At 41.8% G+C, this 230,686-nt stretch carries 228 protein-coding genes and 1 other RNA gene (2 of these 229 cut by a window edge); 105 read left to right on the top strand and 124 right to left on the bottom strand.

What is annotated here, in order from left to right; translation table 11 throughout:
* Nucleotides 1-1,760, bottom strand: the 5' portion of a protein-coding gene (gene glmS / locus IGI86_RS08770) for a glutamine--fructose-6-phosphate transaminase (isomerizing) (protein WP_008382201.1). It extends 52 nt beyond the left edge of the window; the window shows 1,760 of its 1,812 coding nt (coding positions 1-1,760); it begins with the start codon at nucleotides 1,758-1,760; its stop codon lies off the left edge, out of view.
* Nucleotides 1,761-2,205: 445 nt separating this feature from the next.
* Here glmS and IGI86_RS08765 point away from each other — a divergent pair, with 445 nt between their 5' ends.
* From IGI86_RS08765 to IGI86_RS08730, 8 genes are all read left to right on the top strand, one after another.
* Entirely contained in the window at nucleotides 2,206-2,496 is a 291-nt protein-coding gene (locus IGI86_RS08765; RefSeq protein WP_005235701.1) for a hypothetical protein, read from the top strand.
* Nucleotides 2,497-2,528: 32 nt separating this feature from the next.
* A complete protein-coding gene (gene sppA, locus IGI86_RS08760) occupies nucleotides 2,529-3,560 on the top strand; it encodes a signal peptide peptidase SppA (RefSeq protein WP_086299394.1) in 1,032 nt (343 codons plus the stop codon).
* Nucleotides 3,561-3,562: 2 nt separating this feature from the next.
* Entirely contained in the window at nucleotides 3,563-4,393 is an 831-nt protein-coding gene (locus IGI86_RS08755; protein WP_086299395.1) for an RDD family protein, read from the top strand.
* 37 nt (nucleotides 4,394-4,430) lie between these two features.
* Nucleotides 4,431-5,378: a hypothetical protein gene (locus IGI86_RS08750; protein ID WP_086299396.1), complete on the top strand. Its 948-nt coding sequence runs from the start codon at nucleotides 4,431-4,433 to the stop codon at nucleotides 5,376-5,378.
* 119 nt (nucleotides 5,379-5,497) lie between these two features.
* Nucleotides 5,498-6,781, top strand: coding sequence for a trigger factor (tig, locus tag IGI86_RS08745; RefSeq protein ID WP_430617936.1), 1,284 nt, complete (start codon nucleotides 5,498-5,500; stop codon nucleotides 6,779-6,781).
* A gap of 225 nt (nucleotides 6,782-7,006) precedes the next feature.
* Nucleotides 7,007-8,251: an ATP-dependent Clp protease ATP-binding subunit ClpX gene (gene clpX / locus IGI86_RS08740; protein ID WP_005235713.1), complete on the top strand. Its 1,245-nt coding sequence runs from the start codon at nucleotides 7,007-7,009 to the stop codon at nucleotides 8,249-8,251.
* Between the two features lie 70 nt (nucleotides 8,252-8,321).
* Nucleotides 8,322-8,906: a ribosome biogenesis GTP-binding protein YihA/YsxC gene (yihA, locus tag IGI86_RS08735; protein ID WP_008382206.1), complete on the top strand. Its 585-nt coding sequence runs from the start codon at nucleotides 8,322-8,324 to the stop codon at nucleotides 8,904-8,906.
* Nucleotides 8,907-9,076: 170 nt separating this feature from the next.
* Nucleotides 9,077-9,958, top strand: coding sequence for a helix-turn-helix transcriptional regulator (locus IGI86_RS08730; RefSeq protein WP_005235716.1), 882 nt, complete (start codon nucleotides 9,077-9,079; stop codon nucleotides 9,956-9,958).
* Between the two features lie 111 nt (nucleotides 9,959-10,069).
* On the opposite strand, the gene IGI86_RS08725 is transcribed toward IGI86_RS08730, so the two are convergent.
* Complete coding sequence (locus IGI86_RS08725; RefSeq protein WP_005235717.1) at nucleotides 10,070-10,246, bottom strand: SPJ_0845 family protein; 177 nt, start codon at nucleotides 10,244-10,246, stop codon at nucleotides 10,070-10,072.
* A gap of 130 nt (nucleotides 10,247-10,376) precedes the next feature.
* Between IGI86_RS08725 and IGI86_RS08720 the strand changes: the two genes are divergently transcribed.
* Nucleotides 10,377-11,708, top strand: a complete 1,332-nt coding sequence (locus IGI86_RS08720; RefSeq protein WP_430617935.1) for a hypothetical protein — start codon at nucleotides 10,377-10,379, stop codon at nucleotides 11,706-11,708.
* Between the two features lie 42 nt (nucleotides 11,709-11,750).
* On the opposite strand, the gene IGI86_RS08715 is transcribed toward IGI86_RS08720, so the two are convergent.
* From IGI86_RS08715 to IGI86_RS08705, 3 genes are read right to left on the bottom strand one after another with little or no spacing between them, the layout of a single operon-like run.
* Entirely contained in the window at nucleotides 11,751-13,676 is a 1,926-nt protein-coding gene (locus IGI86_RS08715) for a fructose-specific PTS transporter subunit EIIC (protein ID WP_194188486.1), read from the bottom strand.
* Nucleotides 13,677-13,689: 13 nt separating this feature from the next.
* Nucleotides 13,690-14,607 (bottom strand): 1-phosphofructokinase, encoded by a 918-nt coding sequence (gene pfkB / locus IGI86_RS08710; RefSeq protein WP_008380122.1) that lies wholly within the window; start codon nucleotides 14,605-14,607, stop codon nucleotides 13,690-13,692.
* Nucleotides 14,604-15,359: a DeoR/GlpR family DNA-binding transcription regulator gene (locus tag IGI86_RS08705; RefSeq protein WP_008380120.1), complete on the bottom strand. Its 756-nt coding sequence runs from the start codon at nucleotides 15,357-15,359 to the stop codon at nucleotides 14,604-14,606. Before IGI86_RS08705 ends, pfkB begins: the two co-directional genes overlap by 4 nt.
* Nucleotides 15,360-15,564: 205 nt before the next feature.
* On the opposite strand from IGI86_RS08705, the gene IGI86_RS08700 reads away from it, so the two are divergent.
* The 27 genes from IGI86_RS08700 to coaE all read left to right on the top strand — a co-directional run bounded on the left by IGI86_RS08700 (nucleotide 15,565) and on the right by coaE (nucleotide 46,921).
* A complete protein-coding gene (locus tag IGI86_RS08700; RefSeq protein WP_016611862.1) occupies nucleotides 15,565-17,031 on the top strand; it encodes an alpha-amylase in 1,467 nt (488 codons plus the stop codon).
* 214 nt (nucleotides 17,032-17,245) lie between these two features.
* Nucleotides 17,246-19,489, top strand: a complete 2,244-nt coding sequence (gene pcrA / locus IGI86_RS08695; RefSeq protein WP_430617934.1) for a DNA helicase PcrA — start codon at nucleotides 17,246-17,248, stop codon at nucleotides 19,487-19,489.
* A gap of 13 nt (nucleotides 19,490-19,502) precedes the next feature.
* The gene (gene ligA / locus IGI86_RS08690) at nucleotides 19,503-21,533 is read left to right on the top strand and encodes an NAD-dependent DNA ligase LigA (protein WP_034872674.1); all 2,031 of its coding nucleotides are present in this window, start codon (nucleotides 19,503-19,505) and stop codon (nucleotides 21,531-21,533) included.
* Nucleotides 21,534-21,748: 215 nt separating this feature from the next.
* The gene (gene gatC / locus IGI86_RS08685; protein WP_005225977.1) at nucleotides 21,749-22,054 is read left to right on the top strand and encodes an Asp-tRNA(Asn)/Glu-tRNA(Gln) amidotransferase subunit GatC; all 306 of its coding nucleotides are present in this window, start codon (nucleotides 21,749-21,751) and stop codon (nucleotides 22,052-22,054) included.
* A complete protein-coding gene (gene gatA / locus IGI86_RS08680; protein WP_430617933.1) occupies nucleotides 22,054-23,526 on the top strand; it encodes an Asp-tRNA(Asn)/Glu-tRNA(Gln) amidotransferase subunit GatA in 1,473 nt (490 codons plus the stop codon). Before gatC ends, gatA begins: the two co-directional genes overlap by 1 nt.
* Nucleotides 23,523-24,953 carry an Asp-tRNA(Asn)/Glu-tRNA(Gln) amidotransferase subunit GatB gene (gene gatB / locus IGI86_RS08675; protein ID WP_429967814.1) on the top strand — a complete coding sequence of 477 codons (1,431 nt, stop codon included), beginning with the start codon at nucleotides 23,523-23,525 and terminating at the stop codon, nucleotides 24,951-24,953. The genes gatA and gatB overlap by 4 nt, the downstream gene beginning before the upstream one ends.
* 10 nt (nucleotides 24,954-24,963) lie before the next feature.
* Entirely contained in the window at nucleotides 24,964-25,998 is a 1,035-nt protein-coding gene (locus tag IGI86_RS08670; RefSeq protein WP_005235735.1) for a diacylglycerol kinase, read from the top strand.
* A gap of 371 nt (nucleotides 25,999-26,369) precedes the next feature.
* Nucleotides 26,370-26,669 carry a YlaN family protein gene (locus IGI86_RS08665; RefSeq protein ID WP_008380108.1) on the top strand — a complete coding sequence of 100 codons (300 nt, stop codon included), beginning with the start codon at nucleotides 26,370-26,372 and terminating at the stop codon, nucleotides 26,667-26,669.
* A gap of 2 nt (nucleotides 26,670-26,671) precedes the next feature.
* The gene (locus IGI86_RS08660) at nucleotides 26,672-27,835 is read left to right on the top strand and encodes an FtsW/RodA/SpoVE family cell cycle protein (RefSeq protein WP_008380107.1); all 1,164 of its coding nucleotides are present in this window, start codon (nucleotides 26,672-26,674) and stop codon (nucleotides 27,833-27,835) included.
* Between the two features lie 22 nt (nucleotides 27,836-27,857).
* Nucleotides 27,858-31,286 carry a pyruvate carboxylase gene (locus IGI86_RS08655; RefSeq protein ID WP_005235747.1) on the top strand — a complete coding sequence of 1,143 codons (3,429 nt, stop codon included), beginning with the start codon at nucleotides 27,858-27,860 and terminating at the stop codon, nucleotides 31,284-31,286.
* A gap of 15 nt (nucleotides 31,287-31,301) precedes the next feature.
* Complete coding sequence (locus IGI86_RS08650) at nucleotides 31,302-32,432, top strand: CAP-associated domain-containing protein (protein ID WP_086316172.1); 1,131 nt, start codon at nucleotides 31,302-31,304, stop codon at nucleotides 32,430-32,432.
* Nucleotides 32,419-32,847: a YlbF family regulator gene (locus IGI86_RS08645; RefSeq protein WP_086316171.1), complete on the top strand. Its 429-nt coding sequence runs from the start codon at nucleotides 32,419-32,421 to the stop codon at nucleotides 32,845-32,847. Before IGI86_RS08650 ends, IGI86_RS08645 begins: the two co-directional genes overlap by 14 nt.
* Nucleotides 32,834-33,178 (top strand): YlbG family protein, encoded by a 345-nt coding sequence (locus IGI86_RS08640; RefSeq protein ID WP_005235753.1) that lies wholly within the window; start codon nucleotides 32,834-32,836, stop codon nucleotides 33,176-33,178. The genes IGI86_RS08645 and IGI86_RS08640 overlap by 14 nt, the downstream gene beginning before the upstream one ends.
* A 100-nt stretch (nucleotides 33,179-33,278) precedes the next feature.
* Complete coding sequence (rsmD, locus tag IGI86_RS08635; RefSeq protein WP_005235756.1) at nucleotides 33,279-33,833, top strand: 16S rRNA (guanine(966)-N(2))-methyltransferase RsmD; 555 nt, start codon at nucleotides 33,279-33,281, stop codon at nucleotides 33,831-33,833.
* 1 nt (nucleotide 33,834) lies between these two features.
* The gene (coaD, locus tag IGI86_RS08630; RefSeq protein ID WP_005231326.1) at nucleotides 33,835-34,329 is read left to right on the top strand and encodes a pantetheine-phosphate adenylyltransferase; all 495 of its coding nucleotides are present in this window, start codon (nucleotides 33,835-33,837) and stop codon (nucleotides 34,327-34,329) included.
* On the top strand, nucleotides 34,319-35,371 hold the full coding sequence (locus IGI86_RS08625; protein ID WP_429967813.1) for a SepM family pheromone-processing serine protease: 1,053 nt from the start codon (nucleotides 34,319-34,321) through the stop codon (nucleotides 35,369-35,371). The genes coaD and IGI86_RS08625 overlap by 11 nt, the downstream gene beginning before the upstream one ends.
* Before the next feature lie 92 nt (nucleotides 35,372-35,463).
* Nucleotides 35,464-35,877 carry a DUF1149 family protein gene (locus IGI86_RS08620; RefSeq protein ID WP_008380094.1) on the top strand — a complete coding sequence of 138 codons (414 nt, stop codon included), beginning with the start codon at nucleotides 35,464-35,466 and terminating at the stop codon, nucleotides 35,875-35,877.
* Between the two features lie 22 nt (nucleotides 35,878-35,899).
* A complete protein-coding gene (locus tag IGI86_RS08615; RefSeq protein ID WP_005235761.1) occupies nucleotides 35,900-36,271 on the top strand; it encodes a VOC family protein in 372 nt (123 codons plus the stop codon).
* A gap of 163 nt (nucleotides 36,272-36,434) precedes the next feature.
* The gene (locus IGI86_RS08610) at nucleotides 36,435-37,169 is read left to right on the top strand and encodes a metallophosphoesterase family protein (RefSeq protein WP_429967812.1); all 735 of its coding nucleotides are present in this window, start codon (nucleotides 36,435-36,437) and stop codon (nucleotides 37,167-37,169) included.
* A gap of 136 nt (nucleotides 37,170-37,305) precedes the next feature.
* Nucleotides 37,306-39,492, top strand: coding sequence for a Tex family protein (locus IGI86_RS08605; protein ID WP_429967811.1), 2,187 nt, complete (start codon nucleotides 37,306-37,308; stop codon nucleotides 39,490-39,492).
* Nucleotides 39,489-39,953 (top strand): SprT family protein, encoded by a 465-nt coding sequence (locus tag IGI86_RS08600; RefSeq protein ID WP_008380085.1) that lies wholly within the window; start codon nucleotides 39,489-39,491, stop codon nucleotides 39,951-39,953. The genes IGI86_RS08605 and IGI86_RS08600 overlap by 4 nt, the downstream gene beginning before the upstream one ends.
* Before the next feature lie 114 nt (nucleotides 39,954-40,067).
* Nucleotides 40,068-41,402 (top strand): UDP-N-acetylmuramate--L-alanine ligase, encoded by a 1,335-nt coding sequence (murC, locus tag IGI86_RS08595; RefSeq protein ID WP_005235767.1) that lies wholly within the window; start codon nucleotides 40,068-40,070, stop codon nucleotides 41,400-41,402.
* A 141-nt stretch (nucleotides 41,403-41,543) separates the two neighbouring features.
* Entirely contained in the window at nucleotides 41,544-42,017 is a 474-nt protein-coding gene (locus IGI86_RS08590) for a MaoC family dehydratase (RefSeq protein WP_005235769.1), read from the top strand.
* Nucleotides 42,010-42,702, top strand: coding sequence for a Bax inhibitor-1/YccA family protein (locus IGI86_RS08585; protein WP_010748195.1), 693 nt, complete (start codon nucleotides 42,010-42,012; stop codon nucleotides 42,700-42,702). Before IGI86_RS08590 ends, IGI86_RS08585 begins: the two co-directional genes overlap by 8 nt.
* Nucleotides 42,703-42,827: 125 nt before the next feature.
* On the top strand, nucleotides 42,828-45,473 hold the full coding sequence (polA, locus tag IGI86_RS08580) for a DNA polymerase I (protein WP_430617932.1): 2,646 nt from the start codon (nucleotides 42,828-42,830) through the stop codon (nucleotides 45,471-45,473).
* A gap of 15 nt (nucleotides 45,474-45,488) precedes the next feature.
* Entirely contained in the window at nucleotides 45,489-46,331 is an 843-nt protein-coding gene (gene mutM, locus IGI86_RS08575) for a DNA-formamidopyrimidine glycosylase (protein ID WP_016620072.1), read from the top strand.
* Nucleotides 46,328-46,921, top strand: a complete 594-nt coding sequence (coaE, locus tag IGI86_RS08570; protein WP_016620073.1) for a dephospho-CoA kinase — start codon at nucleotides 46,328-46,330, stop codon at nucleotides 46,919-46,921. The genes mutM and coaE overlap by 4 nt, the downstream gene beginning before the upstream one ends.
* A 174-nt stretch (nucleotides 46,922-47,095) precedes the next feature.
* Here the strand turns inward: coaE and IGI86_RS08565 are convergent, their stop codons facing one another.
* Complete coding sequence (locus IGI86_RS08565; protein ID WP_086372998.1) at nucleotides 47,096-47,875, bottom strand: ABC transporter ATP-binding protein; 780 nt, start codon at nucleotides 47,873-47,875, stop codon at nucleotides 47,096-47,098.
* A gap of 177 nt (nucleotides 47,876-48,052) precedes the next feature.
* On the opposite strand from IGI86_RS08565, the gene IGI86_RS08560 reads away from it, so the two are divergent.
* The 12 genes from IGI86_RS08560 to IGI86_RS08505 all read left to right on the top strand — a co-directional run bounded on the left by IGI86_RS08560 (nucleotide 48,053) and on the right by IGI86_RS08505 (nucleotide 58,273).
* Nucleotides 48,053-48,382 carry a hypothetical protein gene (locus IGI86_RS08560; RefSeq protein ID WP_008380072.1) on the top strand — a complete coding sequence of 110 codons (330 nt, stop codon included), beginning with the start codon at nucleotides 48,053-48,055 and terminating at the stop codon, nucleotides 48,380-48,382.
* 246 nt (nucleotides 48,383-48,628) lie between these two features.
* Complete coding sequence (locus tag IGI86_RS08555) at nucleotides 48,629-49,270, top strand: FusB/FusC family EF-G-binding protein (RefSeq protein WP_429947617.1); 642 nt, start codon at nucleotides 48,629-48,631, stop codon at nucleotides 49,268-49,270.
* A gap of 203 nt (nucleotides 49,271-49,473) precedes the next feature.
* Nucleotides 49,474-49,944 (top strand): transcriptional regulator NrdR, encoded by a 471-nt coding sequence (gene nrdR, locus IGI86_RS08550; RefSeq protein ID WP_005226004.1) that lies wholly within the window; start codon nucleotides 49,474-49,476, stop codon nucleotides 49,942-49,944.
* Between the two features lie 13 nt (nucleotides 49,945-49,957).
* Nucleotides 49,958-51,334, top strand: a complete 1,377-nt coding sequence (locus tag IGI86_RS08545; RefSeq protein ID WP_301389206.1) for a replication initiation and membrane attachment family protein — start codon at nucleotides 49,958-49,960, stop codon at nucleotides 51,332-51,334.
* Nucleotides 51,334-52,266: a primosomal protein DnaI gene (dnaI, locus tag IGI86_RS08540; RefSeq protein ID WP_008380067.1), complete on the top strand. Its 933-nt coding sequence runs from the start codon at nucleotides 51,334-51,336 to the stop codon at nucleotides 52,264-52,266. The genes IGI86_RS08545 and dnaI overlap by 1 nt, the downstream gene beginning before the upstream one ends.
* A gap of 23 nt (nucleotides 52,267-52,289) precedes the next feature.
* Nucleotides 52,290-52,748 (top strand): hypothetical protein, encoded by a 459-nt coding sequence (locus IGI86_RS08535; protein ID WP_429947616.1) that lies wholly within the window; start codon nucleotides 52,290-52,292, stop codon nucleotides 52,746-52,748.
* A gap of 95 nt (nucleotides 52,749-52,843) precedes the next feature.
* On the top strand, nucleotides 52,844-53,539 hold the full coding sequence (locus tag IGI86_RS08530; RefSeq protein ID WP_429947615.1) for a tRNA (adenine(22)-N(1))-methyltransferase: 696 nt from the start codon (nucleotides 52,844-52,846) through the stop codon (nucleotides 53,537-53,539).
* Entirely contained in the window at nucleotides 53,536-54,654 is a 1,119-nt protein-coding gene (locus IGI86_RS08525; RefSeq protein ID WP_430617931.1) for a Nif3-like dinuclear metal center hexameric protein, read from the top strand. The genes IGI86_RS08530 and IGI86_RS08525 overlap by 4 nt, the downstream gene beginning before the upstream one ends.
* 11 nt (nucleotides 54,655-54,665) lie before the next feature.
* Nucleotides 54,666-55,898, top strand: a complete 1,233-nt coding sequence (gene pepT, locus IGI86_RS08520; protein ID WP_430617930.1) for a peptidase T — start codon at nucleotides 54,666-54,668, stop codon at nucleotides 55,896-55,898.
* A gap of 101 nt (nucleotides 55,899-55,999) precedes the next feature.
* Complete coding sequence (locus IGI86_RS08515; RefSeq protein ID WP_016611838.1) at nucleotides 56,000-56,908, top strand: diacylglycerol/lipid kinase family protein; 909 nt, start codon at nucleotides 56,000-56,002, stop codon at nucleotides 56,906-56,908.
* 33 nt (nucleotides 56,909-56,941) lie between these two features.
* Complete coding sequence (locus tag IGI86_RS08510; protein WP_005235800.1) at nucleotides 56,942-57,214, top strand: DUF1294 domain-containing protein; 273 nt, start codon at nucleotides 56,942-56,944, stop codon at nucleotides 57,212-57,214.
* A gap of 27 nt (nucleotides 57,215-57,241) precedes the next feature.
* Nucleotides 57,242-58,273, top strand: a complete 1,032-nt coding sequence (locus IGI86_RS08505; RefSeq protein ID WP_430617929.1) for a lysylphosphatidylglycerol synthase transmembrane domain-containing protein — start codon at nucleotides 57,242-57,244, stop codon at nucleotides 58,271-58,273.
* 39 nt (nucleotides 58,274-58,312) lie between these two features.
* On the opposite strand, the gene IGI86_RS08500 is transcribed toward IGI86_RS08505, so the two are convergent.
* Entirely contained in the window at nucleotides 58,313-59,839 is a 1,527-nt protein-coding gene (locus IGI86_RS08500) for an ABC-F family ATP-binding cassette domain-containing protein (RefSeq protein ID WP_034872663.1), read from the bottom strand.
* A gap of 307 nt (nucleotides 59,840-60,146) precedes the next feature.
* On the opposite strand from IGI86_RS08500, the gene clpB reads away from it, so the two are divergent.
* The 4 genes from clpB to lepB (IGI86_RS08480) all read left to right on the top strand — a co-directional run bounded on the left by clpB (nucleotide 60,147) and on the right by lepB (IGI86_RS08480) (nucleotide 66,146).
* Nucleotides 60,147-62,750 (top strand): ATP-dependent chaperone ClpB, encoded by a 2,604-nt coding sequence (gene clpB / locus IGI86_RS08495; RefSeq protein WP_042890726.1) that lies wholly within the window; start codon nucleotides 60,147-60,149, stop codon nucleotides 62,748-62,750.
* A gap of 167 nt (nucleotides 62,751-62,917) precedes the next feature.
* On the top strand, nucleotides 62,918-64,459 hold the full coding sequence (locus IGI86_RS08490; RefSeq protein WP_061054205.1) for an ABC transporter permease/substrate-binding protein: 1,542 nt from the start codon (nucleotides 62,918-62,920) through the stop codon (nucleotides 64,457-64,459).
* Nucleotides 64,456-65,409 (top strand): ABC transporter ATP-binding protein, encoded by a 954-nt coding sequence (locus IGI86_RS08485; protein WP_005235811.1) that lies wholly within the window; start codon nucleotides 64,456-64,458, stop codon nucleotides 65,407-65,409. The genes IGI86_RS08490 and IGI86_RS08485 overlap by 4 nt, the downstream gene beginning before the upstream one ends.
* A gap of 167 nt (nucleotides 65,410-65,576) precedes the next feature.
* Nucleotides 65,577-66,146 (top strand): signal peptidase I, encoded by a 570-nt coding sequence (gene lepB / locus IGI86_RS08480; RefSeq protein ID WP_060792036.1) that lies wholly within the window; start codon nucleotides 65,577-65,579, stop codon nucleotides 66,144-66,146.
* Between the two features lie 59 nt (nucleotides 66,147-66,205).
* Here the strand turns inward: lepB (IGI86_RS08480) and IGI86_RS08475 are convergent, their stop codons facing one another.
* The 4 genes from IGI86_RS08475 to IGI86_RS08460 form a co-directional block, all read right to left on the bottom strand.
* Nucleotides 66,206-66,391 carry a hypothetical protein gene (locus tag IGI86_RS08475; protein ID WP_005226019.1) on the bottom strand — a complete coding sequence of 62 codons (186 nt, stop codon included), beginning with the start codon at nucleotides 66,389-66,391 and terminating at the stop codon, nucleotides 66,206-66,208.
* Nucleotides 66,392-66,667: 276 nt separating this feature from the next.
* A complete protein-coding gene (locus tag IGI86_RS08470; RefSeq protein WP_008380055.1) occupies nucleotides 66,668-67,333 on the bottom strand; it encodes a hypothetical protein in 666 nt (221 codons plus the stop codon).
* Entirely contained in the window at nucleotides 67,334-67,819 is a 486-nt protein-coding gene (locus IGI86_RS08465) for a nucleoside 2-deoxyribosyltransferase (RefSeq protein WP_010748216.1), read from the bottom strand.
* 51 nt (nucleotides 67,820-67,870) lie between these two features.
* Nucleotides 67,871-69,085 carry a GNAT family N-acetyltransferase gene (locus tag IGI86_RS08460; protein ID WP_005235821.1) on the bottom strand — a complete coding sequence of 405 codons (1,215 nt, stop codon included), beginning with the start codon at nucleotides 69,083-69,085 and terminating at the stop codon, nucleotides 67,871-67,873.
* 145 nt (nucleotides 69,086-69,230) lie between these two features.
* On the opposite strand from IGI86_RS08460, the gene lepA reads away from it, so the two are divergent.
* Nucleotides 69,231-71,066 carry a translation elongation factor 4 gene (gene lepA / locus IGI86_RS08455; RefSeq protein WP_005235823.1) on the top strand — a complete coding sequence of 612 codons (1,836 nt, stop codon included), beginning with the start codon at nucleotides 69,231-69,233 and terminating at the stop codon, nucleotides 71,064-71,066.
* Between the two features lie 72 nt (nucleotides 71,067-71,138).
* Here the strand turns inward: lepA and IGI86_RS08450 are convergent, their stop codons facing one another.
* Nucleotides 71,139-72,206, bottom strand: coding sequence for a type I restriction endonuclease (locus IGI86_RS08450; protein WP_144330393.1), 1,068 nt, complete (start codon nucleotides 72,204-72,206; stop codon nucleotides 71,139-71,141).
* Between the two features lie 451 nt (nucleotides 72,207-72,657).
* The gene (locus IGI86_RS08445) at nucleotides 72,658-72,999 is read right to left on the bottom strand and encodes a helix-turn-helix domain-containing protein (protein WP_185953751.1); all 342 of its coding nucleotides are present in this window, start codon (nucleotides 72,997-72,999) and stop codon (nucleotides 72,658-72,660) included.
* 485 nt (nucleotides 73,000-73,484) lie between these two features.
* Between IGI86_RS08445 and IGI86_RS08440 the strand changes: the two genes are divergently transcribed.
* From IGI86_RS08440 to IGI86_RS08430, 3 genes are all read left to right on the top strand, one after another.
* The gene (locus IGI86_RS08440; RefSeq protein WP_430617928.1) at nucleotides 73,485-74,435 is read left to right on the top strand and encodes a zinc-binding dehydrogenase; all 951 of its coding nucleotides are present in this window, start codon (nucleotides 73,485-73,487) and stop codon (nucleotides 74,433-74,435) included.
* 274 nt (nucleotides 74,436-74,709) lie between these two features.
* Complete coding sequence (locus IGI86_RS08435; RefSeq protein ID WP_008380019.1) at nucleotides 74,710-74,961, top strand: hypothetical protein; 252 nt, start codon at nucleotides 74,710-74,712, stop codon at nucleotides 74,959-74,961.
* Between the two features lie 498 nt (nucleotides 74,962-75,459).
* Nucleotides 75,460-77,502 (top strand): glycosyl hydrolase 115 family protein, encoded by a 2,043-nt coding sequence (locus IGI86_RS08430; RefSeq protein ID WP_430617946.1) that lies wholly within the window; start codon nucleotides 75,460-75,462, stop codon nucleotides 77,500-77,502.
* A gap of 84 nt (nucleotides 77,503-77,586) precedes the next feature.
* Here the strand turns inward: IGI86_RS08430 and IGI86_RS08425 are convergent, their stop codons facing one another.
* Together IGI86_RS08425 and IGI86_RS08420 are read right to left on the bottom strand one after the other, a co-directional pair.
* Nucleotides 77,587-78,099, bottom strand: coding sequence for a GNAT family N-acetyltransferase (locus tag IGI86_RS08425; protein ID WP_061054201.1), 513 nt, complete (start codon nucleotides 78,097-78,099; stop codon nucleotides 77,587-77,589).
* Between the two features lie 289 nt (nucleotides 78,100-78,388).
* Nucleotides 78,389-79,378, bottom strand: a complete 990-nt coding sequence (locus IGI86_RS08420) for an AraC family transcriptional regulator (RefSeq protein ID WP_430617927.1) — start codon at nucleotides 79,376-79,378, stop codon at nucleotides 78,389-78,391.
* A gap of 177 nt (nucleotides 79,379-79,555) precedes the next feature.
* Here IGI86_RS08420 and IGI86_RS08415 point away from each other — a divergent pair, with 177 nt between their 5' ends.
* From IGI86_RS08415 to IGI86_RS08380, 8 genes are all read left to right on the top strand, one after another.
* Nucleotides 79,556-80,833 carry a PTS sugar transporter subunit IIC gene (locus IGI86_RS08415; protein ID WP_400450940.1) on the top strand — a complete coding sequence of 426 codons (1,278 nt, stop codon included), beginning with the start codon at nucleotides 79,556-79,558 and terminating at the stop codon, nucleotides 80,831-80,833.
* A gap of 72 nt (nucleotides 80,834-80,905) precedes the next feature.
* Nucleotides 80,906-82,372: a glycoside hydrolase family 43 protein gene (locus tag IGI86_RS08410; protein ID WP_086299418.1), complete on the top strand. Its 1,467-nt coding sequence runs from the start codon at nucleotides 80,906-80,908 to the stop codon at nucleotides 82,370-82,372.
* Nucleotides 82,365-84,608 (top strand): beta-glucosidase BglX, encoded by a 2,244-nt coding sequence (gene bglX, locus IGI86_RS08405; RefSeq protein WP_258185828.1) that lies wholly within the window; start codon nucleotides 82,365-82,367, stop codon nucleotides 84,606-84,608. Before IGI86_RS08410 ends, bglX begins: the two co-directional genes overlap by 8 nt.
* 235 nt (nucleotides 84,609-84,843) lie before the next feature.
* A complete protein-coding gene (locus tag IGI86_RS08400) occupies nucleotides 84,844-85,548 on the top strand; it encodes a flavodoxin (RefSeq protein WP_035006851.1) in 705 nt (234 codons plus the stop codon).
* Between the two features lie 468 nt (nucleotides 85,549-86,016).
* Nucleotides 86,017-86,898, top strand: coding sequence for a LysR family transcriptional regulator (locus tag IGI86_RS08395; protein ID WP_181154933.1), 882 nt, complete (start codon nucleotides 86,017-86,019; stop codon nucleotides 86,896-86,898).
* Between the two features lie 164 nt (nucleotides 86,899-87,062).
* Nucleotides 87,063-87,629, top strand: a complete 567-nt coding sequence (locus IGI86_RS08390) for a flavodoxin (RefSeq protein WP_430617926.1) — start codon at nucleotides 87,063-87,065, stop codon at nucleotides 87,627-87,629.
* Nucleotides 87,598-87,942, top strand: coding sequence for a carboxymuconolactone decarboxylase family protein (locus IGI86_RS08385; RefSeq protein WP_005235882.1), 345 nt, complete (start codon nucleotides 87,598-87,600; stop codon nucleotides 87,940-87,942). Before IGI86_RS08390 ends, IGI86_RS08385 begins: the two co-directional genes overlap by 32 nt.
* Nucleotides 87,943-88,362, top strand: a complete 420-nt coding sequence (locus tag IGI86_RS08380; protein WP_430617925.1) for a cupin domain-containing protein — start codon at nucleotides 87,943-87,945, stop codon at nucleotides 88,360-88,362.
* A gap of 211 nt (nucleotides 88,363-88,573) precedes the next feature.
* Here IGI86_RS08380 and IGI86_RS08375 read toward each other — a convergent pair whose 3' ends face one another.
* Nucleotides 88,574-89,428: a LysR family transcriptional regulator gene (locus IGI86_RS08375; protein WP_430617924.1), complete on the bottom strand. Its 855-nt coding sequence runs from the start codon at nucleotides 89,426-89,428 to the stop codon at nucleotides 88,574-88,576.
* A gap of 117 nt (nucleotides 89,429-89,545) precedes the next feature.
* On the opposite strand from IGI86_RS08375, the gene IGI86_RS08370 reads away from it, so the two are divergent.
* From IGI86_RS08370 to IGI86_RS08335, 8 genes are all read left to right on the top strand, one after another.
* Complete coding sequence (locus IGI86_RS08370; protein ID WP_430617923.1) at nucleotides 89,546-90,460, top strand: ACP S-malonyltransferase; 915 nt, start codon at nucleotides 89,546-89,548, stop codon at nucleotides 90,458-90,460.
* A 5-nt stretch (nucleotides 90,461-90,465) separates the two neighbouring features.
* Nucleotides 90,466-92,112, top strand: coding sequence for a malonate decarboxylase subunit alpha (mdcA, locus tag IGI86_RS08365; RefSeq protein ID WP_015509676.1), 1,647 nt, complete (start codon nucleotides 90,466-90,468; stop codon nucleotides 92,110-92,112).
* Between the two features lie 25 nt (nucleotides 92,113-92,137).
* On the top strand, nucleotides 92,138-92,437 hold the full coding sequence (locus IGI86_RS08360) for a malonate decarboxylase subunit delta (protein ID WP_005226050.1): 300 nt from the start codon (nucleotides 92,138-92,140) through the stop codon (nucleotides 92,435-92,437).
* On the top strand, nucleotides 92,427-94,109 hold the full coding sequence (mdcD, locus tag IGI86_RS08355; RefSeq protein WP_301389460.1) for a biotin-independent malonate decarboxylase subunit beta: 1,683 nt from the start codon (nucleotides 92,427-92,429) through the stop codon (nucleotides 94,107-94,109). The genes IGI86_RS08360 and mdcD overlap by 11 nt, the downstream gene beginning before the upstream one ends.
* A gap of 3 nt (nucleotides 94,110-94,112) precedes the next feature.
* Complete coding sequence (locus tag IGI86_RS08350; protein WP_016611804.1) at nucleotides 94,113-94,706, top strand: malonate decarboxylase holo-ACP synthase; 594 nt, start codon at nucleotides 94,113-94,115, stop codon at nucleotides 94,704-94,706.
* Nucleotides 94,707-94,730: 24 nt separating this feature from the next.
* Nucleotides 94,731-95,816: an acyltransferase family protein gene (locus IGI86_RS08345; protein WP_016620113.1), complete on the top strand. Its 1,086-nt coding sequence runs from the start codon at nucleotides 94,731-94,733 to the stop codon at nucleotides 95,814-95,816.
* A gap of 12 nt (nucleotides 95,817-95,828) precedes the next feature.
* Nucleotides 95,829-96,686, top strand: coding sequence for a triphosphoribosyl-dephospho-CoA synthase (locus IGI86_RS08340; RefSeq protein ID WP_087664127.1), 858 nt, complete (start codon nucleotides 95,829-95,831; stop codon nucleotides 96,684-96,686).
* A 172-nt stretch (nucleotides 96,687-96,858) separates the two neighbouring features.
* Nucleotides 96,859-97,902 (top strand): AI-2E family transporter, encoded by a 1,044-nt coding sequence (locus IGI86_RS08335; RefSeq protein WP_034857450.1) that lies wholly within the window; start codon nucleotides 96,859-96,861, stop codon nucleotides 97,900-97,902.
* 69 nt (nucleotides 97,903-97,971) lie between these two features.
* Here IGI86_RS08335 and IGI86_RS08330 read toward each other — a convergent pair whose 3' ends face one another.
* The 4 genes from IGI86_RS08330 to IGI86_RS08315 form a co-directional block, all read right to left on the bottom strand.
* On the bottom strand, nucleotides 97,972-98,448 hold the full coding sequence (locus IGI86_RS08330; RefSeq protein WP_430617922.1) for a GNAT family N-acetyltransferase: 477 nt from the start codon (nucleotides 98,446-98,448) through the stop codon (nucleotides 97,972-97,974).
* 176 nt (nucleotides 98,449-98,624) lie between these two features.
* Nucleotides 98,625-98,849 carry a hypothetical protein gene (locus IGI86_RS08325; RefSeq protein ID WP_430617921.1) on the bottom strand — a complete coding sequence of 75 codons (225 nt, stop codon included), beginning with the start codon at nucleotides 98,847-98,849 and terminating at the stop codon, nucleotides 98,625-98,627.
* A gap of 159 nt (nucleotides 98,850-99,008) precedes the next feature.
* Entirely contained in the window at nucleotides 99,009-99,974 is a 966-nt protein-coding gene (locus IGI86_RS08320; protein ID WP_430617920.1) for a Gfo/Idh/MocA family protein, read from the bottom strand.
* Nucleotides 99,971-100,864 carry a MurR/RpiR family transcriptional regulator gene (locus tag IGI86_RS08315; RefSeq protein ID WP_430617919.1) on the bottom strand — a complete coding sequence of 298 codons (894 nt, stop codon included), beginning with the start codon at nucleotides 100,862-100,864 and terminating at the stop codon, nucleotides 99,971-99,973. Before IGI86_RS08315 ends, IGI86_RS08320 begins: the two co-directional genes overlap by 4 nt.
* Before the next feature lie 204 nt (nucleotides 100,865-101,068).
* Between IGI86_RS08315 and IGI86_RS08310 the strand changes: the two genes are divergently transcribed.
* The 3 genes from IGI86_RS08310 (at nucleotide 101,069) to IGI86_RS08300 (ending at nucleotide 103,608) form a co-directional block, all read left to right on the top strand.
* Nucleotides 101,069-102,094 (top strand): Gfo/Idh/MocA family oxidoreductase, encoded by a 1,026-nt coding sequence (locus IGI86_RS08310; protein ID WP_430617918.1) that lies wholly within the window; start codon nucleotides 101,069-101,071, stop codon nucleotides 102,092-102,094.
* 72 nt (nucleotides 102,095-102,166) lie between these two features.
* Nucleotides 102,167-102,607, top strand: a complete 441-nt coding sequence (locus IGI86_RS08305; RefSeq protein ID WP_308810356.1) for a heme-binding protein — start codon at nucleotides 102,167-102,169, stop codon at nucleotides 102,605-102,607.
* A gap of 23 nt (nucleotides 102,608-102,630) precedes the next feature.
* On the top strand, nucleotides 102,631-103,608 hold the full coding sequence (locus IGI86_RS08300; RefSeq protein WP_430617917.1) for a Gfo/Idh/MocA family protein: 978 nt from the start codon (nucleotides 102,631-102,633) through the stop codon (nucleotides 103,606-103,608).
* Nucleotides 103,609-103,670: 62 nt separating this feature from the next.
* Here the strand turns inward: IGI86_RS08300 and IGI86_RS08295 are convergent, their stop codons facing one another.
* The gene (locus IGI86_RS08295) at nucleotides 103,671-103,859 is read right to left on the bottom strand and encodes a hypothetical protein (protein ID WP_005226063.1); all 189 of its coding nucleotides are present in this window, start codon (nucleotides 103,857-103,859) and stop codon (nucleotides 103,671-103,673) included.
* Nucleotides 103,860-104,039: 180 nt separating this feature from the next.
* On the opposite strand from IGI86_RS08295, the gene IGI86_RS08290 reads away from it, so the two are divergent.
* Entirely contained in the window at nucleotides 104,040-105,365 is a 1,326-nt protein-coding gene (locus tag IGI86_RS08290) for a dihydrolipoyl dehydrogenase family protein (protein WP_430617916.1), read from the top strand.
* Nucleotides 105,366-105,607: 242 nt separating this feature from the next.
* Here the strand turns inward: IGI86_RS08290 and IGI86_RS08285 are convergent, their stop codons facing one another.
* The 4 genes from IGI86_RS08285 to IGI86_RS08270 form a co-directional block, all read right to left on the bottom strand.
* On the bottom strand, nucleotides 105,608-105,775 hold the full coding sequence (locus IGI86_RS08285) for a hypothetical protein (protein ID WP_005235914.1): 168 nt from the start codon (nucleotides 105,773-105,775) through the stop codon (nucleotides 105,608-105,610).
* A 308-nt stretch (nucleotides 105,776-106,083) separates the two neighbouring features.
* Nucleotides 106,084-106,878: a hypothetical protein gene (locus IGI86_RS08280; RefSeq protein WP_430617915.1), complete on the bottom strand. Its 795-nt coding sequence runs from the start codon at nucleotides 106,876-106,878 to the stop codon at nucleotides 106,084-106,086.
* The gene (locus IGI86_RS08275; protein ID WP_005235917.1) at nucleotides 106,868-107,407 is read right to left on the bottom strand and encodes a sigma-70 family RNA polymerase sigma factor; all 540 of its coding nucleotides are present in this window, start codon (nucleotides 107,405-107,407) and stop codon (nucleotides 106,868-106,870) included. Before IGI86_RS08275 ends, IGI86_RS08280 begins: the two co-directional genes overlap by 11 nt.
* A gap of 61 nt (nucleotides 107,408-107,468) precedes the next feature.
* A complete protein-coding gene (locus IGI86_RS08270) occupies nucleotides 107,469-107,861 on the bottom strand; it encodes a hypothetical protein (protein ID WP_087664137.1) in 393 nt (130 codons plus the stop codon).
* A 161-nt stretch (nucleotides 107,862-108,022) separates the two neighbouring features.
* Between IGI86_RS08270 and IGI86_RS08265 the strand changes: the two genes are divergently transcribed.
* Nucleotides 108,023-109,267 (top strand): glycosyltransferase, encoded by a 1,245-nt coding sequence (locus IGI86_RS08265; protein ID WP_430617914.1) that lies wholly within the window; start codon nucleotides 108,023-108,025, stop codon nucleotides 109,265-109,267.
* 15 nt (nucleotides 109,268-109,282) lie between these two features.
* On the opposite strand, the gene IGI86_RS08260 is transcribed toward IGI86_RS08265, so the two are convergent.
* Nucleotides 109,283-109,768: an AmiS/UreI family transporter gene (locus tag IGI86_RS08260; protein WP_430617913.1), complete on the bottom strand. Its 486-nt coding sequence runs from the start codon at nucleotides 109,766-109,768 to the stop codon at nucleotides 109,283-109,285.
* A 341-nt stretch (nucleotides 109,769-110,109) separates the two neighbouring features.
* Here IGI86_RS08260 and IGI86_RS08255 point away from each other — a divergent pair, with 341 nt between their 5' ends.
* Nucleotides 110,110-110,364, top strand: coding sequence for a LexA family protein (locus tag IGI86_RS08255; RefSeq protein WP_016620130.1), 255 nt, complete (start codon nucleotides 110,110-110,112; stop codon nucleotides 110,362-110,364).
* 32 nt (nucleotides 110,365-110,396) lie between these two features.
* On the opposite strand, the gene IGI86_RS08250 is transcribed toward IGI86_RS08255, so the two are convergent.
* Nucleotides 110,397-111,383, bottom strand: a complete 987-nt coding sequence (locus tag IGI86_RS08250; protein ID WP_430617912.1) for a DNA/RNA non-specific endonuclease — start codon at nucleotides 111,381-111,383, stop codon at nucleotides 110,397-110,399.
* Between the two features lie 409 nt (nucleotides 111,384-111,792).
* On the opposite strand from IGI86_RS08250, the gene mgtE reads away from it, so the two are divergent.
* Nucleotides 111,793-113,157, top strand: coding sequence for a magnesium transporter (gene mgtE, locus IGI86_RS08245; protein ID WP_034878560.1), 1,365 nt, complete (start codon nucleotides 111,793-111,795; stop codon nucleotides 113,155-113,157).
* Nucleotides 113,158-113,309: 152 nt separating this feature from the next.
* A complete protein-coding gene (rsgA, locus tag IGI86_RS08240) occupies nucleotides 113,310-114,251 on the top strand; it encodes a ribosome small subunit-dependent GTPase A (protein WP_430617911.1) in 942 nt (313 codons plus the stop codon).
* A gap of 313 nt (nucleotides 114,252-114,564) precedes the next feature.
* Here the strand turns inward: rsgA and IGI86_RS08235 are convergent, their stop codons facing one another.
* From IGI86_RS08235 to IGI86_RS08220, 4 genes are all read right to left on the bottom strand, one after another.
* Nucleotides 114,565-114,918, bottom strand: a complete 354-nt coding sequence (locus IGI86_RS08235) for a DUF2200 domain-containing protein (protein ID WP_008379942.1) — start codon at nucleotides 114,916-114,918, stop codon at nucleotides 114,565-114,567.
* Between the two features lie 96 nt (nucleotides 114,919-115,014).
* The gene (locus IGI86_RS08230) at nucleotides 115,015-115,302 is read right to left on the bottom strand and encodes a hypothetical protein (RefSeq protein WP_005226077.1); all 288 of its coding nucleotides are present in this window, start codon (nucleotides 115,300-115,302) and stop codon (nucleotides 115,015-115,017) included.
* On the bottom strand, nucleotides 115,299-115,577 hold the full coding sequence (locus IGI86_RS08225) for a hypothetical protein (RefSeq protein WP_430617910.1): 279 nt from the start codon (nucleotides 115,575-115,577) through the stop codon (nucleotides 115,299-115,301). The genes IGI86_RS08230 and IGI86_RS08225 overlap by 4 nt, the downstream gene beginning before the upstream one ends.
* A gap of 41 nt (nucleotides 115,578-115,618) precedes the next feature.
* A complete protein-coding gene (locus tag IGI86_RS08220; RefSeq protein WP_430617909.1) occupies nucleotides 115,619-115,987 on the bottom strand; it encodes a hypothetical protein in 369 nt (122 codons plus the stop codon).
* A 213-nt stretch (nucleotides 115,988-116,200) separates the two neighbouring features.
* Here IGI86_RS08220 and IGI86_RS08215 point away from each other — a divergent pair, with 213 nt between their 5' ends.
* Complete coding sequence (locus IGI86_RS08215; protein WP_016620132.1) at nucleotides 116,201-116,587, top strand: hypothetical protein; 387 nt, start codon at nucleotides 116,201-116,203, stop codon at nucleotides 116,585-116,587.
* Nucleotides 116,588-116,747: 160 nt separating this feature from the next.
* Here IGI86_RS08215 and IGI86_RS08210 read toward each other — a convergent pair whose 3' ends face one another.
* Nucleotides 116,748-117,158, bottom strand: coding sequence for a hypothetical protein (locus IGI86_RS08210; RefSeq protein WP_430617908.1), 411 nt, complete (start codon nucleotides 117,156-117,158; stop codon nucleotides 116,748-116,750).
* 923 nt (nucleotides 117,159-118,081) lie between these two features.
* Nucleotides 118,082-118,342, bottom strand: coding sequence for a helix-turn-helix domain-containing protein (locus tag IGI86_RS08205; RefSeq protein ID WP_333719159.1), 261 nt, complete (start codon nucleotides 118,340-118,342; stop codon nucleotides 118,082-118,084).
* Nucleotides 118,343-118,467: 125 nt separating this feature from the next.
* Here IGI86_RS08205 and IGI86_RS08200 point away from each other — a divergent pair, with 125 nt between their 5' ends.
* The 10 genes from IGI86_RS08200 (at nucleotide 118,468) to IGI86_RS08155 (ending at nucleotide 124,933) form a co-directional block, all read left to right on the top strand.
* Entirely contained in the window at nucleotides 118,468-118,749 is a 282-nt protein-coding gene (locus IGI86_RS08200) for a hypothetical protein (protein WP_429960778.1), read from the top strand.
* A 36-nt stretch (nucleotides 118,750-118,785) separates the two neighbouring features.
* A complete protein-coding gene (locus tag IGI86_RS08195) occupies nucleotides 118,786-119,025 on the top strand; it encodes a hypothetical protein (protein WP_429960779.1) in 240 nt (79 codons plus the stop codon).
* Between the two features lies 1 nt (nucleotide 119,026).
* Entirely contained in the window at nucleotides 119,027-119,653 is a 627-nt protein-coding gene (locus IGI86_RS08190) for a hypothetical protein (RefSeq protein WP_429960780.1), read from the top strand.
* Nucleotides 119,654-119,884: 231 nt separating this feature from the next.
* A complete protein-coding gene (locus tag IGI86_RS08185) occupies nucleotides 119,885-120,064 on the top strand; it encodes a hypothetical protein (protein WP_429960781.1) in 180 nt (59 codons plus the stop codon).
* An 83-nt stretch (nucleotides 120,065-120,147) separates the two neighbouring features.
* Nucleotides 120,148-121,536 (top strand): hypothetical protein, encoded by a 1,389-nt coding sequence (locus IGI86_RS08180; RefSeq protein ID WP_429960782.1) that lies wholly within the window; start codon nucleotides 120,148-120,150, stop codon nucleotides 121,534-121,536.
* A 246-nt stretch (nucleotides 121,537-121,782) separates the two neighbouring features.
* Nucleotides 121,783-122,520 carry a hypothetical protein gene (locus IGI86_RS08175; RefSeq protein WP_429960783.1) on the top strand — a complete coding sequence of 246 codons (738 nt, stop codon included), beginning with the start codon at nucleotides 121,783-121,785 and terminating at the stop codon, nucleotides 122,518-122,520.
* Between the two features lie 477 nt (nucleotides 122,521-122,997).
* Nucleotides 122,998-123,192: a hypothetical protein gene (locus IGI86_RS08170; RefSeq protein WP_429960784.1), complete on the top strand. Its 195-nt coding sequence runs from the start codon at nucleotides 122,998-123,000 to the stop codon at nucleotides 123,190-123,192.
* 10 nt (nucleotides 123,193-123,202) lie between these two features.
* Nucleotides 123,203-123,478 carry a hypothetical protein gene (locus IGI86_RS08165; RefSeq protein WP_429960785.1) on the top strand — a complete coding sequence of 92 codons (276 nt, stop codon included), beginning with the start codon at nucleotides 123,203-123,205 and terminating at the stop codon, nucleotides 123,476-123,478.
* Nucleotides 123,471-124,649 carry a replication initiation factor domain-containing protein gene (locus tag IGI86_RS08160; RefSeq protein ID WP_429960786.1) on the top strand — a complete coding sequence of 393 codons (1,179 nt, stop codon included), beginning with the start codon at nucleotides 123,471-123,473 and terminating at the stop codon, nucleotides 124,647-124,649. The genes IGI86_RS08165 and IGI86_RS08160 overlap by 8 nt, the downstream gene beginning before the upstream one ends.
* A 50-nt stretch (nucleotides 124,650-124,699) precedes the next feature.
* Entirely contained in the window at nucleotides 124,700-124,933 is a 234-nt protein-coding gene (locus tag IGI86_RS08155) for a hypothetical protein (RefSeq protein WP_429969537.1), read from the top strand.
* 669 nt (nucleotides 124,934-125,602) lie between these two features.
* On the opposite strand, the gene IGI86_RS08150 is transcribed toward IGI86_RS08155, so the two are convergent.
* The 23 genes from IGI86_RS08150 to IGI86_RS08040 form a co-directional block, all read right to left on the bottom strand.
* On the bottom strand, nucleotides 125,603-125,755 hold the full coding sequence (locus IGI86_RS08150) for a hypothetical protein (RefSeq protein WP_008379912.1): 153 nt from the start codon (nucleotides 125,753-125,755) through the stop codon (nucleotides 125,603-125,605).
* 120 nt (nucleotides 125,756-125,875) lie between these two features.
* A complete protein-coding gene (locus tag IGI86_RS08145) occupies nucleotides 125,876-126,724 on the bottom strand; it encodes a sce7725 family protein (RefSeq protein ID WP_315042372.1) in 849 nt (282 codons plus the stop codon).
* A 15-nt stretch (nucleotides 126,725-126,739) separates the two neighbouring features.
* On the bottom strand, nucleotides 126,740-127,408 hold the full coding sequence (locus IGI86_RS08140) for a hypothetical protein (protein ID WP_315042369.1): 669 nt from the start codon (nucleotides 127,406-127,408) through the stop codon (nucleotides 126,740-126,742).
* Between the two features lie 87 nt (nucleotides 127,409-127,495).
* Nucleotides 127,496-128,134: a hypothetical protein gene (locus IGI86_RS08135; protein ID WP_430617907.1), complete on the bottom strand. Its 639-nt coding sequence runs from the start codon at nucleotides 128,132-128,134 to the stop codon at nucleotides 127,496-127,498.
* Nucleotides 128,135-128,270: 136 nt separating this feature from the next.
* Nucleotides 128,271-130,538: an AAA family ATPase gene (locus IGI86_RS08130; protein WP_430617906.1), complete on the bottom strand. Its 2,268-nt coding sequence runs from the start codon at nucleotides 130,536-130,538 to the stop codon at nucleotides 128,271-128,273.
* An 18-nt stretch (nucleotides 130,539-130,556) separates the two neighbouring features.
* Nucleotides 130,557-131,036 carry a DUF6530 family protein gene (locus IGI86_RS08125; protein WP_005235941.1) on the bottom strand — a complete coding sequence of 160 codons (480 nt, stop codon included), beginning with the start codon at nucleotides 131,034-131,036 and terminating at the stop codon, nucleotides 130,557-130,559.
* Between the two features lie 289 nt (nucleotides 131,037-131,325).
* Nucleotides 131,326-131,583, bottom strand: a complete 258-nt coding sequence (locus IGI86_RS08120; RefSeq protein WP_005235943.1) for a TfoX/Sxy family DNA transformation protein — start codon at nucleotides 131,581-131,583, stop codon at nucleotides 131,326-131,328.
* On the bottom strand, nucleotides 131,576-132,118 hold the full coding sequence (locus IGI86_RS08115; RefSeq protein WP_008379907.1) for a GNAT family N-acetyltransferase: 543 nt from the start codon (nucleotides 132,116-132,118) through the stop codon (nucleotides 131,576-131,578). Before IGI86_RS08115 ends, IGI86_RS08120 begins: the two co-directional genes overlap by 8 nt.
* Nucleotides 132,119-132,295: 177 nt before the next feature.
* Nucleotides 132,296-133,144 carry a DegV family protein gene (locus IGI86_RS08110; RefSeq protein WP_005235946.1) on the bottom strand — a complete coding sequence of 283 codons (849 nt, stop codon included), beginning with the start codon at nucleotides 133,142-133,144 and terminating at the stop codon, nucleotides 132,296-132,298.
* 93 nt (nucleotides 133,145-133,237) lie between these two features.
* Nucleotides 133,238-134,512: an LCP family protein gene (locus IGI86_RS08105; protein ID WP_430617905.1), complete on the bottom strand. Its 1,275-nt coding sequence runs from the start codon at nucleotides 134,510-134,512 to the stop codon at nucleotides 133,238-133,240.
* 116 nt (nucleotides 134,513-134,628) lie between these two features.
* On the bottom strand, nucleotides 134,629-135,099 hold the full coding sequence (locus IGI86_RS08100; RefSeq protein WP_005235950.1) for a GNAT family N-acetyltransferase: 471 nt from the start codon (nucleotides 135,097-135,099) through the stop codon (nucleotides 134,629-134,631).
* Nucleotides 135,074-135,955 carry a prephenate dehydratase gene (pheA, locus tag IGI86_RS08095; protein ID WP_430617904.1) on the bottom strand — a complete coding sequence of 294 codons (882 nt, stop codon included), beginning with the start codon at nucleotides 135,953-135,955 and terminating at the stop codon, nucleotides 135,074-135,076. Before pheA ends, IGI86_RS08100 begins: the two co-directional genes overlap by 26 nt.
* Before the next feature lies 1 nt (nucleotide 135,956).
* Complete coding sequence (locus tag IGI86_RS08090; RefSeq protein WP_430617903.1) at nucleotides 135,957-136,463, bottom strand: shikimate kinase; 507 nt, start codon at nucleotides 136,461-136,463, stop codon at nucleotides 135,957-135,959.
* A complete protein-coding gene (gene aroA / locus IGI86_RS08085; protein ID WP_429967191.1) occupies nucleotides 136,460-137,749 on the bottom strand; it encodes a 3-phosphoshikimate 1-carboxyvinyltransferase in 1,290 nt (429 codons plus the stop codon). Before aroA ends, IGI86_RS08090 begins: the two co-directional genes overlap by 4 nt.
* 9 nt (nucleotides 137,750-137,758) lie before the next feature.
* Nucleotides 137,759-138,841, bottom strand: a complete 1,083-nt coding sequence (locus IGI86_RS08080; protein WP_008379898.1) for a prephenate dehydrogenase — start codon at nucleotides 138,839-138,841, stop codon at nucleotides 137,759-137,761.
* A 45-nt stretch (nucleotides 138,842-138,886) separates the two neighbouring features.
* The gene (aroC, locus tag IGI86_RS08075) at nucleotides 138,887-140,053 is read right to left on the bottom strand and encodes a chorismate synthase (protein WP_016620144.1); all 1,167 of its coding nucleotides are present in this window, start codon (nucleotides 140,051-140,053) and stop codon (nucleotides 138,887-138,889) included.
* A 19-nt stretch (nucleotides 140,054-140,072) separates the two neighbouring features.
* Nucleotides 140,073-141,128, bottom strand: coding sequence for a 3-dehydroquinate synthase (gene aroB, locus IGI86_RS08070; protein ID WP_429967786.1), 1,056 nt, complete (start codon nucleotides 141,126-141,128; stop codon nucleotides 140,073-140,075).
* Between the two features lie 36 nt (nucleotides 141,129-141,164).
* Entirely contained in the window at nucleotides 141,165-142,190 is a 1,026-nt protein-coding gene (gene aroF / locus IGI86_RS08065) for a 3-deoxy-7-phosphoheptulonate synthase (RefSeq protein ID WP_005226100.1), read from the bottom strand.
* A 40-nt stretch (nucleotides 142,191-142,230) separates the two neighbouring features.
* Nucleotides 142,231-143,100: a shikimate dehydrogenase gene (locus IGI86_RS08060; RefSeq protein ID WP_042890750.1), complete on the bottom strand. Its 870-nt coding sequence runs from the start codon at nucleotides 143,098-143,100 to the stop codon at nucleotides 142,231-142,233.
* Nucleotides 143,101-143,515: 415 nt separating this feature from the next.
* The gene (locus IGI86_RS08055) at nucleotides 143,516-144,274 is read right to left on the bottom strand and encodes an ABC transporter ATP-binding protein (RefSeq protein WP_016620147.1); all 759 of its coding nucleotides are present in this window, start codon (nucleotides 144,272-144,274) and stop codon (nucleotides 143,516-143,518) included.
* A complete protein-coding gene (locus IGI86_RS08050) occupies nucleotides 144,274-145,158 on the bottom strand; it encodes an ABC transporter permease (RefSeq protein WP_010748362.1) in 885 nt (294 codons plus the stop codon). Before IGI86_RS08050 ends, IGI86_RS08055 begins: the two co-directional genes overlap by 1 nt.
* Before the next feature lie 78 nt (nucleotides 145,159-145,236).
* Nucleotides 145,237-146,289, bottom strand: a complete 1,053-nt coding sequence (gene trpX / locus IGI86_RS08045; RefSeq protein ID WP_010748363.1) for a tryptophan ABC transporter substrate-binding protein — start codon at nucleotides 146,287-146,289, stop codon at nucleotides 145,237-145,239.
* A gap of 377 nt (nucleotides 146,290-146,666) precedes the next feature.
* On the bottom strand, nucleotides 146,667-147,242 hold the full coding sequence (locus tag IGI86_RS08040) for a hypothetical protein (protein ID WP_005235969.1): 576 nt from the start codon (nucleotides 147,240-147,242) through the stop codon (nucleotides 146,667-146,669).
* Nucleotides 147,243-147,368: 126 nt separating this feature from the next.
* On the opposite strand from IGI86_RS08040, the gene IGI86_RS08035 reads away from it, so the two are divergent.
* Together IGI86_RS08035 and efbA are read left to right on the top strand one after the other, a co-directional pair.
* Nucleotides 147,369-147,767, top strand: a complete 399-nt coding sequence (locus IGI86_RS08035; RefSeq protein WP_005235970.1) for a DUF1622 domain-containing protein — start codon at nucleotides 147,369-147,371, stop codon at nucleotides 147,765-147,767.
* Between the two features lie 108 nt (nucleotides 147,768-147,875).
* Nucleotides 147,876-149,576, top strand: a complete 1,701-nt coding sequence (gene efbA, locus IGI86_RS08030) for a fibronectin-binding protein EfbA (protein WP_430617902.1) — start codon at nucleotides 147,876-147,878, stop codon at nucleotides 149,574-149,576.
* Between the two features lie 254 nt (nucleotides 149,577-149,830).
* Here efbA and IGI86_RS08025 read toward each other — a convergent pair whose 3' ends face one another.
* The 19 genes from IGI86_RS08025 to IGI86_RS07935 form a co-directional block, all read right to left on the bottom strand.
* Nucleotides 149,831-150,322, bottom strand: a complete 492-nt coding sequence (locus IGI86_RS08025; RefSeq protein WP_005235973.1) for a pyridoxamine 5'-phosphate oxidase family protein — start codon at nucleotides 150,320-150,322, stop codon at nucleotides 149,831-149,833.
* A complete protein-coding gene (locus IGI86_RS08020; RefSeq protein WP_430617901.1) occupies nucleotides 150,322-151,239 on the bottom strand; it encodes a helix-turn-helix domain-containing protein in 918 nt (305 codons plus the stop codon). The genes IGI86_RS08025 and IGI86_RS08020 overlap by 1 nt, the downstream gene beginning before the upstream one ends.
* 323 nt (nucleotides 151,240-151,562) lie before the next feature.
* Nucleotides 151,563-152,240, bottom strand: coding sequence for a carbonic anhydrase family protein (locus tag IGI86_RS08015; protein ID WP_016620153.1), 678 nt, complete (start codon nucleotides 152,238-152,240; stop codon nucleotides 151,563-151,565).
* 157 nt (nucleotides 152,241-152,397) lie between these two features.
* Nucleotides 152,398-153,033 carry an orotate phosphoribosyltransferase gene (pyrE, locus tag IGI86_RS08010; RefSeq protein WP_005226111.1) on the bottom strand — a complete coding sequence of 212 codons (636 nt, stop codon included), beginning with the start codon at nucleotides 153,031-153,033 and terminating at the stop codon, nucleotides 152,398-152,400.
* On the bottom strand, nucleotides 153,030-153,749 hold the full coding sequence (pyrF, locus tag IGI86_RS08005) for an orotidine-5'-phosphate decarboxylase (protein ID WP_008379878.1): 720 nt from the start codon (nucleotides 153,747-153,749) through the stop codon (nucleotides 153,030-153,032). The genes pyrE and pyrF overlap by 4 nt, the downstream gene beginning before the upstream one ends.
* Nucleotides 153,749-154,672 (bottom strand): dihydroorotate dehydrogenase, encoded by a 924-nt coding sequence (locus tag IGI86_RS08000; RefSeq protein WP_016611756.1) that lies wholly within the window; start codon nucleotides 154,670-154,672, stop codon nucleotides 153,749-153,751. Before IGI86_RS08000 ends, pyrF begins: the two co-directional genes overlap by 1 nt.
* On the bottom strand, nucleotides 154,672-155,448 hold the full coding sequence (locus IGI86_RS07995) for a dihydroorotate dehydrogenase electron transfer subunit (RefSeq protein WP_008379873.1): 777 nt from the start codon (nucleotides 155,446-155,448) through the stop codon (nucleotides 154,672-154,674). Before IGI86_RS07995 ends, IGI86_RS08000 begins: the two co-directional genes overlap by 1 nt.
* Nucleotides 155,449-155,469: 21 nt before the next feature.
* Nucleotides 155,470-158,655 carry a carbamoyl-phosphate synthase large subunit gene (gene carB / locus IGI86_RS07990; RefSeq protein WP_005235983.1) on the bottom strand — a complete coding sequence of 1,062 codons (3,186 nt, stop codon included), beginning with the start codon at nucleotides 158,653-158,655 and terminating at the stop codon, nucleotides 155,470-155,472.
* Nucleotide 158,656: 1 nt separating this feature from the next.
* The gene (locus IGI86_RS07985; protein ID WP_005235984.1) at nucleotides 158,657-159,736 is read right to left on the bottom strand and encodes a carbamoyl phosphate synthase small subunit; all 1,080 of its coding nucleotides are present in this window, start codon (nucleotides 159,734-159,736) and stop codon (nucleotides 158,657-158,659) included.
* 1 nt (nucleotide 159,737) lies between these two features.
* A complete protein-coding gene (locus IGI86_RS07980; RefSeq protein WP_430617900.1) occupies nucleotides 159,738-161,021 on the bottom strand; it encodes a dihydroorotase in 1,284 nt (427 codons plus the stop codon).
* A gap of 36 nt (nucleotides 161,022-161,057) precedes the next feature.
* Nucleotides 161,058-161,984 (bottom strand): aspartate carbamoyltransferase catalytic subunit, encoded by a 927-nt coding sequence (locus IGI86_RS07975; protein WP_005235988.1) that lies wholly within the window; start codon nucleotides 161,982-161,984, stop codon nucleotides 161,058-161,060.
* Between the two features lie 47 nt (nucleotides 161,985-162,031).
* On the bottom strand, nucleotides 162,032-163,312 hold the full coding sequence (locus IGI86_RS07970) for a solute carrier family 23 protein (protein ID WP_005235990.1): 1,281 nt from the start codon (nucleotides 163,310-163,312) through the stop codon (nucleotides 162,032-162,034).
* A 19-nt stretch (nucleotides 163,313-163,331) separates the two neighbouring features.
* The gene (gene pyrR, locus IGI86_RS07965) at nucleotides 163,332-163,868 is read right to left on the bottom strand and encodes a bifunctional pyr operon transcriptional regulator/uracil phosphoribosyltransferase PyrR (RefSeq protein ID WP_005235992.1); all 537 of its coding nucleotides are present in this window, start codon (nucleotides 163,866-163,868) and stop codon (nucleotides 163,332-163,334) included.
* Between the two features lie 243 nt (nucleotides 163,869-164,111).
* Nucleotides 164,112-165,020 (bottom strand): RluA family pseudouridine synthase, encoded by a 909-nt coding sequence (locus tag IGI86_RS07960; protein ID WP_430617899.1) that lies wholly within the window; start codon nucleotides 165,018-165,020, stop codon nucleotides 164,112-164,114.
* Nucleotides 165,004-165,489: a signal peptidase II gene (gene lspA / locus IGI86_RS07955; RefSeq protein WP_005226122.1), complete on the bottom strand. Its 486-nt coding sequence runs from the start codon at nucleotides 165,487-165,489 to the stop codon at nucleotides 165,004-165,006. The genes IGI86_RS07960 and lspA overlap by 17 nt, the downstream gene beginning before the upstream one ends.
* Nucleotides 165,486-166,193 carry a CBS domain-containing protein gene (locus IGI86_RS07950; RefSeq protein ID WP_005235996.1) on the bottom strand — a complete coding sequence of 236 codons (708 nt, stop codon included), beginning with the start codon at nucleotides 166,191-166,193 and terminating at the stop codon, nucleotides 165,486-165,488. Before IGI86_RS07950 ends, lspA begins: the two co-directional genes overlap by 4 nt.
* On the bottom strand, nucleotides 166,186-166,593 hold the full coding sequence (locus IGI86_RS07945) for a hypothetical protein (RefSeq protein ID WP_430617898.1): 408 nt from the start codon (nucleotides 166,591-166,593) through the stop codon (nucleotides 166,186-166,188). The genes IGI86_RS07950 and IGI86_RS07945 overlap by 8 nt, the downstream gene beginning before the upstream one ends.
* 227 nt (nucleotides 166,594-166,820) lie before the next feature.
* A complete protein-coding gene (locus IGI86_RS07940; RefSeq protein WP_430617897.1) occupies nucleotides 166,821-168,491 on the bottom strand; it encodes a formate--tetrahydrofolate ligase in 1,671 nt (556 codons plus the stop codon).
* Between the two features lie 209 nt (nucleotides 168,492-168,700).
* Complete coding sequence (locus IGI86_RS07935) at nucleotides 168,701-169,111, bottom strand: EbsA family protein (protein ID WP_430617896.1); 411 nt, start codon at nucleotides 169,109-169,111, stop codon at nucleotides 168,701-168,703.
* A gap of 65 nt (nucleotides 169,112-169,176) precedes the next feature.
* Between IGI86_RS07935 and IGI86_RS07930 the strand changes: the two genes are divergently transcribed.
* Nucleotides 169,177-169,593, top strand: a complete 417-nt coding sequence (locus tag IGI86_RS07930) for a ribonuclease HI family protein (RefSeq protein ID WP_005236004.1) — start codon at nucleotides 169,177-169,179, stop codon at nucleotides 169,591-169,593.
* Here IGI86_RS07930 and cls read toward each other — a convergent pair.
* From cls to IGI86_RS07910, 4 genes are all read right to left on the bottom strand, one after another.
* Nucleotides 169,573-171,039: a cardiolipin synthase gene (cls, locus tag IGI86_RS07925; RefSeq protein WP_008379854.1), complete on the bottom strand. Its 1,467-nt coding sequence runs from the start codon at nucleotides 171,037-171,039 to the stop codon at nucleotides 169,573-169,575. The genes IGI86_RS07930 and cls overlap by 21 nt on opposite strands.
* A 24-nt stretch (nucleotides 171,040-171,063) precedes the next feature.
* Nucleotides 171,064-172,206, bottom strand: a complete 1,143-nt coding sequence (locus tag IGI86_RS07920) for a cation diffusion facilitator family transporter (protein WP_005236009.1) — start codon at nucleotides 172,204-172,206, stop codon at nucleotides 171,064-171,066.
* Between the two features lie 277 nt (nucleotides 172,207-172,483).
* The gene (gene alaS, locus IGI86_RS07915; RefSeq protein ID WP_430617895.1) at nucleotides 172,484-175,126 is read right to left on the bottom strand and encodes an alanine--tRNA ligase; all 2,643 of its coding nucleotides are present in this window, start codon (nucleotides 175,124-175,126) and stop codon (nucleotides 172,484-172,486) included.
* 351 nt (nucleotides 175,127-175,477) lie between these two features.
* A complete protein-coding gene (locus tag IGI86_RS07910) occupies nucleotides 175,478-176,530 on the bottom strand; it encodes a DUF7278 family profilin-like fold-containing protein (RefSeq protein ID WP_430617894.1) in 1,053 nt (350 codons plus the stop codon).
* A gap of 70 nt (nucleotides 176,531-176,600) precedes the next feature.
* On the opposite strand from IGI86_RS07910, the gene IGI86_RS07905 reads away from it, so the two are divergent.
* Nucleotides 176,601-177,044, top strand: a complete 444-nt coding sequence (locus IGI86_RS07905) for a GNAT family N-acetyltransferase (RefSeq protein ID WP_008379848.1) — start codon at nucleotides 176,601-176,603, stop codon at nucleotides 177,042-177,044.
* A 31-nt stretch (nucleotides 177,045-177,075) separates the two neighbouring features.
* On the opposite strand, the gene IGI86_RS07900 is transcribed toward IGI86_RS07905, so the two are convergent.
* Together IGI86_RS07900 and IGI86_RS07895 are read right to left on the bottom strand one after the other, a co-directional pair.
* The gene (locus IGI86_RS07900; protein ID WP_005236016.1) at nucleotides 177,076-178,422 is read right to left on the bottom strand and encodes a DEAD/DEAH box helicase; all 1,347 of its coding nucleotides are present in this window, start codon (nucleotides 178,420-178,422) and stop codon (nucleotides 177,076-177,078) included.
* A 58-nt stretch (nucleotides 178,423-178,480) separates the two neighbouring features.
* A complete protein-coding gene (locus IGI86_RS07895; protein ID WP_008379845.1) occupies nucleotides 178,481-179,644 on the bottom strand; it encodes a VanZ family protein in 1,164 nt (387 codons plus the stop codon).
* A gap of 93 nt (nucleotides 179,645-179,737) precedes the next feature.
* On the opposite strand from IGI86_RS07895, the gene IGI86_RS07890 reads away from it, so the two are divergent.
* Complete coding sequence (locus IGI86_RS07890; protein ID WP_005236019.1) at nucleotides 179,738-180,064, top strand: hypothetical protein; 327 nt, start codon at nucleotides 179,738-179,740, stop codon at nucleotides 180,062-180,064.
* Between the two features lie 158 nt (nucleotides 180,065-180,222).
* Here the strand turns inward: IGI86_RS07890 and IGI86_RS07885 are convergent, their stop codons facing one another.
* The 8 genes from IGI86_RS07885 to IGI86_RS07850 all read right to left on the bottom strand — a co-directional run bounded on the left by IGI86_RS07885 (nucleotide 180,223) and on the right by IGI86_RS07850 (nucleotide 185,877).
* Nucleotides 180,223-180,456, bottom strand: coding sequence for a hypothetical protein (locus IGI86_RS07885; protein WP_005236021.1), 234 nt, complete (start codon nucleotides 180,454-180,456; stop codon nucleotides 180,223-180,225).
* Nucleotides 180,453-180,833 carry a hypothetical protein gene (locus tag IGI86_RS07880; protein ID WP_005236023.1) on the bottom strand — a complete coding sequence of 127 codons (381 nt, stop codon included), beginning with the start codon at nucleotides 180,831-180,833 and terminating at the stop codon, nucleotides 180,453-180,455. Before IGI86_RS07880 ends, IGI86_RS07885 begins: the two co-directional genes overlap by 4 nt.
* Nucleotides 180,834-180,916: 83 nt before the next feature.
* The gene (locus IGI86_RS07875; protein WP_430617893.1) at nucleotides 180,917-181,576 is read right to left on the bottom strand and encodes an HD domain-containing protein; all 660 of its coding nucleotides are present in this window, start codon (nucleotides 181,574-181,576) and stop codon (nucleotides 180,917-180,919) included.
* A 147-nt stretch (nucleotides 181,577-181,723) separates the two neighbouring features.
* Complete coding sequence (locus IGI86_RS07870) at nucleotides 181,724-183,238, bottom strand: carboxypeptidase M32 (protein WP_005236028.1); 1,515 nt, start codon at nucleotides 183,236-183,238, stop codon at nucleotides 181,724-181,726.
* Nucleotides 183,235-184,398 carry a THUMP domain-containing class I SAM-dependent RNA methyltransferase gene (locus tag IGI86_RS07865; RefSeq protein ID WP_005236030.1) on the bottom strand — a complete coding sequence of 388 codons (1,164 nt, stop codon included), beginning with the start codon at nucleotides 184,396-184,398 and terminating at the stop codon, nucleotides 183,235-183,237. The genes IGI86_RS07870 and IGI86_RS07865 overlap by 4 nt, the downstream gene beginning before the upstream one ends.
* 66 nt (nucleotides 184,399-184,464) lie before the next feature.
* Nucleotides 184,465-184,830, bottom strand: an RNA gene (gene rnpB / locus IGI86_RS07860) — RNase P RNA component class B.
* Nucleotides 184,831-184,849: 19 nt separating this feature from the next.
* Nucleotides 184,850-185,260, bottom strand: coding sequence for a cell division regulator GpsB (gpsB, locus tag IGI86_RS07855; protein WP_005226142.1), 411 nt, complete (start codon nucleotides 185,258-185,260; stop codon nucleotides 184,850-184,852).
* Between the two features lie 71 nt (nucleotides 185,261-185,331).
* Nucleotides 185,332-185,877 carry a DUF1273 domain-containing protein gene (locus IGI86_RS07850; RefSeq protein WP_042890769.1) on the bottom strand — a complete coding sequence of 182 codons (546 nt, stop codon included), beginning with the start codon at nucleotides 185,875-185,877 and terminating at the stop codon, nucleotides 185,332-185,334.
* A gap of 70 nt (nucleotides 185,878-185,947) precedes the next feature.
* On the opposite strand from IGI86_RS07850, the gene recU reads away from it, so the two are divergent.
* On the top strand, nucleotides 185,948-186,586 hold the full coding sequence (recU, locus tag IGI86_RS07845) for a Holliday junction resolvase RecU (protein ID WP_008379833.1): 639 nt from the start codon (nucleotides 185,948-185,950) through the stop codon (nucleotides 186,584-186,586).
* Nucleotides 186,576-188,897: a PBP1A family penicillin-binding protein gene (locus tag IGI86_RS07840; RefSeq protein ID WP_008379831.1), complete on the top strand. Its 2,322-nt coding sequence runs from the start codon at nucleotides 186,576-186,578 to the stop codon at nucleotides 188,895-188,897. Before recU ends, IGI86_RS07840 begins: the two co-directional genes overlap by 11 nt.
* A gap of 75 nt (nucleotides 188,898-188,972) precedes the next feature.
* Here the strand turns inward: IGI86_RS07840 and IGI86_RS07835 are convergent, their stop codons facing one another.
* From IGI86_RS07835 to IGI86_RS07755, 17 genes are all read right to left on the bottom strand, one after another.
* A complete protein-coding gene (locus IGI86_RS07835) occupies nucleotides 188,973-190,172 on the bottom strand; it encodes a hypothetical protein (RefSeq protein WP_430617892.1) in 1,200 nt (399 codons plus the stop codon).
* Nucleotides 190,172-191,023, bottom strand: coding sequence for a hypothetical protein (locus tag IGI86_RS07830; RefSeq protein ID WP_422705965.1), 852 nt, complete (start codon nucleotides 191,021-191,023; stop codon nucleotides 190,172-190,174). The genes IGI86_RS07835 and IGI86_RS07830 overlap by 1 nt, the downstream gene beginning before the upstream one ends.
* Nucleotides 191,024-191,144: 121 nt before the next feature.
* Complete coding sequence (lepB, locus tag IGI86_RS07825; protein WP_008379825.1) at nucleotides 191,145-191,624, bottom strand: signal peptidase I; 480 nt, start codon at nucleotides 191,622-191,624, stop codon at nucleotides 191,145-191,147.
* An 18-nt stretch (nucleotides 191,625-191,642) separates the two neighbouring features.
* A complete protein-coding gene (locus tag IGI86_RS07820) occupies nucleotides 191,643-193,694 on the bottom strand; it encodes a glucosaminidase domain-containing protein (RefSeq protein ID WP_430617891.1) in 2,052 nt (683 codons plus the stop codon).
* A gap of 299 nt (nucleotides 193,695-193,993) precedes the next feature.
* A complete protein-coding gene (locus IGI86_RS07815) occupies nucleotides 193,994-197,047 on the bottom strand; it encodes a WxL domain-containing protein (RefSeq protein WP_242691946.1) in 3,054 nt (1,017 codons plus the stop codon).
* 1 nt (nucleotide 197,048) lies between these two features.
* The gene (locus tag IGI86_RS07810; protein ID WP_005236047.1) at nucleotides 197,049-198,176 is read right to left on the bottom strand and encodes a DUF916 and DUF3324 domain-containing protein; all 1,128 of its coding nucleotides are present in this window, start codon (nucleotides 198,174-198,176) and stop codon (nucleotides 197,049-197,051) included.
* A 13-nt stretch (nucleotides 198,177-198,189) separates the two neighbouring features.
* Entirely contained in the window at nucleotides 198,190-199,002 is an 813-nt protein-coding gene (locus IGI86_RS07805) for a WxL domain-containing protein (protein WP_430617890.1), read from the bottom strand.
* Nucleotides 199,003-199,044: 42 nt separating this feature from the next.
* Nucleotides 199,045-199,848, bottom strand: coding sequence for a WxL domain-containing protein (locus IGI86_RS07800; RefSeq protein WP_430617889.1), 804 nt, complete (start codon nucleotides 199,846-199,848; stop codon nucleotides 199,045-199,047).
* 14 nt (nucleotides 199,849-199,862) lie between these two features.
* Nucleotides 199,863-200,237 carry an LPXTG cell wall anchor domain-containing protein gene (locus IGI86_RS07795; protein ID WP_005236050.1) on the bottom strand — a complete coding sequence of 125 codons (375 nt, stop codon included), beginning with the start codon at nucleotides 200,235-200,237 and terminating at the stop codon, nucleotides 199,863-199,865.
* 592 nt (nucleotides 200,238-200,829) lie between these two features.
* Nucleotides 200,830-201,486 carry an endonuclease III gene (nth, locus tag IGI86_RS07790; protein WP_005236053.1) on the bottom strand — a complete coding sequence of 219 codons (657 nt, stop codon included), beginning with the start codon at nucleotides 201,484-201,486 and terminating at the stop codon, nucleotides 200,830-200,832.
* Nucleotides 201,487-201,510: 24 nt separating this feature from the next.
* Nucleotides 201,511-202,212 (bottom strand): DnaD domain protein, encoded by a 702-nt coding sequence (locus tag IGI86_RS07785; protein ID WP_194188432.1) that lies wholly within the window; start codon nucleotides 202,210-202,212, stop codon nucleotides 201,511-201,513.
* 111 nt (nucleotides 202,213-202,323) lie between these two features.
* Entirely contained in the window at nucleotides 202,324-202,710 is a 387-nt protein-coding gene (locus tag IGI86_RS07780; RefSeq protein ID WP_430617888.1) for a RidA family protein, read from the bottom strand.
* Nucleotides 202,707-203,147 (bottom strand): Fur family transcriptional regulator, encoded by a 441-nt coding sequence (locus IGI86_RS07775; protein ID WP_005226158.1) that lies wholly within the window; start codon nucleotides 203,145-203,147, stop codon nucleotides 202,707-202,709. Before IGI86_RS07775 ends, IGI86_RS07780 begins: the two co-directional genes overlap by 4 nt.
* Nucleotides 203,148-203,314: 167 nt before the next feature.
* The gene (gene cysK, locus IGI86_RS07770; RefSeq protein ID WP_005236064.1) at nucleotides 203,315-204,244 is read right to left on the bottom strand and encodes a cysteine synthase A; all 930 of its coding nucleotides are present in this window, start codon (nucleotides 204,242-204,244) and stop codon (nucleotides 203,315-203,317) included.
* Between the two features lie 200 nt (nucleotides 204,245-204,444).
* Nucleotides 204,445-205,314 carry a glucosaminidase domain-containing protein gene (locus IGI86_RS07765; RefSeq protein WP_016611726.1) on the bottom strand — a complete coding sequence of 290 codons (870 nt, stop codon included), beginning with the start codon at nucleotides 205,312-205,314 and terminating at the stop codon, nucleotides 204,445-204,447.
* 372 nt (nucleotides 205,315-205,686) lie between these two features.
* The gene (gene tkt, locus IGI86_RS07760; protein ID WP_429967772.1) at nucleotides 205,687-207,684 is read right to left on the bottom strand and encodes a transketolase; all 1,998 of its coding nucleotides are present in this window, start codon (nucleotides 207,682-207,684) and stop codon (nucleotides 205,687-205,689) included.
* Nucleotides 207,685-207,784: 100 nt separating this feature from the next.
* Complete coding sequence (locus tag IGI86_RS07755; protein WP_005236078.1) at nucleotides 207,785-208,024, bottom strand: DUF896 family protein; 240 nt, start codon at nucleotides 208,022-208,024, stop codon at nucleotides 207,785-207,787.
* Nucleotides 208,025-208,160: 136 nt separating this feature from the next.
* Between IGI86_RS07755 and lexA the strand changes: the two genes are divergently transcribed.
* Together lexA and IGI86_RS07745 are read left to right on the top strand one after the other, a co-directional pair.
* Nucleotides 208,161-208,781, top strand: a complete 621-nt coding sequence (lexA, locus tag IGI86_RS07750) for a transcriptional repressor LexA (RefSeq protein ID WP_005226165.1) — start codon at nucleotides 208,161-208,163, stop codon at nucleotides 208,779-208,781.
* Between the two features lie 129 nt (nucleotides 208,782-208,910).
* Nucleotides 208,911-209,123, top strand: a complete 213-nt coding sequence (locus IGI86_RS07745; protein ID WP_005236082.1) for a hypothetical protein — start codon at nucleotides 208,911-208,913, stop codon at nucleotides 209,121-209,123.
* Between the two features lie 76 nt (nucleotides 209,124-209,199).
* Here the strand turns inward: IGI86_RS07745 and IGI86_RS07740 are convergent, their stop codons facing one another.
* The 7 genes from IGI86_RS07740 to obgE form a co-directional block, all read right to left on the bottom strand.
* Nucleotides 209,200-209,712 carry an adenine phosphoribosyltransferase gene (locus IGI86_RS07740; protein WP_005226167.1) on the bottom strand — a complete coding sequence of 171 codons (513 nt, stop codon included), beginning with the start codon at nucleotides 209,710-209,712 and terminating at the stop codon, nucleotides 209,200-209,202.
* Nucleotides 209,713-209,723: 11 nt separating this feature from the next.
* The gene (gene recJ / locus IGI86_RS07735) at nucleotides 209,724-212,024 is read right to left on the bottom strand and encodes a single-stranded-DNA-specific exonuclease RecJ (protein ID WP_429967771.1); all 2,301 of its coding nucleotides are present in this window, start codon (nucleotides 212,022-212,024) and stop codon (nucleotides 209,724-209,726) included.
* A gap of 147 nt (nucleotides 212,025-212,171) precedes the next feature.
* Nucleotides 212,172-212,609: a lipopolysaccharide assembly protein LapA domain-containing protein gene (locus IGI86_RS07730; RefSeq protein WP_005236087.1), complete on the bottom strand. Its 438-nt coding sequence runs from the start codon at nucleotides 212,607-212,609 to the stop codon at nucleotides 212,172-212,174.
* A gap of 12 nt (nucleotides 212,610-212,621) precedes the next feature.
* Nucleotides 212,622-213,410, bottom strand: a complete 789-nt coding sequence (locus IGI86_RS07725) for an SDR family NAD(P)-dependent oxidoreductase (RefSeq protein ID WP_016612306.1) — start codon at nucleotides 213,408-213,410, stop codon at nucleotides 212,622-212,624.
* Nucleotides 213,394-214,350 (bottom strand): ribonuclease Z, encoded by a 957-nt coding sequence (gene rnz, locus IGI86_RS07720; protein ID WP_042890375.1) that lies wholly within the window; start codon nucleotides 214,348-214,350, stop codon nucleotides 213,394-213,396. The genes IGI86_RS07725 and rnz overlap by 17 nt, the downstream gene beginning before the upstream one ends.
* A gap of 72 nt (nucleotides 214,351-214,422) precedes the next feature.
* The gene (locus tag IGI86_RS07715; protein ID WP_005236092.1) at nucleotides 214,423-214,998 is read right to left on the bottom strand and encodes a DUF456 domain-containing protein; all 576 of its coding nucleotides are present in this window, start codon (nucleotides 214,996-214,998) and stop codon (nucleotides 214,423-214,425) included.
* A 180-nt stretch (nucleotides 214,999-215,178) separates the two neighbouring features.
* Nucleotides 215,179-216,492 (bottom strand): GTPase ObgE, encoded by a 1,314-nt coding sequence (gene obgE / locus IGI86_RS07710; protein ID WP_042890376.1) that lies wholly within the window; start codon nucleotides 216,490-216,492, stop codon nucleotides 215,179-215,181.
* Between the two features lie 249 nt (nucleotides 216,493-216,741).
* On the opposite strand from obgE, the gene gap reads away from it, so the two are divergent.
* The gene (gene gap / locus IGI86_RS07705) at nucleotides 216,742-217,752 is read left to right on the top strand and encodes a type I glyceraldehyde-3-phosphate dehydrogenase (RefSeq protein WP_042890377.1); all 1,011 of its coding nucleotides are present in this window, start codon (nucleotides 216,742-216,744) and stop codon (nucleotides 217,750-217,752) included.
* A 50-nt stretch (nucleotides 217,753-217,802) separates the two neighbouring features.
* Here the strand turns inward: gap and IGI86_RS07700 are convergent, their stop codons facing one another.
* Together IGI86_RS07700 and IGI86_RS07695 are read right to left on the bottom strand one after the other, a co-directional pair.
* Nucleotides 217,803-218,753 carry an alpha/beta hydrolase gene (locus IGI86_RS07700; protein WP_016619950.1) on the bottom strand — a complete coding sequence of 317 codons (951 nt, stop codon included), beginning with the start codon at nucleotides 218,751-218,753 and terminating at the stop codon, nucleotides 217,803-217,805.
* Nucleotides 218,754-218,930: 177 nt separating this feature from the next.
* The gene (locus tag IGI86_RS07695) at nucleotides 218,931-220,022 is read right to left on the bottom strand and encodes a DUF871 domain-containing protein (protein WP_005236098.1); all 1,092 of its coding nucleotides are present in this window, start codon (nucleotides 220,020-220,022) and stop codon (nucleotides 218,931-218,933) included.
* A 182-nt stretch (nucleotides 220,023-220,204) separates the two neighbouring features.
* On the opposite strand from IGI86_RS07695, the gene IGI86_RS07690 reads away from it, so the two are divergent.
* Nucleotides 220,205-220,954, top strand: a complete 750-nt coding sequence (locus IGI86_RS07690) for a peptidylprolyl isomerase (RefSeq protein ID WP_034872605.1) — start codon at nucleotides 220,205-220,207, stop codon at nucleotides 220,952-220,954.
* A gap of 52 nt (nucleotides 220,955-221,006) precedes the next feature.
* Here IGI86_RS07690 and fabZ read toward each other — a convergent pair whose 3' ends face one another.
* On the bottom strand, nucleotides 221,007-221,447 hold the full coding sequence (fabZ, locus tag IGI86_RS07685) for a 3-hydroxyacyl-ACP dehydratase FabZ (protein WP_005226178.1): 441 nt from the start codon (nucleotides 221,445-221,447) through the stop codon (nucleotides 221,007-221,009).
* Nucleotides 221,448-221,653: 206 nt separating this feature from the next.
* Between fabZ and fabI the strand changes: the two genes are divergently transcribed.
* Both fabI and IGI86_RS07675 read left to right on the top strand, forming a co-directional pair.
* Nucleotides 221,654-222,409, top strand: coding sequence for an enoyl-ACP reductase FabI (fabI, locus tag IGI86_RS07680; RefSeq protein WP_430617887.1), 756 nt, complete (start codon nucleotides 221,654-221,656; stop codon nucleotides 222,407-222,409).
* A gap of 147 nt (nucleotides 222,410-222,556) precedes the next feature.
* Entirely contained in the window at nucleotides 222,557-223,474 is a 918-nt protein-coding gene (locus IGI86_RS07675; protein WP_005236101.1) for a mechanosensitive ion channel family protein, read from the top strand.
* Nucleotides 223,475-223,508: 34 nt separating this feature from the next.
* On the opposite strand, the gene cbpB is transcribed toward IGI86_RS07675, so the two are convergent.
* From cbpB to IGI86_RS07635, 8 genes are all read right to left on the bottom strand, one after another.
* A complete protein-coding gene (gene cbpB, locus IGI86_RS07670) occupies nucleotides 223,509-224,012 on the bottom strand; it encodes a cyclic-di-AMP-binding protein CbpB (protein ID WP_008381899.1) in 504 nt (167 codons plus the stop codon).
* A gap of 109 nt (nucleotides 224,013-224,121) precedes the next feature.
* Nucleotides 224,122-224,634, bottom strand: coding sequence for a metallophosphoesterase (locus IGI86_RS07665; RefSeq protein WP_005236103.1), 513 nt, complete (start codon nucleotides 224,632-224,634; stop codon nucleotides 224,122-224,124).
* The gene (gene rph / locus IGI86_RS07660) at nucleotides 224,631-225,983 is read right to left on the bottom strand and encodes a ribonuclease PH (RefSeq protein WP_430617886.1); all 1,353 of its coding nucleotides are present in this window, start codon (nucleotides 225,981-225,983) and stop codon (nucleotides 224,631-224,633) included. Before rph ends, IGI86_RS07665 begins: the two co-directional genes overlap by 4 nt.
* Nucleotides 225,984-226,799: a glutamate racemase gene (racE, locus tag IGI86_RS07655; protein ID WP_008381904.1), complete on the bottom strand. Its 816-nt coding sequence runs from the start codon at nucleotides 226,797-226,799 to the stop codon at nucleotides 225,984-225,986.
* A gap of 231 nt (nucleotides 226,800-227,030) precedes the next feature.
* Entirely contained in the window at nucleotides 227,031-227,687 is a 657-nt protein-coding gene (locus IGI86_RS07650; RefSeq protein WP_005236107.1) for an amino acid ABC transporter permease, read from the bottom strand.
* A 17-nt stretch (nucleotides 227,688-227,704) separates the two neighbouring features.
* On the bottom strand, nucleotides 227,705-228,352 hold the full coding sequence (locus IGI86_RS07645) for an amino acid ABC transporter permease (RefSeq protein WP_005226186.1): 648 nt from the start codon (nucleotides 228,350-228,352) through the stop codon (nucleotides 227,705-227,707).
* Nucleotides 228,353-228,363: 11 nt separating this feature from the next.
* The gene (locus IGI86_RS07640; protein ID WP_008381907.1) at nucleotides 228,364-229,173 is read right to left on the bottom strand and encodes a transporter substrate-binding domain-containing protein; all 810 of its coding nucleotides are present in this window, start codon (nucleotides 229,171-229,173) and stop codon (nucleotides 228,364-228,366) included.
* Nucleotides 229,174-229,191: 18 nt separating this feature from the next.
* Nucleotides 229,192-229,929, bottom strand: a complete 738-nt coding sequence (locus IGI86_RS07635) for an amino acid ABC transporter ATP-binding protein (RefSeq protein ID WP_008381909.1) — start codon at nucleotides 229,927-229,929, stop codon at nucleotides 229,192-229,194.
* A gap of 267 nt (nucleotides 229,930-230,196) precedes the next feature.
* On the opposite strand from IGI86_RS07635, the gene trpS reads away from it, so the two are divergent.
* On the top strand, nucleotides 230,197-230,686 hold the 5' end (the start) of the coding sequence (trpS, locus tag IGI86_RS07630) for a tryptophan--tRNA ligase (protein ID WP_005236112.1). The gene runs 518 nt beyond the window's last position; 490 of the gene's 1,008 nt are visible here — the first part of the coding sequence; the start codon lies at nucleotides 230,197-230,199; its stop codon lies off the right edge, out of view.

Below are 230,686 nucleotides of genomic sequence, written 5' to 3'. Positions count from 1 at the left end.
CCGCGTTGTAAAGTGGCAAAGTAAGCCAGCAGCTGTGTTGGAACGACTGCCACTAAGCTGGTTACCAATGGATGAACATTTGGCAAAATGATTTGATCAGTCGCTTTTGCTAACTCTTGACTAACGATCACAAGGGTGTGAGCCCCACGAGATTCGACTTCTTTCAAATTGCCTCGCGTATGAGAGCCAGTCACTTCTTCCGTGATCACACCGATCACTGGTGTACCTTCTTCGATCAACGCGATGGTGCCGTGTTTTAATTCACCAGCCGCAAAGCCTTCCGCTTGGATATAAGAAATTTCTTTTAATTTCAATGCCGCTTCCATTGATACATAGTAATCATTCCCACGACCAATGTAAAATGCATTACGGGTTTCGGAAAGAAAATCTTCAGCAAATTGACTGATAACAGCTTTTTCATCCACTAAAGCCTCCATTGCAGAAGCAACGATGCTTAGTTCATGGAACACGTCAAAATCCAATGCTTCAGGGACAGCTTTTTCATCACCAATGGCTTTTGCTAATAAGGTCATGACAGCGATCTGTCCGGTATATGCTTTTGTAGAGGCAACGGCGATTTCTGGACCAGCATGAAGCAATAAGGTATGGTTCGCTTCTCGAGAAAGAGTAGAACCAGCAACATTGGTAATCGTGAGACTAGGAAGACCTAACTGGTTGATCGTCACTAATACTTGACGGCTATCTGCCGTTTCACCACTTTGTGATAAGAACAAGAAGAAGGGTTTTGCTGACAACAATGGCATGTTGTAGCCAAACTCACTAGATAAGTGAACCTCAACAGGGATCTGTGTTAGCTTTTCTAAAATGGATTTTGCTGCCCAACCAGCATGATTACTGGTACCACATGCGATGATGTAGATTCGATCGCTCGCTAAAAGTTCGTTTTTTAACGCTGGATCGATTACTACTTCACCGGATTCTCCTTGATATTCTTGGATCAAGCGGCGCATCACGGTTGGTTGATCATCGATTTCTTTTAACATGTAGTAAGGGTACGTTCCTTTTTCGATGTCAGTCAGATCTAGTTGTGCTTCATAAGATTCACGGTACACAAGGTTTCCTTTTGGATCTTCGATTTCGATCGCATCGGCTGTTACGGTCACCATTTCGCCATCTTCGATCTCAACAAAATGAGTCGTTTGATCGAGCATTGCTAAGGCATCGCTGCAAATGACATTAAATCCATCTCCCAAACCGATCAATAAGGGACTTTTATTTTTAGCAACATAAATGGTTTCTGGATCTTTTTTTTCTACTAAAGCAAAGGCATAAGAGCCGCGAATCAAGGACAAAGCTTTTTTAAAGGCCGCTTTGGTCGTGCTGTTGTCTTGCTCTTTCAACACTTCAATCAAATGAACAACGATTTCGGTATCTGTTTGACCTTCAAACTGGTGGTTGCTTAAATATTCTTGATGAAGCTCTTCAAAGTTTTCGATCACACCATTATGAACCAAAACGAGTGCTTGGTTTGCCGAAGTGTGAGGATGAGCATTCATTTCTGATGGCTTGCCATGGGTCGCCCAACGGGTATGTCCGATACCGATCGTTCCTGTTACTTCAGAAGTCACTTTTTCTTCCAAGTTTTTGATTCTTCCTTGGGCTTTCACTAAATGATCCGAAGTCCGATCAGCGACATAAAGGCCTGCTGAGTCATAGCCCCGATACTCTAAGCGTTCCAATCCGTTTAAAATAATTCGTTCTGCATTTGATTTTCCTACGATTCCTACAATTCCACACATAATGATAATCCTACTTTCAAAAAATTTAGTTTGGCATTATGTATTTCTATCTGCGCAGCAAGTCTTTGTCATCATCTTACGATGAGATTTGTTCTTGCCTGTAGAGTGCAGTCCCTAGAGTCATCCGCCGAATGTTTCGATAAACTCTTTCCTCGTCATCTGTTTCCAGATCAGGCGCTATCCATATTGGTCTATCTATCCTCCTTGTGAAATATTTTATAGAAATACAAGCAATATCATAATATTTATTCCTGTTTCTGTCAACTGTAAGTTATATGAAAATAATTGGTATAGTTATTGGTAAGGTTGATTTGAACCAGTCTATAGGGAATCAAAATAGCTGACATAGCTTTGTCGAATAAGATTCCCAAGAAATTTCCTCATAAAGCTATGCTTTTTTTTTTAAGTTCGCTACAATAAAAAAGTAAGAAAGTGAGGGAATGAAATGCCAGAATTTGTAAATTGTATGACTTTTTCAGAGCTAAAGAAAATAGTAGCTGCGATAGAAAAAGATCCTAATGTCACAGATGAAACAAAGGTCATGTTGGATACGGGCTGGGACAGCTTGCAAGAAATTTTACCCGGATCAGTCACCGTGGAAACCGCGCAAACATTCAAAGTCCAGGATGAACTAACAAAGGAATTTTTTGGCGGCTATGTCTTAGCTGAAAAAAGCGAGAAATTTGATGCGGTTGGAGACGAAGAAGCAGTGATCGTCATCAAAAATCTATACTAAATTATGGGAAAGGTGAAAAGTTAGGTGGGAAAATGAATAAAAGAAGATGGATCGCAGTGGCGATCGCAGCAGGGTTATTTATCTGCTCGGGGGTTTTTTCAGTAATCACAAATCGTCCAGAGCAAGAGGAAACTCAAACGCTGCAAGGGTTAAATGCTTTGTTCTACGGAAGTAATGCGATCGAAGAGACAACGTTAGTTGCCGGAGATCAAGACAATCGCATCGTTCGCTTATCTTTAGAAGGAACAATCGCCAGCAGCTCCAGTGGCGGCTTATTCACGACAGAATCATATGATCATCAGCGGTTTTTAGAAGAACTACGGATGATCCAAGACGATCCAACTATTGGGGGCATTTTGATGGAAGTCAATACTCCCGGAGGTGGTGTCTATGAAAGTGCCGAGATTGCTCGTGAATTAGCAAAAATCAAAGAGTTAGGGATTCCGATGTATGTCAGTATGAAAAACATGGCAGCCAGTGGCGGTTATTATATTTCGGCAGGTGCTGATAAAATTTTCGCAACGGATGAAACGATTACCGGTTCGATCGGAGTGATCATGTCGGGGCTCAACTATGCCGGCTTATTCGAAAAGCTAGGGATCGAAGACAATACGTATAAAAGTGGTGCACTAAAAGATGTAGGTTCAGCAACGAGAGAGCCAACAGAAGCCGATAAAGAAGTCTTGCAGACCTATGTCGACAATGCTTATGGTCGGTTCGTTAAAATTGTGGCTGAAGGACGCGGCATGACAGAAGAAGCCGTTAGAAAGATCGCTGATGGCCGCATCTATGATGGTCAGCAAGCAGTGTCTGTTGGCTTAGTGGATGAAATTGGTTTTCCTGAAGATACATTAGCAGCAATGCAAGCAGATCTAGGCTTGGAAGATGCAGAGATTTTCAGCTATGACGTTTCATCTACTGGATTTGCTTCTACTTGGTTAGGTTCAAGTTTAGCCGAACTGCAAGGACTAAAAGAATCAAATACAGAACGAGTGATCCAATTGATGGAAAGCCTAGGAACAAGCGATGCCCCTAAACCTCTTTATTACTATGGAGGTGAATAACTATGACAGATAAAAACAAGTATTCCGCTGCCGCATCGTTAACAGATGACAATCACACAAGTACATCAATCGATCAAAGGGAACAGCGCGAAACCTCCACACCGTCAACCGGTCATACGGATGTACGAACTGAAGCGCAGGTTTCAGAAACAGCCGAACCAGTAAACGCCAGCAAAGCGATGAAGAACGCACAAGTAAACCATCCCGATGATTTTTATCAACAAGTCTTGACGTCTTTTCAAGAAGAAGAGTATAACCAAAGTGAGATCGAAGAAAGACAAAAAGCGTGGCAACATTTTGAAGAACCTGAAAAACAGACCGAAGACAAACGGTTCTTTAATGACTTTCCTAGCTACTTTTTTGCCGGTTTTTGGATTCGTCTGTTTGCTTTTTTAGTGGATCTTCTAGTGATCCGGGCAATCACGCAAATAACGATTGGCAGTATCTATAATCTAGCGAATCTAACGGCAACTAACCAGCGGTTTGGACTTTACAACGTCTGTGCCTTAGCGATCTATCTGGGCTATTTTGTTCTGATGACGAAGCTGAATCATGGCCAAACAATTGGGAAAATGCTCTTTGGCATCCGCGTTATTTCTTTTGTAGAAGAAGAACTCAGTTGGCAAACGGTCTTGATTCGCGAACTTTGCGGGCGCTATGTGCTGCAATTCAATGTTTTCTTTTATCTCGGTTATTTACCAATCGTCTTTAATAAAAATAAGCAGCAGGCTGCGGATTATTTTGCAGAAACAAGTGTGGTAACCATCAATTTGATCAAGGCCTTTAATAAACAGGTGGATGCCAATCACGTAATGATTGGTGCACAAAACTAACTAGCAGATCAAGCAATTAGTAAAGGAGGGGTCGTGAATGGGTGAGACGATTGATTTCCCGGGACCAAATGAGCGGCTTCGTCTGGCGGCAGAAAAAGCCTACCAGTCAAAAGAGTTTTTGCAGGCTTTTCGTTTGTACAATGAACTTTATCAAAAAAACGCCAGTTTTGAGATCAATCAATGGCTCGTGGAATGCTTGCAACAGCTGAATGATTTTGCCAAAGCGTTAGATCTTGCGGAAGACTATCTAGATGATTATTTGAAACAAACTGATGGTTTTTTACAAATTGGTCATCTGCTGATCTTGGATGGTCAATACTTAAAAACTCGGCGCTGGCTTACATTAGGTCAGAAAACAAAAATTCCAAAACGCTATCAGGAACAGTTGGCTAGTGAACTAGTTAAAGTAGAAGAAGTACAACAAATTTTAGGATTGGAAGATTTTCATGGGAAACGCAAGCATTTACGCGCATTAGATGAAGCCAATCAACCGGTGAGTGCAACAGAGTGGCACGTTTTTACCCAAGCAATTACCAAATCACAATTTATCTCGCTGATGCATGACACGTTGGCTTCCATCAAAAATCCGTATTTGCTACCTAAATTAGTGGATGAGCTCGTGCGTCTTGAAGTGGACGAACCTTTTGACCTAATCGATTACCTTGGGAATATGCAGCAAATCGTTCCGAAAGAATTGAAACTTTTACAGGAGGATGACGCTGTTAAAGCGATCCATAAAGCGATCGAAGAAACGATCGCCCAAGAGGACCCGATTTTAGCGGAAAGTGTCTCAGCAGAAATCGATGATCATTTAGCGATAAGTTACCCGTTTTTACCGGCAAAAGAAGAGGCAAACGCATGGGTGGCAAGCTACATTGAAGATTATCGCGGGTTATTTGAAGAAAAAGAACAGCCAAAAGCAGACAATGAAATAGAAGAACGCAAACGACACTTGCGAAATATCCTACGTTTGAGCATTCGCTGAAAGAAAAATTCGCAACTTTCATGGTAAAATGTTTACAATTAAACAACGTTAGTGTACTATTTAAAGGTATGCATGAAGCTATTTCATATGTAAATCAATTAATATTCGGAGGGAAATAAATGACTGCAAAATGGGAAAAAACAGGCACCAATGATGGTGTTTTGACATTTACGATCGCTCAAGCGGAAATCCAAAAAGGCTTGACGACTGCATTCAATAAAGTGAAAGGCAATCTTAACGTACCTGGCTTCCGTAAAGGGAAAGTTTCACGCCAAGTATTTAACCGTATGTACGGCGAAGAAGCGTTGTATGAAGATGCATTGAACGCTGTTCTTCCAGAAGCTTATGAAGCTGCTGTAAAAGAAGCAGGGATCGATCCTGTTTCGCAACCAAAAATCGACGTTGACAGCATGGAAAAAGGTCAAGACTGGGTAATCAAAGCAGAAGTTACAGTAAAACCTGAAGTAAAACTTGGTGATTACAAAGATTTAACTGTTGAAAAACAAGACCGTGAAGTAACAGAAGAAGACGTTGATGCACGTATCAAACGCGAACAAGAAGCACAAGCTGAATTAGTTATCAAAGAAGACGAAGCAGCTGAAAATTGCGACACAGTCGTTATCGACTTTGAAGGCTTCTTAGGAGAAGAAACATTTGAAGGCGGCAAAGGTGAAAACTACTCACTTGAACTTGGCTCAAACTCATTCATCCCTGGTTTTGAAGAACAATTAGTAGGAACAAAAGCTGGCGATAGCAAAGACGTTACCGTGACTTTCCCAGAAGATTATCAAGCAGAAGATTTAGCTGGTAAAGAAGCAGTCTTCAAAGTAACGGTTCACGAAGTAAAAGCAAAAGAACTTCCTGAATTAGATGATGAATTCGCAAAAGACGTTGATGACAGCGTTGAATCATTAGCTGAATTAAAAGAAAAATATCGTGCTGAATTGACTGAAACAAAAGAAAAAGCAGCAGAAGATGCAAAAGATGAAGCTGCGATCCGTCAAGCAGTTGAAAACGCAGAAATCGTTGAATTACCACATTCAATGGTACATGATGAAGTACACCGTTCAATGGATGAGTTCTTGAACAATATGCAACGTCAAGGAATCTCACCAGAAATGTATTATCAATTAACTGGTTCAACTGAAGCAGATCTTCACACACAATTTGAAGGCGAAGCAGAAACACGCGTGAAAACAAACCTTGTCATTGAAGCAATCGCTAAAGAAGAAGGTTTGGAAGCAACAGAAGAAGATATCGAAAAAGAAATCAAAGAACTTTCTGAAGCTTACAATATGCCAGTAGATCAAATCAAACGCGTCTTAACAGAAGACATGTTGAAACATGATATTACAATGAAAAAAGCAGTTGAACTTGTAACAGGTACTGCAAAAGAAGCGTAGGCAAAACTCTAAAAACGGCGAACATCTAGTGGTGTTGGCCGTTTTTTCATGGGAGTAAATAGGGGGTATTTCGGAATTACTAACAAATGATAAGAAAACGTTAGGCAAAGTAAAAATGACTTTTTCTTTCAAAAAAGTTATGATATGATTGTTTAAGACTGCAAAGTTAGTAAACCAAATTCCACTCCTTTAAATAGGTTGGAAAATTTTCAAGGGGTGAACAGTATGTACGATAATACAAACGGTAATGAAGCTGTTCGTTGTTCTTTTTGCGGAAAAACGCAAGAAGAGGTGAAAAAGATCGTTGCAGGGCCTGGGGTCTATATCTGTAATGAGTGCATTGATTTGTGCAAAGAAATCATTGATGAAGAGTTTTACGAAGAAGCAGTTCGGGAGTTTACCGAAGTGCCGAAACCGCAAGAACTATTGAATGTCCTCAATGAATATGTGATTGGACAAGATCGTGCCAAACGAACATTGGCTGTAGCGGTTTATAATCACTACAAACGCGTCAATGTAGAAACGACAGCTGAAGATGTGGAGTTACAGAAAAGCAATATTTGCTTGATCGGACCAACAGGTTCAGGTAAAACATTTTTGGCACAAACGCTAGCACGTTCACTGAATGTGCCTTTTGCAATCGCTGATGCAACCAGTTTAACAGAAGCCGGCTATGTCGGTGAAGATGTGGAAAATATTCTTTTGAAGCTTTTACAAGCTGCTGATTATAATGTAGAAATGGCTGAAAAAGGGATTATCTATATTGATGAGATCGATAAAATCGCCCGTAAGAGTGAAAATGTATCGATTACTCGTGATGTCTCCGGTGAAGGTGTTCAGCAAGCTTTGCTGAAAATCCTAGAAGGAACCACTGCTAGTGTGCCGCCTCAAGGGGGACGGAAACATCCGCATCAAGAGATGATCCAAATCGATACGACCAATATTCTCTTTATTGTTGGTGGGGCGTTTGACGGGATCGAAACAATTGTTAAAAACCGCTTAGGTGAAAAAACCATTGGGTTTGGTACAAACAACAAACGTCTTGAAGAAGGCGAGAGCGTGATGCAACAGATCATTCCTGAAGATTTGCTTAAATTCGGTTTGATCCCTGAATTTATCGGCCGTTTGCCAGTGATGGCTGCTTTAGAGAAATTGACGGTAGATGATTTAGTGCATATTTTGACTGAACCAAAAAATGCCCTTGTCAAACAATATCAAAAATTGATGGCATTAGATGACACAGAACTCGAATTTGAGCCAGAGGCTTTACGTGCGATTGCTGCGCAAGCAATTGAGCGAAACACCGGTGCTCGTGGATTACGTTCGATCATCGAAAATATCATGATGGAAGTCATGTTCAATGTTCCTTCTGATGAGTCGATTCAAAAAGTCACTATTACGGAAGAAGCTGCGAAAGGACTTGGCGAACCAAAAATCATTTACAATGAAGAGACAAAAAAAGCAGTCTAATCGAGACCAAGTCGGATAGTTTCATTGCTATCCGGCTTTCTTTTTGAAAAAAATGAAAAGGAGCGATCCAATGAAAGTACATGAAGCTGAGATCGTCATTAGTGCTGTTTCACCAGCACAATACCCAGATACACCCTTACCGGAGATTGCCTTAGCAGGGCGCTCCAATGTCGGTAAATCTTCCTTTATCAATACATTGATTAACCGTAAAAACTTAGCCCGAACCTCGTCAAAACCGGGGAAAACCCAAACATTGAATTTTTATTTGATTGAAAATACGCTGCATTTTGTCGATGTCCCTGGCTATGGCTATGCAAAAGTATCAAAAACCGAGCGAGCAAAATGGGGAAAAATGATTGAAACGTACCTCGAACAAAGAGAGCAGCTGCGAGCAGTAGTATCTTTGGTAGATTTGCGCCATGCACCTTCCCAAGAAGATGTTCAGATGTATGAATTTTTAAAGTATTATGAGATCCCTGTGATCGTTGTTGCCACCAAAGCAGACAAAATCCCTCGTGGGAAATGGAATAAGCATGAAAGTATGATCAAAAAAGCGTTGTCCTTTGATCCAGCTGATACGTTCATTCTTTTTTCTTCCATTACCAAACAAGGAAAAGAAGAAGCATGGAAAGCCATCGAAGCAGCAATCAAATAATTTTGAATAAAGAAACGAAGCGAGCAAGTCGCTCCCTTCGTTTTTTTGCTTTTTAAAAGTAAAAATTGGGGATTTAGGCTATTCTACGGAGCGTAGAGTGCCAAATTTGCCCAATTTCAGCGAAAATCTCCTTAATATTTGTTAAACTTGTAACAAGGAGGTGTGGTCGAATGCATGAAACATTAAGTAAAAAATTAAAAGACTATCGATCAAGACATAACTTAACCCAGAAGGAATTAGCTGCGAGGTTATTTGTTTCTGATAAGGCCATTTCAAAATGGGAACGAGGAAATGGGTTGCCAGACATCGAGACATTGGTTCGTCTCGCCGATTTATTAGGCACTCCAGTGGAAGAGCTATTAAAAGAAAAGAAAGAAACCTACTATTATGAATACAAAAGTGAACGGAGGGTTCTACGGCTTCCGTTAATGCACATTTTGATTCCCAATTTATTCTTATTACTGAATCAAGTGACGAGCGTTCGAGAGTTTTTTGTTCTGATGAAAGAGGTACCAACTGCCAGCGGCTGGTTTAGTCTTGGTGTCAAAGCCAAAGGGGTTATTGCTTTGGGAATTGTCAGCTTAGGTTTTTTATCGATTGGCTTATTGTCCTTCGGAATGCTGGGGATTGGGACAGTCAGCACCGGTGTTATTGCAATAGGGAACCTCTGTTTTGGCTTTTTAGTTGGGATTGGCAATCTTGCTGTCGGCTCGATTGTTGTCGGTAATCTTGGCATTGGCTGGCTCGCTTTAGCAAATGTCGCAATTGCGTGGATTGGGGTTGCCAATTACGGCGTGGGGAGTTTTATGGCTGTTTTGCCATCAAATTCAACCACAGAGGATTTTAACCAAGCCATTCAACAACTCTTAGCTTCGGAGATCCCTGACTTGATCAAGACCACTATCTTTGAACCAATGATTCATTTTACAAATTCACCGATTTTTGTGGTGATCTTCGTGATGACGATCTTAGCAGCCGTCTTCCTTATTCTCTGCTTGTTGACCATTGGCTTGGTGCGCTTACGTCAAAGCATGATGTATGAAGAGCTATAAGGAAACCATTAGATGCCAATTCTGATTGCTGCATTTAAGTAGACTCAGTGGCTCATTTTCTATTCGCATAAGTAAAAAGGCAAGGGACGGAAGCGTCCTTTGCCTTTTTTATTAGTCTGCTTTCTTACTATCTTTTGGTTGTTTTTTATTCTCATCATCAGGTTCGTTTTTTAAGAAACGTTCAATATCGTTTTGTTGCTTTTTATTGTCCTTATCGTTATCGGGAAGAAAGGCAAAATCATCAAACATTTTATCTAGCGAGTCTTCTCGTTGGAATTTTAAGCCCATAAGGTTCACCTCCAAGCGCCTTTAGTTTACCACGAACGGTCGTAGATTTCACCAAAAAAAAGCGAAATAGTGTTCAATCGTTTCTCCCTTTACTATAATTAAAGAAAGGGGATAGAAAAGAGGGATAGCGATGATCAAAACTGAAAAAATTTACGGCTTTCTACAATCGACACAAATGGAAGCATCACAGTTACGTTTGTTGATTGAAAATTGGTTCGCTTTGGTTCGTCTTAGCTATCAGCCGACGGAATACTATTACAATCAGCAAGAAAAGAAACCTTATGATTTTGATGAGGTCAGTCAACTGCTGCATAGCGCCCCTGAAGAAATCAATACTGAATTGATTGTGACGGACGGCCAAAATGAGTCCAGTATCCATATCATTCAAGAGGCTGTTTTACAACGGCACCTGTTTACGAAAGACGTATTCTCCACACAGAAAACAGTGATTTTAAGTTACTTCGATGAAACGATGCAAAGAGATGGAATGTTTGGCTATTTGCGTTCATATGATGAGTACCTGATGCATAACGTCGAGCGAATCGAGAAAAGACAAAATTTTCAATCGATTGCTGAAATCAACGCGTTACCGAAGCGGAAAAATTTTGAACAAGAGATCGTTATTGATTGCAATCAATTTGCTGGGTACGATGTTTTTTACAATGGCTACACACTGACCTCTTGTTGGCGAATGTACTTTTCGGTATTCTATGCCCGTATTATTCCTCAGGTGATCATTACGGATGCGCAACAAGTCGAGCAGGTCCAAGTTAGAGATCAGGGAACCGTGATGGTGGAATTGTATCGCGATCCGTTTCAGTGGGATCACGAGTTGAATCTTTCATACCAGCGTTTGTTTCGCGATCAAACTGGGATCGATCAATTGACATGGGATAATGGCGTCGGTATTTTGAGGGAACCATATATTGAGTACGCCTTTGGCGACCAATTGATCCAAACCATCCAGTACCAAAATGATCGGCTGCAGCCGACGACTAAGCGTAACGCGACACATTTCGTCACTCGAAGCTTCGATTTGGTGAACGAAGAGTACCAGGAGCGACGGGTGAAAGGTTACTTGAATGCACAAGCGTATTTTCCTTGGATCGACCAAGACCGGTTGCGCATGATGGATTATATTGTATTAAAACCGGAATTGACTATAGATGATGGAATTGAGGCATATGCCTTTTATATTCGGAATCACCTCGAAATTGATTACTCAGAGGATCGCTTTAAAGACTATACAGCTTGCTTACAATTTTATTTACCAGAAACAGCCTTGAAGGAGCTGCCGATAGACGGATTGAAAGCAGCGATGCCGGATGTTCATTTTGGGTATTTGCACCGCACGCGCAAATATACGTGGGTCAATCTAAAAAAGAATGGCAAGAAACTTCGAGTGTATTTTATGAATACCCAAAAGCTAGTCGAACAGCAGCTCTTTACCAATCAAGAATGAAAAAGACCCGCAAGATCACGAGGATCTTGCGGGTCTTTTCAATTAGGCAGCTTGTTCAGGCGCTTTTTTCAACAAACCGAATACAACGCCAGAAACGATCGCACCGATTAAGATGAATAGCAAGAACAAAATTGGTTTAGATAATAATAGAACAACGAAGATCCCACCATGTGGTGCCATTAATTGGATATCAAAGGCACCGACAAGCGCACCAGTCAGTGCAGAACCAACGATAAAGCTTGGGATCGCCCGCAATGGATCTGCTGCTGCAAATGGGATCGCACCTTCTGTGACGAAGGATAGCCCCATGACGATGTTTGTTAAACCAGCTTCTTTTTGGTCTTTGGTGAATTTATTTTTAAACAATAACGTTGCGACAAAGATTGCCAATGGAGGAACCATTCCGCCCGCCATTACAGATGCCATCACGACGCTACCACCTTCAGCAACGGTCGTTGCCAATGTTGCAGTACCGAAAACATAAGCGGCTTTGTTGATTGGGCCACCTAGATCGGCTGCCATCATTGCTGCTAACAAAGCACCAAGTAAAGCGGCGTTGGTACCACTTAAGCCAGTCAAGAAGCTATTCAAACCGTCATTGATGGCTTTCATTGGCACGTTGATCAGTAACATCAAGAAGCCAGTGATCAATAGGCCGAAAACAGGGTAGAAGAGGATCGTTTTGATTCCTTCTAATGATTTTGGTAAACCTTTGAATAATGAACGCAAGAACTTGATGACATAACCAGCTAAGAAACCGCCAATCAATGCTCCTAAGAATCCAGCACCACCCGTATTTGCTAGGGCACCTGCTGCGAAACCGACGATCAATCCAGGTCGGTCACTGATACTTGAAGCGATGAAACCAGCTAAGACAGGTAGCATAAAACCAAATGCCGCGCTACCGATTTGATTGAACCAAGAAGCTGCTTGGTTGTAGTTTCCTAATTGACTCAAGGCATCTTGAGGGACACCCATGAACTGGTCCACCATGAAGGAAATAGCGATCATGATTCCACCGGCAATAACAAATGGTAACATGTGAGAAACACCATTCATCAAATCTTTATAGATTCGTTGACCGACTGAACCATCAGCTGAAGCGTCCTCTTTATCAGAAGCTTGGCCGCTACCGTGAAAAACAGGAGCAGTTCCGCTCATTGCTTCATTGATTAATTGCTCGGTCTTACGGATACCATCGCTCACAGGACGGTTTACTAAATGTTTACCGTCAAAGCGATCCATTTCAACTTTTTTATCGGCAGCTACGATCACACCAGCAGCTCGGGCGATATCAGCTTCTGTTAAACGATTTTTGATTCCTTCTGAACCATTTGTTTCGACTTTGATGTCAACACCAAGTTCTTTGGCTTTCTTTTTCAAAGCATCTTCTGCCATGTAGGTGTGGGCGATCCCTGTCGGGCAAGCTGTAACTGCGACGATATAGGGACGTTCGCTAGCAGGTGCTGCTTCTTGGTTTGCCGCTTCTTCTGCTAAAGCATCGGCTTCTTGCTGTGCCTCAGCTTCTGAGAAAAGTTGTTGTACTTGATCAGCAGTTGTCGCTGTTTTTAGTTTAGCAACGAAATCTGGATCGATCAATAAGCGAGATAGAGCTGCTAACGCTTGTAAATGAGTATCATTTGCTCCTTCTGGTGCTGCGATCATAAAGAAGAGGTACGTTGGTTGTCCATCTAACGCCTCATAGTCGATACCCGCATTACTCTTTGCGAATAAAACCGTCGCTTCTTTGACTGCACTGTTTTTGGCATGGGGCATTGCGATGCCGTCACCTAACCCTGTTGAGGTTTGGGCTTCTCGGGCAAGAATTCCTTCTTTGTAGATTTCGACATCTGAAATCCGTCCGACAGCATATAATTTTGCTACCATTTCATCAATGGCACCTTTTTTGTCTGTTGCTTGCAAGTCCATGATCATGGCATCTTTCAGCATCAACTCATTGATTTTCATTTTTTCCATCCTCCTATAGATTCACTTGTTCAATAATGACTTCCGGTAGTAATTCTTCGATAAATGACGCCTCAGCTAAATCATCTGAGAACGCAGTGGCACTGCCACAAGCGACCCCCCATTTGAATGCTTCAACCACATCTTTGGTCTTTGCGTAACGCCCAATGAATCCAGCAATCATGGAATCTCCAGCGCCAACTGAATTTTTCAAAGGTCGTTTCAACACATTGGAGCGATAGATCTCATTGCCAGTAAAGAGCAGGGCACCATCACCACCTAGAGAGACGATGACATTTTTAGCGCCATCCTTTAGCATTCTTTGGCCATAAGGCAAAATATCTTCGATTGTTGAAAAAGAAGTTTCATAAAGTTCCGCTAATTCATGATTATTTGGTTTGATCAGCAAAGGCTGATCGGATAAGGCATCAAATAGTTCCGCACCAGTCGTATCAATGACAAATTCTGCACCAGCTTCTTTAACGATTTTGATCAATTCTTTATAAAAGTCGGCTGGAAGACCAGCTGGTTTACTTCCTGATAGGATGACGATGTCTTCGGCAGAAAGAGCGGCTAATTGGTGTTTCAATTCAGCGATTTCTTGCTCTTGAATGACTGGACCAAGGCCGTTGATTTCTGTTTCTTCGCCGGATTTTAATTTGATATTGATCCGGGTATCGGCAGCGACTTGCGTAAAATTGCTGTTGATTTCCTCTTTGGTCAGCCACTCTTCAATAAAACGACCAGTAAATCCGCCAACAAAACCAAGGGCAGTCGAGGAGATGCCAATTCGCTTCAAAATACGTGAGACATTGATTCCTTTGCCACCAGGTAGTTTAAAGTCTTGTTTCATTCGATTAAGGGCACCGATCTCCAAATGATCGACGTGGACGATAAAGTCGATCGATGGATTGAGTGTTACTGTGTAAATCATTGTATTACCTCCATAATGGTTGTTTTTGCTCTGAATTTCGCTAAATAGTTTTTTGGGCAATAATCGGTGATGATCGTTGCACCTTCAATAAAAGCAACTTGAGCAAAAGTTGTTTGCTGAAACTTGGAATGGTCTAGCAAGACATAGCCTTGTTGGCTATGTTCCAGAGCGATCTGCTTGATCAGGGCTTCTTCTGGATCGGGTGTGGTGAAACCAGCTTCCGAATGAGCACCGTTCATGCCCATAAAACAGCGGTTAAAGCGCAATTTACGCAACTGTTCACCGGCATTGATCCCTAACACAGCGTTGGTAGCTATCTTGATGGTTCCCCCTAAAATCATGGTGTCGATCCCGTGATCAATCAGTAGGGAAGCGTGCTTGACGGAGTTCGTGACAACTTTCAGCGCTGTGATGGTCGATAAGAAAGGAATCATTTCAAGGGTCGTTGTTCCTGCGTCTAGATAAATGACTTCACCATTTTTGATCGTTTGTGCGGCTGCGCGAGCAATTTTTTGTTTTTCTGTTTGAAACTTCGCTTTTTTTTCAGACATGTTGGGTTCAAAACCTAATTGCTGGCTTTTTTTGGCCCCGCCGTGAATTCTAACTAGAAACCCTTTATCTTCCAGTTCTTGGAGATCTCTGCGGATTGTTGACTCTGAAGCATCCAGCAGTTGGATCAGTTCACTGACTTTGACGATCTCCTCTTGCTCTAATCGTGCCAAAATCGCTTGATGCCGCTCCTCTGTAAGCATTTACATCACCTCTTCACCTGCCATAGTAACATATGATTCATTCAAAATCAATCATAAACAGTAAAAAACATTCATAATGAAAGCGTGAATAATAGAAATCGGTCACAAACGGTCATGCTAACCTTCATTTTCCTGAGATTGCTGTCCTTATATTTGACAATTTTTACTATTATTTGGCTTAATTGAATTAAGGGGGGATAAATAAATGAATAACAAAGTCATTTTACAAGGGTTCGAATGGGACCTGCCGGCAGATAGCCAACACTGGAACAAATTGAAAGAAATGAGTAAAGAAATCAAAGAGTATGGATTTACCGCAATTTGGCTGCCGCCTGCCTATAAAGGGACAGCTGGGTCCGAAGACGTTGGGTATGGTGTCTATGATTATTATGATCTAGGCGAATTCGATCAAAAGGGGTCGGTGCCAACAAAATATGGAACCAAGGATGAGTATTTGGAAGCCATCAAAGCACTACAAGAACAAGGAGTTGAGGTTTATGCCGATATCGTCTTTAATCACTTGATCGGCGCCGATGAAAAGGAGGTCGTTCCGGCGGTTAAATACAATACCGAAAACCGCAATGAACCGATCAGTGATGAAGAAGAGATCGAAGCTTGGACTAAATTCACTTTCCCAGGACGTAAAGGAACTTACAATGACTATGTCTGGACCTGGCATAATTTTTCTGGTGTCGATTATGATGATCGCAATAAAGACCACGGGATTTTTAACTTCGCTGATAAGGGCTGGGAAAACCAAGTGGATGATGAAATGGGTAATTACGACTATTTAATGGGTTGTGATCTGGACATGGAAAATCCTGAAACGGTGGAACAGCTCAATAAATGGGGGCAATGGTACCAAGAGCTGACTGGTGTTGATGGCTATCGCTTAGATGCGGTGAAACACATTGAGTTCAACTATTACGCAGATTGGATCTTGAATCGTCGGGAAGAAAAAGGCAAACCACTATTTGTTGTCGGAGAATATTGGTCAGGGGATCTGCCAAAATTAGAAGAGTATTTAGATTCTTCAGGAAATCTGATTTATTTATTCGATGTGCCTTTGCACTATAATTTATATGAAGCATCTCACTCGAATGGCGAATATGATATGAGTCAAATTTTTGCCGGTACACTGACTGCCGCGCGCGAAGATTATGCCGTGACTTTTGTAGACAATCATGATACGCAAGTCGGACAAAGTTTACAATCTTGGATAGACGGATGGTTTAAAGTCCATGCTTATTCATTGATCCTTTTACGAAAAGCGGGTGTACCGGTTGTTTTCTGGGGTGACTTATTCGGAATCCCAGCGCAAGAAATCGCTCCTGTTGGTGATGCTTTGATCCATATGTTAAAACTTCGAGAGAAGCTTGCATTTGGGAATCAAGTCGATTATTTCGATGATCCTAATTGTATTGGCTGGGTATTAACTGGCGATTATGAACATGAGCTTTCTGGATTGGCGGTCGTGATGACCAATGCTCAAGGTGCGGAAAAAGAAATGACCATCAGCGCGATCCATGGTGGAGAGACCTTCGTGGATATATTGAGAAATAATGAAGCGAAAGTTGTTTTAGATGATACCGGAAAAGGTGTTTTCCCGGTCAATGATGGGCAAGTGTCAATCTATGTGAATGAAAAGCTAGTAGAGAAATACTTTAGCTGATCTCTTTCAATAGTCATAATAAGAGGCTGGTAAGTTTACAGCCTTTTTATTATGTAAACAAACAACGGACTGACTTTTTTCTTTCAAAACTGATGGCATCGTGAGTACTAAAATCAAAGCGCTTTTAATTAAAAGTTTTCAAAGCGTTCGGTTTTCCCCTTTCCCGGATAATGCTATAATTGAGAAGATTGAGAAAGAAAGGATGTTTAAAAGCATGTCATCCAAAAGTGAATTACTTGAACGCATGAATCCACGGCAAAAAGAAGCCGTTATGCATACGGAAGGACCGTTGCTGCTGATGGCAGGGGCAGGAAGCGGGAAGACCCGTGTCCTAACCCACCGAATCGCCTATTTAATAGAAGAAAAAAATGTAAATCCATGGAACATTTTAGCCATCACTTTTACCAATAAAGCGGCGCGGGAAATGAAGGAACGGGTAAGCCAATTATTAGGTTCCGGTGGAGAAGACGTTTGGGTCTCGACCTTCCACTCGATGTGTGTCAGAATCTTGCGCAGAGATGTTGATCGAATCGGTTATTCGAAGAATTTTACTATCATTGATTCTTCTGAACAAAATACCCTGATGAAACGGGTATTAAAAGAATTGAATATCGATCCCAAAAAATATGATCCTCGTTCCATTTTGGGAACGATCTCTCATGCAAAGAACGAGCTATTGACACCTGAAGCTTACCAAGCCATGGAAGGTAGTCTATTTGAGCAGATCGTGGGTCGTTGTTATGAAAAATATCAAAAAGAGCTGCGCAATAATCAATGCATGGACTTCGATGATTTAATCATGAATACGATCCGCCTCTTCCAAGACAATGAAGATGCGCTGCAATTTTACCAACGGAAATTCCACTATATCCATGTCGATGAATACCAAGATACCAACCACGCCCAATACACGCTGGTCAATTTATTGGCCGCTCGTTTTCGAAATCTTTGTGTTGTTGGGGATGCGGACCAAAGTATTTACGGTTGGCGTGGTGCCAACATGCAAAATATTTTAGACTTTGAAAAAGACTATCCGGATGCCGCAACGATATTGTTAGAGCAAAACTATCGTTCAACGCAAACGATTTTAAATGCGGCAAACCAAGTAATCAAAAATAACCGCAACCGCCCAGACAAAAATCTGTGGACAGAAAATCGTGATGGGGAAAAAATCACTTATTATCGCGGGGATAGTGAACGAGATGAGGCGCGATTTATCGTCAGTGAAATGCAGAAACAAATTGCAGAAAAGAACCGTAAATTCGGTGATTTTGCGATTTTGTATCGGACCAACGCCCAGTCACGGATCATTGAAGAAATGCTTTTAAAAGCCAACGTTCCTTATACGATGGTCGGCGGCAGAAAGTTCTATGACCGCAAAGAAATCCGTGATATTTTGGCTTATTTATCGGCGATCGCCAATCCTCGTGATTCCATCAGCTTGGAACGAATCATCAATGTACCAAAACGTGGGATCGGTGCGACATCCGTCGAAAAACTACGAGATTTTGCGAATCTTCATGAGTGGTCATTGCTAGAAGCAGCCATGAACGTCGAGTTGGCGAATATTTCTGGAAAGGCCGGCAAAGAATTAGGAAGCTTTGGGATGATGATGGATGGCTTCGCCCAAATGGTTCCTTACCTCTCAGTAACTGAACTGACGAAAGAAATATTAGAAAAGACGAGTTATCGTCAAGAGTTAGTCAACCAGAATAATTTAGAAGCACAAGCTAGACTTGAAAACCTGGAAGAATTTTTATCGGTTACCCAAGAATTCGATAAACGATTTGAGGCGCAAAACGAAGACGATGCAGATGCACCAGATGAAAAGTTGAGTGTTTTCTTAAATGACTTAGCTTTATTGTCAGACGTCGATAGTTATGAAGAAGAAAGTAGTCAAGTGACGTTGATGACCTTGCATGCTGCAAAAGGACTGGAGTTTCCAGTGGTATTCTTGATTGGTTTGGAAGAAAATATCTTCCCGCTTTCTCGGGCTTTAATGGAAGAAAGCGAACTCGAAGAAGAACGGCGCCTTGCTTATGTGGGAATCACTCGTGCTGAGGAAGAGCTCTTTATGACCAACGCTTTTTCCAGAACATTATACGGTCGTACCCAATACAATCGTCCGTCACGGTTTATCGAGGAGATTGAACAAGATCTGCTGCAATCATTAGGCGAGCGTTCACAACCGAAAGCTGCTGCACCGTTTCAACCAAAAGTCTTTAAACCGAGCTATACACAGCCGCGTCAAACGACCGTCGCTTCTAAGCAACAGACCTCTGCAGCTGGTAATACATGGCAAGTAGGCGAGAAAGTTCAACATAAAAAATGGGGAATCGGTACGGTCGTTCGGACGACTGGCAGCGCGCAAGACATCGAATTAGATGTGGCGTTCCCACAACAAGGCGTCAAACGATTGTTGGCGGCCTTTGCGCCGATTGAAAAAGTTGAAAAATAAGGAGGATATTAGGATGGATGTCCCTTCAAAAGAAATCCAATCACGAGCAGAAGAGCTGCGTACGCAATTAAATCAGTACGCGTACGAATACTATGTAAAAGATCAACCTTCTGTTGAAGATTATCTCTATGATCAGCTGTATGCAGAACTGGTTGAAATTGAAACCAATTATCCGCAGCTAATAACCGAAGACTCACCCACCCAACGAGTAGGCGGCATCATTTTACCTGGCTTTGAAAAAGTCACCCATGATATCCCACTTTATAGCCTGAACGATGTCTTTGACAAAGAAGGAATCGTGGCTTTTGATGCTCGTGTTCAAAAAGCATTGGGGAAAGCGGTAGATTATGTCTGCGAGTTAAAGATCGATGGATTGTCAATTTCCTTGAAATATGAAGAAGGGCGCTTTGTTCGGGGAGCGACTCGAGGAGATGGTACGGTAGGTGAAAACATTACAGAAAACCTAAAGACTGTCAAATCGATCCCACTGAAATTAAAAGAACCGATCTCGTTGGAAGTTCGTGGCGAATGCTATATGCCAAAGGCTTCGTTTTTGAAATTGAATCAACAGCGAGAAGAAGAAGGGGTGGAGGTTTTTGCCAATCCGAGAAACGCAGCTGCTGGAAGCTTACGTCAATTAGACACTCGGATCGCAGCCCAAAGAAACTTGAGCACCTTTTTATACACACTAGCTGACTTTGGTCCAATTGAAGCTAATGATCAATTTTCAGCATTGAATGAACTGGATCAATTAGGCTTTCGTACAAATCACGAACGCAGAGTGTGTCACACCATCGATGAAGTGTGGGCATATATCGAAGAGTTTCATGACAAGCGCAGTGAGCTCCCGTATGAGATTGACGGCGTAGTCATCAAAGTCAATAATTTTAAAGATCAAGATGCGTTAGGCTTTACCGTAAAAGCACCCCGATGGGCGGCGGCATATAAGTTTCCACCGGAAGAAGCGGAAACAGTGATCGAAACGATCGAATGGACCGTGGGACGGACGGGTGTTGTGACACCGACCGCTGTTATGACTCCTGTTCGTGTTGCTGGAACGACGGTCAGCCGTGCTAGTCTCCATAATGTAGATTTCATTAAAATGAAAGACATTCGCATTGGCGATTCGGTCATCATCTATAAGGCGGGGGACATTATTCCAGAGGTTGCGAAAGTCTTGGAAGAAAAACGCACGGAAACAAGTGAACCCTTTGAAGCGCCTACACATTGTCCCGAATGTGGGAGTGAGCTGATCCATTTAGATGAAGAAGTTGCCTTGCGTTGTATCAATCCGAAGTGTCCAGCGCAGATTAAAGAGGGCTTAAGCCACTTTGTTTCCCGAAATGCTATGAATATTGATGGTTTAGGGCCACGTGTTTTAGAGCAAATGTTCGATAAATCCTTAGTCAAAGATGTGGCCGACTTGTACTTTTTAACAGAAGAACAATTGCTGACCCTCGATAAAATCAAAGAGAAATCAGCTAATAACCTTTTGCGTGCCATCCATCAAAGCAAAGAAAATTCAGTTGAGCGCTTGATTTTCGGGCTAGGCATCCGTCATGTTGGTGCCAAAGCGGCTCGGATTTTAGCGGAACATTTTGGTGACCTTCGGACCCTTAGCAAAGCCAAAGAAGAAGAGATCATTTCGTTGGAAACCATTGGTGCTACAATTGCAGAAAGTGTCGTTACGTATTTTGACAATCAAGAAGTTCACGACCTTTTAGATGAACTTGAAAAAGCGGGTGTTAACTTTGCTTATCTAGGGCTGAGAACGGATCAATTGGAAGAAGTGGAGTCGCCATTTAAAGAGAAAACAGTCGTTTTGACAGGGAAATTGAGTCATTTCACCCGCGAAGAAGCCAAAGAAAGAATCGAAAACCTTGGTGGAAAAGTCACCGGAAGTGTGTCGAAAAAGACTGATATCGTTGTTGCCGGGGAAGAGGCTGGCAGTAAACTGACCAAAGCCCAGTCCCTAGGCGTTACCGTTTGGGATGAAGCTCAAATGGTGGCTGCGATCGAAGGCAGTCATTCGGCAGAACAATAACTGTTAAGTATTGTCACAGACGAGAAGCAGTTGTTTCTTCTTGTCTAATTGAAATCATTTCTTCCCTGCAATACGAGGAAAGAAATGATTTCTGCTTTTATTTGCAATTATATTTGATAATTTTCAAATTCTATTTCATGATTTGTTAAAAAAATGATACAATACATTGGAAAAACGTAAACGTAGATTACGGATACGAGAAAGAGGAGGATTTTATGGCGATCAGCGAAGAACAAGTCAAACACGTTGCCAAACTAGCAAAACTTTCATTCTCAGACGATGAATTACATGAGTTTACCTCTCAGCTAGGAAAAATTATTGATATGGTAGAAACACTTGAAGAAGTGGATACTACAGGAGTACCCTTTACATCGAATGTCGCAGAAACGATCAATGTGATGCGTGAAGATGTAACGACAGGTGGCTGGGACCGTGATGAATTAATGAAAAATGTTCCAGAATCCGAAGAAGGCTTTATTAAAGTGCCTGCAATCATTGACAATGGGGAGGCGGGTGCCTAATGACTGAACTATATAATAAAAGCTTAGAAGAATTGCATAGCTTATTAGTGTCAAAGGAAATTACTGCGACAGATCTAACGAGGGAAACCTTTGCTCGCATTAAAGAAACAGAGCCAAAAGTCGATGCGTTTCTTGCATTGAACGAAGAAAAAGCCCATGCGTTAGCGCAAGCTATCGATCAAAAAGGTATCACTGAAAGCAATGTGTTGGCAGGGATTCCCATTGGGATCAAAGATAACATTGTTACCAAAGATCTACGCACAACAGCTGCTTCAAAAATTTTAGGCAACTTTGACCCAATCTACGATGCAACCGTCATGGACAAAGTTTACCAAGCAGACATGATTCCAGTAGGTAAGTTAAACATGGATGAATTTGCGATGGGGGCGAGTACGGAAACGTCGTTCTTTAAGAAAACAAAAAACGCTTGGGACGAGACAAAAGTACCTGGTGGTTCATCAGGTGGCTCGGCGGCTTCCGTTGCAGCGGGACAAATCCCCTTATCATTAGGTAGCGATACGGGTGGTTCGATTCGCCAACCAGCAGCTTTCAATGGAATCGTCGGGTTGAAGCCAACATACGGACGGGTTTCTCGTTTTGGTTTGATCGCGTTTGCATCTTCGTTAGATCAAATTGGTCCAATGACCCGTGGTGTGAAAGACAATGCCATCGCATTAAATGCCATCAGTGGGTTTGATGCAAAAGATAGTACGTCAGCCGGGGCAGCTGTTCCTGATTTTACAGCAGGTCTGACTGGTGATATCAAAGGCATGAAAGTTGCTTTGCCAAAAGAATACTTAGGCGAAGGAATTCAAGCGGGCGTCCGAGAAGCGATCTTAAAAGCTGCAGACACTTTCCGTGCGTTAGGAGCGACCGTGGAAGAAGTCAGCTTGCCACATTCAAAGTATGGGGTAGCTGTTTACTATATCATCGCTTCTTCAGAAGCAAGTTCTAATTTGCAACGTTTTGACGGCATCCGTTACGGTTTCCGTTCAGAAAATGTCAGCAATTTAGAAGATGTCTATGTTAATTCGCGCAGTGAAGGATTCGGGGAAGAAGTAAAACGTCGGATCATGTTAGGTACGTTTTCACTAAGTGCTGGCTACTACGATGCCTACTTCAAAAAAGCCGGTCAAGTACGAACGTTGATCAAACAAGATTTCGATAAGGTCTTCAGCCAATACGACTTGATCATTGGCCCAGCTTCCCCAACGGTAGCATTTGGTATTGGAGAAAATATCAATGATCCGATCACTATGTACTTGAATGATATTTTAACCATTCCTGTGAACTTAGCAGGACTGCCAGGGATGTCGATTCCAGCAGGTTTTTCTGAAGGACTGCCTGTCGGCTTGCAGATCATTGGGAAACATTTTGATGAAGCAACCATGTATAAAGCGGCTTATGCCTTTGAACAAGCAACTGATTTCCACACGAAAAAACCAGTGATTTTAGGAGGGGATAAGGCATGAACTTCGAAACAGTCATTGGGCTTGAAGTCCACGTAGAATTAAAAACAGAATCAAAGATTTTTTCTCCAGCACCTGCTCACTTTGGCGCTGAACCAAATAGCAACACGAATGTGATCGACTGGGGCTATCCAGGTGTTTTACCAGTAATGAACAAAGCGGCTATCGAATTTGGGATGAAAGCTGCGCTTGCGTTGAATTGTGAAATCTCAAAAGAAACACATTTCGACCGCAAAAACTATTTCTATCCTGATAATCCAAAAGCCTATCAAATTTCACAATTCGATCAACCGATAGGTCATGATGGGTGGATTGAAATCGAAGTGGAAGGCAAAAAGAAAAAAATCCGCATTGAGCGAGTTCATTTGGAAGAAGATGCCGGGAAAAACATGCACGGCAAAGGCGGTTATTCTTATGTTGATCTGAATCGTCAAGGAACCCCTTTGATCGAGATCGTTTCCGAAGCAGATATGCGTTCACCAGAAGAAGCATATGCGTATCTAGAAGCATTGCGCTCAATCATCTTGTTTACAGAAGTATCTGATGTGAAGATGGAAGAAGGTTCCATGCGTTGCGACGCCAATATTTCGTTGCGACCTTACGGCCAAGAACAATTCGGAACAAAAACAGAATTGAAAAACTTAAACTCTATGTCCTTCGTGAAAAAAGGTTTAGCATTTGAAGAAAAACGCCAAGCCAAAGTATTGCTTTCTGGAGGCGAGATCCAACAAGAAACTCGTCGTTTTGATGAAGCAACCAGCAAAACTTTATTGATGCGTGTCAAAGAAGGTTCTTCTGATTATCGTTACTTCCCAGAACCAGATATCCCACGATTTGTGATCGATGATGAATGGATCGAACGGGTACGTCAAAGCTTGCCAGAAATGCCGCAAAAACGTCGTGCCCGTTACATCTCTGAATTGGGCTTACCAGAATACGATGCAATGGTCTTGACTTTATCAAAAGAAATGTCCGATTTCTTTGAAAAAACCATTGATGCCGGTGCTGATCCCAAACAAGCTTCTAACTGGTTGATGGGGGAAGTTTCAGCGTATCTGAACAGTGAAAAATTGGAACTGCCAGAAACGAAATTAACCCCAGACAATTTAGCGGGAATGATTCGTTTGATTGCCGATGGCACCATCAGCTCGAAGATTGCGAAAAAAGTCTTCAAAGAATTGATCACAAACGGCGGCGACGCTGAAGAAGTCGTAAAAGCCAAAGGATTGATCCAATTATCAGATCCTGCGCAATTACTACCAATGATCAATGAAGTACTAGATAACAACCAACAATCCGTCGATGACTTTAAAAAAGGAAAAGACCGCGCAGTTGGTTTCTTAGTTGGTCAAATCATGAAAGCAACCAAAGGACAAGCGAATCCAGGCGTTGTGAACAAGCTGTTGCAAGAAGAACTAGCAAAGCGATAAGAGGCAAGCGATGAAAAGAGCAAGAGTAATCTATAACCCGACATCTGGGAAAGAATTGATTCGAAAAAATTTAGCAGATATTTTAGATGTTTTGGAAAGAGGCGGTTATGAGGCGAGTGCATTTGCCACGACCGCTGCGCCATTTTCCGCTCGTGATGAAGCAAGAAGAGCCGGCGAAGCTGGTTTTGATTTGGTGGTAGCTGCCGGTGGGGATGGCACGATCAATGAAGTCGTCAATGGGATCGCTCCTTTAGAAAAGCGACCAAAAATGGCGATCATTCCTGGAGGCACGACCAATGACTACGCACGAGCGCTAAAGATTCCCCGTACGGATATCAAAGCAGCTGCGGAAGTGATTTTGAAGCAGCAGACAGTGAAAATGGATGTCGGAAAAACACCCAACACGTATTTTATCAACATTGCTGCTGGTGGGCACTTAACGGAATTGACCTACGATGTTCCTTCTGAACTGAAAAGTGTTTTTGGCTACTTAGCTTATCTAGCAAAAGGAGCCGAATTACTGCCCCGCGTCAAACCGATCAAAATGCATCTAAAGTATGAAGACGGAGAATACATTGGCGGAGCCTCAATGTTCTTTTTAGGACTAACGAATTCAGTGGGAGGTTTTGAACAGATTGCGCCTGACGCAAAGCTTGACGATGGGAAATTTTCGTTGATCATTGTCAAAACGGCCAATATTTTTGAGATTGTCCACTTAGTTGCTTTAATGATGAATGGTGGCAAGCACATCAACGATCGTCGTCTGATTTATACGAAAACATCTTTTCTTGAAGTAGACGCGCCAGAGCAGGTCAATCGATTAATGATCAACCTTGATGGTGAATACGGCGGAGATGCTCCTATGCGCTTTGAAAATCTACACAATCATATTGAGTTTTTTGCGAATGTCGATCAAATTCCTGATGATGCGGTCGTTGGTGAGCAGAACTATCAAGAGATGAGCGAAGGTTTTATTAAAGAAGTCGAACGTCTTTCCGATGAGGACATCAATGGAGATGGCAAGATCGGCGACGAAACAAGGTAAACGATTTTTCTTTTCATGCAAAGTGAAAGAACAGGGACTTTTGGACCTGTTCTTTTTTTAAAAAATAAATTGTGGAAAAAGTAACAGGAATATTTTTAAGAAAAGTTGATAGAACAGCTTTTCTTAAATTTTAGTAAAGGACGTTTTTTGCGTTATGTTCCACATCGGGTGCTTGTTTCACGGCTGTTAGCGCGATTCATGAAGATAAAGCGAATGAAAAATTGAAAAAACGAACGATCTTCGCTAAAAAACGAACTTTTTGAAAATATACTCGTTAAAGTTCGTCATTTACGTATTTCTATGCAATCTAATGATGCAAAAGCCAGAGAGAATATGCTATAATGGTGAAACGAAGAAATGGGGGGACCGGAATGGAGCACATCGATTCTACAAAAGCGCTAGATCTGCTTAGAGATGACGCAGAACGAATCAAAAAGCTGATCCGAAACCAAGAAAATAGTTTATGTATCGCACAATGCAAAGCATTTGAAGAAGTGGTTGATACCCAGATGTATGGTCTATCACGGCAAGTGGCATTTGCGATCCGCTTGGGGATCGTCGATAATCAAACAGGACAACAATTGATGGCGGATCTCGAAAAAGATCTGAACCAATTGTACAGCGAGGTCTATGAAGACCAGCGGACACCTGAAATCGGCAAGGAGGCATAAACTTGCCAGAAAAAGTAAAGAAAAGACATTTATTAGATTATAGTATTTTGTTACCATATATTGTTATGTGTGTCACAGGCTTGATGATGGTTTATAGTTCCACATCTTATGTGGCGATGACCGCCACACAACCGACCACAGCTGCTTCTTACGTCATCAATCAAACATTATTTTGGTTGGTGAGCCTAGTAGCGATCACTGTCATGTATAAAATGAAAACGGATGTTTTTCGGAATAAAAAATTTGTCCAGATCGCCATGATCGTCATCTTGTTTTTATTGATCGCTGCTTTCTTTTTCCCAAGAAGAAACGGGGCCCATGGTTGGTTAACGATTGCGAGCTTTTCTATTCAACCAGCTGAGTACTTGAAATTTATTGTCATCTGGTTTTTATCGGTGACGCTATCTTATCGTCAAAAAGGCATCCAACAAGAGTTTTGGAAAACGGTTTGGCGTCCAATCGGAATCGTTTTCGTCTACACCGGGATCATGGCCTTTTATCCCGACTTAGGGAATGCTGTGATCGTCATGCTACTGGCTTTTGTCGTTTTATTATCTAGTGGATTGAATTACTTGTACACTTTGATATTGGGGTTGGCAGGTATCGTTGGGAGTATGTTGATTGTCCTATTTGTGAATCTAACTGGCGGTAAGCTTTTACCAGCTTATGTTTATAGTCGCTTTTCATCCTTTTTGAACCCGTTTGCTGATGAATACAATACAGGTCATCAAATGGTCAATGGGTATTACGCAATGTTCAACGGTGGACTTTTCGGGCGCGGGCTTGGAAATAGTATCCAAAAACGTGGCTTCTTAAACGAAGCGCACACCGATTATATATTTTCGATCGTTATGGAAGAATTAGGCTTGATCCCATCGATCATCATTTTAGGCGTTTTGTTCTATATGGTGGGACGGATCTTTCTTGTCGGTATCCGTTCAAGAGATCCCTTTAATTCCATGATGTGTATCGGCATAGGGACATTATTTATGTCTCAGATTTTCATCAACTTAGGGGGGATCACTGGTTTGATCCCATTGACGGGAATCACTTTTCCGTTTTTAAGTCAGGGTGGGTCAAGTTTGCTGATGCTGTCGATTTGTATTGGTTTTGTATTAAATATCAGTGCCGAAGAAAAGAGGAAACAATATTATTTGAATTATTGATCAATTGAATGGAGTGGATTAGATGAAGAAAATTCTTGTTGCCAATCGTGGAGAAATCGCGATTCGTGTCTTCCGCGCATGTGCGGAGTTAGGAATCAAAACAGTCGGTATTTATGCTGCGGAGGATGAATACTCCGTCCATCGTTTTAAAGCAGACGAAGCGTATTTAGTGGGGAAAGGCAAACGGCCGATTGATGCGTATTTAGACATTGAAGATATTATTCGCACAGCGAAAAAAGCCGGGGCTGAAGGGATTCATCCAGGGTATGGTTTTTTATCAGAAAACCTGGGCTTTGCTCAGCGCTGTGAAGAAGAAGGTTTGATTTTCATCGGACCATCCACTCACCACTTAGATATTTTTGGCGACAAGATCAAAGCAAAAGCAGCAGCGATCGAGGCGGGGATTCAATCCATTCCCGGATCTGACGGTCCAGTGGCATCGATTGACGACGTTTTAGCATTCGCTGACGAACATGACTATCCAATCATGATCAAAGCAGCTCTTGGCGGCGGTGGTCGAGGCATGCGTGTCGCTCATGATGAAAAAGAAGCACGTGATGGCTACGAACGTGCCAAAAGTGAAGCGAAAGCGGCATTTGGTAGTGACGAAGTTTACGTTGAAAAATATATTAGTAATCCAAAACATATTGAAGTCCAAATTCTAGGGGATACGCACGGAAATGTCGTCCATCTATTTGAACGTGACTGCTCTGTTCAGCGCCGTCACCAAAAAGTAGTCGAAGTGGCACCTTGTGTGTCAATGACGACTGAACAACGGGAAAAAATTTGTCAAGCTGCCGTTCAATTGATGAAGCATGTTGGCTATATCAATGCCGGAACAGTGGAATTTTTAGTTGAAGGCGATAAATTTTACTTCATCGAAGTAAACCCTCGGGTCCAAGTGGAACATACAATCACTGAAATGATCACCAATTTAGATATCGTGACGACACAAATACTAATTGCACAAGGCAAGGATCTGCATAAAGAAATTGGGATTCCTGAACAAAAAGATATTCGCTTCGAAGGGGTTGCGATTCAATGTCGCGTGACAACGGAAGATCCAGCGAATAATTTTATGCCAGATACTGGTAAGATTGATACCTACCGTTCTCCAGGTGGATTTGGGGTTCGTTTGGATGTCGGAAATGCTTACGCAGGTGCGGTGGTAACCCCGTATTTTGACTCACTGCTTGTAAAAGTCTGTACACATGCGGCAACCTTTGATCAAGCGATTCAGAAAATGATGCGCTGTTTGAAAGAATTTCGTGTACGTGGGGTAAAAACAAACATTCTCTTCATGCGAAATGTCGTTTCTCATCCAGCCTTTCGTTCGGGTGAAGCCAAAACCACCTTTATCGACAATACGCCGGAACTATTCAATTTCCCTCGGATTCGTGATCGTGGAAACAAAACCATGAAGTATATCGGGGAAATTACCATCAATGGATTTCCGGGGATCGAAAAACAAAAGAAACCATTTTATAATGAGCCACGGATGCCACAACACATCCAAGCAACGCCTGATTTTGTCAGCGCCAAAAATATTTTAGATACGAAAGGTGCCGAGGGTGTCGTTGAATGGATCGGTCAACAAAACAATGTCTTACTGACGGATACAACCTTCCGAGATGCCCATCAAAGTTTGTTGGCAACTCGTGTAAGAACCCATGACTTTAAGAAAATTGCCGCGATGACGGAAGCTGGCCTGCCACAATTGTTCTCAAGTGAAATGTGGGGTGGAGCAACGTTCGACGTTGCCTACCGTTTCTTAACAGAAGATCCATGGGAAAGATTGCGGATGTTCCGGAAAAAAATGCCGAATACCTTGTTGCAAATGTTGTTTAGAGGCTCCAATGCTGTGGGATATTCCAATTATCCAGACAATGTATTGGAAGAATTCATCAAAGAATCTGCAGCGCAAGGAATTGATGTGTTCCGAATCTTTGATAGTTTAAACTGGGTTCCACAAATGGAGAAAAGTATTCAAGCCGTTCGCGATACAGGAAAAATTGCAGAAGCAACGATTTGTTATACCGGGGATATCAATGATCCGACCCGTCAAAAATATTCAGTACAATACTACAAAGATATGGCGAAAGAATTGCAAAACCTTGGTGCCCATATCATTGCTATCAAGGATATGGCTGGATTATTAAAACCGCAAGCGGCTTATCGTTTGATCAGTGAGCTAAAGGATACGATCGATGTGCCGATTCATCTGCATACCCATGATACGAGTGGAAATGGGATCATTACTTACTCAGCAGCTACTAAAGCCGGTGTTGACATCGTGGATGTCGCTATGTCAGCGGTCAGTGGCGCAACGAGTCAACCAAGTATGAGTAGTTTGTATTATGCACTATTGAACGGCGAACGCTGCCCAGAAATCAATGTAGACAATATCCAACAGTTGAACCACTACTGGGAAGATGTCCGCATGTACTACCATTCCTTTGAAAATGGCTTGAACGCACCTCAAACGGAAGTGTACAAGCATGAAATGCCGGGGGGACAATATACCAATCTCCAGCAGCAAGCCAAAGCCGTTGGTTTAGGCGAAAAATGGGATGAAATCAAAGAAATGTATCATGAAGTCAATATGATGTTTGGAGACATCGTGAAAGTGACGCCTTCTTCGAAAGTCGTTGGGGACATGGCACTCTTTATGGTTCAAAATGGCTTGTCTGAGAAAGATGTTTTTGAAAAAGGCGATACATTAAGCTTCCCTGAGTCAGTAATCACATTCTTCCAAGGTGAGTTAGGTCAGCCAGTTGGTGGCTTCCCGAAAGAATTACAGCGCATTATCTTGAAAGGACGCCCAGCCTTTACCGAACGTCCTGGAACATTCGCGAAGCCAGTTGATTTTGCTGATGTGAAGCAAGAACTAGCGGAGAAAATCGGCTATGAACCAAAACATGAAGAAGTCTTGAGCTACTTGATGTATCCGCAAGTCTTCCTTGATTATCGAAAAGCTTATGAACAGTTTGCAGATGTGAAAGTTCTTGATACTCCAACTTTCTTTAACGGCATGCGCTTAGGTGAAACGATCAATGTTGAATTAGAAAAAGGCAAAATCTTGATCATTCGTCTCGATGAGATCGGTGAGCCAGATATTGAAGGCAACCGAACACTCTTCTTTAACTTGAACGGACAACGCCGAGAAATCGTCGTTAAGGACAACTCAATCATCAGCTCTGTTCAAACGAAACGTAAAGCAGAGCCAACGAACAAAGAACAGATCGGTGCTTCGATGAGTGGCTCAGTTTTAGAAGTATTAGTCAAAAAAGGCGACCGGGTGGCACGTGGACAAACCTTGATGGTCACGGAAGCGATGAAAATGGAAACTTCGGTTGAAGCCCGCTTCTCAGGCGTAGTTGAACATGTGTATGTAACCGATGGGGAACCAATTCAGTCAGGAGATCTTTTGATTGAAGTCAAAGAGAAGTAAGGAGTCGATCCACAGATGAAGCGAAGAGGATTATTGTTTTGCGGCTTATTTGTCCTAGCCCTAATAATCGTGTATTTGCAGCCAGTTTTCATGCAAAACGCTTCAGATTCAAGAGTGACGATCGAAAACCCAATCAAAGCACCAACAAACATGAATTACGAACCAATCGCAGCTCAAGGATTAGCTGAATTGATCGGGGAACCTGTTTCGGATTTCGAAGAAGTCTATGGTCTTCCAGTTCAAACATATCGATCAGGTTACGAGTTTGAAATTCGGGTCTACAATCAATTAGACGATCAACAGTATGTTGAGATCAATACCGATGGTGAAAGTGTGCAAGCAATCAAAGTAATCGGCGCCGGGGGCTCTTCCCTGGCACCTTTTACGATGGGCATGACCTTGACTGACTTGACGGAGTTGACCATGATCTATCCTAACTTTACCTTGACACAAAATGATCGTGCGATCAGTTTCGAATTGATGGAAGAAGATATGAACTACCGTCCATTAGTGGCTTTTGACAACGGGACATTTGCTGTTTTGTTCTTTGATCAGGAGACTGCCCAACTGCAAGCCGTCACTTACTTGGATCAGACCACATTACTTAAACTGGCACCTTATCCCTTGACGGAAGGGCAGCGACCGCTGTTTCAAGTTTCGCAAACAATTGACCAAGCCCAAGCCAACCTTGAAAAAGAGACCCTGGCGTTTGTTATCATCGATAAAATTCGCCAGCAAATCGGCTTAGACAGCTTCTCACAGGATACTCAAACACATCAAGAGGCAGCTGGTCTTTTATCTGATTTGATCAATAATCTATCAGATCATTTGACTTCTCAACGAATCCATTCTTATCAGCGAGCACTTTCTTCGGAAAAGACAAGTAATTTTGTCTTATCGAATGACGAATGGCGAGAGTTGTTAGCGGAAAAGGAATTGGAAGCATCTGCTTCGATCTTTGAAGCGCCTGTTTATGATCCAACTTTTACGATTTTATCTTGGTTCAGTAATCCAAGATTTACTGAGCGCCTGACCCATGAACAATCAGAAAAGATAGGAATTGCTTTTTCTGAAGCAAATATGGTAGTCTTAGTGCAAGAAGATGTGGAAGGGACCGAGGATAGTACGTCAGATGATTTACGATGAAGCCTTTTTTGAGATTGAAGATCAAATCGAAGCACTTGTGAAGGCAATCAAAGCAAGTGAAACGTGTAAAACCTATCAAAAAGCGAAACAGGTCATGCATCAAGACCCTGATGTTCAGACATTGATGCAATCGTTTTTAGAAAAAAAACTAGATTTTGAAAGAATTGAAGCTTACGGTGAGTATGCGCCTGATTTCAAAGAAAAAAAACGGGCGTTGCGCACAGCCAAGCGGCAGTTGGATCTTAATGAACAAGTAAGTGAGTATCGCTGGAGTGAAACACAACTGCAGCGTTTGCTGGATGAACTGACTGTGGCGATCTCTACTTGTTTTTCTCCCTCTGTCAAAGTGGACGCTGGGAGTCCCTTTTTTCAATCAAAATCAAGTTGTGGAGGAAATTGTCATGCACGAGGATAAAGAGCCTTTTACGATGCAAAAGCGTCGAGGATTGATCGTATGGGTTTACAGCCTACGTCAACTAAAGAATTTGCGCCGTTTTGGTTTTGTTCATTATGTGTCACGCAAGATGAAATACGTGGTCATGTATTTGAACGAAGAAGAATACGAAAGCAAAAAAACAAAAATCGAGCAGTTTCACTTTGTTCGACAAGTTGAAGCTTCCTATCGACCAGATGTCGAAATGGATTTTGCTGAAAAAATTGGTACGTCAGCAGCCTATCCAGTGAAAGATGAAGGGTTTGATATCGAAGAAAAAAATACGATGATTCGATTGGCAGAAAACGTGTAATAAAAAAGTGGGGGTGCCTTGAGTCACCGCCATTTTTTTATTGCTATTTATAGAAACAGTGCTATATTTGTATTTACGAAGATCTTGGAGGGAAAAAAGCATGCGTGTAGTAGCCGGAGAATATGGTGGCCGCAGATTAAAAAGTCTCGCTGGAGACAACACTCGCCCCACGACAGACAAAGTAAAAGGGGCGATTTTTAACATGTTAGGGCAATATTTAGATGGAGGTGTTGTACTGGATTTATTCAGCGGAAGCGGGGGCTTAGCTATCGAAGCGGTCTCTCGGGGAGCTGATCATGCGGTTTGTGTCGACCGTAGTTTTCCAGCAACCAAAGTGATCCGCGAAAATATTGCTATAACCAAAGAACCCGAAAAGTTCACGGTGCTAAAAATGGATGCGAATCAAGCTTTACGGCAGTTTGCAGCTGAGGGACAAAGCTTTGACTATCTCTTTTTAGATCCACCTTACGCAAAGCAAGAGATTGTGCAACAAGTGGAATCAATGTTGATAGACGGATTGATCCGCCCCTTTGCTTACGTAGTTTGCGAAACAGACAAGTCCATCGTCTTACCAGAACAAATCGGCTCGTTGCATTTGGTCCGTGCCCAAACCTATGGCATATCGGCAGTGACGATCTATAGAAATGAGGGATAACGTGAAAAAGATTGCTTTATTTCCAGGGAGTTTTGACCCATTGACATCCGGTCATGTTGATCTGATCGAGCGAGGAGCCACGCTTTTCGATGAATTGATCGTCGGCGTTTTTACAAACACCAATAAAAAAAGTTTTTTTACTAGTGAAGAAAAAGTTCATTTGATCGAAGAAGCCCTCGCCCATATTCCTAACGTCAAAATTCTGGCACAAGAAACAGAGCTAACAGTCACGATTGCGAAAAAATTAGGTGCTCAGTTTCTGCTTAGAGGCATTCGCAGTGTGAAAGACTATGAATATGAGCGGGACATTATGGAAATGAACCATCACCTAGAACCCTCATTAGAGACCGTCTTTCTTTTAGCAGACGCAAAACATAGTTTCATCAGTTCCAGTTTGTTGAAAGAGATCTTAACCTTTAACGGCGATGTTGCCGAATATTTACCTCAAAATATCTACGATGCTATAGTAAAGAAGCGTGATACCAATGAATCTTAAATCAACGATCAAATATGTTCTCTTGTTTGTTTTAGCGCTGATCATCGCCGCTTGTGCCTTTTTGCCGATTCCCTATTATATCGAGCAACCAGGAGCAACGATCGATTTAAAAGAGCTGATTACCGTCAATCAAAAAGAAGACACATCAGCCGGCTCCTTTTCTTTGACCAGTGTTGGGATTCGACAAGCTACCGTGTTCACAGCGATTGGAACGAAATTCAATGAATTCCAAGACTTGATCAGTGAGGAAGAACTTTTAGGCGGTGCGACAGATGAGGAGTACAACCGCATTCAACGCTACTATATGGAATCCTCGCAAAATAGTGCGATTGAGCAAGCATTAAAGCTGGCAGACTTACCTTATGAAATGACCTATAAAGGGGTCTATGTCATGGGGATCGATCCAAATTCTAGCTTTGCTGGGAAAATATCCGTTGGAGATACCGTCACCGCAGTCAATGGTAAAGAATTTAAAAGCAGTCAAGATTTTATCGACTACGTCCAAAGTCAAACCATTGGTGATGAAATCACCGTGACTTACTTGCAAGATGGCGAAGAAAAAGAAGCAACGGGCAAACTAATTGAACTGGAGAGCAATCAAAAAGCCGGTATCGGCATCTCCCTCGTCGATCATACAGAGATCACTTCTGATGAAGAGATCGTGATCGATTCTGGCAATATCGGAGGACCTTCCGCTGGTTTGATGTTCACCCTTGAAATCTATGAACAGTTGACCGGAGATAACCTACGTAAAGGTCACAACATAGCTGGGACAGGAACGATCTCAGCTGACGGAAACGTTGGTCGAATCGGTGGGATCGATAAAAAAGTAGCGAGTGCCAGTGAAAGTGGTGCAGAAATCTTCTTTGCCCCAGATGATGAAATCACTGACGAAGAGCGTGAAATAGATCCTTCCATCAAAACAAATTATGAAGAGGCAGTGGCAGCAGCGAAGAAGTTAGACACGGATATGAAAATCGTTCCGATCGCCAATGTCCAAGATGCCTTGGATTATCTAGCAACACTAAAAGAAGCAAATTAAAACGGCGCTCGCCGTTTTTTTTATTGTCTAAAGAATACAGTAGGCTCAAAGAAAAGGTTATGCTATACTTTTAGATAAGGAGTGTGAATCTAGTGGAATTAAAAAGACAACAACCGATCGTTGAAGCATATCATTTCGATATGAAACCGAAAGACAAAGAAATGGAAACCAAATTGAATGTAGGCTTTGCGCCGTTAAAAGTCAAAGATGAAGAATATATGGAAAAAAACAGTATTATTGGCGCCCGGCTAGAATTTCAATTAGTGTTCCCTGATTATGTTTTGTCAGGACGTGTCGGACAGGTCAATCATATTTTGAATCGTAAAGTCAATTCTGGAGAAGATCTAACAAAAGCTGAAACTGATCGTTTGGTTGAGCCATTGTTTGATATCGTCAAACGCCTGACGTATGAGGTGACAGAAATCGTGACCGACAAACCAGGACTCCAACTGAACTTCAATACCAACTCGAACCCCACACAAGAATCGACCGAAGAAGAAAAATAAGTTGAAATAGGAGGGATTTCCATTGTTTTCCAACCAAATGCAAGTGATGCTCTACGTTGATGATGTGACGAAAGCTGTCGAATTTTGGCAAGAATTAGGCTTTGTGATCATTGAACAGCAAACGATCGATGGAACATCCGTCGTCGAAATCGCTCCTTCAAAAGAGGCAGAGGTTCATTTTGTCTTATATGACCGTGAGTTCATCGAAACGCACTCACCTGAAGTCGCATTGAATTCTCCATCGATCATGTTTTTTGCTGAGGATATTACAGCTCTCTATAAAAAACTTTTAGAGATGGAAGCAGAAGTGGGTGAATTGATTCAGATGGAAGAACAACTGGTTTTCAATTTTGCCGATCCAGATGGCAATTATTTTGCTGTATCAGGAAAATAGGTTTTGCCGATCGTAACCAATCATTCGTCTTTATGAACCCGACTCTATGCTGTCGAACCGTTCAAGGCGAATGATTGTTTTTTGTTTTAATGCAAGACATTTTGCAACTAAAGGACTAGAATTGATAATAAAAGAATCAAATGCCTTTAAGGAGGGAATGACAATGCAAAAATATCTTTATGCAATCAGTGATATTCATGGAATGGCCGATCTTTTTAAAAGGCTTCTTACGGAATATGATCCTAAAATCCATCAGTTGCTTTTGATTGGTGATCTAAATGACCGAGGACCAAAGTCCAAAGAGTGTTTATTGCTTGGAAAGAAATTAGTCGAAGAACATCAAGCGATTTATTTACGTGGCAATCACGAAGAGTATTTTCTGCAATTTCTAAATGCCCCTGAGGATTGGTTCGCCGCCTACGTACGCAATGGTGGCAAAGAAACGCTTGAAAGTCTTTTGCATACAGGCGCCACTGAGGAGTATTCGCCGACGGAAATCGCCTTAATGATCCGAAGTAGGTATGGAGACTTAATAGAGTTTTTAATGGAGCGGCCACTTTATTACGAGTGGGGAAAGTACCTCTTTGTCCATGCGGGCGTGGATTTAAGTAAAAAAGATTGGCGGAAGACCACCGACCACGATTTTATCTGGATTCGCGAACCTTTTCATAAAGGGAAAAACCGTACAGGAAAAACGATCGTTTTTGGCCATACCATCACGCCCATGCTGCATGGAGATATGCAGACAACGGATCTTTGGCAACAAGACGACAAAATCGGCATCGATGGTGGGGCAGTATTTGGTGGATCGGTGCATGGCGTGATTTTTGATGACAAAGGGGTCCTTCAGGATATCGAATATCAAAATTTAGCAGGACCTTGGCAACCAGACTTTTAAAAGTCTTTTCTGAAAAGAGAAAAGCAGCCATTACAAGAGTCGCGAAAGCAACGTTGTTTTCGTGCAATCTTGTTCGCTCAATGGCTGTCTTTTTTATGTTAAAATAGCAAAAGCAACAAAGGAAAGGTGAGAACGAATGGCAGAAATGAATCAAGAGGTACTTGATTTAGTGAAACAAGAACTAACCTCTTTTACCCAAAAACAAATCAGTACGGTGTTACAATTATTGCAAGAAGGAAATACCGTTCCGTTTATTGCCCGCTACCGTAAAGAAATGACGAATGGACTTGACGAAGTTCAGATTCGAGAAATCGAAGAGCGGTATCAGTACTTAGAAAACCTAGAGAAACGCAAGCAAGAAGTTTTACGCTTGATAGAAGAACAAGAAAAGCTAACGCCTGAACTATCACAGGCGATTTTAGCTGCGACAAAAATGCAGGCCGTCGAAGACCTGTATCGTCCTTATAAACAAAAACGACGCACCAAAGCGACGATCGCCAAAGAAAATGGCTTGGAACCATTTGCTCAGTGGCTGTTAAGCTTCTCAAAAATAGGTGACGTACAAGAAAAAGCGACCGAATTTATGAGTGATGCTGTTCCTACTGTAGAAGATGTCTTGGCTGGCGCCCATGAGATCATTGCAGAAGTCGTTGGTGATACTGCAGAATTTCGAAGTTGGATTCGGAGCTATTATTCTAACAAAGGACTGTATAAGAGCACGGTCAAAAATGCTGAAAAAGATGAAAAAGGCGTTTATGAAATGTATTACGATTTCCAACATCCTATCAATAAGATGGTTTCCCACCGGGTTTTAGCCACCAATCGTGGAGAAAAAGAAGACATTTTGAAGGTAACGCTTGTGGCAGATGAAGAAAAAATCATGGAGTACCTACGTCGGAAATTGATCACAAATAGTGATTCACCCGCAGCCAGTTTTGTCCAAACTGCTGCTGCTGACGCCTTGAAACGTTTTATCTTACCAGCGATCGAACGAGAGATCCGCAATGAGTTGACAGAAAAAGCCGACGAACAAGCAATTGCGATTTTTGGAGAAAATCTTCGCAATCTGTTGCTGCAGCCGCCATTGAAGGGCAAAGTCGTTTTAGGTTTTGATCCAGCGTATCGAACGGGCTGTAAATTGGCCGTCGTTGATGAGACAGGAAAAGTACTAGCGATCGAAGTGATCTATCCCCATAAACCGGCGCCGATGAACAAACGAGAAGCGGCTGGACCAGCGTTTCGTCGCTTATTGCAAACCTATAAAGTTGAAATGGTCGCAATCGGTAATGGAACGGCGAGTCGAGAGTCAGAGCAATTCGTCGCTGAACAATTAAAATTGATCGATCAAGAAGTATATTATGTGATCGTGAATGAGGCAGGCGCTTCTGTTTATTCGGCCAGTCCGATCGCCCGGCAAGAATTCCCTGATCTGCAAGTGGAAGAACGCAGTGCCATCAGTATTGGTCGCCGTCTCCAAGATCCCTTGGCAGAATTAGTCAAAATCGATCCACAATCGGTGGGCGTCGGGCAATACCAGCATGACGTTTCGCAAAAGCGCTTAGCCGAACAATTGGATTTTGTCGTGGAAACGGTCGTCAACCAAGTAGGCGTTGATGTCAACACCGCAAGTGCGGCACTTTTACAGCACGTGGCTGGCTTAAATAAAACGACTGCCCAAAATATCGTGACCTATCGAGAAGAAAACGGGGTATTTACGCAGCGCAATCAACTAAAAAAAGTCCCTCGCTTAGGGCCAAAGGCCTATGAACAGGCGATCGGTTTTATGCGGATTCCTGGCGGAAAAGTCATTTTGGATAATACCGGGATCCATCCAGAAAGTTATGACACTGCTAAAGAAATTTTGGCGATCGCCGGCATTTCTTTAGCGAAACTAGGGAAAGAACAAATGGAAGAAAATAAAGCGAAGCTTGCCCAACTGCGCCCAGCAGAGCTTTCTGCAAAATTGTCAGTCGGGAAAGAAACCATCACGGATATCTTAAAGGCATTAATGCAGCCAGGACGTGATATGCGGGATGAAATGCCAGCCCCATTATTGCGCAAAGATGTGTTGAGTATGGAGGATCTAAAACCGGGAATGGAATTGAAAGGAACTGTTCGAAATGTGATCGACTTTGGTGCTTTCGTCGATATCGGTGTCAAACAAGATGGACTGGTTCATTTGTCGAAGCTGAGCCGTTCGTTTGTAAAACATCCGAAAGACGTTGTTTCCGTTGGTGACGTCGTAACCGTTTGGATCGAGCAAGTAGATGTCAAAAAAGGCCGTATCAGTTTAACAATGGTCGATCCAGGAAATGCTAAATGACCCAACAAGAATTGCAGCGTTTGGTGGAAGAGCTTTCGCTGTCTGTTTTCAATAAACCATTTACGCATCGAGCGGTATTTAATTCTCGCTTAAAAACAACCGGTGGCCGTTACCATCTAAGTGATCACCACTTGGATTTCAATCCAGTGATGCTTACTGAACACGGGATGGAGGTTTTTATCGGCATTATCAAGCATGAATTATGTCACTATCATTTGCATTTAGCAGGTCTTGGTCATCGTCACCAAGATCCTGCTTTTAAAGCATTGCTGGCAAAAACGGGAGGCCTGCGGTATGCACCTCCTGCCAAAAGGACAGCTAAACATCGCTATCGATGTCAAAATTGCGGCTGCGAGATTCGGCGGCAGCGGCGTGTGGATATCAAAAAATATGTTTGTGGAAAATGTCGTGGACGTTTGCTAGAAATAGGAAATGATGAGAAAAGTCAAGTCGAAAAATAAAACTCGTTGCTATTTTTTTCATTTTGTATGATAATGTAGGTCGTGTGACAACCTGATATTTGTCAATACACGCGTTTTTTTACGACGCGGATTTGAGAAAAGAGGATTATAATAATGGAAAATCAAAACAAAATACATCATTTTGTTGGAATCAAAGGTTCCGGTATGAGTTCATTGGCTTTGATTCTGCACGAAAAAGGCTACCAAGTACAAGGCTCTGATGTGGAAGAATATTTCTTCACTCAACGTGATCTAGAAAAAGCAGCAATCAAATTGTTGCCTTTCGATAAAGCAAACATTCAACCAGAAATGGTCATTATCCAAGGGAATGCTTTCCCTGACACCCACGAAGAAATCATACGGGCCAAAGAACTTGGTTTAGAAGTCACTCGTTATCATGACTTTATTGGCCAATTCATTCAGCCCTATACGAGTATTGCTGTGACTGGTTCTCACGGAAAAACCAGTACGACAGGATTGCTTTCTCATGTTTTAAGCGGCATCCGGCCAACAAGTTTCTTGATTGGCGATGGTACCGGTCATGGAGAGCCCGATGCGGAATTCTTCTCGTTTGAAGCTTGTGAATACCGCCGTCATTTCTTAGCTTATTCACCGGACTATGCAATTATGACCAACATCGATTTTGATCATCCGGACTATTTCCACTCGATTGACGATGTCTTCTCAGCCTTTCAATCGATGGCAAGTCAAGTAAAAAAAGGCATTTTTGCTTTTGGTGATGACGAGTACCTGCGTAAACTTGAAGCAGATGTCCCGATCTACTATTACGGCGTCAACGATAACGACGATGTTCAAGCAAAAAACATTGAACGCACCACCCAAGGTTCAGAGTTCGACGTCTTTATCCATGGTGAAAACATTGGCCATTTTGTCTTGCCAGCGTTTGGTCAACACAACATCAACAACGCACTCAGTGTGATCGCTGTGGCTTACAAAGAAGGATTGGACATGAAAGAAGTTGCCGCTGAGATGCTCTCATTCCCTGGAGTGAAACGTCGCTTCAGCGAAAAAATCGTAGCGGATATGACGATCGTAGACGATTACGCCCATCATCCTGCAGAAATCAAAGCAACGATTGATGGCGCTCGTCAAAAATATCCGGATAAAGAGATTATTGCTGTCTTCCAACCTCATACCTTTACCCGTACGATCGCTTTAATGGATGAATTTGCGGAAGCGTTAGATCTTGCAGACCATGTGTATCTATGTGATATTTTTGGATCTGCTCGTGAATCCCGAGGGGATGTTAAAATTGAAGATCTGGGCAATAAAATTCAAAGAGGCGGAACTGTGATCAAAGAAGAGAACGTTTCTCCGCTACTAGATCATCAAAATGCTGTCGTGATTTTTATGGGAGCAGGCGATGTGCAAAAATTTGAAACAGCCTATGAAAAACTACTAAGCAATACAACTCGTAACGTATTGTAATCAAAGACTCTTGTGGCGTGTTTGCTGCAAGAGTTTTTTACATCTGAAGTTTTTGCAAAAGCAGCACCGCGAACTTGCACTTTTGTCGGTATCTGATAGAATATACTCAGATGAAACTATTCTTTTTGGAGGAATTAAATTTTGAATATAGGAAAACCGCGAAAAATAGGGAAAAGTATTGAAGATATCGAGGAAGGCGATTCGTTATCCTTAACAGAATCGATCGAAGACAATCAACTGTTGTTATATTTAGGACTTACTAATGATGCAAACCCTTTGTATATTCAACATGACTACACGCAAAATACTGAGTATCAGCGTCCCATCGTACCATCCATCATGTTGATGGGGATCATCACCAGTGCCGTATCGAAACATTTGCCTGGTCCTGGCTCTCATGTAGTCAATTTTTCGGTGAACTTTATTGAACCTGTATATCATTATGAAACATTGACCTTTGAATTCGAAGTGATCAAAGTGGATAAAATGAAAGACGTGGTAACTATTTCGGTTGAAGCGATCAACACAGAAGATCATCGTATTTTAGATGCTGTGGTCATGGTCCAGCCGCCAAAAGCAGTAGCAGTAAATGAGGAGGAACAACAAGATGAATAATTTAAACAATGAAACCGTCCAAGCCCAAGGCTTAAATCGCTTTTATTCAAAAGTGTATTTATTCTTCGGCGTTGGGCTTGCGATCAGTGCGATTTCAGCCTATATTTTTGGGGAAGTCTTCCAAGCGCAAACCCTGCAATTTATCGACAATTTTCCGCTAGGATTTACCGGTCTTTGGATCTTACAGATCATTCTAGTTATTGTATTAGGGGTGAAGGCGCAGAAAAATCCGTCCTTGACCGTTGCTGGCTTTTTAGTCTATTCGCTCTTGAATGGATTGACCTTGTCTGTGACATTGATGATCTATGACTTTGGATCGATCGTGGGAGCATTTGTTTCAGCAGCCGTCACTTTTGGTGTCATGTCAGCATTTGGGATCATGACCAAACGTGATCTAAGTGTGGTTGGTCGTATCGGCTATGGTCTGTTGATCGGGATCATCATCTCAACGCTCTTGAATGTATTTATTTTACGCAGTCAACCGGTTGACTTTTTCTTATCGATCGTGACCGTCTTTGTCTTTATGGGAATCACCGCTTATGACAATCAGCAAATCCGCAATGTATACTTCGCAACGAATGGTGGCGCAAATACAGGAGTGGCCGTTTTCATGGCATTACAACTGTATTTAGACTTCATCAACTTATTCCTAGCGTTATTGCGAATCTTTGGCAAAAACAACTAAAAAAAGTGCGAGGAAACTCGCCTTTTTTTTTGTATAAAATGAGAGAGAAAACAAAGCAATTCATCGCTTTTGTGCCCGTTCTTTGATAGAATAAAGAGGAACTTTTTGAGAAAAGGAGTAATCAAATGCCAAAAAATAAATTACTACTCGTTGATGGGAATAGTGTGGCTTTTCGCGCGTTTTTTGCGTTGCATAATTCATTAGAACGGTTTAAAAATGCCAACGGGCTGCACACAAATGCCATCTATGCGTTTCATACTATGTTTGAAAATGTGATGGCAAAAGAACAGCCAACACATGTTTTAGTGGCTTTTGATGCTGGAAAAACCACCTTCAGGACAGCGATGTATGAAGATTATAAAGGTGGGCGTTCAAAAACCCCTGGGGAATTTAAAGAACAAATGCCTTACATTCGCGAATTGATCAACGCGTTAGGTGTTCAATACTACGAATTAGATAACTATGAAGCCGATGATATCATTGGCACATTGGCAAATAAAGTCGATAAAGAGCTATTTGATGTCGTCGTTTTATCTGGCGATCGCGATTTGACCCAGCTGGCAACGGAGCACGTGAAAGTTGACATTACGGTCAAAGGCGTTAGCGAAATTGAAAGTTATACGCCCGCTCATGTGGCTGAAAAATATGACGGCCTAACACCCTTACAAATCATCGACATGAAAGGACTAGCTGGCGATGCTTCCGATAATATTCCCGGCGTCACCAAAATTGGTGAGAAGACAGCCATTAAGCTTTTAAAGGAATATGGCTCCGTTGAGGGAATCTATGAACACATCGATGAAATGAAAAAAAGCAAGATGAAAGAAAACTTGATCAATGACCGTGAGATCGCCTTTCTTTCAAAACAATTAGCAACCATCGATGTGGATGCGCCCGTTGAGGTCGATGTCGACAAACTGAAATATGAAGGCAAAGATTTAGAGAAATTGGTGCCATTCTACCAAGAAATGAACTTTAATAGCTTCTTAGATAAGCTGCAAATTACAGCTGAACCAGTTGAGATGGAAGACATTTTGTTTTCCGTCGTTGAAGAAGTAACGGAGGATATGTTCCAAGGAGACATGGCATTGTATGTCGAAATGATGGGGGATAACTATCATTTGGAAGACATCGTCGGTGTTGCTTGGGGCAATCAAGAAAAAATTTATGTCAGCAATCGTGAAGAATTGTTTGAAAGTCCAGTCTTTACCGATTGGTTAAAAGACGAGAAACGTAATAAATTCGTCTATGATGCCAAACGCACGTACGTGGCGTTAAACCGGTACACGACAGCACCAAAAGGAATCGCTTTTGATGTTTTATTGGCAGCTTATCTTTTAGACACGAATGATACGAATAATGACATCGCAGGTGTTGCCGCTCACTATGGCTATGATGCGATCCAATCGGATGAAGCGATTTATGGAAAAGGAGCGAAAAAAGGGCTGCCGGCGGATGAGGAAGACTTCTTTGCTCATTTAGCCCGTAAAGTAGCGGCGATTACAAACCTAACCCCAAAACTTACGGAAGAATTGGCAGCGAAGAATCAAACAGCGCTCTTTGAAGAAATGGAATTGCCTTTATCAATGATTTTAGCTGAGATGGAGATTACCGGCATCAAAGTTGATGCGTCTCGCTTGCATCAGATGAAGGGCGAATTTGCACAACGGTTGCATGAAATTGAAGAAAAAATCTACGCCGAAGCTGGAGAAACCTTCAACTTAAACTCACCGAAACAACTGGGTGTGATTTTATTTGAAAAAATGGGCTTACCTGTCATCAAAAAAACCAAAACTGGCTATTCGACCGCAGTCGATGTGTTAGAACAACTAAAAGAGCAAGCACCAATCGTTGAAGACATTTTGACTTATCGTCAAATCGCTAAGATCCAATCAACCTATGTAGAAGGCTTATTAAAAGTGATCCAAGGAGATGGCAAAGTCCATACGCGATATGTACAAACCTTGACCCAAACTGGTCGTTTAAGTTCTGTCGATCCGAACCTGCAAAACATTCCGATTCGTTTAGAAGAAGGTCGAAAGATCCGCGAAGCCTTTGTGCCACGAGAAACTGATTGGGTGATCTATTCCTCTGACTACTCTCAAATCGAACTACGGGTGTTGGCACATATTTCAGATGATACCCATTTGAAAGAAGCCTTTATCGAAGGTCAGGATATCCACTCAAGTACAGCGATGCGAGTCTTTGGTATCGAAAAAGCAGAAGATGTGACACCAAATATGCGTCGTCAAGCCAAAGCGGTCAACTTCGGTATCGTTTATGGGATTTCTGATTATGGATTATCACAGAATCTAGGAATCACCAGAAAAGCCGCCCAACAATACATCGATACGTATTTTGAAAAATATCCTGGTGTGAAAGCGTATATGGAGGATGTGGTTCGTGAGGCGAAGGACAAAGGGTACGTTGAAACCTTGTATCATCGCCGTCGTTACCTACCTGATATCAATTCTCGCAATTTCAATATTCGAACTTTTGCCGAAAGAACCGCCATCAATACACCGATTCAAGGCAGTGCGGCGGATATCTTAAAAATTGCCATGATCGATTTGGCGAAACGTTTGAAAGAAGAAAAATTAGCAGCAACGATGCTGCTGCAAGTACACGATGAACTAGTCTTTGAAGTACCTGAATCTGAATTGCCTCGTCTTGACGCTTTAGTGAAAGAAGTGATGGAGCAAGCCGTTGCATTGCATGTCCCTTTACTGACAGACAGCAATTGGGGCAAAACATGGTACGATGCAAAATAAATGAGGTGAACAGAGGTGCCGGAATTACCAGAAGTTGAAACGGTCCGTAAAGGACTTGAAAAACTTGTTTTGAATAAAACGATCGAATCGGTCGAGATCCTGTGGCCGCGAATCATTGAAAGTCCTGAAGTACCGATCTTTTCGGCGCTTTTGAAAGGGCAACGTTTTGAAAAATTTGAACGACGTGGAAAATTTTTGATTTTTAAATTGACAGATTATGATCTGATCTCTCATCTACGAATGGAAGGCAAGTACGAGTATTTTGAGTCAGACCCGATTGTCGATAAACATACACATGTCATTTTCCATTTTACGGATGGCAGTCAGTTAAATTACCATGATGTAAGAAAATTTGGACGTATGACCTTAGTGGATAAAGACCAAAGCGCAGCCTATAAAGGCATCATGCAATTAGGTCCTGAGCCTAAGCCTGAATTGTTTTTATTAGAGGCATTTGAACAAGGATTGAAGCGTTCGAAAAAAGCCATCAAACCGTTATTGCTTGACCAAAAGCTCGTTACTGGTTTGGGCAATATTTATGTAGATGAGGCGCTGTGGCAAGCAAAAATCCATCCAGAGCAACCAGCGGATTCATTAATGCCAACTGAAGTAGATGTGCTGCATGAAGCAATTATCGATGTCTTAGAACGAGCTGTTGAAGCAGGCGGAACTACCATTCGGACCTATCTCAATGCACTAGGAGAAGCCGGGAAATTCCAAATGTCATTAAATGTCTATGGCCAGACAGGCAATCCTTGTGGCCGATGTGGCACACCAATCGTCAAGATCAAAGTTGCCCAACGAGGGACGCATTTTTGTCCTCAGTGTCAAAAACTGCATGTGAGGTCCAACAAATGAGTTTTGTTTTAGGCGTCACTGGGGGAATCGCCACTGGAAAAAGTACTGCAGTCGCGCATTTTCGATCACTGGGTTTACCGATTATTGATGCCGATATCATCGCAAGAGAAGTCGTTGAACCGAATACGGAGGGCTTGCAGGCGGTGACGCAAGCCTTTGGTCCGCAGATTTTGACCGATGATGGGCACCTAGATCGACAAACCCTCGGTGCTTTGATTTTTAACGATCCAGAAAAACGCCGCATGCTGAATCAGACATTATCTCCTTTTATTCGACAAGAGATTTTGTCTCAGATCGAAGAAAAAAAACAGGAAGTGCCATTGTTGATCGTTGACATTCCTTTGCTTTATGAAGCCGACTATGACCAATACATGGATCAAACCGCAGTCGTTTATGTGCCAGAAGCCATTCAAAAAGAGCGGTTGATGGCACGTAATCAGTTGAATGAGCAAGAAGCGCAACAACGAATCGACAGTCAGCTTTCAATTGAGAAAAAGAAACAACGGGCCGATATTGTCTTTGATAATCAAGGAACGATCGCCCAACTCAATCAGCAGATCGATGATTGGTTAGCATCCTTAAACAAATAGATAAGACAGCAGGTTCCCTTCAGTAAAAGGGAACCTGCTATTTTATCTTTCAATAGCAAACCTAGCCCTATCATTTCCAAAAACAACTGGCGCTGAAACATGTCGGAAACTGTTTGGTTTGGAAAGTAAGACGATCGTTTATGAATGGTTAAATATCAAAGTACCAGCCCTGATTTATTTTGGGGTCACGATCACGCGATTGCTGGAAAAGGGGTGAAGAACGATCGGCTGATCATAAAAAGAGGTGAGAACCTCCTCAGTAAAAATCGTCTCTCGTTGACCAGCGGCGTGGACTTTGCCGTTTTTTAACATCAGCAAATGAGTGAAAATCGGTAGTAGCTCTTCTGTATGATGGGTAACGTAAAGAAGAGTCGGTGTATTCGGCAGTTGTGAAAAAGCCTCCAGACGGGTTAGCAGTTCTTCTCGCGCAAATAGATCAAGGCCCGTACAAGGTTCGTCCAAAATCAGGATCTCTGGTTGTGCCATCATGGCCCGTGCGATCATGACAAATTGTTTTTCCCCTTGAGAAAGGACGTGATAGGAACGATGGATCAAATGCGACAAACCTAAGTCAGTCAAAAGCGCTTTTGCTTGGATCAGCTGCTCTTCTTCATAGGACTCATAAAGACCAATACTGGAATAAAGCCCCGAAAGAACGATCTCTTCGGCAAGATCGCGACCATAAAACTTGCTTTGCAGCGCTGAACTGACCCAACCAATGCGCCGTTGAAGATCGGGCACAGACATTTTTCCGTAACGCTCACCTAAGACCGTTCGTTGACCAGAAGAAGGCCATAAACTTCCCGTGATCATTTGGAGTAATAAACTTTTGCCAGCACCATTCAGACCTAAAATCACCCAATGCTCATTTTTTTTCACTTGCCAATTGATCGCTTTTAATAAATAGTTCTTGTCGCGAACGAATGAAACCTGTTGGAAATCGAGGATTGTCATCTATTGTCGAACCTTAAACAGGTTCTTCACCTCCAGTTGTAAGAATATTCAGAAAATAATCGCTCATATTATAGCATAAAGAAAAACATTTTGCTGACTGTTTGGTATCGCATTCATATCTTTTGTCAGAATTCAGAATGCTTGTTATGATGAAACTATACAGGAGGGATGATAACTATGGGTACTTTTAAAGACGAAAAAGATGTGATCGTTGGCAAGGCTAAAGAAAAAATCGGTGAGTGGACCAATAATGAAGAACTTGCCCATTCTGGGAAAGAACAAGCACACGAAGGTCAGATCAAGAAAGAGCACGATCAAAAAAGAGTCAATGAATTAGAAGATCAAAATGACGAGCGCGATGCCCGCAATGATCGAACTACCCCAGAAAATGTCAGCAGTGAAGAATTGTTGCGAGCTGAAAATCCTGATGCCAATAAAATTTCTTCTGCCGATCGTCGAGATGCAGACCAGCTGAAGCATTATACTGGAATTGAAGATAAATTATAACTGAACACGGATGCCTTCGTCTTCTAGACGAGGCATTTTTTTGTTAACCAGAGTGGATGAAGAGTCAAGAGACTACTGCTCAGTTGACAATTGCTCAACATCTCATTATAATCCATTAAGATCGCATAGAGAGAAGCAAAGAAATTGGGAGGTGGTCATCAAATGCTTATTTATGCATTGTGTACGACTGTCAAGAAAGTAGAACAGCCGCAATAGGAAACGGAAAATTAGAAAGAAGGCTTTTTTATGATCGAACCTTACCAATTTCATTCAATTAAACATCAAGTATACCAATTAGTTCGAACCTATCAATCGGTGAATGATCCTCGAACGATCAAAACGGTTGAAACGATGACCAAAGACGCCATAGAACATTTTTTTCCTGAAGAAGAAACAGCACCACGTGAAATTTTAGCTGCTTTCTTTCAACAGGGGATGACGATCAGTCGCAGCAATGAGCTGTTAACAGAACTCAAAGAGTACGTCCGACCCTTTCAGGCGCCGACAACAAAACAAATTGAAAAAATGTTTCGGAAAGTAAAAAAACTGAAAATACCTGATTTTGCTTCCGTTGATTTAAAAGAGACCACTTATCTTGCTTGGGATGATATCGGTAGTCAAAGCAAGTTTATGATCATAGCCACTGAGCAGGGATTTACAGGACTTCACGGTCATGTGTCAACCGAGGTCAAAAAAGGGATCTGTCCCTTGTGCCAGCATGAAGGAAATGTGTCGATGTTTCTTTCTTTGACCAAGAGCAACGGCGATGGAACATATACGAAACGCGGGAATTATATTTGCCGTGATAGCCAAAGGTGCAATCAGCAGTTGGAACAGCCAGCAAATTTGCATGATTTTGTTTCTTTGCTGCAAATGAAAGATAAATAACGAAATGAAACGGCAGAAATCTTTCTGCCGTTTTTTCTCATTGAAAAAAACAACAGTTATAGCATTATTTAAATTTTGTATTAAATGAACAGAATAAACCACTTTGGCTATTGTACCAATGGATTTCATGTTATAATTAATCATAGAAACCGATGACTTTACGTGAAAACGTAAGCGCATAAGAGAGAAAATGAGGTGGAACTATGCAATGTCCAAAATGTCATCATAACAATTCGAGGGTAGTTGATAGTCGACAAGCCGATGATGGACGTGTGATTCGCCGTCGTCGTGAGTGCGAAAATTGCGGCTATCGCTTTACAACATTTGAACGTATTGAAGAGGCACCCTTGCTTGTGATCAAGAAAAATGGTGCCCGTGAAGAATTCAACCGAGAAAAAATTTTACGGGGCTTGATTCGTTCTGCTGAAAAACGACCAGTGACAATGGATCAGATGGAAACAATCGTCGATCATGTGGAAAGTCGTGTCCGTGCTCTTGGTGAAAATGAAATATCTACGACACAAATTGGTGAGTATGTGATGGAAGATCTAGTTGATTTAGACGAGATCGCTTATATCCGTTTTGCCAGTGTATACCGCCAGTTTAAAGACATGTCAGTTTTCTTAAAAGAACTACAAGACATCGTCGAAAAAGCGAAAGAACCACAAGAATAGAGGGGGACAACAAGTGGGCAATAGTTTACCGAATCAATCGTACAAAGTGTTCAAAAGCCGTCCACTTACAACGGAAGGGAAAGACGCCCTCATTTATTTGTATCAACCAATTATTGAAAGTGATGCTTTAGCGCTGTATTTGACACTAGCAAGCGATGTCCAAGCCCAAAGCATTTCTGGCGAGGAGTCGATGACGACCGTGCATCTAGATATCTTGAATGCCATGAATGTCGGAATGCCTCGCTTCATAAAAGCCAAGCAAAACCTAGAAGGTATCGGCTTGCTGAAATCATATGAAAAAGCAGATTTGCAAAACGGATCCTCCTATCTGTATTGGTTGCAAGAACCGGTCCATCCAGCAGCGTTTTTTCAAGATGAATTGTATGCCTATCTGTTGTTGGAAAGAGTCGGAGAGCGTAAATTTAATCAGCTGGTCAAGCTGTATCAGCCAAAGCAGTGTTCCTTGACCGATTATCAGGAAGTGACTCAATCCTTCTCAGCCGCCTATGGGTTAAATACCGCACGTTTTGCTTCCCATGAAGAAACGTTACAGGCAGTCAGTGATTCTTTTCAAGAAACCAATGCGAACTTGGTGCTTGACGAAAAGCAGTTGGATTGGGACTTTCTTTTATATGAAGCGCAGCGTCGGTATATCCGTGCCGCTAATTTCACGCCAAGTTTTCGACAAAAGTTAGTTCTATATTATTCCTTATATGGCTATGATGTGTTGGAATTGTTGGATTTGATGGCGGACAATGTTTCTTTGACAACAGGCGAGGTCGACCAGAAAAAGCTGGAACAAGCCATCATGAAGAAATCACGACAAACATTCACGAAAACATCAAAAAGAGAAGATCCCCAAGCGGAAAGTCAGTTGCGCCGCTTCAATACCTTAAAACAGAATGGTTTTTCAGAAAATGATGTATTATTGATTCAAGAAAGTGAGAACAATGCACCGATCGCTTTTCTAAAGGCGATCAAAGCGGAGAAAAACAGTTTCATGACGGATTCAGAACAATGGCTGATCAAGAGCCTTGTCGAACGGTCACCATTGCCTAATAGTGTGATCAATGTTCTGGTTCATTATGTCTTGGTGGTCCAAAACAATGCCGCTTTGTCAGGGAATTATGTGAACAATATCGCCGCCCAATGGTCAGAATTAAAAATCGGCACGGCAGAAGATGCCATCAAACATGTTCGGAGCCTTGTTCGAAGTGCCAAGGAAAAACGCAGCCGACCACAAACTAGTGGCAAAAAAATCATTCGCGAAGAAAAGCTGCCTTCTTGGGCTGAAAAACCAGTGGAAGAGACAGCCTTAACACCAGAGCGACAAGCAGAATTAGATAAAAAACTGCAAAACTACTTGCATAAGAAAGCTGGTGACAAGTAATGGAAGATGTAGGGAAAAACTTAGGAAAACTATTGGATAAACGCAATTACCGTGATCAGTTTTCAGCAATGATGGCAGAGGTTTTACAAGATCCTGATGTCAAAGCGTTTATTGCCGAAAATGAAGAGGTATTGACCGAAGCAGATATTCAAAAAAGCTATGCGAAACTGTATGAGTTCGTCCAAGAAAAGCGGAAATTCCGCATCAATGATCCATCCATGATCGCACCTGGCTATGAGCCGCGCTTAGCATTAAATTTTCATTTTATTGACGTCACCTATGTACCAACGAAAGAACTACTGGCATATCAAAAACAAGAAGAAATTCGCAGTCGCATCAAAGCGATGGATATGCCTAAAGATATACAAGAAGCAAGTTTTGCAGATTATCAGCAAACGCCTGGCCGAATGGAGGCCATCGCAGCTGCCGTTGATTTTATTAGTGAGTTGACAGCCAATCCACAGGAGTTTCATAAAGGACTTTACTTTGTGGGAAGTTTTGGGATCGGAAAAACCTATCTGCTTGGCGCGATCGCCAGAGATTTAGCGGAGGCAGGCTACACGACGACATTGGTTCACTTCCCGACATTTGCAGTAGAGATGAAGCAAGCAATCGGCAAAGATCAGGTGGGGGATAAGCTGAACGCAGTGAAAAAAGCCCCAATCTTAATGATGGACGATATCGGTGCTGATGCGATGAGCAGCTGGATTCGCGACGAAGTCTTCGGTGTCATATTGCAATACCGCATGCAAGAACAACTGCCGACCTTCTTTACTTCGAATTTTACTATGCATGAGTTGGAACAGCATCTTTCGGTGACGCAACGAGGTGAATCCGAACCATTAAAAGCCAAGCGCATTATGGAACGTATCCGTTATTTGACACAAGAAATTCAAATGACTGGTAAAAACCGACGAAATGATGGCCAATAACTGACTATTACTGGAGGAAGAAGATGATGACAAAACAGGTAATAATAGGATTATCCTTTGCAGCAATGCTGCTTTTAACAGCTTGCGGCAATCAGGGAAACAGCGCTGCAAATGGGGAGACTGGAACTTCTAAAACTAGCGAGCAGACCAGTTCCGTATCAAATAGTACATCAGAAACGGAAACAGCCGCAATTTTTACTGGTGTTATCCAAGAAGATGCGATAGCAGGATCGGATGATACCTTTTCACTCTTTTTGAAAGAGGTGGCGGCAGTGGAAGATGACGATCAAGTCGTCCAAAGTTTTCAAAATGATGGGGTCATCCTACATGTCCCAGTCGAGGCTTATTCAGGAGATCTGGAGGAATTGACGGAAGGTGCTACCGTCCAGGTGACGTTGCAAGGCATACCGATCATGACGATGTCGATCCCACCGCAAATTCCCGGTAACTCGATTCAAAAGGTTGAATTAGTGAACGATTAATGCAATGTGCGCCTTGGCAATGGCACCACAGTCAAGACGCACATTTTTTTCTATTTATGGAAAGCGTGTTATACTACAAAAGAAGGAGTGACAATATGAACGAACATGCATTATCGGATCGTTTGGCTTGCGTGGGCGAACAAATTCCCGACCAAGCACGTTTCGCCGACATCGGTTCCGACCATGCTTACTTGCCTGTTGCATTGATGCTGCAGAACAAAATCTCTTATGCTGTAGCTGGAGAAGTTGTTCAAGGACCTTATGATTCTGCCAGCAAACAAGTGCGTAAGAACGGGTTAGCTGATAAAATCGTGGTTCGCTTGGCAGATGGACTGGACGCGATTCAACCTGAAGACAACATCGACACCGTTGTCATTGCTGGAATGGGCGGCACACTGATACGTTCGATTTTAGAAGAAGGTAGCCGGAAAAATCGCTTAGCGGGAGTCAAACGCTTGGTCTTACAACCGAATGTTGGGGAACGGACTTTGCGAGAATGGCTCGTTAGCAACAACTTTATAATCATTCATGAAGTACTTTTAGAAGAAAACGACAAAAACTATGAAATTATCGTTGCGGAAACTGGAAAAACGACGTATACGTCCCAGCAATTATTTTTTGGTCCTTTTTTATTAAAAGAAAAAAATCCAGTTTTCCTTAAAAAATGGCAACATGAATTAAAGCAACGACAACGCGTCATTAAAGAGTTAGAGAAAGCCAAAGAACCACCTGCTGAAAAAATCAATGAATTAAAGGATCAGATCGAAAGGATCAAGGAGGTGTTGGCATGATTTCTGGTCAAGAATTTATCAAACGCTTTGAAGCATACTGCCCTTTGTGGTTGGCAGAAGAAGCCGATCCTGTTGGTCTACATGTTGGCACATTAAACAAACCGCTCGAGCGAGTCATGATGACTCTTGATGTACGTCCAGAAGTGGTTGCAGAAGCCATCGAGAAAAAGATCGACTTGATCATTGCCAAACACCCACCGATCTTTCGGCCTTTGAACCGCTTGCTGACAGATGATCCACAACAAAAGATGCTAATGGATCTCGTCAAGCATGATATTGCCGTTTACGCCGCCCACACCAATATGGATATTATTGAAGATGGTTTGAACGATTGGTTTTGTGAACTATTAGAAGTTGAACCCGACACGTATTTGAAGCAAACCCATCAAGTAAAAATGAAGAAGCTAGCTGTTTTTACCCCTGTTGAATCGGCACCAGCGTTACGAAAGGCATTAGGTAAAGCAGGTGCTGGTCAGCAAGGCAATTACCAAAATACCAGCTATTCCTTGATTGGCACCGGTCGCTTTACGCCACTGCAAGCGGCACATCCTGCCATTGGTGAGATCGGAAAAGAAGAACAGGTGCAAGAAGCGAAGATCGAAGTCATTTTTCCAGAAACGATCGAGAAAAAGGTGCTTTCGGCAATGATCGCTGCTCATCCTTACGAAGAGCCAGCTTATGATCTGTATGCCTTAGACAATTTGCCGAAAACCTATGGAATCGGACGGGTTGGCAACCTCGCTGAGCCTCTTTCCCTTGATCAGTTTGTCGAACGTGTCAAAGAGCGCTTTGGTTTGACTGCTTTACGCCTCGTCAGCTTTCCTGGTGCACCTGAAAAAATTCAGCGAATCGCCATTTGCGGCGGCAGTGGCCAATCGTTTTATTCGGATGCCTTACGCCATCAAGCGGATGTGTACATCACTGGCGATATCAGTTACCATTTCGCCCATGACATGCAAGCCAATGGGTTGATTGGGATCGATCCAGGGCACAATATCGAAAAGGAATGTATTCCTCGGTTTATTGAGAAATTAAACCAGTGGAAAGCAGAAGAGAACTGGGCTGTGACCTTTGTTCCTTCCACCACTTCAACAAATCCATTTGACTATAGATAGGAGAATCTTTTATGTACGAAAATTTATTGCCTCGCTTTTTGAATTATGTAAAAACAGAAACTCGCTCTGATGCGACAAGCACGACAACACCTTCTACCCAAACACAGGTCGCGTTTGCCAAAGAACTGCAAAAAGAACTTGAAGAATTAGGATTAAGCGATGTTCATTACAATGAATCAAATGGTTTTGTGATCGCAACATTACCAAGTAACGTGGATCATGACGTACGCTCCATCGGTTTTATCGCCCATATGGATACTGCCGATTTTAATGCAGAGAATGTTGATCCGCAGATCATCGAAAATTACGATGGCGAATCAACCATTAAATTAGATAAAGAAGGAAAATACATATTAAATACAAAAGATTTTCCGAATTTAAAAAATTATGCTGGGGAAACCTTGATCACTACTGATGGTACTACTTTATTAGGTTCTGATGATAAGTCAGGTATTGCAGAAATCATGACAGCCATGGAAATTTTACTTAAAAACCCAACGATCAAACATGGGGAAATCAAAGTCGCATTTGGCCCTGATGAAGAAATTGGGGTTGGTGCAGATAAATTCGATGTTGAAGATTTCAATGTTGATTTTGCGTATACAATGGATGGCGGTCCAGTAGGAGAATTGCAATACGAGACCTTTAATGCGGCGCAAGCTGAAATTACGATCCAAGGAAAAAATGTCCACCCTGGAACTGCTAAAGACACCATGATCAACGCTTTGCAACTAGCAGTCGATTTTCAAAATGCGCTACCGGCTGATGAAGTTCCTGAGAAAACCGAAGGGACAGAAGGGTTCTTCCATTTGATGAGTCTCAGCGGCTCAGTAGAAGAAGCGAAAATGGCATACATTATTCGAGACCATGACCGGACCCGTTTTGAAGAAAGAAAAGCACAATTATTAGCGGTTCAAGAAAGCTTGAATGCCCGCTTTGATGAACCGAGAGTACACGTTCATCTATATGATCAATACTACAACATGAAAGAAATCATCGAAAAAGATATGAGTATCATTGATCTAGCAAAAGATGCGATGGAAGCAGTGGGAATCACTCCGATAACAGAACCTGTTCGTGGTGGAACCGATGGCTCGAAAATCTCCTATTTAGGGATTCCAACACCGAATATCTTTGCTGGTGGAGAAAATATGCACGGACGTTATGAGTTCGTCTCACTACAATCAATGATGAAAGCGACCGATGTGATTGTGAAAATCGCCGAACTGAATGCTCAAGCATAAACGTTGATTTTTGATTTGTTGGAATAAATGAAAAACTCTTGGGCTGGGAACTCTTCACGCAGGTCTTGCGTAAGACCCGGCCTTTTTAGGATGTGAATAGGATGAAAATTCTCGTTTTATACAATGATACAGCGGGGAAAAGTGAAGCAAAAGAAACAGCAGAAAAATTCCAAGCCTATGTGAAAGAACAAGGCGAAGAGCATCAAGCGTTCTTGCAGGCCTCAAATCCAGACGTGGATCCCAAAGACGTTCGAGAGGCTGCCGAAAAACACGCAGTCGATACGATTGTGATTATTGGTGGAGATGGGACGATCCATCATGGATTGCAAACCTTTAAAGAAAAGTTAGATGTGTTGAAGGTCGGCATCATTCCTGGTGGAACCGTAAATAATTTTGCCAGAATGTTGGGGATACCGGTGAAGCCCGAAGAGGCCTTCGAGACGATCTTAACGGGGGTTGAGCGATCGATCGACTACGGGACGGTCAATGATCAAGTCATGATCTCGACCATGACCATTGGTCTTCTGGCAGATACCGCCGCAGCCACTTCCCAAGAAGAAAAACAGCAATATGGGCCGTTAGCGTTTATGAAACGGTTCATTCATCTGTTGATCAAAAAGAAACAATACAAATTAGAAGTCATTGCTGACGAACGGAAATGGCAGGGGAAAACTCAATTACTGACGATCGTCATGTCGAATTCAGCAGGTGGGTTTAAGAACTTCGATGAAGAAGCAAAGCCTGATGACGGATTGTTTCATATCATTCTTTTGCCAAAACTGAATATTTTACGATTTATTTTGTATTTACCAAGAATTATTCGTGGTAGAATTGCCAAAGTACCAAGTGTTGAATATTTCACTGCCGCAAAGGTCTCAATAAAGGCCAAAGAAAAAACGGTTCATACTCGAACCGATGGCGACCCAACGGATGATCTACCGATTGAGATGAAAGTTATCAAACATGGTTTGACGATGCTGGTACCTGAAGAAGCACAAGAATCAAAATAATGATCCCTACGATCAATCATATGGAGGAAATGGATGAATGCACTGATTTACAATCCATTGTGGTTTTATTTAATTGCAGTCAATCTTTATCTTTTCTGTCTGATGGGGTATGATAAATATCAGGCAGTGAAACAAGGTTGGCGGGTTCCCGAAGCAAATCTCCTTTTTATGGGGGCGATTGGCGGAGGATTAGGCGGTTTAATTGCGCAACGCGTATTTCGCCACAAAACAAGAAAGAAGAAGTTTCACCTCTTTTTTGCTTTTGGCACCGTTTTTGCTATCCTGCTGATGGTCTTTTTTGCATAAATTCGGTATAACAAGCAAGGAGTTAATATGAAAACTAAAGTGAAGTTCGCCCTTAATTTACTTTTACTAGTAGGGATTCTGGGTGTGATGTATTTTTTTGTCCGTAACTCGATGATGGATATTTTGGCGGGGCTAAGAGAGACCAGCTTTCTCGTCGTCTTACTGGTTATGGGGCTTGGCACATTGTACCTAGTGATTGAAGGACGAACAGTCAAAGAGATTGCCGTGACTTTCCAACCGGAATTCACAACCAAGGCGGGGTTTCTGACCGTCTGTTACAGTGGTTTTTATCGGATTGTGACGTTTGGGGCAGGCACCTTAATCTCAGAGGTGAATTTTTACCGTAAAAATGGCTTGCAGTTGTCACAGGGCGTTGGGGTCACCACCTTACACATGGTGATGTATAAGTTCGCCATATTGACTTATGCAATCGCTGGGTTGATCATTCAATTTTCGCTATTCTATGACAATGCACCCAATATGATTTGGGTAATTTTAGCGGGGATCGTACTCGTTTTTTTGATCATTGCCGCTTTGTTAGCACTTTCGGTCAGCATCAACATTCAAGTCTTTTTCGTGATCGTCAGCAATAAGCTGTTCAAAAGTGCGACATTAAGAGGAATCGTTGACAAATGCAACACCCAAATTTATTCTTTACGAGAAACAGTCAATGCTATCATTACCGACCGCACCGCTTTCTTGCGTATCTATTTGTGGAATCTTTTGAAGATGCTGCCTTGGTATGTGATTCCTTATGTGATTCTTGTTGTGCAGCATCCAGAGATCGATTTCTTGTTGACGTTATCCTTCATCAGTTTTGCCGTCGTCTTGTCCGGGGTGATTCCAACACCGGCAGGGATCGGATCATTTGAATTTATTTATATGCTGCTTTTTAGTCCATTAGTTGGCACGGTCGATGCTGCGTCTTCCATGCTACTGTACCGTTTAGCAACATTCATTTGGCCCTTCATAATTGGTTTTGCTTATGTAATGAAAGAAAAACGCAAAGATATTAGCCAAGAGTTGACTGAATTAAGAAAAGAAAAAGTGGAAAGTTAAAAACACGCTTATCTTCGAGTAGAGGATAAGCGTGTTTTTTTAGTCTTTCAAATCAATGATCCGATCAACAAAGGATTCATAAAACTCGCCTTCATGGGAAACGATCAAAACTGTTCCAGGAAAGGCCGCTAGGGTTTCTTCCAAATTGTTTTTCGTATCTTGATCGATATGGTTGGTCGGTTCATCAAGAATCAAGAAGTTACTTTTGATCAACATCATTTCGGCTAGTTTGACTTTTGTCTGTTCACCACCACTTAATAGCTTCAATTCTTCTTGGGCTAATTGGCTAGGTAAACCTGCCCGAGAAAGTTGCCGTCGCAATTCTTTGTTGGTGGCCTTCGGAAAAAGATCCTCAAGGTATTGAAGAGGGGTCTGCAATGGATATTCCCAGTCAAGGTCTTGAGAAAAGTAATTGAATTTTGTATGCTGTGGGTAAGAAACGGATCCCTCAATTGCTGGGATCACACCAAGAATCGTTTTGATCAATGTTGATTTACCGATCCCATTAAATCCCCGTATAGCAATTTTTTCGCCATAGCGGATCGTTAGGTTGATCGGGGAGAGTAATGGCTTTTGGTCGTATCCAATGACTAGATTGGTGGTTTCCAAGGCCAAGGTGGTAACGATTGGTGCCAAATCAAATCCTAAATGGGGTTTAGGGACATCTTGCGGTGGGGTCAAACGATCAATTTTTGCCAACTGTTTTTCACGACTCTTTGCCATCGTTGAACGAGAACCAGCTTTGTATTTACGAATATAGCTTTCGGTTTTCTTGATATGCTCTTGTTGTGCTTCGTATTGCTTCATATAGCTTTCATTTTGCAGCGTTTTTAGTTTTAATGCTTTGTCCAAATTCCCCGTATACTTAGAAAGCTTGCCAAATTCGATATCAATGATATGGGTCGTGATTTCGTTAAGGAATTGACGATCATGAGAAACGACTAAATAGGTACCGGTAAAGTCCTGTAAAAACTCAACCAGCCATTTGATATGCTCATCATCTAAGTGGTTGGTCGGTTCATCTAAAATCAGCATGTCGGGTTTTTCTAGCAGCATTTTTGCCAAGATCAGTTTTGAGCGTTGACCACCACTTAAAGAAGCGAGGGGGGTATCCATTCCGAGAACCGAAATACCTAACCCTTCTGCTAGATCATCGATCAATGTATCCATTTGGTAGAAATTTCCTTGATCCAATTGATTTTGCAATTCGCCCGCTTTTTCTAAAAGCTTATCGTCGAGGCTTTCGCCATAAGAAGTATAAAGATCGGCAATCTGTTGCTCTTTTTCGAAGTCTTCTGCAAAGGCAGAGCGCAAAAAATCACGGATCGATTGCGTTTCATCAACATTGACGTATTGATCCAAATAGCCCATTTTCAAATTTTTCGGAAATTGGACGAAGCCATCATCGGGGAGAATTTCTCCTGTAATGATTTTGATTAAAGTACTTTTGCCAGCGCCGTTCCGTCCAATCAAACCGACTTTTTCACCACGGTTGATTTGAACGGAAACGTCTTCGTAAAGCAATTTGTCGCCAAATTGTTGGCTAATATTCGTTAATGTTAACATCATTTCCTCCATATAAAAAAGCTGTAAACAGTAGACGTTACAGCTAAGTAGATAATCTTACTGAATAAAAATCGCCAAAAAGCGATCAAAACGATCAGGAAAATCGATTGTTCCTGACCAATCAGGACCTAGCATACCATTGCTGCTTCCCATCTGTCAATTTTCATGAAAGAATACTGAAAAAAATCTTGATGTTCGAGGGAAAACTTTTGACCATTACTGACCAACGTTGTATAATAGAAGAGTAGAAAAAAGGATACTGCTTGCAGCGTACTTTTTTCTGACTACCATTTTGGGAGGGAAAAGTATGAACCCAGAAAAAATGACGACTACATTACAAAGTGCTATCGCTGAAGCCCAGCAGATTGCCATGACCCGTCACCATCAAGAAATTGATATTCCGCATTTATGGAAGATTTTATTGCAAGCCAATCAATTCGGCCGCAATTTTTACACGGACACAGGTCTCGATGTCGATGCTTTTGAAAAGGAAGTCGACCGACTATTAGATGAACTGCCTTCGGTTGAAGGAGGAAATGTTCGTTATGGTCAATCCATGAGTCAAAATCTGTTTCATCTTTTGTCTGAGGCAGATCAATTAAAAAATGAATTTCAAGACGAGTATCTTTCCACAGAAATCGTCCTTTATGCGTTGATGAAATTGAAAAATCATCCATTGACGGTGTATTTAAAGAAACAAGGAATCAGCGCGAAAGAAATCAAGCAAACGATCGAAACATTAAGAGGAGGGGATCGTGTGACCTCACAAAATCAAGAAGAACAATACAAAGCTTTAGAAAAATACGGCGTTGACCTGGTGCAACAAGTCCGCAGCGGAAAAATGGACCCAATTATCGGACGAGACGAAGAAATTCGCGATGTGATTCGCATCCTTTCTCGGAAGACAAAAAACAATCCCGTTTTGATTGGTGAACCAGGAGTTGGTAAAACAGCCATCGTTGAAGGATTGGCACAACGGATCGTGCGAAAAGACGTCCCAGAAAACCTAAAAGACAAAACGATCTTTTCTCTGGATATGGGTGCCTTGATCGCAGGTGCTAAATTCAGAGGTGAATTTGAAGAGCGTTTGAAAGCTGTCTTACAAGAAGTGAAAAAAGCCGATGGACGCATCATTCTCTTTATTGATGAGATCCACAATATTGTAGGTGCTGGTAAGACGGAAGGCAGCATGGATGCTGGAAACTTACTGAAACCAATGCTGGCACGGGGAGAATTGCATACGATTGGCGCAACCACCCTTGATGAATACCGTCAATACATGGAAAAGGATAAAGCTTTGGAACGTCGTTTCCAAAAAGTGCTGGTACAGGAACCAACCGTTCAAGATACGATCTCAATTTTACGTGGGTTGAAAGAACGGTTCGAGATCCATCATGGCGTCAACATCCATGACAACGCGCTTGTTGCAGCGGCTACCTTATCTGACCGTTATATCACGGACCGCTTTTTACCAGACAAAGCCATCGATTTGATCGATGAAGCAAGTGCCACGATTCGGGTGGAAATGAATTCGATGCCTACTGAGCTCGACCAAGTTACCCGTCGTTTGATGCAACTTGAGATCGAAGAAGCCGCATTGAAAAAGGAATCCGATGATGCATCGAAAAAACGCTTAGGCATTTTACAAGAAGAATTGGCGGAATTGCGTGAAGAAGTCAATACCATGAAAATGCAGTGGGAAACGGAAAAAGAAGAAGTCAATGCAGTTTCCAACAAACGGGCAGAGATCGATAAAGCCAAGCATGAGTTGGAAGATGCTGAAAATAACTATGATTTGGAACGGGCAGCTGTTCTTCGTCATGGGACGATTCCACAACTGGAAAAAGAACTAGCTGAACTGGAAGAAAAAAATCAAGATGAAGGCATTCGGATGGTCCAAGAATCAGTGACCGAAAATGAGATTGCCCTAGTCGTTGGACGTTTGACAGGGATTCCTGTTGCGAAATTAGTGGAAGGCGAACGGGAAAAACTGTTGAAATTAAATGAGACCTTGCATCAACGAGTGATCGGACAAGACGAAGCCGTCGATGCCGTCAGTGATGCCGTCATTCGTTCACGAGCTGGCCTGCAAGATCCAAATCGACCATTAGGTTCCTTCTTGTTCTTAGGTCCGACCGGCGTCGGTAAGACCGAATTAGCGAAAGCGTTGGCGGTCAATCTCTTTGATTCAGAAGAGCATATGGTTCGGATCGATATGAGCGAATACATGGAAAAACATTCGGTGTCTCGCTTAGTCGGTGCCCCTCCAGGCTATGTAGGGTTTGAAGAAGGTGGCCAATTAACTGAAGCTGTTCGACGCAATCCATACACGATCGTCTTATTGGATGAGATCGAAAAAGCCCATCCTGATGTTTTCAATATCTTATTACAAGTGCTTGATGATGGCCGTTTGACAGATTCAAAAGGGCGAGTCGTTGATTTCAAAAATACAGTCTTGATCATGACTAGCAATATCGGCTCTCAAGTCTTGCTAGATGGCGTGACCGCAGAAGGGACGATCCCAGAAAACGTTGCTGAAAATGTCCGTAATCTCTTGAGAGGGCATTTTAAACCAGAATTCTTAAATCGGATCGACGACACGATTTTGTTCACACCGCTTAGTCTAAACGATGTGACAGGCATCGTCGACAAGATCATCGCACAGCTGTCACAACGACTGGAAGTCCAAGATATACTGTTGACGATCACTGAAGAAGCCAAACGCTGGATCGCTGAAAATGCTTATGAGCCAGCATATGGTGCGCGACCTCTCCGTCGGTTTATCACGAGAGAAGTCGAAACCCCATTGGCAAAAGAAATCGTTGCTGGCAGAGTCTTACCAAAGACCCAAGTCACGATTGAATTATTGAACGAACAGCTGGTTTTTGAAAATACGCCAATTACCGAGTAATAAAAAGATAAAAAATGGATAAATGCAAAACGATGGTTGCCGTTTCATTGGCAGCCGTCGTTTTTTTGCCGCTCAACATAAGACAAAAAAGTTCCCCTTGCTTGTTGTTTGGAGGAAATTCGCACTTCGATTATACTGTTCTTATGGAGTAGGAGAGGAATGAAAAGATGAATACTTTTTTTGAAACGTTGAATGAGCGAAAAGGGGAATTGCTGACAGCTGTCTTTGAGCATTTGTCATTGTCGATCATTGCGCTGCTGGTGGCGATCGTTATTGCTGTCCCGTTAGCCATTTGGCTGGTTAATCATAAACGGGCAGCGGAAGTCGGCCTACAAATAACGAGTGTGCTACAAACGATTCCATCACTGGCACTGTTAGGTTTATTGATTCCATTTGTGGGGATCGGAACGCCGCCTGCGTTGATCGCACTAGTTATTTATGCGTTATTGCCGATCTTTCAAAATACCTATATTGGCCTTTCGGAGATCGATCCATCAATCGAAGAAGCTGCGGCGGCATTTGGTATGTCTCGGATGCGCCGATTGATCAAAGTCGAATTGCCGATTGCCTTGCCTGTCATTATTTCGGGGATTCGCACGGCGTTGGTCTTGATCATCGGAACAGCGACTTTAGCCGCTCTGATTGGCGCTGGTGGGCTAGGTTCCTTTATTTTGTTGGGGATCGATCGGAATGCCCCTGAATTAACGTTGATCGGCGCGATCGGGTCTGCTTTACTGGCTATTATTTTCAGTACGTTGATCCGTTATCTACAACACCTGAAACCGCGCTATACCTTGATTACGCTGGCAGCGATCATCTTGCTGATTGGCGGCGTTTCTTTTTCACAGAGCGGATTTTTCGCGCCGAAAACCATTACCATAGCTGGGAAGTTAGGGTCTGAACCTGATATCTTGATCAACATGTACAAAGAATTGATTGAGCAAGAAGATCCTGATGCACAGGTTGAATTGGAACCTAACTTTGGGAAAACTTCTTTCTTATTCAGTGCTTTAGACAATGACCAAGTCGACATTTATCCAGAATTTACTGGAACTGTGTTGGAGAGTTTAGTGGATGTACCGGAAAAAACCGCTAGTCAAAAACTTGACTCTGACGAAACCTATACCGAAGCAGTCAATCTGTTAAAGGATCAGTTTGAGATGACCTTGCTTCAGCCGATGGCGTATCAAAATACCTATGCGTTGGCTGTGAAAAAAGAATTTGCTGAGGAAAATGGACTAACCACGATCTCTGATTTGAAGAAAATCGAAAATCAAATCAAAGCCGGCTTTACCCTCGAATTCATTGATCGGACGGACGGTTATGCGGGCATCCAAGAACTCTATGGGCTAGATTTTCCAAGTGTCCAAAGTATGGAACCAGCATTGCGTTATCAAGCCATCAATAATGGCGACATCAATCTACTGGATGCCTATTCCACGGACAGTGAATTGCGTCAATATGGCTTAGTTATTCTAGAAGACGATCAAGAACTATTTCCACCTTATCAAGGAGCGCCTTTGATGAAAGAAGCCTTTGCCAAGGAACATCCAGAAGTCGTCCGTGCATTGGAAAAGTTGGCAGGTAAAATCACCGAAGAACAAATGAGTGAAATGAATTATCAGGTCAATGTCGAAGGAAAAAATCCAGCAGAAGTCGCGCGTACCTTCCTGATAGATGAAGGATTAATTAAGGAGGGACAAGAATGACACCAATTATTGAATTTAAAAACGTCAGTAAAAAGTTTGATCAAAAAATAGTGATCGATCAATTAGATCTGAGCATCAATAAAGGGGAAATCTTTGTTTTGGTCGGTCCTTCTGGGAGTGGGAAAACGACGACTTTGAAGATGATCAACGCGTTGTCAGAACCAACGGATGGCGATATTTACTTCAAAGAAAAACGAATCAAAGAATACAATATCCAAAAAATGCGTTGGCAAATGGGGTATGTTCTCCAACAAATCGCCCTGTTTCCGACAATGGATGTGAAGCAAAATATTGAAGTAATCCCAGAGATGTTAGGGTGGTCGAAAAAAGATCGCTCAGAAGCCGTGGATCGTTTGCTGACACAGGTCAAACTTGACCCAGAGCAATACCGCCATCGAATGCCTAAAGAGTTGTCAGGAGGAGAACAGCAGCGGATCGGGATTTTAAGAGCGTTAGCTGCTAACCCAGAAATTATTCTGATGGACGAGCCCTTTAGTGCTCTTGATCCAATTTCTCGAAATTCCTTACAGGAGTTAGTCCTCGATTTGCACCAAGAGCTTGGGACGACGATTATTTTTGTCACGCATAACATGAAAGAAGCGGTAAAACTAGGTACGCGCATTGCTGTCATGAATCAAGGGAAGATCGTCCAATGTGATACACCGGAAGTGATTGTCTCGCAACCAAAAACTGCTTTTGTGAAAAGTTTTTTTGAAGAGACCGGTGAAGACGAAGCAAAACTGGTCACTGCAGGGGATTTGATGCGGATGAACTTTTTCAGCGATGAAGTCAACCCAGTGGCTCCTCAAATCGCTGCATCTACTACTTTAAATGAGTTGTATACCTTATTTGCAACTCATGACACGGTAGTGATTGAAGAAGAGCAGAAACTCGTAGGGAGTCTAAGTCGAAAAGATGTGTTTGCTTTCTTGAGTCGTGATCGAACGTAAAAGGTTCTTTATGGCCACTAGAAATGTCATATTTTTTTAAAAATCGATGATTTCTCTTGCTCAATGTAAAAATTCCACGTAAGATTGAGGAAGATATCTTTTGTCAGAATGCCAGAAACGAGCTTTGATAATGACAAAAGATGCAGTAAAGGAGCGAAAGAGCAGCTATGGTAAAAATCCTAAAAGAGAATTGGTTACTGCTTTTCTTTATCGTCGCCGTGGTTCTCATCCGTTTGTTTGTCCTGACGCCAGTTCAAGTCAGTGGCCATTCTATGGATCCAACTTTGGCCGATAAGCAGCGTTTGATTGCATCAAAAATTTCTTCATATGACCGCCAAGACATCGTGATATGTGTTGAACCAGATGATCCAAGCAAAATCGCTGTCAAGCGGCTGATTGGTTTACCCGGTGATACGATTGAGATGAAAGATGATGTCCTAACAATCAATGGAGAAGTATACGAAGAACCCTATTTAGATGAGTTTAAAGAGAAATTTGCGGACGATCAATTACAAGACGAATATTCTTATCGCGAAATGTTTCAGCAGATCGCCGCTGGTGCAGAACACTTTACCGACGATTTTACGGTAACTGTTCCTGAAGGCAGCTATTTTGTGATGGGAGACAATCGTTTGATCTCTCGGGACAGTCGTAGTTTCGGGGTCGTAACAGAAGATCAAATGGAGGGGAAAGTGCTGCTGCGTTTTTGGCCTTTGAATCAAATCAAACTTTTCTAACCACAAAAAAACATTCTTGCCAATGCAGCGAAAACGCCGCAACTGGCAAGAATGTTTTTTTAGATGACCCAAGCGACAAATGCAACCATTGAAAAGAACATTGTCCAAACCGCAATAATAGCTGATGCGATAAAAATAATTTTGATTGATAAAGGTTGGACAAATTTTCGGGCATCTTTAGAGAACGCATAGGTGATCGATGAAAAAATCAAGCAGCATAAAATAAAAAACACTGTTAGAACCATAAGCCTCTCCTTTACTGACGCAATGTCAAATGAATAATGTAATTATAACAGACCATGGTTTTTTGGGGAAATAAAAATGATTAAACGAGGGAATTTTCTTGTAGTTGTAACCGTTTTATAGGGAAGTGTAAGAAAGGTCGAACCTTGTTAGACAGCGAAATTATAAAAATAAGCCGTGTTATTTAAGTATTTTTATAAATTTTTCTTTATCAATAAAAGAACAAAAGAAAAAAGCTTGTTGAAAAACGATGGTTTCAACAAGCTTTTAAAGGTTGGTTATGATAATTTTTTAATCCGATAACTTTCAAAGTAATCAGGTTTGCCTCGTCCTTGAACATACGCGATCACGCCCATCAAAGCAGCACCAATCGTGTTGGTTAGTAAATCGCCCATCGTATCCATCAATGCTTCACGACCAATAAACGGGGTGCCATCTAAGGTTGCATAACGTTGGAGATTCATTCCACCAACAGAGTCGCAGATGAATTCCCAAAACTCCCAGAAAACACCACACAAGCCAGCAAAAGCAAAGCCCATCAGTAAAAATAACCAAGGCGAAACTTTTGAAACGGGCACTTCTTTTAGTAAGAGACAGATCAATCCATAGCCAACAGCCGTCAAGACCATAGGACTCACCGCATGTAGAATTTTATCCCAGAAAGCAATGGTTTCGATCAAATGTAAGATCGTCCCCATGAATACGGAGATCAGCAAGAAAAACCAATAAAAGTAAACGGTGGCATTTGGTAGCTGGATTTTTAAGAACTTTTTACTCATTTCTGGGACAAAGATCAATAAAATCCCAAGCAATGCTTGACCCAAGAAAATCAGTCCTTGTGTTTGCGGATAGACGCCACGGAAAAATTCCCACAAAGAAAAACAAAACACGAGAATACCGAAAATAGTGAATACCTTTTGCAGTCGCTGATAATTTTGCCCCATTTAGTTGTCCTCCGAAAGATAGTCTGCTAAGCCAGCTAAAAGGGCTGCTTCAGAGGAATAAATCTCACCGTTTAGCTTGATCAAACCCACCGTATAAAGATTGACATAGTGGAACTGATTTTCCGCAACGGTTTGTAATGCTGCCAGCTTTTGCTGATTGTCGGCACCTTGTTGGCGACTATCCGTATAAAGCCCTAAAACAGGAATGCCTTTTGCATAGGCGACGCCGATCTCAGAGGCAACCCCAGCATCGATGGTCAAACCATCCAGCAAAGCGATCATCAAATCGCTTTCCAGTACTTTTTCGGTATCTGCCAACGCAATCATTTTGCTATCCGCGTAGGCGGACTTATCATTGATCGCGGCATTTTCTTGAGGTAAATAAATCTCCAGCTGCGGATACTGCTGACGAATCGACGCAACAAGTTCGGCGTTGTAGCGGAGGTCACTAGCAGCAAACAGGGGAGCAGCAAAATATAGTTTCATTCAAAAACACTCCTTAATCATTCATAGTTGTACGTTTTGTTGATTCGTTGTTTAGAAATAATCACTGAAATAGGCTTCCATATCAGGGATGATCGATTCTAGTAATGCCAGTGTTTCTGAATCGGTATTTAGCCGTTCCACACGCTCTAAGTAAGCTGGACGGCGGTAATTCATCAACAGACACGACAATGTCTGAATATCCAATTGGACAGCTTTTCCGATGGCTTCTCTTGAAACCACGATCTCCCCGTGATTGTATTGGACACCGAAGATTCCGTTGTTCCAATCGGCAACTGGGTCAGAAACAACAAAGTGAAAGGGTGTTTGAAAGGCTTCAAATGGGAAGTTTTTCAAAAACTGTTCAACATCGACGATCCGCGCCATGTAATAAGGCTCAATGGTTTCTTTGATTTGGCTATCATCCAGGTAGAAGGACAGGGGTTCATTTGAATAAATGTCTCCTTTGACCCAATAGACCATTGAGAAATGAGCAGAGATAAAATTCCAAAGACCATTGCGGGCTTCTTGATTTAAGTAGAACATTTCCTTTACATGGAAGACTTCTTCGGCTACCCAATAAAAAAGTACACCAGTCGGATGACCACTGGCATTGTAATAGACAGCCGCGGTGCGCTCTTCTTCATTTTCATAGCGCCAATACTCTTCCCAGTGAAAAGAGGTCCGCTGCAAGGCGCCATGGTTTTCCCGGGAGAATTGGTTATAGACAGTAAAGACATCAGGGTCATCCACTTCTTTGCGCTCTACGATCCCAGGGACTTCTTTGGTTTTCGGAAGCTGGGTATCACGAATTTTGAAGGTCAGCTTGTCGGACATAATCTCCCAGCCTTTGCGACGATAGTAAGGCACATTGTATGGATAAAGGTAGGAGATCCATTGCTGATCTTCCCGCATGGTTTCTAAGGCAAGCTTGATCAAGTCTTTCATCAGGCCATGTCCGGCATATTCAGGGTAGGTCCCAACACCGGTCACTCCGCCCATTTTGATCAATTTGCCGTGTATATTGACTTCACAAGGATAAACGGCGATTTGCGAGATCAACTTGTCTTCATTGAACCAGCCAAAGACCTTGGAAAGCTCTAAGATCGGGCGCTTAGATTTAATCATTTCCCGTTTGCTCTCATAGCCGCTTTCTTCAATATCCGATTCAGTGATCTGAAAAACGTAGCTTAACAGTTCATTGAACTGATCAACGTCTTTTTCATCCACCGCTCGAATATGTAGATTTTGATGAAAATTATTGTCCATTCTTTCAACTCCAATTTATTTGCTAGCTCTAGTATAGCAAAACCTGAATGAATATGTCTAAATAACGGTTAAGAAAAATACTTTAACTATTGGCGTTTCGTTGGTATAATAGAAAAGCTGACTAAAAGAAATGAGGAACGTATCCATGAACATAGAAGAAATGAAAAAACGACAGGAGAAGATTCGTAATTTCTCCATTATCGCCCATATCGACCATGGGAAATCAACACTGGCGGACCGTATTTTGGAACAAACCCATACGGTGACGTCTCGGGAAATGCAAAACCAATTATTAGACTCCATGGATCTTGAACGTGAACGAGGAATCACGATCAAATTAAATGCTGTGGAACTTAACTATACCGCCAAAGATGGAGAAACCTACATCTTCCATTTGATCGACACCCCAGGGCACGTCGATTTCACCTATGAAGTTTCCCGCAGTTTGGCCGCTTGTGAAGGCGCCGTACTCGTCGTTGATGCGGCTCAAGGGATCGAAGCACAGACATTGGCAAACGTCTACTTGGCGTTAGACAATGATTTAGAGATCCTACCAGTCATTAATAAAATAGACTTGCCAGCTGCCGATCCTGAGCGGGTACGAACAGAGATCGAAGATGTTATCGGAATCGATGCCAGTGAAGCTGTTTTAGCGAGTGCCAAAGCAGGTATTGGGATCGAAGACATTTTGGAACAAATCGTTGAGTATGTCCCAGCTCCAGCAGGTGATATTGAAGCACCGTTAAAAGCGTTGATCTTTGACTCCGTGTACGATTCCTATCGTGGGGTGGTCTTAAACGTCCGCATTATGGACGGGATGGTCAAACCTGGAGATAAAATCAAAATGATGAGCAATGGCAAGACCTTTGACGTCACGGAAGTCGGTGTCTTTTCACCCAAAGCTATTCAACGAGATGCGTTGATGGTGGGCGATGTTGGGTATATCACTGCTGCCATCAAGACTGTTAAAGATACGCAAGTCGGAGATACGGTGACTTTAGCCAACAATCCAGCAGCCGAAGCATTGGAAGGCTACCGCCAAATGAATCCAATGGTTTATTGCGGATTGTACCCAATCGATACCTCACGCTACAACGACCTTCGAGAAGCATTGGAAAAATTACAACTGAATGATGCAGCATTGCAATTTGAGCCAGAAACCTCTCAAGCGTTAGGATTTGGGTTCCGATGCGGCTTCTTAGGCCTATTACACATGGATGTCGTGCAAGAACGGCTAGAACGTGAATTTAACCTTGAGCTGATTACGACTGCACCATCCGTAATCTATCATGTCAACAAGACAGATGGCTCAATGGTCGTCGTTGATAACCCAGCAGAATTTCCTGAACCAGTCACGATCGACAATGTACAAGAACCATACGTAAAAGCACAAATCATGGTTCCTAATGATTACGTCGGTGCTGTAATGGAATTGTCCCAACGCAAACGGGGAGACTTTGTCACGATGGATTACTTGGATGATTATCGAGTAAACGTCGTTTATGAGATCCCATTATCGGAAATCGTCTTTGATTTCTTTGATAAATTGAAATCCAGCACGAAAGGGTATGCATCACTCGATTACGAAATGTCTGGTTACCGCACTAGCAAGCTAGTGAAGATGGACATCTTGCTGAACACTGAAAAAGTCGATGCATTGAGCTTTATCGTTCACCGTGACTTTGCTTATGAACGAGGCAAAGCCATCGTTGAAAAACTGAAGAAACTGATCCCACGACAACAATTTGAAGTACCGATCCAAGCAGCCATCGGACAAAAAATCGTTGCCCGTTCAGACATTAAAGCCTTGCGTAAAAACGTATTGGCGAAATGTTATGGCGGTGACGTTTCTCGGAAACGCAAACTTCTGGAGAAACAAAAAGAAGGGAAGAAGCGGATGAAACAAATCGGCTCTGTCGAAGTACCGCAAGAAGCCTTCATGGCAGTTCTTAAGATGGATGAGGATGAACCGAAGAAATAAAGAAAAATGTCTAGCCGAAAATTGGCTAGACATTTTCTTTAAATTTTTGTATACAGGAACGATGACAGTCTTCTATAAAAATTTTTTTGTAACCTCAATAATCTCGTTAGAAAAGTTATATATATCAATGGGTGACTTTATATCATAAATGGTTTTTTCTTCATTATTAAGTTCGATTTTACTCGAATTTTGACCGATTCTCACACGTAAAATCCATTTTCTGATGTTATCATCCAGCAATATATTAAAGTAACTTTTGTTATCTCTATAAAAAAGCCTATCCAAAGAGATAAGATCTTTTAAAACAATTTTCACTATTGTATAAGATTCTAATTCTTCAGGAGTAGTAATAATATCTCCACCATCTTTTATTATCACTTCTTCATCATTTTCTTCAACTATTACCTCATCTGGAGAAGCAGAAGTTTTTAATGCTGCATTTAACTTATCGTTCACTTTTTCTTGTATATATTGATTAAGCCCTTTTTTTATAACAGGTTGAAATTTGTCAATTGTTTGCTTGGTTTTCATTCCATCATATATTTCCCCTAAAAGGTATTTGACGAAGTTATCACTCGGACATTCCCATTCTTTATTTAAATAGCTTTTTAAGTTGTTCAAATATTTTAGTTCAGAAGCACTACTGATAATTTTATCAACATCAAAATTATCTTTATGGAATTTAGCTAATTCAGGGAACTGGGAATCTTTAATTTTTGTAATATCTACTGTTAAAAAAGGAGTTAAGTCCATTTTATTCGGCTCATCTAAGTCTGTAAAAAATTTATACTCTTTTCCATTTGTGAGAATGCCAAATTTTGATTCAGTAGTACCAAAATATCTAAAAAGTTGTGAATCATGCTTAGTTAGTGGCTCGTTAATAGACTTAGCTTCAACAAGAATCATTGGTTTGCCATCTAGAACTATTGCATAGTCAACTTTCTCTCCTTTTTTTATACCGACATCTGCTGTGAATTCAGGAACAAATTCAGTAGGGTTGAACAAATCATAACCTAAACCGGCAAAAAATGGCATAATAAGAGACGTTTTTGTAGCTTCTTCCGTAGCAATATTGTCTTTCAAACTTGTTACCCTTTTACCTAGATTTTTTAAATCATCTCTAAATTTTTCGATTTCCAAATTAAACCCTCCAAAAAATAATAATTCAAAACTGCTACAATCCTATAAGATTTAATAGGAGAGTGTAGTTGTTTTCATTTTACTGCTCGAAAACGTTTCTGACTAATTGAAGAGCACGTATTCTGGCATCTTTATTAGTTTATAAATATACAGATTACAAAGAAATTATCAGCAATTTTTAAATCACTCGATCTTTCAATAACAAAAATTACTCGGAAGAGGTCATTATTAAATACTAGTTGATTATTATCTTATTTGAACATATTGAATAAGGTAAAGGAGTGGTGATCGGTCTGTTTACAAACGTAAAATTAATTATCTAATTTGAATAAAATTCATATCAAAAAGAAAAACATTTATTCACTTTAATTAGGTATACAAATGAAGATAGATAACGCTGAAATTTCGAAACTTTCTCTTCCCGTTTCATGTACCAGGTATTAATAAGAATTTATGTTATTGAATCTCGACGTTTAACAAATTCAATAAAATTCAATATTTCTATCAATTGGGCTTGTGATAGATCATCAATAGATGATGTAATATTATTGGTTAAAAAAGACACTTGATTGTCTGATTCAGAAAAATTAGATTGGTGCCCATTTAAAATATAATCAGTAGAAACATTGAAATAATTTGACAATTGACGTATTACATCGTCTTTAAGTCCGCGTTTTCCTATCTCCCACATTCCAATAGTGCTAGTTGCTACATTAAGCTCTTTTGCTAATTGTGGTTGGGAAAGATTTCTTTGTTCTCTTAAAATAGCTAATCGCTCACCTACAGTCTGCATAAAAATAACTCCTTTAAATATTATATTACTATCACTAAATGTGATTGCATAGATAAAAACAAAAAAATCACAAAACGTGATAAATTGAAGTATATTATATCCATAAATATGGCTCCAATACATAGAGTGAAGTGAAAATGGGTTTATGTATTTAATAAATTTAAAAATCTATTGAAATAAATTCATTTGTCATAATATTACCTTAGAGTGATTATTCGAGAGAGGAAATCTATAATTTTTTTATTAGTATAATATAAATAATCATTATTCATTTTAAAATGTATTAGACGAACTGAAGAAATAATCTGTTTTGACGGATATCAACAAGAGGAATAGAATGAAAGTACCTTCGAGAGAAGGTGCTTTTTTTGATCAAAAAGAATAATCTAAAATGACCGTAGGAACATTCACTGGTTGTTTAGTAGATAGTTTCAATCGATTGATGCGTGGCTTGTGATAGATTGAAGATCGGAGAGGATTTGCACATGAAGGCGTTATATTTTAATGAATTCGGTGATTCAACTGTTTTAACATATGGGGATTTGCCTGATCCCACTATTCATGAAAATGAACTATTGGTAGAAATGATGTATATTGGGTTGAATTATGCAGATATTTATCGAAGAAAGGGCAGCTATCATATTGAATCCCGAGACCCTTTTATCAATGGCTATGAAGGAGTAGGGAAGATTGTTCAAAAAGGAAGATCAGTCTCCAAATTTCAGCTAGGGGAAACGATTCTTTTTGTGGATGTTCCTTTTGCCAACGCAGAATTGGTGGCTGTTCCTGAGGAAAATGCCATCCGTATTCCATCTGGTATACCACCTAAATTAGCAGCCAGTATTGGTCTGCAAGGGTTGACAGCTGATTTTTTAGCTCATGATCTTGGCAATAATGTGAATAATAGTAAGGTCTTCGTCCATGGGATAAGTGGTGGTGTCGGACAAATTTTATCGCAACTATTAACCGCAGATGGTCTAGAAGTTTATGGCGTCACTTCTACGGAAGAAAAGCGACAACTGGCTTTAGACCAAGGAGCAAAACATGTCTTTTTAAGAAATACAGAATGGCAAGAAACCTATATTTCTTTCTTTGATACCGTTTATGATGGCATTGGGCATACATTAGCCGAAAGTGTCGACTTGCTCAGAAATAGAGGGAAGGTTATCTTTTTTGGCATGGCCGGCGGAAATCCGCCAGCGATCGACTTTATTCCCTTGTTATCAAAATCAAAAAGTATTTTGACAGGAGATCTGTGGGATTACTTGACAAGTTATCAAGAGCGGGAGAGAAGAAGCACCCGACTGTTTGATTATTTTAACAAGAATCAAATTAAAATCAGTCAACCAACCATTTTTTCCTTAGTTGACGGAAAAGCTGCCCATGATTATTTAGAATCTGGAAAAAGTGTCGGGAAAATTTTGCTGCAACCATAAGAAAGTAAAAAAAGCTAAATGACTTTATCATAAAAGATACACCGAATGTTTGCTAATTCACTAAACTATCTTTTTATATAATCGATACTTCTCTTATTATAAATCATTAAGGATAAAAATAAGTATAAAATGAGTAGAATATTGCAAGAATCTAATGTTTTCTATTTCTTCAGTGAGAATCAGATAAAACTTTGTGATAAACAATACATTTAATTTGAAAATATTTAATTACAGCAGTAAGATAAATATATCAAATACTTAAGGAGTGATTTCTATGACAAACTATGAAGAAAAGGAAGCAAAAGCATTGGTAAAGATTGCCGAGGTTCTTGATAAGTTAGATGAGAATTTAGCTGAATTAGACACACTAGATGCTGACGCAAAAAAACATAGTATGAAGAAATGGATCGTTGAGAAAAAAGCGATTCACGAAATCAAAAAGATCGCACACGAAGCCGGTAAGTATGAAAAGTACGATGAAAAAGCACTACAAAAAGAAATTAATGAAGTTGAGAAGTATATGTAATTGAAGAAAAATAAGAAATTGTCTTCATTATTCAGCAATTGAAATCTGAACTGATAAAAGCCAGATTTTAATTGAAGATTTAGAATTGACGATGATCTCACTAAGCCCATGCTCTTATGAGTGTGGGCTTGTTTGCTGTACATATGATTAAACACGACAAGCTGAATAGGCATAAAAGATCATGTTCTACAACGACAAGATAAAACCTTAGTTAAAGGGAGACGGGGAAAAATCAAAAAAAACAAAGAAAGTCTGTTTTTTCGTTTTTTTCATCGACTTTCTCCATTTTTTTAGACAAGCTTTTCGCTTATTCTAAATTTATGAGCGGTATCAAAGTAAAAAGTTAACAAAACGTTTAGACCATTTGAAAATACCTTTGCAGAAAATAGTGACGAGAGATTTATGGCTGATAAGCAATTAGATTGCCTTTTACAACATAGTAGAAAGTTCTTTATTGAAGATAAAATAATAAACTATATAGATGAAACGGGTGATTACATGGAAACAACATTTTTCATTTCTAAAAATACTTCTGTCACGTCAAAACAGCTGGAAAATGAAGTGATTGGGCATGCTTGCGAGATATTGCAGCGTGACATTTTAACCGTTGTGGCAGACACAAAGAAGGCAAATGAAATTGAATTGGTTTTACTTGATGAAAAAAATGAAACGGATGCTTTTCATATACTTTTCGTATCGCCAGATAAAGTAAAAGTGTGTGCTGAAACACCGTTAGGATTAATGTATGGGGTTCTTGAAATCTCTCATAAAATTTTAGGTGTTCAACCCTTTTGGTATTTCATGGAGATTCCCCCAATAAAAAAGCCATTTATTGAATGGACAGGTTTTGACTTAACATTGCCTGATTTTGCAACGGACTATCGGGGCTGGTTCGTTAATGATGAGTTGCTGCTGGATCAATGGGAAGATAATGGTTCAAATGAATATGTATGGGAACGTATTTATGAAACATTGTTACGTTTAGGCGGAAATGTCATCATCCCTGGAACAGATAAGAACAGTCATAGACATCGAGAAAGTGCGCAAGCGATGGGGTTGATCTATACACATCATCATGCCGAGCCACTAGGCGCTGAGATGTTTGCTAGAAGGTATCCCAGTTTGAAGGCTTCATACGAGGAACATTTTGTGTTGTTTCAGGAATTATGGAAAAAAGCCTTACACGAGCAAAAAGGTACCAAGGTTATTTACACACTCGGTTTTCGTGGACAAGGGGATTGTCCTTTTTGGTCAGAAGATCTTGATCGTCAGTGGTCTGCAGCGGAAAAAGCAGCAGTGATCAACGAAATCGTCCATCTACAATATCATATGGTTAAAGAAGTCGATCCTCATGCAGTATGCTCGATGAACATTTATGGGGAGATGACGGAATTATTTAATCTTGGCTTACTTGAGCTTCCAGATGATGTGATTGAGATTTGGGCGGATAATGGTTATGGCAAAATGGTTTCTCGTAGACAAGGGAATCACGATCCACGAGATGAGGTGTTAACAAACACACCAAAACCAAATCAATCAAGAGGAATCTATTATCACGTTGCCTTTCATGATTTACAAGCATCTAATTTCTTGACGATCTTGCCTAATAGCCCAGAATTTGTTTCTAGAGAGTTAATGGCGGTTAGAGAAGTCAAGATGGATAAGTTTGTCTTAGTTAATACAGGTAACATAAAACCGCATATTTTGTTCTTACAAGAAATAGCGAATTTCTGGCGAGCAGATTATCAGTTACGAACCAATCAAGAGATAATTTTAGAGCATGTAACACAATACTATCAAAATCAGCAAGAAGAGATCCAAGCTGTCTACGAAGCTTACTTTGAAGCGGTTATCCGCTATGGAACATATGAGGATCAAACCGCTGGGGATGAGTTTGCCTGTTATTTGATTCGAAAAATTATTCAATCCTGGCTCAAGCAAGAAACAAAAATTCCGAGGTTAGAATGGTTGACGGGTGATCGGAAAATCAAGGAGCAAGTCACAGAAATTTTCTCTATGGTAGGAGAAAAGATAGTAGCCTGGGAGAATCTATTGCTGAGATGCCAGCAGATTACATTATCCCTTCAGGATAAAAATCCGGAAAATGCTCGCTTTTTTAATGATATTTACCTCTCAGTAGCCGTTCAATGCAAAACATTAAAAGCACTGCTCCGTTTGTTAGACGCTTATCAGATGATTGATCGGGAAGAAATGGTTTTTGTATTTGTAAAAGTTTTCGATGCGTTAGAAGAAATCCATCAACTAATTCAAATACTGAAAGAAAATCCAAGTGATACATGGTATGATTTTTATGAAAACGATGGCTATACCAACCTAACATTGACAAAAGAGATGATTAAAAGTCTGTTGTCTTACATTCGCATCATTGGCGATGGTCCAGATCAAGACCAGTGGGAGAGGAAATATATTATGGACTCCACTGAATCAAGAGTTATGTTGCTTTCAAATACAAAAAAAGCGTTGACGGATGAAAAGTTAGCAAGAAAAATCAGAGTAAGTTTTAAAAAAGTTCGTAAATAATATTAATTTGAGATGAAACGCCATTCAAAAGTTAGACTTAATATCTTACTTTTGAATGGCGTTTCATCTAGTATGCAGTTTTTATTAGAATTCATTAGGCGTGTTGGCCAATTCTAGCACCATATTATACCAAGCAACACCTGCATGTTGTGATTCTGACAGTCCTTCTAGTTGATAGCCATGCTTTTTGTAATATGGAACCAATGATTCTAAACAAGTTAAGGTGATTCCTTTTCTGTTTTGAAGACGACATTTTTCTTCAAGGGCTGACAGTAGTTTGTTACCAATTTGGCAGTTTCTATAATCAGGAGCGACAGCTAAGCTAAGAATACTTTGGTAGCCACCAAAAGGCTGATTAGGACGAGTACTTTCAAAAAGATCGTCAGAGAGATAACGTTTAGAAATAATGGGTCCTACAACGTAGCCGATCGGATAATCCTTTTCATTTACTGCAACAATAAAACTGTCACTTATTGTAAGTATACGATCCATCATCGCAGATTTGGATGCTGCTTCATCCGCTGTAAATCCTGCATTTTCAATCTGCATGATTTGATCAATATCATCTTCTTTTGGTGGTCTGAAAAAAACGTTCATTCAATCACTCCTATACTATTTAGGAATAGTTTATCATATAATGATCCTTTTAAAATCCATCTTACGCGCTTCTATTTTATTTTTGCTTGTCTAACGTTTTTTAACATAAATGCGTTGACTTTTTCGCCACATATTTGAGGAAAATCGAAAGATAAATGGAAAAGTCGTTAATAAATTATTGTTTACAACTTTCTTTCAAACTCTTTAATAAGCCTTAGAAATTTTATATGGAAAGATAATTAAAAAAAAGATTGGAGAGCCTTAGTGGTAAATCAACTTTATGATTTATTCAAAAATGAAGCTTTCTTCTTGTACCAGGAGTAATGCCATATGTTTCTTTAAATTTTTGGTAAAAGAAATTAATATTCTCAAATCCGACTTGTTGCGAAATATCAACGATATCCATGTCAGTTGAAAGTAAAAAACGATCAGCTGCCAAGATACGTTGATTGATTACAAGTTTTTTGTAAGAATAGCCGGTGTGTTTTTTTAAAAGATTGGACAGATAATTAGGATTAAGGTTGAATTGTTTCGATAATTCTGTCAAAGTCACATTTGCATAATTTTTCTCAATGGATTTCAAAATTGGAACAATCGGGCTCTTTCGATATCGATCAGAACGATCCGTATAAGAGTCTTGATAGATATTCACAAGATCCGAAATGATCAAACTCAACAACCCTTCACAAATGTCGGTATATGCTGTTGAACGATCGAACCATTCGCATAACAACTCTTTAAAAAAGAACTGTAGACGTGTCCTTGTTTCTGAAGCAAAATGAATAAATCGATCATGTTTCATTCCATGAGTGATGGCTTCAATAAAAAATGAAGTCAAAACGCTGTCCGAGGAAAAACGGTTGAAGAAATTTGCAGTTAAATAGTACTTGGGAATAATCAAATTAATGAGAATATCATTTTCGCCAAGCGGTTCAATCTTGTGAACAGTGTTTGCATCCATCAGCAAAATTTGCCCTTCATACAGAAAATGTGGCTCATTGTTAATGATCTGCTGACATTTTCCAGCATACATATAATTAAACTCGATCCAATCATGGCAGTGAATCGGATAATTTTGAAAACGAGAATGCCGTTTTATAAAAAAAGGCTGTTCTTGCGTAATCATCTGTGAATTTGTCAGTTCCATGCAAAGAACTTCTTGACCATTGACAACTACTTTTTTATAGTCGGAATAATCAGGTTTCAAATTTCCGTTTCGATACGCCTTTTCATGATTAGAAACCTTACGGATCAGCCTGTCTAGGGATAAATGGTCCATCGTTGCGCTCCTTTTTTATCGATTTTAACAATCAAGAATCAAGTAGTCAAATCTGTGTTTTTGTCAAAAACAAGTCAGGAATTGATATTCGCTTTCGCTAAAGAGTCTGTTATATTGATAACAAGTTGAAATTGAAGGCGCTATCAAATCAACAATAAATGATTGGAAGGAAATATTATGAAAGAAAAAATCACAGGTCATTTCGATAAATTAAGTCCTTTTTTTGACAAATTAGGCAACAATGCTTATTTAAAATCGATCTCCGGGGCGATGATGGGGACACTAGGTCCTATTTTGATCGGCTCGATCGCTGTTTTACTTCTAGTATTACCTAATAGTCTTCCAGCACTTTCATTTTTAGCTGGTTTCGCAAATGTTTTTAGCAAACTAAATCAAATAACTATTGGCTCGATGGCTGTTTATGTCGTGGTATTAATGGCTTATCATTTAGTGAAAAATCTACGTCCGACAGAAGATGGTATTTCTGCTGCTATTATCGCATTGCTTAGTTTCTTTATCATTACCCCTCTAGGTACAACGACGGATGAAGTCAGCGCAATTCCAGCTACTTGGCTAAGTGCACAAGGAGTATTTTCCGCAATGATCGTTGGTTTGGTAAGTGGAAGGGTATATATTTGGCTGAAAGACAAAGGTTGGACAATCAAAATGCCAGCAGGTGTACCTCCTATGGTAACAAAAGTGTTTGAATCAATTTTACCTACGATTCTTATCAGTGTGCTCTTCATTGTACTAAATTCACTCTTTGAAGCAACCAGCTTCGGCAACATGCATCAGTTTGTTTACAGTATCATACAAGAACCGCTTCAAGGGATCGGAGGATCAATCAGTGCAGTCATTCTGATCTCACTGATTCAACAGGTTTTGTGGTTTTTCGGTATTCATGGAACAAATGTCGTTATGCCGATCGTTCAAGCCCTGTGGATGGCAATGGACGTCGAGAACTTAAACGCTGTTGCGGCAGGCCAAACACCGCCAAACATTACTGGCTATGCATTCTTTATGATCATAACTTGGAGCGGTATGGGCTTAGGATTAGCATTATTAATGCTGCGAGCGAAAAGCAAGCAGTATCGAGAAACAGGGAAAGTCGCAATTGTTCCAGCTCTTTTCGGAATCACTGAACCATTGATTTTTGGTACGCCTTTGGTATTAAACTTTAAATTAGCGGTACCATTCATTACCAATAATAGCATTGCTTTAATTTTAGCTTATGTTTTAACACATTTTGGATTTGTCGCTCGTTTTACTGGTGTTACTGCCATTTTCGGTTTACCAATTGGGTTCCATGCTGCTGTTCAAGGGAAACTGTCGATTATCATCTTACAGTTGTTCATTCAACTGATTTTGTCCCCAATACTATGGTATCCGTGGTTTCGAAAGCTGGATAAAGAAACCTATCAATTGGAACAAGCCGCATTGAAGGAGCAAGTGTAAACCCGAAAAAGAAAGCGGCTAGTGTCGCTTTCTTTTTTCTATGTGGCAATACAAAGAGAAAAGAGGAGCACAATGAAGTATACCAATCCGGTTATCAAAGGATTTCATCCTGATCCGAGTATTTGTTTCGATGGAAAATCCTACTATTTAGTCTGTTCAAGTTTCGAATATTTTCCTTGTCTGCCGATTTTTAAAAGCCAGGATCTACTCAATTGGCAATTTAAACAGTATGCGATTGATTGTCCAGATCATATCAATCTGAAAGAAATCAGCAACTCGATGGGACTTTTTGCCCCAACGATCCGCTTCTTTGAGGAAACATATTTTCTGGTATGTACAAATGTCACTCAAGGGAATTTCATCTGCCATACGAAAAACCTTGACCATGGCTGGTCTGATCCAATCTGGATCAATTGTCCTTTTGGGATCGATCCCTCGCTTTCATTTATTGATGGCCGATTTTTCTTCCAACTTGCTGCATCAATGAAAGGGAAAAACAGCATTCTACAATTTGAAATCGATCCTTACAGCGGGAAAATGCTGACAGATCCGGTAGAAATCAGCCAAGGGTGCGGTGGACGCGACGCGGAAGCACCACATCTTTTCAAGAAAGACGAATGGTACTATCTTATATTGGCGGAAGGTGGCACAAGAGAAGGACATATGGTAACGATTCAAAGAAGTAAATCAATCAATGGTCCATATGAAGGAGCAAGTATGAATCCTATCCTCTCGAATAGAGATATCAAGTCGCCGCTTCAAGCCGTAGGGCATGCAGATTTCTTTCAAGATAAAGAAGGTTTTTGGTGGCTGACAGCTCTTGCGACTAGGCCCAAACGTCATTTTACCCTGCTTGGTCGTGAAACGATTCTATTACCTGTAGAGTGGATTGACGGTTGGCCAGTTGTCAACCAGACAGGGAACGCATCGGTTGAAGTTGAAACAGATCGTTTTTCAAAGAGCGTTAAGCAGCGGAATGAACCGGTACCTTTTCTCTGCAAGAAGTTGCAGAGTGTACGTTTGCCAATTGATTATACGTATGATACTGATTTGGTCATTGATAACTTACCGACCCGTTTAGGAACTTCTAAGGACGAGCCCATTGCCTTTTTGTCCTTAAGTCAAGCTGATACTGACTGCTGCTTTGAAACGACATTGATGGTCGACGAATGTCAGGAGGGAAATTTTGGCATAGCAATCTATAAGGATGACCTGCATTTTTGCCAATTCGGATTGCGAAAAACAAAACACCAAACAGAGCTTTTTTCCAGCAAAATCATCTTCGATTTACATCTGCATCGATCCAATAATTTAAAAGATAGAAAGAGACTGACCCTGAAATTATCTGGAGACAGCAATAGCTACAATCTGCTGATTATAGATGGAACGAGTACTGTAGTGTTTAAAGATCAAATCGCTGTACGTCATTTTACAAACGAATGTTCTGACTCAAAATTTACCGGTGTCCAGTTAGGAGTTTTTGCAGAAGCAGCTACAGGAAAGACTCGCTTTATCACACCAGAACTAAGATATCAATAGAAAAAACTATGCGAGGAGTAATAATATGAAAAATCAAACACTGGTACAATTAGTCAACCAACTGACCTTAGATGAAAAAATCGGCCAATTGGTGCAGTTATCTGGAGAATTCTTTCACGGAAGCGATTTGTCTTTGGGTCCTCAGCAAAAACTTGGCATCGAACAACAAACCATCGATTTTGTCGGTTCGGTACTAAATGTCACAGGGGCTCAAGTAACTCGAAAGATTCAAACAGACTACTTAAGAAAAAGCCGACACAAAATCCCTCTATTGTTCATGGCAGATATCATTTATGGATACCGAACAGTCTTCCCGATTCCTCTAGGATTGGGAGCAACATGGAATCCGGCGTTGATTCAAAGCGCCTACCAAGCCGCAGCCCAAGAAGCAAGAGCGGCTGGCGCGCATGTAACTTATGCACCGATGGTCGACTTAGTACGCGATGCTCGCTGGGGCCGATGCTTGGAGTCGACAGGAGAGGATCCGCTGCTAAATGCTGATTTTGCGAAAGCGATGGTAGAAGGCATTCAGCAGGAAAAAGGGGGGGATCTGTTCGGAATCGCTGCCTGTGTTAAACATTTTGCTGCTTATGGAGCAGCAGAAGGCGGACGCGATTATAATACAGTTGATATGAGTGAACGCAAACTGCGTCAAGACTACTTAATCGGCTATAAAGCGGCTGTCGAGGCTGGATGCAAACTAGTCATGACTTCTTTTAACACGTATGATGGTATTCCCGCTACTGCTAATCAATTTCTGATCAAACAAATTCTAAGAGAAGAATGGCAGTTTGACGGAGTCGTTATTTCGGATTATGCAGCTGTTCAAGAATTGATTCCTCATGGGATTGCTGCGGATGATCGAGAAGCGGCCAAATTAGCGATCGAAGCAACAAATGACATCGATATGAAAACCCGCTGTTATGCGAAAGAGCTTCGTCCGCTGTTGGAAAGCGGTGCGATTGATCAGCGGTTGATCGATGACGCTGTGTATCGTGTCTTGAAACTTAAAGAGGATTTAGGGCTGTTTGAAGATCCTTTCCGTGGCAGTTCAGAAGAAGTAGAGGCTCAAATACTTTTATCCGAAGAGAACCGGCAACTTGCACGAAAAGTTGCCTCCGAAGCGATCGTTTTATTGCAGAATAAGCAAGAGGTACTTCCTCTTACTCCAAACAAAGAGAAAATATTACTCGTTGGTCCCTATGGTGACAACCAAGCAATGATTGGTTTATGGGCAGTACACGGAAAAACAGAGGATGTCACAACATTAAAAACGGCGCTCCAAAATGCAGTTACGGAAAAATATGTTCATTACGAACCAGGTTGTCCGCTTTTAGAAGATGATTCTATACTTGGAGACTTTGGCTATACTGCCAGCGGCAATTCCTCATCAGCTGCACAGCAAGATCTTTGGCTGAAAGAAGCGTTGAAATCTGGCACTGAGGCAGACATTATTCTTTTTGCTATGGGGGAACACAGTTTGCAAAGTGGGGAAGCTGGCAGTCGAACGGACCTTCATTTACCAGCTGTTCAAAGAGCTTTTATTAAAAAAATGACCGCTCTTGGTAAAAAAAATATCTTGATCAATTTCAGTGGTCGCCCACTGGTGTTAAAAGAAGAAACAAAACAAATGGATGCAATATTACAGGCATGGTTTCCTGGTACAGAAGGAGCACAAGCAATCGTTGATATACTTTTTGGGAAGGTCAATCCTTCTGGTCGTTTAAGTATGAGCTTCCCAGAAGATGTAGGGCAGCTGCCACTTTACTACAATCACTTCAATACTGGAAGACCATTGAACAGCAAGACACATACAGGACGTTTCGTTTCGAAGTATCTGGATTGCTCAAACGAGCCGCTCTTTCCATTTGGTTATGGGTTGAGTTTTGGGGAAGCATCATACCATTCGTTAAAATTGAGTGATTCAACCATGAATGAAACGTTGGAAGCTGAAATTACGATCCGCAACAATTCTGCTTACTCCAGATTGGAGACAGTCCAGCTTTATATCAGAGATCACGTTGGATTGGTAGTTAGGCCTGTGAAAGAATTAAAGAAATATCAAAAAATCTCTTTGTCAGCTTATGAAGAAAAAACCGTTCAGTTCACAATAACAAAAGAAGATCTTTATTATTATCAAAAAGACATGAATTATGGCGTCGAACCAGGAATGTTTACTTTGTTTATTGGAAAAAATTCATCTGAGGGCGAATCAACAACTTTTGAACTTCTCTGAATTTCCTTCGCTGGCCCAGATTAAACACTGAAAAACAAGATAGAACAATAAGAGATGAGACTTGGGAGAGCTGTAGAACAACAGGAATTGTTTTACGGCTTTTCATTGTGTTGATTTTGTGAGAAATTGGTAAAAGAAAATCTAAAAACGCTTCTAGCGTATTGCCCTAAAGTACACTTCAGGAAATATACTTAAAAAGTCAATCTGATTGATAATAAGAAAAAGGGGTAATATGATGAAAAAAATTTTGTATGGAATACTTTTTTTAGTGATCTTTCTCACCGGATGTGGTCAATCACAAAATGAAGAGACAGAAAATGGTGCGACGACTGACAATACAGCAGAAGTTGATGGTCTAGAAAGTGAACAAGTAGGGAATGGAGGGGTAGAAGCTACGATTGCCATAGCATACTTTACACGTCCAGAGAATTTAGAACAAGAGCCTGAGATCGAAGCTGTTTCAAGAGCCAGTTTTAATATAGTAGACGGTGAACTCGCAGGAGATGTGCGCATTTTGGCTGAAATGATCGCAGAGGGGACAGGTGGTGAAATATTCTCCATTCAGACAGTATCAGGCTATCCAAATATTTATGATGAACATACAGCTACAGCCACTGTAGAGGTGGAAGAGGATGCGAGACCAGAATTGATAGAGAATACTGAAGAACTAGAAAATGCAGACGTTCTTTTTATTGGATTTCCTATTTGGTGGAACCGGGCACCGAGAGCTATTTTAACATTTCTTGAATCAAATGATTTTAGCAACAAACAAATCGTTCCATTTGCAACACACGGTGGTAATGGATTAACAAATAGTCAAAATGAATTGGAATTGCTATATCCAGACTACGAATTTCTCCCAGGATTTGGGGTAAGAGGGGGAAATGTGGAAGCGTCTGAAACGAACCTGCAGGATTGGCTAACGGAAATTGGATTCTAGCTATTTCTTTAGGTATCAGCAGATGGATGATACCTTTCTTGAAAAATAAAATGAAACATAATATTGTTATGGTAAACTAAATTTAATCGGAAGTCACAGCTACAATGAAGGAACATAAGGATCTTCATCGCAGCTGATTTGTAAAAAAAATCTATTATTAACTTGCTACATGAGCTTGTATAGATATTTAGACTATCTCGGGTAAGAATAAGCATAACAAAAACCCACTTATCCTACGTCAAATGTCATAAAATAAATAGCTGATAAACCTGTTCGTTTGTGCGAACAGGTTTTACATGTCATTCCATAAAACGATCTTCTTAAAATTCTACAGTCTTCTCCGCTTTTTTAGCATGATTCGCGGGATTTGCGATTCTTTGTTATTATTAGAAATGGATAGACCATGAAGAAGGATGATTCTTTTCATTACTAAAAGTTAAAATGTTGCAAAAAAGAGGAGGCGATTTAGTGGAATTTCGTTTATTAAAATATTTCTTCACGATTGCAGAGGAAGGGACGATCTCACAAGCCGCAGAAGTGCTCCACATCACCCAACCGACATTGAGCCGTCAATTAAAAGAATTAGAAGATGAATTAGGGACGGCTCTTTTCATTCGTGATAATCGTACAATGCTCTTAACCGAAGCAGGTCGTTTTTTAAAAAGCCGTGCCGAGGAGATATTGAGTCTAACGGATCAAACCATGCAAGAGTTTGAAGCTCGTAAGAAACAGTTGTTTAGTGGTCATTTTACAATTGGCTGTGTGGAAGCAGATAATTCCGACACGCTTTCTTTGATGTTGGAAGAATTTATCAGTGACTATCCAGATGTCCGCTTTCATATTCACAGTGGCACAGGAGATGATATCAACGAGCGTTTGGAGAAAGGCTTATTGGATTTGGCGATTTTGATCGAACCTATCGAGATCGAGAAATACGAAAAAATCGTTCTACCAAGAAAAGAGACTTGGGGTATACTGACATCGGCTGATTCTTTTCTCGCCCATAAAGAGGAGATCACACCAGAAGATATCAAAGGGGTGCCTTTGCTAGTGTCAAGGCGTCCGGAGGTGCAGCAAATGTTCAGTCAATGGTCAAAAACACCAATAGAAGAATTACCGATCGTTGGAACATATAACTTGATTTTCAATGTCTTTTCCTTGGTAGAAAACCATGTTGGGTCGGCGTTGACCATCAGCGGAGCAGTTGGAGAACGAAGGGATGAAATAATCAAATTTTTGCCTTTAGTCCCTCAAATCGAAACCAGCTGTGTCTTGGTGTGGAAAAGAAATCGTGTGATGTCGCCGGTTGTGACGGCGTTCATTGCCCGCTTTCGTGACGCTTTTGAATAATTGCATCCTAAAAGCCAAAAGAAGTGGAGTGATCCGCTTCTTTTGGCTTCCACCTCTCCCTATGCTTCGTAAGCATAGGGACTTTTTATAGAAAGCATTATTCAACGGCTCCGCTTTGCCTTACTATTAAATATACCAAGAAGAGAAACCAAGGAGGTGATAAAATGCCGGCAATACTTGTGTATTCACGAGCAGGGGAGAATCTTATTGAAGGGCAGCGAAAAAAGCTGATAGTGGGAAATACGCGGGTTCTAGCAGAGAAAATAGCAGAGAAATTACAATGCCCGCTTTATTCTCTTGAACCGACTTATCCTTACCCTGAAAGCTATCAAGCAATGGTCGAGCTAGCAAAAAAAGAAAAGGCGGCTAATGATTTCCCCCTCTATCAAGAGGTATCGGCAGCGTTTTTTAAAGAACGGGTCTTGTTTATCGGTTTTCCCAATTGGTGGGGCACATACCCGATGATCCTAGCGAGTTTTTTAAAAGATCACCGATTGGAAGGGAAGATTATTTTTCCGTTTTGTACTCATGAAGGCTCAGGATTCGGCAATAGCATTGAAGACTTTAAAAAGACTTGTCCTGATGCAGTTGTTTATCCTGGATTAGCTGTTCGTGGTTCAAGAATAGAGAAAGCGGATACAGCTATTCGAAATTGGTTAAATCAGCATTTCATTAAAATAGATGAAGGAGTCGATCGATATGGTCAAGAAACAAACAGCAGGAAGAGATAACTTAGGCAACTTTGCGCCGAAATTCGCGCAACTAAATGATGATGTGTTATTTGGTGAAGTTTGGTCACGTGAGGCAGAGTTGGCTCCTCATACGAGAAGTTTATTAACGATATCGGCCTTGATTTCCGGTGGCAATTTCGAACAATTGACTGCCCATCTGACGATTGGCAAGGAAAACGGGATCACTGCAGAAGAAATTGCAGAAGTAATCACTCATCTGGCTTTCTATGTTGGCTGGCCTAAAGCTTGGTCTGCTTTTAACATCGCCAAAACGGTTTATCAAGAAGAGTTAGCAGAACTGGAGGATAAATAAATGTCAGAACTCGATGCAGCAAAAGAAGCAGGAATCTTTTTATTGGGCAACACAAATGATGCCTATGCGCAATATTTTAGCGGTCAGAGTTACTTGAATCCGTTAGTAGCTGATCCAGCGATTCCAGTCAACGTTGGCAATGTGACCTTTGAACCGGGTTGTCGCAACAATTGGCATCGGCATATCAATGGTGGGTATCAATTGTTGTTGGTGACCGCAGGAAAAGGCTGGTACCAAGAAGCAGGTAAGAAACCGCAAAAACTTACTGTTGGGGATGTCGTAGTCATCAAGGAAGGGGTCAAACATTGGCATGGTGCAGCAAAAAATAGTTGGTTTGCCCATGTAGCGATTACTGCTGGTGCTTCAGAATGGTTAGAAGCAGTCAGTGATGAAGAATACGATCAATTGCCTGACGTATAAGTGATGGTAAGGCAGCCGTACTTGAAGGCGTGTAACAAATCTTATGAGGTCTCACCTGACTGGCAGCCAATACTGTGGCGAGTCAAAAGAGATCGAAGAGATCAATGTGAATGAATGTACGGTCGATTCGATGATTCAACCGGGGTAAATAGGAAAGAAAAAAGAAGCGTCCACTTGCACAACTAACGTGCGAGTGGACGCTTCTTTTTGTTTAGCCAAGATAAAATTCAATCAAGGTTTTTGCAATTAGTTTTGTCATGGGATGACCTTTCGTAAAGCTTGATGCTAAATAAATCGTCCTTGATAAGGGGAAATCTGCTAGTTCACGTAAAACGAAAGGCGCCTGATCTTCATAGCCCCAAGTAATTTTAGGAAAGAACGTGATTCCTAGTCCTTGATTGATAAGGGAGCGCAGCGTAGCTGGATCGTCCGTCGTTGAGCCGATAGTCAAACTGATTTTTTTTGCTTCAAAAGTTTCGTCGATGGTTCTGCGCAGCGGGCTGTTTTCAACCAGCATCAGCAGAGGCACGTGTTGGATATCGGCAACTTGCAAGTCTTTTTTTTCTGCCAAGGGATGCTTTTTGGGGATCGCCAATAAGATGGGTTCCGTGAATATTGGCAGATTGGTCAAGCCGTTCTTTGGCTCAGAGGTAATGTAGAAGGCTTGTTCTTTGTTGGTCTCCTTACTGCCGTGCTGCTTGATCGAAAGTTGGATCTCAGGGTGCTTTTCAACGAATGTCGCCACCAGGTTAGGCAAAGAAACAGAAGCGACTTCAGAGTAGATCGTCACTGCCGGGACCATTTCTCCATTTAAGGCTTGGATCGCACTCATTCCTTCGTCGAAACGTGCTAACGTCTCAACGACATAGGGATAAAATTCTTCAGCATACATCGTCAACTCGATATGCCGACCGGCATGATAGAACAAAGGAACGCCTAGTTCACTTTCTAAGTGTTTCATGGCACGGCTCAAGGCAGGTTGTGAGATGTATAATTCTTGTGCAGATTGGGTAATATTTTTCGATTCGGCTACTTTTTTAAAGTAGCGTAAATGATCAAGGTTCATCAGATACTCCTCTTTCCATACCTTTTGGTTATGGATATTCACGAAACTGGTATTTTTTATTATAACAAACTTCCGTTATTATGACACAGGAAAGAGAAATTGTTTAGGAGGTGCTTCATGAGTACAGGTTTCTTATACCCAGGACAAGGCAGTCAGACCAGCAAGATGCTTGAGGACGTGCCTGCCAGTTATTTCCATCAGCTAGAACAGGCGACAGGCTTTGATTTACACCCTGTATCGGGGGATCTCAAACAAGATACCGTCTCTATTCAGTTGGCGCTTTTAGTAAAAGCGGCTTTTTACACGGACCAGATGAAAGCATCTGGTGTACAACCACAGCTTGTGGCCGGGCATTCGATTGGCGCTTTTTCCGCTGCGTTAGCTTGTGAAAGTTTGAGTTTCGAAAACGCCGCTAGCTTGGTCTATCATCGGGCGACACTGATGAAAGAAGCCTATCCGACTGATTATGCCATGGGGGTACTGGTTGGTGTAACGAGAAGTGAAGCAGAAGCGCTCGTGGCAAATACATTTGATCCTGCTGCTCCCGTCTATTTATCAAATGAAAATTGCCCCATGCAGCATACGATCTCTGGTCATCTCACAGGCTTGCGCAAGACGCTGGCTCAAGCGAAAGACTATCATGCACAAACCGCCAAACTTTTAGCAGTGCCTGTGCCGTCCCATTGTGTGTTGATGACAGAACCCGTGAAACGGTTTGCGCCATTTATGAACACGGTATCCCTTGATGTGCCTATCTGTCCGTACCTCAAAAACACGGATGGGCGGATGACCATGAATCCTGAAGAGATCCGTCGTGATTTGCTGCAAAATATTGCTTATCCGGTGCAGTGGAACAAGATCATGGATGTTGCCTACGAAGCAGGACTTGATTTGGCTCTTGAATTTCCTCCTGGCAATACCCTAACAAAACTGATCCAAGCAAAATTTGGTGAAAACAAAGCGATCCGTGTGATCAATTTGGATCAACATGGCTTGGATGATGCTTTATTCCTATATCAAAAATGGAGATGAATAGAATGGAAAAACCTGCAAGAAACTGGGCAAGTAAACGTGAAAAGAAGGCCCAAACCATGAAAAAAATCGAGCATCTTCTCGATGGAAAATATGTCCCAACGGAAGCGATCATTGAAGTCTTAGAACAGTTGATCCGTCCGGGAGACAAAGTGGTCCTTGAAGGCGACAATCAAAAACAAGCAAGCTTCCTATCAAAAAGCTTAGAACAAGTCGATGCTCAAAAAGTCAATAATTTGCATATGATCATGTCGAGTATCTCCCGTCCAGAACATTTGACGATATTTGAAAAAGGCATTGCAGCGAAAATCGATTTTTCTTATGCAGGCGCACAAAGTACGCGCGTTGCCCAAATGATTGAAGACAAAACTATGAAATTAGGGGACATTCATACGTATTTGGAATTATATGGTCGCTTATTTATTGACTTGATTCCGAATGTGGTCCTTGTGGCGGCGGACAAAGCCGATCGCCAAGGAAATCTTTATACAGGTTACAATACGGAAGAAACGCCAACGATCGTCGAAGCAGCAGCCTTCAAAGATGGGATTGTGATCGTTCAAGTTAATGAAGTGGTCGATCGTTTGCCGCGGGTCGACATTCCCAGCGATTGGATTGATGTCGTCGTGGTAGCAGACCAACCGTATCAATTAGAAGCGCTCTTTACGAGAGATCCGCAAAACATTACGGAATTACAAATTTTGATGGCGATGATGGCATTAAAAGGAATCTATGCAGAACATGAAGTACAATCGTTGAATCATGGGATCGGTTTTAACACCGCTGCGATCGAGTTACTTTTACCAACCTATGGAGAAACCCTTGGAATCAAAGGAAAAGTAGCGAAAAACTGGGTCTTGAATCCTCATCCAACGATGATTCCAGCTATCGAATCTGGTTGGGTCGAAAGCATCCACAGTTTTGGTGGGGAAGTTGGTATGGAAAAATACATTGCCGCTCGTCCAGATGTATTCTTTGTCGGAAAAGACGGCACGATGCGCAGCAATCGAGCATTATCCCAAACTGCAGGTCAATATGCCATCGATATGTTTATCGGTTCGACCTTACAACTGGATTATCAAGGAAACTCTTCTACAGTGACGAAAGGCCGCTTATCTGGATTTGGTGGTGCACCAAATATGGGGCATAATCCGGGGGGCCGTCGGCATTCGACTCCAGCTTGGCAATCCTTGCGGGATGAAACAGATCCTTTAGCAAAAGGACAAAAATTAGTCGTTCAAATGGTTGAAACGTATGGTTCCAATAAAAAACCTGTTTTTGTAGAAACGTTAGATGCGTTGGCTGTCCAAAAGCAAGCTGGTTTAGCCAATGCCCCAATTATGATCTATAGCGAAGATACGACGCATATCGTGACAGAAGAAGGCATCGCTTATCTTTATAAAGCAAACTCAAAAGAGGAAAAACAAGCAGCAATCGCAGCCATCGGTGGTGTAACCCCACTAGGAATGACCAGCACAAAAGCTTCTCTGGATGCCTTGCGCAAAGCGGGAATCGTGAAATTACCAGAAGACTTAGGGATCAAACGCAGTGATGCCAAACGATCATTGCTAGCAGCTCAAACCGTTGATGATTTGATCGAATGGTCCGATGGGTTGTATGAACCGCCAATGAAATTCAGAACGTGGTCTTAATAAGAGCAAGAGGAGAGAAGAAGAGATGGAAAAATTAGCTTATACGTATCAAACAACGAAACCAGTCACCAAAAAAGTCCATGTTGGCGTGGTTGGTTCTGGTGACTTGGAAATTCTGCTTTTTCCAACGGACAAACAAGAAACCACCGTTTCAGTTTGTACAGGAAGTGATGGCTTTGGCGATGTGTGGCAAAATGTCTTGACACGTTTTTTTGAGCGCTATCCAATCAGTGCGCAAATAGTGATCAACGACTTTGGCGCCACTCCCGGTGTGGTTTACCTACGATTAACCCAAGCAATGGAGGAACTAGCAGATGAAGAATAGTTTTGTAGAATTAAATGCCCGAGAACGGGTGCACGCATTATTGGATGCCAAGAGCGGTCGTGAATTGATCGATCCATTCGACCAAATGATCGCACCCAATCTGGTGGCTCAAGACATCGTGCCACAAAGCGATGATGGGATCGTTGTTTGCCGTGGAACGATTTCTGGAGAAAACGTGGTCGTGATCGCTATGGAAGGAAAATTCCAAGGTGGCGGGATCGGTGAAGTTTCTGGTGCTAAAATCATCGCGGCATTGACTCATGTGTTGGAAGAAAACCAAAAGGGCAATCCGATCACACCGATCATCATCCTCGATACTGGTGGCGTACGCCTCCAAGAAGCGAATTACGGCTTATTGTCGATTGCAGAAATCGGCAATTTGATCGTTGCAATAAAATCGTATGTGCCAGTGATTGGATTAGTGCCAGGTCGGGTGGGTTCTTTTGGCGGTATGTCGATTACCTCAGCACTTATGAGCTACTTGATAGCGACGAAGAAAGCCCGTATCGGTTTGAACGGTCCTGAAGTCATCGAACAAGAAGCTGGCGTGAGAGAATTTGATTCCAGTGATAAAGATTTGATTTGGAATACCATTGGCGCCAAACAACGTTTGGCAGCACAAATGATCGATGAACTAGTGACTGACAGTGTCGAATCGATCCAAGAAGCTGTGATTGCGGCGATGGTTGAAAAGAAAGACAGTCATCGCAGCGAAAAAAGTGGTTTTTATCTTTCTCTTTTAAACGAACTTGATCTATCAAAGCCGCTGACTATCGAGGCATACAATAAGGCTCTTGCAACGCATAAAGCAACTGAAGTGGCACCTATTACTGTAACAGAAGGCCAAGAAGCTGCTGCTGACAGTATCGGTTATCACTGGTTTTCAGCATTGACGAATCTGCAATTCCCAACCTCAACTAGTGCAACTGTCTATGCAGCTGCATCTGACCTTTTTACTGAAGAAGTCGTTGTTACAGCGATCGTGCCAAACCCAACTAATCCGATGTATCGGGTACGCAAGGGAGAAGTTGGTTTAGTCGAAGGGTATGAGATGGGCCACCTGTTAGAAACTGTTTATCAAGAAGACAAAGAGAAAGCAGTCAAACGACCAATCATTGCGGTCATCGATGTCCCTAGCCAAGCGTATGGCTACAATGAAGAATTGATTGGTATTCATGCAGCTTTAGCAAACAGTGCGGCAGCTTATGCCAAACTACGCCAAGCGGGTCATCCAGTGATCGGTTTTATCGCTGGTAATGCGATCTCTGGGGCTTTCTTAGCGCATGGCTTGCAATCAAGTCGTCTGATCGCACTAAATAGTGAAAAAATCACTGTTCAGGCAATGTCAAAAGAAAGTGCAAGTCGGGTCACCAAACGGTCGATTGCCGCGATTGAAGCCGCTGCGGAAAAAGTACCAAGTATTGCTTATGATATCAAAAATTATACGAAACTTGGGGCAATCTTCACTTTCTTATCCTCCATTACGGATCAGTCTGTCACCTCTGAAAGCAAAGCGACTGTAATTGAAGCGATCAATGAGGCGATTGATGATGTGCGTAAAACGAATGACACGATGTTGACCAGTCGCTACACCAATCCGATCGCTAAAAAGAGCGGCCGGCTGGAAACGAATAACGTATTTGAAAAAATGAATGCAGAATGGAATGAGTAACGAATGAACCGTGCCCACGATATCGTTCAATTAGATAAAGAAGTTCTTGATATGATTGATATTCCGAAATGGTTTTCTGAAAAAGAACAGCTTTTTGCGACCGTCCGTCGTGGGAAACCCAGCAACCCTAGCTATTTACCCGTGGGGTTGCGCGGGGAAAAGCGGCAAGAACGGTTTGCCTTTGAGGCACCCTGTAACATGATCAAACGAACGATCCATCCTTGGGAATTGACCAGTCGTGAGAGCTTCCGATTCAATGAAGTAGCCAATTATCCAGTTTACCGCAGCTATCAAAAAGCACGGCTTTTATTGAAGTACTATTCTTGGGGAATTGGTGGCAGTTTGGGTTTTGAATTAGCTGCAAAACAGGCAGCAATCAAGCCGACAAGTGATTTAGATCTGTTGCTTTATGCCGACACGAAAGAAAAGCTGCCATTGGAACTATTGGAAAAGCAGGCAGCCTTTTTTCAACAGATCGATGTTCAAGTTATCACAAAACAAGGCGGGTTTGCCTTAAAGGAGTATTTGGAACATCCATCAAAAAAAATCTTAGTAAAAACAGACGAAGGGCCAAAACTCACCACTGAGATTTGGTAATTATTAGAAAAGTGAGCGAAAAACATGTTTGAGAACAACGATTTAAAAATCAACATCAGTGATTTCCAAAAAGTATTTGCCGTGACAGCAGTAATGATGCAAACGATTTTGACTTTTGCCTTATCCAATACCCAAGATGAAAAGACTGCAGCATTCATCGGTACCTTTTATGTCTTGGTGAAATTTACCGCACCCCTGTTTATTTTTGCTATTGTTTATAACATGGTTAAGACAAGTCAACATCTGTCTTATCTAGAATTTTTGAAAGAAAAGTTTTTTGAACTTGTCGTGCCATATGTGCTTTGGACGACGGCTTATTTATGGCTCTTTCCCGCTGTCCAACAAGGAAAACCTTATACTGATACAGCAACGTTTTTACTGAAATATGTGACGGGGGATGCGGCGCCACACTTGTGGTATACGATCATGATGCTGCAGATCCAATTGTTGATGCCGTTTTTTGTCTGGTTAGGCTACAAAGTGTTGACGAAGAAAAAAGCTGTTTGGCCAGTATTGATCGTCGCAACTGCTTTGTATGTCGCTTGGTATGTGTTTTATGATCGCCAAGTTTTTGAAGGACCGCATCATGAAAGCTGGTATTTATTGGATCGGTTTGTCTTTAGCTTTGTGATCTATGGGATCTATGGCGAAGCCGCTTTGATTTATCACGAAACCGTCTATCGCTTCCTATACAAGATTCGCTATGCTTTCTTGCCAGTGGGCTTAGCATTGGGGCTATTATCTGCCAATCATCTGCTACATTATGCAGGTGATCTAAGTTTCGCTCATGCACCGTATTTAAATACATTGCAAAGCTTATATAGCTTAGTATTGATTTTTGCAGTCTTTATGTTTGGGTCAACTATGATCAAGAACAATGCCCCTCAGTTAGGGACATTTAAGTGGCTATCTACTTATGCGTATCGAACCTATCTTGCCAATGTTTTTGTCTTTCAAGTTTTGTTGCTATGCTTCAAAGATTTGTTGCTGCAACTGCCAATGGGCATCATGATCATCGTCGCTTATTTGGCAACTGCCAGCTGTGGTTTTTTAACAAGCTATGTTTTGCATGTTTTATGGGTAACGATCAAAGGTCAAATCAAAAAATAGAGGAGGAGTTGGATGTTTGCATTTGCTGTAGAAGAAAATTGTCGACGACTCGCCCAATTGGTAGAAGAAGCCTTGATTGCAGAAGTGACATTGTCCCCAAAACCTGGGTTAGTGGATGCCATTGATTCAGGTGCCCATCACGATATGGATCAAGCACTCTTTCTGCGATCAGCTCGAGCATTGACGCCATACTTTGAAGAAATGGCCTTGGTGTCTTGGGGAAGCAGCATGTCTCAAGAGTTGCGGGAAGCAATCGCTGCAATCGGTCGGAAGGCAGAACAGGGGATGTTGGCAGCCACTGGTGGCATCAACACTCATAAAGGAGCCATTTGGGCATTAGGCTTGCTCATCAGCGCCGTCAGTAGCCAACTTAGTCGCAAACAGCGGATTTTTTTGCCAGAAGTCTTTTCTGACATCCAGCTTCTCACTGCATTTCCTGATCGTGCGCTGACTCAACAAACGGAAAGTCATGGCAAAACTGTTCAAACCAAATATGGACATCTCGGTGCGTATGGGGAAGCTGCTGCTGGGTTCCCCCATGTTCAAATCGCTCTAGCGGATTATTTTTCTCGGGATTGTTCCAATGAGACTGAAAAAAGGCTCCACATGCTGTTGGCGATCATCGCTACACTGGACGATACGTGTATTTTATACCGCAGCAATCAAGAGGTACTGGCACTGGTTCAGCAACTCGCACAAAAAGCCAATCAGCAAGCGTTGCCGAACCCAGCATTTCATGCACTAGCAGCCTTCTGCCAGTCAGAAAATGTGTCTCCAGGCGGCAGTGCTGATCTGTTGGCTGCCAGCTTCTTTTTATTGTCCATCAATTCGATTTTACCCGTAAATGAAGGAAGGACCGTTTACCAATAACTCTTTTCCTTAGAAGAAAGCCAACGATTCTTCTAAGGATTTTTTGTTTCATTTTTTCGCTCGATTAAGAAAAATAAAATCTCTTGCTATTTGCATAGTTTAATGATTAGATAATTCTTAGGCACTACTGAAATGCTTCGTTGCTCCATTGCAACGAATAAAGGAGTTACAGATGAAATACTATAATGCTTTTCTTCAAAATCTTGTGTTGCGGCGCTGGACGGTCCTGTTTATGCTTGCGGGCATTCTTTTTTTGTTTCGCAGTCTGATGACCATTCTTTTGCTGACCTTTATCTTTACGTATCTGATTTATCGGCTGGTTCTTTTGCTCCATCGAAAAAGTCATCTGCCCATTAAGCTTACGAGCATCCTGACTTACAGCTTGATTGTTTTTATTCTTTATTTAGTAGCAACAAATTATGTACCAATCATCATCAAACAATCCGTCCAATTAGTCAATTCCGTTGCTGATTTCTACCAACGGACAGACTCCAACAATGAATTGATCGAATATGTCTTGAATTTATTGCAAACCAGTGAATATATTCAGAAATTACAAAGCGGCGTTCTAGTCGTGATCAATTATCTGTATAATTTCGGTGAGTTGGCATTGACGGTGCTGATCTCATTTCTGCTTAGTTTCTTCTTTATGATCGATAACAAAAAGACCGTTGCGTTTTCTCGGCTATTTTTGCAAGGGCGAGGGGCGTGGTTCTTTGAAGATGTTTACTATTTAGGAGCTAAGTTTACGCGTGCTTTCGGAAATGTGATTGAGACGCAGTTGGTGATCGCCTTAGTTAATACAGCAATCACTGTCTTCGCCTTAGCGGTGATGGGCTTTCCGCAGCTGTTGAGTTTGGCGTTGATGATTTTCTTTCTCAGCTTGATTCCTGTTGCTGGTGTGATCATCTCGTGTATTCCATTGACGTTTATTGCCTATTCCATCGGCGGATTTAATGACGTGATCTATATTCTTTTGATCATAGTATTTGTTCATGCGTTGGAATCCTATATCTTAAATCCCCGCTTGATGGCCAATAAAACAGAGATTCCGATGTTTTACACGTTTATTCTCCTGTATCTTAGCGAACATCTCTTTGGTTTGTGGGGCTTGATCATTGGGATCCCATTGTTTACTTTCTTTTTAGATTTAATGAATGTGAAAGAGATTCCGCGATTGCGTAAAAAAACCGATGACACCTTGCAGGACCAATAAAATGATTGCTGTAAAGGATGGCAATTGATAGAAAAACCATCTCTGCCGATGAAAGGCGAGATGGCTTTTTTATTTCGCAGCAATTTTTTTCGTAAAGGAGACAAAGCAGATTGCTGAAGAGGTGCTTTGAAACCTGCCTGTTTGGGAATACCCCAAAGAATGATAAAAGTGAACCAGCTTGGGTTCTTGCAGGATCGTATTCAAATGTATCGTATCTGTTTGTACGTTCCTTTCAATCAAGGTCATTGCTTGTCTACCGATCCCGCGGTTCTCGTAGGAGGGAAGAAGGGCGATGGAAGATAGCTTCGTCGTATGCTCCTGCTCAACCGTCAGTTTTAGGAATCCCACGGTTTTCTGAGCGGTCATGATTAAATAATAAGTGGTATTCGACGCAGAAAACTTTGCGTTTAGCTTCTCAAAACTTTGTAAATTGGGAGAAGTTTCTCCATCTTGATAACGGAGAAAGAGAGATTTGAAAGCAGCTTTTTGTATCAAGTAGATAGAAAGTAAATCGGAAAGCTTCGCTTCTTTAAGCTGAATGAGCATGCACACCTCCATAAAATGTCAGACATCATTTGTTGAAAGACATTGATTCGGTATAGAAGGTCCTGATGAAAAGCCATCGAAGAGCAGTCTTTCATTGGCTCGTTTCCGTTTTGATCCTTCCCTCAACCAGAGGTTCAAAAACGAAGAGATCCGCAGGGCTTCGTGCCAACGGTGTTTTATTGAAAAAGATCATTTATCGATGTAACCAAGTCGTCATAGGTTTGACCGGTAGCGATTGCATAAACGGAAAGCAAAAAGACGAGGGCTGCTGCCATCACGTAAAAAATTCGGAGGCGATAACCGTCACCTGTCCGGCGATTTTTTACAAAAGTAAAAATCGTCACAGCTAGATAAGCGAAGGTCAATAAACAAATAAGATAAGTAATAATTTCTGGTGTCATGGGCGTTTTCCTTTCTTTTTCTATTTGTATAAAAATATACTCAATAAATATAATATAACCATTTCGATACCGTCAAAGAAAGCGCTCAATTTTTGATACAAAAAACTGACCGAGTGGTAGCCACTGGTCAGTTCTATTCAAAAACGATGGGGCATGATCTTAATTGTCTTTTTTTTCCGCATCTAGCAAGCTTCTTAGTTCATCTGCTAAAGCGATACAGGCAATACTATCCGTTAAGGACATCAGGGAATTTTCGAGTTGTCCTTGTGCAAGAGCGGTGTGAACTGCTTGAATCTCTGAATGGAAATCATCGATCTCGTACCCAATATCATAGACCGTGTCTTCTTGGTCAATCGTCACGGTAAAAGAAGCGGGGCGATGGAAGTTGGGGATCGTGATTTTCCCTTTTGTTCCTTGTAATTCCGCCACCGTCTCTTTTATTTGGTCAAATCCAGTCTCAATCACTGCAACAAAGTCTTCACTGACAAAGCGTGCTTCAACATAGGTATCAACCCCAGTTTCATAAAGGCTGTAATCGATTATTTCGGCAGTTAAATTTTCTGGTGAAAAATCTTGGATAAAGGCTAAGTTATAGATCCCCATATCCAGTAAAGCACCCCCTTGTTTTGGCAGATAATGGTAAGAACTGACTTCGACTGGTAAATGGCGGCGAAAAGTAGTCGTGACACTTGTTAGCTCACCGATATGACCACCATCCACAAGTTCTTTTAGTTTGCGATACGCTGGGGTGAAGCGTGGCTTCATGGCTTCCATAAAGAAGACTTCGTGTGCTTGGGCTTGTTTTTGTACATCGCGCATTTCTTGTGCAGTCAAGGTTGCTGGTTTTTCACATAAAACAGCTTTTTTTGCTTGAAAGGCTTTGATGATCCATTCATAGTGATACAAATGCGGCAAAGCAATATAAACGATATCGATAGCTGGATCATCTAATAGGTTTTGGTAGTTATCAAAGACGGCATCACACGGAAATTTTGCTTGAAACGCTTGCGCTTTTTCCATCGTACGACAAGCAACCCCATAAAGCTGGGCATCTTGAAAATTTTCTAAACTTGCAGCAAAGCGATTGGCGATATTTCCGGCACCAATAATTCCCCAATTGATCATTTCATTTCCCTCTTTTCTTCAGTTGACGGGTATTCTGAGAGAATCCCTGATTCCAAAACAGATTGTTTTTTTCTTAACTCGACAATATTTTTTTGATATTCTTTGGCATACAGCAAGGCAAACAGTGAATCTAAAATATACTCAAAGGCGACCTGTGAAGAAAAGGTACCGACTTTGAGAAAATCACGTTCATCATGAGAAGCGATGATCGCATGGGTCGCTAATGGGATGATTTTCGCATGGGCGTTGCCAGAGATTACGATCACTGGTACCCCAACATCACGAAAGTGTTGCATGATTTTTTCGTATTGTGTATTTTTCCCACGATAGGTAATAAACACGGCACAATCATTTTGCGTGACGTTCGATGCATTCCACGCATCATCCCCATATTCATCCGCAATGATCAGATACTTATTGATTTTGACCAACTTATTTTGAAAACTTCTTGCCCGGATCTGAGAATCACCGCGAGCAAATAAGAAAATCCGCTGCGCAGCTTCCAACGATTGCACCACTGCTTCCATCGTTTCTGGAGCGACCTGAGCGTGGGTTTTGTGGATCGAGTTGATCGTTAGATCGGCCATTTTTTTCATAATATCAGGTGTTTGATCCTTGGGCGAAAAGGGAAAATTCGCGTCAACAAAGGTTGGGTTGAACATCTGATTATGGGCAATTTCAGCCAGACCTAAGCGAAAACTTTTAAATCCTTCATACCCCATCTTTTTGGCTAGACGAATGACGGAAGAGTGGGATGTGTATGTATGCTTAGCGATGACTTCAATCGTCAACGAAGGCACATCATTGATATTTTGCAAAATATAACCGGCAATCCGTTTCTCCGTATTGGTCAATCCTTCTTGAAGCCGTAATTTATCTCCTAATAACATCAAACCACCTCTTTCTAATCATAGCCTAGGACAAAGAAAACCAAAAGCAAAAACTGTACCTTTTTGGCAATTTGGTAAAAATGTTCAGAACCACTCAGCAGTTTGCGAAAAAGTCTGGTCAAAAGAACCTGTTTTTGGCAAAAGACTTCTCATTTCGAAGGATATCAGCAATAATCAAGCTATCAATTCATAGGAGGCGTCACAATGTTAACTATCGCATATCTCGGAAACGGAAAAAGCACCAATCGCTACCATCTGCCTTTTTCAACCAAGCTGCAGGATAAGATCAAAGTAAAGACGATCTATTCACCAAGCGGCAAGCTGACCTGGCCAACACTAGAAGGCGTTCATTACACCTCTGACTTAGAGGATATCTACCGTGATCCTGAAATTCAATTAGTTGTGGTCACGACCCCCAGTCATTTGCATTATGAATTAGGCAAGGATGTCTTGCTCCATGGGAAAAATGTCTTGATCGAAAAACCTTTTACGGAAACTTCGGCACAAGCAAAGGAATTGTTCGCACTGGCGCAAGAGAAAGGCTTATTTGTGCAATGCTATCAAAATCGCCGCTTTGATTCCGATTTTTTGACTACGCAAAAAGTGATCGAAAGCGGCGTGCTCGGAGATCTCTTAGAAGTAGAGATGCATTATGATTATTTTCGTCCAGAGATTCCACGGTCAGTGACCGAATTTTCATTGAATACTAGCTACTTGTACGGACACGCTTGTCATACACTGGACCAAGTGATCTCCTATTTTGGGCAACCAGACGATGTCCATTATGAGGTTCGGCAATTGCTTGGAAAAAATCGCATGAATGATTACTTCGATTTGGATCTGTTTTATGGTCGAATGAAAGTCTCTGTCAAATCTAGTTACTTCCGATTAAAAGAGCGGCCTAGTTTTGTCGTTTATGGCGAAAACGGCGTTTTTGTAAAACAAACGAAGGATCGACAAGAAGAGCATCTAAAACAGTTTTATCTCCCAGATCATGCCGATTTTGGGATTGATTTGCCAGAGCACTATGGCGCACTAACTTATATGGATGCTAACGGTGACTACCATGAAGAAAAAGTCATCTCTGAAATTGGTGATTATAGCCGTGTGTACGAGGGCGTCTATGAAACGATCATCCATGGCAAAGAGAAAATCGTGAAAGACGAAGAAACGATTTTACAAATCGAAATGCTAGAAACAGGCATCAATCAAATGATCACTGAGTCATAAGGCAGAGTGATTACGAGGCTTTTGACAAACAAAGCGCCTGAAGGCATCAACTGACTCAACGTAAAGGAGTAGATACGAATCGAATCTTCAGAAATCCTGCAAGAAGAACAGCAGCTGCAGTTTGCTCATTTTGACAATGACCTCGCATTGCGATTGGTAATTGCCATTGATCAGTACGTTAAAAGGAACTACCCGAAGCCTGTAGGGATCAAAGTTGTTCATCATGGCTTGCCGATCATTCGATTTTTAATGGCAGGGCGAAAAGAAAGCCCTTGGCTTGAAAGAAAAGAACGAACGGTACTAGAAAGCGGGCATAGTTCACTATACGTCTATGCGCAAAAAGATAGAGATATACAATTTGCTAAATGGGCACAAGACGAACATTATGCAGTTTGTGGTGGTGGTTTTCCAATTATCGAAGATAGAGAAGTCACTGGTGCTATCTGTGTGTCAGGTTTGGCCCATTTAGAGGATCATAAAGTGATCACCGAGGTATTGAAACAAATGATCTAAGAAGATAGAAAAGGGGAAGCAAGATGAACTTAGCGATTTTAGGGGCAGGCATGATCGTCCATGATTTTTTGACGGTGGCAGGGGATGTCCCGCAGCTTGAACTGCCCGCTATTTTTGGGACAGAAAATGATTTAGAGAAAATGAATCACTTAAAACAGCAATACGGGATTCAAACCGTCTATACAGAGTTAGGGGCATGTTTGGCGGATCCCTCCGTTGACACCGTGTATGTCGCATTGCCCAATCATTTGCATTATTCCTTTGCCAAAGAAGCGATCCTCGCTGGCAAACACGTCATTTGTGAAAAGCCATTTACGTTGCAGGCACGAGAATTAGTAGAATTAACAGAATTGGCTGCTGCCCATGGGGTGCTTTTGATGGAAGCCATCACGAATCAGTACTTAGCCAACTACCAAGGAATAAAAGCGCAGCTTGAAACATTGGGAGAGCTGAAAGTGATTGAATGCAACTATTCGCAATATTCTTCTCGTTATGATTCATTCAAAGAGGGAACCGTTTTACCTGCATTTAACCCAAAAATGGGTGGTGGGGCATTGATGGATATCAATATCTATAATATTCATTTTGTGGTCGGGCTTTTAGGAAAACCTAAAAGTGTCCGCTATTTTGCTAATGTCGAAGAGGGGATCGATACTTCTGGCATGCTGTTTTTAGACTATGAACAAACAAAAGTCGTTTGTATTGGCGCCAAAGATTCGACAGCGACGATTCGCTCAACGATCCAAGGGACGAAAGGATCGATCATCGTCAATGGGCCGACGAATATGCTTGCCAGCTATGACGTTGAACCGGTCAATGGGGAAAAAATCCATCAGGATCAAAGCGTTCACGGACATCGTATGTTTGAAGAATTTGCCCGTTTTGCACAAGCCATTCACGAAAATGATCATGTCTTTGTCAAGGAACGTCTTGCACATAGCAAGCTGGTGATGGAAGTAGTGGAAAAAGCATTGGCAGATGCCCAGATTGTATTAGGATAATCGCATCAATGTGGAAAGACACCAGCTTCTTAGAGAAGTTGCTGGTGTCTTTGTCTGTTGTCTTATTTTTTCTTCTTTAAACTCAATAAGGTTAGTGGGATACCCAAGGTGAGATAGCCGACAATTGTCATCAAACAGACGACCAGCCAAAAGTTATCTACTGCTAGAAACGCAATCAGGCCATAGGCCACCAGAATCGAGAGGAAATAAAAAAGAAAGAGCTGAAAAAAACGTTTAAAACTCACAGTCATTCATTCTCCTTTGTCGTTAAACTGACAAGAAAAGTATACCATATCAAACGCAATTTTAAGGGATGATTGTGATCATTCGCAGGAGCCGTTAAAGGCGAATTGTTTTGTGGGCTGACCGTGATTCGCTATACTTGAAGGGAAGAGAAAGAGCAGGATTTTTTTAAGAGAAGGAGGAGACAGATGAAAAAGGTGGATGTACTGATTATCGGAGCGGGTCCAGCTGGTACGGCTGCTGCCTATGGGTTAAAAGCCAAAGGAAAGACAGTGGCGATCGTCGAAGCTGATTTATGGGGTGGCACGTGCCCCAATCGCGGGTGCGATCCGAAAAAACTACTGATGCGAGGCGTAGAAGTCAAAACAGAGGCGAAACGTATGCAAGGCAATGGCGTTCAAGGGCAGGTATCCATTGATTGGCCGGCACTGATGGCGTTTAAGCGCTCGTATACTGATCGTGTGCCGGAGTCAACCAAACAAGGGTTACTAGCAGAAGGAATCACTACTTACTACGGACAAGCCGCTTTTCGTGATGCCCATACGGTCGTCGTGGAGGCCGAAGAGATTCAAGCAGAAAAAATAATCATTGCGACAGGACAGCGTCCAGCCGTACTACCAGTCGTCGGCAAGGAGCATTTACAAAACAGTACTGATTTTCTTTCCTTTGAAAAGATGCCAGCAACGATTGCTTTCATAGGTGCTGGATATATTACCTTCGAATTGGCGATGATCGCTCAAGCAGCAGGTGCTGAAGTTCATGTGATTCATCATAATGACCAGCCACTAAAAGGATTTGATGCTGAATTGACCGCAGAAATGGTTCGTTCAATGCAGGACCAAGGTGTTTCGTTTCACTTTAACCAGAACACACAGCGAATCATGAAAGAACAAAACCACTATACAATTCAGACACAAGCGTTGTCTCTCACCGTAGAAGCAGTGATTGGTGCCACGGGACGCAGACCCAATAGCGATCAGCTGCAACTGGAAAAGGCAGGGGTAGAAACGTCAAAACAAGGGATCGTTGTAAATGAGTTTTTGCAGACTAGTCAAACACACATCTACGCAATCGGAGATGTGCTAGCGAAAAAGCAGCCAAAACTGACGCCTGTTGCTAGTTTTGAAGCCGCCTATCTTGTCGAGCATATAGATGACCAGAAAACGCCCATCCGCTATCCGCTAATCCCTACGCTGGTTTTTGGTGCGGAAAAACTGGCAAGAATCGGAATCAGTGAGCAAGAGATTGCCGATCATGCCTCAGAATATCATAGCGAGGTGATGGATCTTTCTTCTTGGTACACCTATCGACGAATCAATGATCAAGAGGCAAAAATCAAATTGGTTTATGACACATCTGATACAATCGTTGCTGTCACGATTTTTTCTGCATTGGCGGATGAGTTGATCAACCACTTCGTTTTTGTGTTGGAAAATCAGCTATCGAAAGAAGCACTGGCACAAATGATTTTTGCCTACCCCACACCTGCTAGCGATTTGTCCTATTTTCTATAAATAAACAAACAAGCCTGCGCTAGTTTCCGCTAGCACAGGCTCTAAATTATTATGTCCGTATTGACTATAGTCCGTGAACCTTAAATGAACCTTAAAGTTAGGCTGGGTTTCATTTAAGCAATGTCTTTGTTTTCTAGTAACCCTAGGTTTAGGCTTTTTTTGAAAGCCGACGGACAGCAACAATCAGTAAGATCGCTGACAAGAAGAGTCCGACCAAATAGATGATGAAAATAGAATCTGGCTCATAGTGCCGATAATTGAATATTTTTACCATAAAAAAGAGAAACGGGATCGCTGCAATAAGGGTTGAAACGAAACGTTTCCGCCATTGTATGAAAAACGATCCAATCACTAGAAAAAGACAAAACGGGATCCAAAAGACCAAATGTCCGATAAGTTCGATTTTTCACACCTCCTAGCAAGTAAAATCATCATAACGTTTCTTCCTAAAAAGCAAGCGTGAATGAAAAAATAATCTCATTAGGCATGTATGAAATTATGAGTGGAGTCTTCTGAAAAGTTCACAAGAAATCTGAGAATTTCAAAAGGAAATGAAAAAACGGGCGGTTAGGAATGTCCCAATAGTCCGAGACAAGAAAGCACCTCTTGCAGCATTCGTTTTCACTTGAATCCTGCAAGAGGTGCTCTTCCGTAGAAAATCTGGCGCTTTATTCAATTGATATCAAAGAAATGATTAGGAAGGAACGGCAGTCTTTTTTTATGGCAAGATGTTCTTACTATAAAAAAGGGAAATGACCATACCTATGTCCAACAGATCCTTATAATAAAATCCTTTCAGTGGCCCAAAGTGTAAGAAAAATCCGAGAATCAGTAATACAAACAGCAGCAGGAAGAGCAGGTTGAAAATGGTCATCAAGCGAAAACTGAAATGCCAATTACTCAAGAAATACTGATATTTGGCTGCTCTGTAAATTTTGTTTTGAATTGGAATTTTCTTGAGTGCAGGGATCGATTCATGATAGGACGTAAATAATTCGTAGTCTTTTTTCGTCAGCACTTCTGAGAAAATGTGCGTCCCCGCTTGAAAGTCGAAATAGCCCCAATGGAATTGTTCTTTATCCTCTGGTGATTCGTGCTTCATCAGCTTTCTTGGCTTGATGGTGAACGCCTTGATGTTCTCATAGGGGTAACTGAAATAGGTGTTACTTTCTAAATAGTCGATGATGACCAGAAAAAGCATTCGGGTTTCTGTGAAAACCAACAAACGATTGCCGCGGGTATCATGAAAGATGTCACGGTATGCTTTTGCTTTCTCAGTTGTTGCATACGCATAGGCGCCAAGCCCTTGGTTGGCGAAGGCGAGGTTTCCATCTGGCGTCAAAGGCAGATAGCCAAGAATCGTTTCGTCTTTTGCTAAAAGCGTCCGAAGCTCCTCTAATAGATCTTGCAAGAAAACATATTGTTTGGACAGCTCGAAGGTTGTTGCTTTTTCTTGTTCAGTTACTTTTATCAGTGATTTATTTTCATTTAAGACTAACTGTTTAAAATCCATCGATAGTCATCCTTTCTTTTAAGCGTTTGCGGCCACGGGAAAGACGATTGTAGATTGCTGAGACATTTAAGTCCGTCTGCTCTGCGATGGTTTCGGGTGATTCCTGATAAAAATAGTAGAGCAGAAAGATCCTTTGATCAAGGGCTTCAAGGTCTTCAATAAAGCCCAAAAAGTTTTCCTTTGTTAAAGGTGATTCTTCAATAGCTAGTTCCTGCTCATCAACAGGTTTTTCTTCCAATGAGCGCTTGTTCAACTTTCGCTTGTGGTCAATCGCACGACTACGACTGATCAAAAGCAGCCAAGTAATCAAGCGGCTTCTGTCAGGTTGATACGCAGCAATCTTTTGCCAAACCTCGTAAAAAACTTCGTTCGCTACATCTTGGCGCTCGCTCACTTCATGCGGTTGCGAGAGGACACTATGGATCGTCCTCAGCATGCTATCACCATAAACAGCTAACAGTTCTTCTAAGCCGGCATAGTCTTTCTTTTTGATTCGTTCAATGATTTCTTCATCCTGCACCTTTTTCACCCCTTCACACTATATACGAAGAATGTTTGCCTTTTCTATCAGAAAAAGAAAAAAACCTCTGTTAACGAGGTTCATGTTCTTTGGCCAGAAGATCTGTTGCCAAGCGCTGGGCCAAATATTCCCAAAGAATGCCGCCAAAAAAAGCGCCTATCATATAAAGAATGACTGCTTGCAGCTCCAATGGATTATTTGCTAGCCAGAAAGAAAATAGCGAGCCGATGATGAATAGGTAGCTGCCAAAAAGCACTTGCCGCCACGAGCGTTTTTTAACAAACTTGCTAATGAGAAAGGTTGAAAGGATCATCAAGAGAATTTGGATGAATGCCAGCGAAGGCAAAAGTGCAAAGTCAGAAACAACCATTTCCCAAAATTGTTGAATCAAGAAAAAGTAAGCAAAGAGAATGAGCCCGCGTGAGAATATACTAAGCCGCAAGGAAGATATTTTTTTTCGCATTGGTTTACTCCTTGAAAGGTTTTCTTTATTATAGCAAATTTTTAGTTAAACAATGTAAAAAGATGAACGAGAAGGTCTGCAAAAAACTTCTCCTAAGTATGCGCTCTTTTAGTATACTTGAAAGAAACGAGTGGATGGACTCGATACATGAGGAGGATTGCATGCCAATGATTCTTTTTGCACCTGCGGTATTCAACTTGGCTGAAACGACACGGATGATCGAAGTCGCTAAACAAATGCAAGGAAATCACCACTGTGAGTTCTTTGGTTTTTCAAAGACCTTTGCTTCACTTATCATTGAAAGTGGTTTTACGTACCATTTATTGACGCCGACTCTTACAGAAAAACAAGAGGAACAGATCATAAAATTAGATCAACTGCGCTCATTCAAAAATCCCTTCACCAAAGAGATGGTTGCTGCGCGTATTCTGAGCGAAAAAAAACTGGTCGACAAGCTTGCTCCTCAGGTGATTGTAACTGGATCGAATGTCACGATCTTTCTATCTGCTCGCAGCAAACAGATTCCCTTAGTCTACGTAAAACCCTATGCGATGAGTGATCCCTTTTTTCGATCAGATAGCGCGTTTATCCCTTCTAGTTTGCGTTTCTTCGGACCGTTAAGGAAACCACTTTGGTATTGGACAAGAAAACAATTGGTAAAATCCCGCTGGATGCCCCGAGCATTCAAACACGCTGCCCAAACAGAAAAACTTTCTATGCCTGAAACGAGCTTACGAATGATGGACGCTGATTTAAATCTCATCACCACTCCTGATTTATTTTTAACGAAAGAGCAGCTGCCAGAAAACTATCAAATCGTTGGGCCGATTTTTGCGAAGCTCGGGTCTTCTTTACCAGACGAAGTGTTGACTTTTATTCAACAAAAGCGGCGGGAAAGAAAACGAATCGTTTATTTTGCAATGGGCAGTTCGGGGAATCCGCGCATGGTGCGAAAAATCTTAGCTTTCTTACAAAACCGTCCGGAACTAGCGATCATTGCTCCGGTTACGCATCTACTCAAGGGGAAACACAACGTCTCAGAGAATTTGTTCCTGACCGAATATCTGCCAAGTCATCTATTGCATGAGCATATCGATTTTTCTTTTATCCATGGTGGGGAAGGGACTGTTCAAACAGCTTGTGCCTCTGGGAAGCCGTTTATCGGAATCGGGATGCACTATGAGCAAAGCTGCAATATTCAGTACTGCGTGGCGTATGGCAATGCAATTGCACTGACAAAACCAGTAACTGAGAAAAAGCTGGAAACTGCTCTGACAGAGGTTGGAGATCTGAAGATTTGCCAACAAGCCTGCCGGCTAAAGAATCATTTCCCGACAAATGGTCCTCAGAAGGCGATGCAGGAGATTGAGCACTTTTTAGAAATAAACAATAGTGATTATCATTGAGATAATCACTATTGTTTAATAGAGATCTAATAGCATCAGCAAACCTGGGACCCACGTAGTGAAGATACCGCAAGCGATCGCAAAATAATGAATCTTACGACCAAAGTTTACCTTCACGATCGTATCCAAAAAGCCGCAAAGCCATAACGCTCCCCAGGTTAACCAAATCATTGCAAAGAGCGGATCTTGCTCCCATTGCCAAGAGACCCAGGCAAAAGGCAAGGTATTGATGGCTACGAATAGCGCAAAAATTCCATAAATCCGTAGATCCAAACCAAAGAGATAAATAATTCCTACTAGTAAATACGTGAAGGCAAAGAGAAAGCCTGTGCCTGCTTCATAATAAGCACCTTGGAGCATATAGATTAGATTGATAATGAAAGATAACGAACCTGTAAAAAGATTAATTAAAGCAAGTGAACGATAGTCAATGTGAAGTAAACTTCCCCAGCCGTTGATTATCAAAGTAATTCCTACAAAAAATAAGCCGATCCCTAACATAAAATCCTCCTTTACTTAAATTTAGAATAACAAATTCCAAGAAAAAATAATACCTTTATTTATTTTTATGTCAATAAAAAGGAAAATAATTTTCAAATTTACTATTTTTTGCTGTTAAATTTGATAAAATCAATAACAAAGAGCGCTGCTTGCCGATGTTTTTCTCGTTAAGGGGAAAATTCCAGTGTTTAAAAGGAACTTTAACTCGTTGGAAGAATGGGAAAAGAGAGAGGAACAATAGATTTTCAGTGTATTAATTGGACAAAAAGCTGACGAGGCAGTAGCTTATCGGTTTTTACGAATTTGCAGCAGTGAAGACTGTTTTGCGGAAAGGAGGAATTATGCCGAGAAAAGATCGAATCTTACTTTTTATTGACGAATATATGCAAGCTCAAGGTTGCGCACCTACCATACGAGAAATCTGTGCCAATGAAGAGATAAAAACAACTTCTTTGGTTTATCGTCATTTATTGCGTCTTGAAAAAAGAGGCCTGATTTACCGAGCTTATCGCTTTAAGTCACGTTCGGTTCGCTTTACAGACGAAGGGAAGGCCTATGTCAAAGTGTTGCGACAAGCACAAGCCAACGAAGAATAAATAAAACCAAAATAAAAAAGCCTTAGGCTTTTTTATTTTGGTGCACGGTAGCCGGCAGCTTCCGCTTCAGCGATGGTTTTGAACCATTCTTTCGGGTTGGTAGTATCCTCGTAGTATTTAGATCCGGGCAAATGATAGATGCCGCTTCTTGATCCTTTGATCAAACCGTTTCCTTGTTGATCGACATATTCTTTCTGTTTTTCCTCTGTTTCACTGCTTTGAGAAGTGGCTGTTGTCGTGTTGTTTTCACTACTTGTAGCATTCTCCGGCTGCGTCATATCTTCGTTGGAAATCTCGCTGCTACCATCCGCATAGTTGATTGTGACACCATCTTGGATGTTGAAGATATAATAGTTGAATTGGATCGTATCCTCGCCAATAGATTTGGCTTGCATCTGTACCCCACGGGCAACCAGCTCGTCATCGCGATAGATCGGGGTGACGGAATATCGGACATAATGATTTTTATCTTGCTTGAGATAATAGTTGATATCCATTTCTAAGCGCAACATCTCGGGATTGTTCAACTGACTTGTCCCTGTGATCAGATTCTTCCAGTTTGCATTTTCGCCAGCTAAAGCAAAGCCAATCAAGTGGGTTCGATTATATAAATATTTCCCATTGGGGAGCTGTTTATTACGCCAACCTGTCGGTTTCACACTGGAAATATCGCCACGCTTTTCCGTGGGCATCAAGGATTGATTCAACATTGCTTCAGCAGAGGTCGCACGATTGAGGTGATCGAGGTCGCCGTATGCTTCCCAGGCGCCATTTTCAAGGGAAAGATCATCTTCTGAAAACTCAGGAATGTTCTGATTGACTTCAATCGTTTGGGTGCCTTGGTAAGTTAACTGTGCCAGCTCATCTGCACGAATATCCTTAGCAGAAGTGATTGCCACTTCTGATGATGGTGTTTTGTGATTTGGGAATAGATCATTACTGTGTAGGAGACTAAATCCGACTGCTGCGAGTGCGAGAAGCGCAGTGACCGATCCGATAAATGTTTTTTTCTTTGCCATCTTTTTTTGCCTCTCTTTTCATTGATGTATAGTTAGCATAAACGGGGAGTAAAAAAACTGCAACCCATTCATCATACCATTTGCATGGAGCGTTTTACAGAACTTCCAGGTTTCTTTTGCTTTTTGATCTCAAATGTTCTTAACCCACTTTCTTTACCAAGGGAACATGCCTGAATGGTTTTTTTTATTTGCAAGTCAAATTTTTCATGTTTTAAAAAAACTATGTGATATAATGAATAAAGTTGTTGCTATTTCCCTTTGATGCTTGTTTTAATAACAGGCATCTCCAGCTGCGGAACGAAATTTCAGCTGTATAGCACGCAACCTTCAAACGAAAGAAATCTGGACAATTTTCTGAACGATTTCCTTTCTTTCTTTGAGCAAAATTACAGGAGAAGGAGTGTATCCCATGAACCAGCAAGAAACCATCTTACATTATTTAAATCAGAAAGACTCTGAAAAATTAAAAGAACTCGTATCAGGAATGGAAGAGCTGCCGCTGTTACAATTGTTCAGCAATTTATCCGCGGATGAAAAAGTGATCGTTTTCCGACTATTACCGAAAGATAAAGCACTTATCCTGTTTGAAGATTTGACACCAGCTACACAACAACACTTATTACGCTCTTTCACCGATGAACGGGCAACCGAGTTTGTGAACGAAATGGCACCAGATGTCCGGGTAAGACTCTTGGATGAGTTGCCAGCGACCGTAACACAAAAACTTTTACAATCAATGGCACCGGATGAACGTGCTGCAACAAACCTCTTATTAGGGTATGAGGCTGAGACTGCTGGACGTTTGATGACACCGGAATTCATCACATTGAAAAAAGATATGACGGTCAATCAAGCGTTAGAAAAAGTGCGAATGCAAGCCAAAGAAAAAGAAACGATTTATACGCTTTATGTTACTGATCAAACGAAAACATTAGAAGGTGTTTTGTCACTGAAAGATCTCTTAATGGCGCAAGGGGATCAACTCATCAGTGAAATCATGTCCCAAAAAGTTATTTATGTTACCACGGACACGGACCAGGAAGAAGCGGCACGTTTGCTAAATGAACTAGATATCATTGCGCTACCAGTCGTAGACAAGGAATCGCGAATCGTTGGGATCATCACTGTCGATGACGCCATCGATGTCATCGAGCAAGAAACGACAGAAGACATGTTTAATGCTGCTGGTTTAGTCGATGTTGCTTCTAATGAAGCAGACCGTAGTAACGTTCTGATCAACGGCAGCCTTTGGCAAATTTGGAAAGTCCGATTGCCGTTCCTAGTGATCACTTTGGTTGCCGGTCTTTTAGCTGGGGTAGTCATTGATGAATTTGAACAAACATTGGAATCGGTGGCAGCCGTTGCGATTTTTATCCCTTTGATCATGGATATGGGTGGAAACGTTGGTACACAGTCCTCAACTGTTTTTGTTCGCGGGATGTCATTAGGGCATATTGATCTTTCGACCTTCACTCGCCATTTCTTTAAAGAAGTTTGGATCGGCTTAAGTCTAGGTTTGATCGTAGGGGTCATCTCTGGGGTTGCTGCATCACTTTGGCAAGGAATCCCGATGTTAGGTGTGGCTGTTGGTATTTCGTTAGTTTTTGCCATGACCTTAGCCGCAGCACTTGGTTTCTTAGTCCCGTTTGTACTGATTAAACTAAACATCGACCAAGCAGCCGGTTCGGCACCGATCATCACATCGATCAAAGATATCGCCGGCTTGTTTATCTACTTCGTTTCAGTAAATGTTCTTTTGGGTCATTTGCTTTAGCATACTGTCCGTTCCGGTGGTATAATAAAGCGACATCACATGATGAGCACAACATAGAAAGGGGAAATGTCTTATGACAAATCAAATGAAGCAACATCAACTCGGAGGTTTCTCTTTTTAAGTGCGGCCTCCTAACTAACTGGAGGGAAATCATGGAAAAACAAGGAATTGTGGTCTTTCAGGCCAAAGATATCGCAAAAGTCCGCTTGACCACAGGAGAAGAATGTTTAGCAACGGTTTCAGGAAAATTTCGCCAACAGGCACTAGCGCCAAAGGATTATCCGATCGTTGGTGATTCTGTACAAGGACAGGTGTATGATCAAGATCATTTCTTGATTGATGCTTTGCTGCCACGAAAAAGTTTTTTACAACGAAAAGTAGCTGGAAATCGCACGGACGAGCAAGGCATTGCGGCGAACATCGACACAGTTTTTATTGCAACTAGTGCCAATGAAGAATTCAATTTGGCTCGATTAGAGCGCTTTGTAACGATCGCTTGGGACAGTGGGGCTAATCCGGTGATTCTCTTGACCAAAGCCGATCAAGTTACTGCTGATAAAAAAGCAGAGCTGCTGCAAGCATTAAACGATGCATTTGGTGTGAAAACATTTGCTACGTCCATTTTTGAACCAAACGAATTGCTGATGGAAACGTATTTTTCTGACGGACAGATCAGCGCATTTATCGGTTCATCTGGGGTCGGAAAGTCCAGCTTATTAAATCAGCTTATGGCGCAAGACGTTCAAAAAACCAATGACATACGAGAGGATAGTCGAGGACGACACACGACGACGAGTCGCCAGTTGTTCACTCTGTCCTCTGGCGCAATGATCATTGATACTCCTGGCATGCGGGAAGTTGGCATCAGTACCGTCCGGTCAGCTTCGATCGACCAATCCTTTGAAGCGATCAGCCAGTATGCTGAAGGTTGTTTTTTCAGAGACTGTCGTCATGAAACAGAACCGAAATGCGCGGTCAAAGCGGCCATTGCTGCCGGTGAACTTTCAGAAGAAGCTTTCGCCCGCTATCGTAAAATGGAAAAAGAACTGGCGTATTTGAAGCGAAAAGAACAGATCAAAGAATTGAAAAAGTAAAAGTTAGCACTCCTTTCTTTAAGAGGAGTGCTTTTTTGTACGTGTTAAGAGAGTCTTGTTGAGTAAAGAAGAGGGACGTAGACAATGTCCTTGTGTTTTCACGAAAAGTCGGCCAATTCCACTGGGCACTACATGCTAAATGGTTGAACTAAGCTAAGAACGCCTGTCTGGTTGAAAGCTACCGTCAAGAAAGTCAGTATAAAAAAACACAGTGGGGTGTTTTCCCACTGTGTTTTGAGCAATGATTTGCCCCTGCCAAGGTATTTCAAGTATAAAGCGTTGATTCTTAAATAGCAACTCGAAAAAAATCGCCTCATTCAGCAGAGCGTAAAATTTTTGCCATGGCTTTTCCTTTCGCCAGTTCATCGATCAGTTTATCTAGATAACGAATTTCTTGAACCATTGGCTCTTCGATCTCTTCTACCCGAATGCCGCAAATGACACCAGTGATCTGCTTTCGTGCGGGATTGAGCTGAGGGGCTTGGCTAAAAAAACGTTCAAAAGAAAGCTCTTCATTCATCTGTTGCAGCGTTTCTTGGTCATAACCGGTCAGCCAGGTAATAATCTGATCTACTTCTTCTTTTGTTCGATTTTTCCGCTCTGCTTTGGCAATATATAGGGGATAGACTTTCGCGAAACTCATTTGGGTGATCTTTTGATTTTTCATGATATACTCCTTTAGTCTTTACACAAAGTATACTTTATTTTCTTCGTTTTGCCGAGATTTTCGACACTTGTTGTGTGCCAAAAATAGGCGAGGGGACTAAAGAATGATCTTTTCTTCTTGTTCACGAAACCCTAGAACTTTTTGACGTGACTCGCCATCCCAATAGAGTAAGTCCAAATTCTTATGCAGCATTAGCTGTGTATATAATTCTTTCAGCGTCAGAGCGGGTTTTTTTGGTTCAAAAAATAAAATCAATTGGTTATGGCTATCTTGGGCGATCGTCGTAAAAGGAATCAAGTTTTCTTTGTACGTTAAATAAATTCCTTGGTAATCTGCTGCACTCGACGACGTTGTCAGTGCTGTCAAGAGGTCTCTTGCTCTCATAATAAACCCGCCTTTACTGTTTTTTGCCGATAGGCATCGATATCCAACATGATTTTCGTTTTGCCGTACACCGTATACTTTTGCACCACGAATTGACGGCGCTTATTCCAATAGCCGCCCACGGTTAGAAACATGCCGTCATCAACATCCCCTAAAAAATTCAAACTGTGTTTCGCAATCAAACAGTTGGTGGTACCTAGTGTAAAGCGGACCAAAGGGGAGGGGGCAAAGGAGACGATTCTTATTTTTGAGACAGATCCTTTTTGTGTTTCCATCATTTCTTCCTCCTTTAGTTTAAGTAGTGTAAACAGTTGTATTATTCGCTGAGATCAAACCATTTTCTTTCTTCGTAGAAAGCAACGTGACGAATCTCATCATAATGGATTTTTTCCGTTGTTTCTCCCGTCAAATAAATACCTAATGAGTCATAACCGCTGATTTTCCCGATAATATCTGGAGGATAGCCGCCTTCTTCATTAACTTCTTCTCGTTGGATCGCCACAGTTAGGTTCTTTTTCATGGCTTCAAATAAACACTGATTGATTTCTTCCGTTGTGAGTGACGGCTTAGGTGGACAATCAAACTTACGTGTCGGTTCCTCTTCAATTTCAGTTGTATGCTCAGATAAAAAGAATCCTTGCCACTTTAGCTTTTTTCGATCTTCATATGGTTGTAGCATACCCATAGCAATCACCTCTTATCTATATAATACAAACATACGTTCTCTTTTGTAAAGCGAACAGATTTTTAAATTTCTGATTCTTCTATGAAACATCTAAAAAGGGCATCAAACAAGGGGCTAGTGGTGGGTGTCGTTTTTTTGCACTATATCTGTTATAATTTATCCTGAAGCGACGATGAACGATTTGGAAAATAGCTGGCGAAAAAGGAGAATAGTATGTCTGGATTAATCGTGGTCCTGCTTACGATCTACTTTGCAAGTAGGAAAGATAAAGAACAGTGGCTTTTTGATCGCAAACGATTGACTATTCTGGCGCTTATGTTTGTGATCGTCGGCATAAGTTGGGGCTTAAATGACAAAATAATGAAGGATCCTCTGAACCAAAATATTAGAAGTAATTTACTGTTTAATTATTCGTTTCCCTTATTGATATGTATGCTAGGTTTATTTATCAAAGAAATACCACGTTGGGGACGGATCGTGACTTTGTCATTTGGCTTTATGATTTTCGGGTATTTAGCTTTGCACTATTTGATAGGTTTTCACAACCCGTATTGGGAAAATCTACAGCTAAGTCCATTGTATTGGCTGCCAAGTGACTAGCCATACGAAAGTATCGCCAATGGAAACGCAAAAAAGCACTCCCTTTATTGAGTGCTTTTTTGCGGCTAAATAACTGCAGCAAGGTGTTTCTTTTCCCAAAAAAATAGGTTAGACCTAAGTAACGAGGGGATCATATAAGGAGAAGTCATGACTGTTTAAATCAAAACGATTGATTCTTGACTAAACCGTGTCTTTTGATCATTGCCAAAGTAAAATATGCGATGAGCGTTCCTGCAATACCAAAAAGTAAATCGATTCGATCAGGGGTGTTCATAAAGCCAAAGACAGTCTCACTCAATAGATTGGCAATGAGCAAAAGCAGGGTCAATAGCGTGACGGCTTTAAATGGCGCACCTACAAGAAGCCAAAAGTACCCCAGTAAGCCAATAATCAAACTAATCGAAAAATTGGAGATATGAAGATAAAAGTCAGCATACCTCGAAGTAAAGAAAGAAATGTCCAAGTACTTTGATAAATAGAGGAAAAGGGCTGTGAACACAAAAAGCAAGTAGAGGAGTGACGCCCATATTTTTGGTAAAAAGACTAGCTTTAGTTGCGTATTCTTTTTCATTTTTATTCTCCTTTTATATCAGCTATACTGATGGAATTGCTTTTATCGGGCATTAATTACACAAATGGAAAAACAAGCTGCAAACTAGGCAAGTCAGTAGTCTGCACCTCATTAATGGTAAAATGAGGTGAGGTGATAAAATGACAATAATAAACAATCGGCGATTATGGTTAGGCATAGGGATAGAAATTATTTTGCTCATATCATTCAGCATGATTATGTATTTCATCCTGACGAGTGACAATTTGAAGCAAAACCCGTTCACAAGTCGACAAAAAGGAAAAATGAGCTTATGGATAGCTGCTGGTTTGATTTTACTTGCCATGGTTCTAGTATTCCAAGGAATGATCAACGGCGCTTTATTCAGGCTTTTTTAGCAGAATATGGACGTTTATGGTGACCTATGAACATTACAATTATATTAAATAACGAAATGCCCTAAGTTATCTACATAATTTTAGGGTTCTTTTTTATAGAATCATGTAACGGATATTTGTCAGTATTTGCAACATCTAAGCACTAGTGTTAGAACTTTGAAATGGATTGGCTGTAAATGAATAAAGTTCTAGGTAAAAGCTCAAAGATTTCCAAAATGATTATAGCATACAATCAAACCGATTGGTTCGTAAATCAAGGCTAAGGCTGATAGCTTGAATCTGTATTTGCTGAGATAAAGTAGGACGACGAATCCGCAAGTACTTGCTACCAGACAGTTATCAATCTGTTAATCAGCAAATCAAAAAAAGAATCTGAAGAACATGTAAAACAAGAAATTCTTAGTTTTAATTGAATTTTAGGTGCATTAGCGACAATCTACTGATAAAAGTCATTCGGAGGGAGGTAAAATGATACAAAATTGTCTTGAACTATTTAGAATGGCACGAACCCTTTTTTGAATGTAACTTTGTATAATATATAAATTGTTATCTATCAGAAGCCTGTAAAAGGGCTTCTTTTTTGTTGTATGGAGCAAAATCAAAAAACTCCGATAATGTTATATTTAATGCTTCGCAAATTGCCAAAAGTGTTGATACAGTAGGAATTTTACCCTCATTTAAAATACCACTGATAGTTGATTGTCTTATATTTGAAGCTTTAGCTAGCTGATTTATTGAGTAATTATTTTCATTTGCAAGGTTTTTTATTCTATCTGCTATGAGCAAATTTTGTTTTTCTTTATTCATTAATATTACCTCCAAAAGTGTTTTACATATTATAACACTATAAGTTAACCCAATAAAGTTGAAACTTCGAATTATTAAGATATACTTAACTCGTAACCCTTTAGGGCTAAAAAGGAGGATGTCAAATGTCAAAAGAAACTCAAACAGAAAAAATATTAGTTCAAGAAATATTGAGAAAAAAAGATATGGAAAAAGTCATTGCGCTTTATCATGCTTTTAAAAATACAGATCAAATAGTTCTGGAAGATATTTATTATCAAATGGTTTTTGAAATAATAAATAAATATAGAATATCAACTGAAACTTGGAGAAATTTCCGTAAAAATGATTTTGAAAATTGTCTAAATATTTATATTGCGGAACAGGAAAAATTATTTAATGACTTTCAGAAACGTTATCAAGCCTAAAGGCTTTATATAAATAAATTTTAAGGAGGATGTCAAATGTTTGTCAGTAATTCAGATTTTATTTTCGAGAAAAAAGAGGAAAAGGTTTCAAAGGCAGGTAATCCTTATACTGTTATTCACTTGATCGATACGAAAAATTATCAGCGTTTAGAGTTCTTTGCAGATGAAAATCTTACTATCAGTTGTGGTGAAGGTGCAAAATGCAAAGCTGTATTAAAAGCTGAGCGTCGTGGATTTAGCACTAACTTAAATTGTTTATCTATCACTGCAGCATAATATGTTTGATTATACTGCAGAAATGAAAATCATTGAAAATATGACTTATCAAGCAAGGACTGTTGATACTTCTGTTTTTGATGAATTGCTTGATCGTGATGTTTCAGACGATACGAAAGCCTTGATAGAAGCGCAGCGAGAAGTCTATATAAGTCAATATGCGATCGTTGACATGGTCGAATTTCGTGGGCAACAAAGTTTTATGGCAATTCTTGCTACTCAAAATCAGCTAGCTAGTTCGTTTGATAAAATCGATCAAAAACAAACAGAAATTATAGATCACTTGAAAAATAATAGTGATCACTTAGAAAAAAATGAATTGCGAGGTGATCAATTAAATGACTTGCTACTTGATATCAATGGCTCGTTGGTCTCGAGCGCCGACAAAATAAGCGATTTTGAAGCTTCATTTCAAAATGAAATGGCTAAAACGCACGATTTCAATGAACGTTTAGGCGAAGGAATAATAAGCATTCGTGAGAATACTTATGTATCAGAAGAAAAAGAAGCAATAGAAATGTATGCACTACTTGCGATTATCGTTGTTATAGTGTTTGCTGTTCCAGTGATACTCACAGCAAGAACAATTTGGTTCTTTTATAAGAATGTGATCTTATCTGTATTTTAGAAAGCAGGTAGAAAATGATAGAAGAATTTACTGGTAAATATGAGGTTAGTAAGAATACACTCAAATGTAATGAATGTAATTCGAGCAATATTGAGTTTCATTTTTATCGAGAAATCGACACATACAACTTTTTAGTCGTTGTTGTTTCGTGTGAATGTGGTTATTGTACAACGTGTAAAATTACAGATGGAAGAAAAATATAAAAAAACATAATTTTGGAGGAAAAAGAAAATGAATGAAACGTCAAGAATTGCTACTAGTGCTATTGCGGATATGCTCGCAGAAATGCTTGTGGCTTCTCAAGAGATTATTATTCTGGCGGTACCTGCATTACTTTCGATTATCGGGGTTGTTGCGGTTGGGATGTTTGTAATTAAGATGGGCAAACGTATTGTGAATAAAGCCGGATAGCAACAGGGTACTTGAGATCTCAAATGGTCTAAGGTGGAGAGACTAAGGTCTCTCCGCTTTTTTTTTAGAATGTGGGTGGATATATGAAATGTATTAAATGGTTCGTATTGCTTTTGTCTTCTTTCTTGTTTCTTTTTTGTAATCCAACTGAAGGGGACGCTTTAAGCTTTTCTGATGCCCCAACGTTATCAGATTATATTGAGAGTAGAGGGGAATCTAAGCTTGTATATGTACTTGGTGCTGTTGCTAGGCTCCATTTCGGCGCTACTGCGAGAGATTGGGATGAACTTGAAGAGCAAGGGACGAAAATGCTCCAAGGGCTATCTGCTCAATCGATAGCAGAATTTATTTTTGTTAATACGTATGAGTATAAGCTGACTATGACGTTTTATCAGCTTTTATCGGAAAGTTTGCATTCAGAATTTGCTGTGCAAAACAAAGAATACTTTGATTTATCAGGTTCTTATATACCGCTTAATGCACAAAATGTTTTAGTTCGAGGTGGCGCGTTTGTCGATGTAGCTAACTTATTTGGTGCAAGTGCTATTTTGACGACGACAAGACCACTAGAAAATGGTTACGAATACTCTAATAATCAGTTGTTGATCAACGGCATTGAAATGCAGCTGATCAATTCTGATTTGTCGCTTACTCAAAAGATTTTAGATTTTGAAGTTGTTTCTGGTGAAAACAATTCTTCCGGACGTTATCTGCCTTTTGTTGGATCGCTACAAAATGCGTATAACTATCAGTACACCGCTGCAGGTATGGCGCAAGATTATTCGTTTTTTAGAGTTGATGCTGATGTTTCAGGTTCGCTTTCTGAATTGCGATTATTAACACAGATGAGCATGACTATCACAATCGGCGATATGACAAGGACTGTTTACGGTACCGGTAATATAAAATCTGATTTGGAAATTGATAAAATTGTTACTGTCGATCCTGATGAGCCTCTTGTGACAGATGGTAGTGGCAGTGGTGAAGATGATAGCGGGGGCGGTAGCTGGTGGGACGGCGTTGTTGGTGGTGTTGTTGGTGGTCTTACAGACTGGTTGCTTGAAAAATTATTAGCACCGCTGCTTGCGTTCTTCGAGTGGATCAAAGAGTTCTTAAATGACTTTCTTCTTAAACCGCTGTTGGCATTTTTCGATTGGATCAAGGATTTTTTTATTCCTGACTTTTCTGGTATTGCTGATCGATTTCATGAGTTTGTTGATTTATTAACGAATAAATTTTCAGGAGTCCTAGAAATAATGGATTTGTTATCTGGTTTCTTTGTGTCAGAGAAAAGTTTGCATGATCTAACGGTAGTTTGGCTAGACGAAAAGGAATATGCTATTTTTCCTAGAGAGTATACCGAAGAATTTTTTGTCAATTTAAAGCGAGCTGTCAACGTTTTAATCTTTATGTTAACTGCTATTCATATTTACAAAAAAATTACTGGAGAAGGTGACGCAATTGCTACTTAAACTACTCTTTGATGGTTTGTTTTCCATACTTGAGTTTTTTATCGGTTTGTTTCCAACGATTAGTCTTCCTGATTCTGTTGCTACGGATATACCATATTTTACTGATGTTATGGGGTATTTTGGGACTGTAGTTAGCTTCCCTCTAGTTTTATCTTGTATCGCTGCGATCGTGACTGTACAAAATTTTAGCTTGTTTACTCGAGTTTTAAAATTTGTGCTTAATAAATTTATGTTAGGGTGATTATTTTGAAGAAAAAAGAAAAGAAAAAGAAGCAGATGCCTTCTAAAAGATACGAGGTTTTGCGTGAGAAATTTTTTATTGTGAAGGTAGGGTTATTTATAGTTAATGTTTTAAAAGACCTTAAAACACACTTTAAGAGGGATAGGAGAAAAATGAATCTTTATGGATTGACTATGTATGCAGGCATGCAGGGGGAAGGGAAAACTGTTTCATTGGTTGAACAATTAGAATATATTCGTTCTCGTTTTCCTGATGTTCCTATTTGTACAAATTTTGGTTATGAAAAAGAGACGTTTCCCCTTGACGATTGGAATTTTATCACTGAAACAGATTTTAAAGAAGAATATCCAAACGGCATAGTCATTGCGATCGACGAGATCCAGAATGAATTTAGTGTGTATGAGACTAGGAATTTTAATATGGATCTCTTGCATAAGATCACGCAACAACGGAAAAGCGGGGTGAAAATCTACGGTACGTCGCAACACTTTACACGAGTAACTAAACCGCTTAGGCAACAAACCTTTGAAGTGGTTGAGTGTAAAACGTTTCTGGGACGTTGGACGTTCCAACGTTGCTTTGATGCTCAAGAATATGATGCTCTAGTGGAAAATCCTTTGAAGCTGCGAAAACTGCCTAGGAAATGGCGTAGGAATTTCGTTCAGTCGGACAAGCTGCGAAGTATGTATGATAGCTATGCAGTCATAGATAGATTGAAAAAGCTTGATAAAACGAGTAAGTAAAGGCTCCAAAATAAAAATGATGATTTTCGCTACTGTTTCTTTGCGGAACGGAGGACGGAGCGCAAGCCCGGCCGACGCACGCAAAAAACGGTAGCAGCAATCTTGAAGAATTTTAGCAGCTCTTAATTAGTTTTAGCAATTTTCATCTGTTTACAGCTATCAACTTATACAAACAAAAGAAGCTTATACGAGGTGCTGTCAAGTATAAATGTATGACCGCAGGGAATTTATGCCTTGACAGCTATAAACAGCACCCCAAACCCTAGAGTGCCTTCTTCGGTATTACCATACCGGAGAAGCTGGCTCCCGCCGAGGGGTGCCCCTCGAGAACGAGGGGGTGGGGAGTTGATTTTTTTTACTGTAGTAGAAGTGTAACACCAACACCTTCAGTAAAAGGTGTTACACGGTTCACACGTGCAAAAGGTGAAACACTATTCAGGACAAAGGTGGTTCACTTGAATCCAGGAGGGAAAAATAATGGTTATCAAAAAAGGAAAAACGAGAAAATTTATTACTTTGTCAGATGAAACCTGGGAATACCTTGAACGAAGAGTTTCTGCCAAAAAGAGAGACTGGTGGAATAACAGGGGACAAATTACTTGTAGTACGGTTTTGGAAGAACTGGCTATCTCAGATAAAAAAGTAAGAGAAGCAATTGATATAAAAACTTAGGAGTGGTCGTATGTTTGTAGAACATGATTTTATGATAATCAAGAAAGTATCTGTTATAGAAATGTACAAACGAAAAGTACAGTTGTTAGTTTTGGGTGTTCCCGAATCAAGCATAGAATTGCATTATCTTGTGAATTGCAAGATAAACTTGGATAAATTAAAAAAATATGACAAAGTTCGAGTAAAACTGGGTGTCAGCTGCAAAGGCGCTTCAAATGTTCCTCATTATTTTGTGAAATCTATCGAACGTGTTATTTTAAAAGATGAGGTATCTTCTTATGTTTGATGGAAAAGAAAATTCAACCCCCGTTTCTAACAGGGGGGTTGTCGATACATGCCCAAAATCTCCAATCGCTTGCGTGGACTGGTTTAGTTGCACTTTTTTTTCTGCAAGAAGTTGGCAAGAACTTGCAGCACTTTTTCGGCTTCCTTTAGAGAAATTTACGGTAAAAGATAAGGGCATAAATGGTTATTTAAAATCAGCAATATGGGATAATATTGAATTTTATTTTGAAGGTCATAACGATTCTATGGGTATTTGGTTAAACTTAGGGGGACAAGGTTGTCGTCAATTCGAGGAATTGTTTGAACACACCAAATGGACATGGATAGAAGTTTTTGAGTTTGTACTTGAAGAAAAAGCAAATGTAACTCGATTAGATATTGCGATTGATGATTTTAACAACATATTTACGATACACCAGTTAGAATTATGTATGAGAAACGGGTGTGTAGCAAGTCGATTTAAACATGGCAGAAATTTTGAAAAGATAAATCTTGATACGGGTAAGACAGAGGGGCAAACATTGTATTTTGGGCAATCAGAAGTCATTTTCAGGTTCTATGATAAATATTTCGAAAGGTTGCAAAGAGGGAAATATTTTCATGAGGATATTAAAACATGGGTTCGTTCTGAGGTTCAGCTTCGTGGTGATCGTGCGAAAGCAGCGTTAGATGTGATTGTAAATAATGATATGGATTTGGGTGATTTTCTTAGAGGGTTGTTAAATCGCTATATTGCATTTAAGGTAAAGGGGAATGATACGAACAGAGCGAGATGGAAAAACACAAGATGGTGGGATAAATTTCTCAATAAAATTGGCAAAATTAAGCTCTCTCTACAAGCTCCCGATAAAAGCGTTCTTCGCACAAAGGACTGGATTGACAAACAAGTGCTTGCCTCATTAGCAACTCTGTATATCTCGCTCGGTTCAGATGATAAACTCTTTAATGATTATATCATCGAGAAAGGCAAATCACAAATGAGTGACCACCAGTTGCAAATGGCTCTAGAGTTTGCTAAAAAGGATGATTTTAGAAATCAACTTAAGTCTGATATGGCTTTATACATTCAGGATAAGAAGACTTTTAGTAAACAGCAAGCGACTAATCAATGGCTTCAAACAGCGAATTCTATAATTCAATATAACAGTGAAAAAACAACCAAAAAACCTTAAACAACTAAACAATTTTAACGTAAAATGGTAATATTAATTGAGGTGATAAAATGACTATTATGAATTCGGATAGAATTTGGTTAGGAATTGGGATTGAGGTTTTATTAGTTGCAAGCATATGGTTAATACTTTACTTTATTTTTACAAGCGGAGCTATTAGAAAAGATGTGTTTAGCAAACGTGGCAAAAGTAAATTAACTTTATGGTTGGCTGTATTGCTAATGATGGTTACAATGGTACTAATTTATAAAGGTATGATTAGTGGATCGACTTATAGTTTTTAAGAAAAAATCGGGTTTTAAATGTTACAATTATATTAAATAACAAAATAGGGCTAAAAAAAGCTAAAAAAAATAAGCTTATTAGCCTTTATATTTTAACTATTAACTTTGTATAATATATATTATGTAAACTAAAATAAAAAATTTTTTGAACACCGTATTTAGCTAGTAATTGTGCGACTCTCCTCCCTCTTATTCATGATTATTTCCTTCAAATTAACCTAATTAGCAGCATAATCCAAAAAAACGGTTATTTAAGCGATAGTTTAAGATTTTTGTTTATTTTACGACTGACAAGAAAAGCAATTGACAAATTATATCTGTACCTTTGTCTGTATTTGATCTTGTTGATCCTTGAATCTTTGAATTCAAACATTGCTTGCAACTGCTGGCCAATCTCAATGAATCACTCAGTGCTTAATGAATCGCTGTTCACGATTTTATCAGTAATGATTCGTACATAACCCAGCCAAATTTGTGCTAACTAATAGCCTAATGAGAATCTTGATCACAGGCAAACCAGCAACGATAAACAACAAAAGTTGAGTTGCGTTCAGTTTTCACCTAAACGGATCCGATTCCCATAGCGAGTCCTAATCAAGGGATCACAGTCATCTAAGTACAATTTTCTTTTTGTTGCTGCTAATAAAGCAATGACAGCTACGGAAAGTTTCAAACTATGTAATACAGGATCGCCGAAAAGACAATGATCAAAACGACCAAAACAATGATTAGTTGATTTAAACGTCGAATAAGCAGGTTTTTCTTATTTTTTTCAAATTCTTTTCCTTCATTTCGATAATATTCTCTATCTTTTGTTCCCACGAGCGCCAACTCCTTTTCCCTGATTTTATCACTATCCTGAAAACAATGGGTGCAATCAAGGTGTTTTGTACAATAAATGGCAGTATTTTGTTAGAGCTTACCATCGTATACGTATAGAGACTAAATAAGACGACTGACGAGTTCCAAGTGATTCATAACCGCAGCTTTCCGAATAACGCCCATACCTGGAAACGACCTTTGCTGATAGGCAGCAATTAATAGCTGCAGCCCAGCTGTTTGTGTAGGATACTCTTCTTCATGCTGTAACAAAGCTTCCATGACTTCGAAAAACTTTTCTTTCTGATTTGGTAATTCTTCCTCAGAAAATAAGTGAACGATTCGCAAATCTTGCTCAGTTGTCGGATAGATCCAATGCAAAACCAACCGCTTTGAGGGATAACTGTGCTCATAATAAATTTTGCTATCGACAGAAAAATCACTAAACCCAGCATAACCCAATTTTTGATAAAGATGATGGGTTTTTGAAAACCCTTCGTCCGGACATTCTGTATAAAAACTATTTTTAGGTAAACGTGTAAACGGATCTTCCATCAGTAGTTTCGGGCCGTTGATTTTATTTAACAAACGAAACTCTTTGCCTACCAGCACCGGCAGTGTATTTTCCCGCCAATCACTAGCGAGTGCTGGGTCCGCTTGATGAACGATCCAAAGATCAGGCGTTTCTTCCACTGTTTCAATGGGTCGATCTACGATCATTGCTTTAGGGGCAGCAACATTTTGCAACTCTGATAACCCCTCTGCAGTCAGAAAAGCCCCAGCCTGTGGATTGCGAACAAGATAAAAAGGATGCTGCTTCCTTTGAAACAGGTCAATGGTCGTCCAAAACGTTTTTGATTGCTTGACCGGTTCAATGATCGGCTGGATCGCTTCTGACAAGCGATCTTGTTCCAACAGTGCTTTCAACGCCAATAAATCAAATTGTTTTCCACGAATATAAGGGAAGTACATCTTCTTCTCTCCTTCTTACTTGCCTGATAAAAAACGTTTTTCCAGCGCTTCATAGGCTGCTCTCGTAGCGGCCAATTCTTCTTTCAAGGCTTCGATCGCTTGCATCTGAGTATCTTCAATAAATCGATCATAGTAATTGACTCCACCACCGAACAAGTCATACTCAGGCTGGCGTTTCTTCAGTTCTTGGTACAAACGTTCTGTTGAAAATACCCGCAATCCTCGAGCAGTCTGTTTTGCTTTGCCGACTTCTCTCGCTTGTGCCGAAATCAACCGAAACAATAAGCCATTTTCTGGAACCTGCAGCTCTTGCCGTTGGGGTTTCTTTTCGACACTGAAATACCCTTTGCTGCCCGTTTCTTTTTCAAGAAATGCATGATAGACCAAAACACCAATTGTAGGTGCAATCTGATCTTTGACTTTTTCATACAATGACTTGGGTAAGACAAAATAATTATAATTCCCAATAAAGGATAGTTTTGCTTTTGAGCGAAAATCTGCCAAACTAACTTTGAGTTCGTAGCAACGCCATTCAAATGTATTTTCAGTCGTCAAGCGACAACTCAAAGTATCCACGATGCCGTGATCATCTGGCATGACTACCTCTTCTACCACAATATCACTGTTTTCACGACAATAATAATAAAGTGCCTCTTCCATTTCTAAAGTTAAGGATGTCTTCACAAATTCACGACCTTTATCTTGTTTCACCTATTATAAAACATATGTTCGCATTTTAAAAGAGGGAAATAAAAGCAACCTATCATCCCCTCACTCATTCGGGCATCCGTTACCGAGAATCTCTTCAACCGTCCTCTTTGTACCGCGGAATCGTAACAAAAAAAGCAGCAAGAGCACACCAAGTTGCGTGATTAATAGACCTTTAAAGGGAAATTCAAAAGTAAATCCTGCGGGAAGATGAAAGAAATGGAAAAAATCCTGCAGTGCTTTTTGACTAAGCCACAAACCGCTGACAAGCCCTATCAAACCAATAACAATGCTTTGAATGCCTACAAAGAAAAGCTCTTCTAAGGTGACCACCAACGGAGACTGTCCTAACAACAACCGAATACTCAGGGATTGCTGCTCCTCCCCCATCAAATGAAAACGATACATGTGATTGCAGTGCCATAAAAAGGCGGCGATCAATCCTATAGCTAGAATGCTAAGTACGAAGCGCAGCAATTGCAAAAAGAAAAGCCAACTGGCATATGTGAGATCCATCTGATTCTCACCACTATTTGTTTCGTAGTGCAGCCATTGATGAAAAAAAACTAGCCAATTCTCTGCAAAGATGGCAATGATCAGTAGAAGAATCGCCAATACACCACTCATCAGCAAACTGCGCCTACGAAGTGCTGCGTGCCAGCCGAATTGGCAAGGATAGTAGAAGTACCGCCATTTGTTCATGATATCCCTCCTTTTGGCGTCTATTTTACAGAACTTTTCAAATTTAGACAAACATCTTCTTGTTTACATAATATAATTATGATCAAAAAAGAGTGCGGCACGTAGCCCACACTCTTTTCCCTTTAGCTATCGACGTTTACAAATACCTTGTCAGCAGCTGCAACAAGCGCTGCGGAAATTCTGTTAGATTGGAAAGATCAATAAAGCGTTCTTCCCCATAAATCGCTTTGATCACCTCTTTGTCTTGGCCAATGGCAGCTGCCAGAAACAGCACCCCTTGTCGTTCATAGTCAGCGATCACCTGCTGAATATCTTCTTTGGCTTTTACCCCTGTATAATCAGGAAGAGCTTTTGGCTGGCCATCACTGATATTCAAGAGTAATTTAGTGGTTGCCGGCTGATGAGCGAGCTTTTCAGCTAGCACGCGCAAGACAGCCCCATCACGGTTATTTTGCCGAGGCTTCATTGTCATGAGTTTCTCTGGCAAAAATTCAAAGCCTTCATTAAATTCTTTGTAAGCAAAAAGCGAGGTTTTTTCACGAGCGGTCACGTCCGCTGTATCGCCATAGATCATCAATGGCAAAGATAAACGTTCGGCAAAAGCATTCACCGCTAAGACCGCCTGTTGCGCATACAATATCCGATCTTCTCGAATCATCGAACCCGATTCATCGATGCGCAAAGCAAGAGCTAAGGAAGGCTGTTCATGAGGTGGATTCTTCTTGTCAAAGGTCCGGAAATCTTGATACGCAACCTTGCTGGCATCAAAGCGTGTGCCGCTGTACTTACCTTTACTGTATGCCGAAGCTTGTTCATTTTCCAATACTTCTTGGGTTTGCTTGATCAATGACTCTACGATCGGCAGCAACGGCTGCAAACGCTGTTGGGCTTCAGTCGCTTTTTCTAAATCGACGGGTGGTCGATGAACGATCAGCCCTTCTTTGGCATGGATTGATTCTTTCAATGCTTGTCGTGCTGCCTTTGATGCCGTAGTTTTCTTTTCTTTCTCCTGGGCTTCATACGCTTCGATCGACAAAGAATGAGCAGCAGGAGCTGCCTCTTGTGCCTCACTCCCAGCTTTTGCTTGGCCATCATGACTATTGCGTTCTAGTTCTTCTGAAAACGTCGCCTCAGTTGCTGCGCTTTTCGCTTCTTGTTTGTCAGAATCACTGGTTTCCATCATTTCCGCCTCAGTTTCTTGATTGGCGGTCTCAAGGACTTGCTCATTTTTTAGGACGGGCGTGCCTTCTTCCACTACATTGCGCTGGTCCGCCTCTTCGCTGCTGATTCGGCGTCCTTTGATTTGTTCTTTAAAGGCATTTAGCGGTTGTCCAGAAAACAAAAGCCGCAATTGCGCCAATAACCCTGAAGCTTCTAGCGCCTGTTGTAAAAGAGAAAGCTCATTCGGATCGGTGGTGATTTTGTATAGCACTTTGCTATCAATTGCTGTAAAGGGATCTTGTCCTTGCTTGACTGCATTTAGCCAATAAAAATAGGAACGCATGCCCGCCACTCCTTTGATGGCATTGGCTTTGGCGGTCACGTCTAGCAAGCGTATGATCTCAGCCATTTTCTCCGCAGTCGTTTTGTCCGGATAATTGGTTTTGGCAATGCCTCGCTGCACCATGACTGCTAGCTCAGGTAAATCCATTTTTTCAGCATGCTGCATCCGATCTCGCAAGGATTCGTTCAATGGTCGGTTGCCTTGGTAATTCCGATTCGTTGTGATGATCACCACACAGTCAGGGTGTCGTCGGACGAAGCCAGTCGGGATATTCAGCATTCCATTTTGTTCAAGGGCCGAGTTTAGTGCCACTAGTACCGAAGCATCACGAATGACCGTTGGCTCTTGAATCTCAAGCAAGTAGCCTTTTTCCAGCGCCCGTACGATTTCGGAGGGATAAAATTTGTATTGAATCGTAGGTTGTTGATCACTGGTTTCGATTCGTTCGATCAGTTCTGCAAATTTCGCCCGTGCCCGCTCACGAGTCAGGGAAAAATGCCGCTGGATCAACCCCAAAACATCTTCAAAACAATCACTTTGATAAATCGCATCCAGCAAGTCCTTGTCCTCTTCTTGGTCGGTGTTGATCACTGGTAATAAAGCACCAAACACATCTGACTTATCCATATCCGCAAAGCAGGTGATTTTGGTGTAGGGCAGTTGCAGGTCGGCAGAAAGTGCCTTTGCCAACTGGGTCTTGCCGGAACCAGCATCGCCTTCCAACAACACATTGAAGATCTTCATTTCTGGATCCGTCCAGTTCAACGCGATCTCTGAAGCGATTCGCAGTTCTTCGGCACTGGTCTGATGACTTTGTGGTTTCTTCCAAATCATTGTTTGTTCTAATTTGCTAAAAGCGCGTCCTTTCGTTACGACAAAAGACGGTTGAATTTGTGTCATGGTAATCTGCTCCTTTTCTTAATAACCTAGCTCATCCAAAAGCCGCTTTAGGATTTTGAAGCGTTCACCATAAAGTTCGCCATCTTTTTGCAAGGAATCATAAAAAAGTAGAATGTCTTCATCGATCTTAGGATTTTCGGTGTCTACTTCAACGGTCATACGATTTCCTTGTAAGCCAATGATCTCGATCAACGGATTTTCAGGATCGTAAAACTTTTCATGGCGATAAGCCTCTTGAAAATACAAACTGGATTGCGCCACTAAGATTGCTAGATCTAAGATTCTAGTGAGCGGTAGTTCTTCTGACTGACGAGACCATTTTTCACCTGTGTGGCGCCAAACCTTGCCTGAGATATCGACTTTTCCCCGGTCGTTCCATTGTGCCAATCCGAGGGAAAGGCCTTTTGCATCCGTATGTAACGCATTTTTTCCGTCAACAGTATCATAGTCTTCCACTTTAATGACGGGCTTATGTTTCAAGTTTTCTGGTATTTTCATTGTTCTCACTCCTTGTTTAGTAAATTACTAATTTACTAGATAGAGTAAGTATAATGAGGAAGCTGGTTTGGAACAAGCAAAAGGTCTTTTCTAGTAGCTAGGGACAGATGTCTAGTTGATTTTCAGTGGCAAACGATTCTGTCCATGACTGCGGCGATTTCAGGAACCAATACCAATGTGACCAATGTGTCTTCGCTGAATGAGGAAACAAGTCGTAAAAAAGCACTTGATAAAAAGTATCTAAAAACAAACGCTCTTAAAAAGTGCTTTTTTATGACGCATTACTTCACTAGCTCAATTGATTGAAAAAAAGGCGCAATTCTTGCTTTCTCTGACTTGCAAGTTGGGCTTTGGGAATGCCTTGGATCGCCCCTTCAATACCATAGAGCATATGGAGGCAAGCGCCCGCATCACATTGTTGGCGGATCGTCACAAAAATGGCTTCGGCCGTTTTTGTGCGCAATTGTTCAGGGGTACTGATGCCGATACGAACCAGGTGATCCGCTAAAACTTGGCCTACATTTGGTAACTTTTGCAGTTCATTCATAGGTTTCTCCTTTTTGATTGTTGTCATCCTGCCCGTCTTCCTCTTGACGAATCAACGCATAGAGTTTCATATCTAACAGCTGATGGTTTTTCTCCGCATGCTTTCGCAAAACGCCTTCTAATGTAAAACCTGCCTTTTCCAACACACGACAAGAGGAATGATTCTTCGCAAAAGATTCAGCAGAAATACGAACGATAGTTGAAGTAGTAAATATATAGTCACATAGTTGTTGAACGGCTTGTGTCATCAAACCTTTTCCCCAGTACTCTTGTGCAATAGAGTAGCCAATCTCAGCCGTTCTATAATGGATATTTTCTTTGCGAACAGCACGGATACTGCCGACTGCTCGGTCATCCACAGTGATTGCAAAGGCAAATTCTGCTTCTTCCACAGATCGAATATAGGCTTGTGCATCTGCGACCGTATACGGGAATGGCAACCCCTCCCGTAAATAATCGTGGATGGATTGATTATTTAACGCATGGGCTAAATCTTGCGCATCGCTCATTTGCCACCTTCTTAAGGAACACTTCATAGCAATTCCTCCTTTGCCAGTCCTTCATTTTGATCCTATTGTACGAGTTTGTGTGATTTTTTACAAGCGAATCTCAAAAAAGCAGAAAAAAGAACCAGCTAGACGAACGTCTAACTGATTCTTACATACATTGTCTTGAGGAGATAATGGCGTGAATAAACATAGAAAAAATAAAAATTATTGCGCTGAAATAGCGATGCCAATGGCTTTTTCCCCTAAATGCGTGCCGATAACTGGTCCGAAGTGACCAATCTCAATTTCTGCATTTGGGTATTTCGCTTGTAGCTTCGCTTTTTCTTCTTTCGCTACTTCTAAATTATTGGCGTGGATTACATAAAATTTAACAGGCAATGCGATTTCTTGCTCCCGTTGACCAATGATATCTTCCGCGCGATTGAATGCTTTTTTGCTGGAACGAATGCGCTCGTAAAGCACAATTTTTCCTTGATCAAAGGTCAAAATCGGTTTGATTTTTAATAATCCGCCAATCAAGGCTGCTCCATTGGTTAAGCGACCGCCACGAACCAAGTTATTCAAGTCGTCAACGATCAAATAGGCATAGGTATTGTCTCTGATAGTGTCCAGATGGGAAATGATCTCTTCTACGGTTTTGCCTTGACTTGACAGATCAAGAGCGGTTTCTACCATGTGCCCCATCGGCATACTTGTGATTTTCGAATCGTAAGGAATGATTTGAACGCCTTCGATTTCATCGGTAATTCCATAAAGCGTTCCGATAAATCCAGAGATACCGCTTGATAAGTGGATACTAATGATCGTGTCGTAACCGCGATCTTTCAATGACTCATATAAGGCTAACACTTCTCCTAATACCGGTTGAGAAGTGGTTGGGAATTCTTTGCTGTTTTTCAACAAAGCGTAATACTCATCAGCTTCAATGTCGATGCCCTCATTGTAGACTTTTCCATCTAAAATAACAGGGATCGGTATGATAAACAAATCTTCATGGTTTTTGATCCGTTCCGGCAGATAAGCTGTACTGTCAGTAACAACGGCTAATTTCATTCTTTTTCCTCGTTTCAACAAATTTCAAACGTCATTAATAATATAGCATAAATTTACTTACTTTCAAATGGTTTTCAGAACTTTTCATTCTGCTTACTCATTAAGAAAATTCCTGATCGCTTGTTGATTGGTTTCAAGATTGACGACTAACACACTTCCGGCACTCGCACTTGAACCGTATTGCCAAGAGTCAGCGACTGGGACAGTCAAGCTGTCGACTCCTCCCGCCCCTCGAGCAATCGAGAAGGTATTTTTTAATAGGAAAGACATTGGCAGGTTGGTGGAAGCATAGCCTAAGACTTTTCCAGCTGCATAAGGCAATTTTAAAATAGCTAAAGGATTTTTCATTTCGCTAAAGATCGCATCCATTACTTGCTGCTGTCGTCTTACACGACCGAAGTCACCTTCTTCGTCCATCCGAAAGCGTGCGTATTGCAACAGCTCAAGCCCATTCATTTGTTGTTGCCCTTGCTTGATGGCAACTTCAAGATTTTTACTCATATCTTTTTCCGCGTTGATAGCAACGCCTGAGGGAAACAATGTGTCGATCACTTTTTCAAAGGAACGAAAGTCAACTTTTGCATAATAGTTGGTTTCTAGCCCGAAGTTCTCCGCTAACGTTTGTCTAACCAAATCAGCACCACCAAAGGCATAAGCCGCATTGATCTTGTTTTCGCCATAACCGGGAATCGTAACTAAAGTATCCCGCATAAAGGAAAGTAGCTTCGGTTGCTTACTGGGACCATCTAATTGCAAAACCATAATAGTGTCTGCTCGTCCAGCTTCTCCTTCACGACTATCACTACCAATGAGCAATATATTCCGAGCACCATTTGCAGCGGCCGTACCATTAAAGGTCTCTTCATCAGTCGTAGCAAAAGCAGCGTCACTTCTTGCGACTTGCTGACCGACAAGAAACGCAATCAATGAATAGGCAAAAAGCACCAATAGTACCCGAACCACAATACGCAGAACTGGGTGCTTCCGCTTTTTCTTTTGTTTGGGTTGCTTGGTCTTCTTAAGCTTTGACGGTTTTTGTTTGCTTTGTTCCTGGCTTTGATGCATCGCAGGCCTCTGAGCAGATAGCGGAGGGATCGCGCTTTTTCGTCCCTCAGATTTTATTGCTCCTACTTGTGACTGTTCTCGAGAACTTTGAGCCGCACGAGAGTCGCTTGCCCTAGGATGATCGGTGTTTTGATAAGGAATGTCTCCTACTCGCTCATCAGCAGAAAAAGTAGAATCACTCGGTCTGACGCGCTGGTTTCTTCTTTTGGCTTCTCGACGGGCAAAGATACTTTCTTTGGCTGCCTGACTGGATTCCTTTTCTAGCCGTTCATGCAGTTTTTTATTTTTTTCCATCCTGCTCATTGCTTCTGATCCTCCAACTAAAAAATAGCTCTCTGTCTATAAGGATACCCTAGACCTTATAGAAAGAAAGCTATTTTCTGAAATTTTAACCTTTTTCTAGGAAATTTCTTCATATTTTACCTTAGATGCTTTGATGCGCCTTGTCGTATGCTCACAAATCCTGCTTGCTCATAAAATGATTTCACTTGGTTTGCCGACCAAAAGTTTAGTGAGAGATCATCGAAGCCTTTTTCCAGCGCAACATTTTCAGCAAATGCCAACAATTGTTTTCCAATATGCATCCCTTGGTACCGAGGGTCAACAGCGATCGCTGCAATTTCCAGCCACTTTCGTTCATGCATCATCGCATTTTGTGGCAAACAGACCTCTTGAAGATGCACAAAGCCACAAGGCTGGTCCGCCAACCAAGCGATAAAAAAGTGGTGGCTTGGCTCTTGCAGCTGCTGTGTGATTGCTTGTTCAAATCTTGACTGATCAAAGGGCTTAAAAATCGTTGGGTACCATTGATGGTGCTGTGTTTGGATCTCTTTATGAAACGTTGCTAATAGGGTTTCATCTTGGCTAAATTTTATTTTGACTTGAGTCATTCTTGGTCACTTCCTCAACAACATTTACGGAATACACGCCGAGAAGATGGACTTGACCACCCAACAACTGAATTTCTTCAAAGGCATTTACAATCAGTTGCCACGGCTTGTCCATCACCAGATCGATCACGAAAAAGTATTCCCCTAAGGTGGTTTTTGAAGGCCGCGATTCAATTTTGCTTAAATCAATTTCTCGCCAGCCAAAGGTTGCTAAGATTTTGTGCAAGATCCCCGGTCGGTTTGCTGGCAGCGTCACAAAAATCGTTGCTTTCTCAGCAGACTGCTCTGGTAACTGGGTGTTTGCTACTTTCTTCGTCAAAACCCAAAAACGGGTTTGATTAAAGGCAACATCTTGAATATTGGTTTCTTTGATCGTTAATTGATAGGCCAATGCCGCTTCTTTGGAAGCAATCGCCGCAACTGCTTCTTCTGGATGTTTTGCTACGTAGGCTGCTGCAGTCGTTGTGGAAGCAACCGCCTCAACAGTAGCTCCAGCAAATCGGGCTTCGATGAAGTCGGCACATTGCGCTAAGGCTTGCGGATGAGAAATTATCTTAGTGATGGGACGGTTGTCTTTTGCTGATTGCTGAGAAACTAACAATTGATGATTGATCGGTAAAATAATTTCCTGTTCGATGCTCAACTGATTTTGACGAAAGAGCGTATCAATCGTGGCATGAACGGACCCTTCTAATGAGTTCTCGTTCGGAACGACCGCGCGATCGATCACGCCGTTAGCTAGCGCTTGAATACAAAGTGGAATCGATCCATAGGGGATACAGGTATTTTCCGGATAAGCTTCTTGCGCAGCTAAATGCGTAAAGGAACTTTTCGGTCCTAAATAACCAATCTTCATTTTATGCACCCGCTTTGATCAAAATTTCCTGTACGATTTCTTCTGGTGCTTTGTTCGTCGTTTCAACGATCAATGAAGCAGTTTCTTCATAAAGAGGGATCCGAGGATGGTAAACAGCCAATATTTCTTCTGGTGATTTTGAGACGACTAAGGGACGAATGCTGCCATTATCCGCCTTTAAGCGATGAATCAACTCCTCGGGATCTGTTTTTAAATACACGACGAGCGGCATCTCTTTTAAAAGTTGACGATTTTCTTCTTTTAATACGATGCCCCCACCAGTGGAAATAATTTGTTCCTTTGCCAAAGTTTTAGCTAAAATATCCGTTTCGATTTTGCGAAAGGCTTCCTCACCGTGTTGGTCGAAAAATTCTTGAATGGTCATGCCGATCTCAGCAACGATCAAGTCATCAAAATCCACATGAGACTGTTTCGTTTCTTCAGCCAAAAGACGGCCAATCGTGGTTTTTCCAGCACCCATAAATCCAATTAATATCACTTTTTTCACTCGCTGTTTCCTCCTTTAGCCAAACGTGCGACATCCTCAAAAAAATCAGGATAAGAAACTGCTACGGCTTCGGCTTTTTCTAATTCTACCTCTTCATCTGTCAATAAGGCGGCAATTTGCAGCATCATGCCGATGCGATGGTCCCCCCGACTTGACACACGTCCGCCATGCAAAGGGGTTGGACCGTTGATGATCAACCCGTCCTCGGTGGGAGTGATGTCCGCCCCAAGTTTTGTCAACTCTTCGGCAGTTGCATCGATTCGGTTGGTTTCTTTTACTTTCAGTTCTTCCGCATCTTTGATCACCGTTTTGCCATGAGCCTGCGTGGCTAACAACGCAATGATCGGCAATTCGTCGATCAAGCGTGGGATAATATCGCCAGCGATGGTCACTGCCTGCAAGGTAGAACTTCGAACGGTAAGGTCAGCTGATTGATTCTGATCGTCTTGATTAGAAAAAGCAATTGAAGCACCCATCTCCTCTAGCACGTCAAGAATTCCTGTACGAGTGGGGTTGATCCCGACATTTTTTAAAACGATCTCACTTTCTGGCATAATCGCGCCGGCTGTTAGGAAAAAAGCAGCGGAGGAAATATCACCAGGAACAATTACTTCTTGTCCTTGGAGTGTTTGAGGTCCCGTCACAGTGATCGTTTTGCCTTGTGTTGTGATGACGCCACCGAATTGACGGATCATTTCTTCAGTATGGTTACGGCTCGCCTCTTTTTCAATAATCGTCGAGGTACCTTGTGCTTGCAATGCCGCAAAAATCAGCGCCGATTTTACTTGGGCACTTGCTACGGGCATCTGATAATTGATGGGCTGTAAAGAAGCAGTACCATTAACGGTGATCGGTGGGAACTCCGTCTGCTCATGCCCTCTCACATTGGCACCCATTTCTCTTAATGGCAGCATCACTCGGTTCATCGGACGTTTATTCAAAGAGTTATCGCCGAATAAGGTGGTTGTAAATGGCTGTCCAGCCAAAATCCCCATCATTAAGCGAATCGTTGTACCAGAATTGCCGATATCAATTGGGTCTTGGGCAGGCTTAAGGCCATTAAAGCCCTGTCCTTCAATCGTGATCGTCTGACCGTCATCATGGATTGGAACGCCTAATGATTGAAATGCATGAAGGGTGCTATAGCAGTCTTCTCCACGCAAGAAATTACGGACAATCGTTGTCCCTTCGGCTAACGCCCCGAACATGATACTACGATGCGAGATTGATTTGTCAGCAGGGACTGCTATCGTCCCTTTTAGATGTGTTGCTTTTTTTAGTTTCATAACGGCCTCCTATTTTTTTCGACATGAATAGGTCGTCTTTTTTTGAATCAGCTGCTCTGCTTGCAGCAAATCATTTTGCGTTTTGAATGAAATCTGTAAAACACCAATAATATCTTCTCGAGTTTCAAGAATTTTCAAGTTGATCAAAGAGAGCTGATGTTCGCTCAATAGCCCCGTCACTTCAGCGACAACGCCGGGATGATCCGGTACATCGATGAATAGATCATAGAATGCTGGGATCGCCCCATTTTGATGAACCGGCAATTGATCCCGTGTTTCCTTCGCGGATTCAAAAAACCGAAAGATCGCCCTTTCGTCTTTTTTCTGCAACCAGTGAGCCATGGTCGTCATTTGTTTTTGCCACTCATCGATCAGCTGCAGCAGCTCCTGTCGATTACTCAATAAGATATCGGTCCACATACGAGGATCTGAAGAAGCAATGCGAGTGATATCGCGAAAACCGCCTGCTGCAAGTTGCTGCGCTCTAGGGTGTTCGTGGTTGAAGGCATCTGCCTGATTGACTAATCCCGAAGCAATAATATGGGGCAGATGGCTCAACATCCCTGTGATTTGATCATGCTCTTGGGGAGCAAGTGCCACATATTTGGCTCTAGTGCCGCGAAAAAGCTCTTGTAGTTCTTCCACACGCTGACTTTTCGTCGGTGTGAAGATATAGTAAGCATTCTCGAAAAGGTTCTCATCGGCTGCTGTGATCCCTGATTTATGAGAGCCAGCCATCGGATGGCCCCCAATAAAATCAAAGGAAAAGGACTCGGCAAATTGCGTGATTTCCGCTTTGGTACTGCCGGTGTCTGTTACTAGCACCGAAGGCTTTAATGAAAGTGCCCCCAGTTCGGCAAGATAGTTTTTGGTGATCTCTACCGGCAATGCCAACAAAATCACGTCGGCACGGACAGCACCTTCAGAAAATGAAGGGGGCACTTCGTCTACTAAATTTGTTGCTAATGCGATCTCATTGGTTTCCTGACAATCCCACCCCATCAAATGCACTTGCGGATGTGCCTTTTTGATACATGTTGCTAAGGAAGCGCCGATCAATCCTAGACCGGCGACGAAGATATTTTGGCTCATGAAAAGAATCCTCATTTCTACTGGAATTTTTTGCTGTTTCTTTAATCAGTAGGTTAACAAGTATTCTCGATACGCCTGAACAGATGCGGTCAATTCTTCGAAAGAATCACTTGGAAACTTTTCTAATAGTTCATTGGCCACCACTGTTGCCACCACACTCTCACAAACAACACTAGCTGCTGGTACAGCGGTGCTATCTGAGCGTTCGACGCTTGCTTTATACGGTTCTTTGCTGTCGATATCAACACTTTGCAACGGCTTGTACAAGGTCGGGATCGGCTTCATAACCCCGCGAACCACAATTGGTTCCCCGTTCGTCATGCCGCCTTCAAAACCACCTAGGTTGTTGCTGCGACGGGTGTAGCCCCGTTGTTCGTCCCATAAAATCTCATCCATGACTTTTGAACCCGGTAAAACACCTGCCTCAAAGCCAACACCGAACTCAGCCCCTTTAAAGGCGTTGATACTGACCACGGCTTGGGCAATCTTCGCATCAAGTTTTTTGTCCCATTGCACGTAACTGCCAAGACCAGCAGGAACGCCGCCAACAAGCACTTCCACTACGCCGCCGATCGTATCACCATTTTTCTTCGTTTGATCGATCAACTGTTTAATTTCTTCCTCGACAGATGGATCTAAGACTCTTACTTCCGAGGCTTCAGAGCGTTGTGCGATTTCTTTGACAGTCAAGCCTTCTGGAATTTCTGCTTTGATGCCGCCTAACATCGTTACATGACCTGCCACATCGATGCCAAGCTCCTTCAAAATTTTCTTCGCGATTGCGCCGATGGCTACCCGCATAGTCGTTTCCCGGGCAGATGAACGTTCCAGGACGTTTCGTAGATCTTGATGGTGGTATTTCATGCCGCCGACCAAGTCAGCATGACCAGGTCTTGGTCGTGCCACTCGTCGTAGTTTGCGGTCTTTTTCTGGTACCTCTTCGATTGCCATGACCTTGGTCCAATTTTTCCAATCTTTGTTCTCGACCACTAAAGTCACAGGAGAGCCTAATGTTTTTCCATGACGGATACCGGAAGTGATACGGACTTGGTCTTTTTCAATCAACATCCGTCCCCCACGACCATAGCCGGTTTGTCGTCTCGCTAATTCAAAATTGATGTCTTCTGCTGTTAATGGCAATCCTGCCGGTAACCCTTCGATAATGGCGGTCAACTCTGGTCCATGTGATTCGCCTGCTGTAATATAACGCATGATCCGTTACCTTCCTTTCTTATACTAGGTAGTCTTTGATTTTTTCAGTCGGGATCGTCACGATTTTCGCCTGTCCGATCGCTTCTAATAGAATAATCTTCAATTGTTGCCCGCGGGCTTTTTTATCATGAGTGATTGCTTGGTATAATTGCTCTTTATCTATTTCCCTTGGTGTAATCGGCAAGTGAAACTTCTCAACCATTTCTGTAATTTGCTGGGTCGTACCTTTTGGTGTTAATCCGGTGGCCTCTGCATGTCGGGTAATCATAATCATCCCCATCGCAACGCCTTCTCCGTGACTAGTCTCAAAAGCAGCCGTTCTTTCTAAGCCATGACCGATCGTATGACCGAAGTTCAGTGTCAGACGACTACCATGATCAAAGGGGTCTTCTTCCACTACTTTTTGTTTAACCTTTAAAGAAGCTGTGATCACATTTTCAGCGTGGGCCAACAAATCGGCTTCATCTTTCAAACCTGCTAACGTTTGCCAAAGTTCAGGATCTGCAATAGCGGCTGACTTGATGATTTCAGCAATGCCTTCTTGGACGCGTTTAAGCGGCAAACTTTCAAGTAAATCTGGATCGATCATCACCCCGGCTGGTTGGGCAAACGTGCCAACGAGATTTTTGGCACTGCCAGTATTTACAGCTGTTTTCCCGCCGATACTTGAATCGACCTGTGCCAATAACGTCGTCGGAATCTGCAAGAAATCAATGCCGCGCATATACGTAGAAGCAACAAATCCTCCGAGATCACCGATCACACCGCCACCAAGGGCAATGATTCCATCGCTTCTGGTCATTCCGAATTGGGCAAGACCATCATATAAACTAGCTGCTTGCTCTAGTGATTTGCTTTTTTCGCCGGCTGGTACGATTAACAGTGTCGCTTCAAACCCGGCAGCGGTTATGGAATCAACGATTTGTCCGCCATACAGGGGTGCGACATTGCTGTCTGTAATGACGGCAATGCGCTGTTTGTCCCACAACTGTTGTACCCAAGTTCCAACTTTTTGAAACGACCCTCGTTTGATGAGGATATCATAGGAATGTTCTTCTAAGTGAATGTGTAACATTGATTTTTGCACCTCTTTTATTGGTTGTCTTCACGCTTAGTCTTGCAACGCTTTGATTTCTTTCATCGCTTTTTCCATGATATGGACTTCTTTCATCATGTTCATGTACGTTTTTTCATTAAGTGATTGAGGGCCATCAGACCAAGCATTGGCTGGATCTGGATGGATCTCAACGATCATCCCATCGGCGCCAGCAGCAACACCCGCTCTTGCCATTGGTGGTACAAGATCCCAAATACCTGTTCCATGACTAGGATCAACGATGATTGGGAAGTGGCTCAATTTTTTGATGATTGGTACTGCACTTAGATCAAAGGTATTACGGGTTGCTGTTTCGTAAGTTCGGATCCCACGTTCAATGAAAATCACTTCACTTTTATCTTGAACGGCGATGTATTCCGCAGCATTCAACCATTCGTCGATCGTGCCTGAGATGCCTCGTTTAAGGCCAATTGGTTTCCCGGTTTTTCCAACGGCAGCTAGCAATTTGAAGTTTTGCATGTTCCGAGCACCAATCTGTAAAATATCACTGTATTCCGCCACCATATCGATATGCCCTTCGTCCATGACTTCTGTGATGACTTTCATGCCAGTTTCATCAGCTGCTTGGCGAATGTATTTTAGCCCTTCTTCTTCAAGCCCTTGGAATGCGTAAGGCGACGTGCGGGGTTTGAAGGCACCACCACGTAAGATTTGTGCACCACCAGCTTTGGCGATTCGGGCACATTCACGAATTTGGTCTAAGCCTTCAATCGAACATGGACCAGCCATCGTAACAAAGTTGCCGTCACCGATTTTCACACCATCTACATCCACAACCGTATCTTGCGGATGGAACTCACGAGAGGTCAATTTGTAAGTATTTGAGATCCGAATGGCATCTTCGACACCTTCGTAGCTGCGAAAAGCAACATCTTGGATGCGGCGTGTATCCCCTTTTAACCCGATAACGACCTGTTCTTTTCCTTGGTTGACTTGAACATCTAAGCCTTCTTTTTTGATTCTAGTTACAACAACTTCAACTTGTTCTGGCGTAGCGCCTGGTTTCATAATTACGATCATTTTTTCTTCCTACTTTCGTTTTTTCTAATTTTTTTATTTTTTACATGGATTCAATAAGTGCTTTTACTTTTTCAACAGGCATTTCTTGGCCTGTCCAAAGTTTAAATGCAGCTGCACCTTGATACAGCAACATGCTTAAGCCGTTTGCAGTTTTGGCACCGACTTCTTTCGCATCTTTCAAAAGCTGCGTTTCTCTTGGATTATAGATGACATCATAGACAGCTAATGATTCCCGCAAGAGTGTTTTGTCTTTTAGAGGACTTACCGTATCATTCGGCTTCATCCCCACGCCAGTAGCATTAACTAAAAGACTGCTTTGATCGATGGCTGTTTTTAGAGCCGTCTGATCTTCTAAATCCGTTAATGTGATCTCAGAGGCGGTCTTTTCTGCGATCTGTGTCAATTTTTCCTGAATGATTGGATAAAACTCATCCTTGCGGTTAAAGACACGGATCGTTTTGACACCATCTAGTGCAGCTTGACTAATGATTGCTGTCGCTGCTCCACCTGCACCGATCACAGTCATCGTTTTTCCAATGATCGACACTTGAATGTCTTCAAGTGCGCGCATAAAGCCGATACCATCTGTATTGTGCCCAATCAATCGCCCCTCTCGATTGACGATTGTATTGATTGCGCCGATCAGCTCGGCTGCTGGTGAGCATTCATCCATCAACGGTACTGCTGCCATTTTATGGGGCATTGATAGATTGACACCTAAGAGATCCAACTGACGGATGCTTTGGATACTAGCGGCTAAATCATCCGGCTCAACATCAAAGGCCAGATACACGGCGTCGATCCCTTGTTCTTCAAAAGAAAGATTGTGCATCGCTGGAGAGATGCTGTGTTTGGCTGGTTTGGCAAATAGTGCCGCCAACCGTGTGTGACCGGTTATCATTTGTTTCATCTGGTTCATTCCTTTCAACAAAAAAAGATGTCCACCGTAGATATAAGAATCTACAGTGGACACCTTCAAACATTACATATCGGCAAAGCTAGATATGTGAATATAAAAAATAGCCACTATAGATTTTACGATCTACGTGGCTGCGAATTCATTACGAAATGCTCTAGCCATCATAGATACAAACTTAGCGTTTGTACCCATGCCTTCATGAATACAAACCTATCTAAAATAGCTAAAGTAATATTTATTCAGTTGTGTGGGGTTCGTTAGCAATAATTTTTGCATAGTCCTTCGCTCCAAACTGATGTAAGATTGACCTAAGTATAGGTTTAACTTTGAAAGATGTCAATGATTTTTTCTTATTTTTTTCATTTATTTGATTAGTTTTTTTGAAAACACTGTTCTATCAAGGGCTTTATAAGTCGTCTTCAAAGAACAGTAACAGTTCTGGTAAACTTAAGCGCACTTTTTCATCTGCTGAAAGATCCTTAACGATTTCCCCTTTTCTGAGCAGGATCAGGCGGTCTCCGTATTTTAATGCATCTTCCATCCGATGGGTAATCATGAGACAAGTTAGGTTTTGTTCTTCCACGCGTTTTGCAGTGATTTGCATCAGCTGTTTGGAGGTCTTTGGGTCTAACGCAGCCGTATGTTCATCTAGCAACAACAGTTTTGGTGTTTGGATCGTTGCCATCAATAAACTTAGTGCCTGTCGTTGACCGCCGGATAAACTGCCCGTTGGCGTATCCAAATGATTTTCCAACCCATTGCCGATTTCTTTACAAAGGGCATAGAACGTTTCTCTTTGCCCTTGGAGTTGTCGAAGACCTAGTGACCGTTTTTCCCCTCTTTTTTGTGCTAATAGAAGATTTTCTGCCACTGTCATACGGGGAGCCGTCCCCATTTTCGGGTCTTGGAAGACACGTGCCAAAAAGCGGGCGCGTTTTTCTTCCGAAAGTGCGGTCACGTTTTGATCATCGATCATCACTTGCCCACTCGTCAAGGGCATGGTGCCTGAGATGCAGTTGAATAACGTACTTTTGCCGGCGCCATTTCCTCCGACGACCGTGACAAATTCTCCTGGTTTTAAAGAAAGATCGATTTTATTCAAGAGCACTTTTTTCTCATTCGGTCCGTTGCCGACAACTTTAAAGGCTTTTTTTAAGGCTAACATTATTCATCCTCCGTTTCAAAACCAGTGCGTAGATGCAAGGCTTGTTTAAATTGAGGGATCAACAGGCAGATCGTCAAGACGATTGCAGAGAAGATCTTCAAGTAAGTCGTATCAAATCCAGCTTTGATCACAAATAGGATCAATAATTGGTAGATAATGCTGCCGATTACGATAGCGATCAGACGTTCCAGCAAGGTCAATTCACCATATAATACCTCACCAATGATGATTGACGCCAGTCCGATAACGATCACACCGATTCCCTTGCTTATGTCGGCGTAGCCGTCGTTTTGAGCGATCAATGCGCCTGAGAGTGCGATCACGCCATTGGAGACGATCAGTCCAATGATTTTCATTCGATCCGTATTGATCCCCATTGACTTGGCCATGTGTTCGTTATCCCCGGTAGCAATATAAGCTTGACCCAAGTTGGTATGGAAAAAGTAAACCAAGACGCCCCCAATCAACAAGACCATGATCAATCCGATAATCACCGTATCATAATAATTCGGTAAATTCATTCTAGTAAAAAAATCTTGAATTTTCGGTTGGTTTAATAAAGAGAGGTTTGGTGAGCGCATCACAAACAGCATGACCGAGTTCAATGAAGACATCACCAAAATACCTGCTAAAATCACGGGAATTTTGCCTTTTGTATAAAGAAGTCCTGTCACACAGCCCGCACACATCCCAGCCAATACTCCTAAACAAGTCGCTAAGACGGGCGACACCCCATGGGTGATCGCTGTCACACAGACAGCACCGCCTAACGGAAAGGACCCTTCCGTCGTCATATCCGGGAAATTCAAAATACGATAGGTCATAAATATCCCTAAACCAAGGATCCCCCAAAGTAGCCCTTGCCCTATTGCTGAAACAATCATCATTCTTCCTCCATATTCTTACAAGTTTTCTCTTTCAAGACCCTCTCGGTGATCGCAGGTGATTGCTGTTTCTAATTGTTACTCATCACTTGCTTCACTTTCCGGAGTCGTTGTAATCAATTTTGCCTCGTCTTTGAGGTTTTCTGGGATAGTGATTCCCAATAACTGCGCTTGTGTTTCATTAATGATCGTTTCGCCATCGCTGAATGTATAGATCGGCGTTGTCGCAGGTTCGGCCGTCCCGTCAAGAATTGCTGCCACCATCTTCCCAGTTTCGACCCCAATCGTAAATTGATCTTGCCCAACCGTTGCTAAGCCGCCTTGTTCCACCATCGTATCAACAGACGTGATGATGGGCGTTTTTGATTTATTGGCTTCTTGTACTACCGTCTGCATTGCGTTTGCGATCGTGTTATCTAACGGAATATAGATAAAGTCGACTTCTCGTGCCATCACTTGCACCATTTGAGCAATTTCGTTACTTGAAGGAACGGCATACGATTTGCTGGTCAAGCCATTTTCTTCGGCAGCAGCTTCTGCTTCTGCCACTTGGTATTTCGAATTGTCTTCAGTCGAAGAATACAAAATGCCGACTGTTTTTGCCTCCGGCAGCAAATCTTTTGCTAGTTTGATTTGCGCAGCGACGGGTGCTTTATCTGAAACACCAGTGATATTTCCACCGGGTTGATCCATATCTGCCACGAGATTTGCCCCAACTGGATCAGTGACCGCTCCTAAAACGATTGGTACATCCTGAGTGACATTCGCCAACGCTTGTGCTGCGGGTGTTGCTACCCCAACCAAAACGTCGGCATCTTTATTTAGCAGCTGCTGGCTCATCGTTGCCAATTTGCTTTGATCCGCTTGACCGTTCTGGAATTCGATCGTCAAGTTGTCCCCTTCGGTATAGCCTGATTCTTTAAGGCCTTCTTTGATCCCCTCGGTGATCGCATCCAGTGCTTCATGACTGACAAATTGTAGGATCCCGACTGTTTTTTCAGCTTTTTCTACTGGTTCCGAAGTCTCACTAGCTTGATTGGTCCCACTTCTCATTCCTAACTGATAGACAAATGTCGCTCCTAAAAATAATAAAATAACGGCAACCGATGCAATTAATCCCTTGTTTTTCATTTTTCATTCTCCTTTTTCTGCTTACGTTTTTCGTGTTTTTCATTTTATGGTTTTTGAGAACAAAAAAAGCAACTGCCTATGTGACGGCAATTGCAAGTAAGCAAAAGCCGCATAGAAGCTTGTCCTATGCGGCGATAAATTCAACTACCAGCATAGATACAGCACTTTAGAAGGTTCTCTAAAAAGTTGTATCTATGGAATGAGGTCCCATCAATACAACTATCTACGCCAGTTTTGCCATGATTTCACTTGCAATGGAATAAATAGTTTCATGATTGTTCCTCCTTCTCAACTTGTTTTCTTTCTTGATTGAATTCAGTTTAGCCTATTGATAAAAAAACGTCAACAATTTTCTGTCAAATTGTCAGATTTTTTTATCAATCATTGGCAGAAGAACGAATCGTCCACATGGGTAAACGATTCAATTCTGGGATGAATTCCGTCGTTGGCTGCTCAAATGAATCAAAAGTAAAGCGATTTTTCTCGACTCCTTCTTCATAGAAGACAAAGGTCACTTTATCAGGATCAATGTCATATTCATTGGAGAAAAATGCCACGTCATAGACGATCGGATAATAAAAAAATGTTCGATTCATTTCGTCTTCCTGTGCTTGGATCAGATCAAACACTTGATCCAGCTGTGGGCCATTTGGTTTACTGTACATCACAGAAATCGCTCTTGTTTCGCGAATCGTCTTATCAGCTGTCAAATATGGTAATGGCTGTACTTTTTCCGAAGGTAACTTGTCGAAAGCGATTCGATCCACTAAAGAGGCGTTGATGCGATTTTGAGAAAAAACGATCAAGCCTGCAAAAACCAGCGCGAAAAGAATGCCTCCGATCAGCGTGAAAATCGTTTTTTTCTGATCTCGGTATAGATCATCTAACAAAGCCTGCCAGCTTTCCACTGTTTTTTCTTTCGTGTAATGAACAAAGTTCCTAACTTGTTCCATAATTTGCCCACCTTTTTTAAAAATCCTACTATTAATTCATACTATCAATTCCCTTCTAGAACGTCAAGAAACTTCACATTTCTTCGATAATTCGGTAAGATAAAAGAAAACGGTAAAGGAGTCATTATGCATAATCTAGCTAGTTCTTTGATGACTGGAGCCAACCCAATCTTCGATTTCATTGTTGTCTGTTTAAACTTTCTCTCCATTTTCGTCATCGTTTGGGGTGTGTTGATCGCAGGCATTGATTTCGTGCGCTACGAATTAACAGAAAAGGACCGTTTGGTGGCAGCCAGAGAGAATAATTTTATCCGCAATTATTTAGGGAGTTATGTCTTATTAGGTCTTGAGATCTTGATTGCAGCAGATATTATTGAGACGATCATCCACCCTACTTTCGAAGACATCGTACGTCTAGCTGCAGTCGTTATTATTCGAACAGTCATCTCTTATTTCTTGAACAAAGAAATTGAGCGTGCACTGCAAACCACCGATCACCAACCTAACAAGAAAAAGGAAAGCTAGCTGCCATGGCTTTTCTTTGGATTCTTCGGTATAATAGATAGGAATATTTGACATTGGAAGGATCAATCCCTCAGTCAAACTATCCTTATAAGAAAAGAGGGAAACAATATGTCTTTTGATGGTGTTTTTACCCATTTAATGGTCAAAGAATTACAAAATCAATTAACCAGTGGACGTGTGAACAAAATTCATCAACCTTATGAAAATGAGGTCGTATTTGTGATCCGTGCCCAAGGGAAAAATCATAAACTTTTGCTATCCGCACATCCCACCTATGCTCGTGTGCAATGCACAACGATCGCCTATAGCAATCCAGAAACCCCACCGAATTTCTTGATGATGCTGCGGAAATATTTAGAAGGGGCGATCTTAGAATCAATCGAACAAATCGACAATGACCGTGTGATCCATTTTCATTTTACTCGACGAGATGAACTAGGTGATTTACAATCCCTCGTCTTGATTGTCGAATTGATGGGCCGTCACAGCACGATTTTATTAATGAATAAGACGAGCGGAAAAATTGTCGATACAATCAAACACATTGGTCATTCACAAAATACGTATCGTACTTTATTACCGGGTGCTACTTATATTGCACCACCAAAGCAAACAACACTTAATCCTTTTACAGCCTCTCGCACCAAAATTTTTGAAGAATTATCGACCATCGATCCCTTGACGGCAAAAGAACTTCAACAACGATTCCAAGGCTTAGGCCGCGATACAGCAGAAGAATTAATCGCTCGAATCAATGCCAATCCCAATGAAAAACTGCGTCAGTGGGAAGCTTTCTTTACAGAGCTTACCCAGGAGCTAGCACCAAGTTATCTCCAGTCAGAGAAAAAGGAATATTTTACACCAATTCCCTATCCATCATTGATCGATGCGACCACCACTGTCACCTCTTATCAGAGTCTGAGCGAGCTTTTAGATGCGTTTTATCACGACAAGGCGGAAAGAGATCGGGTCAAACAACAAGGTGGCGAATTACTAAAGAAGATTGAGAATGAACTGAAACGGAACCAATTGAAGTTAAAGAAACGCCAACAAACGTTAATCGATTCAGAAAACGCCGAAGAATTTCGTCAAAAAGGTGAGCTTTTGACGACCTTTATGAATCAAGTCCCCCGTGGTGCTGCTTCAGTTGATTTGGAAAATTACTATGATGAGAATCGGCTTTTGACGATCAAATTAGATCCCGCTCTTTCTCCCAATCAAAATGCTCAGAAATATTTTCAACGTTATCAGAAATTAAAAAATGCAGTCAAATTGGTCCATCAGCAGATTGCCGAAACGAAAGAAGAAATCGCGTATCTCGAATCCGTGTTAGCCCAATTAGAAATCGCCTCTCCAATGGATCTGGCGGTTATTCGGGAAGAACTGATTGCACAAGGCTATGTCAAAAATCGGATGAAACAGCGTAAAAAAGCCGCTCCTTCGCAACCAGAACGATTTCTTTCTTCAGACGGAACAGAAATTTTCGTTGGAAAAAACAATTTACAAAATGACCAACTGACCTTAAAAACAGCTCGTAAGAGTGATATCTGGCTGCATACCAAAAATATTCCTGGCTCTCATGTCATCATTCGTTCGGATGATCCTAGTGAGACAACCTTAATGGAAGCTGCAGAGCTTGCCGCATATTTCTCAAAATATCGTCAATCTGCCCAAGTACCGGTGGACTATGTGCAAGTCAAACATATTCGGAAACCGAATGGTGCCAAACCTGGATTCGTCATTTATGAGAATCAAAAAACGCTTTTTGTGACACCTGATGAGGGAATTTTGAGATTAAAACAGTCCTAGCTGCTCCTCAGCCTATTCGGATCAAAAAATCATAGTGTAATCAATAAAAGAACCGACCACAAAAGCGCTGCGAAACTACACGCGCTTGTGATCGGTTTTTATGCTTTTTCCTTCTATCTACTGCTCTTTCAGCGAAAATTTTGCTTAGCTTGAAACACAAAAGGCAAGCCTTCTCAGAATTTAGCCATCGACGTATCTGCTAGATCCGATAGAATGGCATTCGAAAATCACCGTGAGAAAGTAGCTTCTGCTAGCTAATAAATTCCACCATCCTCCATAGTGACTTTCTTCTCGAAATCAAAATGATACAGCTTTTCCCAGTGATTGATATTCAACGTTCCTTTGGTCAAATGGATTGCTAGAAAGCAACAGCCTTTATCATTCTCATTGTTGACTTCGTCGTACCAGACAAAGGCTTTGCGAATTTTGCATCTTAATTCTGCATTTTTAGGGTCTAGCACCCAACCTAAATTCTCCCCTTGACCGACCGCAGTAAACCATTCACCGCTAACAGCAATGGAAACTGCTGGGTTCTTTTTGATTTGCTTGATTTTATTGGATTGCTCGTGTGTCGACACGTAAAAAACGCCCTCTTCATAAAAAGCATCAACTTCTCGAACGACTGGTTGTATGTGTCCCTCTACAGTTTTGTCACAAGCTGTCGTCGCAAGGGCAATCACATTGTCTTTAAAATGTCCGAATTTTTCTTCAAGCAGCTTTATTCCTTCTTCATACTGGTGGGTCATTATTCTGTTCCTCCTTGCATCATAATTCTTTTTTTAAAAGGAATCCATAATTCGACATGAACCACATGATTTTCCCCTTTTCGATAAAGCTCAGGAAAAAAATTCTCAGCAATCCAGCCATTTTTCTTGAGCCAAAAACGGGTATAACGCATCGCCTTTCCCATATTGATGATCAGTTGCTCTGAGACCGTATCAAAACTGCAAACAATATACTCACGTTCTGGTAAAGTCCATTCAGTGCAGTTGAGAAATTGCGAACCATCAGATATTTGACCAACAAAATAACTTGAATAGCCTTCAGGCGCATCTCCCGGAAATGAAACACCGATCAGGCAATGATCGGTGCGAGGCTGATTGGCAGTCTTTTGATAAAAATCATGCCAAATATCATCAATCGGATCAATCCCTGTTCGTTGGCCCAGCATTTTTCCATACTTAAATGGATAGTAACCAACAACGCCACAAAAAACCAGCGGTTGCTGATTTCGCTTCTTCTGAATCTCCAAAACGACTCCTTCGCTGATCAATGGATTGCCTTCTTCTGTGACAATATACCCTAAAGATAGATCCGGCTTATCAAAATTTTGCAAGCCGATCGGCGCTTTTTGGTAAAGAGAAGGTGAAAGTCCATAAACGGTCTTAAAGGTTCTTGAAAATACTGCATGGCTGCTAAAACCAACCTCAAAAGCGACCTCAATGACTCGACTTTTTCTGTCTTTTAATAAAACAGCGGCTCTGGCCAGACGACGCAGTTTTATATATTCCCTAACAGAAATTTTAACTAAGCGAGTAAATAAGCGTTGATAATAAAATACAGAAAGTGATGCGACTTGTGCTAACGTTTCGATCTCTAGCGACTCAGCAAGATTGTCTTCGATAAAATCGATGGATTTTTGGATTGCTTCCCATGCATGCATATGGATTTCCTTTCTTTCACTATAAAATACTCAGCCAAAAAAGCTTTACCGTGTCTGCTCTTTTTCTAAAAAAAACTATATTTGTATTTATTTTCACAATGCATTAACTGCCGAGAATCAGCTTATTTAATATTTTAGCATAGCCTTCATGGTCCTAGAATATAAAAATAAAAAAAGACGAAGAGTTTTCGTCTTTTTCTAGTCAATGACATTCTAAAAATTCTAACATCATTTTTATTGATTACCCTTACGAAGTGGTTTCTATACTGACCATCAAATGAAGTCAGTGATAAACACTACGTAAAAGGATCTATTTTTATAAATTAATAGAAATAAATAGGTCGATCTTTGCGGTCTTGTAATGGGCGATTATTGTTTTCTAACACTTCTTCCCGGAATTCCAAAATGAAGCGGCGGCTCATCTCCCCGATCCAGTCAAAGACGAACCAATTGATTGGCCCTTTGGTTGGCGGTGTCGTCAACGAACCCACATAATGGAAATGGTGGGTGCGTTCTGGTAAGAACATAGTCGGATCAAACCATTGCGTATGGTTTTCAAAGTCCCAGATGCTGTCGTCTTGCTGATTGCAGATCCAGTTGAGCTTATCCGTCAATTTGAATAAGATGCCCACAACCAAGTTTTCTCCGTCCTCATTCATATGGACGAGATGAAACTCTAATTCTTGCTGTTCATCATCGATAATATGTTCAGACGGCATGTGGAAATGAATATCCGTCAAATAGTAGTTGATCCCTTTAAATGTGACATAACTTTCTTTGTTATATGGAACGAAGTGAATCGTATTTTTGAATTCTTTTTCCGTGAACCGCTCTCGTTTATAGTGAAAAGCCAAGTCCTGATCGATAGGTTCTTCGGTTTCATCGTGAACTAAAGCAATTGGGGATTGGTAAGGAAATTCGGCGCCTTGTGCATACCAATCGCACAAAGTGTGCCAATGTTCAGGTCCATTGTCTCCGGAATAACTCCAGGGAACATCCATATTTCTTTTCAAAAAAACAGCCTCCTAATTCAAGTTGACAGCAAGGAATAGCCCTTCCTATCAAAAAAACTTTCTCCCAATGCTATCAGAAAATAGGTGAAAATAAAACGAATATGCTTGGTCATTCCCTCACATATCCGTTTCTTATTTCAATTCCTTATTCACTCAACCAAGCAGCAGGATCTTTTCGCCACTCTTGTAACAGGGCAACATCAGACTCTTGAATAGCACCCGTTTCTAAAGCCGACTCGATCAACGCTGTATAGTTTGTCAAAGTCACATAGGATAGACCTGCTTGGTCAAAATTCTCTTGGACTTGAGGCAGCTCGTAAGTAAAGATCGCAGCGACGCCTAATACGTCGGCTCCTTCTCTTTTGGCTGCTTCACAAGCTTCTAAGACACTGCCACCTGTTGACAATAAATCTTCAATGACGACCATTTTTTGATTTGGCTGAATACGACCTTCAATTTGATTGCCTTTGCCATGTTCTTTTGCTTTGCTGCGAATATAAACCATTGGCAAATCTAACAATTCAGCGACCCAAGCAGCATGGGGAATCCCGGCTGTTGCGGTCCCTGCAATCACTTCTGCTTCGGGATAAGTCGTTTTGATGACTGCAGCTAAGCCTTTCGCAATGGCGCGACGTACATGAGGATAACTCATAGTGATTCGATTGTCGCAGTAAATAGGGCTTTTGATGCCGCTTGCCCAAGTAAATGGTTCATTCGGTCGTAAAAAAATCGCCTCGATGTCTAAAAGATCTTTGGCAATTTGATTGGATTGTTCTTTCATTGGCTAGCTTCCTTCCATTCTTGTTTTATTTGCAGATAACTTTCATACGGTGTCTTAGACTGGGTGATTGGACGTCCCACAACGATCATGGTAGCCCCCGCATTGCGAGCTTGTGCAGGTGTCATGATTCGTTTTTGATCGCCAACTTCACTGCCAGCTGGTCGGATACCAGGCGTCAAGCGTATGAAGGCATCGGTTGTTCTTTGCTTGATCTGTTTTGCTTCGTGTGCGGAGCAAACAACACCGTCTAATCCAGCTTTTTGGGCACAGGTGGCGTAATGGATAACACTTTCTTGCAGTGACGTCATGATCTGCTGATCATGATGCATTTGTGCCTCACTAGTGGAGGTCAATTGGGTAACTGCAATCAAATCAGGGACTTTGTCTCCAGCGGGGGTTCCTTGTTGCAGACCTTTTTTAGCAGCAGTCATCATTTCAATCCCGCCGGCTGCATGAACATTCGTCAAAGCAACACCTAAAGAAGCTAAGCGCTCCATTGCTCGTCCAACAGTATTAGGGATATCATGTAATTTTAAATCTAAAAAAATGTCATGGCCAAAGGATTTCAACCAAGTGACGATCGCTGGTCCTTCTTGGTAGAAAATCTCCATTCCAACTTTTACAAATAATTTTTCTCCCGCAGGAAATTGCGCTAAAAATGTTTCAATAGCCTGTTTGTTGGGGAAATCTAAGGCAATAATTGGTCGTTCACTCATCACACGTGCTCCTCTCTCACTTCTTTTATCAACTGTTCCAAAGAAGTGATCCCTAATTCTGCCATTCGGATAGGCAATTCTTCAATCAATTTTGGGCAAATGTAAGGATCGGTAAAGTTTGCAGTTCCTACTGCAACTGCACTTGCACCTGCCAGATACATTTCAAGTACATCATCCACTGACATCACGCCCCCCATGCCAATAATTGGTAATTGAGAAACTTGCGCCACTTGTTTGATTAGGCGGATCGCCACTGGTTTGATTGATGGACCAGACAAGCCCCCGGTTTGGTTGGCTAAAATCGGTTTTCGTGTTTTTAAATCGATCCGCATGCCCAAAAGCGTATTGATCATCGTAAACCCGTCGGCGCCGCCTGCTTCGATCGCTTTTGCAATTGGGACAATATCCGTCACATTCGGCGAAAGTTTGACATAGATCGGCACTTGCGAGACTTTTTTGACCGCTTCAGTCAATGCACCAGCAACCGCAGGATCGGTTCCGAAAGTGATACCGCCATGTTTGACGTTAGGGCAAGAGATATTCAATTCGATCGCTTTGACATTTTCTGCCTGACTGATTTCCTGACACACAAGAACGTAATCTTCGACGGTCGAACCAGCAACGTTTGCAATGATCGGTAACTCTGGATGTTTTTGAGCTAAGTCCGGCAATATTTGATTCATGACCGTTTCTAACCCAGGATTTTGCAACCCGATGGCATTTAACATACCACTAGGCGTTTCCGCTACCCTTGGGGTTGGATTGCCAAAACGTGGTTCAGGTGTGGTCGCTTTGATCATCACCGCACCTAATTGACTGATGTCATAATATTTATCATATTCTGCACCAAACCCAAAACAGCCGCTGGCAGGCATGATCGGATTTTTTAGACTCAATCCGGGTAGCTCGACGTTGATCGACATTAAATGACCACCTTTCTCGCCTGAAATACAGGCCCTTCGTCACAAACTTTGACACTTTTTGTACCTTGTTCGTCATCTTTCGTATGGCAAACACAGGCATAACAGGCACCCATCCCGCAAGCCATTCGCGCTTCCATGGATAATTGAACATCTGAAAGGTCTTCGAAAAGCTGGGCGGTGGTTTTTAAAAGACCGTTATTTCCGCAGGCAAAGACTGCCGCAGGTGTTTGCTCTGCAGCTAATAACAGGTTGCCAACATTTCCTTGTAAACCAGCGCTGCCATCATCGGTAGCGATCCTCGTATCTCCCAGTGCGCGAAATTCCTCTTCATAATACATGACGTCTTTGCTGGCAAAGCCCAAAAAGTGAATGACGTGGATCCCTTGTTGCGTCAGACGTTTCGATAGTTCGTAGAGCGGCGGTACACCGATACCGCCACCTACGATAAATGCAGTGTCCCCTTGGTTTAAATGATGATAGCGAAACCCATTTCCTAAAGGCCCCATCACATCGATTGGATCCCCAACGGTCATTTCTGAAAAAATTCGTGTGCCATCTCCTTCGACCCGGTAAATGATTCGGCATTCTTTTTTCTCAGCATCGATATGATTGATACTGATCGGTCGGCGAAGAAGAAAGGCATTTTGAGGAACCCGCAGGTGCAGAAACTGCCCTGGGGTCCTCATCTCATTGACTAATTCACCAGTCAATGTCATTTCAAAAATCCGTGGTGCCAGTTGACGCTGTTTGCTGATGGTCATGATTTCTTGCTTCATCAAAAAACTCCTTTATCTGCGTTAAATTGCTTTTGTTGAAAAACTGCGGGATTCCATCACTTTTAGAATTGCATCCGCTGTATCAAGAGAAGTAAAGGTCGGTACACCATGCTCCACTGCTTCTCGGCGAATGATAAATCCGTCTTCCGTTGCATTTTGGCGATCTTTGTCCATGGTATTGACTACTACTTGGGTCGTTCCTTTACGGATCAAATCAACAACCGTTTCTTCTGCTTGTTGATCAGAGATTTTAGCAACTCGTGTCACTTGCAGGCCTTTTTCTTCAAAGTAATCAGCGGTTCCATTGGTAGCCATTAAGGTGAAGCCGACCTCTACGAAACGCGCCGCCAGTGCTGCTGCCTCTTCTTTGCTTTCGTCTGCAACGGTGAAAAGTGCTTTTCCAAATTCAGGAATATGCAGGCCTGATGCCTCAAAAGCTTTATAAAGTGCTTTTGCCAAATCTTTATCTGATCCCATTACTTCACCCGTTGATTTCATTTCAGGGCCTAAGTAAGTATCGACTTTTAAAAGTTTTGTAAAGGAGAAGACAGGTGCTTTGATGTGTACTTCATTTGGTGTTGGAGCAAGTCCGTCTTGATAACCTAACGCTGTGATCTCTTCCCCGAGAATCGCCTTCGTGGCAATTTGGGCCATTGGGATCTCTGTTACCTTGCTTAAAAATGGCACGGTTCGGCTAGCACGAGGATTTACTTCAATGACATACACTTTGTTCTCATGGATGACAAATTGGATATTCATCATACCGATACAATTTAAACCTAATGCCAAGCGTTTGGTATATTCTTCGATCGTAGCAATTAGTTCATCCGAAAGATTTTGCGGTGGATAGACTGCCATTGAATCTCCTGAATGGACCCCTGCACGCTCGATATGTTCCATGATTCCAGGAATCAAAACAGTTTTGCCGTCACAGATAGCATCGACTTCACATTCTTTACCAACCAAGTAACGATCGACCAAGACAGGATGTTCTGGTGATGCTTTCACTGCATGACGCATATAATCTTCTAAATCGGCTTGGTTTTCCACGATTTCCATCGCACGTCCCCCTAAGACATAACTTGGGCGGACTAAAACAGGATAGCCGATTTTTTGTGCGATGGCGATCGCTTCTTGTTCGTTCGTCGCCGTGTCGCCTGGTGGTTGCGGAATATCTAGTGCTTGTAATGCTTGCTCAAAGAGATCGCGGTTTTCGGCACGATCAAGATCTTCAATGCTGGTGCCTAGGATTTTTACTCCGGCTTTCACCAAAGGTTCGGCTAAATTGATCGCCGTTTGCCCGCCAAATTGGACGATGACCCCAATTGGCTGTTCCAAATCGATCACATGCAAGACATCTTCTAAGGTCAACGGTTCAAAATACAGCTTGTCGGAGATAGAAAAATCAGTCGAAACCGTTTCAGGATTACTGTTCATGATGATCGCTTCATAGCCAGCAGCTTGGATCGCTTTCACCGAGTGCACTGTTGCATAGTCGAACTCCACCCCTTGTCCGATTCGGATCGGTCCAGAACCTAGGACAAGAACAGATTCTTTTTCACTGCGCTTGCTTTCATTCTCAAACTCATAGGTGCTGTAGAAATAAGGTGTTGCTGATTCAAATTCTGCGGCACATGTATCTACCATTTTGTAGACAGGCAAAATCTTTTGCTCATGACGCAGCGTGCGGATCTCAGCTTCCGTGGTTTCCCACAGCTCAGCGATCTTTTTATCCGTAAAGCCGTTTTGCTTGGCTTTTTTCAACACATCAAGGGAATGTGGTTCGTTTGCTAATGCTTGTTCGATCTCAAAGATGTGAAGCATTTTATCTAAGAAGAATAAATCGATTTTCGTCATTTCATTCAAATCTTCGATAGTATACCCTCTTCGGATGGCTTCCATGACGTAGAACAGGCGATCATCTTGGGCCTTGATGACCTTCTCCATCAGATCATTGTCAGAAAGAGCTTCTAGTTCTTTCATTTCGATATGATGTGTGCCGATTTCCAATGAACGAACAGCTTTCAGTAATGACTCTTCAATATTACGACCAATGGCCATCACTTCTCCAGTTGCTTTCATTTGTGTTCCTAATCGACGTTCCCCCGTTTCAAACTTGTCAAACGGCCAGCGAGGAATTTTTGCCACAACATAGTCAAGGGCGGGTTCAAATTCTGCATAGGTGGTTTCTGTGACTGGATTTTTCATTTCATCCAATGTTAAACCGACGGCAATTTTCGCTGCCAATTTGGCAATTGGATAACCTGTTGCTTTACTTGCTAGTGCAGACGAACGAGAAACCCTTGGATTTACTTCAATCACATAGTAATTAAAGCTATGTGGATCAAGTGCCAACTGAACGTTACAACCACCTTCTATTTTTAATGCGCGAATAATTTTTAATGACGCATCTCGCAACATTTGGTATTCATGGTCTGACAGTGTTTGACTAGGGGCAAAGACGATGGAATCGCCGGTGTGGATGCCGACTGGATCGAAGTTTTCCATATTACAAACAACGATCGCGTTGTCTGCAGAATCCCGCATCACTTCATATTCGATCTCTTTAAACCCAGCAATACTACGTTCAATCAAGCATTGGGTCACGGGCGAGAGCTTCAAGCCGTTTTCAGCGATTTGGCGTAATTCTTCTTCATTGTTACACATGCCACCGCCCGTTCCTCCTAGCGTAAATGCTGGACGAACAATGATTGGAAAGCCGATTTTTTTCGCAAATTCAACTGCTGCTTCCACCGTTGATACGATTTCGGATTCTGGGATCGGTTGATCCAATTCTTCCATTAATTGTTTGAATAAATCTCGATCTTCTGCCTGATCGATTGCCGCTAATTTGGTTCCTAGCAACTCAATTCCTAATTCATCCAAAATACCTGAGTTGGCTAATTCCATCGCCATATTCAAGCCCGTTTGTCCGCCTAATGTCGGTAAAATTGCATCAGGCTGTTCTTTACGTAAAATCCGTGAGACAAACTCAAATGTGATTGGTTCAATGTAGACTTTGTCAGCAATTTCTTTGTCCGTCATGATCGTTGCGGGATTCGAATTGACTAACACCACTTCGTAGCCTTCTTCTCGTAAAGCTAAACAAGCTTGTGTACCGGCATAATCAAATTCTGCCGCTTGTCCTATAATAATCGGTCCAGAACCGATTACCATGATTTTCTTGATATCTGTACGTTTTGGCATATTAGTTCTGCTCCTTCCATGCATCGATCATCTCTAAAAATTCGTCAAATAAGTGGACCGCATCATGCGGGCCCGGTGCCGCATCTGGGTGGTATTGGACACTGAATGCTGGGTAGCGGCGATGACGAACCCCTTCGATCGTGCCATCGTTCACTTCGACGTGTGTCACCATTAGTTTTTCAGGATCGATGGATGCTTCATCCACAGCAAAGCCATGGTTTTGTGAGGTAAAATCGATCCGACCAGTGGCGATCTCTCTTACCGGATGGTTCAATCCGCGGTGACCGAACTTCATTTTATAGGTATCTGCCCCATTCGCTAATGAGAAGAGCTGATGGCCTAAACAAATCCCGAAGATCGGTACCTTGCCTTGAATCCCTTGTATCATTTTAATTGCTTCTGGCAAGCTTTTAGGATCACCCGGTCCATTTGTCAGCATTACACCATCTGGTGCGAGGTCTAAAATTTCTTGCGCTGTCGTATTGTATGGCAAAATCGTTAAATTGCAGTTGCGGCGTGACAACTCCCGTAAAATACTGTGCTTCAAGCCGAAGTCGATGACCACGATATTGCGACCCGTTCCAGGACTTGGATAAGGTTTTGAGGTAGAAACTTGTGCCACTTGATTGGTTGGTAAAACCGCCGCTTTTAATTGATCAAAGGCATGGTCAAAGACATCTCCTGCATCAACGATACTCGCTTTCATGGTCCCATGTTGACGGATCTTTCTTGTCAGCGCGCGTGTATCGATTCCTGCGATCCCTGGAATATTTTTGCGTTTTAAAAATTCATCTAACGTCAGCTGTTTCCGCCAATTGCTCGCTAGACGCGCGTGTTCTTTCACAACGACCCCTTTACAAGTCGGTGAAATTGATTCGTAGTCGTCTCGGTTGACGCCGTAATTTCCAACCATCGGATACGTAAACGTAATGATTTGTCCGTTAAAGCTTTGATCCGTAATGGCTTCTTGATAGCCCGTCATGCTGGTGGTAAAAACAATCTCACCAAATACATTGATACTGGCACCAAAGCCTTCGCCTTCAAAGTATGTTCCATCTTCTAAAATAAGCCAACGTTTCATATTATTGCCCACCTTTTTGCCATACTAATTTTCCATTTACAAATGTATAACTTGTATCCCCATATAACGTCCATCCACCGAAAGGCGTATTGACTCCTTTTGATAGAAATTGCTTAGGATCCACGTTATAAGCTGATTCTAAGTCAAAAATCGCGAGATCGGCTTTGTCTCCGACCATCATCGTTCCGGCGCTTAGACCAAAGATTGATGCTGGTTTCACGGTCATCCAATCCACTAGTTGCTGCAAGGTAAAGCGTCCTGTTTTGACAAAATGAGTGTACAACAATTGGAAGGCATATTCTGATCCGACGATGCCAAATGGTGCTTTTAAAAAGCTTTTCATTTTTTCTTCATAGCCATGTGGGGCATGATCCGTCGCGATACAATCGATCGTGCCATCCAGCAGACCTTCGATCAACGCTTCACGGTCTTCTTGCCCACGTAACGGTGGGTTCATTTTCCAAAAGCCTTCATCGGCAGGAATATCTTCATCGATTAGAAGCACATGATGAGGAGAAACTTCAGCTGTCACATGGATACCAGCTTTTTTGGCATCTCGGATCACTCGAACACTTTCTTTGGTCGAGACATGGCAGACATGGTAATGAGCACCTGTTGCTTCCGCCAAAAGTACATCACGAGCGATTTGAGAAGCTTCCGTTACACTCAAGATCCCCGGTAGTCCAAGTTCTTCTGCTTTTTTACCAGCATGCATCACGCCGCCAAAGAGTAAGGAGTCATCTTCTGTATGGGCAACCAAGGCCAAGTCATTTTCGGCTGCTTGCTTCATGGCCAGATACATTGTGCCAGCAGTCTGAACACCCACGCCATCGTTCGTCAAGGCGAAAGCGCCAGCAGCTTTCATTCCAGCTGCATCCGTCAACGTTTCACTGCGTAAGTTTTCTGTGATCGGGGCGTATTGTAAGACATTGATTGACGCATCTGCGTTGATTTTTTCGTAAACAGCTGTTAATTTTTCCGGTGTATCGGGAACTGGGTCAAGGTTTGGCATTGCGCAAACTGTCGTGAACCCACCGCGAGCTGCTGCGATGCTGCCCGTTTCAATTGTTTCTTTGTACTCAAAGCCTGGTTCTCTGAAGTGTACATGAACATCCACTAAACCTGGCGTGATCAATTGCTCTTTGGCATCGATGACTTCGTCAAAATCTGTTTCGGGAAATGCTGTACCGATCCCGCGAATGATTCCTTCTTCGATCCAAATTGCTGCAGGAACACAGTGATTGTCTTTTTTGATGATTTTACCGTTTTTAATGAGTGTTTTCATGTAAACTTCCTCCTCTAATTCTTTCCTTTTTGCCTGTTAGGCCTTACCGTTCAACACCGCTTCAAGAATCGCCATTCGAACAAAGACGCCATTGGACATCTGTGTGATGATTCGTGAGCGTAAGCTTTCAACTAAGGCATCAGCCAATTCCACATCGCGATTGACCGGCGCTGGGTGCATTATGATCGCATGCTCTTTCATTCTTGCGGCGCGTTCGACGGTCAACCCGTGATTTTTTAAGTATTCTTCTTTTGAAAAGCTTTCCGTTCCATCATGGCGCTCGTGCTGGACACGAAGCATCATCATAACATCGACTTCTGCGACCAATTCGTCTAATGGTAGCCAATGACCGTATACTTCAAATTCTTCGTCATACCATTCCTTTGGACCTGAGAAGAAGACTTTCGCTCCGAGACGCTTCAACATTTGCATGTTTGATTTTGCGACCCGTGAGTGGGTGATGTCACCTACGATTGCGACTTTCAAGTCGTCAAAATGCCCAAACTCTTCATAGATCGTCATCAGGTCTAGCAAGCATTGCGTTGGGTGTTGGCCGCTGCCGTCCCCGCCATTGATGATACTGCACTGGATCGTTTTGCTTTGGATCAAAGCGTCGTAGTAATTTTCATCGCCGTGGCGAATGACCGCAACGTCTACACCTAAAGCCGACATCGTCAAGACCGTGTCATACAAGGTCTCGCCTTTTTGAACAGAACTGGTGGAGGCTTCAAATTCGATGACTTCGATCCCTAGTTTTTTCTCAGCAACATCGAAGCTTTTGTGGGTTCTGGTACTGTTCTCAAAAAAGAGATTTGTTGCGAAATATTGTTCTTTTTGGGGCATCCATTTCGCCCCTCTTTTGAATTCTTGTCCTCTGCGGATGAGTCCCATCACTTCACGGTCCGTCAATGCTTCTACCGTCAAAAGATGCTTTAAGCTGATTCTTTCGGATTGAATAATCATGAATGAATTCCTCCTTTGATTCTGTTTAAACGATGAGTTGGCACAAGTTATTTTTCTTCGCTGCGAGAGCTGTCAGGTAAAATAAGATTCAAGAAGATCCCTAGGACAGTTGCTAACGCCATTGCGGATAATGTGAAGGTACCGACCGTGAAGACAAGACCGCCGATTCCTACCACAAGGATCACTGACGCAATGATCAAATTCTTCTTACGATCAAAATCGATTTTGTTGTCGATCAAAATTTTCAACCCGCTGGCAGCGATGACGCCAAAGAGCAGGAAGCTGATCCCTGAGATGACTGGACCAGGAATACTTAAGATCAATGCGCTTAGTTTTCCAACGAAGCCTAGTACGATGGCTAGAACTGCTGCTCCACCGATGACGAACACACTGTGGACCCGTGTAATTGCTAAAACCCCAATGTTTTCTCCGTAACTTGTCACTGGGGGGCCCCCAACGAGACCGGCTGCAATTTGAGCAAACCCATCTCCCAATAGTGTTCGGTTCAAGCCTGGCTCTTCAAAAAAGTTCCGCTTCGTTAATTTGTTCAAGACCATCAGATGACCGATGTGTTCGGTCATGGTAACAAAAGCGATCGGCGCCATCGTAGTGATTGCATTCAGATACAGTTTTGGTTCATAGTTAATGAAGGGAATCTCGAAGCTTGGCATGCCAAACCAGTTGGCGTCAATGATGGGCTGCACATCGACGATCCCCGCTGCTAAGGCGATCAAGTATCCGCCCACGATCCCCAGAAGGATCGGGATCAATCCTAAAAACCCACGCAGAAACATATTGAAGAAAATCGTTAATCCTAAGGTAGCCAAAGCTACCAGAATGTACTTGAAATCGTAGACTGAGTCATTGTACATTGCATTCTGGGCGGCGTTAGCGGCTAACCCTAATCCAATCACCATAATCACAGGACCGACAATGATCGGTGGTAAGATCTTATCCAACCAAGCTGCACCGGCACGTTTAATGATCATCGAAACGATCACGTAAACCAACCCAGTCGTGATGGCGCCTTGTGCGATAGCTGGGTAGCCATCAGATTTCATCAGCATCTGCATCGCTGCGATAAACGCAAAGCTGCTGCCTAGATACGCAGGAATCTTCCCTTTCGTTGTGACCAAGTAAACCAATGTTCCAATACCTGAACTAACTAAAGCGATGCTGGGGTTGATCCCAACGAGGATCGGAACTAATACTGTTGCCCCAAACATCGTGAAAAGATGTTGTAAGCTTAGACCTAACCAAGGCAGTGCTTTGGGCCGATCTTTGATGTCTAAAACTGCGTCTGGATTACGAAATTCTTGCTTCTGCATGTTGCTGTCACTCTTCTTCCTAGTCGTTTTCTTTATTGATCATGATCCGGTCAGAACCATCGGATTCTTCCATCTCCACGATAATTTCTTCACTTAAAGCAGTTGGAATATTTTTTCCAACAAAATCTGCCCGAATCGGCAGTTCACGATGACCGCGGTCAACTAAAACGGCGAGTGAGATTCTTTTTGGTCGACCAATATCCATGATGGCATCCAAAGCTGCCCGAATCGTCCGTCCTGTAAACAAGACATCATCGATCAAGATGACTTCTTTGCCATCAATGGCAGTCGGGATGTCTGATGAATGGATCTCTGGATCATCTTCTGCCTTTTTGTCATCTCGGTACAAGGTGATGTCCAATTCACCGACAGGCACTTCTACGCCTTCTAGTTGTTTTAAACGTTCTGCTATCCGTTGAGCGATATAGATGCCTCGGGTCTTGATCCCTACCAGCACCAAGTTATCAATGCCGCGATTTCTTTCAATAATTTCATAGGTGATCCGCGTTAACGCTCGTTTCATTGTTACTGCATCTACTACTTCTTTCGCTGCCATATGTTGTTCCCTCCTAATTTTGAACATAAAAAAACTCCTACCTGCTTGAGGTAGGAGTCATGTTTTCCGATCGTTGCCTAAAATCCCATTCTGTGGATTTTGGGTACACGTTATCATCTAGTAAGGGTTCGAATCTCCAGCGCGGGAGTCGTCTGCTTACTCATTCCTTCTTAGCCTCACGGGACTACATTTAAAGGAGCTATTTAGTTGTTACAATTACTATACAGTTCCAACACAAAAAAATCAATCATTTTTTCGTAATTTTTTTAGGGTGTCCTCAAATAGTTCTGGTAATGGGGCTTCAAAGACCATTGACTCACCCGTTGTGGGATGTGTGAAACCTAAAAGCTTGGCATGTAAAAACTGGCCGTTGCCTTTTAAGGTGCGCTTTGGTCCGTAGATTGGGTCACCGGCTAACGGGAACCCGATATATTGCATATGCACTCTAATTTGGTGGGTTCTTCCAGTTTCCAATTGCAATTCCACCAAGGTAAATTGATCAAAGCGTTCCAACACGGTGAAATGAGTCACTGCGGGTTTGCCATTCTCGATCACGGCTTGCATTTTCCGATTGACTTTCGAGCGGCCGATCGGTGCATTGATCGTGCCTTTTTCGTGGCTGATATTGCCATGGACCAATGCCACATACTTGCGTAACGAGGTTTTGTCTTTCAATTGTTTCGCTAACGACTCATGCGCCTGATCATTTTTGGCAATCATTAACAGACCCGACGTATCTTTGTCGATTCGATGAACGATTCCTGGCCGAACAACATCATTGATCGTGGATAAATCATCCATATGGTACAATAACGCATTGACCAAGGTGCCATTTGGATGCCCAGCGGATGGATGAACCACCATCCCTTGCGGCTTGTTGATGACTGCCACATCAGCATCTTGATAGACGATCGTCAAAGGAATATTTTCTGGCTCTAAATCTACTACTTCCGGCTCTGGCACTTGGATGACCAAGTGATCGCCTGCTTTTACTTTATAATTAGCCCGAACCGTTTCACCTTCTAAAGTAACGGCATCTTCTTTCAGCCATTGTTGAACTTGTGAACGGCTATGGTCAGGCAAGCGTTCAGCCAACACTTTGTCGACCCGCCCTTTTTCTTCTTTAATGATTACTTCAATTTGCTTTTCCATTTGATTCTCCTTGTTTCCCTTTTGCTTCGTCATCTACCAGTGCATAAATAAAAATCAAGATTACCCCAAACACTAATGACATATCAGCGATATTGAAAATTGGGAAATTGATAAAATCAAGCTGGAACATGTCCACCACAAAGCCATGCTGCAAGCGATCGATGAAGTTTCCGATAGCGCCACCTAGAACAAATGCCAATCCAAAGCGAAACCACAAACTGCTTTTTTGGTAACGAAACAATAGGTAAACAACGACGGCAACCGCGATAACGGTGATGATCGCAAAAAAAGTGATTTTTCCTTCTAGAATACTCCAAGCTGCACCGGTATTCTGAAGATAGGTCAGGGACAACACATTGTCGATCAGAGAATGTGTTTCACCTAGTTGATAATTTGCAACGATCCAAATTTTCAGCCATTGATCCAAGCCAATGACAACAGCACTTAACAAAAAAAACAACGCGATCATAAATTTTCCACTCTTTCTTCTTTAAAAATATCTCGTGGACGGATGATGCCCAAGAGATTTCCATTCGGATTTTTATCCTTGGTGATCAAAACCGCCTCAAGCAGGGCATTTTTTTGAAACAATTCTTCCACTTCTACGATGGTCGTTTCAGCCGACACGAAACAATAATTTGATCGTTTCCCATCTCCTGCTAATAATTCATCTGCCGTTCTGCCTGTCAACTTGATTTCACCATGGAGGCTTTCTTTCGCTAACCAGTATCCCAGCATCCGCAAAGTGATCAAGCCCAAAAATCGACCATTATCATAGATCGGAAATTGTGAATAGCGCTTTTGGGCAACGATTTTCAATAACTCTGGTAATGGCAGGTGCTTTTCAAAACCAGTCACTCGTTTCGCAAAACGCGGCATGACTTTTTCAGGTGCCAGTAAAGAGCGTTCAATTTCTTGAATGCGATTGACGACCCATTCATTCGGTTCAGCAATGACAAAGTTTTCTCCGATTTTTTCATGTACGATGGCATTGCGCAGCTGAGCCATTTGTAATAGATCATCTTCTGCTCTTCTGACATTGATATTTTTGCTTTTTGACAAGCGACGAACCATTTCAGAAAAACCCATATTCCGTGGATTATCCAATTCGTCACGAAGCCGCTTTTCGATTCGATTAAAACTACTCAAAAATTGATCTGCACCACTAGCCATGAGGAACCTCCTTGATAAGATACGCTTTTTTCAAATAAATCAAAACAAAGACAAAATATGCCACCAAATACCCCCCGACAAAAAGCAACGAGTAAAGGGAGATAGAGAATAAGCCCAATACCCCCATCATGAGAAAAAGGCTTAAATAAAAGCCGATATATAATCTTTTAAGCGTAGGATTCATCACGATCTCCAGCTTGAGCGCTGATTGGCCTTGTGGTAGCTGAAAAGGCTGACTTTCTAAAAAAAACATGCGCACACGAATCGGTGTCTGCTCAGCTAACTCTAAAAAAATCGTTTGCTGATGATTGATGGCAGCGATTCTTTTTTTCTCCTGCATAATCTCTAGGGGACTGCCCATTCCATAAAAGCCAGTCCGTCTGGTCAGTTGTATCTCCATTGACAAGGATCACCTCAATTGGTTAAGTATACTTGATTATCAAAAGAAAGAAAATAGACTTTTACTTGCTTCCTTGATTATTATAACAAGAATTCCTACTTTAATCTTCCATCACGTCTAATGAACGAGAAAAAGACGGATGCAGCGTGCATCCGTCCTTTCTAAGCACCTCTTTGCGTTTTTCGCTTCAAACGCAGTGAATGTCCGCTTTGTTTGTGACCACTCTTTTAGAAAAGACCGATCGCTTGGCCATCAGAAGTCACGTCCATATTGATGGCCGCAGGTTTCTTGGGTAGTCCCGGCATCGTCATCACGGCGCCAGTCAAGGCAACGATAAAACCAGCACCTAATTTTGGCACGAATTCGCGAATCGTTACTGTGAAGTCATCTGGTGCGCCCAATCGTTTTGGATCATCACTGAATGAATACTGGGTTTTTGCCATACAAATCGGCAGCTGATCCCAGCCTTGCTCTTTGAAGCTTTGCAACTGTGCCTTGGCTTTAGGCGCAAACTCAACCTCTGCCCCGCCGTAGATCTCACGCACAATCAAAGAAGCTTTATCCGCTAAAGGCAAATCGTCGGTATACAAGCGATGATAGTTGGCGGGTTTTTCCTCAATTACTTGTACCAGCGCTTTTGCTAGATCCGTTCCACCGGCGCCACCTTCTGCCCAAACGGCTGTCCGTGCGATGGTGACGTCGATTTGCTGACACATGGTTTCAACTAATTTCCGCTCTGCTTCGGTGTCTTGTGAGAACTCATTAAGCGCAACGACAACTGGAATACCGTATTTACGCATGTTTCCAACATGTCGCTTTAAATTACTGAAGCCCCGCTCTAATGCTTCTATGTTTTCTGTCCCTAAATCAGCGACAGCGACCCCACCATGCATCTTCAGTGCTCTGATCGTCGCTACCACTACGATCGCATCTGGTGCCTTTGATAAGTTCGGTGTTTTGATATCAAGAAATTTCTCTGCGCCTAAGTCAGCACCAAACCCAGCTTCGGTCACCGTGTATTCGCCTACGTGCAAAGCCGTCTCGGTTGCAATGACACTATTACACCCATGGGCGATATTCGCAAAAGGACCGCCATGGATCAGCGCAGGGGTTCCTTCAATCGTTTGAACGAGATTCGGTTTGAGGGCATCTTTTAAAAGTAAGGCTAAAGCACCTTGGACCGCCAGATCTTTTACGTAAATCGGTTGTTTCCCAAAAGAATAACCAATTAAAATCTTTCCTAATCGCTCTTTTAAATTATCAATGCTTGTTGCCAAGCACAAAATCGCCATGATCTCACTAGCAACGGTAATGTCAAAACCGTCTTCTCGGGGAACGCCTTGTAACGGTCCCCCTAGACCGACGATCACTTGTCGTAACGCTCGATCATTCAAATCGACAACGCGTTTCCATGTGACCCGACGTCCGTCGATCCCTAATTCGTTGCCTTGTTGGATATGATTGTCGATCAACGCAGACAAGGCGTTATTGGCAGCCGTGATCGCATGCATATCACCTGTGAAATGTAAGTTGATGTCTTCCATCGGTAGAACTTGTGCTTTGCCGCCGCCGGTGGCGCCGCCTTTGATGCCCATTACTGGGCCCAATGATGGCTCCCGTAAGGCGATGACGGTTTGTTTCCCGATTTGATTCAGGGCATCCGCAAGTCCGATGGTCACCGTTGATTTACCTTCCCCTGCTGGTGTCGGGCTGATGGCTGTGACTAAAATAAGCTTACCTAACGGCTTGTTTGCTTTTTCTTTGATTGCCGACCATTCGATTTTTGCTTTATATTTGCCATAAAGTTCCAGGTCATCCCCTGTTAAACCAAGTGGTTCAGCAATTTCAATAATCGGTTTAGGCGTTGATTCTTGTGCAATTTCGATATCTGATTTCATTTTTACCCTCAATTCACGAACTATTTAGCACTTTAAAATGTATTTTGTTTGCTATGCTCTTATTATACTTGATTTTATTCAGAAAGAAAGAGAGATTTTCCACACTTTTACAAGAAGTTTGCCGAATCCTCTATGTAAACAAAAAACAACGTCCTTCCTAAGGCTGTGCCGCCAAAAGGAGTGATCGCTGTTTTCTAGATTTCTATGAATTACTCGTTGGTTTCGACCTGCACCCTTTTTTCAGGGATTTTTTCTTGAAAAAAAGTTTCTAACCATACCACATCTTTTTTACGTAACGTGAAGGTATACGTTTTTTGATGATCGGTAATGCTGATTAAATGGTTTTCAATTTGCCATTTTTCTATCTCAGGTAAAGAAATAAGGCGTTTCTTCCATAAGCGGGCATAGCGAATAAGGAGCAAATCATTCCTGATGAGTATGCTTCGATGAATACCTAACCATACAAAAAAGAAAAAGACGGCTAAAACGAGGTTGCTTTTCCAATAAGGTCTGGTATTTTCTAACGAAAGAATCAAACTGATAAATAATATCATCATAGTAAACGACCAATAAATGATCGCTGTAGCAGCTTCCGGTTGCCAATACAATTTACGCTTCATAAAAGTTCCTCACAACATAAAATTTCTAGTATACTATCTTTATCATATCAAAAAAGGGTGAGACAATGTTAAAAGTTTATCTTGATGCTTCCACGAAAGGCAACCCCGGCCCTAGTGGCGGTGGAATCGTCATTGTCGGTACTGATCTGCATGAGCAAATTGCGTTTCCGCTACCTGATTCAACCAACCACCAAGCAGAGTTCGCTGTGATGGTAAACGCGTTGCAGCTGCTGATTGACAAAGGGTTACAGGAACAGACGATTATGCTCTATACCGACAGCAAAGTCGTTGCGCAGACTATCGACAAGAATTATACCAAAAACCCTGCTTTTTCTGATTATTTAACGGAAATTCAATGCTTGTTGAAACAGTTCCCTTTAGCGATCATCCAATGGATCCCTGAGAGCCAAAACAAAGGTGCCGACCATTTGGCACGCCAAGGATTAGCAAAGGCTTTGAAATTAAAGGATCGGAGACAATAACCGAGAGAAGTTTTGTTTGAAGCGCAACCAGTAAGACTGCTTAGCTAAAATTTCATCCGTCAGTAATGTTGATTGCGCCATATCCTCTTCAAAGAAGCCTTTCAACGTTTGCGTGACATCGTGATCGTAGGCAAAAGCATTGACTTCAAAATTCAAGGCATAACTCCGAATGTCTTGATTTGTCGTCCCAAAGGAACTAATGGTATCATCCATCATGACCGTCTTCGCATGGAGGAAACCATTGTTATAGATGTAGATTTTTGCACCACGACGATGCAAATAATTGGCATAATGCTGTGTTGCCCGGTAAATGAATGGGTGGTCAGGCATACATGGGATCATGATTCGGACGTCTACACCTGAGTGGATGGCAATTTCCAATGCGTTCATCATACTGTCATCAGGAATCAAATAAGGCGTTTGGATCCAAATCGATTCTTTGGCAGCTAAGATCATTTTTACAAAACCGCCTTTGAGAATTTGGGTCTCACTTTCAGGACCATCAGCGACAATCTGCAAATCAACATTTCCAGAGAGCTCTTTCGGCGGTAGAATAAAGTAGCGATCCTCGTATTCCAGTTGATCCTCTTCTTTTTTTACAGATGCGTTCCAGTCACGAATAAAAATCTCTTGTAGTGTAAAACTGGCAGTACCTACGATTCTTGCATGGGTGTCTCGCCAATAGCCAAATTTGGCCTTTTTCCCTAAATATTGATCGCCGACATTAAAGCCGCCAGTCCACCCAATTTGACCATCGATCACAACGATTTTTCGATGTAGATGATAGTTCAATCGTGTGTTACGGATCAGGTTCTTCGAAGTGATGAAAGGCACGACTTTTCCACCGGCATCAATCAACGGTTGAAAGAATTTCCGATTGGCTTTCGGTGACCCCCATGGATCATAGACCAAACGCACTTCAACACCTTCACGGGCTTTATCGATCAAGATAGACAGAAATTGGCCACCGATCTCATCATTAAAAAACGAATAATATTCCACATGCAGATTATCTTCTGCTTGCTTCATGTCTTCAAACAATGCTGCAAATTTTTCTTTTCCATCTGTATAAAATTCTACTTTGTTTCCTTTAGTCAAGGGCGATTCATCAAGGTTCTTAAAATAGCGCTCTAATAGATGATTGTCATCTGAGTAAGGATGTTCAGGAAAAGAATAATTGTGCACTTTGATGATTTGATTCAACTCATTGATCCTACTTTGGTGGTGCTCACTAAATTTATAAATAATTTCTCCGTCGATCCCCCGACCACAAAACAAGTACAACAAAAACCCGATGCCGGGGATGAATACCAACGTCATCATCCAAGCAAAGACACTTGCAATCGAGCGTGGTTTCCGAAAAACAGTAATAAAGGCAGCAATCGTATTAATAAACAAAAGTGCCAATAATACCGTGGAAATCATGCTCATATCCATTTTTATCATAGTTTCCTCCTATATCCTTTAACCCTATAATAGGTAACTATGATCGAAAGCAAGCTTCAATTCATAGTCCCCTAGTGTTTCTTTGATTTTTTGTTTCAGCATTTCTTCGATTTCTTGATCACTATACGCCGATTTTGCGGGAATCACTAAATCAAACGCCAACAGATCTCCTTTGACCTGAAAATCATGCATCCGTAACTGCGGATCAACGAAGCGAATGATCTTTGACACTTCTTTTTTTAAATACCGATACTGCTGATCTTGAATTGGTACTGGATCAAGATGACAGACAAGGTCGACCTTTAAAGATTGGCGAAAATCTTGTTCAATAGCATCAATCACCTCATGCGCTTCTCGTAAAGACCACGTTTCATCCACTTCGATATGCACACTGGCAAAGCGATTTTTCGGTCCATAATTATGAACCAGTAAATCATGGTAACCGAGAATCGTCGGATAGTGATCCAAGCGCTGCTCCATGGCAGCTACTTCTTCTTGCGTTGGGCGTGCCCCTAATAATTCGTTGATAAAGGAACGAATCATTTTGATTCCGCTAATCAAAATATACAAGGCAATCAGACAGCCGACAAAGCCATCGATACGTAGGCCAGTCAACCACTCGATCGTCGCTGAAAACAAAACCGCACCCGTTGTATACACATCGTTGAGACTGTCTTGCCCACTGGCTTTAAGTGTTTGAGAGCCAATCAGGTTCGCCAGTTTGCGGTACATCGCTCCCTGCCAGATTTTGATCAAAATCGATAAAACCAAAACGATAAACAATAGTGGTGAAAGACGGATACTCGTCGGTTCCATGATGCGTTGCACAGAGCTGATGAGAAATTGACCGCCAACAAACGTGATGATCAAAGATACCACAAACCCACTGATGGCTTCAAATCGCTCATGTCCATATGGATGTTCACTGTCGGCTGGTTTCGCCGAGATCCGAAAACCGATCAATGTTAAAATAGACGAGGCTGTATCTGAAAGACTGTTGATGGCATCGGCCATAATCGAAACAGATTGTGCAGATAAGCCAATGATAAATTTTCCGGCAAATAATAGGAGGTTGGAAAGCAACCCGAGGCTACCTGCTAACTTCCCGATGGCTGTACGTTCGTAGACACCATTTTTTTTGCTACGATTTAAAAAAAAGTTTAGCAAATCATCACCCTCTCAAAAAACCATCTTTCTTATTTTACCCCGAAGGAATTCAATTAAACAACTATTCGTATCGTTTTTTCGAAAAAAAAGCGAATTCCCTTCAATTATCAAACGCATTTTCAGATAACACGTAGGAAAAAAGGAAAAAGATAACGGAAGGGTCTCCCCCTCCGTCATCTTCGTTCAAAAAAGGACTGTGCTAAAGACCTGCGCTCCTCTTTCACCTATCTTCTTAGAAGGAAAGGAACTCGCGGGTACAGATTCAACCATAGTGTGCTTACTTGGCAGCTAACCACGCTGCTGCGGTCTCAAGTGCTGCTGTGATTCCTTCAGGATTCTTCCCGCCGGCTTGTGCCATATCAGGACGGCCGCCACCGCCGCCACCAACTTTAGGTGCGATCTCTTTGATCAAATCGCCCGCTTTCAATCCTTTTTCATTGGCTACTTTGTTCATAGCAGCTAAAAGATTCACTTTGCCATCATTCGCGGTAGCTAACACTAAAATATCAGAATGGTCTTTTTGTTTCCATTGATCGGCTAGTTGACGTAATTGGTTCATGTCCTTAACAGTCACTTTCGCTGTGATTAGACGCAGACCATTTACTTCTTTGACATCTTTGAAAACATCCCCTGCTTGCTGATTTGCTAACTTGCTGGCAAGAGCTTCGTTTTCTTTTTGCAATTCACGTAGCTGCGCTTGCAGTTGTTCTGTTTTGGCAACGACTTCTTTTAATTGGGCAGATTTAACGATTCCTGCGATTGCTATTAATTGCGTTTCTTCTTCATGCAATAACGTATAGGCCTCTTGACTAGTCACGGCTTCGATCCGACGAACACCAGCACCGATCCCTGATTCAGAAACGATTTTGAAAATACCGATATCCTCCGTATTTGCCACATGGGTTCCCCCACATAATTCGATCGACCAATCGGCAACATTGACGACGCGAACGTCATGCCCATATTTTTCACCAAAGAGTGCCATCGCTCCCATGCCTTTTGCGGTATCGATATCCGTTTCGATTGTCACAACAGGGAGGGCTTCCCAAATTTTTTGGTTGACGATTTGTTCCATTTGGCTCAGTTCTTCGCTGGTCACTTGCCCGAAATGACTAAAGTCAAAGCGCAAATGTCCTGGAGCAACTAATGAACCTGCTTGGTTCGCATGGCTACCTAATACTTCTTTTAACGCTTTATGCAATAAGTGAGTCGCCGTATGATTTTTGATGATCTTATTGCGACGATGCTGATCCACTTGTAAGAAATAGTTCACGCCTTCTTGTAGTGGCGCTTTGACTGTAGCAGTATGCAAGAACTGACCGTTCGGTGCTTTTTTGACATCCGTCACTTCCGCTACGATCGTACCATCTTCTGCTACGATCGTGCCTGTATCCGCAACTTGTCCACCCATTTCTGCGTAAAATGGTGTTTCAGCAAAAATCAGTTTTGCTTCACCTGTCGAAACAGAATCGTGTAACGCTTCGTCTTGGATGATCACTAATAATTCACTGTTAGCTTCAAGTGAATCATAGCCAACGAAACGGCTGTCTACTTTGATATCCGTCAATAAAGCGGATTGTACGCCCATTGAAAGCTCCGTTTGTCGAGCCGCACGAGCGCGGGCACGTTGTGCATCCATTTCTTGTTCAAACCCTTGATGGTCCACTTTCAACCCTTCGTCTTCCGCCACTTCTTCTGTCAATTCAACTGGGAAGCCGTAAGTATCATACAATTTGAAAATATCTTGACCAGCTAACGTATCTTGGTTGTATGCTTTTACTTGGGCGATCACTTGATTTAAAATATCTAACCCTTCATTGATGGTTTCATGGAAACGTTCTTCCTCGTTGCGGATCACTTTTTCAATAAATTCTTGCTGCTCTAGTACTTCAGGATAGTAGCTTTCCATGATCTCGCCAACGATCGGTACTAATTTGTATAAGAAGGCAGCATCGATCCCTAATTTTTTCCCATGCATGACTGCACGACGTAATAAACGACGTAAAACATAGCCACGGCCTTCATTTGAAGGAAGTGCCCCATCGCCGATCGCAAAAGAAAGCGCGCGGATATGGTCTGCAATCACTTTAAAGGAGATATCTGTCGTTTTGCTGTCGCCGTAGTTCACACGACCGCTTAAATCTGCCACTGCATTGATGATCGGCAGAAACAAGTCTGTTTCAAAATTGGTTGGTGCATTTTGAACGATGGAAACCATTCGTTCCAGCCCCATCCCCGTATCAATGTTTTTATGTGGTAGTGGTTCATAGGAGCCATCTGGTTGATGATTGAATTCTGAAAAGACCAGATTCCAGATTTCCAAATAGCGTTCATTTTCGCCACCAGGATAGTTTTCGGGATCATCTTCCGCTACGTCATTAAACTCAGGACCACGGTCATAGAAAATCTCCGAATCCGGTCCACATGGTCCTGCACCGATGTCCCAAAAGTTGTCTTCAATCTCAACGATATGCTCTGGTGTCAAGCCGACTTCTTCTGCCCAGATCCGTTTTGCTTCTGTGTCTTTTGGATAAACCGTGACATATAACTTTTCTGGATCAAAAGCCATCCATTCTGGGGAAGTCAAAAACTCCCATGCCCAATGAATCGCTTCATTTTTGAAATAATCGCCGATCGAAAAGTTTCCTAGCATTTCAAACATCGTATGGTGTCTTGCTGTTTTCCCAACGTTTTCGATGTCGTTGGTCCGAATTGATTTTTGCGCATTGGTCATTCTTGGGTTTTCAGGAACAACACTGCCGTCAAAATATTTTTTTAGCGTTGCCACCCCTGAATTGATCCATAATAGGGTTGGATCGTTGACTGGGACAAGGGACGCACTTGGTTCAATTGAATGACCTTTTGATTGAAAGAAGTCCAAAAACATTTGGCGTACTTCTGCACTGGATAATTGTTTCACGTTATTCTCCTACTTTCTTCTGTGTTCGCTTAAGATACAGGGGCTGACAAAATTGCTGGTAAGGCGCTCTTATGCCTGTAGAGTCGTTTTGACGATAAAAAAACACCATTGCAGAGCAAGGACGTCGATACGCGGTACCACCTTGCTTGCAATGATGTGACTCATTACCTCTTAGACTCGTTAACGCGGAGTGGACGGCAACATTTCTGCTGCAGTTGAGCACCAAAGGGAGCAATCCGTCTGAATTCATGTTTTTCTCTCAGCAGTGAAAAACTTTCTGTAATGAATCATCAAACCGACCATATCCTTCGTCATTCAAAGTATAAGGAAATGTGTCGAAAAAGTCAATCCTCAAATCCGGTCTTTATTGATCAGAATCGCTTTGCGGTAACGATAGCTCTGCGGAGAAAGCTTTTGATCTGGCTGTAGCATTTTCCGTGAACGGTAATAACTGGCATAAGGCAAGGCATCGAATAAGGGATGCCCACAAATTTGCCAGTTCTCCATTTTTAAAGACAAGCCATCTGTCAGCTCCCACGCATCCGCAAGCCCATAGGTGCAGCCAAATAAATTCGGTTCAAGCAATTCAGCGGTTGGCAAAGAGACACCATCGTCGCAAGACTTTTCATTGCCCCAGCGAAAAAGTCGCCGAGTAGCAGCACCGCAGACATATTCCCATTGATCCTCTGAAAGCAGCTGAAAGCCTTGTTTATCTAACTGCTGTTTCAATTCTGTTTGACTGACGGATTCGTGGGTAAATAACTGATAGGTTTCCGATAACGGCTCTAGTGCAGCAAAATAGCGATTCTCTTCGTGATAAAAAGCGGGTAATTCCCAACGCAAGCTTTCCTCAAAGGACGCTGGTGCTGTGAATTGTGCCTTTAGCTCTTTTTCGAAAACACTGAATTGATCGACTAACCCGTGAAACTCCCCAGTGATCGTATTTAACTGCCCGATATACCTTGCGCCAGAAGGCAGAGAACTTTTTTGGACTAGCATGGGATCAATCACAGCTTTACGCAAAGGGCTCGTCGACTCATTGACAAAAATCCCCCAATCCTGGCTGGTTTCTAACTCATAGATTGTTTCCAGTTGGCGAATGATCTCATTGGGTGGTGACTGCCAATTTTTACTCCAGCAAGTAGCCGGTAATCCTTGCACACCGAGATCCCAACCTAAGATCGCCTCAGAATTCCCTGGTATAAAGACAAAGTCTTCGCCATCGATCGTTAATTCAAAGGTAGCACATTTCAATCCTGCATACGTCAACTGACTAAAATGGACATCGGTGATCTCCTTTAAAGGACTGACAAAATACATTAAAATTTGCTGGATCAGCTGTTCTTTGATTTCAAAGGACAGTGTCTTCCAATTTGACCATTGTAACGCCTCAAAAAAATCCACGTCATTTCTCCTCTCATCTGCTACAATTACTATATAACGAGTATACCACGAAAAAGGAGGAAAACGGCTGATGCTTTATTTTGGACGCAGTCCGTGGATGCTACAAGCGGTTTTCGCCTTGCGGCAAGCCGTTTTTGTAGAAGAACAGCACATTCCGGCAGAATGGGAATTTGATGAAAAAGACCAAACCTGTCCATACTTTCTTTGGCTTGATGGAAACACACCGATCGCTACCATTCGCTATCAATTCTCTACACCGAACACTCTGCAACCTGATCGCTTTTGCGTAGCTAAGGCCTTTCGGCACCAAGGATACGGCACCAAATTATTGCATTATCTCGAAATGCGTGGTGTCCAAGAGGGTGCCCTCCAATCAGTGTTATCCGCAGAGATCGACGCTTGTGCGTTTTATGAATCCTGTGGGTATCAAAAAACATCTGAACCCTATGCTGAAGATGGCGTATTGTGTGTAGAAATGACCAAACAATTAAAAACAGCAGTCAAGGAAGAGTAGTTCTCTTCCTTGACTGCTGTTTTGGTAAGCATTAGCTATTCGAATTTTTCTTGTTTTTGCGGGCGGTTCGAGTCGTTTGACGACGTTCGATCTTCCGTTTTTCTTTGTTCTTCTTATCAACGGCCCATTGAATTTTTTTCTTGTAGCCAGGCTTGATTTTTTTCTTCTTTTTCTTGACTAAGCCAATCAAGGTTGGGTCTAATTCGTCACGAGATTTTTCCCGCTTTTGCCGACGATTCCGATCGTAAGTCGCAACGATCTCGCCATTTTTGATTTCCTTCGGTTGGAAAACAACCCCTAGATCTTCGATGGCTTGGATTGCCCCTTCATCGCTTGGATCATATAAAGTGATCGCGGTCCCATCCATTTGATTTCGACCGGTCCGACCAACACGGTGGATAAAGAAATCCAAATCAGCTGGAATCTCGGCATTGATGACATGAGAAACCCCTTCAATATCAATTCCTCGCGCAGCTAAATCTGTTGCGACAACATATTGGTAGTCCAAATTTTGCACTTGGCGCATGATCCGTTTTCTTTCACGAGGACTGATGTCGCCGTGGATCTTCGCTACTTTTAAGCCTTGTTCCTTTAAGTAATCCGTAATTTCATCCACACGGCTCTTCGTGTTGGCAAAAACGATGGCAAGATAGGGATGGCCTGTAGTCAATAATTGATAGATCAATTTATTGGTATTTTTCCCTTTGGTAGAAATCAACCAATTCTCGATCGTATCAGAGATGACTGCTTTCGATTTGATTTCTTCGATCAATGGATTGGCCATGTATTTTTTCAAGAATGGGCGCAATTTCTCTGGAATCGTTGCGGAGAAAACCAGCATTTGTAGTTTCTCAGGCAAACGCCCCGCAATTTGATCGACTTCTTCCAAAAAGCCCATATCCAAGGTCATGTCTGCTTCATCCACGACAAATACATTGGCAGTGTGAACCCCTAAGGCTTGTTCGTTGATCATATCTAAGATACGACCAGGTGTCCCAATCACGACATGGGGCTGTTGATTTTGCAGACGGCTCAATTGGCGCTGTTTATCCGTTCCTCCAACAAAATTTGACACACGAATCTCCGGATCATGAAACCCGCCGATCTGTTTTGCGGCTTGATAAATTTGTGTGGCTAATTCACGACTCGGTGCAGTAATCACGACTTGCACTTCATCTTTTTCGGCATCAATTTTATCCATCAATGGCAGTAAAAATGTATGGGTCTTACCACTCCCAGTCTGAGATTGTCCAACAACACTACGGCCTTTTTGGATAACAGGTATCAATTTTTCTTGCACTTCTGTTGGATTAGAGAACTTTTTATCAGCAAGTGCTTCATAAATAAATGGTTGAAATTTAAATGACTCAAAAGACATTCAAACACCTTCTTTCTTTTAGCATCCTTTGGATTATAGCATATGTTGCCTTGATTTCCTAACTTTCTTTTGTCACGGGTTTTGGATCAATCGTGCTAATTGTATACGTTGCACTGCGGCGTTCATAGAAAAAGCGGCTTTCTTTTTTTATTGCAGCCCAAAAGAGATTCATGTAAAAGCCAAACTGGATCAAGCCAAAAATGACCACCATCAATAAACTGACGACCAGAAGCAGCGTATTATCCGAATCAAGAAACGGTGCAAAAAAGATGTTGACCCGACTGATGCTGGCATAAATCAGATAAAACAAACCATAACGTTTCAATAACGCAGCCAAGCTGACCCTCTGACGGGCTTCTTGCATGATTTTGATTCGTACGAGTTTTTTTCCAATCGTTTGTCCTTTGGCAAGATAAGCAAACAACACAAAGTACAGTAATACTTCAAGAGCAAAGTACCAATAGTCCCCACTAAAGTCCCTTACCGTCTGTTGAGTAAGCAAACGAACAGCGATCACCACAATGAAACTGACCACATTCAGTATTCCCCAATCGATCAACCAAGCAAATATCCTTCGTGTTACGGTTACCCGAGTACCTTTGGCGTATGAATCGGCATCCATCTCTTCTCTTGATGGCAATAAGAACGTAAATAGCGGGGCAATGCTCCACCCCAACAATCCTCCTAGTGTATTGACAAAGAGATCATTAACATCAAATAAGCGATAAGGACGGGGATAAATAAAATAAAGTCCTGTCAGCTGAGTCAATTCAAAAAACAACGTCAGACAAAACGTAATCGCCAGCGTTTTCAGAAAAGAACACTTGAAGTAATAACGTAAGTAAACGCCGAAAGGCAAGGTCAACAATAAATTAAAGAGTGGTTCGAGAAAGACCCCCTGCTTCATGGCAGGAAGATAGGTTTGCGGGTCGTGGATATTTAAGACCGTCTGTTGGACAAAATGGTGCCAGGATGCTCCTAGCTGCAATTCCATCTTAGGACCAGTCATATGAGCTACCTCTTCAATCGAGGGCAATGGCAAAATAACTAAAAAATAGGCGCATAATAAATAGAAGACAAACGAATAAAGAACCAGTGCACGAGAAAAGATAAAACGACCGTATTTTCGATATTGGATAACAAAAAAAATCATTGATATCGCCAATGCTAGAAATGGAAAAACCAGCAGAGCAACCTTTATTGGGGTAATATAAGCGGACATAAAGAACTCCTTCACGTTTTCTTTTTATCTTACACGCTATTTCCCAAAACGTAAATTTTGGAGTATCATAAAAGAAAAGGAGGTTAAAAAACCATGTTAAATCCCTATTTTGCCTTTGGCGTACCGGCATTCCTTTTGGTTTTATATGTAGCTTTTGCTCTTTTTCGCCGGTCTTCCGATATACCCTACTTAGGATTTGCCCTATTCATCATTGCTGGTTTTCTGACTGGATTTAGTTTACAAGTCATTCAACAAGCCATCAATGAAGTGGAGAAAACTTCTCTTGAACACGTGCAAGAAACCCACCTTTACTCGCCCTACTTATTAGCGATTCCATTGATTGTGGGCATTCTTTTACTTATTCTCAACTTGATTCGCGGCTATCTAAAAGTCAAAAACGTTCGTCTGCGGACAAAATAAAAGCAACCTACCTAGAAATACGAAATGATCCTGTTCCTCTTAATGGGAAATGAGATCGCTTCGTATTTTTTTTGGTAAGCTGCCTAGATTGCTAAACCCCTTCAAAAGATCCAACCACCACTCCCGTAGTAAAACAGTTTATCAACCACAAAAAGCGTTTATTCGTCGGCTAGTTCTTCATCCAGGTCTGTCTCTGACGTATCAGCAAAAGATTCTTTTACATCATCATTGACTTGTTCCAATAAATATTGCCAGTCACTATTCGACACAACCACCACATCGATATTCTTTTCTTCATCGATCAGCTCGAGATTCGAAACATCCTCTCCTAACTGCTGGAATAGGTCAATCAATGTTTTGTCTTGGAGTGTTACGTATTCAGTCCGTTTCATTCTTCTTCCCCCCATGAATCAAAAAATTCATAAAACAAGATATCGAAACTAGTAAGATCGGTCATCTTTTGTAAAGTAGATAGATCTAAACGAATAAACGCTTTTTCCACTAATAAATAATGGTTTTCTTCCAACGCTTCTTCGATAAATGGTAAAATCTCTTCCTCGTCCCCTAATGTCTCACTAGAGATTTGTTCGATTTGATCAAACAAGCGATCATCTTGCAACAAAAAGAATTGATCGTCGTAAAGATAGACTGCGATTTGATATTGCCGGATGGGTAGCTCAGCCCGAATGACAAAAAAGCATTCCCCTGAATTGGAAATCGCTGGCAATAGTTCACTCGGTTGTAATGCCTGTTGGTAGTACATTTCCATCCCTCCTTTGTACTTACTATTATAAAGAACAATAAAGGAAAAAGGAAATAATCGAATTTCAGTTTAAAAAACTCTAAACAAAGTTAGACATCCCATTCTGCATAGAATTCTTCTAAAAAATCCTTCATGAAAACCACACGTCGCTGAGCTTCTTTTTTGCCATAATCCGTGGTCATCTTTTCAGGAAGCAAAAATAGTTTTTCATAAAAATGATTGATCACCGTCGTCCCTTTTCGGTAATCCTCATGATTTTGAAACGTCTTTGGGGCTAAGTCACTGACATGGATCGGGTGTTGATGACTGCCACCAAAATAGCTCGTCCGTAAAATACCGATCGCACCTAAAGCATCGAGACGATCTGCATCACGAACGACGCGGCCTTCTAATGAGACAACTTGTGCGCCTTGCAAAAGTTCTTTTGAAAAAGACAGATTTTCGATAATAGAAAAAATTTCTTTCGTTTGTGCTTCACTTGCCCCTGCTGCGGTCAAACAAACTCGCACTTCGGCATAAGCCGCTGTGACATCCGCCACAACTTTGTCATCCACCGTATCATGCAAGTAAGCTGCCGCCTGTACGACAAAACGATCAACCGCCAATTCGTCGGCATCGATGATAGCTTGACTTAAGCCCGCCACCCGTTTGACATGATCAAACCCATGTCCTGTGTAATCATTCCCCAAAATACTTTCGGCATAGGCAATTACTTTGCTAAGATCGGTAACATTGTTTTCTTCCTTCATCTTTCTCCTTCTTTCGATACGAAAGCAGCAAGCCTTCCTTTTTTCAGTGGTTATCGATACAAAAGGAAAAGAAGTTTAACAAAACGAGCACCCCACGAAACAGTTAGGGCGGCAACGTCTTGCGAAGCTTCTTTTCACTCGTTTCTTTTAAGCGAAATCTTGCGTCTCGCTGATTTTATAGACACTAAAATAGATCTTACGTAAATAGTCTAATAGATATTGAGGATTCAATAATTCATCCGTTGCATCTAAAATCAATTCATTTGGTTTCTTTGATGCCCCATATTGATGGATATTTTCAGTCAGCCATTTACGAATCGGTGAATAATCATCTGAAGCCAACACTTCATCGACATTGATTTCTTTTTCCATCGCATGCAGTAATTGCGCGGCATACATATACCCTAACGCATAGGATGGGAAGTAACCAAAGCTGGAACCTGACCAATGAACATCTTGTAAGATTCCTTCAAGGTCATTCTCTGGACGAATCCCTAAATATTCCTCGTATTTGTCATTCCAGATTTTCGGCAGTTCATCGATCGATACTGTTTCGTTAAAGATCATTTTTTCGATCTCGTAACGAATAATGATATGGATTACGTAAGTCAAACTGTCAGCTTCAATACGGATCAAGCTGGCTTTAGAATGCTTCAAAGAATCATAGAAGGTGTCAAAAGACACATCATCAAACGAGCCTTCCGCACATTCTTGGAAAAATGGGTATTGCTTGGCCCAGAAATTGCGATTACTGCCGATAATGATTTCATTAAAAAGCGATTGAGATTCGTGGATCCCCATAGACGCTCCTTCATGAACCGGTGTTCCTTCGTATTTTTCGTCAATATTTTGCTCGTACATTCCATGTCCGGCTTCATGAATTACACCGAATAGTCCCATTGAAAAATCGTTTTCGCTCCAACGAGTAGTCAAACGCACATCGTTGTGATTGATCCCCGTAGCAAATGGGTGGACCGTATTATCCAAGCGGCCGCGAGAAAAGTCATAGCCTAAGTCGGCAATCACTTTTGAGATAAATTTACGTTGCTGCGCTTCGGTCATCTTACGTGACAGGATCGAAGTATCTGGTGCTGTTCCTTTTTCAGCCAATTGACGACGAATATCCATGATACCGTCTCTCACTTGTGAGAAAACATTATCCAAGATCTCAACCGTCATATTTGGTTCGTATTGGTTTAACAACACATCATAGTTTGTCAGCTCATTCTTCTTCCAATAAGGAATCAATTCTTTCGTCAAGCGAATATTTTCAGAAAGTGCGTCTTTAAATAAAGAAAAATCTTTTTCTTTACGGGCTTTGAGCCAAGCAGTATGTGCTTTTGACGTTGCTGCGGAAGCCGCCATCGCCAACTCATTTGGTACATCTTTTTGCAATTCATACTCTTCTTTGACTAGCTGATAAGCCGCTTTCCCAACTTCTGATAATTCTTCTGGGTGTTTCCCAAAATAGCTGATTGCTTCTTGGATCGGCTCTCCAATTTTTTTGTCAAAATAGAGGCCATATAAATAGCTGTCAACTTCCGCCCGGTAATCACTGGCTTTTTCTGGCATCCCCGTTTGATTGTCCCAGCCTAAGATCCCCATTGCTTGTTGTAATAGATCGATTTCTTTTAATTCTTTCAGAAATTCTTGTTCTTTCATTCAGCAAACTCCTTTTTGCGTGGCGGACGTTGTCCCCAGTATTGGAAGAGATCGGTACGAATCGCACCGTTGTATAATTTGCGTTTTTTTGTCGCTTTTTCGCCGTAATGGGTCTCAAAAGTCAAGTCACTGGTCAAAAAGTATTTACTCCAGGTTTTAAGCGGTCGAAACACTTGGCCCATTTCTTGATACAGTCGCTGAACAGACTCTTCTTCTCCTAAGCGTTCGCCATAAGGAGGGTTAGCCACAACGACACCATACTCTTTTTCTGTTTTAAAGTCTTTAACAGCTTGTTGTTTGAAGGTGATCGAGTCTCCTAGACCGATTTCCTCCGCATTCCGGCGGGCGATCTCAATCATTCGACCATTGATATCCGAACCGGTAATATCTAATTCGACATCATAATCTGCTGCTTCATCTGCTTCTTTCCGTACTTTTTCAAATACTTCTGCTGGGAACCAATCCCACGTTTCGCAAACAAATTCCCGATTAAATCCAGGGGCGATATTATGGCCGATCAAAGCTGCTTCAATACACAATGTGCCTGATCCACAAACGGGATCGACAAACGGCTTGTCTTTGTACCAATTTGTCAGCATCACTAAAGCCGCAGCCATGTTTTCTTTCAGAGGTGCGCCCCCTTTTTCTAAACGATAGCCGCGTTTAAACAAACTAGGGCCAGTCGTATCCAATGTGATCATCGCATGGTCTTTCAATAAAGCGACTTCTAATTGGAAAAAAGCGCCAGTTTCAGTCAGCGGCACACTTGCCGGACGATGATATACTTCTCTTAAGCGATTGACGATTGCTTTTTTGGTAATCGCTTGGCAGTCAGGTACACTATACAATTTTGATTTGATTGATTTTCCGGCTACTGGAAATTCAGCGTCTAACGGTAAAAAGTCTTCCCACGGTAACGCTTTAACTTCTTCAAACAGCTGATCGAAAGTCAATACGTCAAATTCCCCAACGACGATTTTGATACGGTCGGCTGTACGGAGCCACAAGTTCGCGGTAGCAATGGTCTCCATTGTCCCTTTAAAGCGCGCTCGGCCGTTTTCAACCTCACACTCGATCCCTAAATCCCGTAATTCTTTGCCCACTAGTGCTTCTAAACCGCTCGCAGCGGTGGCAATACAATTAAATGTTTTTTCAGTCATAACGCTCTCCTTCTTGGTATAAAAAAACCTTCCGTTGCTGGAAGGATTCCCTGATAGGTTGTGATTTTCTATAAGCCATGTTTTGTCCGTATTTTCCTCAGGGAGAAGAAAACACTGGGTAATTATCTATCTGCAATTACTTGCCTTCTTGCTCCGTTCATTTCCGTGCAAAAAGTGCCCCTACCATTGTTTGGGTTGCTCGCTCGAGGGGTTTACCGCGTTCCACCAAGACGGTTTCCCGGCTTGCTTCGTCACTGTGGCACTTTCAAGGATACTTTGGCATAGCTTGCACCTTAGCCATTTTTCCTGCCGTTACTTTCTCAAGTACCCTAGCTTATGGTTTCGCTAGGCACGAACACTACAAGCGTCTCAGCTTGTGCGAGCATGGACTTTCCTCAGCATAATCGAGTTATGCCGCAATTACCCGAAAATCACAACTATCTTTTCTACATTAGAATTGACGGGTTTTTTCGTTGTCGTCTTCAAAATCAGCATTTGTATAGTTGCTGTTGTATGAAGAAGAACGAGTGACAGGTTCTGATTCACGATCAAGCTTTTTGCCAAACACTTCTTTTTCAAGATTAGACAAACGTTTTAAAATATCAAAATTTGTGACTGTTTGGCTTTTCGGTGCTTCTTGTTGAACACGAGAAGCGATTGCTTGGTTTTTCGACAATTGATCGATTTTCGCTGTCAGACGATCGTTTTCTTCTTGCAGGGCTAAGATCTCTTTATTGTAGCTTTCGTAGTCTTTAATGATATTGTCTAAAAACTCGTCCACTTCCACTGGATCATATCCACGCATTTTTGTTTTGAATTCTTGTTGCAGAATATCTTTTGGACTATAAATTAAATTTGCCATTATTTACACCTCATTGTTTATTCCAAATGGTTTTCACTTTCTAGACCATTCTATCAAAAAATATACGAAAATCAAAGTAAATTACTATCAAATGTTGCGTTTTGTAAATCATCCATTGTTATTTGATGAATAAAGTAGGGATTTTGCTCACTATAGGCTTTCGCATCTCTTAAGAAATAATTAGGTTTTCCTGGAAATTCGTCATCATATAACACAAGTGCGCCTTCAGTATGCTCCAGTAAAAACGCTGTATGATTTCTTAATTGACTGGGGTCTTGGTAAGGCTTATGGCTGGTGGCATTGACATAATCGGCAAATGACTTCGCTGTTTGCAGTGCCTGCTGATTTGTTTCGTTCCAATTTTCACCAAACCCTTCAAAAGGAAAAATAATTCCTAGTTTCAGTTCCGGGTATGTTTGTTTTAATTGTTCAATGACTTCGGCACACCACAGCTCTGCTCCAAGATTCCCGCTGATCAAGAGCCATTCTAGCCCTTCTTCGACATAATTGGTCAATGCCGACATTATTACTTTCTTAATAACTGCAATCTTGGGATCTTTTGCTTGAAAGACACCTAATTCATAATTACGATAGCCAGTAAAGTATAAGGTTTTCATTGTTTCTCTGGTCATCTCTTTTCTTTCCAAACGACTTTTTGGTATAATGTTGCCTAGGAGTGTGAACAACATGGTTATTCGTTACCCGAATGGACAATCTACTACCTATGATGACGGCAAAAAACAAAAAATGCAAGAAAAACTAATAAAGCCAAAAACGTATGCCAATCGTGGGATGCGTTTTGAAGAAGCGATCAATGAAAGCAACCTTTATTATTTAAATCGCAAACTTGCGGTCATTCATAAGAAACCGACACCAGTTCAAATCGTCAAGGTAGATTATCCGAGAAGAAGCGCCGCAGTAATTAAAGAAGCCTACTTTCGAGAGGCCTCTACCACCGATTACAATGGGGTTTATCAAGGGCAATATATCGACTTTGAAGCGAAAGAGACTCAAAACAAAACGTCATTTCCCTTTAAAAATTTTCATCCACACCAAATCAAGCATATGGAAGACTGTTTGGAACAAGCGGGATTATGTTTTGTTCTTTTATGGTTTTCTAGTCTACAACGCTGCTTTTTTCTAGATAGCAAGTGCTTAGTTTCTCAGTGGCACCTGCAAAAGGAAACTGGAAAAAAATCAATGACGTTGGCCTATATCGAAACCAATGGGATCGAAATCATCCCCACTATTGCGCCGCGTATTCCCTATTTAAAAGCAGTTGATCAATTTTTAACGATGAAGGAGAATGATGAGTATGGCAAATGAATCACAATCGAGGACCTCTCGGCATGATTCTAAGAAAGGCACTGCTAAAAAAGCACCAAAGCCCCCTAAAGCCAAAGGCAAACGAAGTATTGGGAGTATTATTTTAAAAGTGTTTATGGGCCTATTTTTCTTAGGCTGTATCGGGATTTTATCAGGAATGGGGCTGTTTTGGTGGTACGCCAAAGATGCACCAGCACTTGATGAAACACGTTTGGATTCGACTGTTTCTTCGCGCTTTTATGCCTCCAACGGTGAATTGATCACTGAATTCGGAAGTGAAACGAGAGAAAAAATCACCGCAAGTGAGATTCCCCAACTGCTGGAAGATGCGATCGTCTCTGTCGAAGATCGTCGGTTCTATCAGCATATCGGGGTCGATCCGATCCGAATCGTTGGTTCTGCATTATCCAATGCCACAACCGGCGGTATGCAAGGCGGAAGTACGTTGACTCAGCAATTGATCAAGCTGTCCTTCTTTTCTACCAGCGCCGAAGATCAAACGTTACGAAGAAAAGCGCAAGAAGCTTGGATGGCGGTACGGCTTGAACAAACCAAATCAAAGCAGGAAATTTTGACTTACTATATTAATAAGGTATATATGTCCAACGGGGTTTACGGAATGCAAACAGCTGCTATGAAGTTTTACGGCAAACCTTTGGCTGAACTAGACCTAGCGCAAACCGCTTTGATTGCTGGTTTACCAAATGCCCCTTCTGCGTTTGATCCTTTCGCTCATCCTGATAATGCGAAAAGTCGTCGAGATGTGGTTTTAGGCGCAATGCTTGAAAACGAGAAAATCACGCAAGCGGAATATGATTCGGCCGTTGCCGAAGATATTCAAGAAGGATTGCAAGAAAACCCGCGAGAAAACCAAGAGTGGAAGTACTTTGATAATTACTTCAACGAAGTGATCGCAGAAGTCAAAGAAAAAACCGGCAAAGATGTTTATACCGATGGCTTAGATATTTACACCAATGTAGATATCGATGCGCAAAAACGGTTATATGACATCGTCAACAGCGATGATTATGTTAATTATCCAGACGACAAGATGCAAGTTGCCGCTACTTTAGTTGATGTCAATACGGGCAAAGTCACGGCTCAAATTGGTGCCCGCAACGTTGATGACGTTCTCGCAAACAACCTGGCTGTCAACGTCGCTCGGGACTTTGGATCGACCGTTAAACCGATCACAGACTACGGCCCTGCCTTCCAATTTCTACAAGACTCTACCGGTAGAATGATTTTAGATGAACCTTATACTTATAAAGGAACCGATATTCCTGTGTACAACTGGGATCGCCAATATATGGGCAATATCACGCTTCGAACTGCTTTAGCAGAATCCAGAAATGTACCAGCAGTGAAATTGTTTGATGAAGTTGGAGCGGATAATATCGCCGACTTTCTTAGCGGGTTGGGTATCGAATACCACACGATTACTCAATCTAATGCGATTTCTAGCAATACGGATAAATTAGATGGCACAAAATATGGGATCTCCAGCCTGAAAATGGCCGCTGCTTATGCTGCGTTTTCAAATGGTGGCACCTATTATGAACCTCAGTACGTCAACAAAATCGTCATGCAAGATGGGACCGAAGATGAAGAATCCTTTAAAGTTGATGGTCAAGAAGCAATGGATGATACGACGGCTTATATGGTGACCGATATTTTGAAAGATGTTATTTCTGTCGGTACTGGGACCAATGCGCAAATCGATGGGTTATACCAAGCAGGGAAAACGGGAACTTCCAATTACACCGATGACCAGCTAGCACAACTGGATACATCAAACGGTGCTTATCCGGATATAACTTTTGCCGGCTATACTCCCTCCTACTCATTGGCGGTATGGACCGGATACAACGACAAAATGACACCAATCACTGATAGTAGTACCCATGTGGCTTCAGATGTCTATCGTGAATTGATGCGCTATGTTTCTGCTTCTGTAGAAAACACGGACTGGACAATGCCTGACGGATTGACACGGATCGGAAGAGAGCTTTATCTTGAAGGGACATACACGCAGCCAAGCTATTCAGCACCAAGTTCTTCCAGCAGTAGTTCGTACGTTGAACCGACGACACCTTCTACAGAAAGTAGTGAAGCAACACCATCAAGTACAACAGAATCATCAAGCGAAGTGACACCCCCAGTGACAACACCTGATGAGGATGATTCATCTTCGGTCGTTACACCTCCTGCTTCTAGTCAGGATCCTGGCTCAACAACGCCTTCCAGCAGTGAAGAAAATCCTTCTTCACCGCCGGATCCACCAGAACCAAATGATGGTAACTCCGAATAACTGAGAATAGTGAAAAACAGTAGATCAGATTTTGATCTACTGTTTTTTTAATAACGACCATATAAATGTAGAAGCTTACTTTTCAAGCTCTTCAAAAAGCAATTTTTTATCTGAAAGCTGATAAACTTGATTATGTAGATCGTCAAACAAATGAATCACATTTTCTTTCGTCTCGTTCACTTCAAAAAGAATCTCCTTGGCACGATCATGAATGCCATCGATTCGCATTTCTGTCGTACGGATCATTCGTTCAGATTCGATCTTCGCTTCTTGAATCGTGCGATTTGCTTTTCTTCTAGCAAAGACTAAAACCTCACTGATTTCTGTTTGGAACTGCTCGTTTTCGATTTGTAGGGTTGCATTTTCTTCCCTTAGTGCTTCGATCTTCGCCTGAAGCTCTGCGACTTCTTCATTTGATTCGCTAGCTGAAACTTTTGCTGCAAGCTCTTCTTTTTCTGCCAATTGCTGTTTCAAATCAGCAATTACTTCTTGCAACTGCTGGATTTCTTGCCGCTTCAACGTCCATTCAGCGCGTTCCTTTTCGTAATTTTGTTTCTCTTTTTGCTCTTTTTCTTGCTGAACAGCTAACTTAGCTTCTAATTGCTGGATCTTTGCTTCAAGTTTTTCTGTATCTACTTTTGTAAGCTGTTCTTCTAGGTCTTTGACTTTCTTATTCGCTTCTACTAGCGAAGCTTTTAATTCTTTTGCCTCTGCTTCTTGTTGAGCCACTACCTTCTGCTGTTTTTTTAACTGTTTTTTTTCTTCCTGTAGTTGCTCATTTTCTAAAATCAATTCTTTAATTTCAAAAGATAAATTTTCAATCATATGATCCTTTTCTTGTTCTTCTGAATCTTGCTTATGTGTCTGGTTTATACTCAATTCTTTCTCCATACGTTCTCCTTTGTCTTCAACGAGTTGACTATATTTGGCGTGGTTATCACGGTTACCAGAGGATTTTTGCTGCACTGCTATCTTTTTGACACTTTGATCTGTCTGTTGACCAACAGGCACTCTTTGGTGAGAAATCGGTTTTGCTAAAGTCTGTGCGACAGGTTTCGCTGTTTCTTTCTGGGTTTTAGGGGGTTCATTGTCCGCTTGTCGATTGGTTCCTTTCTCTTTTTTTTCAGGCGTAGCCTTTGCGGACCCTTGATCCTCAATGATTCCCTCTTCTTGATTTGTCTCCTCAAATTCATTCAGCTCTCCTATGGATAATTGATTTACTTCATCCATTAGCTTTTGGACAGAAAACAAACCTTTGTTTTTCTTTTTCATCATTAATTTTTCACACTGCCTTTTTGTTCATTTGTATTGATCGTTTCACTTTGATCCGTTTGAGGAGTAGAGGATATGCTTTCGCTCCCCTCGTTATTAGCTACTTCTTGAGCGTCAGTGTTTGGAAAGCTGCGTTCTAAAAGGGTCCAAACTCCATTCTCATCACGAATGATCGTCTGCTCAAAGGACTGATCAGAATCCTTGGAAAATTGAACAGAGAAGGTTCCTTGGGTGATCAAGGGAACGTTCTGCATATCATGTAGTAGACGAGAAAAATTTTCTTCCCATCCGTTTAAGTCATCAATTGATGGTAATTTGCTAGATAGAACAATCGAGATTTCTTGCAAGGGCTGATCAACAAAAATCATCGCTACGGTGCGACCTAGATATGGTGATAACTGATAGGCCAACTCATATTCAGCTGCAAACTGTGCTTCACGATCATTGGATACGAGTAAATGCTCCCAATCAATCGCTTCAAAAGCAAAGCCGTTCTCAGGATAAGCAAAAATCGGCATACGCATCCATTCCGTTTGCTCAGTTCTTAGCGCGAAGACTTCCTCTTTCAATTGACTAGTTTCTTCTTGCAGCTTTTGCAAATGAATGCCGCCTGTCAGTTGAAAAACTGTTAATAGCAAGACACTTACGATTATGGCACTACTGCAGCCCAATACAATTAGCAAGTGCCCACTACGCAGGTTGTGCTTAAATAAACGAAGTTTCCTTTTGGCTAAAGCATCTGACGACAGCTGCTTTTCAACTTTTCTTAATAAATATTCTCGATACAATCGCCAACCGATGATACTACCTGCTCCAATGGCAAGCAGTATCATCCCAATATAAATAAAAATCACAGTCTCTTCCTTCCATCAAAACTAAAATTCGTTTTATTCATCCCTTTTGATACAAACTTAGTCTCGTTGATATGTTGCAAGAAATGAATCATCGCAAGCTTCCTTTCAAGAAGCTGATGTGTCAGAAGAACGTGATCACCACACCATAAAAGGTTTTACTTGAAATGATTCCAAATTCTCTACTATCACTTGAAGTGAGCAGTGCATCGCCAACGACAAAGTACTCATCTTCTTTGAGGTACCCCCGAATCGGCAACGCCTCAAAGGCTTCATCCTTCACAGTGATCATAAATGAAAAATCAAAGTCAGTATCCTCCGCCCCAATCAATAAACGCTCCTGTGTACGAACGAAGGAATCTCCCGGCACACCAATCACTCTCTTGATCAAAAATTTCCCTTCCTGTTCGAAAGCGATCAGCTGATAGCGATTTGGCTGGCGCTTTTTATGGATCAGCACAACTTGTCGATCCTCGATCGTCGGCAGCATGGACGCTCCTCTGACTAACGCCAGTCGATACGGCTGAAGAAACGCAATAAGCAAAAGGACCATCAAAAAGATACCGCTGATAGGAAGACCTATTTGTCTATGCCTTTTACTCATATTGCCAGCCCTCCATCCTTATTTTGGCATAATATATGAAACACTTGATGAGTGCGCCAATTCATTGCTGATCACGCGATAAGAGATTGTGGTTCCACCATAGACATTTCCTTCTGAAACCAAAATACCATTTGGACCAACGGCTTCAACAAAAGCGACATGACCATAACGAGGATCAGATCCAGCTGTTCCAGGTGCAAAAGAGATCATACTGCCTGCTTTAGGTGTTTGACTGACGTTGTAACCTAAACGTCGTCCGGTATTGCCCCATTGACCACCATTTCCCATGTAGTCATCTACTTGACCGCCTAATTGACTCACGCGATTGAACACATACCAAGTACATTGTCCAACAGGATACGAACCAGAAAGATTGTAGTCACGACCGTTGTATTCTCGAAATGTCATGAGGGAGCGATACTCTTCTGGAATTTGTTCTTTCCCTTGGATAAACAAGCCTGTTTCTGTTGCGATCACTTGGTCATATTGCGTCAATCCATAGACCGCAATCAGTGAATTGATTTTTTTACTATAATTAACATCGGTCGCATAAGTGCCCGTCAAAGCATCTGCTGCCCGAAGATAGTTTTTTGATTCAGAGCGCCACACGTCTTGATAAAAGGTTGGATTTCCAGTGATTCCTCCGCGAATCAATTTGACATAATCAGCCATGGAATCTCGATAACTTGAATAGGAACGAAAGGCGGCTTGAATTTGGAATAGTTCTCCGTTGCCTTTATCTTCCATTGTTGGTAAAGTCACGCTGTTTCCTTGATAACTGCCTTTGATCCCAAAAAGGTTATAGTGGGGACTGCTGGAAAGCCCGCTGTCGCCACTGCCGCTTTCAAGGATCGCTTGCGCGATCAATACAGAAGCAAAGACATCGTATTCTTGCCCTAAGCTTTGGGCTTCTTGTGCCAATGTTTCAATAAACGTCTGGGTCTTTTGATTCACTGTAAATTCGTAAGGGGCTGGATATTCAGTAACTAGCTTTTCGCCATATGTAGCCAATTCAGGATTTGATAGCCGTCTGATCGATAGCGGCTCTTCGATAGAAACCCGCTGAACTTCGATGGCAGTTTTCGTTGGCTCTTCTTGATTTGTCACTAAACTTGCTTGGTAACCATCTGCGAGGTAGATACCGATTAACTTATTTGCGTCATATAAAAGATCCCCCGGTTGTAATTGTTCAACCTGCTGTTCTTTTTCTATCCAGCTAGCTTCTCCTTTTATAACCGCTTTGATCCGTTCATTGATCCATTCGTCCATCGTCAATGGTTCTTCTAGTTCACCAATTTGCCCGATGATCTCGTAGACGAATGCCGCTTGCCATTGCGCATCATAATCAGCTAATATCGGCAAGGTGAAATCTAACAGATTCGAATCTGCGATCTTTGCTGCCCGAAAACTCTCTGGTAAATCAATGGTACGTCCATCATAAAAAGAATTTTTCAAGTCAGAAGTAGCATCTGGTGATTGAACGACAGGGTTTATTACTTGCTCAGGTGCAATAATCGGAGGTGTTTTCGGCTCCTCTTTTTTTGCATTTTCAGTATTTTCGTTGCTCTCAGTTGAAATTTCATTTTCTTTTGGTGCCAATGACTCATCAATCAAGTCGGTCTCTTTTGGCTTGTTCTCTGTTTCTATTTCTAGATCGTCCGTTTCAGCATCTTTTTTTTCCTCTTCCTCGGAAGGTTCCTTGGACTCTGATTCCTCTAGTTCGGTCGTTTCCGCTGACTCGGTCGTTTGTGTTGAGTCTGATTCTTCAGACGAATCAAGAGATTCTACAACGGTATCTGCTGTTTCTGAATCCATAAGCGGTTCATTTGATTCGGAGGATAACTCGGTCGAGTCCTCCGTTTGCTCTTTGCTGACGTCTTCTTGACTTTCTTGGTCTTCTGCTTCCGATGAATCTTGGTCATCAAGTTGCTGTTCGACATTTGTATTTTCTGAATAGTTATCAGGCTGAGGGCTTTCGTTCGCCAGTAATACGGGAGAAACAAAAAGTTGGCTTGCTAAAATCCCAGCACTGAATAATGTTAAATATGACTTCTTTTTTCTACTCTTCATACAGTTTCCTTTCTCTTGTTTCAGCCGGCATCCTTGGTTTTGATCAAAACCTGACGAACTGATTCAAAGTTGCTTAAATAGTTTTTGCACGAGTTTAGGTGAACTCTGTATCTTCGCGATTATTTTTGAAGCAAACGATGGATTTAGCCAGCTTAAGCAGATTTTGCTCAGCAGCGTGATCTACCATAAAAAAGCGTTAAAATCCACTGCTTTTCAACCGATTTATTCACTGTCTTCCTATCAAGAATGGAAGCTGTCATAGGCGTCAACAGCTTCCATTTGATAAGATTGAGCATCGATCATTCGGTAGATGGGACAAAACTTAACTCCCATTCAATCGTTGCTTGATAGGTCATGTTACGCGGATTTGATCCAATGGGTACTTCAAGTTTGACACTATCCCCCATCGTCCCCATATCCCCGTAGCGCTGAATCCAGGTACCGCTTCCTTCATTTGCATCCGCTTCAGCGATCAAAGCGGGTACCCCAGGATCAAGGATCATTGATTCACTATAAGTGGGAGGAATTGCTGAATTGGCGGCATTCGTCAGCATAACTGCATTTTCTAAAATAATTCGTGCACCCCGAAGTTCTTCTCCTCGATCATTACGAAATCCTGCAGCGGATAATGTCGCGTTTAATTCCCAGCCGGTAAATTGAGCGCGCCGGTCAGAAATCTGCACGTAATTTGGCCGTTCCTCAGTTACTGAGCCATCAGCACTGCTAAGACGTTGTGGCAATGCCTTGTACTGTTTGGTATCTGCACTTATTGATACATCTCCAAAGCTATACTGGGAGATGAAATCGATACTGATAAACCCTAAATGTTCTGGTATATCCGGTTTATTTTCTGGATTCACTTCAATATCTGGCGCGATCGGATCTCGTGGATTCATTGTGGCAATCTCTTGAACAACTGTTTCAGCTGTATCAAATTTTCCATTTAAGAAAGCGTAAGCCGTCACCGTATTATGTTTTGTAAACCGATCCCCCTCGGCTAAGGTCAAGCTGAAATCACCATTGGCATCTGCTTGAAGATGAAACAAGCTGTTATCATCAAAAGAGGGTGATTGCAGTTGCGGTGCGGGAATCGCTGGATCTCCGTCAAAACGAATCACACTATATGGTGTGGCTTTTCCCCTAATGATTCTTGAGCCTTCCAGTGCCGGATCTTCCGTTAATGGTTCTAAATGAACCTCGACATCTGGAATATATTCAAATAGAATACGTTGTGCTCTTGTGGTAAAATTCGCGCGAAAATGATCAACGATCTCTTGTGAGATGGAAGAAACATTCGAAATCGATGACAAGGTAGAGGCAAAATTCACTTTTAAATTGAAGATTGGACTCCAACTGAAGTCTGGTTCCTCCGTCAAGTTTCCATGCCGCCATTGCTTCGCAGCTTGAATATCCACATCTAATAGCCCGCCGCTGCCGGAAATCGAAATAAGGCTACTATTTGCTGCATTTCCGGTAACCGCCCTTGTTTTCTCTAAATTGATGCGTTGTGCATCCGCAAAAGTGAAGGTTGAGGCCGAGCTCAAAAATGTCATCAAGGAATGAGAGGGATTGGTTCCGTCCGACTTAATATCCAAGACTCCTTCTTTAGCAACAATAAATGTGGCGGCACCGGCTACATGGATCACTCCGGAGGTGGTGGTCCCTTGATTCACTGCATCAATTTCGACACTGCTTTTATTTCCAATAAGCATCGTGCTTCCAGCACCCATGTAGATAATGTTATAGCCCCATCCATTGAGGCTTGTGGTACGTCCGTCAGCTTTGATTACCACTTTGCTATCCTCAGACATTTCAAAGTGGGCGCCGCTAGCATACATACTGATTGCGGGGGAGTTGGCTCGGGCAGTCAAATGAAGCTCTGATCGATTACCGATATTGATCCGTCCATTCGCAATATAAATATTTGCTCCAAAAGCCTCACCGGCTGTTCCAGCTGCACGCAGAGACATCTTTGCATCATTGCCAATAGTCATACGCCCCGTTGCATAATATAAATAGATATTGCCGGAATTTATTGTCGACATGTCAACTGTTGCGTTATCAAGAATTTCCAATTGTGTTACTTCCATATTCGCTTGGTTGGTTGCATTGATCGTTTGCACACGTCCAGATCTGGAAGTATATGTCGGAGTTTGATGCGATATTACTTCGCCAGACATAATAACAGGTGTCGCTAACGAGTGGATCAACTGATTGCCCGCGTTGGTTAAATTGTGGTAACGCATTCTGGATAGATTTTGTTGCGGAATACTCATATTCGTAAAATTCATGAAGCCATAATAGTTGCCATGAACGATATCGATATTTTGGTACGTGATATCCCACGGCGTTGCACTATTGACGGTACTATCATAAAATCCGACAGCAACAGCTCTAAAGTCGATTTGATACCCATTGCCTTCGATCACAAGCGTTCGCGAAATTCCAGAAGCATTGGTCCAAATATAGGCTACCCCATTCGACGGGTTGGAAGTTGCACTTCCCGCAGCCACTCCGGAAACTCCTTGAGTAGGATTGTTTGATGATTCAAAGTCATTTACGATATTGATATAATTTACTTCTCTATTCACGATTGCCGCCATAAACTCTTGCCAGTTGGAAACATCCCGGTGACTGATTTCGTCTAACGGTGTGACAGGTTCTGTCAATTGGGCAATTGCTTCTGCTTGGTCAGCTTCTGTGTCTTGCTGATTCTCATTTAGGTTCGCGTCATTAGAAGGTTGCGTGGTTCGTTTCCCTTCCTGAGGCGTGTCTGATGGTGAGACCTCTGTCTCGATCGTTTCATTATCTGCATCATCATCCGAGTCCTCTTCCCCGTCATCTTCTGCCTGTACTTCGATCGTTAGTTCCGCTTCACCTATAAAAAGTCGATAATCGCCTATTTTATTAAAGACGATAGGAATCTCGAACTCCATTAGCTCTTCATCAAAGGTAAGCGTCCATTCCTGTTCTTCTTCAGACAGCTTCTTATTCTTCACTTCTGCAGCAAATTCTTCTTCCACGATCGCTGCTTCTTTCGCTACAACTAGCGTAATCTCATTTAAAGGTTGGCTTGATACGACGAAAACGTCGATCGGTTGATCCACGACACCTTCAATCACACTAACTGGAAACTGAAAAAAAGGTTGATGGATGTCAAATTCTTTTGTTTGGATCGGTTGTGTTGCTTTATCAAGCAAGGACATATTCTGCGTTTCGTCCAACGGTTCAATCGTGTGATCGATGGCGTGGATTTCCGGCAATAGGATACTGCTCAGACTTGGAAAAAAAGTTTGCACACTTAGTAATCCAATAATGATCGCAATTATTACCTTGTGCGGGGTATTCTTCATTTCAACTTTTCCCACCTTCCTTTGCATTTTTTTTCTTATGAACAATTAGGATGATCGCAATAATTAGAAGCAAGCTGATTAGACCAGCCGTGGCGATCATCCACCAATTGAGTGACGTATCTACAGTGACATCGAGTTCATTTAAGCGGCGAGCATCTTCTGCCTCTACGCTAAATATCTGTTCCCAAGACCACTCTTCCTCTCCTGACCGCGCAGTAAGATTCAATACATACTCCCCATTACGAAAACGATCGCCATCCAAGGGAATTGGGAAATGCATATGTGAATTAGGAGCCATTTGCATAGATGATTGACTTGTTTCATATAAGATCGTCTCACCATCAACAGAACGAATTTCAGCTGTTACTTCCAATTGATTGACAAATGTTGCTGTATAATTTTGGATAACAGCACTAAATACGTTTCGGTAGTTTACTTGATCCGCAAAAACATCAAGCAGTTCCAATCCCGGATCCGTTGCGGACCGATTGTTGCTTACTACCACACCAATGACATAGGAAAATGCGTTCCGAATGCCTAATCCTTCTTCAGCAGATTGTGTTTGCTCCTCTTCCGAAATAACCTCTTTGATTCGAATGCCACCTGCCAAAACCCCTTTGAATTCCTCTTCTGGCATCGTAATCGGTAAAGAAATGATTCGTTTTTCTAATGGATCTAACAATACGGTTTCAGGCACCTCTACCAGTTCATCAATTGATGCAGGTAAAGTCGGATCAGGGGATTCTGCATCCCTGCCATATTCCACAACACCATTCACATTCGTAAATGCCGTATGGGCAGAAATTTCTATTTCGATCGCTTGATCAGAACCATTTTCGATCTCTAAAGCCAATTCATCACGTTCTCCTGCCCCAAGATTTAAATCGAAATACCCCAACGCCCCTCCTTCCAGCTGACTTTCCGGTAAGATAGGCGTCACATAAAAGTTTAATTCTGATTCTGTCTGAGCATAGCTCATTCTTGGTGAAAAAAAGAATGATAGTAGGATGACCGCACAGGTAACCGTTTTTATCCATTTCATTCTCATACGTTGTTCAGTCAAAAGTGGTTCTCCTTCCAAAAAAGGCAGGAATAATTTACTATTCCTGCCAGTTGTTTCTTGTTGCAAGCTATGATCCTTCTTACGGATTTACTGTTTCGCCGCCACTATCAACAGAAGCAGTTAGCGTCCATGTCATTTCAGCAGTATAGTTAGTTGCTAGCTGCGTGGTAGAGCCTGGTACAAATAGTTGAATATCATCATTTCTGATAATTTCGCCTTCTTGTTTATTAAGATTTTGTTCTGTCAATTTTTCCTGATCTCCCCAGTAAATCGATGAAGCGCCCGCGCCTTGACCGACCGAAGCACGCATGACAGGAATGTCTTGATCGTTGACATCTAGGATCAACGCATTTTGTTCTTCATTATTGATAACGGCACTTGGCTGTAAGTCTCGATCACCCTCGCCTTTGTTGAACACGATTTCAGGGTTTGCCAACTTGATTTTTGCCCCAGTCAAGACATCTCCTGATTCAGAAGTAAAATCAGTTAGACTAACATTTAATGTCCAACCAGCATGCGTTCCTCGGGTATCTTGCACTTGGGCAAACGATACGTACGGTGTCGTCCCTGATTGATCAGCCAAATTACGCTCGTCAGCAACGATTGAATACCAACGATCACTGGTAGAAATAGTATTCTGACCAAAATCGAATGTTTGTGGTGCATAAGCAATGGTAAATGGGCCCGTTTGTCCTGGCGGTGTTGGTTCGATTGTTTCTACTTCTGGGTGCACGACTGGCGGTTGTACCACTGTTAGATCGCTTCCGTCTGAGGTAAACCCTACAACGTTATCGGTAGTCGTTTCTAATGAAGATTGGGCAAAGGCTTGAACGCCTCCTGCTAGTAAAGTGGTGGATAATACAGCGACCGTAGCTAAACGAATCTTTTTCATTTCTAGTTCCTTCTTTCTTTTTTTATTCAGTACAAAACCAAGTTACTGAACCGTTTCTCCGTCCGGTCCAGCTGTTGCAGCCAAAGTCCAAGTAAGAGTTGCTTCATAAAGAGCAGCGTCTTTTGCTGTTGATCCAGGAACAAGTAACTCAATTCCAGCATTTTCAACAACCTCTGCACCTGCTTCTACTTGTCGATTGATTTCTTCCTGATCGCCCCAAACGACTGACGATACGCCAGCACCTTTTGTTTGAGCAGCGGTCAGAACCGAACGTTCACTATTTGTAGCATCTAAAATCAATCCATCCGCATGAATTTGTGGCTCATTTTCTTGGTTGCTTCCGTTATATTCCAATTTTGGCGAATTAAAACGAATTCTTGCTCCAGTCAGTTCATTATTCTGTGTTCCTGATTCAAAAGCACTTAAGGAAACTTTTAAATCCCAACCAGCATTTGTCCCACGCGTATCTTGGACTTGGGCAAATGAAACATAAGGAACTCTTTCTTCACTATCTTCCGCGTCTTTTAGCTTGTGTAATTCAGCCACTAGCTTATATTCTTGATCGGTATTAGAAATCACTTGCTCACCGAAATTAACCGTAGGTGCGTAAGCAATGGTCAATGGTCCCGTTTGTCCTTCCGGGCCGACTGGATTGATCTCTACATCTGGACCATTAGGACCAGGATTTGGTGGTTGAACTACTGTCGCTTCGCTATCGTTTGGTACAAAGAGAACTTTCCCTTCTGTATCATGGTTTGTTACACTCTCAGTAGCGAAGGCTTCCGCGCTAATAGTAAATAAAGTTGCAGCTAAAACAGCTGCCGATGCAAATCGTACGAATTTCAAATTCATCCCTGCTTTCAAATTATTTGTCTTTTCTTTTTAACCATCACAAATTTTGATCGATGTTTGGTATATTGCACATACAATACAACCAGTACAAGCAGTAATCCAAGAAAGATTACGCCGTAAGTTCTTGTCTCGTTGGTCTTTGGTAAAATACCACCTGGTTTTGCTACCTTGTTTGGTGGCGATATATTCTCTGTAGGGCCTGCTGGCGGTGCTGGTTCGGGTTGCCCAATAGGCTCATAAACACCGGTAAAGAGCACAGAGCTTTCTGTTTCAACCGACTGCACTTCCTGAGCATTCACCGCTGCCGTAGAAATAGTTATCCCATAAAAAAGAGTGCAAAACAGAACCATACGAACTAATTTCCATACCTTTTCTCCTTTCATTCTCCCTCCTCCTCTATACTTGCCACGTCTTATAAGTGATCTTTTCAAAACAGCGTTTGCCTAAGACCCGTTAACAAAAATGATTTTGAGATCGTTTCAGAATCATTTGAGATGTGCAACGCTTTTTCTGTCATTCGTAAAATAGCAGAGAAAGACTTATAACTTTTGACAAAGTTCACTATACTGATGATTTTCACAGATTTGAAATATTATTTTTCACCAATGGGTGAATTTTCTTATTAATTTTACGTTTTATTGACTAAAAATAAGCATTTTTATAAAAAGAAAGGGTAAAAATTTTGCGAAAGAAGCCCATCATACTAAGCTTACAAATAGTTTCAAAAAAAGGCGTATTGGAAGGTTCATTTCGCATCGAGCATCCCCCCCACACGATCTCTTTGTGAAAAAACACCTGATTTTGAGTGGTGTAAAAAAAAATTCAGTAAGCTTATGTTTTTCCAGTTACTTGAAAGGGCTTCAATAAAGGGTATTACGTTAATCACCTGTTCTTTTATCAATTTGTGCAAAAAAAAAACGCTAAGCGATTTCGCTTAGCGTCTTGATCCTAGATACTTTTGGTCTATGTTCACCATTAAATGGTTTTCTTCCCCTTCATCCGAAGTTTTCCTTCTTGGCACATCGCCAACAACGGGCAAATCTCACACTTTGGCGCCCTCGCGGTACAATGATAACGGCCAAAGAAAATCATCGTATGGTGGGTTTTGACCCATAATGGTTCGGGAATCTTTTTCATCAACGTTTGTTCAACTTCTAGTACATTGGCATCTAATTTACAAATGCGCAATCTTTTTGACACCCGTTCGACGTGGGTATCGACAGCGATTGCCGGTATCCCATAGGCATCACCAAGTACCACATTCGCAGTTTTTCTGCCGACACCTGGCAAAGAAACCAAATCTTCTCTTGTTTTCGGCACTTCACCACCAAAACGTAGCAATAGTTCCGAAGCACAAGCTTTGATATTTTTTGCCTTGTTTCGATACAGACCGATCGACTTGATTTTTGCAATCACATCTTCTAAAGGTGCTTCGCTCAAAGCTTGCGGTGTAGGATAAGCCTCAAAAAGTGCCGGGGTGACTTTATTTACCGAGACATCTGTTGCTTGCGCACTTAAAATGACTGCGATCAATAATTCAAACGCATTTTTGGATACCAATTCACCATGCGCTTCGGGAAACATCTCGTACATTGTTTCGATGGCGATCATTGTTTTTTCTTTGCTGATCATAGGACTATTTGAACTCCTTGTCTGTTACTCTCCTTCTAACCAATTATGCATAGGGATTTTGGGCATTGGCCCTTCTTCCTGTGAAATATTCTCATTTTGAAGAAATTGTTTTTTTCTTCTTTTTTGTTCTTCCTCAACTTGCGCTTTCGACGTGATATTCTTACGTTCCCAAGAAAGTAAGATACGATCGATGTAATTTAAGCTATAAGCCTGATTCAAAACCGCTTCTCGCAAAGCAAACTGAATCAGTTCCGGATCGTAATGGTCCTCATCCAACCACTGCCCGATCCGTTGGTATTCGATTGCTGACAATGGCCGACCAAACTCGCCTTCAAACAAGCGATATAACCCACGGATTTTTTCTTCATTTGATTCTACTACCTCATTTTTCGATTGCTGTGTCAAGAGAAATTCTAAACGGTCATAGATTCCTGTGAAATCATAATAATCAACCATTTTTCCGGCAGCATCTTTTTTTGATTCCATTCGCAGTACATCTTTTTTAAGTAATTGATTTAACCAATGATAAATTTCTTTTTGATCACTCCCCATCACAGAGGCAATCTCACGTAAATCGGGGAAATCATTTCCTTGCTCATGACTGCGATACAACTGCAGCCATAACAAAAATTCGTCATTTGTCAATCCAAGATGATGGTAATTTTCTAAAAGCAAATTTGATATCGTTGTTTGCCCTTTTGCTAAATAGTCCTTTAACGAAACCATACTGTATCCTCTTCTCCTTGATTCACCTGAAACTCTATGATCCTTTGGTCCAGGATCGATCCAATAAAAAGGGGACGACGCAAAGGCGGACGTCCCACGATTCATTCTTGGTTACGCTTTTTCTTTGACTGCTGCGATGATCTCAACTTCAACCAAAACATCTTTTGGCAAGCGGGCAACTTCTACAGCAGAACGTGCAGGTAACTCTTCATTGAACAATGTGCTATAGGTATTATTGAAAGGAACGAAATCATTCATATTTTTTAAAAAACATGTCGTCTTAACGATGTCATCTGGCGTAAGTTCCGCCGCTTCAAGAATCGCGTTGATATTTTTCAATACTTGCTGAGTCTGTACTTCAATCGTCGTACCGACAACTTCCCCCGAAACAGGATCTAATGGAACTTGACCAGAAGCAAACAAAAAGCCGTTTGCGATTTTTGCTTGAACATAAGGACCGATTGCTTGTGGTGCTTGAACTGTAGAAATTATCTTCATTTTGTTTCCTCCTCTTTCACTTGGCATTCGGGACATAGACCATAAACTTCTAGTCGATGGTTATTTATTTGATACCCAGTTAATTTCGAAGCCGCCATTTCGACATCTTCCAATCCTGGATAGTAAAAATCAGCGATCTTTCCACACTTTTGGCAGATAGCATGATAATGAGGCTCCGTTGTAAAATCAAAACGACTGGAGGCATCTCCATAATTCATTTCTTTTACAAAGCCAATTTCTGTGAACAAACGTAAGTTATTGTATACCGTTGCGACACTAATACCAGGAAAATGAACTTCAATCGCTCGATAAATCTCTTCAGCGGTCGGATGGGCATCGTGACTGGCTAAAAACTCTAATATCGCTACTCGCTGCGGTGTAATACGAATATTTTCATGTTTTAATCGTTTGATCGCTTCATCGTAGATCGTACTCACAGGAGTTCCTCCATTTCTCTTATCTCACCTATCATACTATGTAAAACCTAAAAATTCAAACAGCTTTCCTTATTTTTTCAAAGGCAAAACGCTTTTTTCAGCCCGCTTCCGTCCCCTTTTTTCGAGAAAGAAAAGCAGACATTTCAATGCCTGCTTTCTCTCGATTGTTAGTCTTCAAACTGATACAGTGCTGTGGACAAATAACGTTCGCCATTGTCAGGCACGATTGCTAAAACTTTTTTGCCTTTGCCTAGTTCTTTTGCTACCTGTAAAGCAGCTTGGATCGCAGCCCCTGAAGAGATTCCAACTAAAATCCCTTCTTTCATCCCAACTTGCCGTGCAGTTTTCATCGCATCGTCACTGGCAATTGCAATGACTTGATCATAAATTTCGGTATCTAATACTTTAGGGACAAATCCAGTACCGATCCCTTGAATCTTATGCGGTCCTGGCTTACCACCTTCTAAAATCGCAGATTCAGCAGGCTCAACACCAACTATTTTCAAATTAGGATAGACGCGCTTCAGTTCTTTGCCCGCTCCAGTGATCGTTCCACCAGTGCCGATTCCAGCGACAAAAGCATCTAAACCTTTTGATTCAAATGCATCCTCAATTTCTTTTCCTGTCGTTTTTTCATGAATTTCTGGGTTAGCTGGATTTTCAAATTGTAATGGCATATAGTAGCCGTCTTGCTCCGCTAATTCTTTTGCTTTGTTAATGGATCCTGTGATCCCTTCAGACCCAGGCGTCAAAATCAACTCTGCACCATAAGCTTGTACGATTTTCCGTCTTTCGATACTCATCGTTTCTGGCATAACCAACACAACCCGATAGCCTTTTGCCGTACCGATCATGGCTAAACCGATCCCCGTATTTCCTGAGGTTGGCTCGATAATCGTATCGCCGGCTTTCAATAAGCCGCTTTTTTCGGCTTTTTCAATCATGGCTAAAGCAATTCTGTCCTTTACGCTACCCCCAGGATTGAAAAACTCTAATTTCACATACACATCAGCAGAACCTTCTTCTACGATATGATTTAATTTGACGATTGGCGTATGACCAACTAATTCATTGACCGATTGATAGATTTTTGTCATTGAAAATCCCTCCCGTTCTTATTCTTCCATTCTACCTAAAATACCTCGGAGTTGCGAATAAAAAGTAAGCAATTTCAATTTTTTTTTCATATAGTTTTATACTTTGTTCTATTTCCACTGACCAGAGTTTGATTGCCACGCCAAAAAAACCTTAAGATTGGCTGCAATTGTAGTAATCCATCTTAAGGTTTTTAACTTACTTATACGATCAACTCTTGTCCGATAACGATGATCTCACTGGATAATCCATTCGATGCCATCAACGCATCAACGGTTGTGCCAAATCGGTTGGCGATATCCCAAAGCGTATCCCCAGAAGCAACTTGATAGCTCTGTGCTGAAGATGTACTACCTGAATACGTGGTCGTCGTTGTTTCGCTGGTCGTTGTGCTAGTTGTGTTTGTCCAGGCTGTATTTTGTGTCGTTCCTGTATCGAACCGTGTAAGCTGATAGGTTTCGATCAACCAGTTCAGTTTTTGTGCGTAACCTGGATCGGTAGCATAACGTCCCGTCAAGTAATTCGTTGCATCATAAAATGAGGTTGTTTGGCTTTTCCAGACACCACTGTAATGAGCAGTCCCTGTCGCGAAACTTGTACTTCGCAAGACGTTCGCATGATCCTGAAACGATTCCCAATAAGAGTTATATTGACGAAACGGTTCATTCATCTCTACCCACTGACCATTCAAATACTCTTGGGTAGGCATATACACACTTTGTCCGTTGTAACTGCCTTTGACCCCAAATAAATTGTAATAGGGGGCATTGGATAATGCGGAAGAACCATAGCCGCTTTCCAAAATCGCTTGAGCGATCATCACAGAAGCATATAGATCATTGTTGGCAGCAACATCTTGTGCTGACCAGCCAATTTGTTCGATGAACCCTGAGATGTCCTGCGTCGCATATTGATTCTCAGCAGCTTGTACCTGTTGAGGAACGAAAGTGACCGTCATTGGCGCTAACATCATTCCTGCACCCATCAAAGAGACCACCGCCTTTTTACTAGGTCTTTTCATCGTCTTCTTTGGTTGATGATGTCTTTCACTTCTTGTTTGATAACTTCCCATCTTTTTCCTCCAGTAACTGTACGTTTTTTCAAATAAATCAATACAGCTATTATACGGAAAAATGCCTAGCAGTGCAAACAATGTTCACTTCCGACCCGACAAAAGACTTTTAAAAAACTTTCCGGACATCCCTCTCAGTTTGTTAATTACTGAGAAGTTTTTAAAAAAACTATTAGAATGGGGTTGTATTGCTTCTCTCTTACTATTTAAAAGAGTCTATATCTTGTGGTGAAACCATTTTTCAGAAACCTTAGCCACTACTACCTTAAATAAGTCACTCTGGCACTTTCAGAGTGAGCAGTACTCGAAAAAAACACGCTCGAAAATCGAAAAGATTCTCGAACGTGCTAGCTTTGATTGATTGTCGATCAATTAATCGATTGATTTAAAAGTATTCACAACATTTTCAACACTAAAGCCGAATTCTGCTAATACTTTGTCGCCAGGTGCTGATGCACCGAAGTGATCGATCGCGATCACTTTTCCATGGCAACCGGTGTAACGTTCCCAACCAAATGGGGAAGCCGCTTCAATCGCTACCCGTTTCTTCACTGCTTTTGGCAAGACGCTTTCTTTGTATTCTGAACTTTGTGCTTCAAACAAATCAAAGCTTGGTAAGGAGACCACCGATACATCGATGCCTTCTTCTGCCAATTTAGCTTGTGCTTGGACCGCAAGATTCACTTCAGAACCTGTGGCGATCAAAATCCCCGCTGGTGTTTCACCAGCTTGTTTTGAAATCACGTAACCACCTTTTGCGACATTTTCATCCGCACCGGTTTGCGTGCCTTCGATCACTGGTAGATTTTGTCGGCTTAAGACTAAGACCGTTGGTTTATCCGTTGTTGTCATGGCCAGTTTCCAGGCAGCACGGGTTTCATTGCCGTCTGCTGGACGAATCACTTGGACATTTGGCATGCAACGGACGCTGGCTAATTGCTCGATCGGCTCGTGGGTCGGTCCATCTTCCCCAACCGCCACGGAGTCATGCGTCAAGACATAGATCACAGGTGCATGCTGGATCGCAGACAAGCGCACCGCTGGACGCAAGTAATCAACGAAGACGAAGAAGGTTCCGCCATAGATTCGGGTACCGCCATGCAATTGGATTCCGTTCATCGCTGCCGCCATCGCAAATTCTCGGACACCAAACCAAATGTTGCGGCCTTCGTATTGGCCAGGTTCAAAGTCTTTTTCTGCTGCCACCATCGTGTTGTTGGAACCAGAAAGGTCAGCCGATCCACCCCAGAGACTAGGGACGGCTTTGGATAAGGCTTGGATCATCTCTTTGCTAGAAACCCGACTAGCTTGTGAGCTGCCAACTTCGTAGCTTGGTAATGTTGCATCCCAATCTGCTGGCAATTCACCCGCAAAGGCTTGTTTGAATTGCGCCGCAAGTTCTGGGTAGGCTGCTTCATAAGCATGGAAAGTTTCGTTCCAAGCGGCTTCAGCTTTTTGTCCTTCATCGACCATGGTTTCTTTGAAGCGCGCGGCAACTTCTTCAGGTACGGTAAATTCTGGGTATTCCCAACCATAAATCGCTTTAGCTGCAGAAATGCCTTCGGCACCGATCGGCGCACCATGAACGGCAGAGGTGCCTTGATTTGGCGCACCGTATCCGATCACAGTCTTGATTTCGATCAAGGTTGGTTTGTCGCTTTCAGCTTTTGCTTCGTCGATCGCTTTCGAGATCGCTTCTAAATCATTGCCGTCTTCAACGAGAATGTGTTGCCAGCCATACGCCTCAAAACGCGCACCGACATTTTCTGTAAAGGCTTTTGAGGTCGGACCATCTAGGGAAATGTCGTTTGAATCGTACAAGACGATCAGTTTGTCTAATTTCATGTGACCCGCCATGGATGCAGCTTCTTGCGAAACACCTTCCATCAAATCCCCATCGCCACATAAGGCATAGGTATAGTGATCAATGACTTGATACTTGTCGCGATTGTAGGTTGCAGCCAAGTGGGCTTCGGCCATTGCCATACCGACTGCCATGGCGATCCCTTGTCCTAAAGGTCCAGTGGTTGCTTCCACGCCGTCTGTGTGATCGACTTCTGGATGTCCTGGCGTGCGGCTATCCCATTGACGGAAGTTTTTTAGATCCTCAATGGTCACATCGTAACCAGACACATGCAACAAGCTGTACAATAGCGCCGAACCGTGTCCAGCAGACAAAACAAAGCGGTCACGATCCACCCAGTTGCGAGAAGTCGTTGGATTGACTTTCAAGTGTTTGGTCCACAAGGCATAGGCCATGGGTGCTGCCCCCATCGGTAATCCTGGATGTCCTGAATTGGCTTTTTGTACGGCTTCGATACTTAATGTACGAAGGGTGTTCACTCCTAATTGATCGATTTTATCAAACAATGGTAGTTCCTCCTAATTTAGGTTTTTTTTACCTTTATTACATCTTTTATTATACGTGATTCAGATGCTTATTTCAATAGCAATGAAAAGGAATTCACAATTATCTGCCGTGGAGACCTTTTTTCTTTTGAATCTCTTTTAATTTCTCTGGTGTCACATCAGCACCTTCAGGATCAACGATCTTCATTCCTTCGATATGGTGACGCATTCCTCCACGAAAGGCGGTTAAATACTCGTCACGTAGAACTTTTTGTTCGTTCGTTTCTGCCTCAGTCAAACCCTCTGTTTTTTTCTTGTTGGCAAGTTCATTGATTCGAGCTAATTTTTCTTGAGATAGCATATTCGTTCCTCCTTTTCCCTCTTGATTTTACTACAAACTAGCGAATAAAAACAATAGTGTAAAAAGCGAACATTTGTTTGAATATTCGATATACCTATGGTACACTAATGTTATCAAATGAAAGAAGGTGTCAGTTTTGGCAAAACGAACAGAAAATCGACAAATCGAAATTCTTAAGTTCATTCATACCCGTGTCACTGAAAAAGGCTATCCGCCGACTGTTCGCGAAATTGGCGAAGCCGTTCAGTTATCTTCTACCTCAACTGTTCATGGCCATTTGTCCCGACTTGAAAAAAAGGGGTTGATCTTGCGAGATCCTACAAAACCCAGAGCCATTGAATTAACTGCTTCCGGTCTTGAAAAAATCGATGTTCAGCCAGCATCCATTCCGATGCTTGGTGTCGTAACTGCGGGAGAACCGATTTTAGCAGTGGAAGATGCATCCGATTTCTTTCCGATTCCGCCAGATTTAGCAAATAGTACCGGTAGTTTGTTTATGTTGACGATCCGAGGAGAAAGTATGATCAATGCTGGCATCCTTGACGGCGATCAAGTGATCGTTCGCAAACAACAAAGTGCGCAAAATGGTGATATTGTGATCGCTATGACAGATGAAGATGAAGCTACTTGCAAACGATTCTATAAAGAAAAGAATTACATTCGTTTACAACCGGAAAATGATTACTTAGAACCAATCATTTTGCCTGACGTAACGATTTTAGGATTGGTTGTTGGGTTGTATCGACATCTGCTTTGATGCTCAACGAGCTGACTAGGAAATCTTCGTTTTTACGAAGATTTTTTTTCTTTCCTCTTTACAAACCGAACAAACATTCGTATAATAAGTATACAAACATAAGTTCGTATTATTTAAGGAGTGAATGAGATGAAAGCAGTTCGTCGATTTGGTTTTATGTTATGGGTTTTATTGATGGGTATTGTTATTGGCTATTTTGGCGTTCTAAGTGCTGTTCTGATTTTTTGTCCTCTAATGATGCTTTGGTTCATGCTATGGGATGAAAAGAAATTCCGCCAAGCAGAGCGCAAACGTAACCGCCATTATTATCACGATCATGATTTTTATCGTTACGAACCATGATCCTTCCCCTACATACGCCATAAGGCAGAAGAAACAAAAAAGGACTCCTGCGAGTCCTTTTTTTGTTTCTTCTTTTTTAGTATTCCATTAACGTCTTGATTTCAACACCTTGGATTTTATCTCTTCCATGTAAATCCATTAGTTCGATCAAAAAGGCACAGCCCACAACGATACCGCCTAGTTTTTCTACGAGTTCAATCGTTGCTTTGATCGTTCCACCAGTTGCTAGTAGATCGTCACAGATCAAGACACGTTGTCCTGGTTTGATAGCATCGGCATGCAACGTCAAAACATCCACGCCATACTCTTTTTCATACTCTGCTTCAATGGTTTCCCGTGGCAATTTGCCTTTTTTACGTACTGGGGCAAAGCCGACACCTAACTGGTACGCAACTGGACAACCAACGATAAATCCGCGGGCTTCTGGTCCTACCACCATATCGATGCCTTTTTCTTGTGCATACTCAACGATCTGCTGTGTCGCATAACGATACGCTTCTCCATCAGCCATTAGCGGCGAGATGTCCCGAAAAATAATTCCCTCTTGGGGATAATCCGGAATACTAGCAATATACTCTTTTAAATCCATTTTTTTTCCTCCTAGACTGTCAACCACTGACGTAGGGTTGATAAATCACTCATTAATAAAAATTCTTCTGTTTTGATCATTTTTTGTCGTTGCTGATACAAATGACTCTCTGTCAGCGGACGAGAAACAGGATCAGCCGTTTTATTCAAAACACCATCTTGTATTGTAACAAATTCCAGCTCAGAAAACACCTGAATCATAAAAATAAGTAATTTTTCTGGAATTTTTAGATAGTTAGCGACCATCTTTAATTTGTAGCGAATATCCAAACGAGGCTGCTGCTTGATCAATTGAAAAAGCCGACCATATTGCTCTCTGGTGCCTCCCCCGTCTAAATAGGCATCTTCCGTCGAGTAAAACACAAACGCAATTCTTGAAGCATGAAGCGCTTGAACGACCTCTTTGATCACAGCAGAATCAGCAGGACAATCTAAAAACGCGATCTCTTGGAACGGACCAGCACAAAATGTATCTTTCACAGCAGCCACCGAGTCGAATAAGATCGTTTGTCCACAAAATCCTTGCAGCTCTCGAGGCAGTTTCTTATTGAAAACGACCCCTAATGTTTCATTTCCCAGAGAGACACCTTGCCGACTCCTTTTCGAACGATAATCAAACAACTGCAGCCCTTCCACTGCAAAGTCATCCAACATCAGCTGCGGTTTTTTGTTGCCATTCCATTCATTGATTGAAAGCTGACCGACGATCGATAGTCGATCATTTTCAAACTCTACTGAGTCTTTTCCAAAACCAAAGCCAATCACATCTAGCTGTAGATTGGACTCATCTGTCATCACTAACTTCAAGTGCTGGTTTTCGGTACCAATCTGGCGGGCATTTTGAGTCGATAAATTGGAAAACAGAAATTTCGGTAACGGATTGTCCGTTCCGAAAGGCGCTAAAACGTTTAAAGACTCAATAAAGTTGATCGATACTTCCGCCAATGGCAGTTCCTCATCGATCGCTAAGGGGATTCCCTGACTAAGATCAATTCCATTTTCTTCCACATAGCGATTCATCTGAGCTTGTAGCATGTCCAAATGATCAATCGGGATACTTAAGCCAACCGCCGCATGATGACCACCAAAACTGGTAAACATGTCTTTCATCGTAGCCAACATTTCAAATAGATTCAACGCAGCGACACTTCTACCTGACCCTTTTGCTAACCCATTTTCTTTTTTGGTCAAAACAATCACGGGCTGTCCGGTACTTTGCATGATACGTCCAGCTACGATTCCTAAAACCCCTTCGTGCCAGTTATCACCTACGACCAGATGAACATGATTGGCAGGGTCGATTTTTTCTTGCGCTTCTTTCATGATTTCTTCAACGAAAGTTTTTCGCTGCTGATTGATCGTATCTAATGTCTTGGCTAAGGTTACTGCTTCTTCTTCATCAAATGTGGTTAACAAACGAACAGCAGGATTAGGATCTTCCAACCGACCAATTGCATTGAGGCGGGGGCCAACAGCAAAACCAATATCGGTTTCGTTGACTGTTCGTTTTTTCAATCCACTGACCGTCAACAACTCATTCAAACCAAGCCGATCAGTTTGTTGGATCATTTTCAGGCCATTGCTGACTAGTAGTCGATTCTCATCTGTCAAAGAAACCATATCAGCAATCGTCCCAATTGCAACAAGGTCCAGCAGTTCGACGGGCACTTCTTCTAATAGGGCACAAGCCACTTTAAATGCGACTCCGACTCCCGCTAAATCACCAAACGGATAGTTTCCTTCAGGGTGACGGGGATGAACGATGGCAAAGGCTTCTGGGAGTTCTGCAGGAAGTTCATGGTGATCCGTCACGATCACATCGACCCCTTGCCCTTGAGCATAAGCAATTGCCTCATGTCCAGATACCCCATTATCAACGGTGATGATCAATTGCGTCCCTGCCGCAATTTTATCTTGATAGACAGTTATGTTGGGACCATACCCATCTGAAAAGCGATTGGGCAGATAATATTCAGCTTCAGCCCCTAGCAACTCCAGTGTTTCTTTTAATACGGTGGTGCTCGTAATCCCATCTGCGTCATAGTCGCCATAAATCAAGATCCGCTCACCATTTAAAATGGCTTCATGGATCCGTTCCACGGCCTTATCCATATCATGAAAGAGAAACGGATCATGAAGGTATTGCAGATCCGTTGATAAAAAAGCGTCTAGCGCTTCTGCTGTTCGAATATTTCTTTGCCATAGCAACGCGCCGATGCGCTCAGGAATCTTTCTTGCTTGGATCAATTCTTTAAATACAGGGGTAGCTTCGCTATCTTGCGGTAGCACCCAATGAAAATTTGCACGTTTCACCAAATCACTCCTAACTAGGTTATTATAGCAAAGTTTATGTAAAAAGGAAAAACAACGAAAGAAACAATTTATTTTTTCATGTCACAAAAAAGAGCTTGCAGCGAACGATGCGCCGGCAAACTCTTTTCTTAATTGCTCTCATGTATTCTAGGCTTGCGATTCAAAAGACTTCATTTCTTCATCAATCGTTGGCGGCGTTGAGGCGCCTGCAGCACGTGACGAAAGTTGCGCTTCTTGATCGTCGAGTTGTTGCTGCCTAGCTGCTAACTCCGCCTGCTTGTTGATATATTCTCGTTCCAAGGCTTCTCGTTCATCTTGCAGAACTTTCTCGTTATTCGTGCGATAATCCGAGAGCTCTTTTCTCAATTGTTTTAGTTCTTTTTTTTGACGGAACATTGCACTTGTGGAAACCAGCAACAAAATCAATGCGCCTAACAAAGCAGAACCAATAATGACTAAGATCAGTGGCGATTGAATCGTTGTGAAGCCAAAATTGATCGGAACAGTCATATTGTTTGCAACCGCAAATAAAACGATCACTAAAATCAGTAAAATACCAACGATAACACGCCATTGATTTTTCATGGGTTTCAACTCCTATTTTTTGTTGAACATCGTTCCTGCCATATAATCCCCGATTGCAGGAAACAGTGTATACAGTTTTGCTGCCGCCCCTAAAATATGTGGGCGATTGATTTCTCGTTTTGGATGAATCATGGCTTTGACGATCGTTTGTGCCAATTTGTTTGGTTCAAGGACAAGGCTGCCCACCGATGATAAGTAACTACCGCTAGGATCTGCTTGGTCAAAGAATGCCGTTTCGATCGGCCCTGGGTTGACCGTTGTTACGTTGATCCCCAGTGGTTTTAGTTCTAAACGTAAGGCGTTAGAAAAACCAAGTACAGCAAATTTCGTTGCAGAGTAAACTGCGGTCTTCGGCGTAGCGATCTTACCCGCAATTGAAGCAACGTTTATGATATGACCATGCTTTTGTTCAGCCATTTGAATCGCAACTTGCTGAGTCAAAACCATCATCCCAAGTACATTGACTTCAAACATATTACGGATGACCGCAGGATCCATCTCTGTAAACTCTTGAAAGATCCCGTAGCCAGCATTATTGACAAAGACATCGATCTTTCCGACTTTCTCACTGATTTTTTCTAATAAGCGCTCCACGCTTTCAGGATTTGCTACGTCCAATTGAAACGCATACGCTTCTTTGCCGCTTAATTCCATACATTGTTCTTTGACTTTTCCGATCAAATTCGTCCTCCGGGCACAAGTCACGACGATCGCACCACGTTTTGCGGCTTCATAACAGATTTGTTCTCCAAGTCCGGCAGAACCACCTGTTACAACGACAACTTTATTCTCCAAGTTCATCTGATTCTTCCTCTCCGGCAAAAGGGATCTCGACAACATCAAAATCTTTGACGATCAACGTATTCGGAAATACTTCTTTTGCTTCATTTACTAAATTTGTAATATCTTTGCCAACATAGCGCGCGCTGATATGGGTCAATAGCAAACGCTTGGCGTGAGCTTCTTGGGCAACTTCAGCAGCTTGTCGCGTCGTCGAATGAAAATAAGCGCGAGCCAACTTGGCTTCTTCTTTGTTGAAGGTACTTTCATGTACCAAAACATCCGCATCTTTCGCTAAAAGCACGGCGTTTTGACATTTACGGGTGTCACCTAATATTGTCACGATCCGTCCTTTTTTGGCTTGACCTAAAAAATCAGCTCCATTGATTTGACGACCATCATCGAGGGTAACTACTTCACCTTTTTTCAAACGTCCGAAGACAGGACCAGGTTTCAGCCCAAGTTCAAGCAATGCTTTCACTTGCAACTCCCCTTGATGGCTTGCTTCGACAATACGATAGCCAAAACTATCAATCCCGTGATCAAGGCGCAGACAAGATACTTCAAATTGCTGATCTTTAAAAAGAATCCCTTCTTCTTCAATCTCAAAAAAATGCAATGGATAGCTGACTTTCGTCTGAGAAATCCGCAAAACGGTTTGAATGTATGTTTTGATCCCCTTGGGTCCATAAATCTCTAGAGGTGTGTCTCCGCCTTGAAAGGAGCGGCTGCTGATCAATCCTGGCAATCCATAAATATGATCACCATGAAGATGGGTAATAAAGATTTTTTCAATCTTTCTCGGTCTAATCGTAGAATGCAAGATCTGCATTTGTGTCCCTTCGCCACAATCAAAAAGCCAAACGGCATTGCGTTCATCTAATAATCGTAACGCAGTGCTGGTCACGTTTCGATGTTTCGCAGGCACTCCAGCACCTGTTCCTAAAAATTCTAATTCCATAAGCTTCTTTCCTTTCATCTCTTTCCAATTTTAGCGGAAAAGAAATCAAGTTGCAATTGAAGCTTGCGGTTTTTATTTCTCGGATTGGCTATCGGATTCATCGTTATGGGAATTTTTCCAATCCTCTTGAACACGTGCCTTGGTGGATTCTTCGACTTTTTTGGCCGTCTCGATCTCTGCCTCGACATCATCGTAGTCAAAACGAGTGATGTCACCGCCTAATTCATTCATGATCAGTTGGTTCAAAGGACGATTGTCCTCTTCATCGGCAATCAATAATAACCCCGTATCGCCTACACCAATTTGGTTTCCGACGTGTTCGAAGAGCATTTGCGCATTTTGGATCTCTTTTGCGTCACGAGTAGCACCGATCATACTACCGCCAAACCAGCCCAGCATGATTCCCAAAGGCCCACCTAACACACCAACGAGCATCCCGATCAAACCACCAGTTGATGTCTTATTGTTTCCAGTAAAATCAAGAAAATCCTCGACTTTAAATTGATGCACGCCTTCATTAGTGTGGGTAAGAACCGCCATTTGCTCTCCTTTGATCTTTCGTTCCATATGCATCCGTTTCACTTCAGAAAAGGCTTGATACGCTTTGGCACTAGCATCAAAGTTCATTACAATGACTCGTTTTGACATAAAAATCGCTCCCTTTGGTTTATTTGTTCTTTTCTTTATTTTAACAGTAAATCATTTAAATGAAAAAAGAAACCAAAAAGACTGCTGATCATTGATTTCTTAGAGAAAATCAATGATCGGCAGTCAAAACCAATTCAACTATGAAGGATTTTTTTAAAAAAATGATGTTCTTTTAAACGCTTATTCGACAAACTCAAATTCAAAATTACCGATACGCACAATATCACCGTCTTTGGCACCTCTCGCACGCAATGCTTCATCGACACCCAATCCACGTAATTGACGAGCAAAACGCATCACAGTCTCATCGTGATCAAAGTTCGTCATTTGGAATAGTTTTTCGATTTTCTCACCGCTCAAGATCCAAGTTGCATCAGGATCGCGATCGATTGCAAACTCCGGTTCATCCGATTGGAAGCCGTAATGAACCACATCTTCTTCGATTTCTTCATCGTACAAGAGGAACTCAGGAGTGACTTCCAATAGATCCGCTGTCGCATTCAGCAAGGCATCGATTCCCTTACGAGTGACACCAGAGATTGGGAAAATCATTGGTTCATCCGCGAACTCATCCGTTTTTTCTTTTGCCAGCTGCTCTTTGAAAAGGGCTAGGTTTTCTTCAGCATCCGGCATATCCATCTTATTGGCAACGATGATCTGTGGGCGCTCTAGTAAGCGCAAGTTATGGGTCGACAATTCATTGTTGATGGATAAATAGTCTTCATATGGATCGCGCCCTTCCATGCCGCTCATATCGATCACATGTAAAATGACCCGCGTCCGTTCGATATGACGTAAAAACTGAGTCCCTAAACCAACACCTTGCGAAGCACCTTCGATCAAGCCAGGCAGATCGGCTACTGCAAAACTACGACCATCAGTGGTCGTTACCATGCCTAAATTTGGCACCAGTGTTGTAAAATGATACGCGCCGATTTTTGGACGAGCAGACGAAATCACAGAGAGTAATGTTGACTTCCCAACTGAAGGGAAACCAACTAAACCAACATCTGCTAAGACTTTTAGTTCGAGCTCGATCTTTCTTTCTTGACCGGGTTCTCCGTTCTCTGCTAATTCTGGGGCTGGATTTTTTGGAGAAGCAAACCGAATGTTCCCACGGCCGCCCCGCCCGCCTTTTGCGATTACTAATGTTTGACCTTGCTCAATCAAATCACCTAATAAGGCACCTGTTTCAGCATCACGAACGGTGGTGCCTTGGGGTACTTTGATGTAAGTATCATCTGAGCCACGGCCGTGCATTCCTTTACTCATGCCATTTTCCCCGGGTTGCGCTTTAAAATGACGATTAAAGCGAAAATCCATTAATGTACGCAAACCTTCGTCTACGACTAAAATGACATCACCGCCACGTCCCCCGTCCCCACCTGCGGGTCCGCCGTCTGGGACATATTTCTCTCGGCGAAAAGCAACCATTCCGTCGCCGCCTTTTCCTGCTTTGACATCGATTGTCACTTGATCTAAAAACATGGACATTATTTGTCCTCCATTCTTTTTTTACTACCTTCTATACTTTTTGATTATCAGTTATCTCACTTTAAGTGGTTACTATTTCTCTAATAAGAAAGTCTATTTTATTGTAACGACCGAAACGCCTTTTGTCTATCTTTTCTCATGGGTTTCCGTAAGAAATCGCGAATTCTTAAGGGTTATTCTTTGACAGTCACAGGAAATCGTAGCAAACTTTTAAGTGTACCAGTACACAATCAAAGGAGGAAACAAGAAATGACAGTAAAAGTTGGAATCAATGGTTTTGGACGAATTGGACGTTTAGCTTTTCGTAGGATCAGAGAAGTTTCTGCCGATATTGAAGTTGTGGCAATCAATGATTTGACGAGTCCAGTCATGTTAGCACACTTATTGCAATTTGACTCGACCCACGGCACGTACCCTGGAACTGTTACTGCAACGGATAATGCTATCGTTGTCGATGGCAAAGAGACCCGAGTGTACGCTGAACCAGACGCAAGCAAAATCCCCTGGGCAAAAGAAAATGGCGTCGATATCGTATTAGAATGTACGGGTTTTTACACTTCCGCAGAAAAAGCCCAGGCCCATCTTGATGCAGGTGTCAAACGAGTCGTTATCTCCGCACCAGCTGGTAATATGAAAACGATCGTTTACAATGTCAACTCAGACACGTTAACACCGGATGATACTATCATATCCGCAGGTTCTTGTACGACCAACTGCTTAGCTCCAATGGCCTACTTTTTAAATGAGGAATTCGGGATCGAAGTTGGTACGATGACGACGGTTCATGCGTATACTTCTACTCAAATGCTATTGGATGGTCCTGTAAAAGGCGGAAACTTAAGAGCCGCTCGTTCCGCTGCTGACAACACGATCCCTCACTCAACGGGTGCCGCCAAAGCGATCGGTCTAGTTATCCCAGAATTAAATGGCAAATTACAAGGCCACGCCCAACGGGTTCCGGTCGTCGATGGTTCTTTAACAGAATTAGTCTCAATTTTGAAAACCAAAGTAACCGCCGATGAAGTCAATGAAGCGATCAGAAAACACACCGTCGATAATCCGTCATTCGGTTACGATGACCGTGAAATCGTCTCTGGAGATGTGATTGGTACCACTCAAGGGTCTATCTTTGATCCGACACAAACAGAAGTAACCACTGCTGGCGATTTCCAACTGGTGAAAACCGTCGCTTGGTATGATAATGAATACGGCTTTACTTGCCAAATGATTCGCTTGCTAGAAGAATTTGCTCGTTTATAAGCTAAAGGTCAAGCAAAAAGTGCCGGTTCTTTTTTAGAACCGGCACTTTTTTATTCACTTGCTGGATGATCGTATTTGTCCAAAAAAGCTGCAATTTTTTCTTTATAAAGGTCTGGATCTGTTTTGTAGCTTTTCGCATGCTCGGCACCTGAAACAACCCACTTTTCTTTTGGTGCATCGGTCGCGTTATACAAAATATCCAGCATCGAATAAGGAACAAACGTATCCGCATCGCCATGGATAAAAAAGATCGGACGCGTATTCTTTTGCAGTTGTTTGACTGCATCTGCTTCACCGAAGAAATACCCCGCTCGGATTTTTGTGACAAGACTAGTGACATTCATCAATGGAAAGGCCGGTAGACCAAACAATTGATCGAGTTGATAACCCAATTCTTCATTGACGTTGGTATACCCACAATCTTCAATAATAGAAGTGACATTTTTCGGTAAGTCTTCCCCACTGGTCATCATTACCGTGGCAGCCCCCATACTGATGCCATACAAAGTGATCGTTTCTTCAGAACCATTTTTTGCGAGTACCTCATCGATCCATTGCAAATAATCCTTACGTTCGTGCCACCCAAAACCAATATAATCTCCTTCGCTTTGACCATGCCCTCGAGCGTCTGGAACCAAGACATTATAGCCTAAATCATGATACATCTTAGCGTAGTCCGCCATCGTTTCTGCGTTCCCCATATAGCCATGCGCGATGATCGCCGTTTTCCCACGATTCTTCTCCTCCGCCGGTAGATAAATGGCGGATAATTTTAAATCATCTTCAGAAGTTAGCTGCCACATCTCACGATTTGCTGGATCTGTAAACCAATTTTGCGATTCATTTCCCGTCTGATTTTCATCCGTACCAGGGGTATCTCCTTCCAAGAAATCTTTTTCTGAAGGAACCACCGCATAATCATAAAAATAGTTTCCTGCATACCCTAACCCCGCAATTGCTAATACAGCCACTCCGATGGCAATCTTCCAGCGCAATTTCACACTTGTCACGTCCTCTTGTTATATAGTTTACATAATATTATTATGGTTTCGTCATTCCTCAAGGAAAGAACCCACTACATAAATTACCGTTTTTTGCTCATGTTTGTCAATCGCAAGCGCCCAAAAAGAAAACCATTGCCAACAATCTTTGTTGGCAATGGCTGATTTTCGTGGTAATTAGTTATTTTCGACCAATTTAAAACTTGACCAAGGTTTCAAAAATTCTAATAAGAATAGTTCCTCATCAGCGATCTTACCAACGACATTGACTCGACCATCATTTTTCATTGCTTTCAAGGCGATTTGCGTCTCCCCTTTGTATTGTCCATAGCCAGCATTATCGATCAAGACATCCCCTCTTACCATATCACGGGTATCATGAGGTGGAAATTCCTTGTCTTTATAATAGATCCGCGTCATCGTTGAACGCAAGATGTATTCCGAACGATCTCCTCGATAGCTGTGCAGATTATCGAAGAGACAAATTCGTTCATCTTCAGTGATTCCGTCAACGACATCGACTCTTAATGTCGGATAATCCGCGTGAAACGCTTCAGCCATTGCTGCCAATTCTGCTTCTGAAGCATAGGCATTTCCAACAGAGATATCATCGATCAAACCAGTCAACACTAAATGTTTGACTTGCGTAGCTAGTGGCAGATCACGATGATCTTCCAAAGAGCATAAACCATCTTGTGTTGGCCATGGACCGAAATCAGCTTCGTGAGAATTCACGAAAGCCATCGTATTTAAATTGTATTTGCGGAATTTTTCCGAACAAAAAACGAAATGGTCGTAGCCCAACCCTGAATAGCGATGAGGATAGAAGTTATGCGAGCCGAGTAAATTTTCAGTATTAGGCGAATAACTCATGATGTTATCCACGTAGCTCGTACCACTGCTCATATTGATTTCGATTTTAATCCCGTAAGGATTACGCGTCATTTTGGCTTCTTCTGAACCAGTAAAACCAATATCTAACCGAACACCGTAAGCCCCCATCTCATCAAAGAAGGATAAATCATCATAAGAAATACCTAGCTGTTCGAATAAACCAGGATTGATATCTACCATGACTTCCATTCCTAACTGATTGGCATAATCCACGACTTGTTTAAAGTCTGCCAAGACTTTTTCTTTGTCATCGTTGATTTGTAGCAAACTGGTAAATACCCGTTTAAAGCCGTATTTGTGTGCCAAGTCTAAATACGCTTTGTCCTTTTCAAACGTTGAGCGCTCTGGATAAATCGATATCCCTAATTTTCCCATCAAAAAAACCTCCTGTAAATTCTATCCGTTTATTATAATGAATCCTCTTTCATTATAACAAACATCTAAAAAGTGGTCTACACCTTTCCGCCTGTTTCTTTCTCATTCCATAAAATCTGCGCTTTCTTCTATGTCTCTTTTTTGTTATGATTATCATTAAGAAAACTGGAAGGAATGAAAGAATGAAAAAAATCCTATTCGCACTGACAGCAGCTGCTAGCCTTTTATTATTAGCTGCTTGTACAGGTTCAAGTACCACCGATCCCTCATCAAGCAATTCGGCAGAAAGCACGTCAACCTCAGAATCCGTTGACTTGAATGCCCTGGAATTGCCGCAATTATCAACGGATGTGCAAGAGAATGAAGCCTTAGTTGAAATGGTGACGGAAGAAGGCTCAATCAAAATCAAACTTTTCCCAGAGATCGCGCCCAAAGCAGTCGAAAACTTTTTGACCCATGCCAAAGATGGTTATTATGACGGCTTGACTTTCCATCGTGTCGTAGAAGAGTTTATGATCCAAGGGGGCGACCCTAATGGTGATGGCACTGGCGGAGAAAGCATATGGGGCGAAGGATTCGGCGAAGAATACTCGAACCAGCTTTATCACTTGCGAGGCGCATTGGCAATGGCAAAATCAAGTGCGCCAAACAGCCAAGGCAGTCAATTCTACATCGTTCAAAATGATCAAGACGTATCCGACGGTCTAGCGATCCAACACTATCCTGAAAAAATCATCGAAGCCTACAAAAATGGTGGAACACCACAATTGGACGGTAGCTATACCGTTTTTGGTCAAGTGATCGAAGGCATGGATGTCGTAGATAAAATTGCGCAAGCAGAAACCCAAGACTCTGGCAATGGTGAGAATTCTCAACCGGTTGAGCCAGTGAAGATCGAAACGATCAAGGTCTTACAAGAAGCCAAAGAATAAATAAAAAAAACCGCTGAAGTCTCCGATACTCGGGAATTTCAGCGGTTTTCTTTTACTTTTGGTCGCCTACGATAAAGGTAAATTCGCACTCAGCAGCTTTTTTGCCATCCACTGTCGCTACCGCATCAGCAGTTCCAACGGAGCCTTTTATTTTGGTGATCTCAAAAACAAGTTTCATAGTATCTCCCGGAACAACTTTTTGACGGAATTTGGCTTTGTTTATGCCGCCGATATACGCCGTTCTACCTTGGAATTCCTCGGATTTCAAGATCAGGATCGATCCTGCTTGTGCCAATGTTTCTAAAATCAAGGCACCCGGCATTACTGGATTTCCCGGAAAATGACCTTGGAAAAAGTCTTCGTTGATGGTAACATTTTTCGTTGCGATAATCTTTTTGCCAGACTCGATTTCATCGACATAATCAATATATATAATTGGGTAGCGATTTGGAATCAAATCCATGACTTCTGTTTCAGTCAATAGTTTTTTCATGGTTTCCCTTCCTTGCTTAAGAATTTATTATAGTTTGATTATCAAAGTATCATAGTTCAACGGAATTCGCAACTAAATATTTATTAAGAAAAAAATAGTTTGACAATCAAACAATTATGCTTAATAATTAGAAATCAAGATAGTTTGATTTACTATTTGTCATTATACGTATTTTATTATTGTTGAATTTATTAAGGAGTGGAATTATGAGTTTTTTAACCGGTAAAAAAGTTGTCGTCATGGGCGTTGCCAACAAACGCAGTATCGCTTGGGGCTGTGCACAAGCATTAAAAGCACAAGGAGCCGAAGTGATCTACACGTATCAAAACGACCGCATGAAGAAGCCTTTAGAGCGCTTATTGGAATCTGATGAATTTGTAGTGGAGTGTGACGTCGCTAATGACGAAAGCATTGCTGCCGCCTTTGATACAATCAAAGAATATGCTGGAGAGCTCCATGGTGTCGTCCATGCCGTCGCTTATGCTAATAAAGAAGATCTTTCTGGCGATATTTTGAATATTTCTCGTGACGGTTATGCTTTGGCGCAAGACATCAGCAGTTATTCATTGATTGCTGTCACCAAATATGCCAAACCAATCTTAGCTGAAAATGCTGGAATCGTTACCCTTTCCTACTTAGGTGCCGAACGGGCAGTACCAAACTACAACATGATGGGTATTGCGAAAGCTGCTTTGGAATCAAGTGTTCGCTATTTAGCTGCCGAACTTTCACCGCAAAAGATCCGTGTCAATGCGATTTCAGCTGGCGCCATCAAAACGCTAGCAGTAACAGGTGTAAAAGACTATCAAAAACTGATCCAATTGTCAGAGGATCGAACACCAGATCATATTGGTGTAACGATCGAAGAAGTCGGCAATGCTTGTGCCTTCTTGATCAGTCCTTTATCAAGCGGGATTATCGGCGAAGTGATTTTTGTTGATAAAGGCGTTCATTTATCTTAATCAATAATTGTCATAGAAAAGTCTGCTGTTTACCTACCCGTTGGCTGAGCAGGCTTTTTCTGAAAAAAACAGGTATTTCAGAAAACCTCCTTTGCATTTCTATTTTATCTTCGTTAAAATAGATGCAGTAAGACTTGGAGGGATTTTATGAAACAACTGCTACTCGCAGCTAGCACGACCGATTCAAGTGGTTCCAGCATTACCGAACCAGCAGCTGCTCAGCTCAATGCATTGCAAAAATGGTGGGCGTCCATCGACTGGGAATCGATCATTGGTCTACTGATTCAAAAAGCATTGATGTTGCTTTTTTTATGTATCCTATTCGGTATTTTATTGAAAATAAGCAATATGATCATCGATCGGATCTATCGTTCCTATGAAAAAAAAGCCAGTTTCAATGTGAGTCGAATCAACACGATCCATACCTTGATTCGCAATACGGTTCATTACACATTAGGCTTCTTTTTTGTCTATGCACTCCTTTCAACCATCGGCGTTCCTGTAGGCTCTCTATTAGCAGGTGCCGGAGTCGTCGGTGTCGCACTTGGTTTAGGCGCCCAAGGTTTTATGAACGACTTGATTACTGGCTTCTTTATTATTACCGAGCAACAAATCAATGTTGGTGATTACGTCCGCTTGACCAATCTGACGCTTGAAGGTACGGTGACGGCCGTCGGTATTCGGACTGTTCAATTAAAATCCGTTGATGGAACCGTTCATTATATCCCAAATCGTAACATCACGACCATCAGTAATACATCCAGAGCCAATATGCAAGTCGTGGTAGACGTACGTATCTTACCATCTGAAGGCTTAGATGAAATACGTGCCATCATTGAAGAAGTCAATGAACAGATTGCTCAGCAGCATGAAGAAGAGATTCAAACGGCCCCTACGGTCTTCGGTTTAGTGGATCTAGGGAACAACAACTTTGCAATTCGTACGACCATGTATGTGACCAACGGTACGCAATGGAAAATCAAAGAGGAATTTTTGGCCGCATCGATCGATGCTTTAACTGCCAAAGGCTATACGATCCCCAATGCGCCGATCGTCGGTATTTAAAAAAGGTTATCCCGAAGCTGGGATAACCTTTTTTCTATACCACATGCAGTTCATCTGTCACCTTTGGGGCATCTTCTTTAGAAATCAGCAAATAGCGTCTTTCAATTTCGTGCGCCAAATGATTGACGGATTTTAAAATCTCTTTGCGGGTGATAATCCCAACAAAGACATTGTCATCATCAACGATCGGCAAAAATGCTTGATCTACTAACAAATGCAGCATACTTTCCAACTCATCGTTTTCTTTGATGCAATTCACATTGACTTCCATGACATCTGCCACAGTCAGCCCTTCAATATTTTCCATACTGAAGCCAGTGAGATCCATCATGCGTTCTACGATGTTTGAGAGGCTGATTAAGCCGACTAAATGGTCCTCACTATCTAGTACAGGGATCTTTGAATAGCCCACTTTTGATAAAACAAGCAATGCGTGACTCAAAGGGTGGTTATAAAATACCGATGCCACATTTTCTGCCGGCACCAAGAAATTTTCTTGGTTCTCGAGTAATATTTTTTCTACGGTCTGTCCTATCAATCTAATTGCCTCCATTTCACAGCTACTCTTCTATTTTACTTGAAAATGAGAATAGAAAGTTGAAACCTGCAAAATTATAATGAAATTTTTACTTTTTGATTCCGCTTACTTAGCGTGTGAAAACAAAAGCTAGCTCAGGGACTTTATGAAAGGAACGATCATAGTATTGGATTGCCCATTGTTCTGGCGTACTTTCGATAATCGCAAAGCTTTTGATTTGAATTTGCCCTCGCGGTTGGGAAATACTGCCGGGATTCAAGAAAAGCCGATTCCCAACTTTCTCACAAGCAATTTGATGCGTGTGACCAAACAGTGCGATCGAGGCATCGGCTTGTTGCGCTTGCAGCCCTAATTTCGTTACACCAAAACGGACATCTGCTAAGTGGCCATGAGTCATATAGATGGTGTCCAGCGGCGTTTTGATGATACGCTCATTGGGAAAACCACCGCCATAATCGCAATTGCCGCAAACGACTTGAAAAGTATCCCACAAAGGGTCTGTGTCAGGTAGTTCGGAGTCCCCACAGTGCAGGAATAAATCGACTTGATTTTCGAATTCATTTTTAAGATCAACAAGAATTTCACGATCTGAATGATTGTCACTGACAACTAAATATTTCATACATTTTCTCCTTCTAACCACTCCTGCCACTGTTCCTGCAGCTTTTTGATTGCTAGACCACGGTGGCTGACTCGGTTCTTTTCTTCTTGACTCATTTGGGCTGCGCTTTGCTCTGAACCATCAGGAATAAACAATGGATCGTAACCGAATCCATTTTCTCCACGGGGGATACGGCCGATTCTTCCCGGCCATTGAGCTTCAACCACCAAACTATCTTTTCCTGGCGCTGCGAAAACTAACGTACAGTGAAATTGAGCACTGCGCTTGTCATCTTCGACATCCGTCAATTCGTAAAGTAATTTTGCATTATTGGCAGCGTCACTTTTTTGCTCACCAGCAAATCGAGCAGAGTACACCCCTGGTCGACCCCCTAATGCATCGACTTTCAGTCCTGAGTCATCAGCTAACACCGGTATTCCCAAAATTCTGGCGATGGTTTCCGCTTTAAGGCGGGCATTTTCTTCAAAGGTGGTGCCGGTTTCTTCAACATCCGGCAAGGAAGGATAGTCTTTTAAGGTGCGGACATCGTAACCTGCTGCGCCAAATACGGCTTTAAACTCCTTGGCTTTTCCTGGATTGCCTGTAGCAATGACAATCGTTTTTTCGGGAATCTCATAAGGGGGTTCATCTGGTAAAAACAGTGCCTCTTTTTGATAGGCGATCAATTCTTCGATAGCCGTTTTTCCGTAGATCAGCATCTCATTCAACTGCTGACCATCAAAGGTCGCTTCTTCCCCAGTTCCTTGCAATTCGACAAATCGACCAGATTCCGTCATCACCAAATTCATGTCAACAGCAGCTGAAGAATCTTCTTGATAATCGAGATCAGTCACACAGGTACCATCTGGTAAGATCCCGACACTAATTGCTGCCAAATGCTCCTTGATTGGATCTTCCGTCAATGCTTTGTCACGCAACAAGGTATCGATAGCTAAACGCAACGCGACAAAAGCGCCGGTAATACTGGCTGTTCTGGTACCGCCATCCGCTTGGACGACATCACAATCGACGACGATACTACGTTCCCCTAATTTTTCTAAATCAACTACGGCTCGTAAGGAACGAGCGATCAGCCGTTGGATCTCCATCGTACGACCAGAAAGCTTGCCTTTGGCACTTTCTCGACGATTACGAGTGTTGGTCGCTCGTGGGAGCATACTGTATTCGGCTGTGATCCAGCCTTTTCCCGTATCTCGTAAAAACGGAGGGACCCGATCTTCAATCGTTGCCGAACAAATCACGGTTGTGTCACCAAAAGAGATCACAACCGATCCTTCGGGGTGTTTGTAGACGTTGGTTTGAATGTTGACTGGTCTTAACATTGTTTCTTTTCTGCCATCATGTCGCATTTAAAAGCCTCCTAAATCAGTGTGAATCGATGAGATCGTATCTAAATCAAGCCAATCATTGGCGATCTCATCAAATATTTTCGGTGAACCAGTAGTAAAGAATGCATGTTGCGGATGCGGATCGTCCTGACTCGTTGCTGCAATGGAAAAATAGTCCAACAAGGTACTGACTTCCCCCACCGTTTCTGCCCCTGAATCAATCAGCTGGATATGGGCGCCTAATTCATTTTGGATCAAAGGGCGCAATAAAGGATAATGAGTACAGCCCAGAATCACTGTATCTAACCGCTTGTTTTTCAATGGACGCAACGTTTCTGCCACGATTTTCTTGGCGACCGAGCTATGGTATTGTTTGCTTTCTACGATCGGCACAAACTTTGGGCAAGCCAAACTGACGACTGACGCATGGGGCGCTTTGCCATGAAGAGCGCGCTTGTAAGAGTCGCTTTTGATCGTTCCATTTGTTCCGATGACACCGATTCGCTGGTTTTTGCTTGCTTTGACTGCTGCTCGACTACCGGGCAGGATCACGCCAATCACCGGGATCGCTAGTTTTTCTTTGATTTCTTCAAGGGCGACCGCTGTCGCTGTATTACAAGCGATCACCAACATTTTAATGTTTTTTTCTAATAAAAAACGGGTCATTTGCCACGTATACGCGATAACTTGCTCAGCAGGTCTCGGACCATACGGGCATCTGGCTGTATCTCCCAGATAAAGAATCGATTCGTTGGGTAATTGCTTGATTGCTTCTTTGACGACCGTCAACCCACCAACACCAGAATCGATAAAACCAATTGGTCTGTTGTTTGTCATAGTTTCCATCCTTTACATGAAAAAAAGAGTTTGGTGCGTTTTTCTCTCTTATTCATTTTGGACTTTTTTTGTCTATTTTTCAAGTATTCCTTTCGTTTGCTAAAAAAGCTTTCCCAAAAAACACGAAACGGTCAAAAAGAAAAAAAGCCCCAACGATTGGCTCACAACCCACAAGTTGCACTTGCATGGGTAAAAGACCGATCGTGGGGATGATTTTGTCGATTATTCTTTTTAGTAATCGTACTGACGTTTTTCCAAAAAGCCAGAAAGCAATGATAATGCATAACAAACCAAAAAGTATAAAACAGTCATTGCCAAAAACATAGGCAAAACATAGTTTGTATTTTGACCATAAATGATTCGAGCATGATGAGTCAGCTCTGGTAAAGAAATAATCACGGCTAATGACGTATCTTTGATCAAAGAGATCAACTGACTGACGATCGCTGGCAACATCGCTTTAAATGCCTGTGGCACGACGATACTCCGCAATACTTCGACATAGCTTAGCCCTGTTGACAAACCAGCTTCCATCTGCCCTTTTGGCACAGCATTCAAACCAGCACGAAAGATTTCAGAGAGCATCGCTGATTCAAAAATCGTCAACGCCACAACCGCTGACCAAAAAATATTAAAGCGGATACCGATCTGCGGCAATGCAAAGTAAGTGAAAAAGATGATCAAGAGCAAAGGCAAGTTACGAATAACATCGATCACGACACCTAATACTTTCGAAAAGACCGGGATCGAGCTGAAGCGCAAAATGCCGGCGATCCCTCCGATAATAAAGCTAAATAAAATCGATAGGATCGACACTTCAACTGTTACCCGCAAGCCATCGATCAAGAAGCGAATGTTAATCGCTGAAAAAGCTTCAAAAAAATCCATAGTTCGTTAGCTCCTTTCTATGAGCGGACAGCCCAACGCCGTTCCAAGTAAACCATCAAATAAGACAATGGTAGGGTAATGATCAAATAGAAAAGACCAACAATGATATACGTATCGAATGTATTGAAGGTCTCACTTGCGATCAAATCCCCTTGATACATAATATCTAATCCTGCGACCATCGCCAAAATTGATGAGTTTTTAACAAGATTGATAAATTGATTGCCTAACGGCGGTACGACGATCTTAAAAGCCTGAGGCAAAATAATGTAACGCATCGCTTGGCTGTACGTAAAACCAGAAGACAAGGAAGCTTCCATCTGGCCTTTAGGAACCGTTTGAATCCCTGACCGGATCGTCTCAGCGATAAATGCCGATGTATAGATCGTTAAGCCAATCGTTCCCGCTTGAAAACCGTCAAAAGAAACCCAATACATTGGCACAACGACATAAAAGAACATCACGATGATCAATAAGGGAATATTTCTAAAAAACTCAACATACGCTTTGGCAATCCCTTTGATGAGGCGATTGTCTGACAACTGAAAAATTGCCATTAAGGTTCCGATCAAAAGACTAAAAAACAGTGCGATCAAACTCGCCATGACTGTGTATTTAAAGCCTTCAATAAACTGACCGGTATACGTTTGAAATAATTCAACCATTCAGTTTCCTCCTACTCTACTTTTCCTGATTCGTCTTCAGGGAACCACTTGTTGTATATCTCATCATAGGTTCCATCTTCACGCATTTCCCGCAAGGCTTGATTCACTGCATCAAGAAACGGCTTTTGTCCTTTATTGATGGCAATCCCATAAGGTTCTTCTGTAAAAGTTTCGCCAACTAAATGGTAATTGGGATTTTCACTCGCCATCCCTAATAAGATCGCATTATCCGTGGTCATAGCATCCCCTTGACCAGATTGTAAAGCAGTAAAGGCTTCCGCATAATTCTCAAGTTCTAAAATTTGCGCTTCTGGTGCTGCTTCACGGATGTTCACAGCTGAGGTAGAGCCTTTAACGACCAATACAGTGGTGTCTGCGGTCAAATCTTCGATCCCTTGAATAGGACTGTCTTTGGCAACTAATAAAGATTGACCTGCATCAAAGTAGACATCGGAAAAATCGACCTGTTTTTTACGTTCTTCTGTGATAGTCATCGTGGCGATGATTGCATCGATGTTGCCGTTTTTCAAAAGAGGAATCCGGGTTTTTGAGGTAACTTCAACAAAGATGGCATTGCCATCACGACCTAAAATTTTCTCAGTGATTGCACGAGCGATATCAATATCGAATCCCCGTACTTCTCTAGTCGCGATATCCATCAATCCAAAAAGACGGGTATCGTTTTTTACGCCCCAAACGATCTGATTCGTCTCTTTGCTGTTTTCTAAAATATCGATATCTGCGGCACTTTGTCCTTTACAACCTGAGAAAGTCACAAGGGCAAAGGCTAAGACTAGAAAGGAAAATATTTTCTTTCTCATAAGGGTTCCTCCTATTGCTTAATGATTTGTGACTTTACTCAAGAATTGTTTTGCACGTTCGTCTCTTGGTGCATCAAAGAATCCATCGACATCGCGCCGGTCTTCTAAGACTTGTCCTTCCGCCATAAAGACGATTCGATCTGCTACTTCACGGGCAAAGCTCATTTCATGGGTAACAACGATCATGGACATACCTTCACTGGCAATTTTTTTCATGACATCCAATACATCACCAATCATTTCTGGATCCAATGCTGACGTTGGCTCATCAAAAAGCAGCATCTCTGGTTTCATCGCAAGCCCTCTGGCAATTGCGACCCGCTGCTGTTGTCCGCCGGATAACATGGAAGGATAGGAATCTTTTTTATCTAACATCCCTACCCGATCAAGAAGTTTTTCCGCCAAATTGATGGCTTCTTGCTCATTTTGTTTTAATACTTTAATCGGTGCCAACGTAATATTTTCTAACACGGTTTTATTTGGATACAAGTTGAAATGTTGAAACACCATGCCGATGTTTTTTCTAATTTCTGTCATTTTGACATCTTTGTCAAACAAGTTCTTACCATTGACCAATAATTGACCACCTGAAATGGTTTCTAGACCATTAATCGTACGGAGCATTGTACTTTTACCAGATCCTGAAGGCCCGATAACAACAACGACCTCACCTTTTTCAAATTCAAGGTTGATGTTTTTTAATGCATGGAACTTTCCGTAATATTTCTCTACGTTCTTAAATTCGATCATTGCCATTGATTCACACTCCTAGCTTTTTTTAAAATTAAATGAGTAATTGGAAAGATTTGATTCATATTATAGCTCAATCTTTTTTCATTTGTAAAGGTTCTTTTCCAAAGTTCCCCCCTTATTTCTGAAAAGACAAGTGCTATTTTACTTTGATGTGAGGTTTTTGTCCATGAAAATTTTTCTCACCCCATCAGATCACAAGGAGAACCGGTTGTTTCTTTCGCTAAAAAAAGGTAAGATAAACCATATAACAAAGGAAAAGGTGGAAAAAAAGTGAATACGATTTTAACTGGCGACCGCCCAACTGGCAAATTGCATCTTGGCCATTATGTGGGGTCTTTAAAAAAACGGGTCGAAATGCAAGCTGACCCTGAAAATCAGCTTTATATCATGGTCGCTGACATGCAGGCACTAACAGATAATGCGAAAACACCTGAGAAGGTCTCAGCGAATATTTTAGAAGTTGCTTTGGATTATTTAGCCGTTGGATTGGATCCAGCAAAAACAACGATGTTTATTCAATCGCAAATCCCTCAGCTCTCTGAATTGACGATGTATTATCTCAATCTAGTCAGTGTTGCTCGAGTACGACGCAATCCAACCGTTAAAGCCGAAATTGAACAAAAAAAATTTGGTGAAGGCGTTCCTTCTGGTTTCTTCATCTATCCTGTCTCTCAAGCAGCGGATATCACCGCTTTTAAAGCAAATTTAGTCCCAGTCGGCGAAGATCAAAAACCAATGCTGGAACAAACGCAAGAAATCG

This window comes from Enterococcus sp. AZ188, from assembly GCF_050544075.1.
GTDB classification, from domain to species: Bacteria; Bacillota; Bacilli; order Lactobacillales; family Enterococcaceae; genus Enterococcus_D; species Enterococcus_D entomosocium.
The sequence above is the reverse complement of the archived record's forward strand: the minus strand, read 5'-3'. Positions and strand labels throughout refer to the sequence as shown.

Excerpts from the sequence above, each read along its gene's own strand:
- IGI86_RS07900 (WP_005236016.1), bottom strand. The coding sequence starts at position 178,422 with ATGTCTTTTGAGTCATTTAAATTTCAACCATTTATTTATGAAGCACTT.
- IGI86_RS07715 (WP_005236092.1), bottom strand. The coding sequence starts at position 214,998 with ATGTCAAAACGAGTCATTGTAATGAACTTTGATGCTAGTGCCAAAGCG.
- IGI86_RS08510 (WP_005235800.1), top strand. The coding sequence starts at position 56,942 with ATGAATGCACTGATTTACAATCCATTGTGGTTTTATTTAATTGCAGTC.
- IGI86_RS07785 (WP_194188432.1), bottom strand. The coding sequence starts at position 202,212 with ATGGTTTCGTTAAAGGACTATTTAGCAAAAGGGCAAACAACGATATCA.
- cls (WP_008379854.1), bottom strand. The coding sequence starts at position 171,039 with ATGATAAAAATGGATATGAGCATGATTTCCACGGTATTATTGGCACTT.
- fabI (WP_430617887.1), top strand. The coding sequence starts at position 221,654 with ATGAGTTTTTTAACCGGTAAAAAAGTTGTCGTCATGGGCGTTGCCAAC.
- IGI86_RS08370 (WP_430617923.1), top strand. The coding sequence starts at position 89,546 with ATGAGTACAGGTTTCTTATACCCAGGACAAGGCAGTCAGACCAGCAAG.
- gpsB (WP_005226142.1), bottom strand. The coding sequence starts at position 185,260 with ATGGCAAATTTAATTTATAGTCCAAAAGATATTCTGCAACAAGAATTC.
- clpX (WP_005235713.1), top strand. The coding sequence starts at position 7,007 with ATGTACGATAATACAAACGGTAATGAAGCTGTTCGTTGTTCTTTTTGC.
- gap (WP_042890377.1), top strand. The coding sequence starts at position 216,742 with ATGACAGTAAAAGTTGGAATCAATGGTTTTGGACGAATTGGACGTTTA.
- IGI86_RS08535 (WP_429947616.1), top strand. The coding sequence starts at position 52,290 with ATGATGACAAAACAGGTAATAATAGGATTATCCTTTGCAGCAATGCTG.
- murC (WP_005235767.1), top strand. The coding sequence starts at position 40,068 with ATGGAAAATCAAAACAAAATACATCATTTTGTTGGAATCAAAGGTTCC.
- IGI86_RS08200 (WP_429960778.1), top strand. The coding sequence starts at position 118,468 with ATGTCAAAAGAAACTCAAACAGAAAAAATATTAGTTCAAGAAATATTG.
- nrdR (WP_005226004.1), top strand. The coding sequence starts at position 49,474 with ATGCAATGTCCAAAATGTCATCATAACAATTCGAGGGTAGTTGATAGT.
- gatA (WP_430617933.1), top strand. The coding sequence starts at position 22,054 with ATGACTGAACTATATAATAAAAGCTTAGAAGAATTGCATAGCTTATTA.
- carB (WP_005235983.1), bottom strand. The coding sequence starts at position 158,655 with ATGCCAAAACGTACAGATATCAAGAAAATCATGGTAATCGGTTCTGGA.
- IGI86_RS07865 (WP_005236030.1), bottom strand. The coding sequence starts at position 184,398 with ATGACTGAAAAAACATTTAATTGTATTGCCACCGCTGCGAGCGGTTTA.
- IGI86_RS08565 (WP_086372998.1), bottom strand. The coding sequence starts at position 47,875 with ATGACAATCCTCGATTTCCAACAGGTTTCATTCGTTCGCGACAAGAAC.
- IGI86_RS08025 (WP_005235973.1), bottom strand. The coding sequence starts at position 150,322 with ATGACCCACCAGTATGAAGAAGGAATAAAGCTGCTTGAAGAAAAATTC.
- IGI86_RS07820 (WP_430617891.1), bottom strand. The coding sequence starts at position 193,694 with ATGAAGAGTAGAAAAAAGAAGTCATATTTAACATTATTCAGTGCTGGG.
- aroB (WP_429967786.1), bottom strand. The coding sequence starts at position 141,128 with ATGTTACACATTCACTTAGAAGAACATTCCTATGATATCCTCATCAAA.
- IGI86_RS07895 (WP_008379845.1), bottom strand. The coding sequence starts at position 179,644 with ATGTCCGCTTATATTACCCCAATAAAGGTTGCTCTGCTGGTTTTTCCA.
- IGI86_RS08235 (WP_008379942.1), bottom strand. The coding sequence starts at position 114,918 with ATGAAAAATCAAAAGATCACCCAAATGAGTTTCGCGAAAGTCTATCCC.
- IGI86_RS08375 (WP_430617924.1), bottom strand. The coding sequence starts at position 89,428 with ATGAACCTTGATCATTTACGCTACTTTAAAAAAGTAGCCGAATCGAAA.
- IGI86_RS08720 (WP_430617935.1), top strand. The coding sequence starts at position 10,377 with ATGATCAAAACTGAAAAAATTTACGGCTTTCTACAATCGACACAAATG.
- IGI86_RS08055 (WP_016620147.1), bottom strand. The coding sequence starts at position 144,274 with ATGTTAGCCTTAAAAAAAGCCTTTAAAGTTGTCGGCAACGGACCGAAT.
- aroC (WP_016620144.1), bottom strand. The coding sequence starts at position 140,053 with ATGCGTTATATTACAGCAGGCGAATCACATGGACCAGAGTTGACCGCC.
- IGI86_RS08280 (WP_430617915.1), bottom strand. The coding sequence starts at position 106,878 with ATGGATTTTAAACAGTTAGTCTTAAATGAAAATAAATCACTGATAAAA.
- IGI86_RS07870 (WP_005236028.1), bottom strand. The coding sequence starts at position 183,238 with ATGAAAGAACAAGAATTTCTGAAAGAATTAAAAGAAATCGATCTATTA.
- IGI86_RS08205 (WP_333719159.1), bottom strand. The coding sequence starts at position 118,342 with ATGAATAAAGAAAAACAAAATTTGCTCATAGCAGATAGAATAAAAAAC.
- IGI86_RS08665 (WP_008380108.1), top strand. The coding sequence starts at position 26,370 with ATGGAGCACATCGATTCTACAAAAGCGCTAGATCTGCTTAGAGATGAC.
- IGI86_RS07665 (WP_005236103.1), bottom strand. The coding sequence starts at position 224,634 with ATGAAATATTTAGTTGTCAGTGACAATCATTCAGATCGTGAAATTCTT.
- sppA (WP_086299394.1), top strand. The coding sequence starts at position 2,529 with ATGAATAAAAGAAGATGGATCGCAGTGGCGATCGCAGCAGGGTTATTT.
- IGI86_RS08560 (WP_008380072.1), top strand. The coding sequence starts at position 48,053 with ATGGGTACTTTTAAAGACGAAAAAGATGTGATCGTTGGCAAGGCTAAA.
- IGI86_RS08445 (WP_185953751.1), bottom strand. The coding sequence starts at position 72,999 with ATGCAGACTGTAGGTGAGCGATTAGCTATTTTAAGAGAACAAAGAAAT.
- IGI86_RS08290 (WP_430617916.1), top strand. The coding sequence starts at position 104,040 with ATGAAAAAGGTGGATGTACTGATTATCGGAGCGGGTCCAGCTGGTACG.
- IGI86_RS08215 (WP_016620132.1), top strand. The coding sequence starts at position 116,201 with ATGTCTGGATTAATCGTGGTCCTGCTTACGATCTACTTTGCAAGTAGG.
- aroF (WP_005226100.1), bottom strand. The coding sequence starts at position 142,190 with ATGATCGTAATTATGAAACCAGGCGCTACGCCAGAACAAGTTGAAGTT.
- gatC (WP_005225977.1), top strand. The coding sequence starts at position 21,749 with ATGGCGATCAGCGAAGAACAAGTCAAACACGTTGCCAAACTAGCAAAA.
- IGI86_RS08210 (WP_430617908.1), bottom strand. The coding sequence starts at position 117,158 with ATGAAAAAGAATACGCAACTAAAGCTAGTCTTTTTACCAAAAATATGG.
- efbA (WP_430617902.1), top strand. The coding sequence starts at position 147,876 with ATGTCTTTTGATGGTGTTTTTACCCATTTAATGGTCAAAGAATTACAA.
- IGI86_RS08585 (WP_010748195.1), top strand. The coding sequence starts at position 42,010 with ATGAATAATTTAAACAATGAAACCGTCCAAGCCCAAGGCTTAAATCGC.
- IGI86_RS07740 (WP_005226167.1), bottom strand. The coding sequence starts at position 209,712 with ATGGATTTAAAAGAGTATATTGCTAGTATTCCGGATTATCCCCAAGAG.
- dnaI (WP_008380067.1), top strand. The coding sequence starts at position 51,334 with ATGGAAGATGTAGGGAAAAACTTAGGAAAACTATTGGATAAACGCAAT.
- IGI86_RS08080 (WP_008379898.1), bottom strand. The coding sequence starts at position 138,841 with ATGAGCCAAAATATCTTCGTCGCCGGTCTAGGATTGATCGGCGCTTCC.
- IGI86_RS08015 (WP_016620153.1), bottom strand. The coding sequence starts at position 152,240 with ATGGATGTTCCCTGGAGTTATTCCGGAGACAATGGACCTGAACATTGG.
- tig (WP_430617936.1), top strand. The coding sequence starts at position 5,498 with ATGACTGCAAAATGGGAAAAAACAGGCACCAATGATGGTGTTTTGACA.
- IGI86_RS08340 (WP_087664127.1), top strand. The coding sequence starts at position 95,829 with ATGTTTGCATTTGCTGTAGAAGAAAATTGTCGACGACTCGCCCAATTG.
- IGI86_RS08320 (WP_430617920.1), bottom strand. The coding sequence starts at position 99,974 with ATGATCAATTGGGGAATTATTGGTGCCGGAAATATCGCCAATCGCTTT.
- IGI86_RS07970 (WP_005235990.1), bottom strand. The coding sequence starts at position 163,312 with ATGCAGAAGCAAGAATTTCGTAATCCAGACGCAGTTTTAGACATCAAA.
- IGI86_RS08300 (WP_430617917.1), top strand. The coding sequence starts at position 102,631 with ATGAACTTAGCGATTTTAGGGGCAGGCATGATCGTCCATGATTTTTTG.
- IGI86_RS07725 (WP_016612306.1), bottom strand. The coding sequence starts at position 213,410 with ATGAACTTGGAGAATAAAGTTGTCGTTGTAACAGGTGGTTCTGCCGGA.
- IGI86_RS08755 (WP_086299395.1), top strand. The coding sequence starts at position 3,563 with ATGACAGATAAAAACAAGTATTCCGCTGCCGCATCGTTAACAGATGAC.
- mdcD (WP_301389460.1), top strand. The coding sequence starts at position 92,427 with ATGAAGAATAGTTTTGTAGAATTAAATGCCCGAGAACGGGTGCACGCA.
- ligA (WP_034872674.1), top strand. The coding sequence starts at position 19,503 with ATGGATGTCCCTTCAAAAGAAATCCAATCACGAGCAGAAGAGCTGCGT.
- IGI86_RS08655 (WP_005235747.1), top strand. The coding sequence starts at position 27,858 with ATGAAGAAAATTCTTGTTGCCAATCGTGGAGAAATCGCGATTCGTGTC.
- cysK (WP_005236064.1), bottom strand. The coding sequence starts at position 204,244 with ATGACAAAAATCTATCAATCGGTCAATGAATTAGTTGGTCATACGCCA.
- IGI86_RS07980 (WP_430617900.1), bottom strand. The coding sequence starts at position 161,021 with ATGAAAACACTCATTAAAAACGGTAAAATCATCAAAAAAGACAATCAC.
- IGI86_RS08500 (WP_034872663.1), bottom strand. The coding sequence starts at position 59,839 with ATGTTAACATTAACGAATATTAGCCAACAATTTGGCGACAAATTGCTT.
- IGI86_RS07755 (WP_005236078.1), bottom strand. The coding sequence starts at position 208,024 with ATGCTATCTCAAGAAAAATTAGCTCGAATCAATGAACTTGCCAACAAG.
- IGI86_RS07930 (WP_005236004.1), top strand. The coding sequence starts at position 169,177 with ATGTTAAAAGTTTATCTTGATGCTTCCACGAAAGGCAACCCCGGCCCT.
- IGI86_RS07840 (WP_008379831.1), top strand. The coding sequence starts at position 186,576 with ATGGCAAATGAATCACAATCGAGGACCTCTCGGCATGATTCTAAGAAA.
- rsgA (WP_430617911.1), top strand. The coding sequence starts at position 113,310 with ATGGAAAAACAAGGAATTGTGGTCTTTCAGGCCAAAGATATCGCAAAA.
- IGI86_RS08185 (WP_429960781.1), top strand. The coding sequence starts at position 119,885 with ATGAATGAAACGTCAAGAATTGCTACTAGTGCTATTGCGGATATGCTC.
- lspA (WP_005226122.1), bottom strand. The coding sequence starts at position 165,489 with ATGATCGCGTTGTTTTTTTTGTTAAGTGCTGTTGTCATTGGCTTGGAT.
- IGI86_RS08385 (WP_005235882.1), top strand. The coding sequence starts at position 87,598 with ATGGTCAAGAAACAAACAGCAGGAAGAGATAACTTAGGCAACTTTGCG.
- lepA (WP_005235823.1), top strand. The coding sequence starts at position 69,231 with ATGAACATAGAAGAAATGAAAAAACGACAGGAGAAGATTCGTAATTTC.
- IGI86_RS08705 (WP_008380120.1), bottom strand. The coding sequence starts at position 15,359 with ATGCTTACAGAGGAGCGGCATCAAGCGATTTTGGCACGATTAGAGCAA.
- nth (WP_005236053.1), bottom strand. The coding sequence starts at position 201,486 with ATGATCAGCAAAGAAAAAACAATGATCGCCATCGAAACAATGTACGAG.
- clpB (WP_042890726.1), top strand. The coding sequence starts at position 60,147 with ATGAACCCAGAAAAAATGACGACTACATTACAAAGTGCTATCGCTGAA.
- IGI86_RS08160 (WP_429960786.1), top strand. The coding sequence starts at position 123,471 with ATGTTTGATGGAAAAGAAAATTCAACCCCCGTTTCTAACAGGGGGGTT.
- IGI86_RS07640 (WP_008381907.1), bottom strand. The coding sequence starts at position 229,173 with ATGAGAAAGAAAATATTTTCCTTTCTAGTCTTAGCCTTTGCCCTTGTG.
- IGI86_RS07780 (WP_430617888.1), bottom strand. The coding sequence starts at position 202,710 with ATGAAGATAATTTCTACAGTTCAAGCACCACAAGCAATCGGTCCTTAT.
- IGI86_RS08640 (WP_005235753.1), top strand. The coding sequence starts at position 32,834 with ATGCACGAGGATAAAGAGCCTTTTACGATGCAAAAGCGTCGAGGATTG.
- IGI86_RS07745 (WP_005236082.1), top strand. The coding sequence starts at position 208,911 with ATGAAAGCAGTTCGTCGATTTGGTTTTATGTTATGGGTTTTATTGATG.
- obgE (WP_042890376.1), bottom strand. The coding sequence starts at position 216,492 with ATGTCCATGTTTTTAGATCAAGTGACAATCGATGTCAAAGCAGGAAAA.
- IGI86_RS07815 (WP_242691946.1), bottom strand. The coding sequence starts at position 197,047 with ATGAAGAATACCCCGCACAAGGTAATAATTGCGATCATTATTGGATTA.
- IGI86_RS08060 (WP_042890750.1), bottom strand. The coding sequence starts at position 143,100 with ATGAAACAAATGATAACCGGTCACACACGGTTGGCGGCACTATTTGCC.
- IGI86_RS08020 (WP_430617901.1), bottom strand. The coding sequence starts at position 151,239 with ATGCATGCATGGGAAGCAATCCAAAAATCCATCGATTTTATCGAAGAC.
- IGI86_RS08135 (WP_430617907.1), bottom strand. The coding sequence starts at position 128,134 with ATGAACAAATGGCGGTACTTCTACTATCCTTGCCAATTCGGCTGGCAC.
- IGI86_RS08190 (WP_429960780.1), top strand. The coding sequence starts at position 119,027 with ATGTTTGATTATACTGCAGAAATGAAAATCATTGAAAATATGACTTAT.
- IGI86_RS07890 (WP_005236019.1), top strand. The coding sequence starts at position 179,738 with ATGTTAAATCCCTATTTTGCCTTTGGCGTACCGGCATTCCTTTTGGTT.
- IGI86_RS07650 (WP_005236107.1), bottom strand. The coding sequence starts at position 227,687 with ATGGATTTTTTTGAAGCTTTTTCAGCGATTAACATTCGCTTCTTGATC.
- coaE (WP_016620073.1), top strand. The coding sequence starts at position 46,328 with ATGAGTTTTGTTTTAGGCGTCACTGGGGGAATCGCCACTGGAAAAAGT.
- IGI86_RS08390 (WP_430617926.1), top strand. The coding sequence starts at position 87,063 with ATGCCGGCAATACTTGTGTATTCACGAGCAGGGGAGAATCTTATTGAA.
- IGI86_RS08420 (WP_430617927.1), bottom strand. The coding sequence starts at position 79,378 with ATGGACCATTTATCCCTAGACAGGCTGATCCGTAAGGTTTCTAATCAT.
- IGI86_RS07690 (WP_034872605.1), top strand. The coding sequence starts at position 220,205 with ATGAAAAAAATCCTATTCGCACTGACAGCAGCTGCTAGCCTTTTATTA.
- IGI86_RS07645 (WP_005226186.1), bottom strand. The coding sequence starts at position 228,352 with ATGGTTGAATTATTTCAAACGTATACCGGTCAGTTTATTGAAGGCTTT.
- IGI86_RS07805 (WP_430617890.1), bottom strand. The coding sequence starts at position 199,002 with ATGAAAAAGATTCGTTTAGCTACGGTCGCTGTATTATCCACCACTTTA.
- IGI86_RS08115 (WP_008379907.1), bottom strand. The coding sequence starts at position 132,118 with ATGAAGTGTTCCTTAAGAAGGTGGCAAATGAGCGATGCGCAAGATTTA.
- pyrR (WP_005235992.1), bottom strand. The coding sequence starts at position 163,868 with ATGGCAGCGAAAGAAGTAGTAGATGCAGTAACAATGAAACGAGCGTTA.
- IGI86_RS08220 (WP_430617909.1), bottom strand. The coding sequence starts at position 115,987 with ATGGGTATGCTACAACCATATGAAGATCGAAAAAAGCTAAAGTGGCAA.
- IGI86_RS08410 (WP_086299418.1), top strand. The coding sequence starts at position 80,906 with ATGAAGTATACCAATCCGGTTATCAAAGGATTTCATCCTGATCCGAGT.
- IGI86_RS08130 (WP_430617906.1), bottom strand. The coding sequence starts at position 130,538 with ATGACACAAATTCAACCGTCTTTTGTCGTAACGAAAGGACGCGCTTTT.
- IGI86_RS08270 (WP_087664137.1), bottom strand. The coding sequence starts at position 107,861 with ATGCGAAAAAAAATATCTTCCTTGCGGCTTAGTATATTCTCACGCGGG.
- IGI86_RS08100 (WP_005235950.1), bottom strand. The coding sequence starts at position 135,099 with ATGACTCAAGTCAAAATAAAATTTAGCCAAGATGAAACCCTATTAGCA.
- IGI86_RS08145 (WP_315042372.1), bottom strand. The coding sequence starts at position 126,724 with ATGTACTTCCCTTATATTCGTGGAAAACAATTTGATTTATTGGCGTTG.
- IGI86_RS08110 (WP_005235946.1), bottom strand. The coding sequence starts at position 133,144 with ATGAAATTAGCCGTTGTTACTGACAGTACAGCTTATCTGCCGGAACGG.
- IGI86_RS08415 (WP_400450940.1), top strand. The coding sequence starts at position 79,556 with ATGAAAGAAAAAATCACAGGTCATTTCGATAAATTAAGTCCTTTTTTT.
- IGI86_RS08515 (WP_016611838.1), top strand. The coding sequence starts at position 56,000 with ATGAAAATTCTCGTTTTATACAATGATACAGCGGGGAAAAGTGAAGCA.
- IGI86_RS08225 (WP_430617910.1), bottom strand. The coding sequence starts at position 115,577 with ATGGAAACACAAAAAGGATCTGTCTCAAAAATAAGAATCGTCTCCTTT.
- IGI86_RS08310 (WP_430617918.1), top strand. The coding sequence starts at position 101,069 with ATGTTAACTATCGCATATCTCGGAAACGGAAAAAGCACCAATCGCTAC.
- IGI86_RS08530 (WP_429947615.1), top strand. The coding sequence starts at position 52,844 with ATGAACGAACATGCATTATCGGATCGTTTGGCTTGCGTGGGCGAACAA.
- IGI86_RS08295 (WP_005226063.1), bottom strand. The coding sequence starts at position 103,859 with ATGACTGTGAGTTTTAAACGTTTTTTTCAGCTCTTTCTTTTTTATTTC.
- IGI86_RS08255 (WP_016620130.1), top strand. The coding sequence starts at position 110,110 with ATGCCGAGAAAAGATCGAATCTTACTTTTTATTGACGAATATATGCAA.
- trpX (WP_010748363.1), bottom strand. The coding sequence starts at position 146,289 with ATGAAAAACAAGGGATTAATTGCATCGGTTGCCGTTATTTTATTATTT.
- IGI86_RS07835 (WP_430617892.1), bottom strand. The coding sequence starts at position 190,172 with ATGATGAAAAAGAAAAACAAAGGTTTGTTTTCTGTCCAAAAGCTAATG.
- IGI86_RS08345 (WP_016620113.1), top strand. The coding sequence starts at position 94,731 with ATGTTTGAGAACAACGATTTAAAAATCAACATCAGTGATTTCCAAAAA.
- IGI86_RS08400 (WP_035006851.1), top strand. The coding sequence starts at position 84,844 with ATGAAAAAAATTTTGTATGGAATACTTTTTTTAGTGATCTTTCTCACC.
- pheA (WP_430617904.1), bottom strand. The coding sequence starts at position 135,955 with ATGAAGATTGGTTATTTAGGACCGAAAAGTTCCTTTACGCATTTAGCT.
- IGI86_RS08505 (WP_430617929.1), top strand. The coding sequence starts at position 57,242 with ATGAAAACTAAAGTGAAGTTCGCCCTTAATTTACTTTTACTAGTAGGG.
- IGI86_RS08335 (WP_034857450.1), top strand. The coding sequence starts at position 96,859 with ATGAAATACTATAATGCTTTTCTTCAAAATCTTGTGTTGCGGCGCTGG.
- IGI86_RS07850 (WP_042890769.1), bottom strand. The coding sequence starts at position 185,877 with ATGAAAACCTTATACTTTACTGGCTATCGTAATTATGAATTAGGTGTC.
- IGI86_RS08765 (WP_005235701.1), top strand. The coding sequence starts at position 2,206 with ATGCCAGAATTTGTAAATTGTATGACTTTTTCAGAGCTAAAGAAAATA.
- IGI86_RS07880 (WP_005236023.1), bottom strand. The coding sequence starts at position 180,833 with ATGGAAATGTACTACCAACAGGCATTACAACCGAGTGAACTATTGCCA.
- IGI86_RS08475 (WP_005226019.1), bottom strand. The coding sequence starts at position 66,391 with ATGGTTCTAACAGTGTTTTTTATTTTATGCTGCTTGATTTTTTCATCG.
- IGI86_RS07730 (WP_005236087.1), bottom strand. The coding sequence starts at position 212,609 with ATGAAAAATCAATGGCGTGTTATCGTTGGTATTTTACTGATTTTAGTG.
- IGI86_RS08330 (WP_430617922.1), bottom strand. The coding sequence starts at position 98,448 with ATGCTCATTCAGCTTAAAGAAGCGAAGCTTTCCGATTTACTTTCTATC.
- IGI86_RS08485 (WP_005235811.1), top strand. The coding sequence starts at position 64,456 with ATGACACCAATTATTGAATTTAAAAACGTCAGTAAAAAGTTTGATCAA.
- mgtE (WP_034878560.1), top strand. The coding sequence starts at position 111,793 with ATGAACCAGCAAGAAACCATCTTACATTATTTAAATCAGAAAGACTCT.
- IGI86_RS07635 (WP_008381909.1), bottom strand. The coding sequence starts at position 229,929 with ATGGCAATGATCGAATTTAAGAACGTAGAGAAATATTACGGAAAGTTC.
- IGI86_RS08670 (WP_005235735.1), top strand. The coding sequence starts at position 24,964 with ATGAAAAGAGCAAGAGTAATCTATAACCCGACATCTGGGAAAGAATTG.
- IGI86_RS08600 (WP_008380085.1), top strand. The coding sequence starts at position 39,489 with ATGACCCAACAAGAATTGCAGCGTTTGGTGGAAGAGCTTTCGCTGTCT.
- IGI86_RS07905 (WP_008379848.1), top strand. The coding sequence starts at position 176,601 with ATGCTTTATTTTGGACGCAGTCCGTGGATGCTACAAGCGGTTTTCGCC.
- rsmD (WP_005235756.1), top strand. The coding sequence starts at position 33,279 with ATGCGTGTAGTAGCCGGAGAATATGGTGGCCGCAGATTAAAAAGTCTC.
- mdcA (WP_015509676.1), top strand. The coding sequence starts at position 90,466 with ATGGAAAAACCTGCAAGAAACTGGGCAAGTAAACGTGAAAAGAAGGCC.
- IGI86_RS08265 (WP_430617914.1), top strand. The coding sequence starts at position 108,023 with ATGCCAATGATTCTTTTTGCACCTGCGGTATTCAACTTGGCTGAAACG.
- IGI86_RS07795 (WP_005236050.1), bottom strand. The coding sequence starts at position 200,237 with ATGAAAGGAGAAAAGGTATGGAAATTAGTTCGTATGGTTCTGTTTTGC.
- IGI86_RS08315 (WP_430617919.1), bottom strand. The coding sequence starts at position 100,864 with ATGTTATTAGGAGATAAATTACGGCTTCAAGAAGGATTGACCAATACG.
- IGI86_RS08250 (WP_430617912.1), bottom strand. The coding sequence starts at position 111,383 with ATGGCAAAGAAAAAAACATTTATCGGATCGGTCACTGCGCTTCTCGCA.
- IGI86_RS08645 (WP_086316171.1), top strand. The coding sequence starts at position 32,419 with ATGATTTACGATGAAGCCTTTTTTGAGATTGAAGATCAAATCGAAGCA.
- IGI86_RS08155 (WP_429969537.1), top strand. The coding sequence starts at position 124,700 with ATGACTATTATGAATTCGGATAGAATTTGGTTAGGAATTGGGATTGAG.
- IGI86_RS08465 (WP_010748216.1), bottom strand. The coding sequence starts at position 67,819 with ATGAAACTATATTTTGCTGCTCCCCTGTTTGCTGCTAGTGACCTCCGC.
- IGI86_RS08180 (WP_429960782.1), top strand. The coding sequence starts at position 120,148 with ATGAAATGTATTAAATGGTTCGTATTGCTTTTGTCTTCTTTCTTGTTT.
- IGI86_RS08425 (WP_061054201.1), bottom strand. The coding sequence starts at position 78,099 with ATGAACGTTTTTTTCAGACCACCAAAAGAAGATGATATTGATCAAATC.
- IGI86_RS08440 (WP_430617928.1), top strand. The coding sequence starts at position 73,485 with ATGAAGGCGTTATATTTTAATGAATTCGGTGATTCAACTGTTTTAACA.
- polA (WP_430617932.1), top strand. The coding sequence starts at position 42,828 with ATGCCAAAAAATAAATTACTACTCGTTGATGGGAATAGTGTGGCTTTT.
- IGI86_RS08470 (WP_008380055.1), bottom strand. The coding sequence starts at position 67,333 with ATGGGGCAAAATTATCAGCGACTGCAAAAGGTATTCACTATTTTCGGT.
- rnz (WP_042890375.1), bottom strand. The coding sequence starts at position 214,350 with ATGGAATTAGAATTTTTAGGAACAGGTGCTGGAGTGCCTGCGAAACAT.
- IGI86_RS08750 (WP_086299396.1), top strand. The coding sequence starts at position 4,431 with ATGGGTGAGACGATTGATTTCCCGGGACCAAATGAGCGGCTTCGTCTG.
- IGI86_RS07885 (WP_005236021.1), bottom strand. The coding sequence starts at position 180,456 with ATGAAACGGACTGAATACGTAACACTCCAAGACAAAACATTGATTGAC.
- IGI86_RS07975 (WP_005235988.1), bottom strand. The coding sequence starts at position 161,984 with ATGATTATTCAATCCGAAAGAATCAGCTTAAAGCATCTTTTGACGGTA.
- IGI86_RS08650 (WP_086316172.1), top strand. The coding sequence starts at position 31,302 with ATGAAGCGAAGAGGATTATTGTTTTGCGGCTTATTTGTCCTAGCCCTA.
- IGI86_RS08700 (WP_016611862.1), top strand. The coding sequence starts at position 15,565 with ATGAATAACAAAGTCATTTTACAAGGGTTCGAATGGGACCTGCCGGCA.
- aroA (WP_429967191.1), bottom strand. The coding sequence starts at position 137,749 with ATGAAACTAAAAAAAGCAACACATCTAAAAGGGACGATAGCAGTCCCT.
- IGI86_RS08035 (WP_005235970.1), top strand. The coding sequence starts at position 147,369 with ATGCATAATCTAGCTAGTTCTTTGATGACTGGAGCCAACCCAATCTTC.
- IGI86_RS08120 (WP_005235943.1), bottom strand. The coding sequence starts at position 131,583 with ATGAATGAACTGCAAAAGTTACCAAATGTAGGCCAAGTTTTAGCGGAT.
- IGI86_RS07960 (WP_430617899.1), bottom strand. The coding sequence starts at position 165,020 with ATGGAAAAGCAAATTGAAGTAATCATTAAAGAAGAAAAAGGGCGGGTC.
- pepT (WP_430617930.1), top strand. The coding sequence starts at position 54,666 with ATGTACGAAAATTTATTGCCTCGCTTTTTGAATTATGTAAAAACAGAA.
- IGI86_RS08260 (WP_430617913.1), bottom strand. The coding sequence starts at position 109,768 with ATGTTAGGGATCGGCTTATTTTTTGTAGGAATTACTTTGATAATCAAC.
- IGI86_RS08730 (WP_005235716.1), top strand. The coding sequence starts at position 9,077 with ATGCATGAAACATTAAGTAAAAAATTAAAAGACTATCGATCAAGACAT.
- IGI86_RS08195 (WP_429960779.1), top strand. The coding sequence starts at position 118,786 with ATGTTTGTCAGTAATTCAGATTTTATTTTCGAGAAAAAAGAGGAAAAG.
- pfkB (WP_008380122.1), bottom strand. The coding sequence starts at position 14,607 with ATGATTTACACAGTAACACTCAATCCATCGATCGACTTTATCGTCCAC.
- IGI86_RS08555 (WP_429947617.1), top strand. The coding sequence starts at position 48,629 with ATGATCGAACCTTACCAATTTCATTCAATTAAACATCAAGTATACCAA.
- lepB (WP_008379825.1), bottom strand. The coding sequence starts at position 191,624 with ATGAGTAAAAGGCATAGACAAATAGGTCTTCCTATCAGCGGTATCTTT.
- IGI86_RS08380 (WP_430617925.1), top strand. The coding sequence starts at position 87,943 with ATGTCAGAACTCGATGCAGCAAAAGAAGCAGGAATCTTTTTATTGGGC.
- IGI86_RS08430 (WP_430617946.1), top strand. The coding sequence starts at position 75,460 with ATGGAAACAACATTTTTCATTTCTAAAAATACTTCTGTCACGTCAAAA.
- IGI86_RS07945 (WP_430617898.1), bottom strand. The coding sequence starts at position 166,593 with ATGGAGATACAACTGACCAGACGGACTGGCTTTTATGGAATGGGCAGT.
- recU (WP_008379833.1), top strand. The coding sequence starts at position 185,948 with ATGGTTATTCGTTACCCGAATGGACAATCTACTACCTATGATGACGGC.
- IGI86_RS08170 (WP_429960784.1), top strand. The coding sequence starts at position 122,998 with ATGGTTATCAAAAAAGGAAAAACGAGAAAATTTATTACTTTGTCAGAT.
- IGI86_RS08490 (WP_061054205.1), top strand. The coding sequence starts at position 62,918 with ATGAATACTTTTTTTGAAACGTTGAATGAGCGAAAAGGGGAATTGCTG.
- lepB (WP_060792036.1), top strand. The coding sequence starts at position 65,577 with ATGGTAAAAATCCTAAAAGAGAATTGGTTACTGCTTTTCTTTATCGTC.
- IGI86_RS08350 (WP_016611804.1), top strand. The coding sequence starts at position 94,113 with ATGAACCGTGCCCACGATATCGTTCAATTAGATAAAGAAGTTCTTGAT.
- IGI86_RS08715 (WP_194188486.1), bottom strand. The coding sequence starts at position 13,676 with ATGAAAATCAATGAGTTGATGCTGAAAGATGCCATGATCATGGACTTG.
- IGI86_RS07695 (WP_005236098.1), bottom strand. The coding sequence starts at position 220,022 with ATGGGAAAATTAGGGATATCGATTTATCCAGAGCGCTCAACGTTTGAA.
- IGI86_RS07950 (WP_005235996.1), bottom strand. The coding sequence starts at position 166,193 with ATGGCTAGTGGTGCAGATCAATTTTTGAGTAGTTTTAATCGAATCGAA.
- IGI86_RS07940 (WP_430617897.1), bottom strand. The coding sequence starts at position 168,491 with ATGAAATCAGATATCGAAATTGCACAAGAATCAACGCCTAAACCGATT.
- IGI86_RS08460 (WP_005235821.1), bottom strand. The coding sequence starts at position 69,085 with ATGGACAATAATTTTCATCAAAATCTACATATTCGAGCGGTGGATGAA.
- IGI86_RS08000 (WP_016611756.1), bottom strand. The coding sequence starts at position 154,672 with ATGTCGATCAACGTCGAGCTACCCGGATTGAGTCTAAAAAATCCGATC.
- IGI86_RS08165 (WP_429960785.1), top strand. The coding sequence starts at position 123,203 with ATGTTTGTAGAACATGATTTTATGATAATCAAGAAAGTATCTGTTATA.
- IGI86_RS08125 (WP_005235941.1), bottom strand. The coding sequence starts at position 131,036 with ATGAAAATACCAGAAAACTTGAAACATAAGCCCGTCATTAAAGTGGAA.
- pyrE (WP_005226111.1), bottom strand. The coding sequence starts at position 153,033 with ATGAAAGAACAATCCAATCAAATTGCCAAAGATCTTTTAGACATCGAG.
- IGI86_RS07675 (WP_005236101.1), top strand. The coding sequence starts at position 222,557 with ATGAAACAACTGCTACTCGCAGCTAGCACGACCGATTCAAGTGGTTCC.
- IGI86_RS08625 (WP_429967813.1), top strand. The coding sequence starts at position 34,319 with ATGAATCTTAAATCAACGATCAAATATGTTCTCTTGTTTGTTTTAGCG.
- IGI86_RS08325 (WP_430617921.1), bottom strand. The coding sequence starts at position 98,849 with ATGACACCAGAAATTATTACTTATCTTATTTGTTTATTGACCTTCGCT.
- IGI86_RS07985 (WP_005235984.1), bottom strand. The coding sequence starts at position 159,736 with ATGAAACGTTGGCTTATTTTAGAAGATGGAACATACTTTGAAGGCGAA.
- IGI86_RS08435 (WP_008380019.1), top strand. The coding sequence starts at position 74,710 with ATGACAAACTATGAAGAAAAGGAAGCAAAAGCATTGGTAAAGATTGCC.
- gatB (WP_429967814.1), top strand. The coding sequence starts at position 23,523 with ATGAACTTCGAAACAGTCATTGGGCTTGAAGTCCACGTAGAATTAAAA.
- IGI86_RS08605 (WP_429967811.1), top strand. The coding sequence starts at position 37,306 with ATGGCAGAAATGAATCAAGAGGTACTTGATTTAGTGAAACAAGAACTA.
- IGI86_RS08610 (WP_429967812.1), top strand. The coding sequence starts at position 36,435 with ATGCAAAAATATCTTTATGCAATCAGTGATATTCATGGAATGGCCGAT.
- IGI86_RS08525 (WP_430617931.1), top strand. The coding sequence starts at position 53,536 with ATGATTTCTGGTCAAGAATTTATCAAACGCTTTGAAGCATACTGCCCT.
- IGI86_RS08050 (WP_010748362.1), bottom strand. The coding sequence starts at position 145,158 with ATGATTGTTTCAGCAATAGGGCAAGGGCTACTTTGGGGGATCCTTGGT.
- IGI86_RS08105 (WP_430617905.1), bottom strand. The coding sequence starts at position 134,512 with ATGAGCAGGATGGAAAAAAATAAAAAACTGCATGAACGGCTAGAAAAG.
- IGI86_RS08040 (WP_005235969.1), bottom strand. The coding sequence starts at position 147,242 with ATGGAACAAGTTAGGAACTTTGTTCATTACACGAAAGAAAAAACAGTG.
- IGI86_RS07935 (WP_430617896.1), bottom strand. The coding sequence starts at position 169,111 with ATGAAGCGTAAATTGTATTGGCAACCGGAAGCTGCTACAGCGATCATT.
- IGI86_RS07765 (WP_016611726.1), bottom strand. The coding sequence starts at position 205,314 with ATGGGAAGTTATCAAACAAGAAGTGAAAGACATCATCAACCAAAGAAG.
- fabZ (WP_005226178.1), bottom strand. The coding sequence starts at position 221,447 with ATGAAAAAACTATTGACTGAAACAGAAGTCATGGATTTGATTCCAAAT.
- IGI86_RS08230 (WP_005226077.1), bottom strand. The coding sequence starts at position 115,302 with ATGAGAGCAAGAGACCTCTTGACAGCACTGACAACGTCGTCGAGTGCA.
- yihA (WP_008382206.1), top strand. The coding sequence starts at position 8,322 with ATGAAAGTACATGAAGCTGAGATCGTCATTAGTGCTGTTTCACCAGCA.
- pyrF (WP_008379878.1), bottom strand. The coding sequence starts at position 153,749 with ATGAGTGAACGACCAATTATTGCCTTAGATTTCCCCAACAAACAGGCT.
- racE (WP_008381904.1), bottom strand. The coding sequence starts at position 226,799 with ATGACAAACAACAGACCAATTGGTTTTATCGATTCTGGTGTTGGTGGG.
- IGI86_RS07995 (WP_008379873.1), bottom strand. The coding sequence starts at position 155,448 with ATGAAGCAAGAAATCATGACCATCAGCAAACAGCGTCAACTGGCACCA.
- pcrA (WP_430617934.1), top strand. The coding sequence starts at position 17,246 with ATGTCATCCAAAAGTGAATTACTTGAACGCATGAATCCACGGCAAAAA.
- IGI86_RS08725 (WP_005235717.1), bottom strand. The coding sequence starts at position 10,246 with ATGGGCTTAAAATTCCAACGAGAAGACTCGCTAGATAAAATGTTTGAT.
- IGI86_RS07875 (WP_430617893.1), bottom strand. The coding sequence starts at position 181,576 with ATGAAGGAAGAAAACAATGTTACCGATCTTAGCAAAGTAATTGCCTAT.
- IGI86_RS08360 (WP_005226050.1), top strand. The coding sequence starts at position 92,138 with ATGGAAAAATTAGCTTATACGTATCAAACAACGAAACCAGTCACCAAA.
- rph (WP_430617886.1), bottom strand. The coding sequence starts at position 225,983 with ATGCGACATGATGGCAGAAAAGAAACAATGTTAAGACCAGTCAACATT.